Source organism: Streptomyces auratus (assembly GCF_050433025.1).
Taxonomy (GTDB): domain Bacteria; phylum Actinomycetota; class Actinomycetes; order Streptomycetales; family Streptomycetaceae; genus Streptomyces; species Streptomyces sioyaensis.
Genome location: NZ_JBNGCB010000003.1, coordinates 565,778 through 792,150, shown reverse-complemented (window position 1 = coordinate 792,150; position 226,373 = coordinate 565,778). Strand labels below are relative to the sequence as shown.

General features: G+C 71.2%; 198 protein-coding genes, 4 pseudogenes and 2 riboswitches (1 of these 204 cut by a window edge). Of the genes and pseudogenes, 93 read left to right on the top strand and 109 right to left on the bottom strand.

The features are described from left to right. The 3 genes from BKA18_RS23165 to ilvA form a co-directional block, all read right to left on the bottom strand. Nucleotides 1-661, bottom strand: partial view of an ABC transporter permease gene (locus BKA18_RS23165; protein ID WP_366044352.1) — the 5' portion only. 218 nt of this gene lie to the left of the window's left edge; the window shows 661 of its 879 coding nt (coding positions 1-661); the start codon lies at nt 659-661; its stop codon lies beyond the left edge, outside the window. Further along, nucleotides 658-1,746 carry an ATP-binding cassette domain-containing protein gene (locus BKA18_RS23160; RefSeq protein ID WP_366044353.1) on the bottom strand — a complete coding sequence of 363 codons (1,089 nt, stop codon included), beginning with the start codon at nt 1,744-1,746 and terminating at the stop codon, nt 658-660. The genes BKA18_RS23165 and BKA18_RS23160 overlap by 4 nt, the downstream gene beginning before the upstream one ends. A gap of 232 nt (nt 1,747-1,978) precedes the next feature. Beyond that, nucleotides 1,979-3,142: a threonine ammonia-lyase gene (gene ilvA, locus BKA18_RS23155; protein WP_235445395.1), complete on the bottom strand. Its 1,164-nt coding sequence runs from the start codon at nt 3,140-3,142 to the stop codon at nt 1,979-1,981. A 327-nt stretch (nt 3,143-3,469) separates the two neighbouring features. Here ilvA and BKA18_RS23150 point away from each other — a divergent pair, with 327 nt between their 5' ends. From BKA18_RS23150 to BKA18_RS23140, 3 genes are all read left to right on the top strand, one after another. Next, nucleotides 3,470-3,970: a MarR family winged helix-turn-helix transcriptional regulator gene (locus BKA18_RS23150; protein ID WP_006603484.1), complete on the top strand. Its 501-nt coding sequence runs from the start codon at nt 3,470-3,472 to the stop codon at nt 3,968-3,970. 225 nt (nt 3,971-4,195) lie between these two features. Then, nucleotides 4,196-4,681 carry a sigma factor-like helix-turn-helix DNA-binding protein gene (locus BKA18_RS23145; RefSeq protein WP_366044354.1) on the top strand — a complete coding sequence of 162 codons (486 nt, stop codon included), beginning with the start codon at nt 4,196-4,198 and terminating at the stop codon, nt 4,679-4,681. Continuing rightward, nucleotides 4,678-4,980, top strand: a complete 303-nt coding sequence (locus tag BKA18_RS23140) for a hypothetical protein (protein ID WP_366044355.1) — start codon at nt 4,678-4,680, stop codon at nt 4,978-4,980. The genes BKA18_RS23145 and BKA18_RS23140 overlap by 4 nt, the downstream gene beginning before the upstream one ends. A gap of 41 nt (nt 4,981-5,021) precedes the next feature. On the opposite strand, the gene BKA18_RS23135 is transcribed toward BKA18_RS23140, so the two are convergent. Beyond that, nucleotides 5,022-6,173 carry a cystathionine gamma-synthase gene (locus tag BKA18_RS23135; protein WP_366044356.1) on the bottom strand — a complete coding sequence of 384 codons (1,152 nt, stop codon included), beginning with the start codon at nt 6,171-6,173 and terminating at the stop codon, nt 5,022-5,024. Nucleotides 6,174-6,430: 257 nt separating this feature from the next. On the opposite strand from BKA18_RS23135, the gene BKA18_RS23130 reads away from it, so the two are divergent. Beyond that, on the top strand, nt 6,431-7,594 hold the full coding sequence (locus BKA18_RS23130) for a hypothetical protein (RefSeq protein WP_366044357.1): 1,164 nt from the start codon (nt 6,431-6,433) through the stop codon (nt 7,592-7,594). A 148-nt stretch (nt 7,595-7,742) separates the two neighbouring features. Further along, nucleotides 7,743-8,417 carry a peptide-methionine (S)-S-oxide reductase MsrA gene (gene msrA / locus BKA18_RS23125; protein ID WP_366044359.1) on the top strand — a complete coding sequence of 225 codons (675 nt, stop codon included), beginning with the start codon at nt 7,743-7,745 and terminating at the stop codon, nt 8,415-8,417. A 9-nt stretch (nt 8,418-8,426) separates the two neighbouring features. On the opposite strand, the gene BKA18_RS23120 is transcribed toward msrA, so the two are convergent. After that, nucleotides 8,427-8,897, bottom strand: coding sequence for an NUDIX domain-containing protein (locus BKA18_RS23120; RefSeq protein ID WP_366044527.1), 471 nt, complete (start codon nt 8,895-8,897; stop codon nt 8,427-8,429). A 3-nt stretch (nt 8,898-8,900) separates the two neighbouring features. Further along, entirely contained in the window at nt 8,901-9,644 is a 744-nt protein-coding gene (locus tag BKA18_RS23115) for an XRE family transcriptional regulator (protein ID WP_366044360.1), read from the bottom strand. A gap of 107 nt (nt 9,645-9,751) precedes the next feature. Between BKA18_RS23115 and BKA18_RS23110 the strand changes: the two genes are divergently transcribed. The 4 genes from BKA18_RS23110 (at nt 9,752) to BKA18_RS23090 (ending at nt 12,890) form a co-directional block, all read left to right on the top strand. Further along, the gene (locus BKA18_RS23110) at nt 9,752-9,976 is read left to right on the top strand and encodes a DUF2442 domain-containing protein (RefSeq protein WP_366044361.1); all 225 of its coding nucleotides are present in this window, start codon (nt 9,752-9,754) and stop codon (nt 9,974-9,976) included. Beyond that, nucleotides 9,973-10,125, top strand: coding sequence for a DUF7848 domain-containing protein (locus BKA18_RS23105; RefSeq protein ID WP_366044362.1), 153 nt, complete (start codon nt 9,973-9,975; stop codon nt 10,123-10,125). Before BKA18_RS23110 ends, BKA18_RS23105 begins: the two co-directional genes overlap by 4 nt. Before the next feature lie 285 nt (nt 10,126-10,410). Next, the gene (locus tag BKA18_RS23100; RefSeq protein WP_366044363.1) at nt 10,411-10,707 is read left to right on the top strand and encodes a hypothetical protein; all 297 of its coding nucleotides are present in this window, start codon (nt 10,411-10,413) and stop codon (nt 10,705-10,707) included. Nucleotides 10,708-12,404: 1,697 nt separating this feature from the next. Then, nucleotides 12,405-12,890: a hypothetical protein gene (locus BKA18_RS23090; protein WP_366044365.1), complete on the top strand. Its 486-nt coding sequence runs from the start codon at nt 12,405-12,407 to the stop codon at nt 12,888-12,890. A gap of 189 nt (nt 12,891-13,079) precedes the next feature. On the opposite strand, the gene BKA18_RS23085 is transcribed toward BKA18_RS23090, so the two are convergent. From BKA18_RS23085 to BKA18_RS23075, 3 genes are all read right to left on the bottom strand, one after another. Continuing rightward, nucleotides 13,080-16,955, bottom strand: coding sequence for a tetratricopeptide repeat protein (locus tag BKA18_RS23085; protein WP_366044366.1), 3,876 nt, complete (start codon nt 16,953-16,955; stop codon nt 13,080-13,082). A gap of 80 nt (nt 16,956-17,035) precedes the next feature. Beyond that, a complete protein-coding gene (locus BKA18_RS23080) occupies nt 17,036-17,368 on the bottom strand; it encodes a trypco2 family protein (RefSeq protein ID WP_366044367.1) in 333 nt (110 codons plus the stop codon). A gap of 734 nt (nt 17,369-18,102) precedes the next feature. Next, nucleotides 18,103-18,876 (bottom strand): GntR family transcriptional regulator, encoded by a 774-nt coding sequence (locus tag BKA18_RS23075; protein ID WP_366044368.1) that lies wholly within the window; start codon nt 18,874-18,876, stop codon nt 18,103-18,105. Nucleotides 18,877-19,042: 166 nt separating this feature from the next. Here BKA18_RS23075 and BKA18_RS23070 point away from each other — a divergent pair, with 166 nt between their 5' ends. The 4 genes from BKA18_RS23070 to BKA18_RS23055 all read left to right on the top strand — a co-directional run bounded on the left by BKA18_RS23070 (nt 19,043) and on the right by BKA18_RS23055 (nt 22,594). Beyond that, on the top strand, nt 19,043-19,405 hold the full coding sequence (locus tag BKA18_RS23070; RefSeq protein ID WP_366044369.1) for an SCO3933 family regulatory protein: 363 nt from the start codon (nt 19,043-19,045) through the stop codon (nt 19,403-19,405). Continuing rightward, nucleotides 19,405-20,706 carry an FtsK/SpoIIIE domain-containing protein gene (locus BKA18_RS23065; protein ID WP_366044370.1) on the top strand — a complete coding sequence of 434 codons (1,302 nt, stop codon included), beginning with the start codon at nt 19,405-19,407 and terminating at the stop codon, nt 20,704-20,706. Before BKA18_RS23070 ends, BKA18_RS23065 begins: the two co-directional genes overlap by 1 nt. After that, nucleotides 20,703-20,897, top strand: coding sequence for a hypothetical protein (locus BKA18_RS23060; protein WP_358451002.1), 195 nt, complete (start codon nt 20,703-20,705; stop codon nt 20,895-20,897). The genes BKA18_RS23065 and BKA18_RS23060 overlap by 4 nt, the downstream gene beginning before the upstream one ends. Nucleotides 20,898-21,166: 269 nt before the next feature. Beyond that, nucleotides 21,167-22,594 carry a replication initiator gene (locus BKA18_RS23055; RefSeq protein WP_366044371.1) on the top strand — a complete coding sequence of 476 codons (1,428 nt, stop codon included), beginning with the start codon at nt 21,167-21,169 and terminating at the stop codon, nt 22,592-22,594. A 207-nt stretch (nt 22,595-22,801) separates the two neighbouring features. Here the strand turns inward: BKA18_RS23055 and BKA18_RS23050 are convergent, their stop codons facing one another. Continuing rightward, a complete protein-coding gene (locus tag BKA18_RS23050; RefSeq protein WP_366044372.1) occupies nt 22,802-23,482 on the bottom strand; it encodes a recombinase zinc ribbon domain-containing protein in 681 nt (226 codons plus the stop codon). A 108-nt stretch (nt 23,483-23,590) separates the two neighbouring features. Next, nucleotides 23,591-24,289 carry a recombinase family protein gene (locus BKA18_RS23045; protein WP_366044373.1) on the bottom strand — a complete coding sequence of 233 codons (699 nt, stop codon included), beginning with the start codon at nt 24,287-24,289 and terminating at the stop codon, nt 23,591-23,593. Nucleotides 24,290-24,333: 44 nt separating this feature from the next. On the opposite strand from BKA18_RS23045, the pseudogene BKA18_RS23040 reads away from it, so the two are divergent. From BKA18_RS23040 to mgt, 4 genes and pseudogenes are all read left to right on the top strand, one after another. After that, nucleotides 24,334-24,444: pseudogene (locus BKA18_RS23040) on the top strand (peptide-methionine (S)-S-oxide reductase MsrA); the annotation flags it as partial. A gap of 364 nt (nt 24,445-24,808) precedes the next feature. After that, on the top strand, nt 24,809-25,822 hold the full coding sequence (locus BKA18_RS23035) for a medium chain dehydrogenase/reductase family protein (protein ID WP_366044374.1): 1,014 nt from the start codon (nt 24,809-24,811) through the stop codon (nt 25,820-25,822). A 612-nt stretch (nt 25,823-26,434) separates the two neighbouring features. Then, entirely contained in the window at nt 26,435-26,851 is a 417-nt protein-coding gene (locus tag BKA18_RS23030; protein WP_366044375.1) for a hypothetical protein, read from the top strand. Nucleotides 26,852-27,043: 192 nt separating this feature from the next. Further along, nucleotides 27,044-28,292, top strand: a pseudogene (mgt, locus tag BKA18_RS23025) (macrolide-inactivating glycosyltransferase). 160 nt (nt 28,293-28,452) lie between these two features. Here mgt and BKA18_RS23020 read toward each other — a convergent pair. Next, the gene (locus BKA18_RS23020; protein WP_366044376.1) at nt 28,453-29,280 is read right to left on the bottom strand and encodes a helix-turn-helix transcriptional regulator; all 828 of its coding nucleotides are present in this window, start codon (nt 29,278-29,280) and stop codon (nt 28,453-28,455) included. Between the two features lie 227 nt (nt 29,281-29,507). Between BKA18_RS23020 and BKA18_RS23015 the strand changes: the two genes are divergently transcribed. Further along, a complete protein-coding gene (locus tag BKA18_RS23015) occupies nt 29,508-30,245 on the top strand; it encodes an SDR family oxidoreductase (RefSeq protein WP_366044377.1) in 738 nt (245 codons plus the stop codon). Between the two features lie 37 nt (nt 30,246-30,282). Here the strand turns inward: BKA18_RS23015 and BKA18_RS23010 are convergent, their stop codons facing one another. After that, nucleotides 30,283-30,882 (bottom strand): SLATT domain-containing protein, encoded by a 600-nt coding sequence (locus BKA18_RS23010; protein ID WP_006603515.1) that lies wholly within the window; start codon nt 30,880-30,882, stop codon nt 30,283-30,285. A gap of 304 nt (nt 30,883-31,186) precedes the next feature. Then, nucleotides 31,187-31,954 (bottom strand): class I SAM-dependent methyltransferase, encoded by a 768-nt coding sequence (locus BKA18_RS23005; RefSeq protein WP_366044378.1) that lies wholly within the window; start codon nt 31,952-31,954, stop codon nt 31,187-31,189. Nucleotides 31,955-32,072: 118 nt separating this feature from the next. Here BKA18_RS23005 and BKA18_RS23000 point away from each other — a divergent pair, with 118 nt between their 5' ends. Continuing rightward, the gene (locus BKA18_RS23000) at nt 32,073-32,675 is read left to right on the top strand and encodes a TetR/AcrR family transcriptional regulator (RefSeq protein WP_366044379.1); all 603 of its coding nucleotides are present in this window, start codon (nt 32,073-32,075) and stop codon (nt 32,673-32,675) included. A 132-nt stretch (nt 32,676-32,807) separates the two neighbouring features. On the opposite strand, the gene BKA18_RS22995 is transcribed toward BKA18_RS23000, so the two are convergent. Then, entirely contained in the window at nt 32,808-33,959 is a 1,152-nt protein-coding gene (locus BKA18_RS22995; RefSeq protein ID WP_366044380.1) for a baeRF10 domain-containing protein, read from the bottom strand. A 304-nt stretch (nt 33,960-34,263) separates the two neighbouring features. On the opposite strand from BKA18_RS22995, the gene BKA18_RS22990 reads away from it, so the two are divergent. Then, nucleotides 34,264-35,289 (top strand): alpha/beta fold hydrolase, encoded by a 1,026-nt coding sequence (locus BKA18_RS22990; protein WP_366044381.1) that lies wholly within the window; start codon nt 34,264-34,266, stop codon nt 35,287-35,289. Between the two features lie 80 nt (nt 35,290-35,369). Here the strand turns inward: BKA18_RS22990 and BKA18_RS22985 are convergent, their stop codons facing one another. Further along, entirely contained in the window at nt 35,370-37,352 is a 1,983-nt protein-coding gene (locus BKA18_RS22985) for an alkaline phosphatase family protein (RefSeq protein WP_366044382.1), read from the bottom strand. A gap of 323 nt (nt 37,353-37,675) precedes the next feature. Beyond that, nucleotides 37,676-38,227 carry a hypothetical protein gene (locus tag BKA18_RS22980; RefSeq protein ID WP_366044383.1) on the bottom strand — a complete coding sequence of 184 codons (552 nt, stop codon included), beginning with the start codon at nt 38,225-38,227 and terminating at the stop codon, nt 37,676-37,678. Between the two features lie 310 nt (nt 38,228-38,537). On the opposite strand from BKA18_RS22980, the gene BKA18_RS22975 reads away from it, so the two are divergent. After that, a complete protein-coding gene (locus tag BKA18_RS22975) occupies nt 38,538-39,914 on the top strand; it encodes a sensor histidine kinase (RefSeq protein ID WP_366044384.1) in 1,377 nt (458 codons plus the stop codon). Beyond that, complete coding sequence (locus BKA18_RS22970) at nt 39,911-40,558, top strand: response regulator transcription factor (RefSeq protein ID WP_366044385.1); 648 nt, start codon at nt 39,911-39,913, stop codon at nt 40,556-40,558. Before BKA18_RS22975 ends, BKA18_RS22970 begins: the two co-directional genes overlap by 4 nt. Nucleotides 40,559-40,609: 51 nt before the next feature. Here the strand turns inward: BKA18_RS22970 and BKA18_RS22965 are convergent, their stop codons facing one another. From BKA18_RS22965 to BKA18_RS22955, 3 genes are all read right to left on the bottom strand, one after another. Beyond that, nucleotides 40,610-41,845: a DUF2786 domain-containing protein gene (locus BKA18_RS22965; RefSeq protein ID WP_429638768.1), complete on the bottom strand. Its 1,236-nt coding sequence runs from the start codon at nt 41,843-41,845 to the stop codon at nt 40,610-40,612. 268 nt (nt 41,846-42,113) lie between these two features. Beyond that, the gene (locus BKA18_RS22960; protein ID WP_366044387.1) at nt 42,114-43,397 is read right to left on the bottom strand and encodes a L,D-transpeptidase; all 1,284 of its coding nucleotides are present in this window, start codon (nt 43,395-43,397) and stop codon (nt 42,114-42,116) included. Nucleotides 43,398-43,759: 362 nt separating this feature from the next. Then, nucleotides 43,760-44,098 (bottom strand): hypothetical protein, encoded by a 339-nt coding sequence (locus tag BKA18_RS22955; RefSeq protein WP_051006856.1) that lies wholly within the window; start codon nt 44,096-44,098, stop codon nt 43,760-43,762. Between the two features lie 108 nt (nt 44,099-44,206). Between BKA18_RS22955 and BKA18_RS22950 the strand changes: the two genes are divergently transcribed. Continuing rightward, the gene (locus BKA18_RS22950; protein ID WP_366044388.1) at nt 44,207-44,599 is read left to right on the top strand and encodes a hypothetical protein; all 393 of its coding nucleotides are present in this window, start codon (nt 44,207-44,209) and stop codon (nt 44,597-44,599) included. A gap of 22 nt (nt 44,600-44,621) precedes the next feature. Here the strand turns inward: BKA18_RS22950 and hutH are convergent, their stop codons facing one another. The 5 genes from hutH to BKA18_RS22925 all read right to left on the bottom strand — a co-directional run bounded on the left by hutH (nt 44,622) and on the right by BKA18_RS22925 (nt 50,994). Next, nucleotides 44,622-46,166: a histidine ammonia-lyase gene (gene hutH, locus BKA18_RS22945; protein ID WP_366044389.1), complete on the bottom strand. Its 1,545-nt coding sequence runs from the start codon at nt 46,164-46,166 to the stop codon at nt 44,622-44,624. A gap of 109 nt (nt 46,167-46,275) precedes the next feature. Further along, nucleotides 46,276-47,388 carry a GGDEF domain-containing protein gene (locus tag BKA18_RS22940; protein ID WP_366044528.1) on the bottom strand — a complete coding sequence of 371 codons (1,113 nt, stop codon included), beginning with the start codon at nt 47,386-47,388 and terminating at the stop codon, nt 46,276-46,278. A gap of 309 nt (nt 47,389-47,697) precedes the next feature. Beyond that, a complete protein-coding gene (locus tag BKA18_RS22935; protein WP_366044390.1) occupies nt 47,698-48,498 on the bottom strand; it encodes an enoyl-CoA hydratase/isomerase family protein in 801 nt (266 codons plus the stop codon). Nucleotides 48,499-48,617: 119 nt separating this feature from the next. Continuing rightward, nucleotides 48,618-49,853: an adenylate/guanylate cyclase domain-containing protein gene (locus BKA18_RS22930; RefSeq protein ID WP_366044391.1), complete on the bottom strand. Its 1,236-nt coding sequence runs from the start codon at nt 49,851-49,853 to the stop codon at nt 48,618-48,620. A gap of 187 nt (nt 49,854-50,040) precedes the next feature. Beyond that, nucleotides 50,041-50,994 (bottom strand): biotin--[acetyl-CoA-carboxylase] ligase, encoded by a 954-nt coding sequence (locus tag BKA18_RS22925; protein ID WP_366044392.1) that lies wholly within the window; start codon nt 50,992-50,994, stop codon nt 50,041-50,043. A gap of 131 nt (nt 50,995-51,125) precedes the next feature. Here BKA18_RS22925 and BKA18_RS22920 point away from each other — a divergent pair, with 131 nt between their 5' ends. The 7 genes from BKA18_RS22920 to BKA18_RS22890 all read left to right on the top strand — a co-directional run bounded on the left by BKA18_RS22920 (nt 51,126) and on the right by BKA18_RS22890 (nt 57,060). After that, on the top strand, nt 51,126-52,715 hold the full coding sequence (locus BKA18_RS22920) for an acyl-CoA carboxylase subunit beta (protein ID WP_006603534.1): 1,590 nt from the start codon (nt 51,126-51,128) through the stop codon (nt 52,713-52,715). Between the two features lie 49 nt (nt 52,716-52,764). After that, entirely contained in the window at nt 52,765-52,977 is a 213-nt protein-coding gene (locus BKA18_RS22915; RefSeq protein ID WP_366044393.1) for an acyl-CoA carboxylase epsilon subunit, read from the top strand. A 135-nt stretch (nt 52,978-53,112) separates the two neighbouring features. Further along, the gene (mmpB, locus tag BKA18_RS22910; RefSeq protein WP_366044394.1) at nt 53,113-53,238 is read left to right on the top strand and encodes a morphogenic membrane protein MmpB; all 126 of its coding nucleotides are present in this window, start codon (nt 53,113-53,115) and stop codon (nt 53,236-53,238) included. Between the two features lie 162 nt (nt 53,239-53,400). Further along, nucleotides 53,401-54,885, top strand: coding sequence for a peptidoglycan D,D-transpeptidase FtsI family protein (locus BKA18_RS22905; RefSeq protein ID WP_366044395.1), 1,485 nt, complete (start codon nt 53,401-53,403; stop codon nt 54,883-54,885). Between the two features lie 44 nt (nt 54,886-54,929). Further along, nucleotides 54,930-55,541 carry a Maf family protein gene (locus BKA18_RS22900; protein WP_366044396.1) on the top strand — a complete coding sequence of 204 codons (612 nt, stop codon included), beginning with the start codon at nt 54,930-54,932 and terminating at the stop codon, nt 55,539-55,541. A gap of 55 nt (nt 55,542-55,596) precedes the next feature. Continuing rightward, complete coding sequence (locus BKA18_RS22895) at nt 55,597-56,427, top strand: MOSC domain-containing protein (protein WP_366044397.1); 831 nt, start codon at nt 55,597-55,599, stop codon at nt 56,425-56,427. Between the two features lie 51 nt (nt 56,428-56,478). Next, nucleotides 56,479-57,060, top strand: coding sequence for a DJ-1/PfpI family protein (locus BKA18_RS22890; protein ID WP_366044398.1), 582 nt, complete (start codon nt 56,479-56,481; stop codon nt 57,058-57,060). Between the two features lie 40 nt (nt 57,061-57,100). Here the strand turns inward: BKA18_RS22890 and BKA18_RS22885 are convergent, their stop codons facing one another. Continuing rightward, nucleotides 57,101-57,565, bottom strand: a complete 465-nt coding sequence (locus tag BKA18_RS22885) for a hypothetical protein (protein WP_366044529.1) — start codon at nt 57,563-57,565, stop codon at nt 57,101-57,103. 482 nt (nt 57,566-58,047) lie between these two features. Here BKA18_RS22885 and BKA18_RS22880 point away from each other — a divergent pair, with 482 nt between their 5' ends. After that, the gene (locus BKA18_RS22880) at nt 58,048-59,817 is read left to right on the top strand and encodes an acetyl/propionyl/methylcrotonyl-CoA carboxylase subunit alpha (RefSeq protein ID WP_366044399.1); all 1,770 of its coding nucleotides are present in this window, start codon (nt 58,048-58,050) and stop codon (nt 59,815-59,817) included. Nucleotides 59,818-59,907: 90 nt separating this feature from the next. On the opposite strand, the gene BKA18_RS22875 is transcribed toward BKA18_RS22880, so the two are convergent. Beyond that, nucleotides 59,908-61,092: an alpha/beta hydrolase gene (locus BKA18_RS22875; protein WP_366044400.1), complete on the bottom strand. Its 1,185-nt coding sequence runs from the start codon at nt 61,090-61,092 to the stop codon at nt 59,908-59,910. A gap of 377 nt (nt 61,093-61,469) precedes the next feature. On the opposite strand from BKA18_RS22875, the gene BKA18_RS22870 reads away from it, so the two are divergent. Together BKA18_RS22870 and BKA18_RS22865 are read left to right on the top strand one after the other, a co-directional pair. Continuing rightward, complete coding sequence (locus BKA18_RS22870) at nt 61,470-62,738, top strand: hypothetical protein (protein WP_366044401.1); 1,269 nt, start codon at nt 61,470-61,472, stop codon at nt 62,736-62,738. Nucleotides 62,739-62,902: 164 nt separating this feature from the next. Beyond that, nucleotides 62,903-63,457 (top strand): TetR/AcrR family transcriptional regulator, encoded by a 555-nt coding sequence (locus BKA18_RS22865; RefSeq protein ID WP_366044530.1) that lies wholly within the window; start codon nt 62,903-62,905, stop codon nt 63,455-63,457. A gap of 48 nt (nt 63,458-63,505) precedes the next feature. On the opposite strand, the gene BKA18_RS22860 is transcribed toward BKA18_RS22865, so the two are convergent. Continuing rightward, complete coding sequence (locus BKA18_RS22860; protein WP_429638767.1) at nt 63,506-64,459, bottom strand: DeoR/GlpR family DNA-binding transcription regulator; 954 nt, start codon at nt 64,457-64,459, stop codon at nt 63,506-63,508. A 339-nt stretch (nt 64,460-64,798) separates the two neighbouring features. Further along, nucleotides 64,799-66,244: an NAD(P)H-quinone dehydrogenase gene (locus BKA18_RS22855; RefSeq protein WP_006603551.1), complete on the bottom strand. Its 1,446-nt coding sequence runs from the start codon at nt 66,242-66,244 to the stop codon at nt 64,799-64,801. A 138-nt stretch (nt 66,245-66,382) separates the two neighbouring features. On the opposite strand from BKA18_RS22855, the gene BKA18_RS22850 reads away from it, so the two are divergent. The 3 genes from BKA18_RS22850 (at nt 66,383) to BKA18_RS22840 (ending at nt 70,271) form a co-directional block, all read left to right on the top strand. Next, the gene (locus BKA18_RS22850; RefSeq protein WP_366044403.1) at nt 66,383-66,820 is read left to right on the top strand and encodes a gamma-glutamylcyclotransferase family protein; all 438 of its coding nucleotides are present in this window, start codon (nt 66,383-66,385) and stop codon (nt 66,818-66,820) included. A gap of 336 nt (nt 66,821-67,156) precedes the next feature. Continuing rightward, nucleotides 67,157-67,978, top strand: coding sequence for a purine-nucleoside phosphorylase (locus BKA18_RS22845; RefSeq protein ID WP_093484842.1), 822 nt, complete (start codon nt 67,157-67,159; stop codon nt 67,976-67,978). A gap of 607 nt (nt 67,979-68,585) precedes the next feature. Next, the gene (locus BKA18_RS22840) at nt 68,586-70,271 is read left to right on the top strand and encodes a phospho-sugar mutase (protein WP_366044404.1); all 1,686 of its coding nucleotides are present in this window, start codon (nt 68,586-68,588) and stop codon (nt 70,269-70,271) included. 419 nt (nt 70,272-70,690) lie between these two features. Here the strand turns inward: BKA18_RS22840 and BKA18_RS22835 are convergent, their stop codons facing one another. Further along, nucleotides 70,691-71,320 (bottom strand): PH domain-containing protein, encoded by a 630-nt coding sequence (locus tag BKA18_RS22835; protein ID WP_366044405.1) that lies wholly within the window; start codon nt 71,318-71,320, stop codon nt 70,691-70,693. A gap of 213 nt (nt 71,321-71,533) precedes the next feature. Here BKA18_RS22835 and deoC point away from each other — a divergent pair, with 213 nt between their 5' ends. From deoC to BKA18_RS22800, 7 genes are all read left to right on the top strand, one after another. After that, complete coding sequence (gene deoC / locus BKA18_RS22830; protein WP_208859162.1) at nt 71,534-72,529, top strand: deoxyribose-phosphate aldolase; 996 nt, start codon at nt 71,534-71,536, stop codon at nt 72,527-72,529. A 7-nt stretch (nt 72,530-72,536) separates the two neighbouring features. Further along, on the top strand, nt 72,537-73,988 hold the full coding sequence (locus BKA18_RS22825) for an aldehyde dehydrogenase family protein (protein ID WP_366044406.1): 1,452 nt from the start codon (nt 72,537-72,539) through the stop codon (nt 73,986-73,988). Further along, nucleotides 73,988-74,854: an aldehyde dehydrogenase family protein gene (locus BKA18_RS22820; protein ID WP_366044407.1), complete on the top strand. Its 867-nt coding sequence runs from the start codon at nt 73,988-73,990 to the stop codon at nt 74,852-74,854. Before BKA18_RS22825 ends, BKA18_RS22820 begins: the two co-directional genes overlap by 1 nt. A gap of 139 nt (nt 74,855-74,993) precedes the next feature. Beyond that, a complete protein-coding gene (locus BKA18_RS22815; RefSeq protein WP_366044408.1) occupies nt 74,994-75,329 on the top strand; it encodes a DUF2563 family protein in 336 nt (111 codons plus the stop codon). Then, the gene (locus BKA18_RS22810; RefSeq protein ID WP_366044409.1) at nt 75,326-76,468 is read left to right on the top strand and encodes a WXG100 family type VII secretion target; all 1,143 of its coding nucleotides are present in this window, start codon (nt 75,326-75,328) and stop codon (nt 76,466-76,468) included. The genes BKA18_RS22815 and BKA18_RS22810 overlap by 4 nt, the downstream gene beginning before the upstream one ends. Before the next feature lie 32 nt (nt 76,469-76,500). Further along, nucleotides 76,501-77,172 carry a hypothetical protein gene (locus tag BKA18_RS22805; protein ID WP_366044410.1) on the top strand — a complete coding sequence of 224 codons (672 nt, stop codon included), beginning with the start codon at nt 76,501-76,503 and terminating at the stop codon, nt 77,170-77,172. Nucleotides 77,173-77,176: 4 nt separating this feature from the next. Next, nucleotides 77,177-77,872, top strand: a complete 696-nt coding sequence (locus tag BKA18_RS22800) for a hypothetical protein (RefSeq protein WP_366044411.1) — start codon at nt 77,177-77,179, stop codon at nt 77,870-77,872. A gap of 81 nt (nt 77,873-77,953) precedes the next feature. On the opposite strand, the gene BKA18_RS22795 is transcribed toward BKA18_RS22800, so the two are convergent. Further along, a complete protein-coding gene (locus BKA18_RS22795) occupies nt 77,954-78,358 on the bottom strand; it encodes a hypothetical protein (RefSeq protein ID WP_366044412.1) in 405 nt (134 codons plus the stop codon). A 244-nt stretch (nt 78,359-78,602) separates the two neighbouring features. On the opposite strand from BKA18_RS22795, the gene BKA18_RS22790 reads away from it, so the two are divergent. Continuing rightward, a complete protein-coding gene (locus BKA18_RS22790) occupies nt 78,603-79,205 on the top strand; it encodes an ATP-binding protein (protein WP_366044531.1) in 603 nt (200 codons plus the stop codon). A gap of 257 nt (nt 79,206-79,462) precedes the next feature. Here BKA18_RS22790 and BKA18_RS22785 read toward each other — a convergent pair whose 3' ends face one another. After that, nucleotides 79,463-80,260: a SigE family RNA polymerase sigma factor gene (locus tag BKA18_RS22785; protein ID WP_366044413.1), complete on the bottom strand. Its 798-nt coding sequence runs from the start codon at nt 80,258-80,260 to the stop codon at nt 79,463-79,465. 225 nt (nt 80,261-80,485) lie between these two features. Between BKA18_RS22785 and afsQ1 the strand changes: the two genes are divergently transcribed. The 5 genes from afsQ1 (at nt 80,486) to BKA18_RS22760 (ending at nt 84,442) form a co-directional block, all read left to right on the top strand. Further along, nucleotides 80,486-81,163: a two-component system response regulator AfsQ1 gene (afsQ1, locus tag BKA18_RS22780; protein WP_026169550.1), complete on the top strand. Its 678-nt coding sequence runs from the start codon at nt 80,486-80,488 to the stop codon at nt 81,161-81,163. Beyond that, nucleotides 81,061-82,944, top strand: coding sequence for an ATP-binding protein (locus BKA18_RS22775; protein WP_429638540.1), 1,884 nt, complete (start codon nt 81,061-81,063; stop codon nt 82,942-82,944). Before afsQ1 ends, BKA18_RS22775 begins: the two co-directional genes overlap by 103 nt. Then, nucleotides 82,941-83,567: a hypothetical protein gene (locus tag BKA18_RS22770; RefSeq protein WP_366044414.1), complete on the top strand. Its 627-nt coding sequence runs from the start codon at nt 82,941-82,943 to the stop codon at nt 83,565-83,567. Before BKA18_RS22775 ends, BKA18_RS22770 begins: the two co-directional genes overlap by 4 nt. A gap of 65 nt (nt 83,568-83,632) precedes the next feature. Next, entirely contained in the window at nt 83,633-84,187 is a 555-nt protein-coding gene (locus BKA18_RS22765; RefSeq protein ID WP_366044415.1) for a VanZ family protein, read from the top strand. A 45-nt stretch (nt 84,188-84,232) separates the two neighbouring features. Continuing rightward, entirely contained in the window at nt 84,233-84,442 is a 210-nt protein-coding gene (locus BKA18_RS22760; protein WP_147247559.1) for a PspC domain-containing protein, read from the top strand. 151 nt (nt 84,443-84,593) lie between these two features. On the opposite strand, the gene BKA18_RS22755 is transcribed toward BKA18_RS22760, so the two are convergent. After that, nucleotides 84,594-84,878, bottom strand: coding sequence for a hypothetical protein (locus tag BKA18_RS22755; protein WP_006603571.1), 285 nt, complete (start codon nt 84,876-84,878; stop codon nt 84,594-84,596). Between the two features lie 142 nt (nt 84,879-85,020). Then, nucleotides 85,021-86,181: an adenosine deaminase gene (locus BKA18_RS22750; protein ID WP_366044416.1), complete on the bottom strand. Its 1,161-nt coding sequence runs from the start codon at nt 86,179-86,181 to the stop codon at nt 85,021-85,023. Nucleotides 86,182-86,284: 103 nt separating this feature from the next. Here BKA18_RS22750 and BKA18_RS22745 point away from each other — a divergent pair, with 103 nt between their 5' ends. Further along, the gene (locus BKA18_RS22745; protein ID WP_366044418.1) at nt 86,285-87,091 is read left to right on the top strand and encodes an alpha/beta fold hydrolase; all 807 of its coding nucleotides are present in this window, start codon (nt 86,285-86,287) and stop codon (nt 87,089-87,091) included. Between the two features lie 64 nt (nt 87,092-87,155). Here BKA18_RS22745 and BKA18_RS22740 read toward each other — a convergent pair whose 3' ends face one another. Continuing rightward, a complete protein-coding gene (locus tag BKA18_RS22740; RefSeq protein WP_006603574.1) occupies nt 87,156-88,136 on the bottom strand; it encodes a LysR family transcriptional regulator in 981 nt (326 codons plus the stop codon). 236 nt (nt 88,137-88,372) lie between these two features. Between BKA18_RS22740 and BKA18_RS22735 the strand changes: the two genes are divergently transcribed. Next, nucleotides 88,373-89,551 carry an MFS transporter gene (locus tag BKA18_RS22735; RefSeq protein ID WP_429638766.1) on the top strand — a complete coding sequence of 393 codons (1,179 nt, stop codon included), beginning with the start codon at nt 88,373-88,375 and terminating at the stop codon, nt 89,549-89,551. Nucleotides 89,552-89,943: 392 nt separating this feature from the next. Next, a complete protein-coding gene (locus BKA18_RS22730) occupies nt 89,944-90,309 on the top strand; it encodes a hypothetical protein (RefSeq protein ID WP_006603579.1) in 366 nt (121 codons plus the stop codon). Nucleotides 90,310-90,516: 207 nt separating this feature from the next. On the opposite strand, the pseudogene BKA18_RS22725 reads toward BKA18_RS22730, so the two are convergent. From BKA18_RS22725 to BKA18_RS22705, 5 genes and pseudogenes are all read right to left on the bottom strand, one after another. Next, a pseudogene (locus tag BKA18_RS22725) lies at nt 90,517-90,804 on the bottom strand (NUDIX domain-containing protein); the annotation flags it as partial. A gap of 9 nt (nt 90,805-90,813) precedes the next feature. After that, nucleotides 90,814-91,404 (bottom strand): Uma2 family endonuclease, encoded by a 591-nt coding sequence (locus BKA18_RS22720; RefSeq protein ID WP_366044421.1) that lies wholly within the window; start codon nt 91,402-91,404, stop codon nt 90,814-90,816. Nucleotides 91,405-91,527: 123 nt separating this feature from the next. Beyond that, complete coding sequence (locus BKA18_RS22715; RefSeq protein WP_366044422.1) at nt 91,528-92,805, bottom strand: thymidine phosphorylase; 1,278 nt, start codon at nt 92,803-92,805, stop codon at nt 91,528-91,530. Between the two features lie 252 nt (nt 92,806-93,057). Further along, nucleotides 93,058-93,921 (bottom strand): hypothetical protein, encoded by an 864-nt coding sequence (locus BKA18_RS22710; RefSeq protein ID WP_366044423.1) that lies wholly within the window; start codon nt 93,919-93,921, stop codon nt 93,058-93,060. A 403-nt stretch (nt 93,922-94,324) separates the two neighbouring features. Next, nucleotides 94,325-94,714, bottom strand: a complete 390-nt coding sequence (locus BKA18_RS22705) for a hypothetical protein (protein WP_366044424.1) — start codon at nt 94,712-94,714, stop codon at nt 94,325-94,327. A gap of 333 nt (nt 94,715-95,047) precedes the next feature. Between BKA18_RS22705 and BKA18_RS22700 the strand changes: the two genes are divergently transcribed. After that, nucleotides 95,048-95,803, top strand: a complete 756-nt coding sequence (locus BKA18_RS22700; protein WP_366044425.1) for a DUF5919 domain-containing protein — start codon at nt 95,048-95,050, stop codon at nt 95,801-95,803. Beyond that, nucleotides 95,796-96,263, top strand: coding sequence for an NUDIX hydrolase (locus BKA18_RS22695; RefSeq protein ID WP_366044426.1), 468 nt, complete (start codon nt 95,796-95,798; stop codon nt 96,261-96,263). Before BKA18_RS22700 ends, BKA18_RS22695 begins: the two co-directional genes overlap by 8 nt. Nucleotides 96,264-96,487: 224 nt before the next feature. Here the strand turns inward: BKA18_RS22695 and BKA18_RS22690 are convergent, their stop codons facing one another. The 10 genes from BKA18_RS22690 to BKA18_RS22645 all read right to left on the bottom strand — a co-directional run bounded on the left by BKA18_RS22690 (nt 96,488) and on the right by BKA18_RS22645 (nt 108,565). Next, on the bottom strand, nt 96,488-96,901 hold the full coding sequence (locus BKA18_RS22690) for a cytidine deaminase (protein WP_366044427.1): 414 nt from the start codon (nt 96,899-96,901) through the stop codon (nt 96,488-96,490). Further along, nucleotides 96,898-98,190 carry an ABC transporter permease gene (locus tag BKA18_RS22685; RefSeq protein WP_006603590.1) on the bottom strand — a complete coding sequence of 431 codons (1,293 nt, stop codon included), beginning with the start codon at nt 98,188-98,190 and terminating at the stop codon, nt 96,898-96,900. Before BKA18_RS22685 ends, BKA18_RS22690 begins: the two co-directional genes overlap by 4 nt. Continuing rightward, nucleotides 98,187-99,302, bottom strand: a complete 1,116-nt coding sequence (locus tag BKA18_RS22680; protein WP_366044428.1) for an ABC transporter permease — start codon at nt 99,300-99,302, stop codon at nt 98,187-98,189. The genes BKA18_RS22685 and BKA18_RS22680 overlap by 4 nt, the downstream gene beginning before the upstream one ends. Continuing rightward, complete coding sequence (locus tag BKA18_RS22675; protein ID WP_429638765.1) at nt 99,299-100,975, bottom strand: ABC transporter ATP-binding protein; 1,677 nt, start codon at nt 100,973-100,975, stop codon at nt 99,299-99,301. Before BKA18_RS22675 ends, BKA18_RS22680 begins: the two co-directional genes overlap by 4 nt. Before the next feature lie 130 nt (nt 100,976-101,105). Then, the gene (locus BKA18_RS22670) at nt 101,106-102,140 is read right to left on the bottom strand and encodes a BMP family lipoprotein (RefSeq protein WP_006603593.1); all 1,035 of its coding nucleotides are present in this window, start codon (nt 102,138-102,140) and stop codon (nt 101,106-101,108) included. Between the two features lie 141 nt (nt 102,141-102,281). Further along, nucleotides 102,282-103,538, bottom strand: a complete 1,257-nt coding sequence (locus BKA18_RS22665; protein WP_366044534.1) for an amidohydrolase — start codon at nt 103,536-103,538, stop codon at nt 102,282-102,284. Between the two features lie 183 nt (nt 103,539-103,721). Then, entirely contained in the window at nt 103,722-104,927 is a 1,206-nt protein-coding gene (locus BKA18_RS22660) for a hypothetical protein (RefSeq protein WP_429638535.1), read from the bottom strand. Nucleotides 104,928-104,956: 29 nt separating this feature from the next. Then, complete coding sequence (locus BKA18_RS22655) at nt 104,957-105,883, bottom strand: N-acetylneuraminate synthase family protein (RefSeq protein ID WP_006603596.1); 927 nt, start codon at nt 105,881-105,883, stop codon at nt 104,957-104,959. Between the two features lie 82 nt (nt 105,884-105,965). Then, complete coding sequence (locus BKA18_RS22650; RefSeq protein WP_040898523.1) at nt 105,966-107,171, bottom strand: acylneuraminate cytidylyltransferase; 1,206 nt, start codon at nt 107,169-107,171, stop codon at nt 105,966-105,968. A 56-nt stretch (nt 107,172-107,227) separates the two neighbouring features. After that, the gene (locus BKA18_RS22645; RefSeq protein ID WP_366044429.1) at nt 107,228-108,565 is read right to left on the bottom strand and encodes a DUF6716 putative glycosyltransferase; all 1,338 of its coding nucleotides are present in this window, start codon (nt 108,563-108,565) and stop codon (nt 107,228-107,230) included. A 188-nt stretch (nt 108,566-108,753) separates the two neighbouring features. Here BKA18_RS22645 and BKA18_RS22640 point away from each other — a divergent pair, with 188 nt between their 5' ends. Genes BKA18_RS22640 through BKA18_RS22630 form a run of 3 tightly spaced genes read left to right on the top strand, consistent with a single transcriptional unit; the run spans nt 108,754 to nt 112,273 of the window. After that, nucleotides 108,754-109,731, top strand: a complete 978-nt coding sequence (locus BKA18_RS22640) for a glycosyltransferase family 2 protein (protein ID WP_366044430.1) — start codon at nt 108,754-108,756, stop codon at nt 109,729-109,731. Next, on the top strand, nt 109,731-111,086 hold the full coding sequence (locus BKA18_RS22635; protein ID WP_366044431.1) for an alpha-2,8-polysialyltransferase family protein: 1,356 nt from the start codon (nt 109,731-109,733) through the stop codon (nt 111,084-111,086). The genes BKA18_RS22640 and BKA18_RS22635 overlap by 1 nt, the downstream gene beginning before the upstream one ends. After that, complete coding sequence (locus tag BKA18_RS22630; RefSeq protein WP_366044432.1) at nt 111,083-112,273, top strand: acyltransferase family protein; 1,191 nt, start codon at nt 111,083-111,085, stop codon at nt 112,271-112,273. The genes BKA18_RS22635 and BKA18_RS22630 overlap by 4 nt, the downstream gene beginning before the upstream one ends. Nucleotides 112,274-112,458: 185 nt before the next feature. Here BKA18_RS22630 and BKA18_RS22625 read toward each other — a convergent pair whose 3' ends face one another. Then, nucleotides 112,459-113,139, bottom strand: a complete 681-nt coding sequence (locus BKA18_RS22625; RefSeq protein WP_366044433.1) for a TetR/AcrR family transcriptional regulator C-terminal domain-containing protein — start codon at nt 113,137-113,139, stop codon at nt 112,459-112,461. Between the two features lie 38 nt (nt 113,140-113,177). Here BKA18_RS22625 and BKA18_RS22620 point away from each other — a divergent pair, with 38 nt between their 5' ends. After that, nucleotides 113,178-114,746 carry an FAD-dependent monooxygenase gene (locus BKA18_RS22620; RefSeq protein WP_366044434.1) on the top strand — a complete coding sequence of 523 codons (1,569 nt, stop codon included), beginning with the start codon at nt 113,178-113,180 and terminating at the stop codon, nt 114,744-114,746. 161 nt (nt 114,747-114,907) lie between these two features. Here the strand turns inward: BKA18_RS22620 and BKA18_RS22615 are convergent, their stop codons facing one another. Further along, a complete protein-coding gene (locus BKA18_RS22615; protein ID WP_006603604.1) occupies nt 114,908-116,305 on the bottom strand; it encodes a GntT/GntP/DsdX family permease in 1,398 nt (465 codons plus the stop codon). A gap of 59 nt (nt 116,306-116,364) precedes the next feature. Then, a complete protein-coding gene (locus BKA18_RS22610; RefSeq protein ID WP_366044435.1) occupies nt 116,365-116,883 on the bottom strand; it encodes a gluconokinase in 519 nt (172 codons plus the stop codon). 132 nt (nt 116,884-117,015) lie between these two features. Between BKA18_RS22610 and BKA18_RS22605 the strand changes: the two genes are divergently transcribed. Next, on the top strand, nt 117,016-117,717 hold the full coding sequence (locus BKA18_RS22605; protein WP_006603606.1) for a FadR/GntR family transcriptional regulator: 702 nt from the start codon (nt 117,016-117,018) through the stop codon (nt 117,715-117,717). Nucleotides 117,718-117,743: 26 nt separating this feature from the next. Here BKA18_RS22605 and BKA18_RS22600 read toward each other — a convergent pair whose 3' ends face one another. Beyond that, a complete protein-coding gene (locus tag BKA18_RS22600) occupies nt 117,744-117,956 on the bottom strand; it encodes a hypothetical protein (protein ID WP_366044437.1) in 213 nt (70 codons plus the stop codon). A 443-nt stretch (nt 117,957-118,399) separates the two neighbouring features. Between BKA18_RS22600 and BKA18_RS22595 the strand changes: the two genes are divergently transcribed. Further along, the gene (locus BKA18_RS22595) at nt 118,400-118,855 is read left to right on the top strand and encodes a hypothetical protein (protein WP_366044438.1); all 456 of its coding nucleotides are present in this window, start codon (nt 118,400-118,402) and stop codon (nt 118,853-118,855) included. Between the two features lie 127 nt (nt 118,856-118,982). Further along, the gene (locus BKA18_RS22590) at nt 118,983-120,902 is read left to right on the top strand and encodes a YncE family protein (protein WP_366044439.1); all 1,920 of its coding nucleotides are present in this window, start codon (nt 118,983-118,985) and stop codon (nt 120,900-120,902) included. On the opposite strand, the gene BKA18_RS22585 is transcribed toward BKA18_RS22590, so the two are convergent. Further along, complete coding sequence (locus BKA18_RS22585; RefSeq protein WP_366044440.1) at nt 120,878-122,476, bottom strand: acyl-CoA mutase large subunit family protein; 1,599 nt, start codon at nt 122,474-122,476, stop codon at nt 120,878-120,880. The genes BKA18_RS22590 and BKA18_RS22585 overlap by 25 nt on opposite strands. Before the next feature lie 173 nt (nt 122,477-122,649). Here BKA18_RS22585 and BKA18_RS22580 point away from each other — a divergent pair, with 173 nt between their 5' ends. Beyond that, entirely contained in the window at nt 122,650-123,498 is an 849-nt protein-coding gene (locus tag BKA18_RS22580; protein ID WP_366044536.1) for a L,D-transpeptidase family protein, read from the top strand. 283 nt (nt 123,499-123,781) lie between these two features. Here the strand turns inward: BKA18_RS22580 and BKA18_RS22575 are convergent, their stop codons facing one another. The 3 genes from BKA18_RS22575 to BKA18_RS22565 all read right to left on the bottom strand — a co-directional run bounded on the left by BKA18_RS22575 (nt 123,782) and on the right by BKA18_RS22565 (nt 127,838). Next, nucleotides 123,782-124,795, bottom strand: a complete 1,014-nt coding sequence (locus BKA18_RS22575) for a hypothetical protein (RefSeq protein ID WP_366044441.1) — start codon at nt 124,793-124,795, stop codon at nt 123,782-123,784. Continuing rightward, nucleotides 124,795-125,598, bottom strand: coding sequence for an RNA polymerase sigma factor (locus BKA18_RS22570; protein WP_040898534.1), 804 nt, complete (start codon nt 125,596-125,598; stop codon nt 124,795-124,797). The genes BKA18_RS22575 and BKA18_RS22570 overlap by 1 nt, the downstream gene beginning before the upstream one ends. Nucleotides 125,599-126,131: 533 nt before the next feature. After that, on the bottom strand, nt 126,132-127,838 hold the full coding sequence (locus tag BKA18_RS22565; protein WP_366044442.1) for a beta-N-acetylhexosaminidase: 1,707 nt from the start codon (nt 127,836-127,838) through the stop codon (nt 126,132-126,134). Between the two features lie 446 nt (nt 127,839-128,284). Between BKA18_RS22565 and BKA18_RS22560 the strand changes: the two genes are divergently transcribed. The 5 genes from BKA18_RS22560 (at nt 128,285) to BKA18_RS22540 (ending at nt 132,402) form a co-directional block, all read left to right on the top strand. Then, nucleotides 128,285-128,770 (top strand): 2-oxo-4-hydroxy-4-carboxy-5-ureidoimidazoline decarboxylase, encoded by a 486-nt coding sequence (locus BKA18_RS22560; RefSeq protein WP_006603616.1) that lies wholly within the window; start codon nt 128,285-128,287, stop codon nt 128,768-128,770. 208 nt (nt 128,771-128,978) lie between these two features. Then, complete coding sequence (gene sdhC / locus BKA18_RS22555) at nt 128,979-129,359, top strand: succinate dehydrogenase, cytochrome b556 subunit (RefSeq protein ID WP_006603617.1); 381 nt, start codon at nt 128,979-128,981, stop codon at nt 129,357-129,359. A 6-nt stretch (nt 129,360-129,365) separates the two neighbouring features. After that, nucleotides 129,366-129,854, top strand: coding sequence for a succinate dehydrogenase hydrophobic membrane anchor subunit (locus BKA18_RS22550; protein ID WP_006603618.1), 489 nt, complete (start codon nt 129,366-129,368; stop codon nt 129,852-129,854). A gap of 20 nt (nt 129,855-129,874) precedes the next feature. Next, nucleotides 129,875-131,629, top strand: a complete 1,755-nt coding sequence (sdhA, locus tag BKA18_RS22545; protein WP_006603619.1) for a succinate dehydrogenase flavoprotein subunit — start codon at nt 129,875-129,877, stop codon at nt 131,627-131,629. Then, nucleotides 131,629-132,402 (top strand): succinate dehydrogenase iron-sulfur subunit, encoded by a 774-nt coding sequence (locus tag BKA18_RS22540; protein WP_093484797.1) that lies wholly within the window; start codon nt 131,629-131,631, stop codon nt 132,400-132,402. The genes sdhA and BKA18_RS22540 overlap by 1 nt, the downstream gene beginning before the upstream one ends. On the opposite strand, the gene BKA18_RS22535 is transcribed toward BKA18_RS22540, so the two are convergent. Further along, a complete protein-coding gene (locus BKA18_RS22535; RefSeq protein ID WP_366044443.1) occupies nt 132,386-133,207 on the bottom strand; it encodes a DUF5937 family protein in 822 nt (273 codons plus the stop codon). The two genes, BKA18_RS22540 and BKA18_RS22535, sit on opposite strands and share 17 nt — an antisense overlap. Nucleotides 133,208-133,432: 225 nt before the next feature. Here BKA18_RS22535 and BKA18_RS22530 point away from each other — a divergent pair, with 225 nt between their 5' ends. Beyond that, nucleotides 133,433-134,260 carry a TetR/AcrR family transcriptional regulator gene (locus BKA18_RS22530; RefSeq protein ID WP_429638528.1) on the top strand — a complete coding sequence of 276 codons (828 nt, stop codon included), beginning with the start codon at nt 133,433-133,435 and terminating at the stop codon, nt 134,258-134,260. Between the two features lie 90 nt (nt 134,261-134,350). Here the strand turns inward: BKA18_RS22530 and BKA18_RS22525 are convergent, their stop codons facing one another. The 6 genes from BKA18_RS22525 to BKA18_RS22500 form a co-directional block, all read right to left on the bottom strand. Next, nucleotides 134,351-134,857: an FBP domain-containing protein gene (locus BKA18_RS22525; RefSeq protein ID WP_006603623.1), complete on the bottom strand. Its 507-nt coding sequence runs from the start codon at nt 134,855-134,857 to the stop codon at nt 134,351-134,353. 76 nt (nt 134,858-134,933) lie between these two features. Continuing rightward, the gene (locus BKA18_RS22520) at nt 134,934-136,115 is read right to left on the bottom strand and encodes a S8 family serine peptidase (RefSeq protein WP_366044444.1); all 1,182 of its coding nucleotides are present in this window, start codon (nt 136,113-136,115) and stop codon (nt 134,934-134,936) included. Between the two features lie 111 nt (nt 136,116-136,226). Continuing rightward, complete coding sequence (locus tag BKA18_RS22515) at nt 136,227-137,627, bottom strand: hypothetical protein (RefSeq protein ID WP_366044445.1); 1,401 nt, start codon at nt 137,625-137,627, stop codon at nt 136,227-136,229. A 63-nt stretch (nt 137,628-137,690) separates the two neighbouring features. After that, nucleotides 137,691-138,002 (bottom strand): hypothetical protein, encoded by a 312-nt coding sequence (locus BKA18_RS22510; protein ID WP_235449792.1) that lies wholly within the window; start codon nt 138,000-138,002, stop codon nt 137,691-137,693. A gap of 218 nt (nt 138,003-138,220) precedes the next feature. Then, nucleotides 138,221-139,501: a metallophosphoesterase gene (locus tag BKA18_RS22505; protein ID WP_366044446.1), complete on the bottom strand. Its 1,281-nt coding sequence runs from the start codon at nt 139,499-139,501 to the stop codon at nt 138,221-138,223. Nucleotides 139,502-139,523: 22 nt separating this feature from the next. After that, nucleotides 139,524-139,814, bottom strand: a complete 291-nt coding sequence (locus tag BKA18_RS22500; protein ID WP_093489064.1) for an SCO4848 family membrane protein — start codon at nt 139,812-139,814, stop codon at nt 139,524-139,526. A gap of 10 nt (nt 139,815-139,824) precedes the next feature. On the opposite strand from BKA18_RS22500, the gene BKA18_RS22495 reads away from it, so the two are divergent. Then, a complete protein-coding gene (locus tag BKA18_RS22495; protein ID WP_366044447.1) occupies nt 139,825-141,258 on the top strand; it encodes a D-alanyl-D-alanine carboxypeptidase family protein in 1,434 nt (477 codons plus the stop codon). Between the two features lie 89 nt (nt 141,259-141,347). Here the strand turns inward: BKA18_RS22495 and BKA18_RS22490 are convergent, their stop codons facing one another. From BKA18_RS22490 to trpS, 3 genes are all read right to left on the bottom strand, one after another. Further along, on the bottom strand, nt 141,348-142,340 hold the full coding sequence (locus tag BKA18_RS22490; RefSeq protein ID WP_366044448.1) for a YihY/virulence factor BrkB family protein: 993 nt from the start codon (nt 142,338-142,340) through the stop codon (nt 141,348-141,350). Nucleotides 142,341-142,574: 234 nt separating this feature from the next. Next, on the bottom strand, nt 142,575-143,159 hold the full coding sequence (locus BKA18_RS22485; protein ID WP_093484786.1) for a 2'-5' RNA ligase family protein: 585 nt from the start codon (nt 143,157-143,159) through the stop codon (nt 142,575-142,577). Between the two features lie 185 nt (nt 143,160-143,344). Then, nucleotides 143,345-144,358, bottom strand: coding sequence for a tryptophan--tRNA ligase (gene trpS, locus BKA18_RS22480; RefSeq protein WP_366044449.1), 1,014 nt, complete (start codon nt 144,356-144,358; stop codon nt 143,345-143,347). Between the two features lie 219 nt (nt 144,359-144,577). Between trpS and BKA18_RS22475 the strand changes: the two genes are divergently transcribed. Beyond that, on the top strand, nt 144,578-145,855 hold the full coding sequence (locus tag BKA18_RS22475) for a cytochrome P450 family protein (RefSeq protein ID WP_366044450.1): 1,278 nt from the start codon (nt 144,578-144,580) through the stop codon (nt 145,853-145,855). Between the two features lie 40 nt (nt 145,856-145,895). Here BKA18_RS22475 and BKA18_RS22470 read toward each other — a convergent pair whose 3' ends face one another. After that, nucleotides 145,896-147,167: a serine hydroxymethyltransferase gene (locus BKA18_RS22470; protein ID WP_366044451.1), complete on the bottom strand. Its 1,272-nt coding sequence runs from the start codon at nt 147,165-147,167 to the stop codon at nt 145,896-145,898. Nucleotides 147,168-147,223: 56 nt separating this feature from the next. Further along, nucleotides 147,224-147,315, bottom strand: a riboswitch (ZMP/ZTP riboswitch). A 296-nt stretch (nt 147,316-147,611) separates the two neighbouring features. Here BKA18_RS22470 and rocD point away from each other — a divergent pair. Together rocD and BKA18_RS22460 are read left to right on the top strand one after the other, a co-directional pair. Then, nucleotides 147,612-148,817: an ornithine--oxo-acid transaminase gene (gene rocD, locus BKA18_RS22465; RefSeq protein ID WP_366044452.1), complete on the top strand. Its 1,206-nt coding sequence runs from the start codon at nt 147,612-147,614 to the stop codon at nt 148,815-148,817. A gap of 107 nt (nt 148,818-148,924) precedes the next feature. After that, nucleotides 148,925-149,422, top strand: a complete 498-nt coding sequence (locus tag BKA18_RS22460; protein WP_366044453.1) for a DUF1877 family protein — start codon at nt 148,925-148,927, stop codon at nt 149,420-149,422. Nucleotides 149,423-149,586: 164 nt separating this feature from the next. Here the strand turns inward: BKA18_RS22460 and BKA18_RS22455 are convergent, their stop codons facing one another. Next, nucleotides 149,587-157,506 carry an Ig-like domain repeat protein gene (locus tag BKA18_RS22455; protein WP_366044454.1) on the bottom strand — a complete coding sequence of 2,640 codons (7,920 nt, stop codon included), beginning with the start codon at nt 157,504-157,506 and terminating at the stop codon, nt 149,587-149,589. A gap of 466 nt (nt 157,507-157,972) precedes the next feature. Between BKA18_RS22455 and BKA18_RS22450 the strand changes: the two genes are divergently transcribed. Then, nucleotides 157,973-158,515 carry a GNAT family N-acetyltransferase gene (locus BKA18_RS22450; RefSeq protein ID WP_366044455.1) on the top strand — a complete coding sequence of 181 codons (543 nt, stop codon included), beginning with the start codon at nt 157,973-157,975 and terminating at the stop codon, nt 158,513-158,515. Between the two features lie 133 nt (nt 158,516-158,648). On the opposite strand, the gene pdxR is transcribed toward BKA18_RS22450, so the two are convergent. Then, nucleotides 158,649-160,100 (bottom strand): MocR-like pyridoxine biosynthesis transcription factor PdxR, encoded by a 1,452-nt coding sequence (pdxR, locus tag BKA18_RS22445; protein ID WP_366044456.1) that lies wholly within the window; start codon nt 160,098-160,100, stop codon nt 158,649-158,651. Nucleotides 160,101-160,147: 47 nt separating this feature from the next. On the opposite strand from pdxR, the gene BKA18_RS22440 reads away from it, so the two are divergent. Genes BKA18_RS22440 through BKA18_RS22430 form a run of 3 tightly spaced genes read left to right on the top strand, consistent with a single transcriptional unit; the run spans nt 160,148 to nt 161,846 of the window. Then, complete coding sequence (locus tag BKA18_RS22440) at nt 160,148-160,648, top strand: carboxymuconolactone decarboxylase family protein (protein WP_366044457.1); 501 nt, start codon at nt 160,148-160,150, stop codon at nt 160,646-160,648. Nucleotides 160,649-160,653: 5 nt separating this feature from the next. Continuing rightward, the gene (locus BKA18_RS22435; RefSeq protein ID WP_366044458.1) at nt 160,654-161,103 is read left to right on the top strand and encodes a carboxymuconolactone decarboxylase family protein; all 450 of its coding nucleotides are present in this window, start codon (nt 160,654-160,656) and stop codon (nt 161,101-161,103) included. Continuing rightward, a complete protein-coding gene (locus BKA18_RS22430; RefSeq protein ID WP_366044459.1) occupies nt 161,100-161,846 on the top strand; it encodes an isocitrate lyase/PEP mutase family protein in 747 nt (248 codons plus the stop codon). Before BKA18_RS22435 ends, BKA18_RS22430 begins: the two co-directional genes overlap by 4 nt. Nucleotides 161,847-161,875: 29 nt before the next feature. On the opposite strand, the gene BKA18_RS22425 is transcribed toward BKA18_RS22430, so the two are convergent. The 7 genes from BKA18_RS22425 to BKA18_RS22395 all read right to left on the bottom strand — a co-directional run bounded on the left by BKA18_RS22425 (nt 161,876) and on the right by BKA18_RS22395 (nt 169,694). Then, nucleotides 161,876-162,097, bottom strand: coding sequence for a hypothetical protein (locus BKA18_RS22425; RefSeq protein WP_006603704.1), 222 nt, complete (start codon nt 162,095-162,097; stop codon nt 161,876-161,878). 191 nt (nt 162,098-162,288) lie between these two features. Further along, entirely contained in the window at nt 162,289-163,281 is a 993-nt protein-coding gene (locus BKA18_RS22420; RefSeq protein ID WP_366044460.1) for an ABC transporter substrate-binding protein, read from the bottom strand. A gap of 2 nt (nt 163,282-163,283) precedes the next feature. Further along, nucleotides 163,284-165,284 (bottom strand): ABC transporter permease, encoded by a 2,001-nt coding sequence (locus tag BKA18_RS22415; RefSeq protein WP_366044461.1) that lies wholly within the window; start codon nt 165,282-165,284, stop codon nt 163,284-163,286. Further along, the gene (locus BKA18_RS22410) at nt 165,281-165,451 is read right to left on the bottom strand and encodes a hypothetical protein (protein ID WP_167511620.1); all 171 of its coding nucleotides are present in this window, start codon (nt 165,449-165,451) and stop codon (nt 165,281-165,283) included. Before BKA18_RS22410 ends, BKA18_RS22415 begins: the two co-directional genes overlap by 4 nt. Continuing rightward, nucleotides 165,451-166,584 (bottom strand): quaternary amine ABC transporter ATP-binding protein, encoded by a 1,134-nt coding sequence (locus BKA18_RS22405; RefSeq protein ID WP_006603707.1) that lies wholly within the window; start codon nt 166,582-166,584, stop codon nt 165,451-165,453. The genes BKA18_RS22410 and BKA18_RS22405 overlap by 1 nt, the downstream gene beginning before the upstream one ends. Then, nucleotides 166,584-168,134: a GMC family oxidoreductase gene (locus tag BKA18_RS22400; RefSeq protein WP_366044462.1), complete on the bottom strand. Its 1,551-nt coding sequence runs from the start codon at nt 168,132-168,134 to the stop codon at nt 166,584-166,586. Before BKA18_RS22400 ends, BKA18_RS22405 begins: the two co-directional genes overlap by 1 nt. Before the next feature lie 57 nt (nt 168,135-168,191). Further along, nucleotides 168,192-169,694: an aldehyde dehydrogenase family protein gene (locus BKA18_RS22395; protein WP_235448570.1), complete on the bottom strand. Its 1,503-nt coding sequence runs from the start codon at nt 169,692-169,694 to the stop codon at nt 168,192-168,194. Between the two features lie 226 nt (nt 169,695-169,920). Between BKA18_RS22395 and BKA18_RS22390 the strand changes: the two genes are divergently transcribed. Then, entirely contained in the window at nt 169,921-170,745 is an 825-nt protein-coding gene (locus BKA18_RS22390) for a hypothetical protein (protein ID WP_366044463.1), read from the top strand. Nucleotides 170,746-170,913: 168 nt separating this feature from the next. Then, a complete protein-coding gene (locus BKA18_RS22385) occupies nt 170,914-171,123 on the top strand; it encodes a DUF5988 family protein (RefSeq protein WP_366044464.1) in 210 nt (69 codons plus the stop codon). Nucleotides 171,124-171,150: 27 nt separating this feature from the next. On the opposite strand, the gene BKA18_RS22380 is transcribed toward BKA18_RS22385, so the two are convergent. The 5 genes and pseudogenes from BKA18_RS22380 to BKA18_RS22360 all read right to left on the bottom strand — a co-directional run. Next, entirely contained in the window at nt 171,151-172,143 is a 993-nt protein-coding gene (locus BKA18_RS22380) for a hypothetical protein (RefSeq protein ID WP_366044465.1), read from the bottom strand. A gap of 2 nt (nt 172,144-172,145) precedes the next feature. Then, nucleotides 172,146-172,520, bottom strand: a complete 375-nt coding sequence (locus BKA18_RS22375) for a hypothetical protein (protein WP_040898590.1) — start codon at nt 172,518-172,520, stop codon at nt 172,146-172,148. After that, nucleotides 172,507-174,339, bottom strand: coding sequence for a hypothetical protein (locus BKA18_RS22370; RefSeq protein WP_366044466.1), 1,833 nt, complete (start codon nt 174,337-174,339; stop codon nt 172,507-172,509). Before BKA18_RS22370 ends, BKA18_RS22375 begins: the two co-directional genes overlap by 14 nt. Before the next feature lie 145 nt (nt 174,340-174,484). Beyond that, nucleotides 174,485-174,760: a DUF397 domain-containing protein gene (locus BKA18_RS22365; RefSeq protein WP_429638524.1), complete on the bottom strand. Its 276-nt coding sequence runs from the start codon at nt 174,758-174,760 to the stop codon at nt 174,485-174,487. A 37-nt stretch (nt 174,761-174,797) separates the two neighbouring features. Next, nucleotides 174,798-175,541, bottom strand: a pseudogene (locus BKA18_RS22360) (helix-turn-helix domain-containing protein); the annotation flags it as partial. Between the two features lie 204 nt (nt 175,542-175,745). Between BKA18_RS22360 and BKA18_RS22355 the strand changes: the two are divergent. Next, nucleotides 175,746-176,060: a hypothetical protein gene (locus tag BKA18_RS22355; RefSeq protein WP_006603718.1), complete on the top strand. Its 315-nt coding sequence runs from the start codon at nt 175,746-175,748 to the stop codon at nt 176,058-176,060. Between the two features lie 95 nt (nt 176,061-176,155). Here the strand turns inward: BKA18_RS22355 and BKA18_RS22350 are convergent, their stop codons facing one another. The 6 genes from BKA18_RS22350 to BKA18_RS22325 all read right to left on the bottom strand — a co-directional run bounded on the left by BKA18_RS22350 (nt 176,156) and on the right by BKA18_RS22325 (nt 182,707). Beyond that, on the bottom strand, nt 176,156-177,148 hold the full coding sequence (locus tag BKA18_RS22350) for a malate dehydrogenase (protein ID WP_006603719.1): 993 nt from the start codon (nt 177,146-177,148) through the stop codon (nt 176,156-176,158). Between the two features lie 432 nt (nt 177,149-177,580). Continuing rightward, nucleotides 177,581-178,690 carry a helix-turn-helix domain-containing protein gene (locus BKA18_RS22345; RefSeq protein WP_366044468.1) on the bottom strand — a complete coding sequence of 370 codons (1,110 nt, stop codon included), beginning with the start codon at nt 178,688-178,690 and terminating at the stop codon, nt 177,581-177,583. Nucleotides 178,691-178,999: 309 nt separating this feature from the next. Beyond that, nucleotides 179,000-179,920, bottom strand: a complete 921-nt coding sequence (locus tag BKA18_RS22340) for a helix-turn-helix domain-containing protein (RefSeq protein WP_366044469.1) — start codon at nt 179,918-179,920, stop codon at nt 179,000-179,002. After that, nucleotides 179,917-180,753, bottom strand: coding sequence for a peptidoglycan-binding protein (locus BKA18_RS22335; protein ID WP_366044470.1), 837 nt, complete (start codon nt 180,751-180,753; stop codon nt 179,917-179,919). The genes BKA18_RS22340 and BKA18_RS22335 overlap by 4 nt, the downstream gene beginning before the upstream one ends. A gap of 602 nt (nt 180,754-181,355) precedes the next feature. After that, on the bottom strand, nt 181,356-181,781 hold the full coding sequence (locus BKA18_RS22330; protein ID WP_366044471.1) for a DUF3017 domain-containing protein: 426 nt from the start codon (nt 181,779-181,781) through the stop codon (nt 181,356-181,358). A gap of 71 nt (nt 181,782-181,852) precedes the next feature. Further along, a complete protein-coding gene (locus BKA18_RS22325; protein WP_129248481.1) occupies nt 181,853-182,707 on the bottom strand; it encodes a bifunctional methylenetetrahydrofolate dehydrogenase/methenyltetrahydrofolate cyclohydrolase in 855 nt (284 codons plus the stop codon). A gap of 241 nt (nt 182,708-182,948) precedes the next feature. On the opposite strand from BKA18_RS22325, the gene BKA18_RS22320 reads away from it, so the two are divergent. Together BKA18_RS22320 and BKA18_RS22315 are read left to right on the top strand one after the other, a co-directional pair. Further along, a complete protein-coding gene (locus BKA18_RS22320) occupies nt 182,949-183,665 on the top strand; it encodes an RDD family protein (protein WP_366044472.1) in 717 nt (238 codons plus the stop codon). A 107-nt stretch (nt 183,666-183,772) separates the two neighbouring features. Further along, nucleotides 183,773-184,327 (top strand): hypothetical protein, encoded by a 555-nt coding sequence (locus tag BKA18_RS22315; protein WP_366044473.1) that lies wholly within the window; start codon nt 183,773-183,775, stop codon nt 184,325-184,327. A 74-nt stretch (nt 184,328-184,401) separates the two neighbouring features. Here the strand turns inward: BKA18_RS22315 and purH are convergent, their stop codons facing one another. Next, the gene (purH, locus tag BKA18_RS22310; protein ID WP_366044474.1) at nt 184,402-185,973 is read right to left on the bottom strand and encodes a bifunctional phosphoribosylaminoimidazolecarboxamide formyltransferase/IMP cyclohydrolase; all 1,572 of its coding nucleotides are present in this window, start codon (nt 185,971-185,973) and stop codon (nt 184,402-184,404) included. Continuing rightward, complete coding sequence (gene purN / locus BKA18_RS22305) at nt 185,970-186,626, bottom strand: phosphoribosylglycinamide formyltransferase (protein WP_006603728.1); 657 nt, start codon at nt 186,624-186,626, stop codon at nt 185,970-185,972. The genes purH and purN overlap by 4 nt, the downstream gene beginning before the upstream one ends. A gap of 247 nt (nt 186,627-186,873) precedes the next feature. Here purN and BKA18_RS22300 point away from each other — a divergent pair, with 247 nt between their 5' ends. After that, nucleotides 186,874-187,776 carry a hypothetical protein gene (locus BKA18_RS22300; protein WP_366044475.1) on the top strand — a complete coding sequence of 301 codons (903 nt, stop codon included), beginning with the start codon at nt 186,874-186,876 and terminating at the stop codon, nt 187,774-187,776. Nucleotides 187,777-187,829: 53 nt separating this feature from the next. Here the strand turns inward: BKA18_RS22300 and BKA18_RS22295 are convergent, their stop codons facing one another. Continuing rightward, nucleotides 187,830-189,452 carry a cell division protein PerM gene (locus BKA18_RS22295; protein ID WP_366044476.1) on the bottom strand — a complete coding sequence of 541 codons (1,623 nt, stop codon included), beginning with the start codon at nt 189,450-189,452 and terminating at the stop codon, nt 187,830-187,832. Nucleotides 189,453-189,552: 100 nt separating this feature from the next. Between BKA18_RS22295 and BKA18_RS22290 the strand changes: the two genes are divergently transcribed. Continuing rightward, nucleotides 189,553-190,467, top strand: a complete 915-nt coding sequence (locus tag BKA18_RS22290) for a SigE family RNA polymerase sigma factor (RefSeq protein ID WP_366044477.1) — start codon at nt 189,553-189,555, stop codon at nt 190,465-190,467. A gap of 206 nt (nt 190,468-190,673) precedes the next feature. On the opposite strand, the gene sucD is transcribed toward BKA18_RS22290, so the two are convergent. The 7 genes from sucD to BKA18_RS22255 form a co-directional block, all read right to left on the bottom strand. After that, complete coding sequence (sucD, locus tag BKA18_RS22285) at nt 190,674-191,558, bottom strand: succinate--CoA ligase subunit alpha (protein ID WP_006603733.1); 885 nt, start codon at nt 191,556-191,558, stop codon at nt 190,674-190,676. Nucleotides 191,559-191,578: 20 nt separating this feature from the next. Further along, a complete protein-coding gene (sucC, locus tag BKA18_RS22280) occupies nt 191,579-192,754 on the bottom strand; it encodes an ADP-forming succinate--CoA ligase subunit beta (RefSeq protein WP_366044478.1) in 1,176 nt (391 codons plus the stop codon). A gap of 675 nt (nt 192,755-193,429) precedes the next feature. Then, nucleotides 193,430-194,758 carry a hypothetical protein gene (locus BKA18_RS22275; protein ID WP_366044479.1) on the bottom strand — a complete coding sequence of 443 codons (1,329 nt, stop codon included), beginning with the start codon at nt 194,756-194,758 and terminating at the stop codon, nt 193,430-193,432. A gap of 95 nt (nt 194,759-194,853) precedes the next feature. Then, complete coding sequence (locus BKA18_RS22270) at nt 194,854-195,744, bottom strand: hypothetical protein (RefSeq protein ID WP_366044480.1); 891 nt, start codon at nt 195,742-195,744, stop codon at nt 194,854-194,856. 133 nt (nt 195,745-195,877) lie between these two features. Next, nucleotides 195,878-197,185: a VWA domain-containing protein gene (locus BKA18_RS22265; RefSeq protein ID WP_366044481.1), complete on the bottom strand. Its 1,308-nt coding sequence runs from the start codon at nt 197,183-197,185 to the stop codon at nt 195,878-195,880. Continuing rightward, on the bottom strand, nt 197,182-199,959 hold the full coding sequence (locus BKA18_RS22260; RefSeq protein WP_366044482.1) for a DUF5682 family protein: 2,778 nt from the start codon (nt 199,957-199,959) through the stop codon (nt 197,182-197,184). The genes BKA18_RS22265 and BKA18_RS22260 overlap by 4 nt, the downstream gene beginning before the upstream one ends. After that, nucleotides 199,956-201,110, bottom strand: coding sequence for an ATP-binding protein (locus tag BKA18_RS22255; RefSeq protein ID WP_366044483.1), 1,155 nt, complete (start codon nt 201,108-201,110; stop codon nt 199,956-199,958). The genes BKA18_RS22260 and BKA18_RS22255 overlap by 4 nt, the downstream gene beginning before the upstream one ends. Nucleotides 201,111-201,278: 168 nt before the next feature. On the opposite strand from BKA18_RS22255, the gene BKA18_RS22250 reads away from it, so the two are divergent. Then, nucleotides 201,279-202,682: an SWIM zinc finger family protein gene (locus BKA18_RS22250; protein ID WP_366044484.1), complete on the top strand. Its 1,404-nt coding sequence runs from the start codon at nt 201,279-201,281 to the stop codon at nt 202,680-202,682. 74 nt (nt 202,683-202,756) lie between these two features. On the opposite strand, the gene BKA18_RS22245 is transcribed toward BKA18_RS22250, so the two are convergent. Next, on the bottom strand, nt 202,757-202,960 hold the full coding sequence (locus tag BKA18_RS22245) for a hypothetical protein (protein ID WP_366044485.1): 204 nt from the start codon (nt 202,958-202,960) through the stop codon (nt 202,757-202,759). A gap of 88 nt (nt 202,961-203,048) precedes the next feature. Here BKA18_RS22245 and BKA18_RS22240 point away from each other — a divergent pair, with 88 nt between their 5' ends. After that, complete coding sequence (locus tag BKA18_RS22240) at nt 203,049-204,626, top strand: DUF5691 domain-containing protein (RefSeq protein WP_366044539.1); 1,578 nt, start codon at nt 203,049-203,051, stop codon at nt 204,624-204,626. 59 nt (nt 204,627-204,685) lie between these two features. Here BKA18_RS22240 and BKA18_RS22235 read toward each other — a convergent pair whose 3' ends face one another. Then, entirely contained in the window at nt 204,686-205,144 is a 459-nt protein-coding gene (locus tag BKA18_RS22235) for a cobalamin B12-binding domain-containing protein (protein ID WP_051006866.1), read from the bottom strand. A gap of 375 nt (nt 205,145-205,519) precedes the next feature. Here BKA18_RS22235 and BKA18_RS22230 point away from each other — a divergent pair, with 375 nt between their 5' ends. Next, a complete protein-coding gene (locus BKA18_RS22230) occupies nt 205,520-206,467 on the top strand; it encodes an esterase/lipase family protein (RefSeq protein ID WP_366044486.1) in 948 nt (315 codons plus the stop codon). 271 nt (nt 206,468-206,738) lie between these two features. After that, a complete protein-coding gene (locus BKA18_RS22225; protein ID WP_366044487.1) occupies nt 206,739-208,622 on the top strand; it encodes a peptidoglycan DD-metalloendopeptidase family protein in 1,884 nt (627 codons plus the stop codon). A gap of 21 nt (nt 208,623-208,643) precedes the next feature. Here the strand turns inward: BKA18_RS22225 and pcrA are convergent, their stop codons facing one another. Then, entirely contained in the window at nt 208,644-210,845 is a 2,202-nt protein-coding gene (gene pcrA, locus BKA18_RS22220; protein ID WP_429638764.1) for a DNA helicase PcrA, read from the bottom strand. Between the two features lie 539 nt (nt 210,846-211,384). Beyond that, nucleotides 211,385-211,554: riboswitch (cyclic di-AMP (ydaO/yuaA leader) on the top strand. A gap of 7 nt (nt 211,555-211,561) precedes the next feature. Between pcrA and BKA18_RS22215 the strand changes: the two genes are divergently transcribed. Further along, complete coding sequence (locus tag BKA18_RS22215; protein ID WP_366044490.1) at nt 211,562-212,701, top strand: C40 family peptidase; 1,140 nt, start codon at nt 211,562-211,564, stop codon at nt 212,699-212,701. A gap of 222 nt (nt 212,702-212,923) precedes the next feature. On the opposite strand, the gene BKA18_RS22210 is transcribed toward BKA18_RS22215, so the two are convergent. Next, the gene (locus BKA18_RS22210) at nt 212,924-213,277 is read right to left on the bottom strand and encodes a hypothetical protein (RefSeq protein WP_366044491.1); all 354 of its coding nucleotides are present in this window, start codon (nt 213,275-213,277) and stop codon (nt 212,924-212,926) included. A 325-nt stretch (nt 213,278-213,602) separates the two neighbouring features. Here BKA18_RS22210 and BKA18_RS22205 point away from each other — a divergent pair, with 325 nt between their 5' ends. Further along, on the top strand, nt 213,603-214,712 hold the full coding sequence (locus BKA18_RS22205) for a C40 family peptidase (protein ID WP_366044492.1): 1,110 nt from the start codon (nt 213,603-213,605) through the stop codon (nt 214,710-214,712). A gap of 109 nt (nt 214,713-214,821) precedes the next feature. Here BKA18_RS22205 and BKA18_RS22200 read toward each other — a convergent pair whose 3' ends face one another. From BKA18_RS22200 to BKA18_RS22185, 4 genes are all read right to left on the bottom strand, one after another. Further along, nucleotides 214,822-215,946, bottom strand: coding sequence for an alpha/beta hydrolase (locus BKA18_RS22200; RefSeq protein WP_366044493.1), 1,125 nt, complete (start codon nt 215,944-215,946; stop codon nt 214,822-214,824). 192 nt (nt 215,947-216,138) lie between these two features. Continuing rightward, a complete protein-coding gene (locus BKA18_RS22195; RefSeq protein ID WP_006603750.1) occupies nt 216,139-216,852 on the bottom strand; it encodes a LuxR C-terminal-related transcriptional regulator in 714 nt (237 codons plus the stop codon). 89 nt (nt 216,853-216,941) lie between these two features. Beyond that, complete coding sequence (locus BKA18_RS22190; RefSeq protein WP_366044494.1) at nt 216,942-218,240, bottom strand: PspC domain-containing protein; 1,299 nt, start codon at nt 218,238-218,240, stop codon at nt 216,942-216,944. Between the two features lie 163 nt (nt 218,241-218,403). Then, nucleotides 218,404-220,107, bottom strand: coding sequence for a serine/threonine-protein kinase (locus BKA18_RS22185; RefSeq protein WP_366044540.1), 1,704 nt, complete (start codon nt 220,105-220,107; stop codon nt 218,404-218,406). A 331-nt stretch (nt 220,108-220,438) separates the two neighbouring features. On the opposite strand from BKA18_RS22185, the gene BKA18_RS22180 reads away from it, so the two are divergent. Together BKA18_RS22180 and BKA18_RS22175 are read left to right on the top strand one after the other, a co-directional pair. Continuing rightward, the gene (locus tag BKA18_RS22180) at nt 220,439-221,896 is read left to right on the top strand and encodes a PspC domain-containing protein (protein ID WP_366044495.1); all 1,458 of its coding nucleotides are present in this window, start codon (nt 220,439-220,441) and stop codon (nt 221,894-221,896) included. Beyond that, nucleotides 221,893-222,120, top strand: coding sequence for a hypothetical protein (locus BKA18_RS22175; RefSeq protein WP_366044496.1), 228 nt, complete (start codon nt 221,893-221,895; stop codon nt 222,118-222,120). The genes BKA18_RS22180 and BKA18_RS22175 overlap by 4 nt, the downstream gene beginning before the upstream one ends. A gap of 149 nt (nt 222,121-222,269) precedes the next feature. On the opposite strand, the gene BKA18_RS22170 is transcribed toward BKA18_RS22175, so the two are convergent. After that, nucleotides 222,270-222,815: a TQO small subunit DoxD gene (locus BKA18_RS22170; protein ID WP_366044497.1), complete on the bottom strand. Its 546-nt coding sequence runs from the start codon at nt 222,813-222,815 to the stop codon at nt 222,270-222,272. A 404-nt stretch (nt 222,816-223,219) separates the two neighbouring features. After that, the gene (locus BKA18_RS22165; protein WP_366044541.1) at nt 223,220-224,497 is read right to left on the bottom strand and encodes a hypothetical protein; all 1,278 of its coding nucleotides are present in this window, start codon (nt 224,495-224,497) and stop codon (nt 223,220-223,222) included. A 324-nt stretch (nt 224,498-224,821) separates the two neighbouring features. On the opposite strand from BKA18_RS22165, the gene BKA18_RS22160 reads away from it, so the two are divergent. Together BKA18_RS22160 and BKA18_RS22155 are read left to right on the top strand one after the other, a co-directional pair. Further along, nucleotides 224,822-225,550 (top strand): hypothetical protein, encoded by a 729-nt coding sequence (locus BKA18_RS22160; protein WP_366044498.1) that lies wholly within the window; start codon nt 224,822-224,824, stop codon nt 225,548-225,550. Between the two features lie 9 nt (nt 225,551-225,559). Next, entirely contained in the window at nt 225,560-226,318 is a 759-nt protein-coding gene (locus tag BKA18_RS22155) for a bestrophin-like domain (RefSeq protein ID WP_366044499.1), read from the top strand. The last annotated feature ends 55 nt before the right edge of the window (nt 226,319-226,373 follow it).

Below are 226,373 nucleotides of genomic sequence, written 5' to 3'. Positions count from 1 at the left end.
GCATGCCGTTGACCGGGACGAAAGCATTCGAGATGAAGGTCAGCGGGAAGAGCCAGATCAGCCCGCCCGACGTGGCCGCCTCGGGCGTCCGCACCGTCAGGCCGATCAGCGCGCCGATCCACGAGAAGGCGTACCCGAGCAGGAGCAGCAGCGCGAAGCCGGCCAGCACCTCGGCGATGTTCTCGTGGGTGCGCCAGCCGATCAGCAGGGCGACGACCGCCAGCACCACCAGCGTCAGCGCGGTCTGTACGAGGTCGGCGAGGGTACGGCCGGTGAGCACCGCCCCGCGGGACATCGGCAGCGACCGGAACCGGTCGATGAGGCCCTTGTGCATGTCGTCGGCGATGCCCGCACCGGCCCCCGCCGTGGCGAAGGTGACGGTCTGCGCGAAGATCCCGGCCATCAGGAACTCGCGATAGGCCTGGGCGTCGCCCACCGGGGCACCGGGGACGTTGATGGAGCCGCCGAAGACGTACGTGAACAGCACCACGAACATGATCGGCTGGATGAGCCCGAAGATCACGACTTCGGGTATCCGCAGCATCCGGATCAGATTGCGCTGGGCCACGACCAGCGAGTCGCGGACGGACCGGCTGAGGCCACCGCGTGGCGGCACGGTCCGGACCGGGGCACCCCCGGCCGCTTCGGTCACCGTGGTCACTTCACGCCCTCCCTGTCATTCGTCACGCCCGCCTCCGCGCCGGCCGTCCCGGCGCCCTTCCTGCCCCGCTTCTGCCGTCCGACGGCGCCCCCGCCCGGATCGGTCCGGCCCGCGCTCCCGTCACCCGCGCCGTCGCCTTCCGCGTCCTCGGCGTGGTGCCCGGTCAGTGAGAGGAACACATCGTCGAGGGTCGGACGGCGCAGCCCGATGTCGTCGATCTCCACGCCGCGCAGGTCCAGTTCGCGGATGACCTCGGCGAGGAGCTTGGCACCGCCCGTCACCGGGACCGTGAGCTTGCGGATGTGGGCGTCGACCGTGCCCTCGCCCTTGCCGAAGCCGCGCAGGACCTCGTCGGCGACGGTGAGGTGTTCCGGGTCGTGCACCACGACCTCGACGCGCTCGCCGCCGGTGCGCGCCTTGAGCTGGTCGGCGGTGCCGCGGGCGATGACCTTGCCGTGGTCGACGACGCAGATGTCGTGCGCCAGCCGGTCGGCCTCCTCCAGATACTGGGTGGTGAGCAGCAGGGTCGTGCCGCCCGCGACCAGTTCCTGGATGACGTCCCACAACTCCTGGCGGTTGCGTGGGTCCAGGCCGGTGGTCGGCTCGTCCATGAACATCACCGGCGGGCTGACGACCAGCGCGGCCGCCAGGTCGAGCCGCCGGCGCATCCCGCCGGAGTAGGTCTTGGCGGTGCGGTCGGCGGCGTCGCCGAGGTGAAAGCGTTCCAGCAGTTCGGTGGCTCGCCGCTTCGCGTCACGGCCGCTCATCTGGTAGAGCCGGCCGACCATCGTCAAGTTCTCGCGCCCGGTCAAGTACTCGTCCACGGCGGCGAATTGGCCGGAGAGGCCGATGGACCGCCGCACCTTGTCCGGGTGGGCGAGGACATCGATGCCGGCGACCACCGCCTTGCCGCGGTCGGGCTGGAGCAGGGTCGTCAGGACCCGTACGGCGGTGGTCTTCCCGGCGCCGTTCGGGCCGAGCATTCCGAGGACGGTTCCTTCGGGAACGTCGAGGTCGACGCCGTCCAATGCCCTCACGGCGCCGAAGGCCTTCACCAGACCTTCGGCGTATATGGCGCCTGGCATAGGGATACTCCCATGGCTTGGGTAAGTTCCAGGTCGAATATTACGGTTGGCGGCTTATGCCTGCTCTATGGCTTTTGCCCACGACGGACACCACGACGCACGGCACGCCCCGCACTCGCGATAGATAGTACGCGCAAACGCGATACATCGCGATACACATTCCAGCTTTCACGGCCCGAGGGCACCGCACCGAGCCGTGGCCGGGCGCCGGAAGCCATGGGGCGGCCCCGGCTCACTCCGCGACGACGTACCCCGCCTCGCGCAGCGCCGTGCGCACCTCGTCGCAGTGCGCCGGACCCTTGGTCTCCAGATGCAGTTCCACCTCGACCTCGGTCAGCCCGAGCTGGGGATCCGTCCGCACATGGCCGACGTCGAGGACGTTCGCATCGACCACCGACAGCACCCCGAGCAGCGTCGCCAGCGCCCCCGGCCGGTCGGTGAGCCGCAGCCGCAGCGAGAGATACCGTCCGCCGGCGGCCATGCCGTGCCGCAGGATGCGCTGCATCAACAACGGATCCACATTGCCGCCGGACAGCACCGCGACCACCGGCCCCTCGAAGGACTCCGGGTCGGCGAGCAGCGCGGCCACCGGGCTCGCCCCGGCCGGCTCCACCACCAGCTTCGCCCGCTCCAGGCACAACAGCAGCGCGCTGGAGAGCTGGTCCTCGGTGACCGTACGGACCTCGTCCACCAGCTGCTCGACCATCCCGAAGGTCACCTCACCGGGGCGGCCCACCTTGATGCCGTCCGCCATGGTCGACAGCCCCTCGATCGCCACCGGGCGCCCGGCCGCCAGCGAGGGCGGATAGGCGGCCGCTCCCGCCGCCTGCACCCCGACGATCTTCACGTCCGGCCGCAGCGCCTTGACCGCGAGCGCCATCCCCGCGATCAGACCGCCGCCGCCGACCCCGACGACGATCGTCCGTACTTCCGGGCACTGTTCGAGGATCTCCAGGCCGACGGTGCCCTGGCCGGCGATGATGTCGGGGTGGTCGAAGGGGTGGATGAAGACCGCGCCGCTCTCTCGCGCGTACTCCTGCGCGGCGGCCAGCGTCTCGTCCACCACCTGACCGTGCATCCGCACCTCGGCGCCGTATTCGCGGGTCGCGGCGACCTTGGGCAGCGGGGCGCCGACGGGCATGAACACCGTCGAGCGCACGCCCAGCAGGGACGCCGCGAGCGCCACGCCCTGGGCGTGGTTGCCGGCGCTCGCGGCCACCACACCGGCCTCCCGCTGCTGCGCGGTGAGCCCGGCGATCCGTACATAGGCACCACGGATCTTGAAGGAGCCGGTGCGCTGAAGGTTCTCGCACTTGAGGTGTACGGGCGCGCCCACCAGCCCGGTCAGATAGCGGCTGCCCTCCATCGCGGTGGCCCGGGAGACACCGGAGAGCATCTTGTCCGCCTTGCGTACGTCATCGACCGTAATTGCGGGAAGCGAATCCCCGGCGACCGGGCCCCCGGTACCGGGGGCGGAAGAGGACTCGTGTGACGTGCGCGGCGTGTGAGCGGCCATGCCGCCAGTCTTGCAGTTTGCCCACCTGAGGGCCTTTTCTGTCCGGCTGTCAGGACGGCGCGGACGCCTGTGCGGCCCCGGGCACCCCACAGCCGCCCAGGGGTTACAGGGCGTTATCGGAATGGACAGCCCGGGTACGCTCCGCGCCGGGTCCGCGTACGCTGTCCTCCCATCCATACGCACATCCATCGAAGCGAGCTCCCGGCCATGCCCACCTCTTCGGACATGACGACCCATACCGACCCCGCTCTCCTGGACGCCCTCCAGCACCAAGTGGCCGTCTTCGCCCGCCGTGCAGAACAGAGCCGGCTCGGCGGCGTCGGGCAGGCGCGCAACTCCATGGACCGCGCCGCCTATCTGCTGCTCAACCGCCTGGACCAGGAAGGACCCATGGGCGTCAAGGCCCTGGCGGCCGGTATGGGCATCGACTCCTCGACGGTCACCCGGCAGGTCGCCCCGCTGGTCGACTCCGGGCTGGTCAGCCGCGCCACCCACCCCGAGGACGGCCGGGCCGTGGTGCTCCAGCTGTCCGAGCGCGGCCAGGCCCGCCTGGACGAGGTGCGCACCTCGCGCCGTGCGCTGATGGCCCTGGTGACGGAGGAGTGGTCCGAGGCGGAGCGCGAGGCGTTCACCACGCTCCTGACGCGCTTCAACGCCTCCCTCGCCGACCTCACCGCGTCATTGACACCGGCCGGTCCCGCGTCCTGACGGTGTCCCGCCCGACGTCCTGACGGTGTCCCGCCCGACGTCCTGACCGGCGTCCGGCACCCCGCGTTCGCCGTCCGACCCGCCGTCCGACCCGCCGCCCTCCTGGCCACCCGCCCAAACGCCCGGTACCCCTGACCGGCCGCGCACGTCACGCCTCTTGACCGGATGGCCGCACTGCCGTGCTATAGGAGCCCAGGGTCGGGTGTCCGTCATCCGGGAGGCGTGGTGCGAGAGCGGCGACCGGCGCAGGAGCGCCGCCGCACCCGGGAGTTCGAGTCGTTCGTGGCGGGCGCCGGGGGCCGGCTGCTGTACACCGCCACGCTGCTGACCGGCGAGCCCGCCTCCCGTCCCGCCCCTGCCGCCGAGGAGTTGCTGCTCTGCGCGCTGTCGCGGACCTACGCCGCCTGGGACCGGCTGCGCGGCGACGATCCGTACGAGCGCACCCGCCGCGAGCTGGCCGCCCGCTTCGCGCACACCGCGCGCAGGCACCGCCGGCCGCGCGGCGGTCTGCTGGACCGGCTGTCCCCGCAGGAGCGGCTGGTCCTCGTCCTGCGGCTGTACGAGGACGTGGCCGAGGAGCAGACCGCGGCCCAACTCGGCCTGCCCGCCGAGCGGGTGCACGCCCTGTGCCTGCGGGCCGTCGCGGACCTGCGCAGCCGCCGGCGCCCCGAACCGCCGCCCGCCCCGGCACCGGAACCGTCGGCCCGATGAGCCTCCCGGATCTCCCTGACCTCCCCGAGAGCGTCGAACCCCCTGGCCTCCCCGACCTCCCCGATCGCAAGGAGACCGAGGTACGGCGGATGCTGGCCGGGCCGTATCCGCTCGTACCGCCCGATCTGGCGGCCCGCGCCGCCGACCGCGGCCGCCGGCTCCTGGCCCACCGCATCCTGCGGCACCGCCTCGGCTGGCTGCTCGCCCTGCTCGCGCTGGCGGCGCTGTGCTGGCTGGTCATGGACCGGCCCTGGCTGCCCCCGCCGGCCCACACCACCCCTCCGGTGGAGGGGTGGTGAACGGCGCGAGGGACGAGGGACCCCTTTAGCCCAACGCCTGTTTAGCCCAACGCCTGCGTGAGGTCGGCCAGCAGGTCGTCGACGGACTCGATACCGACCGAAAGGCGCACCAGGTCGGCCGGGACCTCCAGCAGCGAACCGGCCGTCGAGGCGTGCGTCATCAGCCCCGGGTGCTCGATCAGCGACTCGACGCCGCCCAGCGACTCCCCGAGCGTGAACAGCTTGGCGCGGTTGCAGACGTCCACCGCGGCCTGCTCGCCGCCCGCGACCCGGAACGACACCATGCCGCCGAAGGACCGCATCTGCTTGGTGGCGATCTCGTGGCCCGGGTGCTCGGCCAGCCCCGGGTAGTAGACCTGGGTCACCTTGTTGTGCGAGGTCAGCAGGTCCGCGATGCGAGCCGCGTTGGCGCTGTGCCGGTCCATGCGGACGGCGAGCGTCTTGATGCCGCGCATCACCAGCCAGGCGTCGAAGGGGCCGGCAACCGCGCCCATCGCGTTCTGGTGGTAGGCGAGTTCCTCACCCAGCGCATCGTCGTTGACGACGAGGGCGCCGCCGACCACGTCCGAATGTCCGCCCATGTACTTGGTCGTGGAGTAGACGACCACGTCCGCGCCGAGGGCCAGCGGCTGCTGGAGGTACGGGCTGGCGAAGGTGTTGTCGACCACGAGCTTGACGCCGGCTTCCCGGGCGACGCCGGCCAGCGCCGAGATGTCGCTGATGCCGAGCAGCGGGTTGCTGGGCGTCTCCACCCAGATCGCCTTCGTACGGGGCCGCAGGGCATCGCGTACGGCCTGCGGGTCGGAGGTGTCGGCGACCGACCACTCCACGCCCCACCGCTCGACGACCTTCGAGATGAGGCGGAACGTTCCACCGTAGGCGTCGTTCGGGATGACGACATGGTCGCCGGGGACCAGCAGGGTCCGCAGCAGGCAGTCCTCCGCGGCGAGGCCGGAGGCGAAGGCGAGGCCGCGGCGGCCGCCGTCCAGCGCCGCGAGATTCTCCTCCAGGGCGGTACGGGTCGGATTGGCGCTGCGGCTGTACTCGTAGCCGCCGCGCAGCCCGCCTACCCCGTCCTGCTTGTAGGTGGACACCTGGTAGATGGGCGGTACCACCGCGCCGGTGGCCTCGTCAGGCTCTTGACCTGCGTGGATGGCAACGGTTTCGAAGTGCTGTGCGTGTTGTTCGCTCATGCCGCCGAGCGTAGTCGGCCGGACGACCGAACTTTTCGGAACTTTCTGGTTGGCTGGATAGTGGATACCTACGAAAGGACCGCACACCAGTTCCCGCCAGCTCCCGTCCGCCGCCCCCCGCCACCCCGCCCCTTCCGTCCCGCTCCCGGCCCCGCCGTCGCACCGGTGACCGCCCACCGCACAGCGAATCGTCGGCGGTCCGGGCCCGTTGACCAGCACGGCAGCCGTAACAAGAATTTCAGGTACAGGACACCCACATGGACGCTCTGCTGCTTCTCCTCGCCGCGCTCGCGCTCGGCGGCTTCGTCTTCCTGCCCTGGATGCGCCGCCGGCGGGCGGTACAGCACACGCGGCAGGGCATGGTGGTGGCTGCCGACCCGATGGCCGGCTACGGCTTCGTACCGCTGGAGGAGCTCGACGTACGGCTGCCGGGCCCCGATCAGGAGCTGGACGACGCGCTGTCCGAAATGCGCCGGACGCACGACTGGCGCCCGGCGGCCGCCTTGCTCAAGTCCACCGGCGACGACTGGGAACGCCGCTGGCAGCGGGTGCAGACACTGGCCGGCGCCGCAGCCTTCGAGCTGGCCGCACAGGAGGCCAGTGAGCAGCAGCTGCGCGGTACGGCGCCCGGATACGGCGACGGCGGCCGCACCGGCGGGATCTGGCTGCGCACCTGGCGCACGGAGGCGCCCAAGGACCCCGGCGGCGCCCAGACCCACGCCCAGTTCCTCGTCCTCCAGGCGCTGCGCGATCCCGGCTCGCAGGACTTCCGCATGATCCTGGAGGAGGCCCGTACGGTCTGCCGGGAGGCGACCCTGCTGGCGCCGGGCAGCCCCCTCCCGTACATCATCGAGCTCGCCGTCGCCCGCGGCCTGGGCGACCGTCCCGCCGATTACGAGGAGCTGTGGTCCAAGGTCGCCCAGCGCGCCCCGCAGCACATGGGCGCCCACCTCGCCGCCCTCCCCTACTGGTCGCAGAAGTGGCACGGCTCCCGCAAGGAGGCCGAGGCCTTCGCCGAGCGCGCCGCGGCGGGCGCCCCCGCCAAGACCCTCCTCCCGGCCCTCCCCCTCTTCGCGGTCTACGAGCACCTCCCCGAGGCCAACATGGTCCGCAGCCTCTACCAGAGCGCGGTCGTCGAGCGCGCCATCGAGGGCGCCCACTTCGCCCTCCGCGAGGCCCCCGCCGACCACCCCATGGCTCCGCACGTCCGCCATCTGCTCGTCTGGTTCCTGGTACGGGCCGAGCGCTACGCCGAGGCCATGGAACAGCTCCGCCTGGTGGACGGCCATGTCGGCGCCGTCCCCTGGTCGTACGGCCGCAGCCCCGCCGCCGAGTACGCCGCCTACCGCGCCCTGGCCATCGCGGGCTGGGAGAGACTCGGCGGAAGCTCGGCGGACTTCCCGCCGGCGGGACCCCAGTAGCCGCGACCGGCGGGCACCACGCTGCCCCGCCCGCGCCGGAATACCTCCCCCTCCCTACGCGTTCCCGGCAGTGCACCCCGAGTGCCGCTGCCCAGCCCGGCCCAGCCCAGCCCAGCCCAGCCCAGCCCAGCCCCAGGAGCCTGATCCCATGCTCTTCTCCCGCTTCAAGACCCAGCTCCCCACCCCGGAGGAGGCGCTCGAAGGCCGCCCCGAGCGGGCCTTCGCCGTCCCGGACCGGCACACCGTCCTCGGCAACCCGCTGCTGGGCCCGTATCCGGACGGCCTGGAGGTCGCCGACTTCGGCCTGGGGTGCTTCTGGGGCGCCGAGCGGAAGTTCTGGCAGGCCGAGGGCGTCTGGACGACCCTCGTCGGCTACCAGGGCGGCCACACCCCGAACCCCACCTACGAAGAGGTCTGCAGCGGCCACACCGGCCACACCGAGGCCGTCCGCGTCGTCTACGACCCGGCAGTCGTCCCCTACACGTCCCTCCTGAAGCTCTTCTGGGAGTCCCACGACCCCACCCAGGGCTTCCGCCAGGGCAACGACGTCGGCACCCAGTACCGCTCCGCCATCTACACCCACTCCCCCGCCCAACAACAGGCCGCCGAGGCCTCCCGCACCGCCTACCGCACCGCCCTCCACTCCACCGGCCACGGCGACATCACCACCGAAATCCTCCCCGCCGACACCACCCGCCCCTTCTACCCGGCGGAGGGGTACCACCAGCAGTATCTTTCAAGCAGCAAAAACCCGAACGGGTACTGCGGGATCGGCGGGACGGGCGTGAGCTGCCCGGTGGGCGTGGCTCCGGCCGGGGAATGACTCGGGTCATCACCCCAGGTAGGGGCGCTCCCGATGCTCCAGGAAGTGCCGGATACGGACCTGCTGCGTGTGGTGCATCGGGAGATCGCCGATCTCATCGGGGTGGATGAACCGCAGCTCTGTGGACTCGTCCGAGATGGCAAGCTGCCCTCCGACGAGGCGCGCGGTGAAGCACACGTTGAACTGCCGCCGTACCTCTCCGTCCGTGTAAGCGATCACATGACGGGGATCGGTGTATGTTCCCACCAGCCCCGTGATCTCCACATCCAGCCCGGTCTCCTCCTTGACTTCCCGGACCGCGGTGCCGGGAAGGGAGTCGGTCATCTCCATGCCACCTCCGGGCAGGGCCCAGAGGTCGTTGTCTCGGCGCCGCTGGAGCAGGATGCGGCCCTCTTCGTCGGTCACCACTGCTGAAGCGGCAACGACGAGGCTGTTGGGCTCGGGAGCGTCGGGATCGTCGTAGTACTCGGTACGCGACAGGGTTCACTCCTCGGGTACGGGCTTCGCCGTCGTCCAGACCGCGTCGAAGCTCTGGGCATAGGTGTCGAAGATTCCACCATCCCCGTTCCGACGAAGGTGCCACACGGGTGCTCCGTAGGCGTTCACTCCCCAGACATGGGCATTGGCCAGGAGCTGATCGTCCGCCCGGTAGATGGAGTTGTACAGCGTGGTCTCGTGGGTCCGGATCTCGATTCCGGGTACCCCGAGCAGCGGCCGGTAGTGCATGAGGGCTAGCCGGCATCGCGATTCGATGCCGTGGCCGAACCGTTCCTCCTCGCCGCGCTGCCGCACGTTCGCGCTCTCCGCATCGCCCAATGCGATACGTACGGAGCACCCTTCGGCAGCGCGCTCGCGAAGCAGGTCATTCAGGCGGGGAAACCCCTCGTGCAGGAAGACCGCCGCGTAGACGAGTACGTCGATGTTCTCGCGGGCCTCCGCCAGCATGTCCGTGAACGTGGACACGGGAACGTCCGCCCGCTGGTCGTACAACGCGACCAGCTCGGAGCTGACAGCGCGGGCAGAGCGTGCTTGCCTGAGCGCCGGCCAAAGTGCATGCACGTCTTCTCCTAACGTCTCAGCCGCCAGCAGGGCCGTCGCCCGTCGCGGGGTCCGACCCAAGTTGACCCATCGCTCAACGGACTTGGGGTCCACCTGAGCCCTGGCTGCGAGAGTGGCATGGGTCCACCCTCTGGCTGCCATGGCGGCTCGAAGCCTCTCGTTCGGCATCCGCAGTCTCTCCCTGGAAGTTGGGACGTTCTACCTCCTCCGCGACGTCCCAAAATGGGTTTCGGGTGAGGTTCCTACGTCCTGGGCGTCGCCGTGATCCTCCTTGCATGAGCGACAAGAAAGCCCTTGCGGTGGGCACTTTGACGCTGGACACCAGGAGCGGCCGGGTCGGCCGGGTCACGGACTTCAAGTGGTCGCAGGTACAACTGCGTCCGCCCCACGGCGGTATCGAATGGGACGCACGACCGGAGGACCTACGCCCGCTCGGTTCCTGTGACGATCTGAGTTCACGGGTGGCAGAGCTCAACGCTCACAGCAGGAGCGGGCTGTGACCAGGTCCGTCTTCCGCTATCTCAGATGGACGATGGGACCGGAGACCGCTCCGGAAGCCCCCAAGATGGTGCACGAGCTGGAGTGCATGTCCTGCGACGCCGCAGCAGACCCCTCGGAAGAATTCGAGACAGCACGCGACGGCGCATGACGCCAACGGACGGTGAGTGCCTGTGAGACAGCGATTATTCAGCGTTCTGATCGTGGCCTTCTGGGCGGCGATAGTCGTGCCGCTTGCCGTCATCAGCAGCTCTGGCAACGGCTGACCCAAGACACGTGAGACCGGACCACCCCTCGCCTGGACAGCATCCGGGGTGGTCCGGTCCGGAGCCCTCGCGGACCCCGGTGCCGATGGTACTGGGGCCGCTGTCATGCCCGTTGACCGACGGGTGGACATCCCCAGGTAATCAACTACTGCTCCTGGGAGTGACGTTCTGTGCAGCACGATCCGATGGACCCGAACTTCGACGACGAGGCTCTGGAACCGGACGGCTGGATGTGGGTACGCGGAGTGGACTACGTGGCCGGCTGGCGGAGCGCGGTGGACGCTGCAACGGAACTGAAGGGCGCGATGGATGAGGCCGGCATCGACACGACCCACGTCATGTCGACGGCATCGACAACAACGGATGGTTCGGGGGTACTCCGGCTGTCGCTGCCCGTGCAGGCTGCGCTAGCTCTGGCCAATGCAGCGCGAGAAGAAGCGCTCAGGTGGCGAAAGGCTGACGCGTAGGATTCGCGAAGCTGCTGATGCGGCTGTGCGCCGCCTTCACGATCGCTGCTTTGTAAGCCTGGGGGTGATCTCCACGGTGGATCTGCAGGTCAGTAGGTGGGCGGCTGGCCCCGGCCTCTCCAGGACTTCGTGCACCGGTAACCGCCCTAACTGACCGTGGCTACCCCTCCGTTCTGGCACGCCATGGCTCGCCGCCCGTCTGGACATCAGCCGACGACAGTCAGCCACGACGGTGGGTGCGCCGACCGATCAGGCACGCGTATGCCTCGCGATGCCGGCTCCTGCCTCAGCCACTCTGCCCATTTATAGGCCCCGAAGCGGGGTGGCTCGAACGGTGGCCGACCACCGCCTTATGAGCGCGGCTACGTAGGCCGCAGGGCGCTCTGGCGGCGGATGTTTCCACCTCCGTGTCGACCTAGCGGTCATAGAGGTGCGTGAAAGCTCGCCCGGCCTCCCTGTCGTCCGCCGGGCGCTCGCCCTCCCACACAGCCAAGTCGTAGCTCACGCCCGGAGGCTCGCATGCCGGCACCAATGAACGATCTCTCAGCCGGGGCCATCAGATTCGGAAGCTGCGGTCATTTGTCGCCGGATTCGCGACTGACCTGGTCGGACGGCGACGTGGCGGCCTCGTGGGGCGGTGCCACTTTCACCGTGATTCCTCGCTGTGCCCCGCCCGATCTGGTGCGGTTGTGGTGCGGCGTGGGGCGGAAGGCTCGGGTGCTTTGGCTCGTTGTGGCACGTGGTCGCCCGGCCTGCCCAGATCACGGCTCGGCAATACATCCACGGATCGATCACATGCGTGCCATGATTTGTTCACTCGTCAACGAGTTAGGGGGACGTCATGGCTAGGCGCAGAAGCGTGAGCACGTCGATCAACCTGGGTGGTGGTGTGCGGGTCCGGCTCGGCACCAAGTCGTCGAGCATCAGCATGGGCGGCAAGAACGGCCGAGTGACCTTGAACAGCAAGGGCCGGAGAACGACGACTCTTCGGGCCGGCGGGGTCTCTGTAACGTCATCGAGCACCCCCGCCAAGCCGAAGCAAAAGCAGGCCGCAGCAGTACTTCGCCCCGCGGCAGTAGCAACTCGTACGGCGAAACTTGGCCCCTTGGTGGCTCCGCGGCGGTCTATCGCGAACGGTTGGGTGGCGTGCGATGGGAGAGCTGTCGTCGTGCACCGAGCAGGGCTGGACGACGTTCGGATCCCCGTCGTTCAGATCACGCAGGCGTGGCTAGAGGGTAAGAACCTTGCCCTCATGGCACGGGGCCATGACCCGCTTTACCTGCGATTGACGACACTCCTCACTTCGTGGGACCTGCGCTTTGTCAACACTGTGGCCGAGGCAGCTGGCTTGAGCCCGAGCTAAAGTCCCGGCTGCCTCTAGTGGCTCGCACACCTCGACCCCCGCATTAGGAGTTCGGTCCGGGTGCTGTAACAGCCTCTACTTCAGGGACCGGTACGGTCGCTCAGTATCGCGCAGCACCGTCGCTATTCGCCGACGTTGATATCAGCCGTAGATGTCGGTGACCGTCACGGACTGGCTCGATAGCGCCGACCCAGACGCGGTTCCCAGGGACTGCCATCCACCCCGAGCCGTGCGGCAAGTACGTCGTCGACAGTAACAAGACTCAAGCCAGTGGCGCTGCGTGCCGATATCTCGTCGGGAAACTTCAAGGACCGAGAGGCGAGAGGGGAGAACCATGATGAACGACGAAGATTCATTCGAAGCGCACATGGTCTGGCTTGAGAATGACCTGAGTCTGATCCTTGAACGTCTCAGGCAGGCCCCTGCAATGGAATCGAGTGAGGAAACAAGCGCAGAGCGCGATGTTCTGAATCGGGTGGAGGCATCAAAGCGCGACATCGTGACATCGATTCGCGAATTGCGGAGGTCGACAGAGGGGCCAGAGAGAGAAAGGCTAGCAGCACAGGCCCTTTCCGCGGTCGGCATGCTGGAGGCTGACGTGGCATCACTCGAAACGCACGATCCCGATCCCAATACTGGGCGACTCGTCGCAGGATTCCACCAGTACATCAAGCCGCTAATCGCAGCTGCGTCTCGACGATTGTGGCATTTGATCTGCAAATACTTGCCCCTCAAGGAATGGAAGGTCGAAGGCGAGGTAAGTGGAGGTATTCCAGCTCTGGCATTGGGGAAGGTCTCGCTGGGGCTGACGTTTGGGTAAGCTTTTGCGGTATTGGCGAAAGCCCAAGTCAGGACCTCCCTCTGATCCGTATCTCTACAGGCATCGGTCATTGGAGGCCATTCGGGCTACCGGGAGCGTCGTGAGGGGCAATGTGGGGCGCCAACAGTCGCTGAGATTGCTGTACTGCGGTGCTGTACAGCAACACAGAGAGCCCACGCTATCTCGTGATCAGGTGTTCTGCCTTAAGAGGTGACGCTGCTGGACGGCTGCCTGCAAGTCGTCCGCGAATAGGTCGGGTCGTTGGTCGGCCAGGGCTTCGCGGATCTCGACGGCGCGGTTGATCGCGGCCAGGGCCTCCTCCCGCCGACCCAGAGCCGCCAAGCAGTTGGACTGGTTGCTCAGCGAGCCGGCGAGGTCGGGGAGGAAGGCGTCGGGTCGTTGGTCGGCCAGGGCTTCGCGGATCTCGACGGCGCGGTTGATCGCGGTCAGGGCCTCCTCCCGTTGCCCTAGATCCGCCAGGCAGTTGGACTGGTTGCTCAGCGAGCCGGCGAGGTCAGGGAGGAAGGCGCCGGGCCGTTGACCGGCCAAGCCCTGGTACGTGCCGACGGCGCGGTTGATCGCGGCCAGGGCCTCCTCCCGCCGACCCAGAGCCGCCAAGCAGTTGGACTGGTTGCTCAGCGAGCCGGCGAGGTTGGGGAGGAAGGCGTCGGGTCGTTGGTCGGCCAGGGCTTCGCGGATCTCGACGGCGCGGTTGATCGCGGCCAGGGCCTCCTCCCGTTGCCCTAGATCCGCCAGGCAGTTGGACTGGTTGCTCAGCGAGCTCGCGAGGTCAGGGAGGAAGGTGCCGGGCCGTTGACCGGCCAGGGCTTCGTCGATCTCGACGGCACGGTTGATCGCGGCCAGGGCCTCCTCCCGCCGACCCAGAGCCGCCAAGCGGACGGACTGGTTGTTCAGCGAGCTCGCGAGGTCGGGGAGGAAGGCGTCGGGTCGTTGGTCGGCCAGGGCTTCGCGGATCTCGACGGCACGGTTGATCGCGGCCAGGGCCTCCTCCCGCCGACCCAGAGCCGCCAAGCGACCGGACTGGTTGTTCAGCGAGCCGGCGAGGTCAGGGAGGAAGGCGTCGGGTCGTTGGTCGGCCAGGGCTTCGCGGATCTCGACGGCGCGGTTGATCGCGGCCAGGGCCTCCTCCCGCCGACCCAGAGCCGCCAAGCGGACGGACTGGTTGCTCAGTGCCGCGGCGAGGTCGGGGAGGAAGGCGTCGGGTCGTTGGTCGGCCAGGGCTTCGCGGATCTCGACGGCGCGGTTGATCGCGGTCAGGGCCTCCTCCTGCCGACCCAGAGCCGCCAAGCGGTTGGACTGGTTGTTCAGTGAGCCGGCGAGGTTGGGGAGGAAGGCGTCGGGCCGTTGGTCGGCCAGGGCTTCGCGGATCTCGACGGCGCGGTTGATCGCGGCCAGGGCCTCCTCCCGCCGACCCAGAGCCGCCAAGCAGTTGGACTGGTTGTTCAGCGAGCCGGCGAGGTTGGGGAGGAAGGCATCGGGCCGTTGGTTGGCCAGGGCTTCGCGGATCTCGACGGCGCGGTTGATCGCGGCCAGGGCCTCCTCCCGCCGACCCAGAGCCGCCAAGCGGTTGGACTGGTTGCTCAGTGCCGTGGCGAGGTTGGGGAGGAAGGCATCGGGCCGTTGGTCGGCCAGGGCTTCGCGGATCTCGACGGCGCGGTTGATCGCGGCCAGGGCCTCCTCCCGCCGACCCAGAGCCGCCAAGCAGTTGGACTGGTTGCTCAGTGCCGTGGCGAGATAGGGGAGGAAGGCATCGGGCCGTTGACCGGCCAAGCCCTGGTACGTGCCGACGGCGCGGTTGATCGCGGCCAGGGCCTCCTCCCGCCGACCCAGAGCCGCCAAGCAGTTGGACTGGTTGTTCAGCGAGCGGGCGAGGCTGGGAGGGTCGGGGGCAGGTGTGTCGTGATGCTCGACCAGGGCTGTGCTCAGGACGGCGGCCCATTCGCTGAGGGCAAGGGTGGAATGCGGTAGCCGGTCGCTGAGCTGGTGCATGAGGTCGATGTCGTGAGTGGTGTCGGTCAGGTGCGTCAGTGCGGTGATCAGCGGGGCGGGGTGGGGTGTGAGGGTTGCTGTGGTCAGGGCTGCCGGTCCCAGCCGGTTCGGGGCTGTGGTGATGGCGTCCTGGAGGATGCTGCTGACGGTTTCGTGGTGGTGGGCGTGCTGGGCGGTGCGTGCCAGGACGGTCAGGGCCTGGGCGGCGTCTTCCTCGGGCAGGGTCGCCAAGATGCGGGTGAAGAGGGCGGGTTCGCGGCGGGCCTCGGTGCCGACGTGGTACTCGGCGATTCGGTCGGGCTGGAGACTTCCCCAGAGCGAACCGGCCGGCGTGGGGTAGAGGTCACTGAGCCAGGTGGCCAGGGCGCCCCGGACCGCAGCGGCACTCTCGTCGGCCAGGCCAGGAAGCTGGGCCAGGAGGGCACGGGCGTGGTCACGGTCGGTGGCGGGGGTGAGGCAAGCCAGGGCGACGGCGAGTGCCCGGGTCTCACTGCCGCTGCGATCCCCGGACAAGCCCCGCTCGGGCCTGGCGGCAGTCTCGTCCCAGTACTTCTGCTCATGCCCCAGAAGCCGGCCTTCCAGCGTGGTGGCTTGCTGAGTGGTGGGCTGGGGGAGGCCGGTGACGTCCAGCAGTGCGAGCAGAGCGGCCATCTGCACCGACAGAGGCGTGTCGAACTCGGCCCGCCCCAAGGCAGGCAGAGCGCCCGGAGTGGTGAGTGCGGGGACAAGGGCCGTCCAGCCGGTGCCGGGTGCCATGCGGCACAGCCGGGTGGCGAAGTCGCCCAGAGCCTGCTGGTAGGCGGTGGTGCGGTCGTGGGGGGTGTGGTGCAGGGCAGGGATGGGTGTGACGGTCGCGGCGGCCAGGGCCTGGCTGTGCGGATGTGCGGTAGCCCGGGTCCACCAGTCGCCCGCGGCGCGGGCCAGGGCCAGGATGCGCACGGGGGCGTGAGCCTGGTCGTGGTCGACGGCATCGAGCAGGACATGGAGCTGGGGGATGCGTGTTTCGGCGTAGTCGGCGACGATCAGCAGCGGCCGACGTACCTGGGTCAGGGCGTCCAGGGGTGTGCTGGTGTCGGTGGTCAGCCGGATTGCGGTCCAGCCACGTCCGGTCATACGGGTGCAGAGTTCGGTGGCGAGCCGGGTCTTGCCCGCACCGCCGCCACCGGTCAGCAGCCGCGCCTGTACCGGGCCCCCGTCCCACAGCCAGGTGCCGGACGTCGTCTCGCTACCAGAACCGGGCTGGGCCTGCTCCGATGCATCCTGGCACCAGTGGGCCAGGTCCTCCAGCAGTTCCTTGCGTCCCATGAAGGAGACAACGGCTTGTTCGGGGCGCAGCAGGTCGGCCGGTGAGCGGGGCGGGCGGGGGTGTGCGGTGCGGTCGGTGACGTGTTGCAGGTCGGCCGGCTCCAGCAGCAGCGCCCGCCCGGTGTGCTCCTCGATCAGAGATTGGAACACCGGATCGGAGGCCAGCACGTAGGCGGGCACCGCCTCCAGTCGGGTGTGGTTCAGACCGGGCGGGTCTCCGGCCACCACCCCGGTCAGCAGCGGCGGCATCCCCGGTGTGCTGCCACACCACAGGGCGGCCCCAGACATCCCGCTCCAGGGCGAGAGGCCATCAGCGCGGGTTTCGGCACCCGCATCCCCTGCAAGGATGTACCGGTCACGGTCCCGGCCGCTCTCGGGCAGCACCCGCCCGTCGCGGTGCACCCGCGTCACCGCGTCCGCGCCGGCCTGGCCCACGACCGGGTAGCCAATCGCCTGGGCCGGGCACGCCTGCATGGTCACCAACCGGCCCCACCGCACCGGCGGCAACGCCCTTTCCGAGAGGGGTTCTCCGGCCAGCAGCAGTGCCGCGTCCCAGCCCTGCGAGCCCTCCTCCAACCGGTCCCACACCACCCGGCACACCACACGCCCCTGTCGGCCGGGCAACAGCACCGACACCTGGTCACGGACCTTGAGCACGTGCGCCGCGGTCAGCACCAGCCGCTCACTCAGTACATAACCCGACCCCTCGGCGCTCCCGGAGCGCACCACCACCACCCGAGACCCGTCCACCCCGGCCCCCTTCGCCCGTACTTAATGGCCATGGGCGCATCCAGCGCGTGCGCCCGCACCGCGCGAGGCACCGTTCTGGGTCACTCGCCGAAGCGAGACCCGAGCATGTCACCCGCCGCGTCCGGCCGTTCAGTATTCACGTGATACGAGCCGTTCGTTGCCGTGTCCTTCGGCGTCAGCACCAACTTCACCCGGTGCACCGACGCCTTCGACACCGACGCCTCCGCATCCGCCGACACCACCCACGCCTTCACCCCCGCCTTGCCCTTGCCCTCCCTGCGCATCTCCACCGAGAACTCCAGCTCCACCGGCCCCACTTCGAACCGCGGACCGGCACCACCACCGGCCGCCGCAGCCATCAGCTCCGCCCGCAGATGTGCAACAGCCTCCGCAATCCCGATCTCCTCAGCCACCCGAATTCCTCTCTAAACTCACGACACCGCGTGCGCGTAGCGGCGCATCACCACAGACGACAGACCCCACCCGGCCAGTTCCTCGCCCACACCAGCAATGGGCAACGGACCGTGGTTGACCGCTCCGCACCTTTCGTTGAGAGGGAGTTGATCATTCGATATTCGATTTGCGGAGTGATGACGTCGGCTGAATCCATAAGCCAGCAGGCCAGTGGTGACGATGTATTCCTGATTACTGCTGTCGGGACCAGCTCCCAGACCGCTTCTTGCTCACCTCAACCACTACTCGCCCCAGCTCCCATCCCGTCCGCCGTCGACCCACACACCGTGGAGCGGGCGTGGTTCAGGGCGTCAAGGTGGAGCGCGCCACTGTACGAACGACCTTGACGCCCTGGGCCGCGGCTGCTCGGCTCTGCCTGGGTCGGCGGTGGGCGGGAAGGGAGCTCCCCACGCACGCCCCCAACGGACTCGCAGTCGGCGACGGCGCCCCCTCCATCCCGGTGCCAGCCGGTCCCCCGCCGGAGGCGCCGTTCTGACCTTGACCAGCCTGCGTGCGGTACTCGACTCATAGTTCCCGGCTCGTCCACCGATGCGCGGTGCGGGCGCCGGCCGGGCTGGAGCGGGGCGGAGACAGGAGCGCAGGCCCGGCCGGGGGCCGGGCCGCGCGCGGCGAGCGCGAGCGAGCCGCCTTGAGTAAGTAAAGACAGTTTTCGACAGTTGGCCGGAGCGGGGGCTCAGACGACGCGGAGTGCGCGGGGACTGTCGGCAGTGATGCGGTAGGCGAGTTGGGTGCGGTCGGCGCCGGCGCGGAGTTCTTCGAGGATCAGCGGGCGTTGGTCGGTGCCGAGGGTGACGCGGGTGGCGTGGACGATCGGGGTCGCGTCGGGGATTTGCAGTGTGGCGCGCTCGTCGGGCAGGGGCATGCGGGCGCTGACGGTCTCGTCCCAGGTGAGCTTGTGGCCTGCTCCGGTGAGGATGGCGTAGATCTGCTCCAGCTCTGTGTCCGGGGCTTCGCCGAGCTGTTCGGCCTCGTTGGTCGCGGTGGCGAACGGGATGAGCACGCGGTGCAGAGCGCGGGTCTCGGCGTGGGGGTCGGACAGCAGCCGGTCGACGGCGAACAGAGCCTCGCCCTCGTCGAGTCCGAGCAGCGGGCCGGTGGTTGCCGTGGTCGTGGTGCGGTAGACGGTCGGCGCCTCGACTTCGTGCCACGCCTGGTGGCCGGTGCGGAAAGTCTTGCCGCTGCGGGTGATGGTCCGCTCGATGGTGACCGCGGGGGCGGGGACGGCTCGTACGTAGCTGCCCTTGCCGTGGATGACCTCGATCAGCCCTTCCGCGCGCAGTGCGGCGATGGCCTTGCGCACGGTCGGGCGGCTGACCTGGTAGCGGTCGATGAGCTGGGATTCGGAGGGGAGCGGGGCTCCGGGCTTGTACTCGCCTGCGGTGATGCCGCTGCGGATCTCGGCGGCAACCTGCTGGTACAGCGCGCCGGGACGCTGGATCTCTCCCATGCCGGGCTCTCCTCATCACCTGTGTGTGCGGTCCTGACGTGAGATGACGTCACTCGTAAGCATAAGTGCTTGCCTTCTTTGGTCAACCCATGTCACTCTCAACTCGTAAGCACGAGTGACGTCATGTGATGTCTTGGCGTCGGAGTGGCCAAGGAGGCCCCCACCCATGCAGTCCATCCCTGTGGACACCTCCCGGCTGGGCGTACTGCGGTGCGCGGTCGGGCCTGAACCGAAGATCGCGGATTTCGAAACCAAGGAGGTCAAGAAGGACCGGGACGGCAACACCATCTACTCCGTCGCTGTGACGGTCCGCCAGGAAGGGCGTCGGGTCTCGGTGATCGAGATCGCTGTCACCGGAGAGCCCAAAGGCATCGTCGAGGGGGCGGAGGTCCGCGTGACCGGCCTGGATGCCTTCGCCTGGGGGATGGGCGACCGGCACGGGATCAGCTTCCGCGCCGCAGCCATCACCCCCGTACCGCCCGCCGGCACGCCGGCCGCAGCGTCCAATGGGAAGGCGGGTGGTGCCTGATGAGGCCGACACTGCTCGCGTTCGCCCTCGCGTTACTGGCGTGGCTCCTGGTCATCGGCAAGGAGCTGCGGCAGCGCCGGCCGGAGTGGCACTGGTACCTCACGGGCTACCCGCGCACTGCTCTGCGCGTGGTGTTCACCTGGTCCAAAGTGGCCTACCTCAACGGCCTCACCGTCTCCCGCAAGCCCACGCGTCGCGTTCTGGGGGATCTGGCGGTCAAGGGCGATCCGCTGCGCCCCCGTGCCCCGCGGATCTCGTTCCCCCGCTCCACCCCGAACGGTCTGGAGCTCCTGGTGCGCTTACGTGCCGGGCAGACCCCAACCCCGTTCCTGGCAGCGGCCGATGCCCTCGCGCACGCCTGGCGCATGCACGCCGTACGCGTCATCTCACCGGAGCGCGGCGCCGTACTGATCACCGCCACCGCCAGCGACCCACTGGAGCACCCCGGCAGCCCTACTGGGCCGGAGCCCGCAGCGCTTCTGTCAGCGGTGGCCGGTGCGCTGGAGACAGGCCGTGCGTGGGTGATGGACTTTCGGCGGGTGCCGCACTGGCTCATCGTCGGGGCCACCCAGTCCGGCAAGTCGACGCTCATCGCACGGCTGATCACCCAACTCGCCCCGCAACCGGTCGCCCTGGTCGGCATCGACTGCAAGGGCGGCATGGAACTCGGCCTGGTCGCCCAACGGCTCTCCGCCCTGGCCACCTGCCGTGTGGAAGCCGTCATCGTCCTGGGCGCGCTGGTCACCGACATGCAGGACCGCATGCGGCTGTGCCGTGCGGCGAGCGCCCGGTCAATCTGGGACCTGGCGGAGAAGGAGCGGCCGGTGCCGGTGGTCGTGATCGTCGATGAGCTGGCCGAGCTCTACCTGACCAACGGCGGCAAAGAACAGCGGGCGGAAGCTGAGCAGTGCTCGACCTACCTCCTGCGGTTGGCTCAGCTCGGTGCGGCCCTCGGCGTCCACCTGGTCGTGGCCGGCCAACGCGTCGGCTCCGACCTCGGGCCCGGAGTCACTGCCCTGCGTGCCCAGCTGAGCGGCCGGATCTGCCATCGCGTCAACGACCCGGGAACGGCGGAGATGACGCTCGGCGACCTCAACAAGGACGCCGTGGCGGTCGCCCAGTCGATCGGAGAGGCAGAACAGGGCGTCGCGGTGACCGTCGGCGACATGGGCGCCTGGATGCGCAGCCGGTCCCGACTCACCACGTCCGCTGAAGTGCAAGCGGCCGCAGCAGAGTTCGCCGACATGACGCCGGACCTCCCGTGTCTGGCGAGTGCAGCGGAAGGCGGTGCGGGCGCATGAGCGAATCGGCAGCTCTTCCGCTGTTGCTGGTCTTCGGACTGGCCACCGTGCTCCTCATCCGCTCCCGCGAGGTGCGGTGGTGGGAAGCCGCACTGATCGCCCTGTTCGGCATGTACCTCGGCCAGACGCCATTCATCTTCGCCGCGAACGGCCTCGTGCACTGGCTCCTGACCGGCGTCAGCCACACCTAGAGACCAGGGAGGACCTCACCGTGCCCATGCGTCGAGTCCGCTGCCCCATCTGCAAGGGCGAGCGCTCCGCCAAGACCCGCACCGGCCACAGGCGACGCTGCCGCTGCTGCCGCGGCACCGGCACCATCCGCTAAACCACACACCAACCCACCGGGAGTGATCGCCATGGACGCATCCGACCCAACCCCATCCATCCATGCCGCTACGGCGGCCCACCCCGGGAGGTCCCCACCATCACCGCCCAGAACCCCTCGGCTGACAGACGCGCCGTGCTCGACCGCTCGGCGCGCCTGCGTCAGCTCTCCGAAGTCGACCAAGACCTGATCCACCTCGTCCAAGACCCCCGGTTCGGACGCTGGCTGGAGCAACTAACAGCTACAGGCGGCTGCGCCCACCCGATCCACCTCACTGGCTCCACCACCACCCGCGATGCTGTAACCGGCGAGGTCCTGCACCGCTACGACACCCGCGACGAACCTGGCGAACGGCTCATGATCCGCTGCCGCAATCGGCGCCAAACTGTCTGCGCTCCCTGCTCCCGCCTCCATGCCGGCGACACCTTCCACCTCGTGCGAGCCGGACTCGTCGGCGGCAAGACCATCACCTCTGATGTGCGCGCCCGGCCCCGGCTGTTCATCACGCTCACGGCGCCCGGCTTTGGCCCCGTCCATCACGCCACCACGGACCGTCGACGATGCCGACCGCGCCGGGACGCCGGCCAGTGTGAGCACGGCCGATCCCTCGGCTGTCCGGCCATCCACGACCTGGCTGACCCGCTCAACGGGCAACCACTGTGCCCCGACTGCTACGACTACCCGGCGCACGTCCTGTGGCACGCGAACGCCGGACGACTGTGGAAGGCATTCACCGACAACCTCTACAACCACCTCGCCGCCTACACCGGCCGCACCCGCACCGGTCTGCGCCGCAGCCTTCGTATCTCCTACGCCAAAGTCGCCGAGTACCAGAAGCGTGCAGCCGTTCACGTCCACGCGGTGGTACGCCTCGACGGCGCACACGGAACGGATGCCCCTCCCCCGGCCTGGGCGACGGCGGACGTGCTCTCGTCCGTGGTCCGCACCGCTGCGGCGGCCGTACGCCTACGCACCCCCTACAGCTCGGCTGTAGGAGAACACGAGCTGCGCTGGGGCACCCAACTCGACGCCCGGCCGCTCCGCGCCTTCGGCGACCGCGAGGGCCTGGCCGACGAAGCAGTTGCTGCCTACGTCGCCAAGTACGTCACCAAAGGAGCCACGGACACAGCCGCCGGCCTCGATTACCGGATCGCTAGTCCAGACGACATCGCAGCAGCCCCCGTGTCGGTACACGTACGCACCCTCATACGGGCCTGCTGGCACCTGGGCGGCCTGCCCGAACTCGAACCGCTACGGCTGCGCGCTTGGGCTCACACGCTCGGCTACCGCGGCCACATCCTCACCAAGTCCCGTGCGTACTCCACCACGTACACCGCTCTGCGGGCAGAGAGAGCCGACCACGAACGTGGCGGAACTCAACTCGACGACACGGACGCGATCACGGAAGCCCATTGGCGATACGTCGGCTCCGGTCACACACCCGGCGCCGCGCTACTCGCCGCAGGAGTCGCCGAAGACCTCTCCCGGAACCGAGAAATAGCAAGGGAAGAAACAGAGCGCGAATTGCACGAGCGACGGGGAGGCCTGACGTGCCCTGTCTAAGCGCTCGCGAGTGGGGAAGAAGGCAAGCGGCCAATGCTCCCGCGTGGAGTGAGGAACGGTGGCATCGCATTTCCAGAATCCTCGGAGTTGATCTCTTGGAGGGTGAACGAAGAGAGCATCGGTCAAGAGGGAACCACGACCCAGAAAAGTCTCCGTGAACACACGAAGAGGGGCGCAACCATCGCGCCCCTCTTCGCCGTATCAACCCTAGCTTTCAGTCCACTTGGGGACGAGAAGGTCAGGGTTGAACGGGCGTCTGCCTCCTCCGCCGACTGGAAGAACGATCACGGCATGCAGGGCCTCTCGGACGAGAGCACGCTTCTGTGCCATGTCCAGCTTTCCCGAGTACCACTGCTCTCGGATGTTCTCCGTGACCGCTGAAGCGCGCTGAACCTGCAAGGCATGCTGAGTGCGCTCCTTGCGGAGCTCCTTGATACGAGATTCCATCTTGTGGTTCTCAGGAAAGAAGAGCTCGTCCGAGACCTGGTCCTCCTGCCAGGCCTGCAACATCTTCCGCTGCTTGACCATCAGGCGATCGAGCTCTTCCTGCCCGGTCCACTCAGAGCTCACTTGGCTCTTGGCTGCGGTGCGTTCCTCCAGCTTCGCGAGGACCGCTTCCGTAACGTACTCGTCGACCTTGGCGCCGTTCCGTGCGCTGCCACCGCAGCCCCCCATGGATCTGCTCTGGCACTGGTAGACATATCCGCCTGACAGGTCCAGCCTGGTGCTCACCCGCAAAGGAGCGTTACAGATCTGTCCGTCATCCTTGGGCTTCCCGCACCGAAGAATTCCGGTCAAGAGGTGCGAAGGAGTGCGGTAGTCCGTGACCGTACCGTCCGCTTTGATGTTGGGACCGATCCGCGCGGAAAAGAGGGCGTCGATAGCCATCCATTCCTTCGGCGTGATGATTGTTTCCCATTTGCCTACGACGGGGACACCGTTAGCGTCTCGCACCAACTCCCCGTTGTGCTTGCGCCAGCCACACAGACGAGGGTTTCACAGCGCGAGCTTGAGCGACCGGCTCTGCCATTCGTTGCCGTGGACAGTCCGTACCCCTTGCTCTCGCCACGCGGCAAGAATGGAGTGGAGGGATTTTCGCGCGATCACGTCTCGCGCGGCCTGTGCGAGGTGCTGTGCCTCTTCAGGCTCAAGGGTCAGCTTGTCGTCCTGCCATCCGAATGGCCGTTTCCCACCGACCGGGATCCCCTCCTCCGCACGCCGCCGGTGCGAGCGACGCGTACGCCGCTTGATCTTGCGGACCTCTGCCTTCGCGATGACCACACCGAAGAGCCCCATGGACTCGACGTCTTCGTTGTAGAGGTCCTTGAGCCCCTTGGCGTCCGCGTACACCCGCCCGTCCTCGTAGGTCAGGGCGTCCACGAAACGCTCATAGTCACCGACACGCCGCACCAGCCGGTCGTCCGCCACGACGATCGCACCGCGCACCGACTGTCCGTCCGGGAGGTGCCCGACCTTGAGTGTCCTCAGCATGGCCTCGAAGTCGGGCCGCACGAGGCCGGCCTTGGCTGCGGAGAGGTCGTTGTCCGTGTAGTAGTGAACGATCTTCAGCCCCAGCGCGGACGCTGTCTCGTCGTTCACCTTGTGCTGGTCGTCGACCCCGTGGCCGTCCTTGGCCAGGTCTGCGGAGATCCGCGCGTAGGCCACTACCGGCACTAACTGAGCGTCGTTGGTCATGCCACCCCCTGTCATCGCATGAAATACTGCATGAAGAGAGTACGTACCACCAGCAGTACTTGGACAAGAACCCGGCGGGGTACTGCGGGATCGGGGGGACGGGGGTGAGCTGTCCGGTGGGGATCGCACCGGCGCCGGAAGGCACAGAGCAGTAGAACGCTCCCGCCAAACCAGTCCAGGCGCGGGAGCCACACTTCCTCTCCCTCACTCGTTCGAGCGGAGGGAGAGCACTTGTGCCGGATACGCTGACGCACGGGATCAGAATCACGCCCATGGGAGTAGCCATGACCACCTCCTCCGAGATTTCGGCAACGGCCCCCGACCGAGATGCCTGCGCCGTATGGACGCCGCCGGCGGCTGGTTCTACTTCCTTGTGGCACCGCGTGCCCCGCAGAAAGACCGGAGCAGCGGTGCAGCGCTTCGAAAGGTGCACACACTCAGTGGGGTGCGGTCCCGTAGTGATCAGGGCTGCGGGACTGATCGGATGCAGGGACGGCGCGGCCTACGTAGGCTGACTTCATGAAGCGCGTCGTCGTCGACCGCTTCGGCGGGCCCGAAGTTTTGAGGGTGGCTGAGGACGACGATCCCCTCCCGGGGCCCGGTGAAGTGTGCGTCAGGGTGCTGGCGGCCGGTGTGTCGTTCACCGATGCCCAGCTGCGCGCCGGCACGTACCTCGGCGGGCCGAAGCCGCCCTTCACGCCCGGTTACGAGCTCGTTGGCGTGGTCGAGGAGCTCGGTCCGGGGTGCTGGAGGCTGCGAGAGGGAGACCGCGTCGGAGCGCTGACGGTATGGGGCGCCGACGCGGAGCGCGTCTGTGTGCCGGAGGCGTACGCGGTCGAGGTGCCCGAGAACCTCGATCCGGCGGAGGTCGTGAGCCTCGTCTTTCCCTACATGACCGCCTACCAGCTGCTGCACCGCACGGCGATGGTGAAGAGAGGGGAGACGGTGCTCGTGCACGGTGCGGCCGGCAGGGTGGGCACGGCGGTCCTCGAACTCGGAGCGCTGGCCGGGCTTCGCCTCTACGGGACCGCTTCAGCTCGTGACCGCGCCGTGGTGGAGCGGCTCGGCGCGGTGGCGATCGACTACCGCAATGAGGATTTCATGGCTCGGGTGCGCGAGCTGACCGGGAATGGCGTGGACGTTGCGCTCGACGGGATCGGTGGCGCGGTGTCGCTTCGCTCCTTCCGCGCGCTGCGGCCCGGCGGAAGACTTGTCGTCTTCGGCCGCTACGCCACGCTCGCGCATGGGCACAAGAATTGGCGAGCGGTGATCGAGTGGTACGCGGCTACTACGAGCGTCGCGATCTGGGGCCTGCTCTCACCCCGCCGACGGGTGCTCTCCTACCGGATCCAGAAGCTGCGCATCCGCCACCAGGACTGGTTCCGCGAGGACTTCCGCGTACTGCTCGAACTTCTTCGCCGTGACGAGATCCACCCGGTCGTGGCCGAGCGCCTGCCGCTGACCGACGCTCGTCGCGCTCACGAACTCCTCGACCGCTCGGCAGCCACCGGAAAACTCGTGCTCGTGCCCTAGGGGGTGTCCGCTAAATCCCGTCGTCCGCCCGGAGGGCGGGGCTCGCGGCGTCTGGTGCACTCCGCTCGTTGCACTCGCTTCGTCTCGGCTCCTCGAAAGGGCCACCGGATGCCGAGCGCGATCGCAAGGCGGAGGGTCGTCCTCGTAGTGGGTCTACGTGGATGATCCCGACAACGCAGCATGGGGGTCCGCCCGCGCCCTTAAGGCGTGGGGGAGTGCGTGCCAGGCGTCGCGAGCCAGGCGGGACTTTGCGGACAACCCCCTAGCGCCCCGGTCAGAATCCATGTCCCCAGCTGGTTCTTCCCGTTTCCCTCCAACGCCGGAAAGTGCCGCCGCTGAAGGGATTTGACGTCCATGCCATGAGGGGCTCAATGGGTCACATGGCAGAACGGGCTCGGCGGGACGGGGGTGAGCTGTCCGGTGGGGGTGGCGCCGGCGCCGGACGGGGACGAGTAACTTCCGGCTCAGTACGTCAGTGGTCCCTGGGAGCTTTGCTCTGCCCTGGGCCGCAGAGGGTTGTCCGACATCGATCATCAGCCGCCTTGAGATCCTTTTCGGCCAGGAAGCCAGGGCGGCTCGCTAGATCGCACACGTCTCGTCACCATGGAGACCATGGCGACTTCGGGGGCGAGAAGCGGTCGGCTCGGCGGCTTGGGGCAATGGTGGGGCATCATCGCGGCGGCATTGCTGGTCGCCGCATGGATCAACAGGGCAGCGGGGCCGGCGATTGTCGCCGCTCTGTCAGCCCTGGTCCTGATCTGGTCTCTCTTCCAGGCGCCGGTGACATGCGGCGCCCCCGTCAGGGGGCGGGAAGACGGCTGCCGTAACAACGCGACCGGAATCCTTCTGGGCTGCCACATCCGCCAGCACCGTTGGCAGAAACTCAAGATGCTGATCCTGCGTCGTCAGGTCCGCGCCTTCTGCTCGGGACTGTTCACGGACGGCAAGGCCACCCTCGTAACGCTGGCTGCGATCGGCAGTTTCCTCTCCGGTCTCGTGGCCTTCATCCCCGGCGTGGCTCTCAATTGACCACACTTGCGGCCATCCACCGCAACTGGCACAGCGCAACGGGATGCTACGTCCGGGATCTCCATCTGCCTCACGGGTGAATGGCCTTCGCCCCTGATCACGGACACGCCGTTGTCGCTGACGAGCGCCGGCCTGGGCTGAGTAGCAGCACGAGCAGAAGCTCTCTCCGCCGGCGCCGGTACCCGAAATACGTTGCACGAGACGTATCGTCTCTCCTACGTTCGTGGCCATGACGAACCCTGTGTCCCCTACACGCGCCCATATCGCCATGTTCTCCATCGCCGCCCACGGGCACGTGAACCCGAGCCTCGAAGTGATCCGCGAGCTCGTCGCCCGTGGGCACCGCGTCACGTACGCGATCCCGCACGTTTTCGCGGAAAAGGTTGCCGAGACCGGCGCCGAGCCGGTGCGGTACCGCACCACGCTGCCCTCACCCGACGACGATCCGTCGGCATGGGGGAGCACGCTCCTCGACAACGTCGAGCCGTTCCTGGACGACGCGATCCAGGCGCTGCCGCAGCTCATCGCGGCGTATCAGGGGGATGAGCCGGACCTCGTGCTGCACGACATCGCCTCGTATCCGGCGCGCGTCCTCGCTCGCCGCTGGGGCGTGCCCGCGGTCTCCCTCTCGCCGAACCTCGTGGCATGGCAGGGGTACGAGGAGGAGGTCGCCGAGCCGATGTGGGCGGAGCCCAGGGCGACCGAGCGCGGCAGGGCGTACTACGAGAAGTTCACCCACTGGCTTGCGGAGAACGCGATCAGTCAGCACCCCGACGCGTTTGTCGGCCGTCCCGACCGCTCGATCGTGCTCATCCCGAAGGTCCTGCAACCGAACGCCGACCGGGTCGACGAGGAGGTGCACTCCTTCGTCGGCGCCTGCCAGGGCGACCGCGCCGCACAGGGCGACTGGGAGCGGCCCGCGGACGCCGAGCGCGTGCTGCTGGTCTCACTCGGCTCGTCCTTCACCAAGCAGCCCGGTTTCTATCGCGAGTGCGTCAAGGCGTTCGGTGACCTGCCGGGCTGGCACCTCGTGCTCCAGGTGGGCAAGCACGTCACCGCCGACGAGCTGGGGGAGGTGCCCGGAAATGTCGAAGTGCGCACCTGGGTACCGCAGTTGGCGATCCTGCGGAAAGCTGATGCCTTCGTCACCCATGCCGGCGCGGGTGGCAGCCAGGAGGGCCTGGCCACCGCCACGCCCATGGTGGCCGTCCCGCAGGCCGTCGACCAGTTCGGCAACGCGGACCTGTTGGAGGGGCTCGGCGTGGCCCGCCACGTTCCGATGGACCGGGCGGACGCCGCCACCCTCCGCGCCGCGGTGCTCGCGCTCGTCGACGACCCGGAAGTGAAGCACCGCCTCGCGTCCATCCAGCGGGACATGGCCGCCGAAGGCGGCACCGGGCGCGCGGCCGACCTCATCGAGGCCGAACTACGCCGCGGGTAAGGGCGTCCCCGCAGTGCACCGACGGAGGGGTGGTCACCCGCAGCTCGCCCCCTCCCCCGCCATCGACTGCGGCACCCCGGCTCGTCACCCCCATGGGGGCGGCGGGCAGCGGCGGTCAGCGGTGGCGTGCGGTCGGTGGAACTACCACCGGCGCTCCCCTTCATCCGCCGGGCACGAACGGGTCAGCGTCGGCCCGTTCGCTGCCCTCGACATAGACCACCAGCGTCTGTTCCGGCTGTTCGGCCAGGTGGAAGGCGGTGTAGGCGTACTCGACCGGTCCGCGTGCCGGGTGCCGTAGCCGTTTGCGTCCACCGCGCCGGGCCTGCACCTCGTGCTGGCGCCACCAGGCCCGCGCTTCCGGGCTCGCCTCGTTCAACTCATCGATCAGCCGCCTGTATCGCGGGTCAGCGGGGTGGCGTCCGGCCTGCGTCCGGAGCCGGGCGAGCAGGCCGCGTGCCTCGGGTTCCCAGTCGACCACGACGTCCCGGGCCACCGGTTCGAGAAACATCCAGCGGACGAAGTTGGCCGGCCGCTCCGCCTGGTTGCCGAGGAGCCGCGGGAACAGCTCGTCGGCCGCCCGGTTGTGACTGAGCACGTCATAGGTGCCGCCGATGATGTACGCCGGGTTCGGCTGGAGCAACAGCGGCACGGCTGCCACCTCGTCCTTGAGCGGCTCGCGTTCCTCGGATGCAGCGGCAGCCGCGTGACCGGCGAGTTGGAGAAGGTGAGCGCGCTCGGGCCCGTCGAGCCGCAGTGTCTCGGCCAGAGCGGTCAGCACCTGTTCGGAGACGCGGATCTCCCGGCCTTGCTCCAGGTACGTGTACCAGGTGGCGCTGATCCCGGCGAGCAGTGCCAATTCCTCCCGGCGAAGCCCCGGAGTCCGGCGGCGAGCGGTTGGAGGCAGGCCGACCTCGTCCGGAGTGAGGCGCTCTCTTCGGCTGCGCAGGAACGCACCCAGCTGACGGCGTCGGTCCGGCTGCAGCGGCATGGGGAGAACTCCCGGTTCCAGAATAAATGCATTCTGGATACCAGGTTAAGCCTCCCGGAGACTCGTACTCGTAGGCGTACTCGTACGCGAGTACAGGCCGTTGCGGTGCCGACGGCCTTAATCCATGGGCAGGTGGGAGTCCGGCCGCCCCGGGCAACGGCTCGACGCTCTTCCACGAGTCGCCGCCCGGGCTTCAGACCCTGCGCTGAAAGGGAAAGGAAGTCCTCATGTCCGGAATCGAGGGCAAAGTGGTGGCGATTACGGGAGCCAGCAGCGGTATCGGCGAGGCGACCGCGCTGCTGCTCGCCGAACGCGGCGCGCAACTCGTTCTCGGCGCGCGCCGGTCCCGGCGTCTGGCGGCGCTGGTGACCCGGATCGAGAAGGCGGGTGGCGCGGCCGTGCAGATCCGCACCGACGTGACCCGGCGGGACGACCTGCACGCCTTGGTCGCGCTGGCCGAAGAGCACTTCGGCCGGCTCGACGTCCTGGTCAACAATGCCGGAGTCGGCACGATTTCGCCTCTGGACGATCTGCGCGTCGAGGAGTGGGACCACATGATCGACGTCAATGTGAAAGGTGTGCTGCACGGCATCGCCGCCGCGCTGCCGGTCTTCCGCGCACAGGGCACCGGGCACTTCGTCACCACCGCCTCGACTGCTGCCTTTCGCATCGTCCCCGCCATGGCGGTCTACGCCGGCAGCAAGTTCGCGGTCCGGGCCATCTGCGAAGGGCTGCGTCAGGAGGCCGGCGACTCCCTGCGGGTGACCACGGTCTCGCCCGGTGCGACGGCCACCGACTTCGCCGAGGCATCGACCAACAGGCGGGTCAGAGCGGAGATCACGAAGATGCGGGACGACATCGCCATACCGCCCGACGCGATCGCCCGTGCCATCGCGTTCGCCATCGAACAACCCGCCGCTGTCGATGTGAGCGAGATCGTCGTCCGTCCCACCGCGCAGAGCTGACCCCTGCGACGCGGCGATCGCCGGGACACCGGACGGGTCAGCCGGCGATGCTGCGCCCGGGTAACTCACCCACCATGGCTCGCACACCTTCCAGGTTCTGATGGAACTCGCTCAGCCATTCGGCGGTCTCGCCTTCCAAGGTCTCGTGCAGGGCGACCACGAGACCCGTAATGATCTCTCTCGCTTCTTCGATCAGAACCGATTCATCCCGCTGACCTCCTCGCCAGTCCGCCAGCAGCATGGACCACCTGATTTGACACCCCTTCAGTGCGGACAGAATTTTGGTGGCGGAGACCATGTACCTCCCCCAGGCGGACGAGAAGCCGAAGCCTTTGTCCAGAAGGAGGAAGCCACCAGCAAGTCCAAGAACCACGTACCCGGACTCGGTGGGAATCGCTCCCCCGGACAAGATCGACACCGCAGGGGTGACAGTTCCGAGGGTCAGACCGGCGATGGACAGAGCGCGCAGGACCTTGGAGGCGGCAGCCTTGCTTCTCTTTTCCTCCATGTACCATTCGTAAGCCTTGAGGGACTCTTCTTCCATCCACCTGAAGAGGAGGTCGTACGCATCGAGTACGGAATCTCGCCCCTCAGGCATGACGGGAGCCTTGGTGGCGGTGATGTTGATTTGCGCCATTACCCGCACTCGCCCTCCCCGCAACTACCGGCCAAGGCATTCCTTTCGAGTACAGCAATCATCCGGAGTCGAATTCCTCTGTCGCCGGTACGTCCCCCCTGCATGCCCTCGCGCTGCCCGCGGGCCAAGAGCCGCCCCCCGTATCACCTCTTCGGGACGAGGGACCCCCGACCATCCTTCGGTCCGCCTGGTTCCGGAGCAGGTGCAGCGTCAGTGCGCATGACGTTGAGGGTACGGAAATTGGCACTCCCTGCGCTGTCGTTCCGGATGCTTTCCCGAGAAGTCTGGCAACCGTGACGCCCGGTCAGGGCCCGCCCGTTCGCGTTGCGGTGACCGTCACCGTCGCGTAGGACATCGTGAAGCTGCCGCCGAGTGCGTCGATGGTGGAGCCGACGTGCTGCAGGACCTCTGCCATTTTGTCCGGTGGGAGTTGAGTGAAGACGCCATGGGTGGGGAGTTGGTCCAGCCATGCGTCACGGGTGTAGGAACACTCCCAGTCGAATCGCCACTGTTCCGGGGGGTTGAACCTTCCCGTCTCGCGGATTCCGTCGGCGGCCTTGGTGAGCAGGGGTCGGTAGCCGTCCAGGGCTTGCTTGGTCGGCGTCCGGAGGTTGAACGGCGAGTCGGGCATGACTCGTTGGCAGGCCGCGGCGGCGGCTTCGGCCACGTCGGACGGGGGCTGGCCCACGTTCCAGAACGCTGCCAGGCGGCCGCCGGAACGCAGTACCTGCGCCGCCTTGGCCGCGGCGGCGGCCGCGTCCAGCCAGTGCCAGGTCTGCCCGGAGATGACGGCGTCGAAGTCCCGGCCGGCCGGGTCCCAGGCTTCGAACGCTGCGACCTCTGCCGCGAGTTGGCTGCGCCGCGCCAGGTCGACCATCCGTGCGTCGACGTCGACCCCGAGCACCTTGCAGCCGGCTGCCTGGAACTGCCGGGCGGCGATGCCGGTGCCGCAGCCGACGTCGAGGACCTCGGGGCCGGGGCTGCCGGCGACGATCGCCGCCACCAGGGCGTCGGGGTAGCGGGGGCGGGCGCGGTCGTAGCGTTCGGCGTCCGAGCCGAACGACTCGGCCATCAGCCGGTGTTGATGAGGCTCATTCCCGGAGCACGGTAAAGTGGGCATGCGCCCACTATGGTGGGCGAGTGCCCACTCGTCAACGGGTGGGACCGGGACGAGGGAAGGCGGTGGCACGGTGCCGACAGGGGTGGCCATGCGGGACGCGCGTGAGCAGTTGTTCGGCGCCGCCGAGCGCGTCCTGCTCCGGGACGGGCCGAACGCGCTGACCAGCCGAGCGGTCACCACGGAGGCAGGGTGCGCCAAGGGCCTCCTGCACCGGCACTTCGCCGATTTCGACGATTTCCTCGCCGAGCTGGTACGCGACCGCATCGCCCGGATCGACGCCCAGGCCGCCGCCCTGCGCGACTCCGCGGGGACCGGCACCGTCGCCGGCCACCTCACCGCTGCGCTGACGGCCCTGTTCGAGTCGGTCGCCGTGCGGATCGTCGGCCTCGTCACCTTCCGGGACGAACTGCGCGCCCGACTGCGCCGGACCACGCCCACCGGCATCCCGGTCCTGGCGGAAGCCACGGCCATGGTCGCCTCCTACCTCACCGCCGAGCGGGAACGGGGCCGCATCGCGGCGGACGCCGACATCGACACGCTCGCTCCCACGTTGATCGGGGCGGGCCATCTGCTCTTCGCCGATGGGGAAGGGGGGCCGCCGGAGGTCGGAGCCGTGCAGAAGGTCGTGACGACGGTGATTGCGGGTGTGGTGGAGGGCGGGCCGGTGCCTTGAGCGAGCCGGTGCCGTGAAGGGGCCGGTGTTGTGGGGCGGCCGGTGTCCTGAAGGGGCCGTTGCCGTGGGAGATTGCCGCGATGGCTGCGATGTGCCACGCGGTCGCGGGCACAGGGTGAGGGGGCCGGCGCACTACTTCGTAGCGGTGGGCTGCGGAGGTAGTGCGAAGCGCAGCAGGGCGCCGGTCTGCGGGGTGCGGAGTTCCGTTTCCACGTCGAGGTGGCGGACCTCGCCGCCGTCGTCGATGACGGCCTCGGTCAGTTCGTCGATGACATCGGGAACCTCCCGCAGCGGCTCCCCGCAGAGCGGGCAGGCCCCCGCCGACCGTGCAAGCAGCCTGTCCTGGTCGCAGACGGCCCCCGGGGCGGCGGACTCGCCGTCCACGGCCAGCGTCCGGATCGCGGCCAGCGACCCCGCCCACAGTGTCTCGTCGAGCCCGACGGCGCCGAGCCGCCCGGCCCCCTTGGTCTGCAGGATCTCGTCGGCGAGCCGCCGCTGCTCCTCATGTGCGTGGGCGGAGACGAGCTCCTGCACCTTCTGCTTGATGTCCGCGGACGTCGCGGTCTCGCGGTCGACGGTGAAGCTGCCGACGAGCCGGTTCCGCAGGTCGAGGGGGAGGAAATCGAGGAAGACCGGCACCTCATGGGGATGGCCGCCCACGACGAGCACGTCGTAGCCGCCGCTCCCGAACAGTTGCTTGAGCTCACCGACCACCCGCCGGTAGTGCTTTTTGCTCAGCTCGTCGGCCTTGTTGCGGACCCCGTACTCGGCCCACCCCGCCGCGAAGTTGGGCTTGCGCAGCGTACGGTCGCGGATCGCCTCCAGCTCGCGGGCCTGGTCCAGGTAGTACTCCCAGACCTGGGCGGTGCCCTTGTCCACGAGGACCGCGCAGGTGCGGTAGTACTCGTCGAGCACGCCGAGCAGCGGACGGACGTAGGGATCGGCGTCCACCACGATGCGTTCGTGGCCGTTTCGCGGCAGCCACACCTCTTCGTAGACATCGTTGCCGCTGCAGGAGAAGACCGCGACGGTGCCCGGTTCGACGGGCTCCGCGCCGAGGGACTTCTCGATCTTCGCGATGTCGTCGCGGAGCGAGATCCGCACATCGTGCTCCCGTTTGCGGTCCTCCGCGAGCGGCCGGATGCGGTCCAGCAGGCTCGCCACGCGGGTGGTGAACTCACGGCGGCCGGGCGGGCCCGGTGCCACCGGAACGTAGAGGGAGACCAGCGGAAGTCCATTGCCGCCCAGCTGGAGGATCCGGTCGACCTGCCCTTGGGTGATCATTGGCGCTCCTCCGCTCGATGAGCCCTCGCTTCCAGGTAACGGGGTGTGCAGGGGCGCGGCAACCGCAGGGGACTCCGCAGGGTCCGCTGGTGACGGGCTTGCGATCCGGCCACTCCGCCGCGTCAGGGCCGATGACGGCTCGTTCGGGGCTGACGACTCTCCGTATGGGGCTGACGCGATATGCGCATCCCTGGGGAGATCATGGACGGTGGTGGACGGCAGTGACGGATGGCTTTGGCGCGTCCGTGTGCATGGCGATGGACCTGGCGGAATTCTCCGGTACGAGCATTCACGAGGGAGTGAGATGAGTCGATCCGGCATTGTCCGCCGGGGCGGTTGCGGTGTGCGCGGAGGAATTCTCGGGCCGGCCGGAATTCTGGTCGCGGCTGCGCTGCTCGGCACGGCGTGCAGTACCTCCGCCACGCACTCCGCCCTCTCGGCGGACGCGAGCTCCGATTCGTCGACGTCCTTTGCGCGGCTGGTCGATGTCGGTCCGGGGCGCACGATGTATCTGGAGTGCCACGGCAGTGGGTCTCCGACGGTCATTCTTGTGCCAGGGCTCGTCGCCGCCGCTGATACCTGGAGATATGTGAGAGGCCCTGCCGGCGCGCTGAAGGCCGGCAGCTCGGCCGTGTATCCCGGAGTGGGGCGATTCACCAGAGTCTGCTCCTACGATCGTCCCGGAACGGCACGGGAGGGCGGGAAGGTCACCACCTCGACGTCGGTCGCTCAGCCCACGACGCCGCGCGGTGACGTCGCGGACCTGCACACGCTGTTGACAACGGCGAAGGTGCCCGGCCCCTATGTGCTGGTGGGGTGGTCGGCAGGCGGGCCGATCGTCAGGATCTATGCCGGCGAGTATCCGCATGAGGTGTCCGGCCTCGTTCTCGTGGACGCCGAGACGGAATTCCTGCAATCGCGGCTCACGCCGGGGCAGTTCGCCACTTTTCTGGCGCTGGAGCGCCGCGACGACAAGAAGCGCATCGCCCAGTGGAAAGAGGTGGAAAGGCAGGATCCGGTGACCGTGTTCCGGCAGGTGCGGGCCGCTCCGCCCGCGCCGAAGGTGCCGGTGGTGGTGCTGACCGGGGATGAATTCGACGCCCGTGCATTCCGTGCTCGTCTGCCGGCCGGCGCCCCGGCGAACTACCCACAGGTCTTCTGGCGGGCGCAACTCGCCTCGCAAGGAGATTTGGCGCGGAAGTTTCCCGGAGCGCGGCACGTCACGAAGACCAGGAGTGACCCCAACATCCAGAACAATCAGCCGCAGCTCGTCATCGATGCGGTGCGTGAGGTGGTCGAGAAGGCCCGTGGGCAGCAAAGCGGCAAGTAGAGCGTTTGAGGGGGCGGGTTCGTATCGGGCCCCCGGCCCCCGCCGCCTGCCGTGCGGCGGGGGCCGGGGGGCGTCGGCGGTTACCGGGCGGCCGGGGACACGGTGGAGTCGGGGTGCGGGCCGTATGCCTTGAGGAAGCGGTCGCGGAAGGTGTCCATCCGCCAGACCGGGGCCTGGTGGCCGGGGTTCAGGCTGGGGGTCCAGTGCCAGTTGGAGATCCGCTTCAGGACGTCGGGGTCGTGGGCGACGAGCGCGACCGGTACGTCCCGGCTGGCGTGGTCGCCGGAGACCTTCGCGACGGGCTGGTGGTCGCCGAGGAAGACGAGCACGGTGTTCTTGTTGCCGTACTTCTCGACGTACGAGATCAGGCTGTTGAGGGAGTACTGGATGGACTTGCCGTACTCGGTGCGCACCCGGTCGGTCTGCTGCCACACGTCCACGGGGTTCTTGCCGGCCTTCTCGATGGAGCGGTAGACGGAGCCGTCGCCGACCTTGTTCCAGGGGAGCGTCTTGGGGAGGGGTGCCCAGGGGTTGTGGCTGGAGGTCAGGATGATCTCGGACATCAGCGGCTTGTCGTGCGGCCGGCCGTGTTCCAGGCGCTGGAAGGCCGAGAGGCTGTACTGGTCGGGCATGGTCGACCAGCTGAACTTGGGCCCCTTGTAGCCGAGTTCCCGTGAGTCGTAGACGTGGTCGAGGCCGTACCACGAGGCTTCCGGCCAGCCCTTGGTGACGCCGGGCATGATTCCGACGGTCCGCCAGGCGCCGGTGCGCCGGAAGGCCTTGGTGAGGGTGAGGTGATCGCCCGCGGTGACGGTGCGGTAGCGCTGCTGGTTGTCGATCCACAGGCCGGACAGGAAGGTGGAGTGCCCCAGCCAGCTGCTGCCGCCGTAGGTCGCCGAGGTCAGCCAACCGCTGCGGGCCGAGTAGCCGGCCGCGCGCAGCCGCTTGGTCCCCTTCGCGAGCACCGCGTCGACCCCCGGCGCCATCAGCGGGTCCTGGACCGCGCTGCGGCCGTAGCTCTCTATGAAGGTGAAGATGACGTCCTTGCCGCGCAGTCCGGTCAGCAGCTTGCTGCCCGGGGTGCTGCCGTACGGGTCGTGGGCGGCCACCCGGGCGAACTCCCGCTCGTCCTTGAGGGTCGCGCTCACGCCGTCCATCCGGGCCTGGACGAGGTCGGAGGTGCTCCGGGAGGCGACCGGCGCACCGGCGATCTGCAGGCCGAGCGCCGCGGAGAGGACCCAGGCGGTCCCGAGGACGAGGGTGGTGCCGGCGGCCGTGGCGCGGTGGCGGGCCATGAGGTTGCTGAGCCGGACGACGGCCAGCGCCGTGAGGACCAGCAGGGCGAGCACGAGGACCACGGCCGCGATCTCGACGCCGAGCGCGCCCGCCCGGCCTATCGAGTCCTGGAGGAAGGAGGCGCCGTCGCCGAGCAGGGGCCAGTCGAACACCACGTTGAACCCGCGGCCCAGCGCCCCGATGAAGCCGATGTCGAGGACGTCCAGGACGGCCAGCAGGGCGAGAACCACCCCGGCGAGGACCGCTGCCACCCGCCGTACCGTCTGCGGCAGGACGAGCAGCAGGGCGGCACCGGCTATCCCCTCCACCGGGATGCGAACGAACTCGGCGGGGGTGAGGCGGGCAGGATCGTTCGGCAGGAGGAGGGTGACGAGCACCAGGGCGGCGGCCAGGGCGGTGGTGGTCCATGCCAGCGTACGGGCGGCGGCCGGGTGCCGGTCGCGCCAGCCGGGGGCGGGGCGTGCGGCGGAGTCGGGCTCGGGGTCGGTGGCCGCTTCGGGGCCCGCGGCCGCTTCGGGGCCCGCGGCCGCTTCGGGGCCCGCGGCCGCTTCGGGGCCCGTGGCCTCACTCGCGACGGTGTCGTGTTCCGGCGTCGCTTCCCCGGCGTCCGGCGTCGCTTCCCCGGCGTCCGCCGTCGCTTCCCCGGCGTCCGCCGTCGCTTCCGCGGCGTTCAGCGCGGACTCCGGGAGGCCGTCCGGTGGCAGGTCCTCGGTCGCGGTGTTCCGCTCCTCCTGAGGCAGTGGGCGAGAGCTCGTGGTGTGCGACACCCGAAGGTCCTTCCGTGCGAGGCCCGGTAGTGGCACGGCGGACCGGACTCGGGAGGTCGGCGCCGTCGATAGCTGTACGGGCGGCCGGCCGGTTGTGTTCATTCCGCAGGTCGTCGGCCTGGGAGGCGGACGGGGAGCGAGGGCGAACCGGGGTGGTATGTCGTGAATGTGTGGTGCGAGCCGGAAGAGCGGTGGATGGCGGGTGGCGCAACGGAGCGGGACGGGACAGTCCGGGCCGTCCCCCGATCGGCCCGGACCGTCCCGCCCGGTGTGTGACGACCGTGCCGCCCGGTGTGTGACGACCGGGCCGCCCGGCGCCCCGCTCAGACCGCGGCAGGCTGCTCCCTTCCCGCCGGGTCGGCGGGGGAATTGCGAATGCGGCGGCGCTTTGTCACCAGGACCGCGGTCCGGGTCAGGACCATGGCAAGGGACATGAAAACAAAGGCATTTGCGTAGACGTCCGGCCCGCTGAGCTCATTGTCGATGCTGAAGCGGATCAGCCCCTCGGTGAACCAGTGCTCGGCACCGTAGGCGAAGAGCACGCGGGCGCTGGAAAGGACGATCCAGACGAGGGCGTAGCCCACCCCTCCGGTGGTGTAGATGAGGCCGTCGGCGCCGCGGTGGGCGGGGAGCAGGGCGCCCGCCACCAGGCCGCAGATCACGCCCACTCCGACGCCGATGAGCTGCAACGAGGGTGCATTTCCCGAGGTCGGGAAGGAGTGCACGAAGATCACGATGATGACGGCGACCGCGAGCACGGAGCGCACCATGCGCATATTGGTGACGCGGCGCCGGCCGAGGTCGGTCGCCAGGATGATGGCGAGGATCGTGCCGCCGGCGATGAGTGCAGTGACGAACTGACTCAGGTGGTTCATGGAAATCGGGGCCCTTCCGCAATTCTGCGATACGTGTCATTTCGGCGGCGTCCGCGATATCCCGCACAGCATTCCCCCTGCGGCTTTCGGCCTCCGCGTTTCGCCGTCAACGACGCTATGGCCGCGGACCGTTGCCGCGGGACGACCGGCCGGTGGATTCGGGTGTCCACCGGCCGGTGGACAGTGCGGTGGAGGACGGCAGGAGAAGGTGACGGGGAGGGTGATAGGACTGTGGCCGGTCGCGCGAGGCGCGGTGACGCCCGCGCCCCGGTGCGGGGCGATCGGATGCAGTCGGATGCAGGGGGATACCGTGAGGCTTGACGCGCGGCGCGCGGCGGAGGCGCGGGTGCGCTGGTTCGGGCTGTGGGACAGCTACTTCGTGATCTGCTACCTGCTCACCACGGGGCTGGTGTTCACGTCCGAAGTCCCCCAGGGCCACCGGGTCGTCGCGATCGGCGCGCTGACGCTGATCGTTCCCTGGTACGCGGGGATCGGGCGGCCCTTGATGCGGCACCGTACGAGCAACCGGCGCAACACCCTCTTCGCCGCCGGGCTCTTCGTGCTCTTCGGGGTGGCGGCAGCGGTCGATCTGATGAGCGCGTTCGCCCTGTTCGCGCTGGTCCCGATGCTGATGATGAGCCTGGCGGCCCGGGCGGCCGTGGTGACCGCCGTGCTCGGCAACCTCGTCCCCGTGACGGTGCTGTTGCTGCAGGGCGGTGGCGCCGCGGGCCCGCTGGTGCTGTTCGTGCTGCTGGTGTCGCTCCTGGGCATCGCGCTGTCCGTACTCCTCGGGCTGTGGATCAAGAGGGTGGTACGGCAGAACGAGGAGCACGCCGCACTGATCGAGGAGCTGCGCCAGAACCGCGAGCAGGTGGCCCGGCTGTCGCACCAGGCCGGGATCTCCGCCGAACGTGAGCGGCTCGCGCGGGAGATCCATGACACCCTCGCGCAGAGCCTGATCAGCATCATCAGCCTGGTGCAGGCGGTCGATGCGGAGGTGGATACCGCCCCCGCCGCGGCCCGTGAACACCTCGCGCTGGTCGGGCGGGTGGCCAAGGAGAGCCTGGTGGAGGCCCGTGCCTTCGTCGCCGACCGGACGCCCGCGTCCTTGCAGGAGAGCTCCTTGGCCCAGGCGCTGCGGCGGCAGGCGGACGGGCTGACCGCACAGTCCGGGCTGCTGGTGCGGTTCGCCGTCGAGGGGACGGAACGGCCGCTGCCGATGGCGGCCGGTGTCGTCCTGCTGCGTGCCGCGCAGGAGGCCGGCGCGAATGTCCGTAAGCACGCCGAGGCCCGCACGGTGGACATGGTGCTCCGGTTCGGCGAGGGGCAGGTCGCGCTGCGGGTCGCCGATGACGGCAAGGGATTCGCCACGGAGCAGGGCGAGTTCGCCGCGGCGGAGGAAAGCGGCGGGAGTGTCCCGAGTGGCGGTGCCGACGAGGGCGAAGGCGGGGGCTTCGGGCTGCGGGGGATGGCGGCGCGGGTGGCGGAGACCGGAGGCGTGATGAGTGTGGTGAGCGAGCGGGGCGCGGGCACCGCCGTGGAGGTGAGGATTCCGTTGGCGGGAACGGTGGACGACGCGGACACGAGCCCGGACGCGGCCCGGACGGACGCGACCAGGACAGACACGGACCGTGCCGGAGCACTCGGGAAGAGCCTCGCCGGAGCGCTCGGAAAGGGCCGCCGATGACCGGCATGGAAGCCACCGCTGCCGCCGCGGTGCGGGTGCTGCTCGCCGATGACCATCCCGTCGTGCGCGAGGGCCTGTGCGCGATGCTCGCCTCCGATCCGGGGATCGAGGTCGTCGGGCAGGCGGGTTCCGGGGAGGAGGCCGTGGCGCTGACACAGCGGCTGGTGCCGGACGTGGTGCTGCTCGATCTGCGGATGGGCGGGATGGACGGGGTCGGCGCGACCGGGCACATCCGGCGGCAGACGCCGCACACCAAGGTCGTCATCGTCACCACGTACGAGGACGACTCCGACATCCTGCGGGCGGTGGAGGCGGGCGCCGCCGGCTATCTGCTCAAGGGCAGTTCACGGGCGGAGCTGACCGGCGCCGTGCACGCGGCGGCGCGCGGGGAGACCGTGCTGACCCCTTCGCTGGCCGGCAAGCTGTTCCGGGCGCGGACGGTGGAGGCACCGCTGCTGTCCGGCCGGGAGTGCGAGGTGCTGCAGTGGGTCGGCCAGGGCCTGACCAATGCGGAGATCGGTCGGAAGCTGTTCATCGGTGAGGCCACGGTCAAGACGCATCTGCTGCGGGCGTTCAAGAAGCTGGACGTCTCGGACCGGACGGCGGCGGTGATCACGGCGCTGGAGCGCGGGTTGCTGTCGTAGGGCCTGATCCACGGAGATCGAAGAGACACCCCCTGGGCCGGGTCCGCCCCGTCACCCCTCCCCCAGCCGGGCCCGGTCCGCTGCCGCTCTGCCCTGGTGCCAGCCGTCCGCGTCGCGTACGCCGCGCAGGCGGACCGGGGCGGTGTCGGGGAAGAGCGCGCCGGTGGTCTCCTCGACGGCCAGGTCGCGGGCGGCGAGGACCGGGCGGAGGTCGGGGGCCGTGGGGGCCGACTCGGCGGAGGCGGTGGCGGTCGCCGTGGCCGTGGCCTCGGCGAGCCGGTCGCGGATGCGGTCGGCGTAGGCGACGAGGAAGGTCTGGCGGAAGTCCCGGGTGCGGCGGGAGCGGCCGCGGGGCGTACCGCCCTGCTCCTTGAGAGCGCGAGGGAGATCGTCGGCCGCGCGGTGCATCGCGGTGGTGGCCTGGAGCAGCAGCGAGGTGTAGAGCATCTCGGCCGCCTCCAGGTCGGGGGCGAAGCCGACGAGGGTGGAGAAGCCGACGTCGGCGGCCCAGACGGCCCGGCAGCGGTTGGCGGCCGCGACCGCGTCGAGCAGCAGCGCCTTGGCCTGTTCGTACGGGCCCTCGATGCCGATCCGGACCGCTGACGGGCCGGCGGTCCGCCCGCCCCGGGGGCCGTCCGTACGGTCGAGGAGCGCCTCGTCGATGCTGTGCCGGGCCATCAGCTCCTGGGCCTTGGCGGACAGCGCCTCCGCCTCCTCGGCGTAGTCGGTCGCCTCGGCCTTGGCGAGCAGTCCGCGGATCCGGCCGAGGGCACGGTCCGCGGCGGCGCCGGGCGGGCCGCTCTTCCCCGCGGTCCGCGGCGGAGCCGGCAGCGGGGTGATCCGGGGCAGCCGGGCGAGCGTGCGCAGCGCCGCCAGCACGTCGTACGCGGTCTCGAAGCGGGAGGTGCGGCGGCGGGCGGCCAGCGCGTCGAGATAGCCGCCGTCGGACGCCCACCAGACCTCGGCACCGAGGTCGCGCAGCTGACCGGCCCAGCGGGGGTCCTGCGGGGGCCGCGCGGCGGGCGGCCGGGCCGCCTCGGCCGCGACGGCATCGACGACCAGGGCCGCCAGGGTGGTGCCGGGGGCCTCGCGCCGTACGATCCGCTCCAGGTCGGCGGGGTACCAGCCGCCCGCCCAGCACTGCCGCACCCCGGCCACGGCGGCGGCGACCACGGCCGCGCTCACCGCCTCCCAGCCGGCCTCGGCCGCGGCCAGCATCGAGGCGCCGGCCTCGATGGCGTCCTCGGCCGGCTCGCCGTCCGGCGCGTAACGGACGCTGCCGAGCACCTGCCCGACCAGTTCACCGGCCGCCGACGACGACGGCCCGCCGCGCCCATCTCTTCCGCGCTCGCTCACCCGCTCAACTGTACGGAGGACGGCGCCGCTCCCACGCTCCGGGACAGCAAGCCCGACGCCCGGCGCGCCCCCTTCAAGGGCGACACCGGGCGTCGGTCCGTGCACGGGTGGGCGGCGGCCCCGGCGCACGTCCCGCGCCCGGTCCGCCGCCTCACCCCTCGCCGTCACCCCTCGGCGTCACCGCCGCGGGGCCGCGAGGTCAGTTGACCGCGCTGCCGGCCACCCACTGCGACCAGGCCATGTTCCAGCCGTTGAGGCCGTTGTCCGGCTTGACGGTCCGCTCGGGGGAACTGAGCACCTTGACGACATCGCCGGTCTGCGAGTGGTCGAAGAACCATGCCCCGTCCGTCTTGCCGTCCTTGGCGCCCTTGACGTCCTGGAGGCCGATGCAGCCGTGGCTGGTGTTGGCGTGGCCGAAGACGCCCTTGCCCCAGTAGTTGCCGTGGATGAAGGTGCCGGACGACGTCAGGCGCTGGGCGTGCGGCACATCGTGGATGTCGTACTCGCCCTTGCCGCTGCCCTTCTTCTTGAAGCCGACGGTCGAGCCGTCCATCCGGGTCTGCTTGAACCGCTCCGAGATGACCATCTGGCCGTTGTAGGTCGGGTGGTCGTCGGCGCCGGCCGAGATCGGCAGGGTCTTGATCGTGCGGCCGTCGCGCACCACCGTCATCTCGTGCTTCTTGGTGTCGACGGTGCTGACCTGCGAGTGACCGACCTGGAAGCCGACGGTCTTGTTCTGGATACCCGTGACGCCCGGCGAGGCCTCGACGCCTGCCAGGCCCAGGGCCATGGTGACCTTGGAGTTCGCCTTCCAGTACTCCTGGGGGCGGAAGTCCAGCCGCTTGTCGCCGAACCAGTGGCCGACGACCGGCTGGTTGCTGTCGTCGGAGACCTTGATCGCGGACTGCACGGCGGTCTTGTTCGTGACCGGCTTGTCGAAGTTGACCGACACCGGCATGCCGACGCCGACGGTCGAGCCGTCCTCGGGCGTGAAGTTCCCGATGAAGGTGTTCGTCGGGGAGACGGTGGTGAAGGTGGAGTTCTCCACCGCCGTGCGGCCCTGGGCGTCCACGGCATGCGCGGTGACCTTGTACTTCGTCGCACGGTTCAGCGGCTGGTTCGGCTTCCAGGAGCTGCCGTCGGCCGAGAGCGTGCCCTCGACGGGCCGCTTGGCGTCCACCGAGGTCATGGCGACATCGGTGAGCTTTCCGTTGCTGACCGTGACCAGGGCGTCGCCGTTGATGCCCGCGTCGGTGGACCCGTCCGCCGGGAGGATCTTGATCCTGGCGTCGGAGGCGTCCTTCGCGGCCGCCTGGTCCACCTGCTGGGTGTTCTCGTGACGGGTGCCGTCGGTGCCACCCGTGCCTCGGTCGGCCGCACTGCTGCCGCCACACGCTGCAAGCGTGAGTACGCCCCCCAGCAGCGCGGCGCTGGCCGTAAGGCGTTTGCGACGCTTGCTGTCCGTTATCACACGCATCTCCATTGCTACCGGTTTCGCACGTATCCCCGAGCGAGCTGCCAACTGAACGCAGGCATATCTGGACGCAGGCATTCCGGCCGACGCCATAGAAACGCCTTGTCCGTTTCGCCGGTTCCATGCCTGAACAAAGTGTGGGGTAGGACACGTATCGGCCCGATGCCGGTCAGAAGGTGATCACGGTGAGAAATCGGGCCCTCTGGGGTCGGACATCGGGCTCTCTGTGGTCAGACGTCGGGCTCACCGCGGTCGGAAAACGGGCTCTGCGACGTAGTCGGCCCCCGTACGGCGGGTGCCGTACGGGGGCCGGGGTCGTCGGTCGGGCGAGCGCGCCGGCGGGAGGGGGCGCGGCGCGGGAGGGGTGCCGGTCAGCCCTCCCCGTCGGCGTCGTCGGCCAGATCCCACTCCGCCGCGTCCCACTCGGCGTCCGGGTCGTAGTCGGTCAGCTCCTCGCTGCTCCAGGAGGCCTGCGCGAGTTCGGTCCCCGGCACCGCGGTGACCAGGTCGAACGGGTCGATCAGATGGGCCAGCGCGTCCGCCGGGTCCCCCTTGACCGCCTCCAGGGACTGTCTGCGCTCCTCGTCGGGGAGCGAGGGGTCCTTGTCGATGTGGTCGACGGCGGCGCCGGTCAGCCGGCGGGTGTCGGTGATCTCCATGATCAGTTCGACATGAAGCCGCACAAAACGTGATGTCTCGCCATTGCTCATAGCACGGAGGTTAGGCATGGACGGGTCCCGACTTCCCCGCGACCCGCGGCTGTCATTAACATCTGAGGTCAACGGCCAATTCGCCGACCCACAAGGGGGATCGCATCCGTGACGGCACGACGACCACTGCTGACCGCCGCGGCCGCGGGATCGGTGCTGTTCGCCCTGTGGTTCGTACCGTCCGCCAATGCCACCGCGGAACATGACGGAGTGACAGATTCCCGTCCGCGGGCGGCCTCCGTGCCGGCCGGGTCCGAGGTGGCCGACCGGGCCGGGGACCAGGCACCGGGCGGCGATTCCCGGTCCGCGACGACCACCGCGCACGACGGCGCCCGGTACGCCGATGCCGACCGCCACCGGTCCGGCATCGCACCGCACTTCCTCGCCGATACCGGCAGCCCGGACACCACGCCGTACGTGATCGGGGGCACCGCCTGCCTCGCGCTCGGCGCCGGCCTGGTCAGCTACTCCGTCCGCCGCACCCGCGACGAGAGCGGCTGAGAGCGGCGCCCCCTCCTGCTGGTTACGCCAGCTCGCCGGTGACCGACTCCACCGCCGCCACCAGCTTCCCGTCCCGCACGAACGCATACGCGCCCGCCAGGTCGGGGGCGAGGAAGCGGTCGTCGCCCGGTCCCTCGATGCCCGCGCCGCGCACCGCGTCCAGCACGGCACGGGTGGCGGGGGCCGGCACCAGGCCCTCGCGCATCTCGATGGCACGGGTCGCCGCGTAGAGCTCGACGGCGATGACCCGGGTCAGGTTGTCGACCGCGGTGCGCAGCTTGCGCGCCGCCGACCAGCCCATCGAGACGTGGTCCTCCTGCATGGCGGAGGACGGGATGGAGTCCACCGAGGCCGGTGCGGCCAGCCGCTTCAGCTCGCTGACCAGGGCGGCCTGGGTGTACTGGGCGATCATCAGGCCGGAGTCGACGCCCGGGTCGCCGGCCAGGAAGGCGGGCAGCCCGTGCGAGCGGTTCTTGTCGAGGAGACGGTCGGTACGGCGCTCCGCGATCGAGCCCAGGTCGGCCGCGGCGATGGCCAGGAAGTCCAGGACGTAGGCGACCGGAGCGCCGTGGAAGTTGCCGTTGGACTCGACCCGGCCGTCCGGAAGGACGACGGGGTTGTCGACGGCGGCGGCCAGCTCGCGGTCGGCGACCAGCCGGGCGTGGTCGAGGGTGTCCCGGCCGGCGCCGGCGACCTGCGGGGCGCAGCGGATGGAGTAGGCGTCCTGGACGCGCGGGGCGTCGTCCTGGAGGTGGCCGGTGAAGCCCGAACCGGCCAGCACCTTGGACATGTTGGCGGCCGCGGCGGCCTGCCCGGGGTGCGGGCGGATGGCGTGCAGCTCGGGCGCGAGGACCTTGTCCGTGCCGAGCAGCGCCTCCAGGGACAGCGCCGCGGTGATGTCCGCGGAGGTGAACAGCCGGGCGAGATCGGCGCAGGCCATCACGAGCATGCCGAGCATGCCGTCGGTGCCGTTGAGCAGCGCCAGGCCCTCCTTCTCGCGCAGCTCGACGGGCTCGATGCCGTGCGCGGCCAGCAGCTCTCCGGCCGGGCGGACCACGCCGTCGGGGCCCTCCGCGTCGCCCTCGCCCATCAGCGTCAGCGCGCAGTGCGAGAGCGGTGCGAGGTCGCCGGAGCAGCCGAGCGAGCCGTATTCGTGGACGACGGGGGTGATGCCGGCGTTGAGTATCGCGGCCATCGTCTCGACGACCAGGGGGCGGACACCGGTGTGCCCGGAGGCGAGGGTCTTGAGCCGGAGGAACATCAGCGCACGGACCACCTCGCGCTCGACCTGCGGGCCCATGCCGGCCGCGTGCGAGCGCACGATGTTGCGCTGGAGCTGGACCCGCAGCTCGGGGCTGATGTGCCGGACGGCCAGGGCCCCGAAGCCGGTGGAGACGCCGTAGACGGGGTCGGGCTTGGCGGCGAGTTCGTCGATGAAGGCGCGGGAGGTGGCGACGGCCGCGAGGGCCTCCTCGGACAGCTCGATCCGGGCCGCACCGCGGGCCACCGCGATGACGTCCTGTGCGCTCGTGCCGGACGTCCCCAGCACCACAGTGTGCATATCCATATTCAGGCACCCTAGAGACTGAATCGCCAGATGTCACCACCGGATTTCGGGATCACCCCCGACCCGGGGGCGCAGCCCGCCGAGCCGGGGCGCGGGGCGCGGCGCACCCTCATCGCCGGAAGCGCCGGCGCTCCGGCCCCGGCCGCCGGTCCGGGGCGTCCGCGAGCCGGACGACCGGATCGTCCTTGCCGCCGTGCCGCCCGGCGACCACCGGCTCGCCGGACCGCGCCGCCTTGGCCTTGTACTGCGCGGCGTCCGCGAGCCGGAAGAGCCGCCGGGGGCTGCGCACCTCACCGATCGGATCGCCGGTCGAGGCGACACCGACCGCTACCCCTTCACCGAGGTCCAACTCCCCTGCCCGGTCGCACAGTTCACCGGCCACCTTGACCACCTCGTCGGCCGGCGGGCCCACCGCCAGCAGACAGAACTCGTCGCCGCCGAGCCGGGCGGCCAGGGTGCCCGGCAGCATGGCACCGCACAGCGACAGCACCGAGCCGAAGCGCTCCAGCAGCCGGTCGCCGACCGCATGCCCGCGGGAGTCGTTCACCCGCTTCAGCCCGTTCAGATCACACACCACCAGGCTGACCACCACCTCGTCGCTGCGGTGCAGCTCCAGCGCCTCGTCCAGCCGCATGTCGACGGCGCGGCGGTTGGCGAGACCGGTCAACGAGTCCGTGAACGCCAGCCGGCGCACCTCCGCGAGCCGCTCGGTCTGGGCGATCCCGGCAGCCGTCACGGCGGCGAGCACACCGGCGAAGTCGGCGTCCGCCCGGCCGAAGACCGGCTCCCCCGTACGCCGCGCGACATACAGCTCGCCCCACGCCCGGCCGTGCAGCACGATCGGCGCGACCACACAGCAGCCGCGACCCCGGCGGCGCAGCGCGGCCACCCGCTGGGTATTGCCCCGGCCGCCCTCCCGGCCCTCCTGCGCCGGGGCGCCGGCCGGCCCCTCGGCGGCCTCCACCCAGGCGCTGGACTCGCCGCCGCCCGCCCACTGCTCGTGCACGAAGCCGGCGATCTCCGGGAACTCGTGGACCGGGTAGCTCTCGTCGTCGGGGAACTCCTCCTCGCCGTCGGCGAGTTCGCCGGTGTTGACCAGCACCCGCAGCTTCCCCAGCTCACGCTCCCATTTCGAGATCGCCGCGAAGGAGCCGCCCAGGGCCTGGCACACGCCCTGGGCCGCGGCGTGCGCCGATTCGCGCGGCGTGTGGGCGGCCGCCATCGCCTGCGCCAGCTCCACCACGGCCCGCAGCCTCGCATCGCCCTCGCCCGTCACCGGATCCTCGCATTCCGTCACCGTGAGCACGCTCTGTATTCCAGCGTAGGAATGTTTAACCCCTTCCGCCCCTTCCGGTACGCGTTCGACACCCGGGCGCCCCGCGCGTCGGCCCTGGTCGGGGCGGGACGGGTGACCCTCCGGTGAGGCCTTGCGGGCAGGTCTTACGGTGCGTCACCGGGGCGGTGCGTACGACGCCACCCCGTCCGCGGTCACCGCCCGCCCGCGGTCACCGTTCGCCGGCCCGACACCGGTTCACTCGCCGGGCCACTGCGGTTCCCGCTTCTCGTTGAAGGCCGCCACGCCCTCCGTCCGGTCCCCGGAGAAGGCCACACTGCGCCAGGCGCCGTCCTCCAGATCCAGGCCGGTCCGCAGGTCCAGTCCGTGCCCCAGCCGCATCGCGCGCTTGGCGGCGCGCAGTCCGAGCGGTGAGTTCCGGGCGATCCGGGCCGCCAGCTCCAGCGCCTCGGCACGGTCGCGCCCCTCCTCGACCAGCTGGTCGACCAGGCCCAGCTCCGCGGCCTCGGCCGCCGGCACCCGCCGCGCGGTGAACACCAGCTCGGCCGCCCGCGCCGCGCCCACCCGGCGCGGCAGCAGCTGGGTGCCCCCGCCGCCCGGGATGACGCCCACCGACACCTCCGGCAGGCCGACCGTCGCCGTACCGTCGGCCACGATCAGATCGCAGGCCAGCGCCAGCTCGTAGCCGCCGCCGAGCGCAAAGCCGTGCACCGCGGCGATGGTGGGCATCGGCAGTTCCAGTACGCCCGTGTAGGCGGCGCGGGTGCGCGGGCGCTGCCGCATCAGCTCCGCGTCGGTGAGGGAGTTGCGCTCCTTGAGGTCCGCGCCGACACAGAACGCCCGCTCGTGGGTGGAGGTGAGGACCACCGCCCGCACGGAACGGTCCGCCGCCAGCTCGTCGCAGGCCTGCGCCAGACTGTCGGCCATGGCCGTCGACACGGCGTTCATGGCCCGGGGACGGTCCATGATCAGTTCCGCCACGTGGTCATGGCGCTCGATGGCGACCCAGCCGTCCGCGCCGAACCGTTGCTGTGCCATGCAGCCCTCCCTGTTAACGGACGTTGACCTGACGGAGGGATCATGTCAGGTACGCGCCTCGGGGCACAGGAGGGGGCAGGGGCCGAGGGGAGGGCCGTACGCGCCCCCGACGGCCCCGGTCAGCCGCGGCGGCTCAGCAGCCAGGGCTCGACCACGCCCAGGCCGCGCACCGGCCGCTGCCACATCGGCTGGAGCGCGAAGCGGTACGACGGGGCCGGGCCGCCGGTGCCCTCCTCGGCGGCCTTCTCCGCGGCCGCGGCCTCGGCCTCGGAGACCGGCGCCTCGCCGATCCGGCCCAGCTCCTCGGCGAACGCCTCGTCCACCAGCACGGTGTCCTTCGGCGCTATCGAGGTCAGGCGGCTGGCGAGGTTCACGGTCGTACCGAAGACATCGCCCATCCGGGTCGTGACCGTGCCGAAGGCGATGCCGACCCGCAGCTCCGGCATCGTCTCGTCGTGGGTCATCGTCTCGATCAGCCGCAGGCCGATCTCGGCGGCGACGCCGGCGTCGTCGGCGGAGAAGAGGACCTCGTCACCGAGGGTCTTGATGAGCCGGCCGCCGTGCGCGGCCACCAGGTCGGAGCAGGTGGTCTCGAACGCCTCCACCAGCTCGCCGAGTTCCTCCTCCTCCAAGCGGCGGGTGAGGCGGGTGAAGCCGACCAGGTCGGCGAAGCCCACCGCGAGCCGGCGGTCGACCATCTCGGCGTCGTCCTGGGCCCGCACGACCCGGCCGGTGGCGGCGGCGAGCTGGCGCCGCCAGACGTAGACGAGAAACTCCTCCAGCTCGGGCAGCAGCAGCTCGACCAGCGGATAGGTGATCTCCGTACGGGTCAGGCCGGAGTCCTGGGGCTCGGTGAGGCCCTCCAGGAAGGAGTCGATCTGCCAGTCGGCCAGACGGGCGGTGGTCTGGCCCGTGGACCGGGCGACCTGGATGGCCATGGCCTCGCTCAGCAGGCCCGCCTCCACGAGACCGGCGAGGCGGCGCAGGGCCAGCACGTCGGCCTCGGTGAGGGCCTTGACCTGGCCGATGTCGGCGAAGCCCATGGCCCGCCAGAAGCGGGCCGCGAGATCCATGGAGACACCGGCGCCGCGGGCCGCCTGAAACGGGGTGTAGCGGCGGTCGGCGCCGAGGATGAGCTGTTCGAGGCGGATGGCGATGTTGTTCTCGTCGTCCTCGCCCCTGGCCGCCGGGGCGGTGCCCGCCGCGTCGGCCCGGTCCTGTGCGGAGGCTTCGGCGGGAACGCCGCCCGCACCGCCGTCCGAGGCCCGTACGGAGCCCTCGGGGGGGACGTCGCGCACGGCGTCGTCCTCGGTGTCCACGTCGCGCGGGGTGGCGCCCGAGTCGTCGGCGGTCACCGGCCGCTCCCTGTCCGATCCCTGCGCACTGCCCTTCCGATCACTGCTCGCCGGTGGTCCGCTCCCTGGCGGACCGCCTCAACGATACGGCAGGTGTGCTCTGGCTCACTCTCACATGTCGGCTCTGACCACGGAAGGGGAGGGGTGCGTCGGTGCGGCGGGCGGGTGGTCCGCCGGCGCCGGACGGTCACCCTTCGTGGCCGGCACCGTCCCCGGGCCCGGCCGGGGGCGCGGGGCGCAGATGGATGATGTCGCCCGCCCCGACCGGCTGCTGCATGCCGTCCGCGGTGGCCAGCACCAGGCGGCCGTCGCCGTCGATGGCCACCGCCTCGCCGGTGAGGTCGCCGCCGCCGGGGAGTTCGGCGCGTACGGAACGGCCCAGGGTGGCGCAGCCGGCGGCGTAGGCCTCCTGGAGGCGGCTGGCGGCGGGGTCGCCGTCGGCGGTCTGCCATTCGCCGTACCAGTGCTCCAGCGCGCGCAGGACGGCGCGCAGCAGCGGGTCGCGGTCGGTGGTGCGGGCGCCGGCCAGGGCCAGCGAGCCGGCCGTGGGCACGGGGAGTTCCTCGGCGGTGAGGGAGACATTGAGGCCGATGCCGACGACGACGCCGGCGCCGGCCCGCTCCGCGAGGATGCCGCCCGCCTTGCGTTCCGCGGCGGCCCCGCCCGTGCCGGACCCGTCCGTTCCCGACCCGCCCGATTCCTCGGCGGAAGTCACCAGGAGGTCGTTGGGCCACTTGAGTGCCGTGTCGACGCCGGCCGCGCGGGAGACGGCGGTGGCGGTGGCGACGCCGGCGAGCAGCGGCAGCCAGCCCCAGCGCTCCACGGGAACCCGGGGGGTGAGGTAGACGGAGAAGAAGAGGCCGGAGCGCGGGGGCGCCGACCAGGCGCGGTCGAGGCGGCCGCGGCCGGCGGACTGCTCCTCGGCCACCAGGACGGCGCCCTCCGCGGCCTCGCCCCGGGCCGCCCGCTCCGCCAGGTCGGTGTTGGTGGAACCGGTGGCGGGGACGACGTCCAGGGAGGTCCACAGCGAGCCGGGGCGCACCAGGGCCCGGCGCAGCCCCGTGGCGTTCAGCGGGGGGCGGCCCAGATCACTCCAGCGACCGGCATCTTTGTCCCGGTTTTCCGGTGGTTGAGGCGTCATGGGACCAGCCTAGGTGTGGTCAACGACGCAGTGCCGCTGAGCAGTCCCGCGGATACGCTACGAGTCGGTAGCCACACCCGTACCACCCTCAGTACGAGCACCAGTCCAGGACGAGCAGGAGCCGCATCCCGATGTCCGAGCCGGAAGCACACATCCACACCACCGCGGGCAAACTGGCGGATCTGCAGCGGCGGGTCGAAGAGGCCACGCATGCCGGTTCCGCCCGTGCCGTGGAAAAGCAGCACGCCAAGGGCAAGTTGACGGCGCGTGAGCGCATCGATCTGCTGCTGGACGAGGGCTCGTTCGTCGAGCTGGACGAGTTCGCGCGGCACCGGTCGACCAACTTCGGGCTGGAGCAGAACCGCCCCTACGGCGACGGAGTGGTGTCCGGCTACGGCACGGTCGACGGCCGCCCGGTGGCGGTCTTCTCCCAGGACTTCACCGTCTTCGGCGGGGCGCTGGGCGAGGTCTTCGGCGAGAAGATCGTCAAGGTGATGGACTTCGCGCTCAAGACCGGCTGCCCGGTCATCGGCATCAACGACTCCGGCGGCGCGCGCATCCAGGAGGGCGTGGTCTCGCTGGGCATGTACGGCGAGATCTTCCGCCGCAACACCCATGCCTCGGGTGTGATCCCGCAGATCAGCCTGATCGTCGGGCCGTGCGCGGGCGGCGCGGTCTACTCCCCCGCCATCACCGACTTCACGGTCATGGTCGACCAGACCTCCCACATGTTCATCACCGGACCGGACGTCATCAAGACCGTCACCGGCGAGGACGTGGGCTTCGAGGAGCTGGGCGGTGCCCGCACCCACAACACCACCTCGGGCGTGGCGCACCACATGGCGGGTGACGAGAAGGACGCCATCGACTACGTCAAGGGTCTGCTGTCCTACCTCCCGTCCAACAACCTCTCCGAGCCGCCGGCCTTCCCGGAGGAGGCGGACCTGGAGACCTCGGACACCGACCGTGAGCTGGACGTCCTGATCCCGGACTCGGCCAACCAGCCGTACGACATGGTCTCCGCGATCGAGCACGTCCTGGACGACGGCGAATTCCTGGAGACCCAGGCGCTGTTCGCGCCGAACATCGTCACCGGCTTCGGGCGGGTGGAGGGCCACGCGGTGGGCGTGGTCGCCAACCAGCCGATGCAGTTCGCCGGCATCCTGGACATCAAGGCGTCGGAGAAGGCCGCGCGGTTCGTGCGGACCTGCGACGCCTTCAACGTCCCGGTGATCACCTTCGTGGACGTGCCCGGCTTCCTGCCCGGCACGGACCAGGAGTACGACGGCATCATCCGGCGCGGCGCCAAACTGATCTTCGCGTACGCGGAGGCCACGGTCCCGCTGATCACGGTCATCACGCGCAAGGCGTTCGGCGGCGCCTATGACGTCATGGGCTCCAAGCACCTGGGCGCGGACCTCAACCTGGCCTGGCCGACCGCGCAGATCGCCGTCATGGGCGCGCAGGGCGCGGTCAACATCCTGCACCGCCGCACGCTGGCCTCGATCGAGGACCCGGCCGCCCAGGACGAGCGCCGCCAGGAGCTGATCCAGGAGTACGAGGACACCCTGCTCAACCCGTACGTCGCGGCCGAGCGCGGCTACGTCGACGCGGTGATCATGCCGTCCGAGACGCGCCGGCACATCGTCCGCGGGCTGCGCACGCTGCGCAACAAGCGCGAGTCGCTGCCGCCGAAGAAGCACGGCAACATCCCCCTCTGACCGGCAGCACCCGCCCAAGGACCGGCAAAGGCAAAGGAGGAGGTCGTCGATGATCAAGGTTGTACGGGGCAATCCCACCCCCGAGGAGCTGGCCGCCGCGCTTGCGGTGGTGCAGGCCCGCGCGGCGGCGGCCGCGACCGCCGCGCCCGGCGGGAAGGACCGCGGCACCGAATGGTCGGACCCCGCGTCCACGGTTCCGGCGCGGGCGCGGATGCCGCACCCGGGCCCGCGGGCCTGGCGGACGAGTTACTGGCCGCACTGAGCGGCCGCGACGTGCGGTGACCGGCCGGGCGGGCCGGTCATGTCGGTGCACAATGCACTGACTAGTCCTTTGCGTGTGTGGCGCCTGAGTACGCGTACTCAGGCGCCACATGCACAACGGGCACAGGATCGATACATGCTGTGGTCAGATCCGCCCGATGAGCCGCCTGAGGAGCTGCGCGAGGTACAGGCCAAGCTCCGCAGGCTGGGCATCGTGCTGGCCGTCACCGCGGTGCTGGTGATGCTGCTGCTCGCGGTATAGCCGCGCCCGTCACACCGCGGCCGCGGCGGGAGTTCCCGTGAAGCGGGAGGTAACGGTCACAGCCCACTCCCGCAACCATCGCCCCTGAAATCCCTTCTTTCCCTCCCGAGGGCGCAAATCGGTCACGGCGCCGAGCCGGCAGCCGAACGGGAGGGAAGAGCGATGAACAGGCCGTTGAGGCATACAGCCGTCTTCTGCGGGGTGCTGATGCTGGCGCTGCTGGTCCGTGCCACCTGGGTCCAGTTCGTCCAGGCCGACAAGCTGGCCAGCGACCCCAACAACCGCCGCGTCAAGATCGAGGCGTTCTCCTACCCGCGCGGCAACATCATCGTCGGCGGCCGGCCGGTCACCGGCTCCGTGGCGACCTCCGGCGACTTCAAGTACAAGCGCACGTACAAGGACGGCCCGATGTACGCGCCGGTCACCGGGTTCGCCTCGCAGGCGCAGGGCACCTCGTTCCTGGAAGGCGTCTACGGCAAGGTGCTCAGCGGCAAGGACGACCGGCTCGCCCTCAAGCAGGCCAAGGACGTGCTGACCGGCGAGAAGCCGCGCGGCGGCGATGTGCTCACCACCATCGACCCCAAGGCGCAGAAGGCCGCGTACAAGGGGCTGACCGACCTCGACGCCAAGGGCGCGGTGGTCGCCCTCGACCCGCGCAACGGCAGGGTCCTCGCGCTGGCCTCCACGCCCTCCTACGACCCCTCGCAGTTCGCCGGGATCTCCACCGCCGAGAGCAAGAAGTTCAAGGCGCTGGACGCCGACAAGAGCAAGCCGCTGAGCAACCGGGCGCTGCGCGAGACCTATGCCCCCGGCTCCACCTTCAAGATCCTCACCGCGGCCGCCGCCCTGGAGCACGGCGTGATCAGCGACATCAACGCCCCCACCGGCGCCCCCACCCCGTACCAGCTGCCGCAGAGCACCAACAAAATCGGCAATGACGTGGCCGGCGCCCCCTGCGACAAGGCCTCCCTCAAGACCGGTATGCAGTATTCCTGCAACAACGTCTTCCTGGACACCGCGCTCAAGGTCGGCAAGGACAAGATGCGCGAGACCGCCGAGAAGTTCGGGTTCAACTCCGATGTCTACGACAAGGACTTCGGCGACATGCTGGCCTCCAAGAGCCTCTACCCGGAGAAGCTCAACAAGCCGGACACCGCACTCACCGGCATGGGCCAGGGCAGCCTCACCAGCACCCCGATGCAGATGGCGATGGTGACCGCCGCCCTCGCCAACGACGGCAAGCTGATGATGCCGCACCTCGTCGACGAGGTGCGCGGCCCGGACCTGTCGACGCTGGAGAAGCCCGAACCGAAGCAGAAGTCCCAGGCCGTCTCCGCCGGCACCGCGAAGAAGGTGCAGGAGATGATGGAGTACACCGTCTCGGACGGCACCGCCTCCAAGGCCAAGATCGACGGCGTGACCGTCGGCGGCAAGACCGGCACCGCCCAGCACGGCATGGACGTCAACGACGAGCGCCCCTATGCCTGGTTCGTCTCCTACGCCAAGCAGAGCGACGGCTCCTCCCCGGTCGCGGTCGCCGTCTTCGTCGACCCCAAGGACATCGACATCCCCCGGTCGGAGATCGCCGGCGGCAAGCTGGGCGGGCCGATCGCGAAGTCGGTGATGGAAGCGGTGCTGAAGAAGTAGTCCGGGCACCCCTCGGCGCCCCGGGGCTCCGTACGATGGCGCACATGACCGAAGAGCCCCGCACCCGCCGTCTCGTCCTCGCCTCCCAGTCCCCCGCCCGGCTGGCCCTGCTGCGGCAGGCCGGGCTGGTGCCCGAGGTCGTCGTCAGCGGTGTCGACGAGGACGCGCTGAGCGCCGCCACACCCGGTGAGCTGGCCCGGATACTCGCCGAGGCGAAGGCCGCCGCCGTCGCCGCCCGCCCGGAGGTCCACGGCGCGCTGGTCGTCGGCTGCGACTCCGTCCTGGAGCTGGACGGGCGGGCGCTGGGCAAGCCCGCGGACGCCGAGGACGCCACCGCCCGCTGGAAGTCCATGCGCGGCCGCTCCGGCATCCTGCAGACCGGCCACTGCGTCATCGACACCGCGACCGGCCGCCAGGCGGCCGCCACCGCCTCGACCACCGTCCGCTTCGGCGAGCCGACCGACGACGAGATCGCCGCCTACGTCGCGAGCGGCGAGCCGCTGCACGTCGCCGGCGCCTTCACCCTCGACGGCCGCTCCGCCCCCTTCATCGACGGCGTCGACGGCGACCCGGGCAATGTCATCGGCCTGTCCCTGCCGCTGCTGCGCCGGCTGCTCGCGGACCTGGACGTGGCGATCACCGACCTGTGGACCTGACGCTCCCGGCGGTGAACCGCGGCGGCCTGCGCCGCCCGGGTCGTACGCTGCCCGCATGGCGACCGTTGTCGAACTGATCAGCTACCCCGTCAAGGGCTGTGCCGGCACCCCGGCGGCCCACGCGGAACTCACCCCCGCCGGCCTCCGGCACGACCGCAGCTTCATGGTCGTCGGGACGGACGGCGTGTTCCGCAGCCAGCGCAAGGACCCGAAGCTGGCGGTGATCCGGCCCGAGGTCAGCGCCGACGGGACCCGGCTCACCCTGTCGGCGCCGGGAGTTGACCCCCTCCGGTTCGTCATCGACCCCGGCACGGGGACGGCGGCCCGGGCGGAGGTCGAGATGTTCGGCACGCCGTACCGCGCGGTCGACCAGGGCGCCGAAGCGGCCGGCTGGCTCTCGGAGGTGCTGGGCGCGCCCAGCCGGCTGGTGCGCGTCCCCCCGGAGCACGGCCGGGTGACCGACGGCCTCACCCCCGGCACGTCCGGCTTCGCCGACAGCAGCGCCGTGCACGTCCTCTCCCGCGCCTCCCTCGACGACCTCAACGCCCGCATCACCGCGGCCGGCCGGGCACCGCTGCCGATGAGCCGCTTCCGGCCCAACCTCGTCGTCGACGGCTGGAGCGAGCCGGGGACCGAGGACCGGGCGCGGCGCCTGACCGTCGGCGACTGCGAGCTGGGCTTCACCAAGCTCGCCGTGCGCTGCGCCGTGACCCTCGTCGACCAGCGCACCGGCGGCAAGGCGGGCCCCGAGCCGCTGCGCACGCTCGCCTCCTACCGGCGGGTGCCGGAGGGCGGGGTGGCGTTCGGCTCGAAGTTCTCCGTGCTGAGGACCGGAAAGGTGGCGGTCGGCGACGCATTCCACGTCACCGACTGGGGAACCGATTGATCCGGAACGACTCGATCGCCCCGATCGACGCCATCGCGAGGAGTGCGCTGCATGCCCAAGATTCTCATCATCGCCGGCGACGCCACCGAGGACCTGGAGTTCTTCTACCCGTACCAGCGGCTGCTGGAGGAGGGCTACGAGCCCCGGATCGCCGCCCCGACGCACAAGAAGCTGCAGTTCGTCGTCCATGACTTCGTCGACAACTTCGACACCTACGTCGAGCGCGAGGGCCACTCCTGGCCGTCCGACCTCGCCCTGTCCGACGTCGATCCGACCGAGTACGCGGCGCTGGTGCTCCCCGGCGGCCGGGCCCCCGAGTACCTGCGCAACGACGCCGACTACCGGCGCCTGGTGAGCCACTTCTTCGACGCCGACAAGCCCGTCGCCCACATCTGTCACGCGGCGATCACCCTGGCCCCGCTCGGCCTCCTCAAGGGCCGCCGGACCGCCGCCTATCCCGCCTGCGCACCGGACGTGGAGATGGGCGGCGGGACCTTCGTCGACGACTCGGCCGTGGTGGACGGCAAGGTCGTCTCCGCCCGCGCCTGGCCCGACCATCCGGACTGGATGCGCGCGTTCATGGAGGTCCTGCGGGAGCACGCCCCGGTGAAGAAGAGCGCCGGGGACCGCTGAGCACCCGCCCGGCGCCCAACTCGGCCCGGGAGCGAGGGCGTCAGGCAGACGTAGGAGCGGCCGGCGGTACGCCGTTCGGGGGGTTTTCCGCGTTTCCGCGCGCGTCCCCCGGACGGCCCTCCCCGTACGCCACCAGCGTCAGCACCAGCAGCCCCAGCACGACCATCAGCGCGAGGAAGGCGACCCAGCCGGCCAGCCCGACGGCGAGCGCGCCCAGGACCCCGTGCACCACGGCACAGCTGATGAGGCAGATGCGGGCGAAGCCGGCGGGGGCACGGTCCCGCAGCGCGCCGCGGACCAGGACGGCCGCGCAGAGCAGCAGATAGAGCCCGAAAACGCCGCCGCCGATCCAGGTTCCGGCGGACATCGCGCGCGTCTGCAGCCCGGCCAGGGACATCTGCTGCCGGTCCACGACGATGCTCAGGATCCAGTTGAGCAGCACGATCCCGAACGCCTCCAGGACCAGGACCACCGCCGCGACCAAGGCCACCGGCCGTCGGGCCATCGTCACCCCGTCCACCCACTTCCGCCGTTTTGCCGTGCCCGGTCGCCCAGGTGGGCGCCGGTTCCCGCGTTTTCCGCCGTTACCGCAAGTACAGAAGACATCGGGCACGCTACTAATGGGTAATGCCTGGGGCAAGGGTTCTGCACGGGTGGATACGGACCATGGCGAGCGGCGCGCGGCGGCACGCCGGAGGGACGGAGCCGACCGCAAAGTTTCCTTCGCCCATTCGTAGGGACTCCACAAAGAATTGACGATCCGCAGGACGCCAGAAGCGCGAGACCTAAGCCACACCAGGACTCCAGCCGGAGCCCAGGAATCCGGGCCTACCCTGGGACACCAGGGGACTTAGGTCTCTCACTGGCGCCCCGAGCACACTCCGTGTGGGCAAGCTCACCCCAGGGAACGGGTCGGCACGCGGTGTCGCCAGTCCCTAAAATCGCCGCATCCATAAGTTACGGCGAAGCGCCAAGGAAGGACCCATCGTGCGCAAGGTGCTCATCGCCAACCGTGGCGAAATCGCTGTTCGCGTTGCCCGTGCATGCCGGGACGCGGGGATCGGGAGCGTAGCCGTCTACGCCGACCCCGACCGGGACGCCCTGCACGTCCGCGCGGCAGACGAGGCGTACGCCTTGGGCGGTGACACACCTGCCACCAGCTACCTGGACATCGCCAAGGTCCTGGCCGCCGCCGCCGATTCCGGCGCCGACGCCATCCACCCCGGCTACGGCTTCCTGTCGGAGAACGCCGAGTTCGCCCAGGCCGTCCTCGACGCCGGACTGACCTGGATCGGCCCGCCGCCCCACGCCATCCGCGACCTCGGCGACAAGGTCGCCGCCCGGCACATCGCCCAGCGCGCCGGTGCCCCCCTGGTCGCCGGCACCCCCGACCCGGTCTCCGGCGCAGAGGAGGTCGTGGCCTTCGCCAAGGAGCACGGCCTGCCCATCGCGATCAAGGCGGCCTTCGGCGGCGGCGGCCGCGGCCTGAAGGTCGCCCGCACCCTCGACGAGGTGCCCGAGCTCTACGACTCCGCGGTACGCGAGGCGGTCGCCGCCTTCGGCCGCGGCGAGTGCTTCGTCGAGCGGTACCTCGACCGCCCCCGGCACGTCGAGACCCAGTGCCTGGCCGACAAGCACGGCAACGTCGTCGTGGTCTCCACCCGCGACTGCTCGCTCCAGCGCCGCCACCAGAAGCTCGTCGAGGAGGCCCCGGCCCCCTTCCTGAGCGACGAGCAGAACGCCGAGCTCTACCGCGCCTCCAAGGCCATCCTCAAGGAAGCCGGCTACGAGGGCGCGGGCACCTGCGAATTCCTCGTCGGCCAGGACGGCACCATCTCCTTCCTGGAGGTCAACACCCGCCTCCAGGTCGAGCACCCGGTCACCGAAGAGGTCACCGGCCTCGACCTGGTCCGCGAGATGTTCCGGATCGCCGACGGCGAAGAGCTCGGCTACGACGACCCCGCGGTGCGCGGCCACTCCTTCGAGTTCCGCATCAACGGCGAGGACCCGGGCCGCAACTTCCTCCCGGCCCCCGGCACGGTCACGAAGTTCGACGCGCCGGCCGGCCCCGGCGTCCGCCTGGACGCGGGCGTGGAGTCCGGCTCGGTCATCGGCCCCGCCTGGGACTCCCTCCTCGCCAAGCTGGTCGTCACCGGCGCCACCCGCGCGCAGGCCCTGCAGCGCGCCTCCCGCGCGCTGGCGGAGTTCACCGTCGAGGGCATGGCCACCGCCATCCCCTTCCACCGCGCGGTCGTCACCGACCCGGCCTTCGCCCCCGAACTCACCGGCTCGGCCGACCCGTTCACGGTCCACACCCGCTGGATCGAGACCGAGTTCGTCAACGAGATCCCGCCGTTCACGGCGCCCGGCACCGACGAGGCCGAGGCGGACACCCGCGAGACGGTCGTCGTCGAGGTCGGCGGCAAACGCCTGGAGGTCTCGCTGCCGTCCTCGCTGGGCATGCCGCTGGCCCGCGCCGCGGTCGCCGGCGGTGCCAAGCCCAAGCGCAAGGCCGCCAAGAAGTCCGGCTCCGCCGCCTCCGGCGACACGCTCGCCTCCCCGATGCAGGGCACCATCGTCAAGGTCGCCGTCGAGGAGGGCCAGCAGGTCACCGAGGGCGAACTGGTCGTCGTCCTGGAAGCCATGAAGATGGAGCAGCCGCTCAACGCGCACCGCTCCGGCACCATCAAGGGCCTGACCGCCGAGGTCGGCGCCGCCCTCACCTCCGGCGCCGTCATCTGCGAGATCAAGGACTGACGCGCCACCATCCGATAGACGCGAGGGGCTCCCGGCGGATGCGCCGGGAGCCCCTCGCGTCTCCGGGAACCCTCTGCCCGGCTGTCACGGCTAGGAATTCCCCACCACATCCTCCGGGAACGTCAGCGAACGGCTCATCCACTGCAGCGCCGCGGGGAGTTCACGCCGCCAGGTGGCGAAGTTGTGGCTGCCATGGTCGAGCACGACGGACTCCGCCTTCATCGGCGGCTTGACGGCCGCCAGAAACGCCCTGGCCGCCGGGTAGTTCTTCTCCCCGCTGCGGCTCGTGCCGACAAGGACGTCCACCTGGGGTGCGGGCAGATGCCGCAGCCGCCACATCAGATCGTGCTCCTGACGGCGGCGGACCCGGTCCCGGCCGTCACCGAAGAGATTGCCGGTGGTGGGATCGTCGGCGACCTTGTAGTCGGGGGAGAGCGCGGCCGCCGAGGTGTACGTACGGTCGTGCCGCATGGCGAGCTGGAGGGCACAGCTGCCGCCCGAGGAGTACCCCATCACCCCCCAGCCGCCGGGGTCGTGGCCGACGCGGTAGTGCGACCGCAGCGCGTCCGGCACATCGCGGGCGAAGAACGTCTCGGCCTGCGGGCCGCCGGGCACGTCGACGCACTGGGTGTCGCGCGGCGGGGCGATGGTGGGCCGCAGCATCACGATGACCGTCGGCTGCATCCGCCCGTCCCGGATCAACTGCGCAGCGGTCTGCGGCAGCCGCAGGTGCTGACCGAGCAGAAAGGTGCCGCCCGGATAGCCGCTGAGCGCGACGATGACGGGGAACCGCTGGCGGGCGTACTGGGGCTGGAAGTACTGCGGCGGCAGATACACGTACGCCGGGTCCACCGCCCGGGTCCGCTTGCCGACGATCCGTACGGACTCCACCCGCCCCGCCGTCGCCGGTGCCCCCTTCGGCAGTCCGTGCACCTTGTCCAGACCGTCCGGCCCCGACGCCTGCACCAGTCCCTTCGACGGGTCGCCGACCGGACCGGCCGCACCCCCGTCACCCCACTTGCCGACGGCGCCCGGCGCATCGTCGTAGAGCCCGAGCAGCTCGTGCCAGGACGCGTAGAACTGGAAGTTGGCGTTCACGGCGAGGCCGAGCGCCGCCACGATGGCCAGCTGCGTCCCGGCGATCACCCCGAGCCGCCCCAGCAGCGGCCGCACCCCGCGCCCCGCGAACCGCGGCCACAGCCAGAGGGTCAGTCCCACGCAGACCACGGCGGCCGCGGCCATGGCGTACAACAACGACCGGCTGGTCAGTCCCATGACGATCCCCAGATGTCCGCGCCGCGGCCCGCTCCCCCGGCGGCCTGCCACGACGTAATCCCGGGCCTCCGGAACATCCCCGAAGACCTCATTCCGCCTGGTTTGATGGCGCGTACGGGGGCGGCGTTGCGGGCCCGGCGAGGTGTTCGGATGCCCGACTCCTGCGGTATGCCGGGACTTCACGCACCGTCCCCCGGGCAGACACGGGACGGTTCGCGAGGCCGGTTCACGGGAACGCCGGCGGGGGCACGTCACGGGGAGGAACACACCGCCCGCCAACAACGGAACAACAACGGGCACGCGCCACCCTCAACAACCGCCCGGCCCTCGGACAGCCGGAACCCACCCGGCCCCCCACCAAGGAGACAACCGGCACCGTGACCACGGAACTCCGCCACCTGACGGGCGCCCGCCAGGCCCTCACCGTCATCCTCCCCGTACGGCTCCCCGCCCCGCCGACCTGGGAGCAGGGCCCGCTGCCGTTCGAGCTCGGCAGCCGCCGTGCCGACACGGCCACCCGGCAGACCTACTTCACCCCCTCCGCGGCCCGGGTCCTCTACGGAACCCCCGAACGCCCGTGCCGCTGGCACCGCTTCGAGAGCCGCACCCACGGCCCGCTGCACCTGCACGGCATCGAACTGCTCCGCACCGCCACCGCCCGCCACCCCGGAGCCGCCCTGGCGGTCCTGCACTTCCTGGTCGAGGGACCCGCGCTCCTGGAAACCCTGCGGGCCATCGGCCACCGCCACTCGGCGGACCCCGACCCCCTGGACGGGCCACTGGCACCGGAGACCCTCCTGGCGGGCGTCGCCGTCCCCGAAACCTCCGAGGCGCCGTTCGCCATCGCCCGCCCCTACACCATCGCCTTCCTCACCCCCCGGGCCGCGCACACCACGGCCCTGCGCCAGGGCGACCGGCTCCCCGCCACCGCCGACCAGTGGCTGTGGTCCCTGGCCTCCCGCTCCACCGCCGCCGACTTCCCGCTGGCACCGGAGCTCATGCCGTCCCAGATGAAGCACGCGGTGCGGATATCCGCCGACTGGAGCGCCCTCGTGCTCCGGCACGGCGCGGCCTTCCTCGGCCACCGTCCGGACGGCGGCGACGGCGACTTCTACGACTTCGGCGCCGTGCACCACCGCACCGTCTACCTCGACGCCCTGCTGCTCGGCACCGTCCAGCGCGACCACATCGACGAACTCACCGAGGCCCTCTCCGGCGTCTTCGACGGCCCCAAACTCGGCGCCCGCGTCGCCGCACTGGAAACCCAGATCGCCGGCTTCCGCAGCACCTACTGGCGCCAGCATCTGACCGCCCACGGCCCGGCCAACGAACTCCTCCTCGCCTACCAGGCCCAGTACCGCCTCCCCGACCGCTTCACGGAAATCCTCGCCGAGGCAGCCGACTACGCCCGGCTCGTCCAGACCCAGGACAACCAGCAGATCGCCGGCGCCCTGGGCGTCCTGACCATCCTCGGCCTCCCCCTGGGCACCGCCCTGAGCATCCTCCAAGTCCTCGACGACCACGCCCCCACCCACCTCCTCCTCGCCCTCACCACCGCAGCCCTGGCCACCGCCCTCGCTTTCACCACCCGCTACGGCCGACTCGTGCTGTCGTCGCTCCGGAACCGGGTGGGGGCGAGGGACTGACGGAACCCCCCGAGCCCCCGCCCCGCAATGGCATCCTGGAGCCACCGGGCCGCGACCGGCCGGGTCGAGGGAGGACGGCGATGGCGACCGAAACGGCAGGGCAGCGGCAGGCGGCGCAGGGGCCGGTGGCGTCCGCACCGGTGCGGACGCAGGACGTACGCCCCATGCGGGCCGATGCGCGCCGCAACTACGAGCGGCTGCTGGCCGAGGCCCGTACGGCGTTCACGGCGCACGGCACGGACACCTCGCTGGAGGACATCGCGCGCCGCGCCGGCGTCGGCATCGGCACGCTCTACCGGCACTTCCCCAACCGGACCGCCCTGATGGGCGCCGTCTTCCAGGGCGAGGTGGACGCGCTGCTGGCCTACGCCAGGGAGCTGGCCGACGCGCCGCAGCCGTGCGCCGCGCTGGTCGCCTGGCTGCGCGCGATCATCACCCACGCCAGCACCTACCGCGGGCTGTCCCGTGCGCTGATGACGGCATCGTCGGACGAGAACTCGGGGATGGCGCGGTGCTGCGTGCCGATGCGGGAGGCCGGCGATGCGCTGCTGACCCGCGCCCAGCAGGCCGGGGCCGTACGCCCGGACGTGAGCATCGGCGACCTGATGCAGCTGACCAACGGCATCGCGCTGGCCGTCGAGGAATCCCCGGACGACCCCCAGCTCGCCGACCGGCTGCTGACGCTCACCCTCAGCGGGCTGAAGGGGGAGAGGCGCTGACGGTGCCGGTGCGGCGCGCCCGGCAGGCGCGCCCCCGGCTCCTGCGTTTCAGCGCCGCCGTGGGGCGAGATCCGCGACCCGGCCGCCCGAGGCCTCGGTCAGTGAGGGGGCCGAGCGGAGCTGTGGCCCCCCGCCCGCGCCGCCCGGAGGATGGCTGCGGCGCTGCCCCGGCAGTGGGACGTCCCGCCGGGGGCCTCTTCGGTCTCCCGCGCCGCCCTCCATACCCGGCTGCCCCGGCCCGTGACCGCTGGCGCCCGAGCCGTTGGCGACGGCGATCTGTACGCCCTGATCGGCCAGCGCCTGGAGCTCCGTGGCGGCACGGTCGTCGTGACCCGGCGGCTCGTCGGTGACCAGCCGCGTGATCACATCCGTCGGCACGGTCTGGAACATCGTGTCGGAGCCGAGCTTGGTGTGGTCGGCGAGCACCACCACCTCCCCCGCCGCCTGCACCAGCGCCCGGTCGACGCTGGCGGAGAGCATGTTGGACGTGGACAGCCCGCGCTCGGCGGTCAGCCCACTGCCCGACAGGAAGGCGCGGGACACCCGCAGGCCCTGGAGGGACTGTTCGGCACCGCTGCCGACCAGCGCGTAGTTGGAGCCGCGCAGGGTGCCGCCGGTCATCACGACCTCGACGCGGTTGGCATGGGCCAACGCCTGGGCAACGAGCAGGGAATTGGTGACGACGGTCAGGCCGGGCACCCGGGCGAGCCGGCGGGCCAGCTCCTGGGTGGTCGTTCCCGCCCCGACCACGATGGCCTCGCCCTCTTCGACGAAGCCCGCGGCGAGATCGGCGATGGCCGTCTTCTCCGCGGTCGCTAGATGGGATTTCTGTGGGAATCCGGATTCGCGAGTAAAGCCTCCCGGCAGGACCGCACCGCCGTGCCGGCGGTCCAGCAGTCCTTCTGCCTCCAGCGCCCGCACATCCCGCCGTACGGTTACTTCGGAGGTCTGGACGACGCGGGCGAGCTCCCGGAGCGATACGGCTCCGTTGGCGCGCACCATTTCAAGGATCAATTGGCGACGTTCTGCAGCGAACACGAAACTGACAGTAACGCCAACGACCGTCTGTTTTCAGCAGGTTGCACCAATTAACGGAAGTTGTTCACACCGCGGAGCGTGACGTGGTATGCGGTGTGCATATGTCGTGCGGAGGTCGAACTGCCGGGCGATAGGACCCGCTTGCGGCCTGGTCAGCCGCCCTCCCGGCCCCCACGACGGGGGGCGGCCCGGAAGTGACGGTTCCCGGCCGGCGCAGGGACGTTTCATCCACAGTGCTCACCGGGGGAACGCACATGCGAATCGATCGCCCTCGTCCGCCGCCTGCCGTCCGGTCACCGGCTGCTACTCACTGCCCGCCTTACGGGTGTGCAGCTGGCGGGCGACCTCGGCGATCGAGCCGGACAGCGACGGGTAGACCGTGAAGGCGCTGGCGATCTGCTCGACGGTCAGATTGTTGTCGACCGCGATCGAGATCGGGTGAATCAGTTCGCTGGCACGCGGCGAGACGACCACACCGCCGACCACGATGCCGGTGCCGGGACGGCAGAACAGCTTGACGAAGCCGTCGCGGATGCCCTGCATCTTGGCGCGCGGGTTGCGCAGCAGCGGGAGCTTGACGGCCCGGGCGTCGATCTTGCCGCTGTCGACATCGGCCTGGGAGTAGCCGACGGTGGCGATCTCCGGGTCGGTGAAGACGTTCGCGGAGACCGTCTTGAGGTTCAGCGGCGTGACCGCGTCGCCGAGGAAGTGGTACATCGCGATCCGGCCCTGCATCGCGGCGACGGACGCCAGCGCGAAGACGCCGGTGCAGTCACCGGCCGCGTACACGCCCGGGGCGGTCGTGCGGGAGACCTTGTCGGTCCAGACGTGGCCGGACTCCCTGAGCTTGACGCCGGCCGCCTCCAGACCGATGTCCGCGGTGTTGGGGATCGAGCCGACCGCCATCAGACAGTGCGTACCGGAGATCGTGCGGCCGTCGGCCAGGGTGACCTCGACACGGTCGCCGACCCGTTTGGCCGACTGGGCCCGCGAGCGCGCCATGACGTTCATGCCGCGGCGGCGGAAGACGTCCTCCAGTACGGCGGCGGCATCCGGGTCCTCGCCCGGCAGCACGCGGTCACGGGAGGAGACGAGGGTGACGCGGGAACCGAGTGCCTGGTAAGCACCGGCGAACTCGGCGCCGGTGACACCGGAACCGACCACGATCAGCTCTTCGGGCAGCTCGTCGAGGTCGTAGACCTGCGTCCAGTTCAGGATCCGCTCGCCGTCGGGCAGCGCGTCGGGGATCTCGCGGGGGTGCGCGCCGGTGGTGATCAGCACCGCGTCCGCGATCAGGCCCTCCGAGGTGCCGTCGGCGGCGGTGACCGTCACCTTGCGGGAACCGTCCGGCGCCTGGCCCGGCTCCAGCCGGCCGCGGCCGCGCATGACCCGGCCGCCGGCACGGGTCACCGAGGCGGTGATGTCATGCGACTGGGCGAGCGCGAGACGCTTGACCCGTCGGTTGACCTTGCCGAGGTCGACGCCCACGACCCGGGCGGGCCGGTCCACGTACGGGGTGTCGTCCTCGACGATGATGCCGAGCTCCTCGTACGACGAATCGAAGGTGGTCATCACCTCGGCCGTGGCGATAAGAGTCTTCGACGGCACGCAGTCGGTGAGCACCGACGCCCCGCCCAGACCGTCGCAGTCGACGACGGTCACCTCCGCGCCGAGAGAGGCGGCCACCAGGGCCGCTTCGTATCCGCCGGGTCCGCCACCGATGATCACGATCCGAGTCACGTACTCCATTGTCCCGCACGCCCGTACGGCGCTCACGCCCGGGGGCGCACTGCCGCGCTGACCGGCAGCGGGACGCGCCGACCGGGCACGTGGTGCGAACCTCCGGCACCACGAGTCCGGCGGGCAACCTCCCGTACCCTCGGAACCATGTCGCTCTACGCCGCCTACGCCGGCAACCTCGACGCGCGGCTGATGTCCCGCCGCGCACCGCACTCGCCGCTGCGCGGCACCGGCTGGCTCAACGGCTGGCGGCTGACCTTCGGTGGCGAGCAGATGGGCTGGGAAGGCGCACTGGCGACGATCGTCGAGGCCCCCGCCTCCCAGGTCTTCGTCGCGCTCTACGACATCGCGCCCATGGACGAGGAGTCCATGGACCGCTGGGAGGGCGTCGGCATGGACGTCTACCGCCGGATGCGGGTGCGGGTGCACACCCTCGACGGCGACGAGCCGGCGTGGCTCTACGTCCTCAACGGCTACGAGGGCGGTCTGCCGTCGGCCCGCTACCTGGGCGAGATCGCCGACGCCGCAGAATCGGCCGGCGCCCCCCACGACTATGTGATGGAGCTGCGGAAGCGGCCTTGTTGAGAGGTGGGCTTCGGCGTCGGGGTGGGGGCGCGGCTTTGGGGGCGCGGCTTTGGGGGCGCGGCTTTGGGGGCGCGGCTTTGGGGAGCGGGTCGTGGCTGAGGGCGGGTGTCGGGGATGGGCTCATTGGCGCGAGCCGGGGGCAGATGCCGGTGGCGGGACCGGTGTCGCTGACGCCAGGTGTCACTGACGGGCCGGGCATAGGGACAGGTCGGCGCCCGTGTGGGGGTACGGCGACGCGCCCGGGCAAGCGTTTGGCGTAAACCACAAGACAACGATCTCAGCACCGTGGGCAGCAACATCTACGCGCGTAGGGGAATAGCGGTTACCCTCGTCCGCGTGAACGCATCTGTTACTCCGGACATCGCGCGCGACCCGCAGGGTGCCGCCGCCGACGCCGCCGCCCGTCTGCGCGAGCTGACCGGCGCCGAGACCCATGACGTCGCCCTGGTGATGGGCTCGGGCTGGGCACCGGCCGCCGAGGCCCTGGGCGCGCCCGAGCACGAATTCCCCGTCACCGAGCTGCCCGGCTTCCCGCCGCCGGCCGTCGCCGGACACGGCGGCAAGATCCGCTCGTACCGGGTGGGCGAGAAGCGGGCGCTGGTCTTCCTGGGCCGTACGCACTACTACGAGGGCCGCGGCGTCGCCGCGGTCGCGCACGGCGTACGCACCGCCGTCGCGGCCGGCTGCAAGACCGTCGTACTCACCAACGGGTGCGGCGGCCTGCGCGAGGGCATGCGCCCCGGCCAGCCGGTCCTCATCAGCGACCACCTGAACCTGACCGCCACCTCCCCGATCATCGGCGCCAACTTCGTCGACCTGACCGATCTGTACTCGCCGCGGCTGCGCGCGCTGTGCAAGGAGATCGACCCGAGCCTGGAAGAGGGCGTCTACGCCCAGTTCCCCGGCCCGCACTACGAGACCCCGGCCGAGATCAAGATGATCCGGACGCTGGGCGCCGACCTGGTCGGGATGTCCACCGTCCTGGAGGCCATCGCGGCACGCGAGGCGGGCGCCGAGGTGCTCGGCCTGTCGCTGGTGACGAACCTCGCCGCCGGCATGACGGGAGAGCCGCTGAACCACGAAGAGGTGCTGCAGGCCGGCCGCGACTCGGCGACCCGGATGGGCACGCTGCTCGGTCAGGTCCTCAGCAAGATCTAGCGAGGCGGTCCGGTCCGGCGGAGGCCGGTTCCCTCCAGCGGACCGGACTGATCGGGCAGAGCGCGGCCCGGCCCGCGGTCTGAATCCGCCCCGCATGGTCCGGGTCCGGCCGAGCGCGGTCCGGCCGAGCGCGGTCCGACCGGCACGGAGCGGATCTTGCCTCGGCCCGAGCCCGGTCCGGTCCGGTCAAGCGCGGCCCGACCGGCCGACCGCCGTCCGGTCCATCCGAGCTCGCTCCGGCCAAGCACGGTCCGACCGAGCCCGGTCTGGCCCGGCCTCCGAGGCTGGCCAGGCCTGACCCGATCGGCCCGACCTCACCCGACCGAGCACGTCCCGACCGAGCGCGCCCCCGAGCCTCTCGCGCCGCCTCCTCCTCTCCCCCGGCAACGATTACGGAGAGTAATTCGTTCCTCACTTGATTACATTCTGTGACGGAGGCAGGGTGGCGTCAAGGCCGGGTGGGGCGTGGGCCGGCCGTGGCCGGATGGCGTCGTTCGCACCCCACGCGGGGTAAGGGGTACGAGCCGGGCGCGCACCGCGCAGGCGCCCGGCCGCCCGCAGGCCCCCGTACGCAACCCCACCACGCACCCACCGTCAGGAGCATCACGTGGCTACCGATCCCGCGGAGCTGATCAACCGGGCCAAGGCATGGCTGGCCGAGGACCCGGACCCGGAGACCCGGGGCGAGCTGGCCAAGCTCATCGAGGCCGAGGACACCGACGAGCTGGCCGCCCGGTTCGCCGGCACCCTCCAGTTCGGCACCGCCGGGCTGCGCGGTGAGCTGGGCGCGGGCCCGATGCGGATGAACCGCTCCGTGGTCATCCGGGCCGCGGCCGGCCTCGCCGCGTACCTCAAGGCGCAGGGCGAGGGCTCCGGGCTGGTCGTCATCGGCTACGACGCGCGCCACAAGAGCGCCGACTTCGCCCGTGACACGGCTGCCGTGATGGTGGGCGCGGGCCTGCGCGCCGCGCTGCTGCCGCGCCCGCTGCCCACCCCCGTCCTGGCCTTCGCGATAAGGCATCTGGGTGCGGTCGCCGGTGTGGAGGTCACCGCCAGCCACAACCCGCCGCGCGACAACGGCTACAAGGTCTATCTGGGCGACGGCTCGCAGATCGTGCCGCCCGCGGACGCCGGGATCGCCGCCGAGATCGCCGCGGTCGGCCCGCTGGACGGCGTGCCGCGCCCGGAGGCCGGCTGGGAGACCCTCGACGAGGCGGTCCTGACCGCCTATCTGGAGCGTACGGACGCGGTGCTGACGCCCGGGTCCCCCCGGGACACCAGGGTCGTCTACACGCCGATGCACGGCGTCGGCCGGGACACCCTCGTCGCCGCCTTCGCCCGGGCCGGGTTCCCGGCCCCGGTGGTCGTCGCGGAACAGGCCGAGCCGGACCCGGACTTCCCGACCGTCGCCTTCCCCAATCCGGAGGAGCCGGGCGCGATGGACCTCGCGTTCGCCGCCGCCCGGGCGGCGGGCGCGGACATCGACATCGTGATCGCCAACGACCCCGACGCGGACCGCTGTGCCGTCGCCGTCCCCGCCCCCGGCACCCCGGAGGGCTGGCGGATGCTGCGCGGCGACGAGGTCGGTGCGCTGCTCGCCGCCCATCTGGTGCGCAAGCAGGCGTCCGGCACCTTCGCGACGACCATCGTCTCCTCGCAGTTGCTGTCCCGGATCGCGGCCGCCTCGGCGCTCCCGTACGAGGAGACGCTGACCGGCTTCAAGTGGCTGGCGCGGGTGGACGGTCTGCGGTACGCGTTCGAAGAGGCGCTGGGCTACTGCGTCGACCCGGAGGGCGTCCGTGACAAGGACGGCATCACCGCGGCGCTGCTGATCACCGAGTTGGCCGCGGAGCTCAAGCAGGCCGGGCGCACGCTGACGGATCTGCTCGACGACCTGGCGCGGGAGTTCGGGCTGCACGCCACCGACCAGCTCTCGGTGCGGGTGGAGGACCTCTCGCTGATCGCCGATGCGATGCGCAGGCTGCGGGAGCAGCCGCCGACCGTACTGGCGGGCCTGGCCGTGTCCCGCGCCGACGATCTGACCCAGGGCACGGAGACACTGCCGCCGACCGACGGGCTGCGCTACTACCTGGCCGGCTCGCCGGAGGCGGGCATCGAGTCCGCCCGTGTCGTGGTCCGTCCCAGTGGCACCGAGCCCAAGCTCAAGTGCTACCTGGAGGTCGTGGTCCCGGTGACCTCGCCCGAGGCGCTGCCCGAGGCCCGGACGACGGCCACGGCGGCACTGGCGGCCGTCAAGCGGGATGTGTCGGCGGCGGCGGGAATCGACGCCTGACGCACGGTGGGGACACGCCCGACGCACGCTTGATGCGCGGTTCCATCCGGGGTTGACGCACGGTCGACTGGCCTCCGCCGGTGGGGTCCCGGACGGTGGGGTCCCCGTGGGTGGGGTCCTCGCCGGTGGGGTCCCCCGTCGTTGGGCCCTCCGCCGGTGGGTTCCCCGTCGTTGGGGTCCCCGCCGGTGGGTTCCCCGTCGGTGGGTTCCCCGTCGGCCGGGCCACCCGGTCCGTATCCCCCGGCCCGTATCGCCCGTCCCGGCGACCGGTCCCGGCGACCGCCCCACCCAGCCACCACAGGCAGTGGCCCCCGTCTCCGCGACGGGGGCCACTGCCGTGTCCCGGCCTACGGCATGCGCGGTGAACGACATACCGGCCTGCCTCAGAGCACGAGCCCCAAAAGGCGCCCCACGCCCCCTCAGACCGCGATCATCACCGCAAGCCCCACCGCCCCCACCGCAATCGGCACGAGGACCGGATACGACCACCGCACCACCGGCTCGCCCTGGGTCTGGCCGCTCTCGCCGTGCGCGACGCGCTCCTGGACCTCGCGCAGTTCGTCCAGGGCCTGGTCGGCCATGGCGCGCGGGGCGGGGCCGGCGTCGGCGTGCGGGCCGAAGCGGGGGTGGGGCGCGGTGCCGCGCGTCGCCTGCCGGCCGGCTTTCTTGCGCTGGCGCAGGGAGACGGGGATGGCCCACATCTGGTAGGTGCCGTCGCCGGTGACCACTTCGGTGGAGTAGCCCGCCCGCAGGCCCTCCACGGCGTCCCAGGGCAGCGTGATCGTACGGAACGGGTTGCGCACCGTCAGCCGGTCCTCGCCCGCCCTGACCAGGGGGCGCAGGGTGAAGGCGGTCACCAGCGGCACGCCGAGGAGGAGGGCGAAGAGCGCCGTGAGCCGGGTGTGGGCGTCGCCGCGGAGCAGTGCGTCGCCGCCGAGCCAGAGGCCGAGCAGGAGGAGCAGTGCGCCGCCGGCGAGGGCCGCGGGCGAGCGGTAGCTGCGCTCCGCGTACTGCTGTTGCGGCGGGGTGGACCGGTCCTGGCTCGTCATGCCGCCGATTCTGCCCGACCGTCCGGATGCCGGACATTGCGGTACGGCATCATTCGGGGGCGTGCGGCGGAGGTGTCCGGGCCCTGGTGGCGGCCGGTTCCGGTGCCCGGCACCAGGCACCTCGGTTCCTTGCGCCCGCGCGCACCGGCCGGATTCGGACTGTCCAGGGGGATGACATGGCGCTACGCGCGTAGATATGCTCCCCTCGTGACCATGCCCATCACTGTTCCCGCATACGGCAAGGAAGCCGCGGGGCGTCTGGCGTCAATGGCGGACGTGACCGCCGACGACGGTGCGCTGCGCCGCTTCCTCCACGGCCTCCCGGGGGTCGACGCGGTCGGCCTCGAGGCCCGCGCCGCCACCCTCGGTACCCGCTCGATCAAGACGACGGCGAAGGCGTACGCCATCGATCTCGCCCTCTCGATGATCGACCTGACGACGCTCGAAGGCGCGGACACCCCGGGGAAGGTCCGGGCGCTGTGCGCCAAGGGCATCCACCCCGACCCCACCGACCGCAGCTGCCCCAAGGTCGCGGCGATCTGCGTCTACCCGGACATGGTCGCGACGGCCAAGGAGGCGCTCGGCGGCTCGGGGATCCACGTCGCGTCCGTCGCCACCGCCTTCCCGGCGGGCCGGGCGGCGCTGCCGGTCAAGCTCGCCGACACCCGGGACGCGGTGGCGGCCGGCGCCGACGAGATCGACATGGTGATCGACCGGGGCGCCTTCCTCTCCGGCCGTTACATGGACGTCTTCGAGGAGATCAAGGCCGTCAAGGAGGCGTGCGCGCGTCCCGATGGCAGCAAGGCCCACCTCAAGGTCATCTTCGAGACCGGTGAGCTCCAGACGTACGACAACGTCCGCCGGGTGTCCTGGCTGGCGATGCTCGCGGGTGCGGACTTCATCAAGACCTCGACGGGGAAGGTGGCGGTCAACGCCACCCCGCCGGTCACCCTCCTGATGCTGGAGGCGGTCCGCGACTTCCACGCCGCGACCGGTGTCCAGGTCGGGGTGAAGCCGGCCGGCGGTATCCGTACGACCAAGGACGCGATCAAGTACCTGGTGATGGTCAACGAGACGCTGGGCGAGCCCTGGCTGACCGCCGACTGGTTCCGCTTCGGTGCCTCCAGCCTCCTCAACGACCTGCTGATGCAGCGCCAGAAGCTCAGCACCGGCCGCTACTCCGGCCCCGACTACGTCACGGTGGACTGAGGCTCCCATGACCTTCGATTACGCACCCGCACCCGAGTCCCGCGCGGTCGTCGACATCGCGCCGTCCTACGGCCTGTTCGTCGACGGCGAGTTCGCCCCGGCCCATGACGGCAAGGTCTTCAAGACCGTCTCCCCGTCGACGGAGGAGGTCCTCTCCGAGGTCGCCCAGGCGAGCGCCGAGGACGTCGACCGTGCCGTGAAGGCCGCCCGCAAGGCCTTCGAGAAGTGGTCGGCGCTGCCCGGCGCCGAGCGGGCCAAGTACCTGTTCCGGATCGCCCGGATCATCCAGGAGCGCTCCCGCGAGCTGGCCGTGCTGGAGTCGCTGGACAACGGCAAGCCGATCCGGGAGTCCCGGGACGCCGATCTGCCGCTGGTCGCCGCGCACTTCTTCTACTACGCGGGCTGGGCCGACAAGCTCGACCACGCGGGCTACGGCGCGAACCCCCGCCCCCTGGGCGTCGCCGGTCAGGTCATCCCGTGGAACTTCCCGCTGCTGATGCTGGCGTGGAAGATCGCTCCGGCGCTGGCGACCGGCAACACGGTCGTCCTCAAGCCCGCCGAGACGACGCCGCTGTCCGCGCTGTTCTTCGCGGACATCTGCCGGCAGGCGGGCCTGCCGAAGGGTGTCGTCAACATCCTGACGGGAGACGGTTCCACGGGTGCCGCGCTGGTCGCGCACCCGGACGTCGACAAGGTCGCCTTCACCGGCTCCACCGAGGTCGGCAAGGCCATCGCCCGTACGGTCGCCGGCAGCGACAAGAAGGTGACCCTGGAGCTGGGCGGCAAGGCGGCGAACATCGTCTTCGACGACGCGCCGCTCGACCAGGCCGTCGAGGGCATCGTCAACGGCATCTTCTTCAACCAGGGCCAGGTGTGCTGTGCGGGCTCGCGGCTGCTGGTCCAGGAGTCGGTGGCCGAGGAGCTGCTGGAGGCCCTGAAGCGCCGGATGCAGACCCTGCGCGTGGGCGACCCGCTCGACAAGAACACCGACGTCGGTGCGATCAACTCCGCGGAGCAGCTGGCCCGGATCACCGCGCTGGCCGACGCGGGCGAGGCCGAGGGCGCCGAGCGCTGGTCGCCGTCGTGTGAGCTGCCCACCACCGGCTACTGGTTCGCCCCGACGCTGTTCACCGGCGTCACCCAGGCGCACCGCATCGCCCGTGAGGAGATCTTCGGCCCGGTGCTGTCGGTGCTGACGTTCCGCACGCCCGCGGAGGCCGTGGAGAAGGCGAACAACACCCCGTACGGCCTGTCCGCGGGCATCTGGACGGAGAAGGGCTCGCGGATGCTGTGGATGGCGAACAAGCTGCGTGCGGGCGTCATCTGGTCCAACACGTTCAACAAGTTCGACCCGGCCTCGCCGTTCGGCGGCTACCAGGAGTCGGGCTTCGGCCGCGAGGGCGGCCGGCACGGTCTGGAGGCGTACCTCGCCCCGTCGAGCCCGGAGGGCGCGCGCTGATGAACACTGTTGACCGCTTGAGTGTGCTCAAGACCTACAAGCTGTACGTCGGGGGGAAGTTCCCCCGGTCCGAGAGCGGGCGGGTGTACGAGGTGACCGACTCCAAGGGCACATGGCTCGCCAATGCGCCGCTGGCCTCCCGCAAGGATGCCCGGGACGCGGTGGTCGCCGCCCGTAAGGCGTTCGGCGGCTGGTCGGGTGCCACGGCCTACAACCGCGGGCAGATCCTCTACCGCGTCGCCGAGATGCTGGAGGGCCGCCGCGACCAGTTCGTGGCGGAGGTGGCGGCGGCCGAGGGGCTGTCGAAGGCGAAGGCCACGGCGCAGGTGGACGCGGCGATCGACCGCTGGGTCTGGTATGCGGGCTGGTCCGACAAGGTCGCCCAGATCGCGGGCGGCGCCAACCCGGTGGCTGGCCCGTACTTCAACCTGTCCGCCCCCGAGCCGACCGGTGTGGTCGCCGTCGTGGCGCCGCAGGACTCGTCGTTCCTGGGCCTGGTGTCGGTGATCGCCCCGGCGATCGTCACGGGTAACACGGTGGTCGTGGTGGCCGCCGAGGGCGCCCCGCTGCCCGCCCTCTCCCTGGCCGAGGTGCTCGCCACGTCCGACCTCCCCGGCGGTGTGGTCAACATCCTCTCGGGCCGTACGGCGGAGATCGCCGCGCCGCTCGCCGCGCATCAGGACGTCAACGCCCTCGATCTCGCGGGCGCCGGCGAGGAGCTGGCGAAGGAGCTGGAGGTGGCCGCGGCCGACAACCTCAAGCGGGTGCTGCGTCCGGCGCCGGTGAACTGGTCCGCGGACCCCGGCACCGGCCGGCTGATGAGCTTCCTGGAGACGAAGACGGTGTGGCATCCGATGGGCGTTTAGGCCTGCTCTGGCGGCCTTATGACGTGCCGTCACAAATGCCCGTGCGGGGCCTTGCCGTTTGGCGGGGCCCCGCATTTCTGTCCGAACCTTTAACTACGATTGACTTGACAGCACGACGACAACATTTCGGGGGAGATCCGTGCCGGAGCAATTCAGTGCTGCTCAGGAAGCGTTGCACAAGTTCGCCAAGAGCTCCGACCAGCGGGCGGAGAAGCTGCGGGCGATCCGCAGCAAGCTCGCCTCGCACGAGCTCAGCAAGGAGGCCTTCGGGAAGCTCCCGGAGTCCGATGAGCTCTACCAGGCCTACGACGAACAGGGCGAGCACTGCCTGGACACGCTCGACGCCGCGGCCACGCTGGAGGAGAAGATCAGCGAGGGCGTCACGGAGACGGCGCGTGCCTACCAGTCCGACGAGGACGCGACGGCCGCGTCGATGCGGCAGATCCACTCGGGCGGGCAGGGGGACATGCGATGAGCGGTCCGGTATCGGGGGCGCTGGGCGCCTACAACAAGGTCAACGACTGGATGAGCGGTTTCGACTCCACCGTCGACAGCATCATGCGTCCGCTCGTCGAACCGCTCGCCGAGCACCTGGAGGCGGTGACCGGTGATGACGAAGGCATCCAGGCAACCGCCAAGCTGTGGCGCGACCAGGCGGCCGAGCTGCGTGATCTGATCGCGGACCAGCGGCGCGACCGCGCGGACCTCGCACACGAGTGGACCGGCGAGGCCGCCGAGGCGTTCCAAGGGCACCTCGCCGAGCTGGAAACCGCCCTGGAGGCGGAAGCCGAGGACATGGACGCGGTGGCCGGCGTCCTGGAACAGGCCGGCGCACAGGCGAAGATGGCCGAGCAGGTCGTCGAGACGCTCATTCGTGAGCTGATCGAATGGGCCATCATCGAACTCGCGGTGGCCCTGGCCACCTCGATCGTCACCGCCGGGGTCTCGGCCGCTGCCGCCGCGGCGGCAGCGGCGGCCGAGGCCAGTTTCGTGTCGGCGCGCATCGCGCGGGTGCTGGCCGAACTGGCAAAGGAACTCAAGGCCTTCGTCAACATCATCAAGCTGCTGAAAAAAGCCAAGAAGATGTCGAAGGTCAAGAAGCTCAAGCCCTGGACCTGGAAGCACCTCAAGGACCCGGTCGAGGCCGAGAAGTTCGCGAAGGCGCTGGCCGCCAAGAAGGCGCTGAAGGTCATCAAGACGCCGATGAAGGGGGCCGTGGGGCTCGGGATGGGCGCCCTCGGCTTCTCCGGCGACCCGACCCAGGCGGTCTCGCCCATCGTTCAGCACGAGGCCGACGAGCTCGACAAAGCACTGAGCGGCAAGGATTCCCACGACAGTGCCGGCAGCGGCAGGCACGGCAGCCCCCACCTGCCCCCGGCCTCCGACTTCGAGGCGCCGCCCGTCGCCCAGGACCCCGTCGGCCGCTACCGCGAACCCGCGGTCGGCGGCCATCAGAATCCGCCACCGCCCACGGGCCTCCCCGCCGACCCCACGCCGGTCGCCCAGGACCCGCTGAGCCGCTACCGCGAACCCGCCGTCGAGCAGGATCCCCGCCTGGTCACCCGCCCGGCCGCCGCCCAACAGCCGCGCGATCCCGACAATCCGTTCGGCTGACGGCGGATGCACCACGAAGGAGGCCGCGCCGAATGAGGCCGGACTACCGCGACTGTTTCCGGCCCTTTCTCCAGCCAGGGGAAAGGCTGATCGCCGCCTCGGACTACTGGGGAAACTCGGCGCTGCCCTCCGTCCCCCCGCAGCTGCGCACGCCCCGCACCCCGCCCCCGCCGTCAGCGCTCGAACAGCGGGTGCGGGGCGCGCTGGGGAGCGTTCTGGGCAAGGTGAGCCGTCCGCTGGAGGCCCTGGGCAGCAGCCGGGTGACCGACAACCCGTTGATCCGGGCCGTCGACCGCGTAAGCGACCGGGTCGAGAATGCCGCGATCGACCTGGAGCACGTCGCCGACCGGGCAACCGAGCGGGCGATCTGGGGCACCGTCATGGACGGCGGCTGGCACAGTATCGCCGGGCGCTTCCTGGCCGATCTGACCAACGCGGGCGGCGAGCCCGAGCGTCAGGCGCTGACCGACCGCCGGCTGATCGTTCTCGTGGACCGCAACACAAGCTGGCGGAACCCCGCCCCGCAGTGGGATTTCGGAGCAGCGGTGCCCCGTACGGACATCGCCGGGATGACGGCGCATCCGAAGACCATCAGCAAGGGGCGGTTCGACGTCGCCTTCGCCGACGGATCGTGGATCGCCCTGGGCAGCCTGTCGCGCGAGCGCATGGAGGGGTTCGTCGCCGCCTGGAACCGAGGAGAATGACCGTATGCCGAAGATCGACCATGTCACCCCCTGCCGCCGGTTCCTCCAGCCCGGCGAGGTGCTCCGGGAGGCCCGGGACTACTCCGAGTACCCCGACCTCCCGCTCGTGCCCGCCCATCTCAGGGCGCCGCGGAAGCGGTCGTCGCGCCCGAAGGGTCTCTTGGGGAAGCTGAGCGATGTACTCGACAGGGCGTCGCAGCCGTCCGTCGGGACGGCGGAGCGCCGGCCCTCCGACAGCCGCCTGCTCGACAACGGGCTGGTCGACAACCGGCTGACGCGCGCCGCCGGAAACGTGGCGGAGACCCTCAACGAGGCCCAGGAGGACATCGAGGACGCGCTCGACGACGCCGCCAACCGCGCGCTGTTCGGCAAGACCATGGAGGGCGACTGGACCAGCATGGCCGGCCGGTTCCTCGTGCAGGTCAGCAACGCGGGTGGCTCGCCCCGGCATCAGGCGCTCACCGACCGCCGGCTGTTCGTGCTGACCGACCAGGCCACGGGGTGGCGGGAGCGCGAGCCCGAGCTGGAACTCGCCGTGCAGATACAGCTCTCGAACATCGCCGAGCTGCGGCCCAGGCCGCGTATGACGTTCCCCCGTGGCCGCTTCGATCTGGTCTTCGTCGACGGCTCGTGGCTGGCGCTGAGTTGTTCGTTCCAGGAGGACATGCAGGCGATGGTCACGGCCTTCCAGGGGCGGTGACCCGGCCGGGGCCCCGGCGTTCGGGCCGGCGGCCGGGCCGGACGCCCCACGGACGCCGGGGACCGTGCCGCCCCCGCCCCCTCACCCCGGCAGCACCCTCGTCAACGTTCCGGCCAGCGGCAGGTTCCTGAGCGTGCTGCCGCTGGCGAGAGGGCCGGTCAGCACGGTGGTGCCCACCGGCTTGAAGTCGGCGACCTGGGCGCCCACGGTGTTGGTGAGCGGGTCGACGGGGGTGTTGGCCAGCGGGTCCACTTTGAAGTTCTTGACCGGGGCGACGCCGCCGGCCGCGGAGTGCAGCACCGCGCCGGTCAGCGCGGAGGCCGCGGCGCCGGTGTCGGTGCTGCGTTCGGTGGCGGAGGCGGGGGCGGCGCTCGCCGTTGCCGCACCGCCCGCCGCGATCGCCGCACCGGCCGCGGAGATCACCAGGCCGGCGCGCAGCAGGGTGCGGGGGATGCGGCTGGGCTTGGGACGTGCGTGGGAGGGCATGTGCCACCTGCCTGTGGGGTCGGAGCGGTCGAAGTGCTGTACGAGCGAGAGCGGCTCGGTAATCGGTTGACTGCGTAGCGTAGTTGAGGGGCGGGGGCCGATCCACCTCGCGCGCCAGGGGTACCCCACACGGGCCAATGCGCGACAATGGGTGCCCGTGAGCCTTCACTCCTCCTCCCGCTCCCGGTCGTCCTCCCCCAAGCTCTCGACCCCCGTCGAGCAGGGAGGCCCTCCCGCCCGGGTCGTGCTGCTGACCGGCCCCTCGGGCTCCGGCAAGTCGTCCCTGGCCGCGTGCAGTGGCCTGCCCGTCCTCACGCTCGACGACTTCTACAAGGAGGGGACGGACCCGACCCTGCCGCAACTGCCCGACGGCGGCGGCGCCGACTGGGACTCGCCGCTGTCCTGGGACGCCGAAGCCGCGCTCGCGGCCATCGAGGCGCTGTGCCGTACGGGGCGCGCCGATGTTCCGGTGTACGACATTGCGACCAGCGCCCGGGTCGGCGCGTCGGCTCTGGCCCTCGGCGGGGCGCCGCTGTTCCTCGCGGAGGGGGTCTTCGCCGCCGATGTCATCGCCCGGTGCCGGGCGGCGGGGCTGCTGGCCGATGCGCTGTGTCTGCGCGGGCGCCCGTCCACCACGTTCCGCCGCCGGCTGGCCCGGGATCTGCGCGAGGGCCGTAAGCCGGCCCCGTATCTGCTGCGCCGTGGACTGCGGCTGATGCGCAGCGAGCGGTCGATCGTCGCCCGGCTCACCGCGCTGGGCGCGCACCCCTGTGCCAAGCCGGAGGCGCTGGCTCGGATATCGGCCGCGCGGGCGGTGGACGCGGTGGGCGCGGCGGCGCGTTCCTGAGGCGCGGCTGCGTTCGGCCGGGTGCCGGGTGCCGGCTGCCGGGTGCGCCGGTCGGCTGCGGCCGTGGCCGCGTACGCATGAAGAAGCGGGTTCGGACGGCCCCCCCGGTCGTCCGAACCCGCTCTTCTTCCCCCGTGTTCCCCCGTATCCCCCGATACGTCCGGCCGTCACCGAGCGCTGAGCGCTTGGTTCGTGCCGGTTCCCCCGTTTCCCCCTCGGGCTTCCCCCCGGTCCCCCTCGGGCTTTCCCCCCGTCCTTCAGGCCACCAGCTCGCCGAAGGACTCCTCCTCGTCACGGCCGAAGCTGAGGACCTCGTCCTCGCGCAGCCGGCGCAGGGCGCGCCAGATGCTCGACTTCACCGTGCCGACACTGATGTTGAGGATGTCTGCGATCTCCGGGTCCGTACGGCCCTCGTAGTAGCGCAGCACGAGCATGGTGCGCTGGGTCTCGGGCAGCCGGACCAGCGCCTGCCACAGCACGGCGCGCAGTTCGGTGCCGCGCATCGCGTCCACGTCGCCCGCCGTCTCCGGCAGCTCCTCGGTCGGGTACTCGTTGAGCTTGCGCCGGCGCCAGGCGCTGATGTGCAGGTTGGTCATGGTGCGGCGCAGGTAGCCGCCGAGCGCCGCCTTGTCGCTGATCCGGTCCCAGGCCCGGTAGGTCGAGAACAGGGCGCTCTGCAGCAGGTCCTCGGCCTCGTAGCGGTCACCGGTCAGGTGGTAGGCGGTGGCGTACAGGGAGGCGCGGCGCTCCTGGACGTAGGCGGTGAAGGCCGCTTCGGCCTCGGCCGCCTCCGACGCGGAGCGCCGTTCCCCCGTGGCCTCCCCGTACTCCGTTCCCCCGTTGTGGGCGGCGTCTCCCGCGCGCTGCCCGTTTCCCCCGTCGAGCGTCACGGTCGTGGCGTCGATGGCCACCCGGTAGGGCGTCCGCTGGCGTCCGGGACCGCGTGTGCACGCTCCCCGCAGGGAGGTGGCCCCTGCGGACTTCTCGCTGTTCCTGACGACGTCGTGGAGTCGCGTGATAACTGCGCTGGTAGTGGTGCCGTGCAGTGTGTTCATCGCGCGCCCCCCGTCGTAGAGCCAGCTCGTTCGGTGTGTCCCGGTTGTTGATCTCTCCCGGTGCCCAAAAGACTGCCAACCCAGTTTCATCGCGTTGTCCGCCGACTGTCACAGGCCTGTCACAGGGGCCGGTGCGGCGCGTCGCCGGGGTGCGGGGGGTGCGGTCCTTGTGTACGAGAGCGCCACTGGTCGATGTCTCGGCGCCCCATGGGACAGAATGGCCGAGTGCCTTTCCTGTTGCTGATCGAGGACGACGACGCCATCCGCACGGCCCTCGAACTCTCGCTGTCCCGCCAGGGTCACCGTGTGGTGACCGCGGCGACGGGCGAGGACGGCCTGAAGCTGCTGCGTGAGCAGCGCCCGGACCTGATCGTGCTGGATGTGATGCTGCCGGGCATCGACGGCTTCGAGGTGTGCCGGCGGATCAGGCGTACGGACCAGCTGCCCATCATCCTGCTCACCGCGCGTAACGATGACATCGACGTCGTGGTGGGGCTGGAGTCGGGCGCCGACGATTATGTGGTCAAGCCGGTGCAGGGGCGGGTGCTGGACGCCCGGATCCGGGCCGTGCTGCGCCGTGGTGAGCGGGAGTCGAGCGATTCGGCGACGTTCGGCTCGCTGGTGATCGACCGCTCGGCGATGACGGTCACCAAGAACGGCGAGGATCTGCAACTGACACCGACCGAGCTGCGGTTGCTGCTGGAGCTGAGCCGCCGTCCGGGGCAGGCGCTGTCCCGCCAGCAGCTGCTGCGGCTGGTGTGGGAGCACGACTATCTCGGTGACTCGCGTCTGGTGGATGCGTGTGTGCAGCGGCTGCGGGCGAAGGTGGAGGACGTGCCGTCCTCGCCGACGCTGATCCGTACGGTCCGCGGGGTCGGCTACCGGCTGGATTCGCCGCAGTGAGGGGACGTTCCGCGAGCGGCGCCACGGAGGAGGACACCGGGGGCGGCGGCGCGCCCGCGGGCGACCGGCGGGCGCTGCGGCTGCTGCGCCGGGCGTCGGGACTGCTGCGCTGGACGAGTCTGCGGCTGCGGCTGGTGGTGGTCTTTGCGCTGGTGGCGCTGACCGCGGCGGTCTCCGCGTCCGGTATCGCGTACTGGCTCAACCGCAACACCGTGCTGGACCGCACCCAGAATGCCGTGCTGAACGACTTCCGCAAGGCGCTGGAGGACAGTACCCGCTCGCTGCCGCTGCGTCCGCGCTGTGCGGAACTCCAGGACGCGGCGCGGCAGATGGCGGCCGGGCCGCAGAATTACGCGGTGCTGCTGATCGGGGTGGACAGCAAGGGCAAGGACTGTGCGGCCACCACCGACAAGGATCTGCTGACGCTCACCACCGTGCCGGCGTCGCTGCGTACGGCGGTCAACGAGGCGCGTCCGGTCGATGAGTCCAACCGCTATGCGCACCATCTGTACTGGCAGCGCAGGGAGGTCCAGGACACCCCCTATCTGGTGGCCGGGGCGAAGGTGACCGGCGGCGGCCCCACCGGCTACATGATCAAGTCGCTGGCCTCCGAGCAGCAGGACCTCAACTCGCTGGCCTGGTCGCTGGGGATCGCGACGGCGCTGGCGCTGGTCGGCTCCGCGCTGCTGGCGCAGGCGGCGGCGACGACGGTGCTGCGGCCCGTCCAGCGGCTGGGGCATGCGGCGCGGCAGCTCGGCGAGGGGCGGCTGGACACCCGGCTGCGGGTGACCGGCACCGATGAACTCGCGGACCTTTCGCGGACGTTCAACCGGACTGCGGAGCGGCTGGAGCAGCGGGTCGAGGAGCTGAGCGGGCGGGAGGCGGCGTCGCGGCGGTTCGTCGCCGACATGTCGCACGAGCTGCGCACGCCGCTGACCGCGATCACCGCGGTCTCCGAGGTGCTGGAGGAGGAGGCCGAGTCCCTCGATCCGATGATCGCGCCCGCGGTGCAGCTGGTGGTCAGCGAGACCCGGCGGCTGAACGACCTGGTCGAGAACCTGATGGAGGTCACCCGCTTCGATGCGGGGACGGCCCGGCTGGTGCTGGACGATGTCGATGTCGCGGACCAGGTGACCGCCTGTATCGATGCCCGGGCGTGGCTGGACGCGGTCGATCTGGATGCGGACCGCGGCATCGTGGCCCGGCTGGACCCGCGGCGGCTGGATGTGATCCTGGCGAATCTGATCGGCAACGCCCTCAAGCACGGCGGCTCGCCGGTACGGGTTTCGGTACGCACCGAGGCCGCAGCGGGTGCCGGGGCGGCCGGCCGGACCGGCAGCACGGCCCTCGGCGCCGGCGATGCGGCGGGCCCTTCGGCCGGGCCGGAGGCGGACGGCGGGCCGCAGGCCGGTGCGGGCGGCGGCGGGCCGGAGCGGCCCGGGCACGGCGCGGAGGCGGGGCGGCCCGGGGGCGGGACGCTGGTGATCCGGGTACGGGATCACGGCCCCGGCATCCCGGAAGAGGTCCTTCCGCATGTCTTCGACCGCTTCTACAAGGCGAGCGCCTCCCGGCCGCGGTCGGAGGGCAGCGGTCTGGGCCTGTCGATCGCGCTGGAGAATGCGCACATCCATGGCGGGGAGATCACCGCGGCCAACCTCCCCGAGGGCGGCGCGGTCTTCACGCTGCGGCTGCCGATGGACGCCTCCCCGCTGGCGGACGGCGACCGGGAGCACGGCCGGGACGACGGCGCGGCGGACGAGGGCACGGAGGGCGACCGATGACGCCGACCAGGCGGACAGGGCGGCGCGCCGGCGCCGTGGCGGCGCTCGCGCTCGCCGTCGCGGGCTGCGGGATCCGCGGTACGTCCGTCCCCGTCGATGCGGGCGGCGCGCCCTCCCGGGTGAGCTGCAAGGCGCCGGCGGCCGGGACGGCGCCGGGCACGCCGGGCACCGCCCGGGCCACCGTCTATCTGGTGTGCGGTTCGGCGCTGGCGCAGGTGGAGCGGACGGTGACGCTGCCCAAGGGGTCGCCGGCCGCCGACCCGCGGCTATCGACCGCCCGTGCGCTGCTGACCGAGTTGCAGCGGCGGCCCTCGCCCGACGAGGAGAAGGCCGGGTTCAGCAGCGCGCTGCCGCCGCATCTGAAGGTCACGGGGCCGCGGTCCGGTGATCCGTCGGATGCGCTGCGCCTGAGCATCCGGCCGGACGATCTGCCGTCCTTCGCGCTGGCGCAGCTGGTGTGCACCTACGGCGCGAACGCGGCGCTGGGCCGTACGCATGCTGCGGTGCTGGGCGGGCCGGGCGACGATACGGCGCACCGCTTCGACTGTTCGGCGGATGTGCTGGCCAATCCGGACATTGCGGAGAACGCCGGGTGGGGGGACCCGCTGTCCGACGTGGGGTGAAGGGGCGGGCCAAGAGGGTGCAAGGGGGCGGAACCGCGGCCCCCGCTCGTGGCGTCCTGGCCTGTGTGCAGCGTCATGGCCCCGGCACCACCGCCGCCCCCCGTATGCGCGTCACCGGACTGCTTCTCCTCGTGGCGCATCTGCTGATCGTCAGCTGGCTGACGCTGCGTCCTCGTACGGTGCCGTGGGTGCCGGCCGCGAATCTGGAACCACTGGCGACGATCCGTGCCGAGCTGGCGCTCGGCCCGTCGTGGCAGGCCGTCGAGCATCTGGGCGGCTCGGTGCTGCTGCTGGCGCCGCTGGGAGTGCTGCTGCCCCTCTCGGCGGGCCGGCTGAACGTTTCGCCCCTGGTGTCGTTCGCCCGGACCACGTTCGCCGGGGCGATGATCGCGCTGGCCATCGAGCTGCTGCAGTCAGGGGTACCCGGACGGGTCCCGGACATCGACTCGGTGCTGCTGGGCGCGCTCGGGGTGGCCCTGGTGCATCTGGCGGTCGTCCCCGGGGCCCGGTACCGGCTCCGCCGCCGAGAGGAGCAGCTCAGGGGGAGGACCCCGAGGTTCCCCAGGGTCGAGGTGGCTCCGCAGGCTGATGTCCTCTCCGGCAGCCGGACCTACCGTTGAGACATCGGGGCACACGTCCCACCACGTCACAAAGGAGTCGCCGTCATGGCTGCCGCACTGGTCCGTCCCCGCAACAACCGAATGATCGCCGGAGTGTGCGCGGGCCTGGCCCAGCGCTTCGGCACGACACCGACGACGATGCGCGTGATCTTCGTGCTGTCGTGCCTGCTGCCCGGCCCGCAGTTCCTGGTCTACCTGGCGCTGTGGATACTCCTGCCCTCCGAGGACCGGGCCACCGCCGCCACCTCCTGGTGACCCGGCCGGCCGACGGCCCCGGGCCCGGCCGCCCGCCGCACCCCCGGCCCGCTCCCCCACACCACGGCAATGCCCCGGCCGTACGCACGAGGGCGTAGGACCGGGGCAGGGTGCCCTGCGCGTCCCTCAGGGGACGGGCCTGGGGGGAGGTTCAGCCGCCGAGGGGAAGGGTCTTGGTGACGGCGCTGGTCGGCAGGCCGCCCAGCAGCTTGTTGCCCTGGGAGTTCATCTTGGTCTTGACGTCGTTGCCGGCCGCCTTGGTCTTGGTGAGACCGGAGACGGTCTTGGCGGCGTCCTTCACCGGCAGGCTGTGCAGCACGCCGGTGGTGTCCCCGGCGGCGACCGCCGGGGCCGCGCTGGCGACGCCCGCGGCGGTGACGGCGAAGGCGGCGCCGAGGGCGGCGACACCGAGAGTCTTGATGGTTCCCTGCTTCATCGAATTACGTCCTCGTTGATGGGGGCTTGACCGGCCAATCAACCTACTGATGTGCCAACCGGCGCCGCAAACAGCCGCGGTGAATGGAAAAACGGCCGGTGGACAATCCACCGGCCGTTGCGCTATATGCTCACGCTTTCCCTTACGCAGGGTCAGAACCACTGCTCACACGGGTTGTTGTGCCCGCCGGGCGGAACAGCCATTCGGCCCGGAGTTCCGCATAACCGGGCTTGATGACGTCATTGATCATGGCCAGTCGTTCATCGAAAGGAATGAACGCTGATTTCATCGCATTGACTGTGAACCACTGCATGTCATCGAGCGTGTATCGAAATGTCTTGACCAGGTGCTCGAATTCGAGGGACATGTTCGTCCCGCTCATCAGCCGGTTGTCGGTGTTGACCGTGAGCCGGAACTGCAGCCGGCGCAGCAGGCCGAGGGGGTGCTCCGCGTAGGACGCGGCGGCGCCGGTCTGGAGATTGGAGGTCGGGCACATCTCCAGCGGGATGCGCTTGTCCCGTACGTACGAGGCGAGCCGGCCGAGCTTGACCGAGCCATCGTCGGCGACCTCGATGTCGTCGATGATCCGGACGCCGTGGCCGAGGCGGTCGGCGCCGCACCACTGCAGGGCCTGCCAGATGGACGGCAGGCCGAAGGCCTCACCGGCGTGGATGGTGAAGTGGTTGTTCTCCCGCTTGAGGTACTCGAAGGCGTCGAGGTGGCGGGTGGGCGGGTAGCCGGCCTCGGCGCCCGCGATGTCGAAGCCGACGACGCCGGTGTCGCGGTAGCGGTTGGCGAGTTCGGCGATCTCCAGGGCGCGGGCGGCGTGCCGCATGGCGGTCAGCAGGGCGCCGACGCGGATGCGGTGACCGTTCTCCCGGGCCCGCCGCTCGCCCTCGCGAAAGCCCTCGTTGACGGCCTCGACGACCTCTTCGAGGCTCAGGCCCTGCTCCAGGTGCTGCTCGGGCGCGTACCGGACCTCGGCGTAGACGACGCCGTCGGCCGCGAGGTCCTCGGCGCACTCGGCGGCCACCCGGGCCAGTGCATCGCGGGTCTGCATGACGGCGCAGGTGTGCGCGAAGGTCTCCAGGTAGCGCTCCAGCGAGCCGGAGTCGGCGGCCTCACGGAACCAGACCCCGAGCTTTTCCGGGTCGGTTTCGGGCAGTCCCTCGTAGCCGTTCTCGCAGGCCAGCTCGACGACGGTGGCGGGGCGCAGGCCGCCGTCGAGGTGGTCGTGGAGCAGCACCTTGGGGGCACGGCGGATCTGTTCACTGGTCGGAAGGGTGGTGGTCTCGCTCGTCATTTCGGCACTCTAGCCCCTACGCGCGTAGATATCGCCGAACGATACGTAACAGTGACCCGTCCGCAGGGTGGCGGGCACCCCACGATCTGCCATGGTTCTGGTCATGGCTCAGCAAGCACTGCCGGTGCGCGAAGCCCGGCTGGGAAAACCGCTGGGAACGAGTGGCAGGGACGGGGCGCGCGAGGTGCTCCGGAGGAGGGGTGGTGGCGGCCGGGAGGTCAGCGGGGTGGCGCTGCTGCTGCCCGGGGGCGGGCCGACGGGGGTGCGGCGGCCGTCCCCGGTGACGGCGCTGGCGATGCGCCCGCTGGCGCGCCGGCTGGCGAAGGCGGGGCGGGCCGAGGGCCTGACCGCCCATGTCGTGCGCTACCGCCACAGCGGCTGGAACGGGACCGCGGCCCATCCGGCGAACGATGCGGCCTGGGCCCTGGAGGAGGTCGTGCGCCGCTACGGCGATGTGCCGGTCTGCCTGGTGGGGACGGGCATGGGCGCCCGCGCCGCCCTGCACGCCGCCGGCCATCCGGCCGTCAACTCCGTGCTGGCGCTGGCCCCTTGGCTGCCCGATCCGCAGCAGGACCGGGCGCACCCCGATCCGGTCAAACAGCTCATCGGCCGGCAGGTCCTGCTGGTGCACGGCACCAACGACGAACGCACCGACCCCGATCTGTCCTACCGCTACGCCGAGCGCGCCAAGAAGGTCAACCGCGACACCTGCCGCTTCGAGGTGCACTCCGACGGCCACTCGCTGCACCAGCACCGCGGCGAAGTCCAGGCCCTGGCGGCCGACTTCATGCTGGGCTCGCTCTTCGCGCGGGACTTCGCCCGGCCGGTGCGGGACGCGCTGGCCGCGCCGCCGCCGCTGGGGCTGCGGATGCCGCTGGCGGCGGGCTTCGGCGCGTCGCTGCGGCACTGAGCGCCGTGCAGGCCCGCCCGCGCGCCCGTCACCCGGGCAGCAGCCACCCCGGTCGGCGCGCCCGTCACCTGGGCAGCAGTTTCCCCCGCCGGCTCAGCAGGAACTTCTTGAACGCGGCCACCGGCGGGGTGTCCGGGTGGCCCTCCAGCCAGGCGACGCCGATCTCGCGGACCGCCCGCGGCGCGGTGACGGTCAGCTCGGCCACCCCGGGCCGCGGCACGGCGGGCGGCGGCAGCAGCGCCACCCCCAGCCCCGCCGCGACCAGTCCGCGCAGCGTCTCGGCCTCCTCCCCCTCGAACGCGACCCGTGGGGTGAAGCCCGCCTCGGCGCACAGCGCATCGGTGATCCGGCGCAGCCCGTAACCCGGTTCGAGGGTCACGAACAGCTCCCCGGCGGCCTCCGCGAGCCGGACCCGCTTGCGGGCGGCCAGCGGGTGGTCGTCCGGGACGACCAGGCGCAGCTTCTGCTCGTCGAGCCGGCGGGCGACCAGGTCCGGGTAGTCGGGGACCGGCGAGGTCAGGCACAGGTCGAGGTCACCGGCGCGCAGCCGCTCGATCATCGCCTCGCCGTAGTTCTGGACGAGCTGGAAGCGCACGCGCGGGTGGTCGGCGCGGAAGCTGCGGATCAGGCCGGGCACGGTCTCCGAGCCCATGGTGTGCAGAAAGCCGAACGCCACCTTCCCGGCCGCCGGGTCGACATCGGCCCGTACGGATTCGGTCGCCCGTTCCAGGTCCGTCAGCGCCCGTTCGGTGGAGGCGAGGAAGGCGCGGCCGGCCGGGGTGAGGGAGAGGGTGCGGCCGTGCCGGGCGAAGAGGGCGACACCGAGGTCGTCCTCCAGGCGGACGAGGGCGCGGCTGAGCGTGGGCTGCGGGATGCCGAGCTCCAGCGCGGCACGGGTGACGTGTTCGTGCCGGGCGACGGCGGTGAACTGGGCGAGCCGCGGGGCGAGGACGGCGGCCCAGGAGCCGGTACCGAGCTCGGCGGCCTCCGCCTCCCCACCGCCACGAGCTGTCGTTGCGACGTCTTTTCTGTTGCGGCCTTGCAACAGAGGCTCTCCTGACCTGCGATCATGCATCACAGCATCGATTATGCCGTTTCCATGCATTGGACGCATGAAACGCAGAGGCCTACTTTCGAACCATGCCTCCCGCTGATACCGGGGCGTCCGTCACCGACCGTGCGGCCGCCTCTCCCCTGTCGTCCACCGGCTCCTCTTCTTCCGCCGCCGCGACCGACCCCGAGTCGGCCAAGCTGCGGCCGGGCGGCCCCGGCTACCGCCGGATGAGCTTCGCCCTCTTCGCCGCCGGAGTGGCCACCTTCGCGCTGCTCTACTCCACGCAGGCGCTGCTGCCCGCGATCTCCACCGACCTCGCGGTGAGCCCCGACCAGGCCAGCTGGACCGTGTCCGCGGCCACCTTCGGCCTGGCGCTCGGCGTGATCCCGCTGAGCGCGGTCTCCGAGCGCTTCGGCCGGCGCACGCTGATGACGGTGTCCCTCACGGTGGCCACGCTGATCGCGATGCTGGTGCCGTTCGCCCCGTCGCTCGGCGTGCTGATCGCGCTGCGCGGCATCCAGGGCGTGGCGCTGGCCGGGCTGCCGGCCTCGGCGATGGCGTTCCTGGCCGAGGAGGTACGGGCCAAGGCCCTGGTGGCGGCCATCGGGCTGTTCGTGGCGGGCAACAGCATCGGTGGGATGTCCGGCCGGATCGTGACCGGCTGGGTGGCCCAGGCCTGGGGCTGGCGGGCCGCGCTCGGCGCGGTGGGTGTGCTGGCCGTGGTCTGCACGGTGACCTTCCGGCTGCTGGTCCCCAAGGCCCGGCATTTCGTGTCCCGTTCGGTGGGCCCGCGGGCCCTGGCCCGCACCCTCGGCGGCCACCTCGCCGACCCGCTGCTGCGCCGGCTCTACGCCATCGGCGGGCTGTTCATGACGGTCTTCGGCGCGGTCTACACGGTCATCGGCTACCGCCTGGTCGCCGATCCGTTCAACCTCCCGCAGGGCATCATCGGGTCGATCTTCGTGGTCTATCTGGTCGGTACGGTCTCCTCGGCCGCGGCCGGCCAGCTGGTCGCCCGCACGGGCCGTCGCGGCGCTCTCTACCTGGCCGTCGGCACCACCTCCACGGGCCTGCTGCTCTCGCTCGCCGACTCCGTGTACGCCGTGCTGGCGGGGCTCATCCTGATCACCGCGGGCTTCTTCGCAGGCCATGCGGTCGCCTCGTCCTCGGTCAGCCGCACGGCCAAGACGGCCCGCGCCCAGGCATCGGCCCTCTACCAGTGCGCCTACTACACCGGCAGCAGCCTGGGCGGCGCGCTCGGCGCCGCCGCCTTCTACGCCGTCGGCTGGGAGGGCACCGTCCTCCTCGGCCTCGTCGCGATGGTCGGCGCCGCCTCGATCACCCTCTACGCCACCCGCAAGGCCGTGGCCGAACGGCGCCTGCTCCACCTGGAGAAGGCCGCGTAACACCCCTCAGTCCGAAGGGCCCGTCCTGCCACCTGTCCTGGTGGGGCGGGCTCTTCGTCGTTCCGGGAGACCCCCACCCACCGACCTGGTGGGGGCGAGCCCTGTGTCGTCAGACGGCGCCGAGAGGGAAGGCGCTGATGTGGACGGTGAGGCCGAAGGGCTCGGGGCGGTTGCCGTTCGCTCAAGCCGTGGTGGGGACCGGCGCCCTGCACGGCTGTACCCAGCCAAGCCCCCGCGGTGGTGCGGCCGGCTCGTGCCTCATCCTCCGGTTACGTCGCCCGTAGACTCCGGGACCTGTGCGACGAGTTCGGCCCCCTGAGCCGCGACCACCGCGTGGCTGAGCTGGGGGTGGAGATCGCCACGCTGACCACGCCGTGACGAGAGGGGATGGCATGTCGCAGACCGAGGGTGCACGACTGTTCCGGGAGACCTGGATTGCGGGAGTGCACCAGCACTTCCCCGGGGAGCCGAAGGCGGGCTACGTCACTCCGTGGGCCGACACCCCGCAGTGGGAGCGCGAGGCCGCCGGGTCGGTCTACGCGCAGGTGCGCCAGTTCATCGAGATCAGCGACGGGCACACGTCCAGGCTGTCCCGGGAGCAGAAGGGCCGCTTCGTCGCGACCTGTTGGACGGCCCAGATGTTCAAGCACTTCGACGACCCGAAGCCGGGATACGTCGCGGACTGGCCCGACCTTCCATCCTGGCAGCAGGAGACCGACGCCGACATCTTCGAGGCCATCGAGAAAGCGCTGAGCTGACCACGGGAAACGTTCCCCGCTGGTCAGCGCGTGCCCTCTCCGCCCCGGCCCGGTCGCCGTCCGCCGGGTGCCGCCCGCCGGGTGCCGCCCGGCCTTCTTCCGCCGTGTGGTGCGGACAGCGGCCTCGTCAGGCCGTACGTCCCTTCCGCCGAGAGTCGGCCGCGGTGGCTTTCGAGGCCCGGCTGCGGGAACTCTTACCCTGCCAGGTCAGCGGATCGCTTCGTCCATGAGGACGTAGAGCAGCCCGACGAGGGAGCCGCTGCTGACGATCTCACGCCGGTCGATCATGCCCCGGACGTCGGCCAGCGGGATCCACTCGATCCGGTCCGACTCGTTCTTCTCGGTCGGCGGACCCTCGTACGTCGCCCCGTCGGCCCGGAAGACGTAGTGCTGGGAGTCGGTGATGCCATTGGCCGGCTCGGCGTAGATCAGCGGTTTGACGGGATCGGGGCGCCAGCCGGTCTCCTCCAGGACCTCACGGGCCGCTGCATGTGCGGCGCGTGGTCATCGCAGCAGAAAGGCATCCGTGCCGATGGTCACGCCGAACGGTTCGGGCAAGTGGATCGGCTCACCGAACTTCGAGGCAGTGCGCGTGCGATACGCATCGCCGTCGGGCTCGCCGTAGAGGATAAGGGCCGGGCCGTCCGGGTCCCACGGGTCGACAAGCAGGTAGAGCGGGACGCCCGCGCAGGCATATCCGGCGCGCTTCGGGGTCCGTGCGTGCCCCCTGTTCGTCTCCCAGGGGACCTCGACGACGAGTTCGGCGGCTGCGGTGGGAGTGACGTGACCGGTCGCGCTGAGTCCCGCTTTGGGCACCACGACAAGGTGCGGAACGTAGATTCCCTGGCGCTCGGGAAGGGCGAGGCCGAGTCTCTGATAGGCACCCCAGTCCTCCGGCATGACGGAATAGAGGGGGCGCTGCAGTTCACTGACGATCACGTTCTGCAGAGTGCCGCGCGGCGGCGCCACGGTGATGACGCCGTCAATGATCTCCACCATGCAGCCCTCAGGGGCCGCGGTGTCCTCCCAGATCCGGACGAGGGCATCCCAGACGCGGCCCTCCTGTGGGAAATGCTCGGCGGTGAGTGCGATCACGGCGGGCTCCTCGGCTTCGACGTACCGCCGACTTCAGCACGCCGAACGGGACCCGCGGCAGCCCGCTGATCCCGTTCACCCGTACGAGCCGCGCCCTCAGCGGCCTCCGGCCGCGGGCCCAGGTCAGGCGATACGTTCCCGCACCACCGGGGTGGCGGTGAAGGCCGCGTCCTCGGGGCCGACGAGGACGCCGCCGTCGAGGGCCTCCAGGGCGTAGGGGAACTTCTCGGGGGTGTCGGTGTGCAGGGTCAGCAGGGGCTGGCCGGCGGTGACGGTGTCGCCGGGCTTGGCGTGCATCTCGACGCCCGCGCCCGCCTGGACCGGGTCCTCCTTGCGGGCGCGGCCGGCGCCCAGGCGCCAGGCGGCGAGGCCGACGGCGTAGGCGTCGAGGGTGGTCAGGGTGCCGGAGGAGGCGGCGGTGACGACGTGGTGTTCGCGGGCGACGGGGAGGGTCGCGTCGGGGTCGCCGCCCTGGGCCGCGATCATGCGGCGCCAGTGGTCCATGGCGGAGCCGTCGGCCAGTGCCTTGGCCGGGTCGGCGTCCTTGAGGCCGGCCGCGTCGAGCATTTCGCGGGCGAGGGCGAGGGTGAGGTCGACGACGTCCTGGGGGCCGCCGCCGGCCAGCACCTCGACGGATTCGCGGACTTCGAGGGCGTTGCCGGCGGTCCGGCCGAGCGGGGTGGCCATGTCGGTGAGCAGGGCGACCGTCTTCACGCCGTGGTCGGTGCCCAACTCGACCATGGTGGAGGCGAGTTCGCGGGCGTCATCGAGGTGCTTCATGAAGGCGCCGGAGCCGACCTTGACGTCCAGGACGAGGGAACCGGTGCCCTCGGCGATCTTCTTGGACATGATCGAGGAGGCGATGAGCGGGATGGACTCGACGGTGCCGGTCACGTCGCGGAGCGCGTAGAGCTTCTTGTCGGCGGGGGCGAGGCCGTCGCCGGCGGCGCAGATGACCGAGCCGACGTCGCGGAGGACGTTCAGCATCTCGTCGTTGGAGAGGGTCGCGCGCCAGCCGGGGATGGCTTCGAGCTTGTCGAGGGTGCCGCCGGTGTGGCCCAGGCCCCGGCCGGAGAGCTGCGGGACGGCGGCACCGCAGGCGGCGACGAGCGGGGCGAGCGGGAGGGTGATCTTGTCGCCGACGCCGCCGGTGGAGTGCTTGTCGGCGGTGGGGCGGGGCAGGGAGGAGAAGTCCATGCGCTCGCCGGAGGCGATCATCGCGGCGGTCCAGCGGGCGATCTCCGTGCGGTTCATGCCGTTGAGGAAGATGGCCATGGCCAGGGACGACATCTGCTCATGGGCGACCTCGCCGCGGGTGTAGGCGTCGATGACCCAGTCGATCTGATCGGGGGTCAGCTCGCCGCGGTCGCGCTTGGTGCGGATGACGGAGATGGCGTCCATGGACGGTTCCTTTCGAACGGGTGGGTCCGTTCTACACGCATAGACGGTGGGGTGGCCAGGGGCGGCGGGCGGCCCGTCCCTGGGGGCGGCCCCTGGCGGCAGCGCTGGGCGCGGTGTGCTGCATCCGGTCGGCGAAGCGGCCTGTCGCGAGCAGTGGCGGGAAGGACACGGGGGATGGGCTCTGAGCCGTGGGGCTCAGAGCCCATCCCCGGGTTCCCGCGTGCGGTTCGTCCCTGCTCCGGCCCCGGGCCCTTACTTCGGCTCCAGCTCCTTGCAGTCGATCGACCGCTTCTTCAGTTCGTCGTGCGTGCTGTTCTTGTCTCCGCTGGTCGCGCCCGCGCACAAGTTGCGGGGGGAGTTGGGCGCGGTCAGGCCGACTTCCACCTGGGCGTTCCACTTGGCGTCCTTGTCGCCGTCCGGGTCGTAACCGTTCCCGTTCGCGTCGGCGTTCGGGTTCACCAGGTGGCCGCGCTGCTCGATCGCGCCGCGGCGTCGCTGCCCGGTGGCGTCGATCGTGACCTCCTGTCGGTAGCGGGTCGCCTGGATGATGTCCTCGGGGTTGATGTGCCGGATCGCGGCCCATTCCTCCTGGCTGCGGAAATGGTCGAGGTCGGAGCCCGGGGTGATCTGGTCCGGAAGGTAGATCATGTTGCCCTGTCCGCGGATGTCATAGACCCAGCCCTCGTAGACATCGGTTCTCGTGCCGTCCTCGTTGGTGCGCACGTTGCCCGTCGGCTGGAGGGCGAACGTCTGAGCCGGGTCGGGGTCGGCGCTGGTGCTGATGTAGCCGGAGTCCTGGTGCTCGGTGCCCCCGTGCAGGTGACGCGGCAGGTCGTAGTTCGTGCCCCTGGAGGTGAATCCGTCACGGAACACCACGTTCGGATCGCGGGTGGATCCCTGGATGATCGGTTCCCCGCGATAGACGACGCCCGGCACCTTCCTGCTGGTGTCCAGGTCCTTCTGGTGTATCTCCACCTTGCCGTCGCTGTTCCGCATCGCCTGTGCGGGGCCCGCGGTCCCCACGAGGGCGCCGCCCGCGACGGAGATCATCGCCACGAAAGTGATCAGTACGCGGTACAGGGAGGTGCGGCCTTCCGTGCGCCCACCTCGTGTCATATCCGTACTCGGTCTCGTCATTGGGTTCTTTCTGTCCGGCGCCGGCCTATGACCGATCGCACTGTCGCGAATTTCCTCGACGCCGATTCCCCGATCGGCGGTGCGGGCAATTCAACGAAGCGACGCAACAGTCCGTCTACGAAATCCCGGTAAGACTGCGGAAATCCGAATTGTCCGTTGCGGGGGCCGTTGTTCAGAACCTCTCCACCACGAGCTTCGAGGACATCGACCACGAGCCCGGAGGCCGTACGACCACAGGCTTGGCGGCCTTTCACGGCTCCTGTCGACAGGCGCGGCCGAGCGGCCGCGACACGCAACTGCAGCGGCTTGTACTCGGCATCCGCCGCGGTATCCCCCGCCTTCGCGCGCGGCCGCGACCGCCTGCCCGCGCACCGCGCCCGGATCATCCGAACGCCTCCGCCGGGAGGTGCAGCCCGCCGTTCTCGCCACTGTCCTCGCCATTGCTGTCGTGGTCAGTGGGACCTTCATCGGCATCGGACCAGTCGTCGTCCGGCACGGGCAGGCGCGCGCCCCGGCTCTCCGCCACCCGGCGCACATCGACGAGGGAGCTGAGCAACTCCACGGCCAGCAGGTGAATTTCTCCGGGAGTCCACGTCCGGGCCGCAAGGATGCGGCATGCCTCCTCGATGAGTTCACCGGCGGAGTCGAGCTGCGCCGCCTCCATCTCGTCGGCGATACGGGACACGTAGCCGGTCCCGTCGCCTACGAGGAAGCACGGGCTCCCGTCCGCGCTCGGCCAGGGCAGTAGCCGCGGGGTATCGGTTGGGGGCATCAGCCTGCCGCCTTCGTAGCGTGAATCCAGCGGGGGCCGGCCTCGGCTCCGTACGTCACGGGCAAGGAGCCGGCGGACCGATGGCGTCCTCGCGAGAGCAGTACCAGCTGCCACAGCGGCGCGACCGCTCTCGCGATGGTGTGGGGCATGTCGTCAACCTCCCAGGGGTTGGTGGCCAGGCCCCCGACGCATGCCACTCCTGCAGCGTCGCGGGGGTTGTGCTCTCGCCGCCACGCTTCCGCGCTTGGCCGGGCGTTCCTACTCCGCTCCGCGGCCGTTGGACACGGAGACGACGTACCGCGTGAAGCGTGCCTAACGTCCTGAGGGGTACTTGTGAACGAAGCACTACGCCGCGCTCTGCTGCAGGCGCATCTGACGGATCGCCAATTAGCCGAGAGGTGTGGCGTCGACATCAAGACCGTCGGCCGATGGATCACCGAGACCGGACGCGTTCCCCACGCCCGGCACCGGTGGGCCGTCTGCGAGGCGCTCGGAGAGGACGAGGCGGTGTTGTGGCCAACAGCCGCAAGGAAGGCGATAAAGGTTGGTCCGGACCGCGAGGTCGTTTCCGTCTATCCGTACCGGTCCGGCTGCCCCGCCTCGCTGTGGCGATCTCTGATCACCAAGGCGGAGCGTGAGCTGACCTTCGCGGGTTACACCAACTACTTTCTGTGGCTCGAACAAGCACGGTTCGGCACAGCACTACAGCGGAAAGCCACCCATGGGTGCCGAGTTCGGTTTCTTCTCGGTAGTCCCGACAGCGACCTCACGCGCTCACGCGAGCGCGATGAAGATGTCGCACTCACCTTGTCGACGCGTATTCGCGTGACACTCGCCGAGCTGGAGAAGATCAGAAGGCAGCCAGGAATTGATGCGAGATTCAGCGATGGGCACGCGCACCTTTCCGTGTTCCGCTTCGATGACGACATGATCGTTACGCCGCTGCTGACACACAGTGTCGGGCACGATGCCCCCACACTGCATCTACGGCGCCACCAGGACGACGGCATGTTCGACCGCTTCGCCTCGCACGTGGAAGAACTATGGGGCAGGGGAAATCCGGTGTGGGAAAGCGGCGGCAATGGGTAGGCGCGACTACGAGAACGACCCTCATGCTCCCGCCGCGAACAGCTTGGTTCCGGCGGCGTCGGCGATCGTGGTCGACGACTGCGGGCGCGTCCTGCTTCAGCGTCGGCGCGACAATGGCATGTGGGCACTTCCCGGTGGCGCCATGAATATTGGCGAGTCACTGCCGGAGTGCGCCATTCGGGAGACTCGCGAAGAGACCGGGTTCCAGGTCGAGATCGCGGGAATCGTCGGCACCTACACGAACCCCCATCACGTCTTCGCCTACGACGATGGCGAAGTGCGGCAAGAGTTCTCCGTCTGCTTCCTGGCGAGACCCCTGAGTGGCCAACTCGCGGTGTCCGAAGAATCAACGGACGTCCGATGGTTCGAGCCCGGAGAAATCGACGCGCTCCCGATGGTCCCCAGCATCCGAAAACGCCTGAACGACTGGCGGGATGGCGAGATGCCAGCCGCTCGGTAGACGACACACGGGAGGCGCCTCTTCCCCATCCTCTTCGGCCGTCGCGTCTGGAAATTGCGGAGCCGTCACTGAACAGCGGGTGAGGCTGTTGCGACGGTGGCGGTGGGGGAACTGGCGCAGGCCTGAGGTCAGTACGGTGCCGCGGTCGTCTCCAGCCAGTGCAGATACGCATCCGCCCCGGCAACGATCGGAACTGCCGAGCATTGGCCGGCCCGCCGCCCCCGTCACCCCCTCAAATGCCCCGCCCCGAACGCATCCGGCAGCAGCTCCGACAGCGGGCGGATGCCGGCCGCGGTGTCGATCAGCAGGTCGGGGCCGCCGTGTTCCCACAGCAGCTGACGGCAGCGGCCGCACGGGACGAGGAGGTCTCCCGCGCGGTCGACGCAGGTGAAGGCGGTCAGCCGGGGGGCAGGTCCGTCGCTGGTGCGCCGGCCCGCGAACAGGGCGGAGATCAGGCCGCATTCGGCGCAGAGGGAGAGGCCGTACGAGGCGTTCTCGACGTTGCAGGCGGTGAGGGTGCGGCCGTCGTCCACGAGGGCGGCGGCGCCGACGGGGTAGCGGGAGTACGGGGCGTAGGCCCGGGACATCGCGTCCCGGGCCTGCCCTCGCAGCGACTCCCAGTCGGGAGCGGTGGTCACTTGCCCTGGCCCCTTCGGTAGATCTTGCCGATGGCCTTCGGGGGCCGCAGTCGCTGGGCGGCCAGCGCGAGCACCAGCAGCGTGGTGATGTACGGGGCGACGCTGACGATCTCCAGAGCGACGGTCGTCGTGGTGAGGTACCAGACGGCGAGCAGCACCGCGCAGACCAGGCTGATGACGGCCTGGGTGCGGTAGCCGGTGCGCAGCTTCCACACCGCGAGGCCGACGAGCAGGACGGCGAGCAGGAGCAGCAGCGCATGGACGGTGGGGCCGCCGCCGCGCAGCTGGAGCGCGTCCATGAAGCCGAACAGGCCGGCGCCCATGGCGACGCCGCCCGGCCGCCAGTTGCCGAAGATCATGGTGGCGAGGCCGATGTAGCCGCGGCCGCCGGTCTGGCCGTCCTGGTAGATGTGCACATAGATCGCGAGGAAGGCACCGCCGAGTCCGGCCAGCGCACCGGAGACGACCACCGCCGCGTACTTGTAGCGGTAGACGTTGACGCCGAGCGATTCGGCCGCGATCGGGCCCTCGCCGCAGGAGCGCAGCCGCAGCCCGAAGGAGGAGCGCCACAGGACGAAGAAGGTGAGCACGAAGAGGACGGCGGTCAGCACCGTCAGCCAGGAGACATTGCTGACCAGGGAGCCGCAGATGCCGGCCACGTCGGAGACGAGGAACCAGTGGTGCTGCTCGATGGAGTAGAGCCAGTCGGACAGGCCGGGGACGGTGAAGGTCGGCATGTCGGGCATCGGTGGCGACTGCTTGTCGTTGCCGCCGGCCGCGGCGGCCGCGCTGCCCTCCGCGCCGAACCACAGCTTGGCGAGGAACTGGGTCATGCCGAGCGCCATGATGTTGATGGCGACGCCGGAGATGATGTGGTCGACACCGAAGGTGACGGTGGCGAGGGCGTGCAGCAGTCCGCCGAGCGCGCCGCCGAGAACGCCGGCCAGCGCCGCTGCCCAGGGGCCGTGCTCCCAGCCGACCGCACCGGCGGAGAAGGCGCCGAGCATCATCATGCCTTCGAGGCCGATGTTGATGACGCCGGAGCGCTCGGCCCACAGGCCGCCGAGACCGGCCAGGCCGATCGGCACGGCGGCGTTGAGTGCCGCGGTGTACTGGCCGGATTCGGTCAGGTTGTTGGCGCCGGTGATGACCCGCAGCAGGGACAGCAGGATGAGGGCGCCCGCGATGATCAGCAGCACCTTGGGATAGGTGAGCTTCATCCTGGGGGGCTTGGTCTTGTGCTTGTGGCCGGTGCTCTCCGCGACCGGTGCAGTGAGGTTCGTACTCACGAGGACACCTCCGCCTTCTCGGTCTTACGGGCCTGGGCGGCGAGCTGCTCGCCGACCTGCCGCTGCTGGAGTCTGAGGCCGTAACGGCGCACGAGCTCGTAGGCGATGACGACGCAGAGCACGATGACGCCCTGCATCACGCCGACGATCTCCTGCTGGTAGTCCTCGAATTCGAGCTGGGTGCCGGTCCGTTCGAGGAAGCCCCACAGCAGCGCGCCGACGGCCATGCCGACCGGGTGGTTACGGCCGAGCAGCGCGATGGCGATACCGGTGAAGCCGATGCCGACGGGGAAGTCGGTGCCGTAGTTGTACGACTCGCCGAGCAGCGTCGGCATGCCGATCAGGCCGGCCGCGGCGCCGGACAGCAGCATGGACGTGACGATCATGCGCTTGACGTGGACGCCGCCGGCCTCGGCGGCGGGCTCGGACTGGCCGACGGTCCGCAGGTCGAAGCCGAAGCGGGTGCGGTTGAGGACGAACCAGTACACGAAGCCGGCGACGACGGCGACGACGAGGAAGCCGTCGAGGGGCTTGGGGGTGGTGGGGATGGTGAAGAAGTGGCTGGAGGCCGGCAGGTTGGGCGTGTGGAAGAGGTTGCCGTCCTTCTTGGCGAGGCGGCCTTCCTGGAGGAAGTAGCCGATGACCGCGGCCGCGATGGCGTTCAGCATGATCGTGGTGATCACTTCGCTGACGCCGCGGGTGGTCTTCAGCAGACCCGCGATGCCCGCCCAGACCGAGCCGACCAGCATCGCGACGAGGATGATCAGCGGAATCTGGAGGAAGCCGGGGAGCGTCAGGGCACCGCCGACCACCGCGGCGAAGAACGCCGCGATGCGGTACTGGCCGTCGACGCCGATGTTGAAGAGGTTCATCCGGAAGCCGATGGCGACGGCCAGCGCGGACAGGTAGTACGGGACCGCCTTGTTGATGATCCAGACCTGGCTGTCGCTCTTCGAGCCGAAGTCGGCCATCACGGCGTAGGCGTGGAGCGGGTCCTTGCCGGTGGCCAGGATGATCACCGAGGTGATCAGCAGGGCCGCCACGATGGCGAGGACGGGGGCGGCGATCCCGAGGATCACCTTGTTCTTGTCGAACCTGGCGAACTTCTTCACTCGGAATCACCTTCCTCCGTCGACGGGCCCGCGGCGGAGCCGTTGTCAGATGCTTCGAGGTGGCCGGTTGCGGCGCCGGTCATGGCCGAGCCCAACTCCTCCGGGGTGATGGTGGCGGGGTCCGCGTCGGCGACCAGCCGCCCGCGGTACATGACCCGCAGGGTGTCGGACAGCCCGATCAGCTCGTCGAGGTCGGCCGAGATCAGCAGCACGGCCAGCCCTTCCCGGCGCGCCTCGCGGATCTGGTCCCAGATCTGCGCCTGGGCGCCGACGTCCACGCCCCGGGTGGGGTGTGCGGCGATCAAGAGCTTGGGGTGGTGGCTCATCTCGCGGCCGACGATCAGCTTCTGCTGGTTGCCGCCGGAGAGCGAGGCCGCGGTGACCTCGATGCCGGGGGTACGGACGTCGTACGCGGCGACGATCCGCTCCGTGTCGGCGCGGGCGGCCTTGAGGTCCAGCAGCCGGCCCTTGGCGTTGGGCTTCTCGGTGACGTGGCCCAGGATGCGGTTCTCCCACAGCGGGGCCTCCAGCAGCAGGCCGTGCCGGTGGCGGTCCTCGGGGATGTAGCCGATGCCGTCCTCGCGCCGGGTGCGGGTCGGCGCGTGGCTGATGTCGGTGCCGTCCAGCCCGATGGTGCCGCTGTCGGGGTCGCGCATGCCCATCAGCGCCTCGACCAGTTCGGCCTGGCCGTTGCCCTCGACACCCGCGATGCCCAGCACTTCGCCCTTGCGGATGGTCAGCGACACATCGTCCAGGACGGTACGGGCCACTCCCTCGGCGTCGGTGGTGGTCAGCCGCAGTCCTTCGACCTTCAGCATCTCCACGTCCGTGACCGTCGACTCGCGGGTCTGCGGCGACGGCAGCTCGCTGCCGACCATCAGCTCGGCGAGCTGCTTGGGCGTGGTCTCGCCGGGGACGACGGAGCCGACAGTGGTGCCGCGCCGGATGACGGTGATGTCGTCGGCGACCGAGAGCACCTCGCCCAGCTTGTGCGAGATGAAGATGACGGTCAGGCCCTCGGCCTTGAGCTCCCGGAGGTTGTCGAAGAGCGCGTCGACCTCCTGGGGGACCAGGACCGCGGTCGGCTCGTCGAGGATGAGGGTGCGGGCGCCGCGGTAGAGGACCTTGAGGATCTCCACGCGCTGGCGGTCGGCGACGCCGAGGTCCTCGACGAGGACGTCGGGGCGGACGCCGAGGCCGTAGCGGTCGGAGATCTTGAGGATCTCGGCGCGGGCCTTGCCGCTGATGCCGTGGAGCTTCTCGCCGCCGAGGACGACGTTCTCCAGGACGGTGAGGTTGTCGGCGAGCATGAAGTGCTGGTGCACCATGCCGATGCCGCGGGCGATGGCGTCGGCCGGGCTGTGGAAGCTGACCTGTTCGCCGTCGATGCGGATGGTGCCCTCGTCCGGCTTCTGCATGCCGTAGAGGATCTTCATCAGCGTGGACTTGCCCGCGCCGTTCTCACCGACGAGCGCGTGGACGGTGCCGCGGTGGATGGTGATGTCGATGTCGTGGTTGGCGACGACGCCCGGGAACCGCTTGGTGATCCCGCGGAGTTCCACCGCGGGTGCTGCGGCGGGGGCGCTGCCTGCCTGGGGGCTGCTGGACGCTTTGATGGCGCACTCTCCTCGGGGGACAGGGAGTGGTACGGAGGAGCGGGGAGGCGACGGTATCGCGCCAACTCCCGCGCTACGCGCGTAGTGTCGGCGCCTGAAAAAGCCGAAAGGGCTGCCGGGTCGCTCCGGCGAACGGGCCTGGCGCGGCGGCTCGGTGGCCGCCGCGCCGGGGCCCGTCGGTGCCCTGCTACTTGGCGGGGGTCTCCTTGACCTTCACCTGGCCCGACGCGATCTTCTTCTTCGCCGCGTCGATCTTGCCCTGGATGTCGTCGATGAAGCCGCCCGAGGTGGACAGGCGCACGCCGTCGTCCTTGAGCGTGTAGCTCTTGGTGCCGGTCAGCGGCTTCTTGTCCTTGACGCTCTTGACGAGGTCGTAGACCGCCACGTCGACGTTCTTCATCACCGAGGTGAGGATCGAGCTCTTGTACTTCGCCAGACCGGGCTGGAGGTACTGGTCGGAGTCGACGCCGATCGCCCAGGTGCCCTTCTTGCCGGCGACCGTCTCGATCGAGCCGTTGCCGGACTGGCCGGCCGCGGTGTAGATCACGTCGATGCCGGAGTCGAGCATGCCCTTGGCCTTGCCCTTGGCGGCGGCCGGGTCGTTGAAGCCCTTGTCGTCGTTGGCGTAGAGGTACTCGGAGGTGACCTTCGCCTTGGAGTCGGTGTCGTGGACGCCCTGCTCGAAGCCCGCCTGGAACTTCTGGATCAGCGCGTTGTTCACGCCACCGATGAAGCCGACCTTGTGGGTCTTGCTCTTCAGCGCGGCGGCGACACCGGCGAGGTAGGAGGCCTCGTTCTCGGCGAAGACCATGCCGTAGACGTTCTTGGCCTCGGCGGGCGAGTCGACTACGCCGAACGTGGTCTTCGGGAAGTCCTTGGCGACCTTGTTGACGGACTTGCCGTAGTTGAAGCCGACGCCGATGACGGGGTTGAAGCCGGCCTCGGCGAGGGAGGACAGCCGCTGCTCGCGGTCCGCCTCGGTCTCGCCGTTCTTGGCGGTCATCATCTTGGACTTGACGCCGAAGTCCTTCTCCGCCTTGTCCACACCGCGGGCAGCGGCTTCGTTGAACGAGTGGTCGTCCCGGCCGCCGACGTCGAAAGCGAGGCCGACGCCCTTGTTCTGGCCTCCGGACTCGGTGGACGACTCGCCACAGGCGGTCAACGAACAGGTGAGGGCCGCGGTGGCGATGCCCGCGGCAACGATCTTGGATACCCGGCGCACGAGGGGCCCCTTCGACTCGTAGCGCCTCCGTTGGCGCTGATTCCGCGGCATCGTAACGCGCGTAGATGTCAGATAAAGGGGGTGCTGGAAGCCGTTATCGGATCGTCGCGAACGGGAGCTGACGAGCAGGGTTCGGCGAGGTTACGCCTGGTCACCGTCGAGCAACGCGGCGGCGGTGAAGAGCTCCACACCCACCGTGATCGCCCGTTCGTCGACGTCGAAATCGCCGCGGTGCAGGTCGCGGCGGGTCGTCTCGGCGGGTGGGTGGACGCCGAGGCGGGCCATGGCGCCGGGGACGTGTTCGAGGTACCAGGAGAAGTCCTCGCCGCCGAGGGACTGCTCGGTGTCCTCGATGGCGCCCTCGCCGCGGCGGGCGGCCATCGCGGAGTGCAGCAGCTGGACGGTGGCCGGCTCGTTGACCACCGGCGGCACCCCGCGGACGTAGGTGATCTGCGACTTCGCGCCGTGCAGCGTGGCGACCTCGTCGATCGCCGCATGGACCAGGTCCGGGGCCTGCCGCCAGGCGTCGAGGTCGAGGCAGCGGACGGTGCCGGAGAGCTCGGCGTGCTGCGGGATCACGTTGCAGGCGTGACCGGAGGCCAGGCGGCCCCAGGTGACCGCGAGGCCGGCGCGGGCGTCGACCCGGCGGGAGAGCAGCGCCGGGACGTCGAGGGCGACCCGGGAGGCGGCGGTGACCATGTCGGTGGTCAGATGCGGGCGGGCGGTGTGGCCGCCGGGGCCGTCGAGTCCGACCTCCAGACGGTCGCAGGCGGAGGTGATCGCTCCCACCCGCAGTCCGATCCGGCCGGCGTCGACGCGCGGGTCGCAGTGGACGGCGAGGATCCGGCCGACGCCTTCCAGGACGCCGGACTCGATCGCGTCGGAGGCTCCGCCGGGCAGCACCTCCTCGGCGGGCTGGAAGATCAGCCGGACCGGGCGCGGCAGGGCGCCGGTGCGGGCGAGTTCGGCGAGAACCAGGCCGGCGCCGAGGACGACGGTGGTGTGGACGTCGTGGCCGCAGGCGTGCGCCCGGCCGGAGATCGTCGAGGCGTAGTCGACGTCCTTGGTGTCGGGGATGGGCAGCGCGTCGATGTCCGCGCGCAGGGCCAGCAGGGGGCGGGCGGGGTCCGCGGCGACGGCCTGCCCGTCGGCCGTGGCGTCCGGGGTGCCGATGTCACACATCAGGCCCGTGCCGGTGGCCAGCACCCGGGGGCGCAACCCGGCCCGCTCCAGCCGCTCCTTGATCGCCGCGGTGGTCCGGAGCTCCTGGTTGCCGAGCTCGGGGTGCCTGTGCAAGTCGCGCCGGAACAGGCTGAGTTCGGCGCGCAGCGCGTCGGGGAGCGTGCCGGGGAGCTGGTCCCCGGCGGGGGTACGGGCGGAGCCGGCATCGCGGGACATCACATGGTTCACCTGGGCAGGTTACGGGCCCGGGCGGGGCAACTGTCCCTCGATCAACAAAAGTTCAGCCCGTTAGGGGAAGAAAATCTAGGCCGCTCGGCGCATGGACGGTTTATGCGAAGGGTATGCAGTAGGGCTTCCTGCGCGGTGCCGGCGTCCGCCCAGCCGGACGTCGGCCGGTCCTCAGCCGGCGGCCATCTGCTGGGTGAAGGGCAGCCGCTGGACGTCCCGGGCGGTGCCGGTGACCCCGTCGAGGAAACCCTGGGCGCGCGGTGAGGCGTGGGCGGTCAGCCACTCGGGATCGATATCGCAGACCGCGACCTTGACCTCGGTGCCGAGCAGGGCGAGCGGCAGGGTGTGCACGACGGTGGAGGGGAAGCTGACGATCAGCCCTCCGATGGGGCCGCGCCGGGCGATCAGCTCCAGCGGCAGGTCCGGGCGGACGACCTCCAGGCCGGTTTCGGCGGACAGCCGGCGCAGCTTTTCGGTGCTCTCCTTGCGGTGCGCGAAGTAGCGGGTGGCGCCGTGCGTACGGGCCAGGGCGCCGACCGCGGCCAGATAGCGGTCGGCGTCCACGACGCCGGTCTCCACCAGCGAGGTGCCGACGATGTCGGCGGCGCGGGTGAGCCGGGGCGGGCCGAAGCGGCCGCGGGTCCAGGCGAAGTCGTTGGCGGTGACCTCGACGCCGGGCGGTACCTCGACGGGCATGGAGCTGAACAGGCCGACGGTGCGCCGGCCGCCCTCGGGCGCGGGGGTGAGCCGGCGCCGGGCGGTGGCCGAGAACGGCGCGAAGGCCAGGTCCCGGGCGCCGCGCCCGCTGCCGTTGCGGTGCCAGCGCACCAGCCGTTCGCCGCGGGCGAGTTGGGAGATGAACTCCATGGTGGCGGTGCCGTCGTCGACGACGACCAGATCGCGCGCCCTGGTGAGGGTGAGCAGCAGTTGGACGTAGCGGGAGAACGGGTCGCCGATGACGATGCGCCCGGCGCGGCGCAGCATCGGGGTGAGCCCGCCGATGGTGCGCACCGGGGCGGTGGGGCCGCCCCGGGCCTCTTCCCAGCGCACCGCATGGCCTTCGTCGCGGGCGAGTTCGGCCATCCGGCGCAGCTGGCCGCGGGTCATCGGGTCGTGCGGGGAGAGCACGACGACGGTGAGCGCGGTGGCCTGTGCCGTGTGCGCCCATTCCAGGACGTTCAGCAGCTGCACCGGGCTCTCGACGAAGGCGAGGGTGCCCCTGCCCCGGGCGGCCGGGCCCTTGCCGTCGCCGGCGGTCCGGTGGCGCTGGCGCGGGACCCCCCGGAGACGACGGGCGGGAGTATCCGCCGTCTCCGGGGGCGGGACCTCGGCGCCGGGCGTGACGGGCACGGCGCGGGCCCCTTCAGGTGAGCTCACCTTGGCTCCCGTCGGTTCGTCGGTGGGGCTCAGACGGCGGCCGGCTCGGCGGCCTCGGCCTCGGCGACCACACCGGTGACGCGGCGCAGCTTCTTCATCGGGCCGAGCTCGCTCTCGTAGACCTTCTTGACGCCGTCACCGAGGGACTCCTCGATGGTGCGGATGTCGCGGACCAGGCGGGACAGGCCGCCGGGCTCGACGGAGGCGGCCTGGTCGGAGCCCCACATGGCGCGGTCGAGGGTGATGTGGCGCTCGATGAAGGTGGCGCCGAGGGCGACCGCGGCGAGGGTGGTCTGCAGGCCGGTCTCGTGGCCGCTGTAGCCGATCGGGACGTTGGGGTACTCGTCCTGCAGGGTGTTGATCATGCGCAGGTTGAGCTCCTCGGCCTTGGCCGGGTAGGTGCTGGTGGCGTGGCAGAGCAGGATGTTGTCGCTGCCCAGGACCTCGACGGCGTGCCGGATCTGCTTGGGGGTGGACATGCCCGTCGAGAGGATGACGGTGCGGCCGGTGGCGCGCATGGCGCGCAGCAGCTCGTCGTCGGTGAGCGAGGCGGAGGCGACCTTGTAGCAGGGCACGTCGAACTTCTCCAGGAAGGCGACGGACTCGACGTCCCACGGGGAGGCGAACCACGCGATGCCGCGCTTCTTGCAGTACTCGTCGATGGCGCGGTAGCCGTCCTCGTCGAACTCCACGCGGTGGCGGTAGTCGATGTAGGTCATCCGGCCCCAGGGGGTGTCGCGCTCGATGTCCCACTGGTCGCGCGGGGTGCAGATCTCCGGGGTGCGCTTCTGGAACTTCACCGCGTCGCAGCCGGCGTCGGCGGCGGCGTCGATCAGCGCGAAGGCGTTCTCCAGGTCGCCGTTGTGGTTGATGCCGATCTCACCGGTGACGTAGACGGGGCGGCCGGGGCCGGCCTCGCGGTTGCCGAGGGTGCGGAGGCGGGAGTTGTCGCTCATGGGGAGATTCCTTCGTGTTGATCAGGTGTGCGGGGGTGGGGTCTGGGGTGGGCGGGGCTGGGCGGGGCTGGGCGGGTGGGAGCTACAGGGACGGGCCCAGGAGCCAGGCGGCGATCTCGCGGATGGCGCCGCTGCCGCCGGGCGTCGCGGTGACGGCGCGGGCCGCGCCGCGCACCACGTCGTGTGCGCCGGCGACCGCCACGGGCCAGCCGACGAGGTCGAAGCACGGCAGGTCGTTGACGTCGTTGCCGACGTAGAGCACGCGCTCGGGCGCGATGCCGGCCTCTTCGCACCACTGCTTGAGGGCGAGGTCCTTGCGGTCGATGCCGTGCAGGACGGGCACCTTCAGCTTGCGGGCCCGTGCGGCGACGACCGGGTTGGTCTCGGTGGACAGGATCAGCAGCTTCAGCTCCGCCTTGCGCAGCGCGGCGATGCCGAGGCCGTCGCCGCGGTGGACCGCGACGATCTCCCGTCCGTCGGAGTCGATCAGCACCCGGTCGTCGGTCTGGGTGCCGTCGAAGTCGAGGACGACGGCGTCGATGTCGTCACGGGTGGGCAGGGCGCCGGGGCGCGGGGCGTCCAGCAGCGGGGCCAGCGCGCGGGCGCGGGCCAGGTCGTGCGGATCGTCGATCTCCAGCACCCGGGCGGGGTCGGTGCGGACGAGTTCGGTGCGGCCGAAGAAGCGGTGGCCGCTGGTGCGGAAGCCGGCCGCGTCCATGGCGTAGGCGGCGCCGGTCTCCAGCAGGTCCTGGGGGCGGTCCTGGCGGCGCGGCCGGAAGGACTTGTCGTGGTTGACGCCGTGGCCGCCGTCCGTGGTGGCGGCGTCGCCGGCCACCGCATTTTCGGCGTCGCGCCAGACGAAGCCGTGGAAGGGGGCGACGGTCAGCGCGCTGTCCGCGCCGTCCTCGACGACCGCGGCGGCCACCGAGTCGATGTCCTCGCGGACTATGAACGGGCTGGTGCACTGGACCAGCAGCACCGCGTCGACGGTGGTGCCCTGCTCGGCCTCGTAGGCGTCCATGGCGTGCAGGACGGCGGCCTCGCTGGTGGCGGTGTCGCCCGCGATGTCGCCGGGGCGGCGTACGACGACGGCTCCGGCGCCACGGGCGGCGGCCGCGATCCCGGCGTCGTCGGTGGACACGACGACGTCGGTGACCAGGCGGGCGGCGCGGCACTCACGGACCGCACGGGCCACCAGGGGCACGCCCCCGACGGCGGCGAGGTTCTTGGCGGGCACGCCCTTGGATCCGCCGCGGGCGGGGATGACGGCCACAACAGTGGGTGACATTGCGGGCTCCTCGGTAGGGCTCGGGCCATCGGAGGTGGCGGGCGACGGGCGGGCGCTCACAGCTGCCCCCAGCGGCGGATGGCGGGGGCGACGCGCTGGACGCCGTGGCGGTAGGCGCCGCGGGCGGCCTCGCGGACCGTCTCGCGGGCGACCCGGCGCAGTCCGCCGGTCTCCTGGGGGGCCTCGTCGTATCCGGCGAGCGGCTCGCCCTGCGGGTCGAGGCCGTGCCGGGCGAGGATGCCGGGGAGGTAGCCGGGGGCGGTGCGGGGCGTGTAGTAGGGGGCGAGCGGCGGCAGCAGGCCGGCCTCGCGCAGCACGGTGACCCGGGAGCGGGCGGCGTCGAAGGCCTTCTCGTAGCTCCCGTCGGCCGCGACTCCCTGCCGGGCCAGCCACTCCCGGTCGGGCTCCGGGCGGTGGCCGGCGTCCAGCTCGTCCCAGGAGGCCAGGCAGCCGGAGCCCAGGAAGTGGTGGTTGCCGAGGGCCTCGCGGACGCCGAGGTCGGTGAGGACGGCGGTGGGGATGCCGCGGTGCAGGGATTCCAGGGCGGCGGTCGAGCTGACCGTGACCATCAGGTCGGTGCGGTCCAGGACCTCGCCCATGTTGCCGTACACCAGGCGGCAGTTGGCGGGCAGCTGGCCGGGCGCCTTGGCGGCGAGCTTCTGGTAGGGCAGTTCCTCGATGTGCGTGGTGTGCTCGCCCGGCTTGCTGCGGAGCTTGATCAGCACCTCGCGGTCGGGGTGCATGCGGGCGTGCTCCACCGCCCGGCGCAGCAGGTAGCTACGGTCCGCGCGGCTCTCCGGGACGGAGGGCTGGGCGGCGAACACCACGGTGTAAGGGGTGTGTTCGCCGGTGTAGCGGTCGCCGCCGAGGAAGGGGAGGGCGCATTCGACGACGCTGTGGTCGTCGGCGCCGACGCCGCGGTAGACCTCGCGGAACCGGTCCGCGTCGTGCCGGGAGTTGGCGAGGACGACGTCGGCACCGTGCCGCAGCAGCAGCCCGTCGGCGAGCTTCTCGTAGACCACTCCGACGTAGCCGGTGACGACGACCGGGCGGTGCTGCCCGGCGGCGTCCGGCGTGCCGGCGCTCCAGGCGCGGGCCAGGCCGTGCAGCATGGCTTGCACCGCTCCGCCTACACAGGCCAGCACGATGACGTCATAGCGCGTACGGTCGACGGAACGCACGAAGTCGACGCCCCTGATTTCGCGCAGCGAGTCCGCACGGGCGCCGACCTCGTCGAGCTGGCGGACCGTGGGGGTTGCGCGGCCGCGGAGGAGGTATCCGTCGAGTCGGATGTCCGATTGGAGCCGGTACGCTGTCAAAGCGCCCCATTTCCACCGGGTATCCGAGTCGGCGAGTACGGCGACTCGCGGCGTGGAAGCGGTACGTGATGGCACGTCGAAGACGCTAGGAAGGCATTCCGTTTGGCGGGCCAACTGGGCCGCAACAAAGGGTTAACAGCGGGTCGACGAACGACGAACCGGCCCGATTGTCGGCCTGGTTAACCATCCCGCCATTCTTCGTTCACCCTGGGGTCCGCACCCCGTAAAGACGAAAGCCCGCCGCCGCGCCTAACGTCACCCGGGTGGTTAAGCTCTCCGTCATCGTGCCGTTCTACAACGTGCAGACATACGCGCCCGACACCCTGAAAAGCCTGGCGGCCAATGCCCGCGAGGATTTTGAATTCCTGCTCGTCGACGACTGCTCGCGCGACGAGACCCCTCAGATCCTCGCGCGCGCCGAGCGCGAGCTGCCGGGCGCCAGACTGCTGCGGCACGAACAGAACGGGGGGCTGGCCACCGCCCGGAACACCGGTCTGGACGCGGCCCGCGGCGAGTACGTCACCTTCCTGGACGGCGACGACTGGCTCGCACCCGGCTACTACCCCGAACTCCTCTCGGCCATCGAAGAGTTGGGGTGCGACTTCGTCCGCACCGACCATGTCCAGTGCACCGCCCGGGCGCGCACCGTCCACCGGGTCCCGCACGGCCGGCGCGGGGTGGTGCTGGACCCGCGCGCGGTGATCCTGCCCGCCGACCGCTCCACCTCCGTCGACTACGCCTTCGCCTGGGCCGGGATGTACCACCGCCGGCTGCTGGACGACGGGGTGCTGCATTTCCGGGACGGGCTGCGCACCGCGGAGGACCGCCCGTGGATCTGGCGGCTGCACCGCGAGGCGCGGTCCATGGCGGTCATCGGAGCGCTCGGCGTTTTCTACCGGCGCGGAGTGGCGTCCTCCCTGACCCAGATCGGCGATGTGCGGCAATTGGACTTCATTCGCGCCTTCGATCAGGTGATCGAGGAGACCGCGCAAGATCGCGATGCGGAATTCCTGCTGCCCAAGGCGGTGCGCACCTATTGCGCGATCATTTCCCACCACCTCGGTTCGATCGAACGCTTCGAGCCGCAGGTCGCCCGTAAATTGCGCGCGATGAGCGCGGCGGCCATGAAACGCATGCCGCAGGACGTACTGAAGGAAGCCCTGGATTCGATGGATGTGCAGCGCGCGTCCCGGCTGCGGCGACTGCGCCGTCGCCCCGTCCCGGCGGAGGTCGCCGCCTGATGTCCACCCGACCGCGTACCCAGATCTTCATGGCGTCCACGCTCTACGGCGCGGCGACGCTCGCCGCCGCGCTGGACGCCGACTGCTTCGCCCCGGCCGACCGCCGGCTGCTGCTGCTCAGCAACAACGCGGCGACCCCGGAGACCAGCGCCTCGCTGGACACCATGCCCGGCTTCGAGCGGCTGCGCGGCCGCTTCGACCGGGTGCTGTCCTGGAACGAGACGATCAGCCCGTTCCACCCCGGCGGCTGGTCCCCGCGCGCGGACGACGCCCCGCTGTGGGAGCGGCATCTGCGGCTGCTGTGGGGCCTGGGCGACGACCGCGTCGAGCTGGTCGTGGAGTCCATCCAGGTCAACCCGGCGCTGGCGGTCGCCCAGCTGTTCCCCGACGCGCCGATCGACGTCTACGCCGACGGCCTGATGAGCTACGGCCCGACCCGCAACAAGCTCGACCCGCTGATCGGCACCCGGATCAACCGGCTGCTCCACCTGGACCTGGTGCCGGGCCTGACGCCGCTCCTGCTGACCGAGTTCGAGGTCGAGCCGCGGTGTGTGCCGGCCGACACCTTCCTCAAGGTGTTGTCCGAACTCTCCGACGCCAGTGGCGAGTTGGGCCTGCCGGAGGGGGCCGCGCTTCTGCTCGGCCAGTACCTCTCCGCGCTGGGCATCCTCACTCCCGAGGAGGAAGAGGAGCTGCATGTGCGGATGCTGCGCGGCGCCGCCGAGCGCGGCCACCGCACGGTCGTCTTCAAACCGCACCCGTCCGCGCCGGCCCGCTGGTCGCGGCTGCTGGAGCGGGAGGCCGAGAAGCTGGACCTCGCCCTGACCGTGCTGGAGCGCCCGGTGCTGGCCGAGGTGCTCTACCAGCGGATGCGGCCCGCGCTGGTCGTCGGCTGCTTCTCCACCGCGCTGCTGACGGCGGCCACCTTCTACGGCCTGCCGACGGCACGCACCGGCACCGGCCTGCTGCTGGAGCGGCTCACCCCGTACCAGAACAGCAACCGGATCCCGGTCACGCTCGTGGACGCGCTGGTGCCCGACCTGGGCGACCGCAGCGAGCAGCCGCGCACCGCCGCCACCGCGGAGAGCGTCGAGGGCCTGGTCGCCGCGGTCGGCTATGCGATGCAGCACCAGATGTACCCGGAGCTGCGGCCGCACGCCGAGCGCTATCTCGCGGCCCATCTCGACCAGTTCACCTGGCGCTACTTCAAGCGCCGCCGGCTGACCGCGCTGGCGCTGCCCGGCGCGATCCCGTCCCAGCTGGCGTTCATCCCGCGCAACGCCGCCGTCCGCCGGGTCGCCCGCCAGGCACGCGCGGTGCAGCGGCGGCTGAAGAAGCGGGCCGCGTTCGGATGACCGCCACCGAGCTGACCACCGGCGCGCCACCGGTCACGCCGGTGGCCGTCACCGCCCCGGGACCGGCGGCGATACGGGGGCGCGGCGAGGGGGTCCCCCCGGCCCTTAAAGCTGGGGGAGGTTCGTCGCGGCTGCGCGCCCTGGACGGGCTGCGGCTGCTCGCCGCGCTGATGGTCGCCGCGTACCACTACGGGGGGCGCAGCGGCGAGATATCCCAGGCCTGGGGCGGCTCGCCGGCCCACCAATTCCCCACCCTGGCACCGCTGTTCGCCTATGGCTGTCTGGGCGTCCAGATCTTCTTCGTGATCAGCGGCTTCGTCATCTGCCTCAGCGGCTGGGGCCGGACGCTGCGCGCCTTCATCGCCTCCCGCGTCTCCCGCCTCTATCCCGCGTACTGGGCCGCGATCCTCCTGATCACCGCGGTCTTCGCGCTCCCCTGGGTCGCCTATAAGGCGCTGCCGCCCAGTGAGGTGCTCACCAACCTGACCATGCTGCAACAGCCGTTGGGCGTGGACCGGGTGCTGGGCGTGTGCTGGACCCTCTGGGCGGAGATGCGGTTCTACGCCCTCTTCGCGCTCTGCGTCGTCCTGCCGGGCGCCACCCGCAGCCGGGTGGTGCTCTTCTGCGCCGGCTGGACCCTGGCCGCCGCGCTCGCCCAGGCCGCGCACGAGCCCTTCCTCGACACCGTCCTGATGCCCGAGTACGCCCCGTTCTTCATCGGCGGCATCGGTCTGTACCTGCTGCACCGCTACGGCGCCCGCGATCCGATCGCCTGGGCGATAGTGCTGGTCAGCTGGCTGGTCGGGCAGCATTACGCGGTCGCCGGGCTCTGGCACGCGGCGTCGGCCACCGCGTTCTCCTACCGTTCGACGGCCGGCATCATCGCCGTCGTCACGCTCGGCTTCGCCCTCGTCGCGGCGGTCGCCCTGGGCCTGCTGCGCTGGGCGAACTGGCGCTGGCTGACCGTCGCGGGCGCGCTGACGTACCCGTTCTACCTCGTCCATGAACACCTGGGGTGGGTGGTCGTCCGCGCCCTGCACCACACCCTCGGCCTGCCCTCGTACGCCACGCTGCTCCTGACCGTGGGGCTGATGCTGCTGCTGGCGTGGCTGCTGCACCGCTTCCTGGAGCGCCCGCTGACCCCGCTGCTGAAGCACGCGATCGATCCGCGGCGGCCCTCGCTCTGACGGCCGGGCCGGGGGGCGTACGGCGACCGGCCGGTGGGGCGCACGGCGGCCGATCGCCGTACGCCTCCCGGCGTTTCCGTCCGCCTCCCGGCCATTCCGTCCGCCTCCCGGCCATTCCGTCCGCCTCCCGGCCTTTCGCGCGCCTCCCGGCCTTCCGTCCGTCCGCCGCTACCTCCCAGCCGCCGCTACCTCCCGGCCGTCGCCTCGACGCCCGCGATGATGAGCTGTAGCCCGGCCTCGAAGTTCCGGTCCATGTCGCCGAACATCTCCACACCCGCCCGCGCCGCGAGGGGATAGTCCACGCCGATCTTCTCCACGCGGCTCTCCAGGTCGTAGGCCGGATCGCGGTCCTCCGGGCGGCGGGCCTCCGGCTCGCCCGGCTCGGGATAGACGGACTGCTCCTCGATCACCACGCCGATGGTGTAGCTGTACGCGGTCCACCACGCCCGCGCCGCCAGGGTCGGCGAGAATCCCGCCGTGGTGAGCAGGGTGAGGAGGTTGTCGAGCGGCCGGGCGTAGCTCTCGTCGGTCATCCGGGTGCCGCTGAAGACCTTGCCGCCGTCGCGGTAGCCGAGGAGTTGGCGGCGCATGCCCCGGCAGGCGCCGCGGAGGGCGTCCTGCCAGCCGCGGCCGGGACCGGCCCCCTCGCTCCCCTCCCCCAGCATCGGCGCGACCATCCGCCGGAACATCTCGGTGGCCATCTCGTCCAGCAGCTCCTGTTTGTTCTTGAAGTGCCAATACAGCGCGGGAGCCTGGACGTTCAGCTCCTTGGCGATGCGGCGCAGCGTGAGCCCGTCGAGGCCCACCTCGTTCAGCAGCCGCAGCGCGGTGTCCACCACCTGTTTCCGGTCGATGCGAGAAACCATGTTGACAACTTAACACCGTTAAAGACATGCTCGGAAGCATGGAACTTAACAACGTTAAGGACAGCCGCGGTGTGGCGGACGACCTCCCCACGACCGTCGACGTACTGATCGCCGGCGCGGGCCCGACCGGCATCGCGCTCGGCATCGACCTCGCCCGGCGCGGCGTGCGCGCCCTGGTCGTCGAGCGGCAGGACCGCCTCTCGCCCGGCGCCCGCGGCACCGGTCTGCAGCCGCGCACCCAGGAGGTCTACGAGGACCTCGGGGTGCTGGAGGCGATCCAGGCGGTCGGCGGGCTCTATCCGCCGACCGCCCTCTGGGAGGACGGCCGGATCACCCAGGTCCAGGAGATGATCGAGCGGGTCGACCCGACGCCCGCCGTGCCCCATTCGAGCGCCCTGATGGTGCCGCAGTTCCGCAATCTGGAGGTGCTGCACGCCCGGCTGACCGAGCTCGGCGGCAGCGTGCTCCTCGGCACCGAACTCACCGACTTCACCCAGGACACCGACGGGGTGACGGTCCGTCTGCAGCGCGTCGGCGGGGCGCCGCACACGGTGCGTGCCGGCTATCTGGTCGCCGCCGACGGCGGGCGCAGCACCGTACGCCGGGCGCTGGGCGTCGGGATGAGCGGGCCGTCGCTGGAGCCGGGCGCCGCGCTGCTCGCGGACGTCCGGATCGACGGTCTCGACCGGGACCACTGGCACCGCTGGGTCCTGCCGAACGGCGCCTTCACCGCCCTGCTGCCGCTCGCCGGCACCGACCTCTTCCAGACCCTGATCGCGGCCCCCGAGGGGACGACGGACACCTCGCCGGAGGCGATCCGCACCCTGCTCGCGGCGCGCACCCACCTGGTGGCCGACCAGATCCGCGAGGTGGTGTGGTCCTCCCTCTTCCGCCCCCGCGCGGGCATGGCCGACTCCTACCGCACCGGCCGGGTCTTCCTGGCCGGCGACGCCGCGCACATCCACTCCCCGGCGGGCGGCCAGGGCCTCAACACCAGCGTGCAGGACGCCTACAACCTCGGCTGGAAACTCGGCCAGGTGCTGCGGTACGGCGCCCCCGACTCCCTGCTCGACAGCTACGGCACGGAGCGCCGCCCGATCGCCGCACGCATCCTGGACACCAGCACCCGGCTGCACCGCTCCGGCAGCCTGCGCCGCGGCCGGGATCTGCACCAGCTCGACATCGGCTACCCCGACAGCCGGCTGGCGCGGGAGCTGCGGACGGACCTCGCCGAGGGCACGCCCGTCGCCGGCGACCGCGCCCCCGACGCCCCGTGCCGCACGGCCGACGGCTCGCCCACCCGGCTCTTCGACGCCTTCCAGGGCCCGCACTTCTCCCTGCTCGCCCTGGGCGACGTCGAACTGGACGAGTCCCGACTGCCCGCCGACCCCGCCCTGCTGCGGATCGTCCGCGTCGGCGGCCCGACCCCCGATCTGCTCGATGCCGACGGCCATGTCCAGGACGCCTACGGCAGCGGCCCGGCCGTCCTCCTCGTCCGCCCCGACGGCTATCTCGCCCTCGGCGCACCGGCCGAGGGCGCCACGGCCCGGGTGTCCGCCGCCCTGGCGGACTTCGTCGGCACCACCGCTCTCCAGCCGGCCGGATGACCTCATGCGCACGAGGCCGCACCGGCGGACATGCGCCGGTGCGGCCTCGTGCCGGGGAACAGGCGCCTGAGGGGGGTGGGCGCCCGGGGCGTGAACCGCCCTGAAGGACCGGGGTTTCGGAAGGGCCGGGGCTCTAGAGAATCAGCGACCGGCCCGGGGCCCTAGAGAATCAACGACAACAACAGGACGCACACGATCCCCACGACCGAGATCAGCGTCTCCATCACCGACCAGGTCTTCAGCGTCTGCCCGACGCTCAGGCCGAAGTACTCCTTGACCAGCCAGAATCCGGCGTCGTTGACATGGCTGAAGAAGAGCGACCCGGCGCCGATGGCGAGTACCAGCAGCGCGGCGTGGGTGGTGCTCATCTCCGCGGCGAGCGGGGCGACCAGCCCGGCGGCGGAGATGGTGGCCACCGTCGCGGAGCCGGTCGCGAGCCGGATGGCGACCGCGATCAGCCAGGCCAGCAGCAGCGCGGAGACGTGCCAGCCCTTGGAGAGGTCCAGGATCATCTGGCCGACGCCGGCGTCCACCAGCGTCTGCTTGAAGCCGCCGCCCGCCCCCACGATCAGCACCACACCGGCGATCGGGCCGAGCGACTTCTCGACGGTCGTGGCGATCCGGCCGCGGGTGAAACCGGCCGCCCGCCCCAGCGTGAACATCGCGACGATGACGGCGGTCAGCAGCGCGATCAGCGGCGAGCCGATGACATCGAAGGCCCTCTGCACGCCGGCCGCGGGATCGTCGACGACGATGTCCACCAGCGCCTTGGCCAGCATCATCACCACCGGCAGCAGCACGGTGGCGACCGTGATCCCGAAGCCGGGCCGCTTCTCCAGGTCGTCGGAGCTGCGCGCGGGCACCAGCTGCTCCGGCGGGCGGACGTCCACCCAGCGGGCCGCGTAACGGGAGAAGACCGGACCGGCGATGATCGCGGTCGGGACGGCGACGACCACACCGAGCGCGAGGGTGACACCGAGGTTCGCGCCGACCGCGTCGATCGCCGCCAGCGGCCCGGGGTGCGGCGGGATCAGCCCGTGCATGACGGACAGTCCGGCCAGCGCCGGGATGCCGATCCGCATCAGCGAGAAGTTGCCGCGCCGGGCGACCAGCAGCACCACCGGTATCAGCAGCACGATGCCGACCTCGAAGAAGATCGGCAGCCCGACGATCCCGGCTATCAGCACCATCGCCCAGGGCATCGCACCCCGGCCCGCCTTCGCCAGGATCGTGTCGACGATCTGGTCCGCGCCGCCGGAATCGGCGAGCAGCCGCCCGAGGACGGCACCCAGCGCGATCAGTACGCCGGTGCCCGCGACCGTCGTACCGAGCCCGGTCGTGAAGCTGGTGATGGCCTTGTCGAGCGGCGCACCGGCCACCGCACCGAGCACCAGCGAGCCAATGATCAACGACAGGAAGGCATGCAGCTTGAACTTGGTGATGAGCAGGACGATGACGGCTATGCCGGCCAGAACGGCGATGCCCAGCTGAGCGTGACCGGCCGAGGTGATCGGCTCGGTCGCATCCGCTGCGAGCATCTCGACGCTGAGATGTGTCACGGCGATTCCCTTGGTCGAACGGAGGGGGAAGGGGTGCTGCAGTGGGGGGTGTTGGGGGGTTATCCGGCCGGTGCGGTCATCGCGCGCAGTGCGGTGACGGCCCGTCCGGCGATCTGCTGCGGGGTGCCGGCGACGTCCACGGCGACGCCCGCCTCGTCGCGCCCGAGCGGTTCGAGCGTGGCGAACTGGGAGTCCAGCAGCGCGGCCGGCATGAAGTGGCCGGTGCGCTCGGCCATCCGCGCCTCGATCAGCGCGCGGTCCCCGGTGAGGTGCAGAAAGACGACTCCGGGGGCGGCGGTGCGCAGCCGGTCGCGGTAGCCGCGCTTGAGCGCGGAGCTGCTGACCACCCCGCCCTGGCCGGCCCGCCCGTGCGCCCAGGCGCCGATGGCGTCCAGCCAGGGACCGCGGTCGTGATCGTCCAGCGGGATACCGGCCGACATCTTGGCGATGTTCGCCGGCGGGTGGAAGTCGTCCCCCTCGGCGTACGGGACGCCCAGTGCGGCGGCCACCAGCGGACCGATCGTGGTCTTGCCGGTGCCGGCCACGCCCATCACGACGATCACGTCGGGGGTGCTCATCCCGTGGTACCTCGCTGTCTTCCTTGACCTCGTGCGGGCCCCACTGAAACCCATTAGGTACGACGTATTCAAGAGCTCGTGATGAAAACGTCATACTTAATTGCCCGGGGTGCGGGAACGTAGGCTTGGCCCATGGAAAACGAGGGGAAGGGACTGCACGCCCGTGTACTGGAGTCCCTCGGACCCGCGATCACCGCGGGCGACTACCCTCCGGGCACGGTCCTGCGCACGGATGAACTGGAGGAGCGCTTCGACGTCTCCCGCACGGTCATCCGCGAGGCGGTCCGGGTACTGGAATCCATGCAGCTGGTCGCCTCCCGGCGCCGGGTCGGGGTGACCGTCCGGCCCACCGAGGAGTGGAACGTCTACGACCCGCGGGTGATCGGCTGGCGGCTGGCCGGCCGGGACCGGCCCCGGCAGCTGCGCTCCCTGACCGTGCTGCGCTCGGCCGTCGAACCGGTCGCCGCGGGCCTGGCCGCCCAGCACGCCACCCCCGCGCAGTGCGCCGAACTCACCGAGCACGCCATGGGCATGGTCGCCACCTCACGCGGCCAGCAGCTCGACGCCTATCTGGTCCACGACGTGGCCTTCCACCGGATCGTGCTGACCGCCTCCGGCAACGAGATGTTCGCCCGCCTCGGCGATGTCGTCGCCGCCGTCCTGACCGGCCGCACCCAGCACCATGTGATGTTCACCGACCCCGACCCGGCCGCGGTCACCCTCCACGTACAGGTCGCGGAGGCGGTACGCACCGGCGACGCGGCCCGCGCGGAGTCCCTCACCCGCGAGATCACCGCCGGCGCCATGGCCGAACTGGACGTCCTGGCCCCGTAATCACCGCCCGCCGTCGGCAGCCTGCCTCAGAACAACGGCTGCTGACCCGGCATCGGCGGCTCCTCGGGATCGAAGAGCTTCTCCGCCGGAGCCATCATCGGCGCGATCCGCCGCGAGCCCGGACAGGAGATCAGCTCCAGCACCGTCCGCCGCCCGGGCGGGTCATGGCGAGCGAAGCGCCCGCCGACAACGGCGATCTCTCGACTGCAGATGGGGCACGCACGGCGGGGTGACGACATGCCCACAGTCTGACGCAGCCCGGCCCATGGCTCACAAGCTGCCTCCCGCACCGCGGGCGCCGGCCGACGCATGCCCCCACTGTCGACACTCGCACCCGACCAATAAGCAGGAGACCCACCAGTTTCGGGCTCCATATTGGGGCCACCATGTTGGCCAGGACTCAACGCAAACTGCACTTCGATAACGTCCTGAATCGGCCCCTCAAAGCTGGTCGTCGCAGGTCATGGGCGGGGCCATTTCAGAGCATCTCCCAATCGGAAACCAACCGGGGATCAATTCCAGCCGTCATGGCGTTCCAAAAAAACGTCACTGCCGACCCGCAGCCAGGTGACGGGCGAAAACCGCAGGATCGAGCCGGATAGACCGATCACCACAGGGGTAGGCAAGCGCACACCAAGATCTTGGTGCACACAGCCCACCGAGGGAATCCGGAGGAAAGTTTATGACTTTCAAGAACATCTTCGACAGCAGCGAAAGCGAAGCCAAGTCCGCGGAAGAGTCCGCGCAAAAGGTCAATGAAAAAATTCCTGGCGCTTGGCCCGAACGGGAAGGGGTCGACCCGGAGCTCTACGACGGCATTCCCGAAGCCGCGCGCGACCCCAAGATTATCCGCGAGACGTCGCCCGAGGCGCTCGCCATCATGAACAGCTTCATCACTCCCCTCTTCCAGAACACCCAGACAGCAGCCACCACGCAGCGGGCAGCCAGCGAAAACCCCGAATCGACATCCGGTATGGCATCTTCGGCCAAGGATGAGGCATTCAAAAAGGTGGCGGTGGAGATCAGGGACGAAGACCGGCCAAAGGCCGGCGACGAAAGGCTGGAAGAACTGAAGAAGGAAAACTACAAATCGGCCAAAAACGTCAAAAGGCGTAGCGATGGTTCGGTCGAGTGGTGAGGGCCGGGTAGCAACGACCCCGCTCGGCGGCCGGACGGCTTCTCATTCGGTCGCGCCAGGCCGGAAACCGCTCACACCTCATCACTGAAAAATCGCTGAGCTCCGCTGCGAAAGGATGCTGAAAGACATGGGCGACCCCACCAAAAACAACGTGAGTACAGCTCATCTCGGCGAACGATTCATCCGCCAACCACTGACCGGGCGGAACCTGAAGGAGCTCGGAATCGCCGACAAGGCCGCTGCCATCCTGGAGCGGGACAAGGGCAAACTGGAGAGGAAAGCCGAGAAGAAAACAGCAGATGGGAAGGACCGCAAGGTCGCTCCTACCGGGTTTTCTTTGAACAAGGGGCGATTCGGCGACTTTCCCGATGGTGAGGATGCGGCACACCCACGCGGGTGGCGCGCCTATATGACGGTGGGTGTGCCGCTCATCGAAGAGCGAAACGACATTGCACAGCCCCCTCCTGACGTGATCTCCAAGCAAACGTACGTCAATCGAACCGACCCCGTCCCCATGGACTGGTCGCACACTGTCGAATTCTCGATTTCGAACACCATCAGCTGGTCGCTCCAGGGGCAGGTGCAGCTCACGTTCGGGGCGAAAACCACCGCATCACTGCAGCAGCAGCTGCAGAAGAGCATGGCGATGAACCAATCCGAGAAGATTACCCTGAAGAACAGCAAGGACAATCAGGGCGTGGACGCGGAGTCTCAGACGCAAATGACGAGTACGACAACAGCCACGAGTACCGCCACGGGCACCGGGGAGTTGTCGGCGCAGCTGATGCTTGGAATCACTGCTTCCGTCAGCGGTTCATTGACCACTGCGTTCAAAACATCGTCCACGCTGAGCGGAAAAATTAACAGCCGGGTAGATGTCCTGGCCACGCAGCGACGTCAGGTGCGGAGGTTCGACTACGAATTCCCCATCTCGTTCGGCGGGTGGGTCGCTTTGTATTACCCCGAGCCAGTAGAGGTCAAGGAGACCAGTCCGGAGGGCCCACAAGCCAAGGAACCGAAATACTCCAGGGTGATTGCGTGGAAACTCGGCGAGACCGGTACGGCTACGGAGACCTTCGACTTGACCGATAAAGGCAAGCCGTATATGCAAAAAGGGGAAGCCGAGGTCGTTTCCACCCTCGCCGGGGTGCACGAGGTCTTCGAGCTTGAAAAGCTTGAGTTCGACAAGAAGCAGCACCCTCTTCACCAGGCCGGCGGCGAAGAGCAGGAGAGCTCGAAAAAGGCGCCCGTCGAGCTCGCCGCCGGGTTGGGGACGGCCGATGGCCTCGCGCTGGACCTGGTGAACCACAAGGCATACGTCACCGAGCGGCACAACGGCGGCAAGCTGCACAAGGTGGATCTCGCCAGCGGCAACACGGACTGGGTCCTGGAGAAGCTGGGCGAAGTCAACGATGTGGCGCTGGACCTGCCGGGCAACAAGGCCTACGTCGCCGACTACAGCGGCAAGCGCCTGTTCACGGTGAATCTGTCCGACCACACCGCCGCCCCGGTCACGGTCGCCGAGGGCATGCAGGCGTACGGCGTCGCGCTGGACCTGCCGGGCAACAAGGCCTACGTGGCCGACTACGGCGGGAAGCTGATCGAGTTCGACCTGACCAGCCAACCGGCGAAGAAGCAGCGCACCTGGGACGTGCCGAGGGCCGCGGGAGTAGCGCTGAACGGGGGCAAGGCGTACATCGGCCAGTACGACCTCGGCGGGCTGTACGAGGTCGACCTGACGGCAGACGGCAACACACCGCAGACCGTGGCCACCAATCTCGGGACGAGCGTCCGCGTAGCGCTGGATGGCGCGGTCCACGCATACGTCTCCGACTCCAGCGGCGGCAGGCTGCACGAGGTCGTCGTGGCCGACGGCGAGGCCAAGGGCCGTCAGCGCGTGGTGGCCGACGGTCTCGGCGCGGTCTGCGGCCTCGGGCTGGACCGCGACAACGGCTGGATCTACGTCAGCAACCGGCAGGGCAAGCTGCTGCGGGTCTCCGGCGTGCTGCCCGATGCCGCCGCTCAGAACGCATCCGTCGGCACATAAGTCCCCCACACCCCCCGCAGCGCCTCGCACACCTCGCCCACCGTCGTCCTCGCCCGCAGGGCCTCGCGCATCGGGGGGAGGACGTTGTCCGTGCCCTCGGCGGCCTTTCGGAGGTCGTCGAGGGCCGCGGTCACGGCGCGGGAGCTGCGGCGGTCGCGGAGCTGGGCCAGCCGTTCGACCTGCCGGGCCTCGATCGCCGGGTCGACGCGCAGCGGCTCGTAGGGTTCCTCCTCGTCGAGCTGGAAGCGGTTGACGCCGACGACGATCCGCTCGCCGGCGTCGGTCTCCTGGGCGAGGCGATAGGCGTTGCGCTCGATCTCGTCCTTCTGGAAGCCCCGTTCGATGGCGGCCACCGCCCCGCCCATGTCCTCCACCCTCCGCATCAGCGCGACGGCCTCCTCTTCCACGTCGTCGGTCATCGACTCGACGGCGTAGGAGCCGGCGAACGGGTCGACGGTGGCGGTCACATCGGTCTCGTACGCCAGCACCTGCTGGGTGCGCAGCGCGAGCCGGGCCGCCTTGTCCGTGGGCAGGGCGATGGCCTCGTCGAAGGAATTGGTGTGCAGCGACTGGGTGCCACCGAGGACGGCGGCGAGCCCCTGGACGGTGACCCGGGCGAGGTTCACCTCCGGCTGCTGGGCGGTGAGTTGCACCCCCGCGGTCTGGGTGTGGAACCGCAGCATCATCGACTTGGGGTTGCGCGCGCCGAATTCCTCCCGCATCACCCGGGCCCAGATCCTGCGCGCGGCACGGAACTTGGCGACCTCTTCGAGCAGCGTCGTCCGGGAGACGAAGAAGAAGGACAGCCGGGGCGCGAAGTCGTCGACGTCCATACCGGCGGCCACGGCGGTGCGCACATAGGCGATGCCGTTGGCGAGCGTGAAGGCGATCTCCTGCGCGGGCGAGGCGCCGGCCTCGGCCATGTGGTAGCCGGAGATGGAGATGGTGTTCCAGCGGGGGATCTCGGCCCGGCAGTACTGGAAGATGTCCGCGGTCAGGCGCAGAGACGGCTGCGGCGGGAAGATGTACGTGCCCCGGGCGATGTACTCCTTGAGCACGTCGTTCTGGATGGTCCCGTTCAGCTGGTCGGCCCGCACCCCTTCCTCCTCCCCCACCAGTTGGTAGAGGAGCAGCAGCAGCGCGGCGGGCGCATTGATCGTCATCGAGGTCGACACCTTGTCCAGCGGGATCCCGCCGAACAGCACCCGCATGTCCTCGACGGAGTCGATGGCCACCCCGACCTTGCCGACCTCGCCCGAGGCGATCGGGGTGTCCGAGTCGTGGCCCATCTGCGTCGGCAGGTCGAAGGCGACCGACAGGCCCGTGGTGCCGTGGGCGATCAGCTGCCGGTAGCGGGCGTTGGACTCGCGCGCGGTGCCGAAGCCGGCGTACTGCCGCATCGTCCAGGGCCGTCCGGTGTACATCGACGGATAGACACCGCGGGTGAAGGGGTAGCCGCCGGGCGCACCGAGCCGGCGCTCCGGGTCCCAGTCGTCCAGAGCCTGAGGCCCGTACACCGGCTCGATGGGCCGGCCGCTCTCGCTGTACCGGACAGTGCCCGACTCGTGCGCCATGGGTGTATGCCTCCCACTGGGTGACCGATATCCGGTGTGTGGTTCTTTGTCCACAGCATGCCCGCAGGTTCGCCACGCCGCAGCACTGGGCAGAGTCACCGGTGGCCGGTCGGCCCACCGAGATCCGGGGGTGGCGCATGCAGCGCAGCAGTGGACGACGTACGGCACCGGTGATGGCCGCGGTGCTGGTGGTGGCGACTCTCGCGGTGGGCTGCCGCCCGGTGACGGTCAGCGGCGCCGGTGCGCCGGACGGCAAGGGCACCCGCTACGCCCCCACCACACCGCCTCCCCCGCCACTCGGCCGGCACGGTCCCACCGCTCCCCGGCACTCCGTCCCGTCGCGCCCGCACCACACGGCGCCGCGCACCCCGCACCGTGCGCAGCGGGCCGCCGGGCCGCTGATGGCGGCGGGCTCGCAGGGTGCGCGGGTCCGCGAACTCCAGGCGCGACTGGCCCAGCTGGGTCTCTTCGACCGCTCCCCGACGGGCTCGTACGCCGCCGTCACCACGTCCGCGGTACGTGCCTTCCAGCAGCGGCAGGGCCTGCCCCGGACGGGCACCGTGCAGCCCGCGGCCTGGCTCGCCCTGCGGTCACAGACCCGCCGGCCCTCGCATGCGGAGCTGTATCCGCCCACGACCCGGCCGGTCGGCGCCCTGGATCCGCGCTGCATGCGGGGCCGGGTGATCTGCATCAGCAAGCGGAGCAACACCCTCGCGTGGGTGGTCGACGGCCGGGTCGTCTCGGCGATGGATGTCCGCTTCGGTTCGCAGTACACCCCCACCCGCGAGGGCACCTTCGCCCTCACCTTCAAAAGCCGCCACCACGTCTCGACGCTCTACCACACGGCCATGCCGTACGCGATGTTCTTCAGCGGCGGCCAGGCCGTCCACTACTCCGCCGACTTCGCCGCCCGCGGCTACCACGGCGCCTCCCACGGCTGCGTCAACGTCCGAGACAAGGAGAAGGTCGCCGCCCTCTTCGACGCAGCGAGGAAGGGCACCAAGGTCGTGATTTCCCACTGACCCGCACTTCCACCAAGCCCGCACACCTGAACTCGGTAACCGAAGCGAAAATTGAGCAACCCCCACAACGGGGACCACATCCGCGAGAGCGGCGCCGGCTTAGGCGCAAAAAGAGAGCGCCGGCTTAGGCGCAAAAGAAGGGCGCGGGCAGGGCCGGGGGAACGTGCCCCGCCCGCGCCAGATGCGCTGAGCCGTGGGTACGGGGGGAACCCCGGCTCCTCGCGCAGCCGATGACCAGTCGGCTTCATTCAGTACTGCGTCACCCGCTCGAAAAACGTCACACCTACGTGCCGGGCGTGGTGCTGGGCGTCGCGTTTCCGGGATCCGTGGCGGTCGCCGACGGGGCGGGGGCCGGGGTGGACGTGCCGGCGGGCGGGGTGGCGCCGGGCGACTGGGAGGGGTGGCCCTCGTCGTCTTCGTCGCCGCCGGTGACGCCGCTGGTGGATCCGGTGCCGCCGGTGGCGCCGCCGAGGCCGCTGCCGCCGCCGGAGTTGCCGAGGTGCTGGTACCGCGCCAGGTAGGCGCGGCAGAAGGCGAGGACCTTGTCCGCTCCGCCGGCCTTCTGTTCGAGGCGGTGGAGGGCGTCGCGGTCCATGCCGTCGCGCTTGCCGGAGTCGTAGCTCTGGCAGAGCGCGAGCAGGAGGTTCTTCTTGTCGCCGTGCCCGGAGTTCCCGCCGGTGCCGCCGTTGCCCTGATGTCCGGTGCCGGGGGTGACGGGCGTAGTGGCGCCGGGGCTGCTGCCGGGTCCGGGGGTGCCGGGGCCGGCCGCCTGCCCGCTGGAGGTGGGGTCGGGGGTGCTCTCCGTGGTGCCGTCGGTCTGGGCGCCGGGCTCACGGGTGTCGAGCGGGCCGGGGGATTCGGGGGCCGAGACGCTGGAGGCGGGGTCGGGATCGCCGCCCCGGAAGGGGCTGGGCAGCACGCCGGTGCCGGCCGCGACGGCGACGCCGCCGATGGCGCAGGCGGCGAGGGCGACCGCGAAGCCGCGCCGCACGGGGCGGCCGAGCCGGGTGCGTTCGGCGACGGCGGTGCTGCGCCCTCCCCCGAACACCTCGTCGGCGCCGCGGCTGCGGGTGTGGGCCGCGGCGCCGCGGTCGGCGGTCCGGCGGAACGCGGCCATGGCGGCTTCCTCGCCGGGCAGCTCGACCGTTTCCGGCACCTTGGCGCCGACCGCGGCGGCGGCCTGGAGGAGCTGTTCGAGTTCGCGTGCGCCGTCGCGGTGCCGGGCACCGACCGGTTCACCGCGCAGCAACCGCTCCGCGGTGTCCTTGTCGAGCCAGTTGTACCGGTCGTCGGCCATCACATGTCCTTCTGCGTTCGTGCGGCCGTTTCCGTCACACCTGGTACGTACGATTCCGCCACGCCATCGCGGCGTCTTCGACCCTGTACGGGCACCCCACTCACCGTTCCGCCCCCTCCCCGCGGCCGTCGCGCGACCCGGCTCGTGGGGGCACTTTCGCCTTGCTCGGCGCCTTCGTCGCCGCCGTCGTGGCTCTCGTCCCTGCTGCTGTCCTGCTGTGTGTCCCGGCTGCCGTCCGGTGCGTCGCCGATCAGCTCGGCGAGCCGCCGCAACCCGCGGTGTGCGGCGGTGCGCACCGCGCCGGGCCGTTTGCCGAGCACCTGCGCGGCGCTCTTGGCGTCGAGTCCGACCACCACCCGGAGCACCACGGCCTCGGCCTGGTCCTGCGGCAGCCGGGCTATCAGCCGCATGGTGCGGCCGGTGCCGAGGGATTCCATCGCTTCGCCTGCGGTGTCGGAGGCGGCGGGGGTGTCGGCCAGTTCGCTCTCGTCGCCGCCGATCGCCGGGCGGCGGCCGCGCATCCGGATGTGGTCCAGGGCGCGGTTGCGGGCGATACGGGCGGCCCAGCCGCGGAAGCGGTCGGCGTCGCCGCTGAAGCGCGCGAGGTCGCGGGTGATCTGGAGCCAGGCTTCCGACGTGACGTCCTCAACGTCCGGTTCGCTCACCAAAGTCCGTACATATCCCAACAGTCTGGGGTGTACGGCGCGGTAGACGGTACGGAACGCCGCCTCGTCGCCGGCCTGTGCCGCCTGCACGGCCACCGTCAGCCGACGGTCGTCCGGCTGAATGTCGTCCCCTCGCACGGGTCCATCCTGTCGCACGCGGAATGTCCGCCGCCCGGTCCTTGCTGCATTGCTCCGCCCGGCCACAACCACCGGGCACCGTGGCTGCACTGCCGACTGCTGCTGCCGCCGGCCGGGAACCCCCGGTAACCGGGATGCTCCCGCAGACCGTAACGTGTGCGCCCGCCCGCCGCCGAACCCGGGAGGGGAGGCGCCCCCGGCCCGACGGCGCCGGAAACCGGGGAGCACGCACTGGCCGGAGCCTCGGCCGAAAGCGCACCTGCACCCGTCGGGAACCCCGGGACGAAGGCCTTCTCCTCCGCCGCCGGAAAACGCCGCGAACACCGCGCTCACCTGCACAGATCCGCACGTTACGGCCCTCCCCCGGCCCACGTCCAGAGCACTGGCGGTTCTTCTGTCCGTACGCCGTGTGACGCTTTCGGGCCGTTCGGCGCTGTACCGGATAGGGGGCCGTCATGGCCCTTCGCGAACGACGGCCGGGGCCTCTCCTGTGGGGGGTGGCGGCCCCGGCCGTCCTCGTTCTCTCACCTGATTCACACCCGGTTGGCCAGCGCCTGGAAGGCGGCCCAGGACAGGGCGGGCGTCCCCGGGTCCCAGGTCTTCTGTGCCAGCGCCGCCAGCGGCAGCCGGATTCCGGCGGCCACCTGCTGCTGGGTCTGCGCCTGCGCCCGGTCGCTCCAGATCGCGAAGCGCGCCCCGGGGATCCGGTCCGGGCCCGTCATGCTCGCGGGCACCGCCACCGGCTGGGTGCCGCGGAGCACCATCGGGGTCCAGCTCTGGTAGATCCGCTGGCCGGTCGGATAGGTGAACTGGTTGGGCTCGCCGAGGACGTAGTAGAGGTACTCGTCGTTGAAGTTCATGACGTTGCGGCCCTCGCGCAGGAACGACGCGGGGTCACGCTTGCCGGTCTCCTTGCCGGTCCAGTAGTCGACCATCCGGTTCTTGTCGGCGGACACCCGGGGGCTCGCGAAGAAGCCGTCGTTCCAGGCCTCGATGCGGTTCTTGCCCTTGGCCTCCACCGTCTTCTGCCGGTCGTTGAGCCAGCCGGTCGTCAGGTCCTCGACGGTGCCGCCCGACCCGTACTTCTGCCGTGCGGCCCGGGCCAGCTGCGGATACGTGGTGGACGGGGAGGACGACATCAGCGCCTGGTACTCGTCCCCGCCCAGGTGCCAGTAGGCCGGGGCGCCCTTGGGATTGGTGAACAGCTCGCTCATTTCCGTCAGCAGCGAGTCGATCAGCGGGGCGGCCTTGGGGTTGGAGATGTCGATCGCGCCCGGGACCACCGAGCCGGACGCCTTGTGCAGCAGCAGGTCCTGGTGGTGAGCGAGCACGGCGCCGAGGTGGCCGGGCGAGTCCAGCTCCGGGACGACGGAGATGTGCAGGCTGCGCGCCAGCGCGATGATCTGGCGGACCTGGGCCTTGGTCAGATGGTCGGCGGAGACGACCTCGGGGTGGGTGTCGCTCTGGATGCGGAAGCCCTGGTCGTCGGAGAAGTGCAGCTGGAACTGGTTGAGCTTGAGGTCGGCGATCTCCCGCAGCCGGGCCTCGATCCAGTCCTGGGTGTACGGCTTGCGGGCGTTGTCCAGGGACATGCCGCGCTGCGGGCGGTCCGGCCGGTCCTCGATGGTGCCCTCGGGGAGACCGCCCGCGGCGCGGACGGCCTGCTTGACGGTGCGGGTGCCGTAGAAAATTCCGGCGTCGGTGGGGGCCGTGAGGGTGAGCCGGGTACCGCTGGCGGTGAGCGTGTACGCCTCGTCGGCGGTGCTCTGCACGGGCATGTTGTCGGCCCCGTTCTTTCCGCTCAGCTTCACCTCGATGTCACCCGGCCGCACCGTCTGGTCGCCGTAGACGACGGTCATCCCGCCGAGTTCCTTGGCCAGCCGCTGGGCCTCGTCGGCGACGTTGCTCTTCGCGCCGGCCGGTACCACCACGCGGGCCCCCGAGGACGGGCGCCAGCCGCGTCCATCGGCTCGGCGGAAGCTGCGGACGGCGGGGATGACCTGCGGTGATCCGGTCACCGGCGCCCAGGTGGGGGTGGTCGCCGGGGAGGGGTTCATCTTGGCGCTGGTGCTGCCGGGCGGCTCGGTGTCCGCGGTGCCGGAGCAGCCGGCGAGCAGCAGCGCGCCGGTGAGCGCGACGGCCGGCAGGGCGGACCGGGCGGTGCCGCTCCGGATCGTCGTCCGGGGGCGGAGGGAGGCCGAGGGCCGCGGGGTGCGCGGCGGCCGCATCGGATTCGACATCGTGCAATCCTCACTTTTCGGGGCGAAGGCATTGCCAGGTGCGCGGAGCCGGTCGTCCACCGCACGCGCGAGAGCTCTCTCATCCGGGTGAAATTCGCGCATCCGTCGGACAGTGGTCGACAAGCGTCGTTAGCGTGGCGTCTCCAGCGGTCACCCCCTTCACAGGGCTCTCCAGGAACCGCCGGATACCGCCGGGGTGTCGTGTCACACGCACCACCGTCACACCCTCCGCCGCTTCGTCCGCGTCCCGGCTTCGGTCCGCTTCTCCCCAGCTTCCTTCAGCAGCCCGCCCCGCACCCGTCGAAACCATCCATTCGCATCCGTCCGAGGAGCCCACGCTGTCCGGTGACACCCCGGCCGCCCGGCCGCCGACGCTGCCCCCGCCGCACACGCCCTGGGGCGGCATATCGTCGTGGGTCCGCGGCACCGCGCTGCCGCGCCCCCGCATGGAGGGCCTCGGACTCGCCCGCTTCAACGCCCTGACCCGGGACGACAACCTCGCCGTGCTCCTGCGCTGCTGCGGCAGCCGCCGCTGGGCCGAGCGGGTTGCCGCGCACCGCCCGTATCCGGATCTGGAGTCCCTGCTCGCCGCCTCCGACGAGGCCTGTTACGACCTGAACCCGGCCGAGCTGGACGAGGCGCTCGCCGAGGAGTCGCTCTCCCCGCAGCCCCTCGTCGGCGCCCGCGGGCCCGGCACCCTGGCCGCCCACACCGCGCTGCGCGCCGCGCACGCCGAATACGAACGGCGCTTTCGCCATGTCTTCGTCATCTGCCTGGACGGCTACCGCGACGACGAGCTGCTCGACCAGGTGCTGTCCGCCCTCCGCACCCGGCTGAACAACGAAGCGGACGAGGAGCGGGCGGTCACCGCGGACGAGCTGCGCCGGCTGGCCCGCGGCCGGCTGAGGCGGCTGATGGCCGCCGTAGGGTAGCGAATCGTCGCCCGTGTCCGGGAACGCCCCGGTTCTCACTGGTGTGATAGCCCGTTGGGTGCCTGTTTGATCACACCTGAGGACCCCCACGCGAGGAACCGACAGCTCGTCGATACGATGACCAGCGGCCGGAGGACCGTACCCGGCCGGGCCCGACCGACAGAGAAGCCGGCTGGCGCCCCAATCCCCGCTCCCGGAGGGTATTTCCGTGCCGGCTGGAACGCTGTACCGCGGCCGGGAAGGCATGTGGTCCTGGGTGGCTCACCGAGTCACCGGCGTCCTCATCTTCTTCTTCCTGTTCGTACACGTCCTCGACACCGCTCTCGTACGCGTCTCCCCCGAGGCGTATGACAACGTCGTTGCGACATATAAGACGCCTCTCGTCAACGTGATGGAGTACGGCCTGGTGGCCGCCATCCTCTTCCACGCGCTCAACGGCCTGCGGGTCATCGCGGTGGACTTCTGGGCGAAGGGCCCGAAGTACCAGAAGCAGATGCTGTGGACCGTTGTCGGTGTCTGGGTCGTGCTGATGGCCGGTGCCTTCTACCCCGTGCTGCAGCACACCCTGCGCACGCTGTTCGGGAGCTGACGCGTGATGTCTGCTGAAACCACCTCCGCAGAGGCCACGGCGGCGGGCGCGACCGACGGCGTCTCGCTCTACGACGTGGACAACCCCGCTCCGGTCATCGAGCCGCCGCGCAAGCGCACCAAGAAGACCGGGAGCGCTTCCCGCGGCAACTTCGAGATGCAGGCCTGGCTGTTCATGCGGCTGTCCGGCATCGTGCTGGTCGTCCTGGTCCTGGGTCACCTGCTGATCCAGCTGGTCCTCGACGGCGGTGTCTCCAAGATCGGCTTCGCGTTCGTGGCCGGCCGCTGGGCCTCCCCGTTCTGGCAGGTCTGGGACCTGCTGATGCTGTGGCTGGCCATGCTGCACGGCGCCAACGGCCTGCGTACGGTCATCAACGACTACGCGCAGCGGGACAACACCCGCTTCTGGCTGAAGATGCTGCTGTACACCGCGACGGTGTTCACCGTCCTTCTGGGCACGCTGGTGATCTTCACCTTCGACCCGAACATCTCGTGAAGCCGGGGCTGACTGGAACCATGAAGATCCACAAGTACGACACCGTCATCGTCGGCGCCGGCGGCGCGGGCATGCGCGCGGCCATCGAGTCGACCAAGCGCAGCCGCACCGCGGTCCTGACGAAGCTCTACCCGACCCGCTCCCACACCGGCGCCGCCCAGGGCGGTATGGCCGCCGCCCTCGCGAACGTCGAGGAGGACAACTGGGAGTGGCACACCTTCGACACGATCAAGGGTGGCGACTACCTGGTCGACCAGGACGCCGCCGAGATCCTGGCGAAGGAGGCCATCGACTCGGTCCTCGACCTGGAGAAGATGGGCCTGCCGTTCAACCGCACGCCGGACGGCACGATCGACCAGCGCCGCTTCGGCGGTCACTCCCGTAACCACGGTGAGGCCCCGGTCCGCCGGTCCTGCTACGCCTCGGACCGCACCGGCCACATGATCCTCCAGACGCTGTACCAGAACTGCGTCAAGGAGGGCGTGGAGTTCTTCAACGAGTTCTACGTGCTCGACCTGCTGCTCCAGGACGTCGACGGCGTCAAGAAGTCCGCGGGCGTCGTCGCGTACGAGCTGGCCACCGGCGAGGTGCACGTCTTCCAGGCGAAGTCGATCATCTTCGCGTCCGGCGGCACCGGCAAGTTCTTCAAGGTGACCTCCAACGCGCACACCCTGACCGGTGACGGCCAGGCCGCCGCCTACCGCCGCGGGCTGCCGCTGGAGGACATGGAGTTCTTCCAGTTCCACCCGACGGGCATCTGGCGCATGGGCATCCTGCTGACGGAGGGCGCCCGTGGTGAGGGCGGCATCCTCCGCAACAAGGACGGCGAGCGCTTCATGGAGAAGTACGCGCCCGTCATGAAGGACCTCGCCTCGCGTGACGTCGTCTCGCGCTCCATCTACACGGAGATCCGCGAGGGCCGCGGCTGCGGTCCGGACGGCGACCACGTCTACCTGGACCTGACCCACCTGCCGCCGGAGCAGCTGGACGCCAAGCTCCCGGACATCACCGAGTTCGCGCGGACCTACCTCGGTATCGAGCCCTACACGGACCCGATCCCGATCCAGCCGACCGCGCACTACGCCATGGGCGGCATCCCGACGAACGTCGAGGGTGAGGTCCTGCGGGACAACACCACCGTCGTGCCGGGCCTGTACGCGGCCGGCGAGGTGGCCTGTGTCTCCGTGCACGGCGCCAACCGCCTGGGCACCAACTCGCTGCTGGACATCAACGTCTTCGGCCGCCGGGCCGGCATCGCGGCGGCGGAGTACTCGGCCACCGCCGAGTTCGTCGAGCTCCCCGAGGACCCGGCGAAGCAGGTCCTCGACCAGGTCGAGCGGCTGCGCAACTCCACCGGCACCGAGCGGGTCACCGAGATCCGCAAGGAGCTCCAGGAGTGCATGGACGCCAACGTGATGGTGTTCCGCACCGAGCAGACGATCAAGACCGCGGTCGAGAAGATCGGCGAGCTGCGCGAGCGCTACCTGAACGTGTCCATCCAGGACAAGGGCAAGCGGTTCAACACCGACCTGCTGGAGGCCGTCGAGCTGGGCAACCTGCTCGACCTGGCCGAGGTCATGGCGGTGTCCGCGCTGGCCCGCAAGGAGTCCCGCGGCGGTCACTACCGCGAGGACTTCCCCAACCGCGACGACGTCAACTTCATGCGGCACACCATGGCGTACCGCGAGGTGGGCGCAGACGGCACCGAGTCGATCCGCCTCGACTACAAGCCGGTCGTGCAGACCCGCTACCAGCCGATGGAGCGTAAGTACTGATGAGCACCCCGACTCTCGACAAGCACTCCGCCGCGCTGGATGCGGCCGAGGACGGTGCCTCGCATCTGATCACGGTCACCTTCCGGATCCGCCGGTTCAACCCGGAGATCTCGGAGGACGCCAGCTGGGAGGACTTCCAGCTGGAGATCGACCCGAAGGAGCGCGTCCTGGACGCCCTCCACAAGATCAAGTGGGAGCTGGACGGGTCGCTGACCTTCCGCCGTTCCTGCGCGCACGGCATCTGCGGCTCGGACGCCATGCGCATCAACGGCCGCAACCGGCTCGCCTGCAAGACGCTGATCAAGGACATCAACCCGGAGAAGCCGATCACCGTCGAGGCCATCAAGGGCCTCACGGTGATGAAGGACCTCGTCGTCGACATGGAGCCCTTCTTCCAGGCCTACCGCGATGTGATGCCCTTCCTCATCACGACCGGCAACGAGCCGACCCGTGAGCGCCGGCAGTCCGCCGAGGACCGCGAGCGCTTCGACGACACCACCAAGTGCATCCTGTGCGCCGCCTGCACGTCCTCGTGCCCGGTGTTCTGGAACGACGGCCAGTACTTCGGCCCGGCGGCGATCGTCAACGCGCACCGCTTCATCTTCGACTCGCGCGACGAGGGCGGCGAGCAGCGCCTGGAGATCCTCAACGACAAGGACGGCGTCTGGCGCTGCCGGACGACCTTCAACTGCACGGACGCCTGCCCGCGCGGTATCGAGGTCACCAAGGCCATCCAGGAAGTGAAGCGCGCGCTGATCACCCGCCGCTTCTGAGTCCGGCGGCGATCCGGGTTCCGACCCGGCCGCCGAGCAGCGCCGGTACGTCCCGAAGGGCCTCGCCTCCGTATCCCCGGAGGCGGGGCCCTTCGGCCTGCCCGTCCGTCTGCGCCGGGTACACGAGCACCGGCGGCAGCGCCTCGTCCACCAGCGCCAGCGGGTGGCCACAGGAGAAGTACGAGGGGACGAGGACCAGGCCCCGTCCCTGCAGGTGCAGCTCCCGCTCCACCGGATAGTCGACCTCCAGCACCGGCCGTCGCCAGCGCATCGACGCTCCGAACGTCCGCAGCATCGCCTCCACTCCGGCCTGCTGCACCGCGTGCCTGCGCAACTCCCGGTCCGCGCCGACCCGTTGCGCGATCCGTGGCCAGGCCGGCGCCACCGCCAGATGGTGGTACGTCCGCAGGCCGCGCGCGAGCCGCCGCAGTGCGGCCGGCTCCCCCTCCGCGATACCGCGCGCCCACCCCGGCAGCGCCCGGTGCCCGGACAGCCGCGTCAGCTCGGCCCGCAGCCGCTGCCGCGGGGTGCTCATCACGGCCTCCAGACCGGACTCGACCCCGTACTGGGACGCGAACGGGGTGAGGAAGTCGGGGAAGTAGCCGGTCAGCGGGACCAGCGCGAACAGCGTCGGCAGCGGCCCCGGACCGTGCCGCACGGCATGCCGCCGCCAGGCCGCCAGCGCCGGCTCGGTCCGGCTGACCCGCAGGCTGTGCAGGCTCAGCGCCGTCTCCCAGAGCGGGTCGGCCCCGTCGGACACCCGCGTACGCGCCAGATCCTGCGCCGTGAAATGCACTCTGAGCACCTGTCCCCCTGCTTCTGCGGCACTGTCCGAGCGGTGTGGTCACGAGGATCTGTGCGGGGACGGACGGCCGCAACCGGAACCGGCGGGTAGCCTCCGGGCCGCCGCGCACCTCCGGGCACCCCGCCGTGGCCGAACGCCCATAGGGGTCGACGGACTTGAGCGGAGCTCGGTGTCGTCCTGCTGGGCCTCGGCGGGTGCACGGCCGGCTCCGGCTAGGGTCGGGGGGTGGACGAAGCAACAACGGACGCGACGGGCGCCGAGGGCGCGGCCGAGGGGACCGGCCCGCAGCGCCGCTCCGCGTCGGGCACCAAGAGCGAGCGGACCCGGACGGTGATCCTGGAGACGGCCCTGCGCCTCTTCCAGGACCGCGGCTACGACAAGACCACCATGCGGGCCATCGCCCAGGAGGCCGGGGTCTCCGTCGGCAACGCCTACTACTACTTCGCGTCCAAGGAACACCTCGTCCAGGGCTTCTACGACCGTATCGGCGAGCAGCACACCGAGGCCGTCCAGGACGTGCTGGACCGGGAGAAGGACCTGGCCCGGCGGATCCGCGGCGTCCTGCTCGCCTGGCTGGACGTCGCCGAGCCGTATCACGAGTTCGCGACCCAGTTCTTCAAGAACGCCGCGGATCCCGAGAGTCCGCTCAGCCCGTTCTCCGCACAGTCCCAGGGGCCGCGGGAGGCCGCCATCGAGCTCCACCGGCGGACGCTGGCCGGGTCGGACATCACGTACGCGCCCGAACTCGCCGAGCAGCTGCCGCAGTTGCTGTGGATGCAGCAGATGGGAATGGTCCTGTACTGGGTGTACGACCGCTCACCGGGGTGCACCCGCACCCGCGCCCTGGTGGAGCGCAGCGCCCCCCTCGTCGCCCGCGCCGTGGCCGCCTCCCGCTTCCGTGTCGTACGGCCCCTGGTGCGCGAAATATCGGCGGTACTGGGCGAGTTCCTGCTGTCGGGGCGGTCCGGGCGGTCGGCGAAGCAAAGCGGGGGGAAGGACGCCGGGCCCAAGGACGTCGGTTCCAAGGACGTCGGGCCGGGCACTCGCGCCTGAGGAATCCGCGGACCGGGAGCGCCGGGGCCGGCGTCCCGGACCTGAGGCCTTGCCGCAGCGGGGGAGCAACTGCCCGCTCCCCCGCTGCCGTCAGCGCTCGCCCTCCAGCACCTTGTCCAAGAAGGCATCCAGATTCCGCACCGTACGGGCGATCCGCTCCTCCAGCGGCAGCGTCTCCTCGTGCCGCCCGGCGAGCTGGGACCGCTTGCGTCCCCGGACGTAGAGGGAGCAGGCGAGGTCGGCGCACAGATAGGTGCCGACGGTGTTTCCCTGCCGTCCCAACGGGCCGGCCCGGCGCGCGGCGAGCAGGCTGACACCGGAGCCCGGATGCCCGGTCACGCAGACCGAACACACCGTCGTCTTGGTGAAGCTCCGCCGGACGCCCTGCGGCACCCGGAGCGTCACCCCGACCAGCGCGTCGCCCCGCGGCGCGACCAGATAGCTCCGGTCCGGCGCCCCCTGATCACGCCACCCGAGAAAGTCCAGGTCGTCCCAGGGGAGACCGGCCAGCCCCGGCGGCAGCGGGAGCCTGCTCGCCTCCCCCTTCGAGCAGTTGACGAAGGAGGCACGTATTGCTTTGTCACCTACGGGGTCCATGACCAGCGAAGCTAGCCGGACGGCCGGGGCCGCGTCGCCTGATTTTTTCCGCCGGACGGGACGGATACGGCCGCCGTCAGCCCCAGGCCTGGGGGCGGGGGTTGTTGCGGCGGCGGACGGAGACCACGATGGCGATGATGATGCCGGCGACGACGAGGACGCCGAGGCCGATGCCGCCGTAGAGCATGATCGCCTTTTTGCCGCTCATGGGCGGGTCCGGGTCGAAGCCCTTTCCGGCGGCGTTCTGGGACGCCTTGTCGTCCGGCATCGGCAACGGGCCCTGTGCCGGGCCCGCCTCGATGTGGCGGCGCAGGGCCGGACCGGGCTGGATGAAGCCGTAGCCGTAGTGCGCGTCGGGCAGCTTGAGGTGCTTGTCCTTCTCGGCCTGCGCGAGTCCGGCGGTCTTCACCAGACGGTTGGCGATCTGGCCGGGAGTGAGGTCCGGGAACTTCTGCTTGAGGAGTGCCGCGGCGGCGGAGGCGTACGCGGTGGCGGCCGAACTGCCGTCCGCGGACGTGCGGTAGGCGGAGTCGCTCTTGCCCATCGCCACCGGAATCTTCACTCCGGGCGCGAGCAGATCCATGTCCGAGTTGTAGTTGTTGTCGTCGGAGGCCTCGCCGTACTGGTCGACCGAGCCGACGCCGATCGCCCCCTTGCAGCCCACTGGATAGCTCTTCTGGGACCAGCCGTCGTTGCCCACGGCCGCCACGACCACGACGCCCTTCTTCAGGGCGTACTGAATGGATTCGCAGGTGTCACCCGCCAGGTCCCCGCCATAGGACATGTTGATGACGTCCGCGCCGTGGTCCACGGCCCATCGGGTGGCCTGTCCGCTGTTCTTGTACTCCGGGACGGGGAGGATCTTCGCGTCCGGTGCCAGCCCCTTGACACCCTGGGAGCCGTGCGGACCGTGTCCGTGCCCCGCGATGATTCCGGCCATCGCGGTGCCGTGGTCCCGGATGTCCTGACCGGCGGAAAGGTGCTTGGCGCCCTCGGCTTCCGTGGCCTTTCCGAAGTCCGGCCCGGGAAGGAACTGCCCCGTCAGGTCCTGATGGGTCTCCCGGAAGCCGCTGTCGAGCACGGCCACCGTCACGCCCTTGCCGGTGGCTTCCTGCCAGAGCTGCTGGGACCCGAACGCCTCCAGCGGCCACAGATCCTTGCGTACTTGATCCGCGGAGGCGGTACCGCTCGCAGCCAGCAGCAGCGCTCCGGTCAGCGCAGCACCCGCCGTCGCGCGCAGTGTTCGGGTGACCCTCATCCTCGCTCCTTCTTGCTGTGCTCCGGGCGGCATTGTCCCGCCTGAGGAAAGGCCCCGCACACTCGGGTGCGGGGCCATGCCTCATTGGCCGCATGCGACGTTATCGTCGGGCTACTCGATGACGCGAGGGGCCACCTGACGTTCGGGGGTCCAGGTCTCCTCGTCCTCGACGAGGTAGTCGGGGCGCTGTCCGCGCTCCTTGTTGTCCCCCTTGCCCTTGCCCTTGGCTCCGGCGGCGCCCGCCATGCCCGCCTGCTTGCCGCCGCGGCTGCGGTGCAGCCCCGAGCCGCCCTGCTTGGCGCCGCCCGCCGGGCCGCCCGGCTTGCCGACCAGACCGCCGCGGGTGCGCGCCTGCGAGCCACCGCGCCCGGCCGCACCGGCCGCGCCCGCCTTGCCCGCGCCGAGGCCGGCGCCCGGCATGCCGCCGCGCATCCCGCCGGCACCGAAGGCACCCGCCGCACCGATGGCCCCGGAGGCGAACGCACCACCGGGGAAGCCACCGCCCGCACCGCCGGGCATGCCGTGAGCGCCGCCCGCCGTGCCGCCGCTGATACCGCCGCCGACCGACGGCGGAGCAAGAGTGCCGCCCTGCACGCTGTCCAGCCCGGTCGTGACCGGCACCTCGGGCCGCGCCACGTGGTGCGGGCTGTCGAAGCCCTTCGGGACGGCGTGGCCGCCCGCACCGTTGGGCGTGCCCGAGCCCGACGACGAGTCCTTCGGGTGGGTGCCACCTATCACGGGCATCCGCACCGGAGGCGGCGACGGGTGGGAGGACGGGGGCTTCGGCCAGTCGTCGCCGGGACCGCCCGGCTCGATCCCGTCGTTGAGCCGCTTGCCCTGCCCGTCGTAATGCGCCGCCAGCTCATCCATCACGATGACCGCCTCGACCTGGCGCTCCTTGCTCAGGGACAGGTTGTCCCGGTTGAGCTCCAGCGCCATGCGGGTGTCCATCTTCGGGTTCTGCATGTCCCGCTTGAACTGGCTGTCGTCGCCGCTGTCGTCCTTGGCCCGGTCCACGAGGCCCGGGTCATGGATCTTGGACATCGTCGCCTTGGCCTCGCGCAGGTTGTGCGCGACGCCGACCTCCGGCCCCGAGGAGCGCGAACCGATGAGCGTGGACTCGACGTTGCGGGAGTGCTGGTAGGTCCGGTCGATCTTCTCCAGGACCTTGCCGGCTTCCCTGCGGAACGCCTGGGCCGCCGTGCCCTCCCAGTGCGCCGTGGCGTGCTCGACGGCGTCCATGAAGGACTTGCGGATACCGCCCTGGCCGTCCTGGCCGCCGAGTTGGTCGGCAGAGGCCCGCCAGTGGTGGCCGGAGGTCTCGATCGCCTCAGGGTTGGCGTTGGCGATCATCGCGCGGAGTGCGTCGATGCCGTGGTGATGGAAATCGGACGGCGAACGGGGGGTCAGCTGCTGACCCTTGAACGACTTGAGCCGCTCCTCCCGCTCGTGGTTCTTGCGCTGTTGCTCCATCGCCTTGGCGTTGTCGTACTCCTGCTTGGCGTCAACCATGCAGGCCCCCCTTCATTTCCAGCTCCGTCTCTCGTCCGTGCATCCCGCGGGCCGCTCAGCCGTTCAGCCGTTCATGGATGTTTTGGTCTCGTGCTCCTGGTCCTCGTACGCGCCCCGGCTGGCTTCCGTCTTCTCGCCGAACCGGTGGATGAGGTCCTGGAGCGCATCGATGACCTGCGACATGTACTCCTGCATGCCGTCATGGGCCTTGGCGAGTTTCCCGGCCTCGAGGAAATCGACGCCGAATGCCGACATCGGGATCGTCGTGCTGTATTTCACCTTCTGGCTGGGTTCATCCATATCGGCTCGAAGGCGCCGGAGCTGGCGTACCACGCCGTCCAGTTCGTCGAGGTCGACCTTGAACCGCTCGCTCATTACCGCTCTCCCCGTTCCCCGCTCGTCCCGCTCGCACCGCCCCGCAAAGCCGTCACGCCGAGGACAATATGAAGTCAATAAATACTAGGGAGTTGGCCCCTGCTACTGCAAGATCGAATGTCGGGATCTGTCCGGATTGACGCAGGATGAGGCCGCAGTTTGTAGAGGGGTTGTTACCTTCTCGGCGCAACCGAGCCATTCGGTGATCACCTTAGCGATCAGGCCCGCAGCGAGGCGAGTTCGACCACCGTGATGTCCGGCGGCGCCCCCAGCCGCACCGGCGGTCCCCAGGTGCCCGCGCCGCGGGTGACGTAGAGCTGGGTGTCGCCGTAGCGCCGCAGCCCGGCGACGGTGGGGTTGGTGGCGGCGGCGACATACGTGAAGGGCCACATCTGGCCGCCGTGGGTGTGGCCGGAGAGCTGGAGGTCCACCCCGAACCGGACGGTGTCGTGGATGGTCACCGGCTGGTGGGCCATCAGAACGACGGCGCGGGCCGGGTCCCGGCCGCTGAGCGCCCGGTCGTAGTCCGGGCCGGCCCCTTCGGTCTGGCCGGTGATGTCGTTGACGCCGGCGAGGTCGAAGCCGGGGAGGGCGGTCCGCGCGTTCTCCAGCGGATGGATGCCCAATTCGCGTACGTGGTCGACCCATTGGCCGGCGCCCGAGTAGTACTCGTGGTTGCCGGTGACGAAGTACGCGCCGTGCCGGGAGCGCAGCTCGCGCAGCGGCTCGGCGGCCGGGCCGAGGTCGGCGACGCTGCCGTCGACCAGGTCGCCGACGACGGCCACCAGATCGGGGGAGGTGCTGTTGACGGCCTCGACGACGCGCCGGGTGTGGGCGCGGCCGAGCATCGGGCCGAGGTGGATGTCGCTGACGACGGCGATCCGGAAGCCGTGGGCGGCGCGCGGCAGTTTGGCCAGCGGGATCGTCACGCGCTTCACCACCGGGCCGCGCAGGGTCGTCGCGGTGCCGTATCCGACGGCGGCCGTGGCGGCCAGGGAGGCGCCGGCGGCGACCGCCCGGGCGAGGAAGAGCCGGCGGGGCGGGGTCGCGGGTGGCGGCAGGGCGGGGGTGCCGGGCGGGAGGAGGGTGGGGGTCCGAGAAGGGACCGGGGAGGGGGACGCGGGGCCGGGAGGGCCGGCGGGCGGGGCGGGGGCGGTGGCCGGCGGGTCGGGTTCCGCGGCCTCGCGGCGGCGCAGGGCCCACAGCCCCGCCGCCCGGACGGCCTCGCCCGCCAGCAGCGCCAGTGTGAGATACAGCACCATGGCCAGCCACAGGTAGCCGGGCCAGGCCAGGGTCTGCTGGACGGGGAAGGGAAGGCCGGCCGGGCCGGACAGCACGGCGCCGAGGGCGATCAGCGGGAGGGCGAAGGCGGCGGCGGTGCCCGCGCGGCGGGGCCGGCTGCCGGGTTTCGTGGTGTCACGGACCAGCCGGCACCACAGATAGCGGTGCACGCCGAAGAACAGTCCGAGGACCGGGACCACGATCAGCGCGAAGATCACGGCGGCTCCCCGTTCCCGTCGGTCAGGAGGCGGACGAGGAAGGAGAGACGGGCTGGTCAGCGGTGCGGTCGGCGGCCTCGCGGCGCAGTGCGCGGACTCCGCGGAACCCGATCACACCAATCACCGTCCCCAAGAGAAAGGACGCCACCGCGAGCAGCAGATGGACCCAGAAGTAGGCGGTCGGGTCACCCGCGTCGTCGAAGGCGAGACCGCTCCCGTCCTTCCAGAGGTTTTTGACGAAAGTGATCCAGATGAACCAGCTCCACACCCCGAAGGCGAGCAGGAACCAGGACACGGGGCGAGAGAGCTTCATAGATCCCAGTATGGGCAGCGGCTCCATCCGGCGGGCGGCAGGGGCACTCTTCCGTGGGGTGCTGTCGGCGGCACGGGAAAAGCCGGGTACGTTCACCGACGTGCCGACGACCTCCTGTGCCTCCACGGCTTCCCCCGACCCCACCGACCTGACCGCTGCGGCCGCGCCGACTGCCCCGGCCGTTTTGTCCGCCACCGCCGGGCACGCGGCGCGTTCGGGCTTCCGCCTGCGTACCGCCGCCGCGCTGGCCGTCTCCGGGCTGGTGGCCTCACCGCTGCTGGCCGGCACCGCGTACGCCGATCCCAAGGCTCCCGCGCCGCCGGCGAAGATGTCGCAGATCGGCGGGGACCGGCTGGGCGCACCCGGCGTCCAGGTGGCGCCGAAGCCCGGCGCCCCGAAGCTGCCGGGGCCGGACGCGCTGACGGCCCGTTCCTGGATCGTCTCCGACGCGGAGACCGGCAAGGTGCTGGCCGCCAAGAACCCGCACTGGCGCCTCGCCCCGGCCAGCACGCTGAAGATGCTCTTCGCCGACACCGTGCTCCCGAAGTTCCCGAAGAACCAGAAGCACACGGTCAAGCCCGCCGACCTCGCGGGCATGGGCATCGGCAGCAGCCTGGTGGGGATAAAGGAGAACCTGAGCTACACGGTCCATGACCTGTGGCTGGGGGTCTTCCTGCGGTCCGGCAACGACGCGGTGCACACGCTGTCGTCGATGAACGGCGGGACGAAGGCCACCGTCGCCCAGATGCAGCAGCGGGCGAAGGAGCTGAACGCCACCGATACGCATGTGGTGACGCCGGACGGCTATGACGCGCCGGGCCAGGTCTCCAGCGCGTACGACCTGAGCCTGTTCGCCCGGGCGGGACTGCAGAACGCCGACTTCCGCGAGTACTGCTCGACGGCCAGTGCTCAGTTCCCCGGGGACAAGGGCAAGGGCGGCAAGCGCGCCTCGTTCGGCATCCAGAACACCAACCGGCTGCTCAGCGGCGACTTCGACATGAAGCCGTACCCGGGGATCGCCGGGGTGAAGAACGGTTCGACCACCAACGCCGGCTCCACCTTCACCGGTGTCGCCCAGCGCGGTGACCGCAAGCTGCTGGTCACGGTCATGCACCCGGAGAAGCGGGAGCACAACGAGGGCTACCGGGAGGCCGCCAAGCTGCTCGACTGGGGCTTTGCGGCGGCCGACAAGGTGGAACCGGTCGGCCGTCTCGTCGGCCCCCGCAGCGAGGACGACGGCACCGGCGCCGTGGGCCCCAAGGACAAGAAGGGCGCGCACGACAACAACCAGGCCTCGCTGGACAGCTCCGGCGGATCGGGCGGCGCCTGGACCGCGGTGGGCGTCGCCGGCGGGACCCTGGCGCTGCTGGGCGCGGTGGCGTTCGCCGTGCACCGTCGCCGCCCGCTCCCGGAGCGGGTACGGGGGCGCCGCTCCGGGAAGTGAGCGGCGCCGGGTAGTACGGAGCGGGCCGGGTGGCGGAGACGGGCCGGGGCCGGGCCGGCGGCGCCCGGGGCCGGAGCGCGCGGGTGGCGTCAGGCCGCCCGGGGGCGCTGCGGCCCCTCCCAGCCCTCCGGTCCCTCCTTGCCCTCCGGCCGTTCCGTCCCGTCCGGCCGTTCCCGTCCCGGGGTGTCGTCCGGCCCCTCCCCCGGCACCTTCAGCTCCTCGCCCACCGTGTGCCTCTTCCCCTCGGTGGCCGTCCAGGAAGCGCAGTACACCAGCAGCTTCGCGGTGAAGTTGATCCACAGCAGGAGCGCGACCGGGGTGCCGAAGGCGCCGTACATGCTCCGGGCGGCGACGCCCTGGAGATAGCCGCTGAGCAGCAGTTTCAGCGCTTCGAAGCCGATCGCGCCGAGGAGCCCGGCGACCACGACGGAGCGCCGGGGCGGATGGACGCCGGCGAGCCGGGTCAGTATGTAGGCGAGCAGCAGGAAGTCCGCGAGGACGGCGATCACGAACCCCGCGGCCGAGAGCAGGATGCTGCCGACGCCGCCCTCCGGCAGGCCGATCACCTCCGCCACCTTGCCCACCGCGGCGGACGCGAAGGTCGAGCAGGCCAGGGAGAGCACGGCGACACCGCCGACCCCGAGCAGCAGCGCGCCGTCCCGGAGCTTGCCGAGGAAGAAGTTGGTGTCCTCGTCGGGCTTCTCCCATACGGCGCGCAGGCAGTCGCGCAGCGAGTCGACCCAGCCGATGCCGGTGAACAGCAGCGCGGCACCGGCGACCAGGCCGACGGTGGTGGCGTGGGCGACGAGGCCGGCGATGTCGAGCTGGTCGGAGAGGCCGGGGAGCTGTTCGGCGAGCTTGTGCTCCAGCGTGTGCAGCTGTGCGTCGCTGAGCAGTGCGGCGCCGATCGCGGCGGCGACGGTGAGCAGCGGGAAGAGGGCGACGAAGCTGGTGAAGGTGATCGCGGCGGCGAGCCGGGTCCAGTGCACCCGGAGCATCCGCTCGTAGGCGCGCCAGAGGTGAGTGGTCATCAGCCGGCCGATGAGCGGTCCGATCACCGGCAGTGTGCGCAACCAGTCCATGGCATTCCCCTCGTGCCCACGCGCCCGCCGGCCCGGGCTGGATGTTCCGGCCGGTGCCCCGGCTGACCGGAACACTAACGTCCGGGTACCCCGGACGTGCCGTTTCCCATACGTCCCGGTCGGCCATCGGGTACGGCACCGCCCGTCCGGCCCGTGCATGCGGCCGCCGTGCGGACTTCCGCTACGGGGCGGGCCTGGGCCGGCGGCCGGCGCGCCGAGCGCCGGCGGCGGGTGTCAGCAGGACGGCGCGGGCGGCCGGGAGAGATCGGCGGCCTGACGCGGGACGCCGGCCGTCTGCGGCGGGAAGGGGAACTCCCGCTCCAGGCGCCACACCTCGTCCGCGCCCTGCTCGTAGAGCGCGAAGCCGCCGATGGTCCAGGTCGCGCAGAAGTCCCGGAGGCCGGCCTGGGCGCGGTCCATGTCCGCGTCGGCGATGTTGTGGGCGACGGTGACGTGCGGGTGGTACGGGAACTGCAGCTCGCGGGCGCACGGGCCGGAGGCGGCGCGGATGCGGGCCTGGAGCGCGGTGCAGCCCGCCTCGCCCTCGGTGACCTTCACGTAGACCACCGGGGAGAGCGGGCGGAAGGTGCCGGTGCCCTCCAGGCGGAGCGGGAAGGGGCGGAAGCCGGCCGCGACCTCGGCGAGGTGGCGTTCGATGCCGGGCAGCGCCCCGGCGGAGACCTCCGTCGGCGGGAGGAGGGTGATGTGCGTGGGGATACCCGGTGCGGCAGGGTCCCCGAAGCCCTCGCGCTGCCTCTGGAGGAAGCTGCCGTATGGCTCCGGGACCGCGATCGAAACGCCCAGCGTTACGGTCCCCACTGTGTTCTCCCTCCTGACGTGTGTGCGGCGCGCTCGCGCACCCTCTTAGTGTGCCGGGTGGGCGCCGCTTGCGGGGAGCGTCCCCTGCTCCTGTGACAAGCGGGCTCCCGGGCTTCGCGGGGTGGATTTCCCGGGCTCCGGTCGCCCCGCGCGGCCGGAGCCGGCCCGTCTCGCAAACGGTCCCGTCAGTGCTTCGCCGGCAGCAATCCGAGCCGGTCATAGGTGGTGGCGAGGGTCTCGGCGGCGACCGCGCGAGCCTTCTCCGCACCCTTGGCCAGGATCGCGTCCAAGGTCTCGGGATCGTCGAGGTATTCCTGCGTGCGGTCGCGGAACGGTGTGACGAAGTCGACCATCACCTCGGCGAGATCCGTCTTGAGCGCGCCGTACATCTTGCCCTCGTAGGACCGCTCCAGGTCCGGGACGGAGGTGCCGGTGAGCGTGGAGAGGATCGTCAGGAGGTTGCTGACGCCCGGCTTGGCCTCGCGGTCGAAGCGGATGACCGTGTCGGTGTCCGTGACCGCGCTCTTGACCTTCTTCGCGGTGACCTTGGGGTCGTCGAGCAGGTCGACGATGCCCTTGGGCGAGGAGGCGGACTTGCTCATCTTGATCGACGGGTCCTGAAGATCGAAGATCTTCGCCGTCTCCTTGACGATGTACGGGTTCGGGATCGTGAAGGTGTCGCCGAAGCGGGTGTTGAAGCGGTCCGCGAGATCGCGGGTCAGCTCCAGATGCTGGCGCTGGTCCTCGCCGACCGGGACCTGGTCGGCCTGGTAGAGGAGGATGTCGGCGACCATCAGCACGGGGTAGGTGAACAGGCCCACCGTCGTACGGTCCGCGCCCTGCTTGGCCGACTTGTCCTTGAACTGGGTCATCCGCGAGGCCTCACCGAAGCCGGTGACGCAGTTCATGACCCAGGCGAGCTGGGCGTGCTCGGGCACATGGCTCTGGACGAAGAGCGTGCAGCGCTCCGGGTCGAGGCCGGCGGCCAGCAGCTGGGCGGCCGCGACCCGGGTGTTGCGGCGCAGCTCCGCCGGGTCCTGCGGGACCGTGATCGCATGCAGGTCGACCACCATGTAGAAGGCGTCGTGGGACTCCTGCAGGGCCACCCACTGGCGCACCGCACCGAGGTAATTGCCGAGGTGGAAGGAGCCGGCCGTGGGCTGGATACCGGAGAGTACGCGCGGGCGATCGTGAGCCATGGCACCGATTGTCTCAGGTCCGCAAGGGGGCCGAGGCGCATGGTGGCGCAAGCGGCGGCGCGGCCGCGGTTCCGGCCGCGCGGACGGGAGGGCAGCGGCACTGCGGCGGCCTGTTCGGGGCGGGCGGGAGCTGGAATCGTGGTCCGTGCAGTCGTGGTCCGCGTCCGTGCGGGCCTGTGCACCGCCCCGGATCTCCGCCCCGATCTGTGAGGACCGCCGATGACCGACGCCATCCGCCCCGTGCCCCCGACCGCCGCCGCCTGCCCCGCACACTCCGGCCGGGAGCCGCACCGGCTCGCCCCCGGAGGCGCCGCCCGGGCCGCGGCCGACGCACGGCTGCGGGAGGACGGGGCGGTGGTGCCGGTGCTGCTGCCCGGGGAGGTGCCCGCGGTCGCCGTCACCCGCCACGAGGTGCTGCGCGAGATGCTGGCGCACCCCGAAGTCGCCAAGAGCGCCTGCCACTTCACCGCCCTGCACGACGGCACGGTGCCGCCCGGCTGGCCGCTGACCCTCTTCGCCGCCATCGAGGGGATGACGACCGCCGACGGGGCGGACCACCGGCGGCTGCGCGGCCTGGTGACGCAGGTGTTCACCGGGCGGCGGGTGGCGGCGCTGCGACCGCGGATCGCGGAGCTGACGGCCGGGCTGCTCGACGCGCTGCCGCGGGCCGCGGACGCCGGGGGCACGGTGGAGCTGCGCCGGCACTTCGCCTATCCGCTGCCGATGAGCGTGATCTGCGAACTGCTGGGTGTGGCGGCCGCGTTACGCGACCGGCTGCACGGGCTGTCGAACCTGATCGTGGGCACGACCGGCACGGCGGCCGAGGTGCAGGCGGCCAACGGTGAGATCACCGCCCTCCTCACGGAGGTCGCCGAGGCCCGGCGGGCGGACCCCGGTGACGATCTGACCAGCGCGCTGCTCGCCGCCCGGGAGGAGGACGGCGACCGGCTCAGCGCACCGGAGCTGGTCGGCACCCTGCTGTCGTTGATCATCGCCGGGCACGAGACCACGCTGAACCTGATCACCAACGCAGTCCGGGCGCTGTGCACCGACCGCGGCCAGCTGGAGCTGGTCCTGGCCGGGCGGGCGAGCTGGGACGACGTGGTCGAGGAGACGCTGCGCTACGACAGCCCGGTCGCCCACTTCCCGTTCCGCTACCCGGTCCGGGACCTGGAGATCGGCGGCACCCTCGTCCCGCGCGGCACCCCGATGCTGGCCTCCTATTCGGCGGCCGGCCGCGATCCGGACGCCTACGGGGCGAACGCGGACCGGTTCGACGTCACCCGGCGGCCCGCCGCCCGGCACCTCTCCTTCGGCCACGGCCCGCACTACTGCCTGGGCGCGCCGCTGGCCCGGCTGGAGGCGACCGTGGCCCTCCAGGCGCTGTTCACCCGGTATCCGGCGCTGGACCTCGCCGTCCCGGACGTCGAGCTCCCGGCGCACCCGAGCTTCGTCAGCAACAGCACCCACGTCCTGCCGGTCCGGCTCACCGGCTGAGCACGGGCCGGTGAGCCGGGGGTGCCGTGGAACCGCGGCGTCAGTCCGTCGGAAGACCCGGCGCCGGGTAGCCGGCCAGCAACTCCGCGACCTCGCCGCGGATCACCGCCAGCGCGTCCTCGTCGCCCTTGGCCGCGGCCTGAACGCTCCGGTCGATCCACTCGGCGACCAGCGGCATCCGGTCCGTGCCCAGTCCGCGGGAGGTGAGGGACGGGGTGCCGATGCGGATGCCGGAGGGGTCGAAGGGCTTGCGGGGGTCGAAGGGGACGGTGTTGTAGTTGACGACGATGCCGGCCCGGTCCAGGGCCTTGGCGGCGACCTTGCCCGGGACGTCCTTGGAGGTGAGGTCGATCAGCACCAGGTGGTTGTCGGTGCCGCCGGAGACCAGGTCGTAGCCGCGGGCCAGCAGCGCCTCGGCGAGCGCCTTGGCGTTGGCGACGACGGCATGGGCGTAGTCCCGGAACGACGGGGCGGCCGCCTCGCGCAGGGCGACCGCGATGGCGGCGGTGGTGTGGTTGTGCGGGCCCCCCTGCAGACCGGGGAAGACGGCCTTGTCGACGGCCTTGGCGTGGCTCGCCCGGGACATCAGCATCGCGCCGCGCGGCCCGCGCAGCGTCTTGTGCGTCGTGGTGGAGATGACATCGGCGTGCGGCACCGGCGACGGGTGGGCGCCGCCCGCGACCAGACCGGCGATGTGGGCGATGTCGGCGACGAGTACGGCACCGACCTCGCGGGCGATCTCGCCGAAGGCGGCGAAGTCGATGGTGCGCGGCACGGCCGTACCGCCACAGAAGATGATCTTCGGGCGTTCCTTGCGGGCGAGGTCGCGCACCTCGTCGAAGTCGATCAGCGCGCTGCCGGGCCGGACGCCGTACTGCACCCCGCGGAACCACCGGCCGGTCGCCGAGACGCCCCAGCCGTGGGTGAGGTGGCCGCCCATCGGCAGCGCCATGCCCAGCACGGTGTCGCCGGGCTCGGCGAAGGCCAGGTAGGCGGCGAGGTTGGCGGGCGAGCCGGAGTACGGCTGGACGTTGGCGTGCTCGACGCCGAAGACGGCCTTGGCGCGCTCGACGGCCAGCGTCTCCACCTGGTCGATGTTCTGCTGGCCTTCGTAGTAGCGACGGCCCGCGTACCCCTCGCTGTACTTGTTCTGAAGGACGGTGCCGGTGGCTTCCAGGACGGCGGCGGAGACGTAGTTCTCGCTGGGGATCAGCCGCAGGGTGTCGGCCTGGAGCTGCTCCTCGGCGCCGACCAGCGCGGCCAGTTCGGGGTCGGCGACGCTCAGCGCGGGGTGCGAAAGGGGCTGCGACATGGGGTGCATCGACATGGTGTCCTCCGGGGCGGTCGATCGGTGGTCCGGTCGTGGTCCCGGGGTGCCCAGGCGGGGCGGCACCTCGTGAGGTTTCCCGCACACCGCTTCCTCGAGGTTGTTTCCCCGTACGCCAGTCGCGATGTGCACCGCAGAGTCTAGGGCCTGTCCGATGGGTCAGGGTCGGGAAGGCCGCGGCGTCTGGTGCGGTGCATCGCAAGGCGCCGGAGCGGCCTGATAGCGGAGCTATCGGGACGCTTCGGCAACGCCGCGAGGTGCCGTGCCAGGCGCCGCGGGCCCGGCCATGACCCATCGGACAGGCCCTAGGACACCCCCGGCCCCCTGGTCGGCGAAACGTCGCAGGTCCGGTCGGTCCCGCCGGGCGCAACAATGGAGGGGGACGCGGCAGCGCCCGCGCCCCGCACGGTCTACCGAACGGAGTCACCGGTGACGTCCACGGAACGCTTCCTCGCCGCTGCCGAGGCCCACAGCGCGCACAACTACCACCCGCTGCCCGTCGTCGTGGCCTCCGCCGAGGGTGCCTGGATGACGGACGTGGAAGGCCGGCGCTATCTGGACATGCTCGCCGGCTACTCCGCGCTGAACTTCGGGCACGGCAACCGCCGCCTGCTCGACGCGGCCAAGGCGCAGCTGGACCGGGTCACGCTCACCTCCCGCGCCTTCCACCACGACCGGTTCGCGGAGTTCTGCACCCAGCTGGCCGAGCTGTGCGGCATGGAACTCGTCCTGCCGATGAACACCGGCGCCGAGGCGGTCGAGACCGCGATCAAGACGGCCCGCAAGTGGGGCTATCAGGTCAAGGGCGTCCCGGACGGCCGGGCGAAGATCATCGTCGCCGACCACAACTTCCACGGCCGCACCACGACCCTCGTCTCCTTCTCCACCGACCCCGAGGCGCGCGCGGACTTCGGCCCGTACACCCCCGGCTTCGAGATCGTCCCCTACGGCGACCCGGCCGCGCTGGAGGCCGCCGTCGACGCCGACACCGTCGCCGTCCTCCTGGAGCCGATCCAGGGCGAGGCGGGCGTACTCGTACCGCCGCCGGGCTACCTGGCGGGCGTACGGGAGCTGACCCGCAGCCGGAACGTGCTGTTCATCGCCGACGAGATCCAGTCCGGCCTCGGCCGCACGGGCCGGACCTTCGCCTGTGAGCACGAGGACGTGGTCCCGGACATGTACGTCCTGGGCAAGGCGCTGGGCGGCGGGGTGGTGCCGGTCTCGGCGGTGATCTCCTCCCGCGAGGTGCTGGGCGTCTTCGCACCCGGCGAGCACGGCTCGACGTTCGGCGGCAACCCGCTCGCCTGCGCGGTGGCCCTGGAGGTCATCGCGATGCTGCGCACCGGCGAATTCCAGCAGCGGGCCACGGAGTTGGGCGAGCATCTGCACAGCGAGCTGGGGCTGCTGGTGGGCGACGGCGCGGTCGACGCGGTGCGCGGCCGCGGCCTGTGGGCGGGCGTGGACATCAACCCGTCCCGCGGCACCGGCCGGTCCGTCTCCGAGCAACTGATGACGCGCGGCGTCCTGGTCAAGGACACCCACGGCGCAACGATCCGCCTCGCCCCGCCGCTGATGATCAGCAAGGAGGACCTGGACTGGGGGCTCGACCAGCTGCGGGGCGTGTTGGAGGGGTGAGACGGGGGCGAGCGCCAGGAGACGGGACGTCTCGCTGTCAGTGCCTCGAAGTACGTTCTGTCCTCTCGGCCTGACAGACGGGCCGCCGAACGGGAGGACTCGTCGCCGTGAGCATCCACCTACACCTGCGCGCCGTCGCGGCATCCGAGATCCGGGACGACCACACCTGGCTTGCGGCGTTCATGTGGACGGCTTGGGAGAACCACCCCGACGAGTACGCAGCGGGCATCGCCGACTCGATCGACAAGGTCTGGAGCTCCGTCAATGACCTCTACGCCGCAGCCGAAGCCCTCGATGCAGATGCCGACGAGCCCTGGACGCTGCCGATATACGGCGGCCGCCCCGTGGCACACAGCGCAGACGCCGACCCCTCCAACCCACCCATGATGATCCTGGACCCGCCTGGGGTGTCACAGGCCGCAGACTTCCTCGCGAGGGCCTCTTTCGACGAGCTGTGGCACGTCGCCAGTGCCAAGCTCGCCGGCTGGGGCCAGGACGAGGCGCAGGCCAGGCAGGAGTTCCTCGACCATCACAGGGACCTCCAAAGGCTCTACGGGCGGGCGGCTGCAGCAGGCCACAGCGTGGTCAAAGCCGTGTGGGCCTGAGACGTCGTCACGCGCCGGCTCCAGGCGCGATGCCCGGGCCGGGGCCGGACGCGGGCTGCCGGGGGGGGCAAGCTCAGGGGCACACGGCAGGCGCCGGACCGCCCCTACGGACGGCCCGGCGCTGTGCGGTGAGTGAGTGCGTGGATATGGATCGGAGCGGACGGTTAGATGACGGTCTGGGTGTCGGTTCCGGTGGAGGTGCCGAAGTTGGTGTCTCCCGTGTAGTTCGCCGTGACCACGTAGTTGCCCGTCGCGAGCGCGGAGCTGACCGTCGCGACACCGCTGCCGTTCAGGGTGCCGGTGAGGTTCACGGTGGTCACCCCGTCGGTGATGGTGAAGTTGACGGTGCCCGTCGGGGTGCCGCTGCCGGGGGCCAGCGCCGATACGAAGGCGATGAACCCGACCGTCTGCCCGTTCGTGGACGGGTCGGGGAACGACGTGGCCGTGGTGAGTGTCGAGGCCTGGTTCACCGTCTGGGTGTCCGTCCCGACAGAGCTGGCGAAGTTGGCGTCACCGTTGTAGGTCGCGGTGACGTTGTGCGTACCTGCCCCCAGCGTGTTGGTGGTGACGGTCGCGACCCCCGCGACGACGGTGCCGGTCAGCGTGCCGCCCCCGACACCGTCGATGACGAAGGTGACGGTGCCGGTCGGGCTGCCCGCTCCGGGCGAGTTGACGGCGACGTTCGCGGTGAAGGTCACCAGCTGCCCGAACGTCGAGGGGTCGGGCGAGGAGGTGGCGGTGGTGGTCGTGGACGCCTGGTTGACGGTCTGGGTGTCGGTGCCGCTGGAGGCAGTGAAGTTGGCGTCACCGCTGTAGGTCGCGGTGACCGTACTGGTGCCAACCGGGATGGCGGTGGTGCTGACACTGGCCGTACCGCCCGAAAGCGTCGCCGTCAGCGTCGGACCACCCGTCACCACGAACGTGACCGTACCGGTCGGCGTACCCGCGCCCGGAGACACCGGCGCCACGGTGGCCGTGAGGGTCACCGACTCACCGAACACCGACGGGTCCGGAGACGTCGTGACCGCAGTGGTCGTCGCCGCCTGCGTCACCGTCTGCGTGTCCGAACCGACCGAACCGGTGAAGTTGCCGTCGCCGCTGTACGTCGCCGTGACGGCATAAGTCCCTGCCGTCACCAGCCCGTTGGTGCTGACGCTCACCGTCCCGCCGCTCAGCGTGCCGGTCAGGCTCACCGTCGTCACACCGTCGGTGGCGACGAACGTCACCGTCCCGGTCGGCGTACCCGTCCCCGGCGACACCGGAGCGACTGTAGCCGTGAAGGTCACCGTCTCACCGACCACGGACGGGTCCGGAGCCGAGGAGACCGACGTGGTCGTCAACGCCGGCGCCACCGTCTGGGTGTCCGAACCACTGGAGCCGGTGAAGTTCGCGTCACCGCCGTAGGTCGCGGTGACGGTGTGCGTACCGACCGGAATGGCGCTCGTGCTGACACTGGCCGTACCGCCCGAAAGCGTCGCCGTCAGCGTCGGACCACCCGTCACCACGAAAGTCACCGTGCCGGTCGGCGTACCCGCACCGGGAGACACCGGCGCCACCGTGGCCGTGAGGGTCACCGACTCACCGAACACCGACGGGTCGGGAGACGTCGTGACCGCAGTCGTCGTCGCCGCCTGCGTCACCGTCTGCGTGTCCGAACCACTGGAACCGGAGAAGTTCCCGTCGCCGCTGTAGGTGGCCGTGACGTTGTACGTCCCGGCGGTCACCAGCCCGTTGGTGCTGACGCTCACCGTCCCGCCACTGAGGGTGCCGGTCAGGCTCACGGTGGTGTCACCGTCGGTGGCGACGAACGTCACCGTGCCGGTCGGCGTGCCCGCACCCGGCGACACCGGCGCCACGGTCGCGCTGAACGTCACCGTCTCACCGACCACGGACGGGTCCGGAGACGAGGAGACGGACGTGGTCGTCGCCGCCTGGGTCACCGTCTGGGTGTCCGAACCACTGGAGCCGGTGAAGTTCCCGTCACCGCTGTACGTCGCCGTGACGGTACTGGTACCGACCGGAATGGCTGTCGTGCTCACGCTCACCGTGCCCCCGGAAAGGGTGCCGGTCAGCGTCGGACCGCCGGTGACCACGAACGTGACCGTACCGGTCGGCGTACCCGCGCCCGGAGACACCGGCGCCACGGTGGCCGTGAGGGTCACCGACTCACCGAACACCGACGGGTCGGGAGACGTCGTGACCGCAGTGGTCGTCGCCGCCTGCGTCACCGTCTGCGTGTCCGAACCGACCGAACCGGAGAAGTTCCCGTCACCGCTGTACGTCGCCGTAACGGTACTGGTGCCAACCGGAATGGCAGTCGTGCTGACACTGGCCGTACCGCCCGAAAGCGTCGCCGTCAGCGTCGGACCGCCGGTGACCACGAACGTGACCGTACCGGTCGGCGTACCCGCACCGGGAGACACCGGCGCGACCGTGGCCGTGAGGGTCACCGACTCACCGAACACCGACGGGTCCGGGGACGAGGAGACCGCAGTGGTCGTCGCCGCCTGGGTCACCGTCTGGGTGTCCGAACCACTGGAGCCGGTGAAGTTCCCGTCACCGCTGTACGTCGCCGTAACGGTACTGGTACCGACCGGAATGGCAGTCGTGCTCACGCTCACCGTGCCCCCGGAAAGGGTGCCGGTCAGCGTCGGACCGCCGGTGACCACGAACGTGACCGTACCGGTCGGCGTACCCGCGCCCGGAGACACCGGCGCCACGGTGGCCGTGAGGGTCACCGACTGACCAAAGACGGACGGGTCGGGAGACGTCGTGACCGCAGTGGTCGTCGCCGCCTGCGTCACCGTCTGCGTGTCCGAACCGACCGAACCGGTGAAGTTGCCGTCGCCGCTGTAGGTGGCCGTGACGTTGTACGTCCCGGCGGTCACCAGCCCGTTGGTGCTGACGCTCACCGTCCCGCCGCTCAGCGTCCCGGTCAGGCTCACCGTCGTCACACCGTCGGTGGCGACGAACGTGACCGTGCCGGTGGGCGTCCCCGCACCCGGCGACACCGGCGCCACGGTCGCGCTGAACGTCACCGTCTCACCGACCACGGACGGGTCCGGGGACGAGGAGACGGACGTGGTCGTCGCGGCCTGGGTCACCGTCTGCGTGTCCGAACCACTGGAGCCGGTGAAGTTCCCGTCACCGCTGTACGTCGCCGTGACGGTACTCGTGCCAACCGGGATGGCAGTGGTGCTGACACTGGCCGTACCGCCCGAAAGCGTCGCCGTCAGCGTCGGACCACCCGTCACCACGAAAGTCACCGTGCCGGTGGGAGTGCCCGCGCCCGGAGACACCGGGGCGACCGTGGCCGACAACGTCACCGACTGCCCAAAGACGGACGGGTCGGGAGACGTCGTGACCGCAGTGGTCGTCGCCGCCTGCGTCACCGTCTGCGTGTCCGAACCGACCGAACCGGTGAAGTTGCCGTCGCCGCTGTAGGTGGCCGTGACGTTGTACGTCCCGGCGGTCACCAGCCCGTTGGTGCTGACGCTCACCGTCCCGCCGCTCAGCGTCCCGGTCAGGCTCACCGTCGTCACACCGTCGGTGGCGACGAACGTCACCGTGCCGGTGGGCGTCCCCGCACCCGGCGACACCGGCGCCACGGTCGCGCTGAACGTCACCGTCTCACCGACCACGGACGGGTCCGGGGACGAGGACACCGCAGTGGTCGTCGCCGCCTGGGTCACCGTCTGGGTGTCCGTACCACTGGAGCCGGTGAAGTTGCCGTCACCGCTGTACGTCGCCGTGACGGTACTCGTGCCAACCGGGATGGCAGTGGTGCTGACGCTGGCCGTACCGCCCGAAAGCGTCGCCGTCAGCGTCGGACCACCCGTCACCACGAACGTCACCGTGCCGGTCGGCGTACCCGCGCCCGGAGACACCGGGGCGACCGTGGCCGTGAGGGTCACCGACTCACCGAACACCGACGGGTCGGGAGAAGTGGAGACCGTCGTGGTCGTCGCCGACAAGCCCACGGTCTGGGTGTCCGCACCGACGGAGCCGGTGAAGTTGGCGTCACCGCTGTACGTCGCCGTGACGGTATAAACCCCGGCCGTCACCAGGCCGTTGGTGCTGACACTGACCGTGCCGCCGCTCAGCGTCCCGGTCAGGCTCACCGTCGTCACACCGTTGGTCACGAGGAAGGTGACCGTACCGGTCGGCGTACCCGCACCCGGAGACACCGGCGCCACGGTCGCAGTGAACGTCACCGTCTCACCGACCACGGACGGGTCCGGAGCCGAGGAGACCGACGTGGTCGTCAACGCCGGCGCCACCGTCTGCGTGTCCGAACCACTGGAGCCGGTGAAGTTCGCGTCACCGCCGTAAGTCGCGGTGACGGTGTAAACCCCGGCGGTCACCAGGCCGTTGGTGCTGACGCTGACCGTGCCGCCGCTCAGCGTGCCGGTCAGGTTCACCGTCGTCACACCGTTGGTCACGAGGAAGGTGACCGTACCGGTCGGCGTGCCCGCACCGGGGAGTACCGGGGCGACGGTCGCGGTGAACGTCACCGTCTCGCCGACCACGGACGGGTCCGGAGCCGAACTGACCACCGTGGTCGTCGAGGCCGGGGCCACGGTCTGGGTGTCCGAGCCGACCGAACCGGTGAAATTGCCGTCACCGCCGTACGTCGCGGTGACGGAGTAGACCCCGGCGGTCACCAGGCCGTTGGTGCTGACACTGACCGTGCCGCCGCTCAGCGTGCCGGTCAGGCTCACCGTCGTCACACCGTTGGTCACGAGGAAGGTGACCGTACCGGTCGGCGTACCCGCACCCGGAGACACCGGCGCCACGGTCGCAGTGAACGTCACCGTCTCACCGACCACGGACGGGTCCGGAGCCGAGGAGACCGACGTGGTCGTCAACGCCGGCGCCACCGTCTGCGTGTCCGAACCACTGGAGCCGGTGAAGTTCGCGTCACCGCCGTAGGTCGCGGTGACGGTGTGCGTACCGACCGGAATGGCGCTCGTGCTGACGCTCGCCGTACCGCCCGAAAGCGTCGCCGTCAGCGTCGGACCACCCGTCACCACGAACGTCACCGTGCCGGTGGGCGTACCCGCACCGGGAGAGACCGGCGCGACCGTGGCCGACAATGTCACCGACTGCCCGAAGACCGACGGGTCCGGAGACGTGCTCACCGTGGTGGTCGTCGACGCCTGACCCACGGTCTGGGTGTCCGTGCCGACCGAACCGGTGAAATTGCCGTCACCGCTGTACGTCGCGGTGACGGAGTAACTTCCGGCCGTCACCAGGCCGTTGGTGCTGACACTGACCGTGCCGCCGCTCAGCGTCCCGGTCAGGCTCACCGTCGTCACACCGTTGGTCACGAGGAAGGTGACCGTACCGGTCGGCGTCCCCGCACCCGGAGACACCGGGGCGACCGTGGCCGTGAAGGTCACCGTCTGCCCGACCACGGACGGGTCCGGGGACGAGGAGACCGACGTGGTCGTCGCGGCCTGCGTCACCGTCTGGGTGTCCGAGCCGCTGGAGCCGGTGAAGTTCGCGTCACCGCTGTACGTCGCCGTGACGGTACTGGTACCGACCGGGATGGCGCTCGTGCTGACGCTCGCCGTACCGCCCGAAAGCGTCGCCGTCAGCGTCGGACCACCCGTCACCACGAACGTCACCGTGCCGGTCGGCGTACCCGCACCGGGAGACACCGGCGCGACCGTGGCCGACAACGTCACCGACTGCCCGAAGACCGACGGGTCCGGAGACGTGCTCACCGTGGTGGTCGTCGACGCCTGACCCACGGTCTGGGTGTCCGTGCCGACCGAACCGGTGAAATTGCCGTCACCGCCGTAGGTCGCGGTGACGGTGTGCACTCCGGCGGTGAGGGCGCTCGTGCTGACGGTCGCCGTACCGCCGGACAGGGTGCCGGTCAGCGTCGGACCGCCACTGATGACGAAGGTGACCGTGCCGGTCGGGGTGCCCGCGCCCGGAGACACCGGGGCGACCGTGGCCGTGAAGGTCACCGACTGTCCGACCACGGACGGGTCCGGGGACGAGGAGACCGACGTGGTCGTCGCTGCCGGGGCGACCGTCTGGGTGTCGGTGTCGCTGGAGCCGGTGAAGTTGGCGTCACCGGCGTAGGTCGCGGTGACGGTGTAAACGCCCGCGGTCACCAGCCCGTTGGTGCTGACGGCCGCGACGCCGGCGCCGTCCAGGGTCCCGGTGAGGTTCACCGTGGTGACCCCATTGGTGATGTTGAACGCGACGGTGCCGGTCGGGACGCCGGCGCCGGGGGCCACCGGCCCGACAAAGGCGGTGAAGGTGACCGACTGCCCGGTCACGGAGGGGTCGGGGAAGGAGGTGACCGTCGTGGTCGTCGCCGACTGGCCCACCGTCTGGGTGTCGGTGCCGCTGGAACCGGCGAAGCCGGCGTCGCCGCTGTAGGTCGCGGTGACGGTATGGGTGCCGACGGCCAGTGAGCTGGTCGTGACGGACGCCGTGCCACCGGAGAGGGTCCCCGTCAGGGTGCCGCCCCCGCCGCCGCTGATGACGAAGGTGACCGTGCCGGTGGGCGTGCCCGCCCCCGGGGGCACCGGCGCGACGGTGGCGGTGAACGTCACCGTCTGGCCGAAGGTCGAGGGGTCCGGGGACGAGGTGACCGTCGTGGTCGTCGCCGACTGGCCCACCGTCTGGGTGTCGGTTCCGCTGGAGCCGTTGAAGCCGGCGTCGCCGCTGTAGGTCGCGGTGACGGTATGGGTGCCGGGGCCGAGTGAGCTGGTCGTGACGGTTGCCGTACCACCCGAGAGCGTTCCGGTCAGGGTGCCGCCCCCGGTCCCGCCGATGACGAAGGTGACCGTGCCGGTCGGGGTGCCCGCACCGGGGGACACCGGCGCGACGGTGGCGGTGAACGTCACCGGCTGGCCGAAGGTCGAGGGGTCCGGGGACGAGGTGACCGTCGTGGTCGTCGAGGCCTTGTTGACGAGCTGGGAATCGGTGCCGCTGGAGCCGTTGAAGTTGCCGTCTCCGCTGTAGAAGGCCGTGATCGCGTGTGAGCCGACGCTGAGGCCGCTGACGTTCGCGCTCGCCGTACCGCCCACGAGCGGCACCGTCAGCGTCGGACCACCGGTGATGACGAAGGTGACCGTGCCCGTCGGGGTACCCGCACCGGGTGGGACCGGCACGACCGTGGCCGTGAGCGTCACTGTCTGCCCGAACACGGAGGGGTCCGGGGACGAGGTGACCGTCGTGGTCGTCGAGGCCTTGTTGACGAGCTGGGTGTCGGTGCCGCTGGAGCTGGCGAAGTTGACGTCGCCGCTGTAGGTGGCGGTGACCGCGTGTGAGCCGACACTCAGGGCGCTGGTGGTCACGCTCGCCGTACCGCCCACGAGCGGCGCCGTCAGCGTCGGACCACCGGCGATGACGAAGGTGACCGTGCCCGTCGGGGTGCCCACAGCGGGTGGGACCGGCGCGACCGTGGCGGTGAAGGTGACCGGCTGGCCGAACACCGATGGGTCGGGCGAGGACGTGACCGTGGTGGTCGTCGACGCCTGGCCCTGCACGGTCTGGGTGTCGGTCCCGGAGGACGCCGCGTAGTTGGCACTGCCGTTGTACGTGGCGGTGACGGGGTGGGTGCCGACGCCGAGGGTGCTGGTGGTGACGCTGGCGTTGCCGCCGACGAGCGGTGCCGTCAGGGTGCCACCCCCGCTGCCCCCGATGACGAAGGTGACCGTGCCGGTGGGGGTACCGCTGCCCGGCGCGACCGGCGCGACATGGGCGGTGAAGGTGACCGGCTGGCCGAAGGTCGAGGGGTCGGGGGACGAGGTGACCGTGGTGGTCGTGGACGCCTGCAGCACGGTCAGCGAGGCCAGGCCGCTGGAGGGGGAGAAGAAGAAACTGCCGTTGTACTGCGCCGTGATGGTGTGGAAACCGACGTTGACGTTGTTGACGACCGCCGTCGCGGTGCCGCCGACGAGCGGCGCCGTCACGGTGGGCCCGCCGGAGACGGAGAAGGTGACGGTGCCGGTGGGTGTGCCCAGTCCGAGGGGGATAACAACTGCGGTTAAGGTCACGGGCTGTCCGAACACCGCTGGATTCGGTGCTGCGGACGCCAACGTGAGGGTCAATGTCATGGTGCGGTGCCCTTCGATGGGTGTGTGGAGGGCAGCGGGCCGTGCGCCCCCACCGAGCCCGAAGGGCTGCGGAGAGACGACAACTTCCTGTATGAGGGTGGGGCGGTGAGGGCAGCCGGCGGTGCCGGGCCTGCGGCGTACCGATGTCCCCCTGACAGGTGAGCAACCCGCCGACCGTTGGCATCAGTAGGCGCGCCCTTCACCCGTACGCGCCATAGCTGCCCCGGGGTTCCCTCCGGATGGCGCAGCGCTCGGCGACCCCAGGGGCACGCGAGGCGCACACCGCAGGCGTACGGATTGCGCAGACCGGCGCTGGGGTCACATACGGGCGGTCGGTACATTGCGTTTCCGGGGCGCCCCCGGGCCGTTGCCGGGGACGTCCCCAGGGCCGTTGCCGGACCGTCGCCGGCCCGGCGGCCCCTGGAGCCGGCCACGAGGGCCGGCCCACGGTGGGAAGGGTGACGCCATGACCGACAGCACTCCGGTGCCCGCGCCCGGCGCGATACGGGGCGATCTGACGCTGCGCCATCCCCGGCCGTCGGACCACCCGCGCCTCCAGGAGGCGCTGGCCGACTGGTGGGGCGGGCTGGGTGGTGAAGCGGGCGCGCTGCAGCGGCAGTTGCTGGTGCCGCGACTGTTTCTGCAGCACTTCGCCGGCACCAGCTTTCTCGTCGAACGCCCGGACCGGGCCCTGCACGCGTTCCTGATCGGCTTTCTGTCCCAGACGGATCCGCGGACCGCATACATCCACTTCGTGGGCGTGTGCCCGGACGGCAAACGGGACGGCGTCGGCAGGGCGCTCTACGAGCGGTTCTTCACGCTGGCCAGGGAGGCCGGCCGCAGCCAGGTCCGCTGCATCACCAGCCCCAACAACCGCGACTCCCTCGCGTACCACTCCCGTATGGGCTTCCGTCTGGAACCGGGCGACCGGGAGGAGGACGGGGTGCCGGTGCAGACGGATTACGACGGGCCGGGGCTGGACCGGGTGGCGTTCGTCCGGGAGTTGTAGCGGGGGGGCGCTTCCCGGCGGCGGGGCGTCGGCGCAGGGTCGTACGGCAACGGGGCGCCGGAGCATGGCGGTCCGGCAACGGGGCGCCCGCGCGCGGTCATCCAGCCGCGGGGCGCCGGCGCACGGCCGTCCGTCACTCCCCCGGCGGCAGCGCCCTGATCAGCGCGTCCAGGACGCCTGCGAAGGAGTGGTCGGGCGGGGTGCCGTAGGCGACGACCAGGGCGTCGCGGGGCGGCGTGGGGGCGGCGGGGTCGCGGAAGTCGCTGAGGCCTTCCAGGGCGAGGCCCTGCCAGCGGGCGGCCTGGACGAGGGACTGTTCGGTGCCGGGCGGGAGTTCCAGTACGGCGTGGAGTCCGGCGGCGATGCCGGAGACATGGACGTGCGGCGCGCGGTCGGCCAGAGCGGCCACCAGCTGGTCGCGGCGGCGCCGGTAGCGCAGCCGCATCCCGCGCAGATGCCGGTCGTAGGCGCCCGAGGAGATGAACTCGGCGAGGGTGAGCTGCTCCAGCTGCCCGGACTGCCATTCGCCGGTGCCCTTGACGGCGAGCAGCGGATCGACGAGGCGGTCCGGCAGCACCATCCAGGCCAGCCGAAGTGCGGGGGCCAGGCTCTTGCTCGCGGTGCCCAGGTACACGACGTGGTCGGGGTCCAGCCCCTGGAGCGCGCCGACCGGCTGGCGGTCGTAGCGGAACTCCCCGTCGTAGTCGTCCTCCAGGATGTAACCACCGGTGGCGCGCGCCCAGTTGACGGCGGCGGCCCGGCGGTCGGGGTGCAGCGGAACGCCGGTGGGGAACTGGTGGGCGGGGGTGAGGAGGGCGGCCCGCAGGTCGTCGAGGGCGGCCAGCTCCTCGGTACGGGCGCCGTGTTCATCGACGCCGAGGGGCACGGTGCGCAGACCGGCGCGCTCGATGACGTCCCGGTGGAAGCCGAGGCCGTACGACTCGGTGGCCAGCCGGCCGGCGCCCAGCGTGCGGCCGAGCAGGGCCAGCCCCTGCATGAAGCCGGTGCAGAGCACGATGCGGTCGGGGTCGGTGTGGACGCCGCGGGCGCGGGCCAGGTAGTCGGCGAGGACGGCGCGCAGTTCGGGGCGTCCTGCCGGGGTGCCGTAGCCGAAGGCCTCGCTGGGCGCGGCGGTCAGTGCGCGGCGGGCGGCGGCGAGCCAGGCGGTGCGGGGGAAGGCGGCGACGTCGGGGGTGCCCGCGGTGAGGTCGAAGCGCGGCCGGCCGGCGCGGTGCGGCGGGCCGGGGGCGCGGCGGGCGGTAGGCGCCGTGCGCGGCGGCACCCTCCCCCGGACCCCGTCCGGGAGGTGCCCCCAGGCGACCCGGGTGCCGGAGCCCTGGCGGGCGCTGAGCCAGCCCTCCGCGACCAGTTCGGCGTAGGCGTCGGCGACGGTGTTCCGGGCGATGCCGAGGTCGGCGGCGAGGGAGCGGGAGGACGGCAGCCGGGTGCCGGGGGCCAGCCGCCCGGACCGTACGGCTTCGCGCAGCGCGCGCAACAGGGCCACTCGCAGGCCGCCGGGGCCGCTGAGGTCCAGATGCAGATCACGACCGAAAGTGGCCCAGGAATTGGCCCAGGAATCCTCCATGGAAGTGGACCATACCGCTGCGCCATTGCCGCCGTAGCGTCGTAGCCATGACGACCGACGACACACCGGCGCCCGGCGCCTCCGGCACGGCACCGGCGCACGACCACGGACCCCGGCTGCACTGGGCACAGCGTGCCCCCGAGGTCTACCGAGCGATGATCGCGCTGGACGCGGCGGCCAGGAAGGACGTCGACCCGGCCCTGGCCGAGCTGGTCAAGATCCGCGCCTCGCAGCTCAACAAGTGCGCGTTCTGCCTCGATATGCACCTCACCGACGCCCGCAAGGCCGGCGAGAGCGAGGAGCGGCTGCACCTCCTGCTCGCCTGGGCGGAGGCGCCGGACCTCTACACCCCGAAGGAGCGGGCGGCGCTCGCGCTCACCGAGGCGATCACCCACCTCACCGACGGCTTCGTCCTCGACGAGGCCTACGCGCAGGCGACCGCCCACTTCGACGAGACCGAACTCGCCCACCTGATCGCCCTGATCACCACCATCAACGCCTGGAACCGGTTCGGCGTGAGCACCCGCATGACCCCGGGGAAGGCGTGACCGCGATGACCCAGCGCATGAAGTTCTGGGGTCGGATGTCCGCGTTCGGCCGGGCCCAGCTCCGGCTGACCACGGCCGCCAAGGAGGGGCTGGGGGATCCGGTACTGGCCGAATTGGTCGTCCTGCGCGCCTCACAGCTCAACCGGTGTGCGTTCTGCATGGACATGCACGTGAAGAACCTGCGGGAGGCGGGGGTCGACCGGCGGCGGATCGATCTGCTGCCCGCATGGGAGGAGTCCGGCGACCTCTACACCGCGCGCGAGCGGGCCGCCCTCGCCCTCACCGAGGCGGTCACCGTCCTCACCGACGGCTTCGTCCCCGACGAGGTCTACGCGCAGGCGGCCGCCCACTTCGACGAGACGGAACTCGCCCACCTGATCGCGGTGATCGTCGCCATCAACAACTGGAACCGGGTCAACGTCACCATCCGCCAACCTCCGGGAGAAGAGCTATGAGCGCCACCGTACTGCGGGATCTGCACCACGGCCGGAAGCCGGGCGATCCGCTGGTACTGCCCGGCCCGTGGGACGCCGCCAGCGCCCGGGTCTTCGCCGATGCGGGCTTCCCGGCGCTGGCCACCCCCAGCGCCGGCGTCGCCGCCAGCCTCGGCTACGAGGACGGGCAGACCCCGGCCGGCGAGATGTTCGCGGCCATCACCCGGATCGTACGGGCGGTGGACATCCCGGTCACGGCGGACGTGGAGGCCGGATACGGGCTCGCCGCACAGGAGTTGGTGGCCCGGCTCATGGACGCCGGCGCGGTCGGCTGCAACCTGGAGGACACCGACCACGCCACCGGCGCCCTCCGCGACCCGCAGGAACAGGCGGACTGGCTGGCGCAGGTACGGGCCGAGGCGGGCGACGCCCTGGTCATCAACGCCCGCATCGACACCTATCTGCGGGGCGTCCCGGACGAGGACGAGACGATCCGCCGCGGCCGCCTGTACGCCGAGGCGGGCGCCGACTGCGTCTACCCCATCACCGCCCCACCCGCCCAACTGGCCCACCTGGCCACCGCCATCGGCCTCCCCGTCAACGCCGTGGTCCTGCCGGACGGCCCCGCCCCCCGCGAACTCGGCGCCCTCGGTGCCGCCCGGGTCACCTTCGGGCCGGGGCTCCAGTGGAGGGCGATGGCGGCGGTGCGGGAGATGGCGGAGGGGTTGCGGGCGGAAACGACGGGCCGCACGGACCGCACGTAAGGCGTGGCCGGGCGTGGGTCGGGCTCCCGCTACCGGCCCGCCCCGGCCCTGGGGTCCCGGTACGCGGAGTGGGGCGCCCCCGCCGACGCCCCGTGGCGGAACTCCGCGAGCTGTTCCGCCGTCGGGTACCACTTCTTGTCGCAGCGGCAGCACCACCAGCGCCAGTTGTCCCAGTCGGTGTCGGTGGTGGCGGTGTCCTTCCACAGCCAGTCGTGGCAGTCGGTGGTGGGGCACTTCGGCGGCAGCGGCATGGGGGGCCTTCCCTCGGCAACGGCTTCCCAGCGTGCTGCGCCCGCGGGTGCGCGGCGGGGCAACACGAGGCCGTCACCCGAACGAGCGAGAGAAGCGGGGGGGCGTGCCCCGTGCCGCCGCCCCACAACACAGCCGCGGGCGGCCGCACCCATGGTGCGACCGCCCGCGGCCCCGTGCTCTCCCCTTACGGCTACTTCTTGGGGAGCCACTTCTTCCAGACCTCCGGGTGCTTGTTCACCCATTGCTTGGCCGCCTCGTCGGCGGTCAGCCCCTTCGAGGCGATGTCCTCGGACACCTCGTTCTGGTCGTCCTTGGTCCACTTGAAGTTCTTCAGGAAGGCCGCGGCGCTGCCGCCCTTCTTGGCGAACTCGGTGTTGAAGAACTTCTGGAGCGGAGTGGTCGGGTAGGCGCAGTCGATGGACGTGGGGTCCTTCGTGCCCTTCTCCGCGCAGGCGTCGGTGTACTTGGGGAGCTTGACCTCCACCATCGGCACCTGGTTGAAGAGCCACTGCGGCTCGTACCAGTACGTGAGGAAGGGCTTCTTCTCCTTGGCGAACTGCTGGATCTGGGTGATCTGCGCCGCCTCGGAGCCCGCGAAGACGACCTCATAGTTGAGCTTGAGGTTCTTCACCAGCGCCTTGTCGTTGGTGACATAGGACGGCGAACCGTCCATCAGCTGGCCCTTGTTGCCGCTCTCCGAGGTGCGGAGCTGGTTTGCGACCTTGTTGAGGTTCTTCCAGTCGGTGACCTCGGGGTGCTTGTCGGCCCAGTACTTGGGGACATACCAGCCGATGTGGCCGGTGACGCCGTTGCCGCCGGCAGCGGTGATCGTCTTCTTGTCCTTGACGTACCGCTTTTCCTGGTCCGGGTGGCCCCAGTCCTCCAGGATCGCGTCGACCCGGCCCTGGCTCAGGGCGTCCCAGGCGGGGATCTCGTCCACCTGGACGGTGTCGACGTGGTAGCCCAGCTCGTGTTCGAGCAGGTACTTCGCCACCGCGACGTTGGACTGCGCGCCGACCCAGGTCTGTACGGACAGGGTGACCGACTTGGAGCCCTTGGCCGCGGCGAACGGCGAGGTCTGCTTGGTCATGTCGGCCTTGCCGCAGGCCGACAGGGAGAAGGAGAGGACCGCCGTGCCGGCCAGCGCGGCCGTCCCGATGATCATGGTGCGCTTACGGGACATGGTCAGACTCCCTTCCCCGTCGTGCGGCGTTCCGTGGGTTGGGTCACCCGGTCGAGCATCAGGCCCAGGCACACGATGGCCACACCCGCGACCAGGCCGAGGCCCAGGTCGCCGGTGGCGAGGCCGGTGACGACGTCGTAGCCGAGGGCACCGCCGCCGACCAGACCGCCGATGATGACGACGGCGAGGACGAGGACCACGCCCTGGTTGACGGCCAGCAGCAGGGCGGGCCGGGCCAGCGGGAGCTGGACCTGGCGCAGCATCTGCCAGCGGGTGGCGCCCAGGGAACGGGCGGACTCCATGGCGGCCGGGTCGACCTGGCGCAGGCCCTGGGTGGTGATGCGGATGACGGCCGGCAGGGCGTAGACCACGGCCGCGGCGGCGGCCGGGGCGCGGCCCACGGCGAACAGCGCGACCACCGGGATGAGGTAGACGAACTGCGGCATGGTCTGCATGACGTCCAGGACCGGACGCAGGATGGCCTCCAGCCGCTTGCTGCCGGCCGCGAGGATGCCGATGCCGAAGCCCAGCACCAGGGTCACCACCAGGGCGGCGAGCACCTGGGAGAGGGTGTTCATGGACGGCTTCCACACGCCCAGCACACCGATGGCGGCCATCGCGAGGACGGCGGTCAGCGCGGTGCGCCAGGTGCCGATGAGCCAGGCCAGCGCGGCGACGATGAGCAGCGTGCCGTACCAGGGCAGCGCGGTCAGGCCGTCCCGCAGCGGGTTGAGCACCCAGTCGGTGAAGTGCGCGGCCCAGTCGGCGGTGCCGCCGATGACGGGGACGCCGGAGTAGAGGTGGTTGACCATCCACTCCTTGAAGTGGTTGACCGGGTGGGCGATGTCCACGGCCCAGGCGTCCGGCCAGACCAGGGAGCCGCTCAGCCGGCCGAGTCCGGCGAAGACGGCGGTGACCACGGCGGCGCCTGCCCAGGGCAGCCAGCCGCGCAGCCACGCCGGGCCGGTGACGGGGGCGTCCGCGCCGAGCCGTTCGCCGGCCGCCGCGGTGGTGCGGTCCATGACGATGGCCAGCAGCACGATCGGGATGGCGGCGGCGAGCGCGGCGCCGACGTCGACCGAGGCGAGGGCCTGGTAGACGCGGTCACCGAGACCGGCCGCGCCGATCATCGAGGCGATGACGACCATGGACAGCGCCATCATGATCGTCTGGTTGACGCCGAGCAGCAGCTCCTTGCGGGCCAGCGGGAGCCGGGCGGTCACCAGCCGCTGCCGACTGGTGGCGCCGAGCGAGGCGACGGCTTCCAGGACGTTGGGGTCGGCGCCGCGCAGACCGAGAGCGGTCAGCCGGGCCATCGGCGGGGCCGCGTAGATGACGGTGGCCAGCAGCGCGGCGGGGACGCCGATGCCGAAGACCAGCACCACGGGCAGGAGGTAGGCGAAGGCGGGCAGCACCTGCATGGTGTCCAGCACCGGGCGCAGGATCCGGAACAGCCGCTCGGACAGTCCGGCGGCCAGGCCCAGCAGCGTGCCGACGGCGACCGAGACAGCCACCGCCACGACCATCAGGGCGAGCGTCTGCATGGTCGGGACCCACATCCCGAGCAGGCCGCTGACCAGGAAGGAGATCAGCGCCGTTGCCGCGATGCGCAGACCGGCCACGCGCCAGGCGAGCAGCGTCATGCCGATCGTCACGCCGGTCCAGCCGAGCGCGAGCAGCAGCAGGTAGACGGCGCGGACGGAGATCACCACGGCGTTGCTGAGGTGACCGAGGAAGTATACGAACAGCCAGTGGCTGTCACGGTTGTTGATGATCCAGTCGCTGGTCTTGCCGAGCGGGCCGGAGACATCGACGGTGAGGGCGGACGGCCAGGCGGCGCCGTACTTGGTGGCCAGCAGCGGGACGAGCACGGCCGCGGCGACGACGAGCAGCAGGAGCTTGGCGAGGCCACGGCGGTGCAGCAGGGCCTGGGCCGGGCCGGGCTTGGGGGCGTCGGCGCCGAGGCCGCGCTGCGAGGCCGGGGGTGCGGAGACAGTGCTCATGCTCGCCCCCGCTTCACGGTGCCGGCAGGGACGTTCAGGGCGGCGCAGCGCTGGGCCTCGCGCCAGTGGCGCAGCAGGGTGGCGCGCAGCCGGGCCCGCGGGGTGGCCGCGGGAGCTCTGGAGCCGACGGCGCGCAGGGCGCCGCCGCGGGTGGTGGCGGCGTACATCAGGCTGCCACCTCACCGTGCTGCGGACCGTCGACCCGGGCGACCACGTTCAGCAGACAGGCGTGGTCGACGATGCCCACGCAGCGGCCGTCGTCGACGATGCGGACCGCGCCGCCGGAGCGGGCGACCGCCTCGATGGCTTCGGAGATCAGGGTGTCGGGGCCCAGCGCCGGGCCCTGGTCGGCCTCGCCGTCCTCGACGGGGCGCATCGCGCGGCGCACGGTGAGGACCTGCTCGCGCGGGACGTCACGGACGAAGTCGCGGACGTAGTCGTCGGCCGGGGAGCCGACGATCTCCTCGGGGGTGCCGAGCTGGACGATCTGCCCGTCGCGCATCAGGGCGATCCGGTCACCGACCCGCAGCGCCTCGGCGAGGTCGTGGGTGATGAAGACCATCGTCCGGCCCTCCTCGCGGTGCAGGCGGACGACCTCTTCCTGCATGTCGCGGCGGATGAGCGGGTCGAGCGCGCTGAACGGCTCGTCGAAGAGCAGCACCTCGGGGTCGACGGCGAGCGCGCGGGCGAGCCCGACGCGCTGCTGCTGACCGCCGGAGAGCTGGCCGGGGCGACGCTTCTCCAGTCCGTTCAGACCGACCTTGTCGACGATCTCGCCGGCCTTCTTGCGGCGCTCCGCCTTGCCGACGCCCTGGATCTCCAGGCCGTAGCCGACGTTGTCGACGACGCTGCGGTGCGGCAGCAGACCGAAGTGCTGGAAGACCATGGCGGCGCGGCGGCGGCGCAGTTCGCGCAGCGTGGTGCGGTCCATGGCGCGGACGTCCTCGCCGTCCATCTCCAGCTCGCCGCTGGTCGGCTCGATCAGCCGGGTCAGGCACCGGACGAGGGTGGACTTGCCGGAGCCGGACAGCCCCATCACGACGAAGACCTCGCCCTTGTGGACGTCGAAGGAGACGTCCCGGACGGCGGCCACACAGCCGGTCTTCTCGCGCAGCTCCTGGGCGCTCAGGTCGGTGACCGAGGCGTCGCCGGGGATGCGGTCGGCCTTGGGGCCGAAGACCTTCCAGAGGTGACGGACGGAGAAGACGATCTCACGGCCGTCGGACTCCGGAGCGGTGGAAGCGTCCTTGGACGTGCGGGCGTTGGGTATCTCGGATGCGCCGGCGGAGGTGGTAGCCATCACGCATCACCTCCTTGGGTTGGAGCCTTATGGAGCAGGTCGGCGCACTTCTCCCCCACCATGAGCACGCCCAGCATCGGGTTGACGGCCGGCATCGTCGGGAAGACGGAGGCGTCGGCGATACGGATGCCGGACAGCCCTCGGATCTTCAACTCAGGGTCGACAACGGCGAGTTGGTCATCGGCGGCGCCCATCTTGCAGGTGCCGGCCGGGTGGTAGACGGTGTGGGCCGCCTTGCGCACCAGCTCGCTGATCTCCGCGTCGTCGGTGACGTCGGGACCGGGGAAGACCTCCCGCTTGAGCCACTTGGCGAACGGCTCGGCCTGCGCGATCCTGCGGGCCAGCTTGATGCCGTCGACGAGGGTGTCGCCGTCGTAGTCGACCCCGTTCTCGTCCCGCTCGAAGTACCGGAAGTCGAGCGCGGGCTTGACCTCGGGGTCGGCGGAGGTGAGGTAGAGACGGCCGCGGGAGCGGGACTTGGGGATGTTGGGGGTCATCGAGACCCCGTGCTCGGGGCGCTCGTAGCCCAGCCGCTCGGGGTTGTCGGTGAACGGGATCTGGTAGAAGTGGAACATCAGGTCGGGGCCCTTGTGCTCCGGGTCCCGCTTGACGAACAGGCCCGCGTCGGAGTCCATCGCGGAGTTGTCCGGGATCGGCCCGTCGGTCTCCCAGACGATCACCGACTCCGGGTGGTCGAGCAGGTTCTCACCGACGCCCGGCAGGTCGAGCACGCAGGGGATGCCCAGCGCCTCCAGGTCCCGCTTCGGACCGATGCCGGAGTGCATCAGCAGCCGCGGGGTGTCGACGGCGCCGGCGCAGACCAGCACCTCGCGCGCGGCCTCGACGTAGACCTCTTCGCCGTCCTTGGTGCGGACGTGGACGCCCTTGGCGGCGGTGCCGTCCAGCTCCAGCTTGTGCGCCCAGGTCTCCAGCATCAGCGTGAGGTTCGGGCGGTCGCCGGCCTCCATGTGCGGGTGGAGGTAGGCGACGGACGCGGAGGAGCGCTTGTTGTTCTCCGGGTGGTAGGAGAGGTCGAAGAAGCCGACGCCCTCCTCGAAGGGCTGGTCGTTGAAGCCGACGACCTCGGGGACACCGAGTGCGGACTTCGTCGCCTCGATCCAGTCCGTGGCGATCTGGTTCTGGTCCTTCTTCGCCACCCGCACGATGTTGTTGCGGAGCTTGCCGAAGTACGGGTCCATCTCCTTGGCGCCCCAGCCGGCCGCGCCCGCCGCCGCCCACTCGTCCCAGTCGGACGGCAGCGGCTTGAAGGAGATCAGGGTGTTGTGGGAGGAGCAGCCGCCGAGGACCTTGGCGCGGCTGTGCAGGATGTGCGAGTTGCCGCGGGGCTGCTCGGTGGTCGTGTACTCGTAGTCCAGCTCGCCGCCGAGCAGGCCGAGCCAGCGGCGCAGCGTCAGCACCTCGTCGCGGTCGAGGTCGGAGGGACCGCCCTCGATGACGGCGACGGTGACGTCGGGATCCTCGGTGAGGCGGGAGGCGATGACGGAACCGGCGGTACCACCGCCGACCACGACATAGTCATACACAGGCATCGGGTGCTCCTTCTTGCAAAGTGCGTGGTGCGGGTGTTGCCAGGTGATTCCCGGGGTTCAGCCCGCGAACCAGCGCACCGGCTCCGGCCGGAGGTTTTCGTAAATGTGCTTGCTCTCGCGGTACTCGTCCAGACCCGTGGGACCAAGTTCCCGTCCGATGCCGGACTTGCCGAAGCCGCCCCACTCCGCCTGCGGGAGGTAGGGGTGGTAGTCGTTGATCCAGACCGTGCCGTGCCGCAGCCGGGCGGCGACCCGGCGGGCACGGGCGGTGTCGCCCGAGAAGACCGCACCGGCCAGGCCGTACTCGGTGTCGTTGGCGAGCGCGACGGCCTCGTCCTCGGTGGTGAAGGTCTCCACCGTCAGGATCGGGCCGAAGGTCTCCTCGCGGACGACCTTCATCTCGCGGTGGCAGCCGTCGAGCACGGTGGGCGCGTAGAAGTAGCCGGTGGCCGGGCGGACGGCGGACGGCTCGGGCCGGGCGCCGCCGCAGCGCAGCTGGGCACCCTCGGCCAGCGCGGAGGCGACGTACGCCTCGACCTTGTCGAGCTGCTGCTGGGAGACCAGCGGGCCGCACTCGACGCCGTCCTCGGTGCCCCGGCCGAGCTTGATCTTTTCGGCGCGGCGGGCGAGTTCGGCGACGAAGCGGTCGCGCACCGACTCCTCGATGATCAGCCGGGCACCGGCCGAGCAGACCTGCCCGCTGTGGATGAAGGCCGCGTTCAGCGCCTGGTCGACGGCGGTGTCGAAGCCTTCTTCGGTGGCGCAGGAGTCCGCGAACACCACATTCGGGTTCTTGCCGCCGAGCTCCAGCGCGATCTTCTTGGCACCGGAGACCGCGGCCGCGCCCGCCTTCGTCCCGCTGACCAGACCGCCGGTGAAGGAGAACAGGTCGACGTCGGGGTGCTCGGCCAGCCGCTGGCCGACCGGCAGGCCCGCGCCGGTGACGATGTTGGCGACCCCGGCCGGCAGCCCGGCCTCGACCAGCAGCTTGATCAGGTGCACGGTCGACAGCGGGGTGACCTCGCTGGGCTTGATCACAAAAGTGTTGCCGGCCGCGAGGGCCGGCGCGATCTTCCAGCTGGCCTGGAGCAGCGGGTAGTTCCAGGGCGTGATGAGGGAACAGACACCGACCGGCTCGTGCACGACCACGCTGTGCACATCGGGCGATCCGGCGTCGACGACCCGGCCGCCGCTCTCGTTCATCACCACATCGGCGAAGTACCGGAAGGCGTTGGTGACGTCGTCGACGTCGACCCGGCCCTCCTCCAGCGTCTTGCCGGTGTCGCGGCTCTCGATGAGGGCGATCACCTCACGGTCGCGCTGGAGCAGATCGGCGACGCGGCGCAGCAGCGCGGAGCGCTCGGCGACGGCGGTACGGGGCCAGTCGCCCTCGTCGAAGGCCCGGCGGGCGGCGGCCACGGCCGCGTCGGCGTCCTTGGCACCGCCCTCGGACACCAGCTGGAGCGTCGTCGCGTCGGCGGGGTCGAGGACCTCCCGCGTTTCGCCGGATGCGGCGGGGAGCCACACCCCGTCTACGTGAATGGTCTCGATTGACGACACGTCGTTACTGCCTTCCGGTTACCGATTGTTCCCACTGGTGCAACCACTGGCGTCACCAGCAACGATGACCCCTCCCCGGAAGCGACGGACCTATGCCCAAACATTCATGGAAAGTGAGCCGACTCACTCAACGTGCAGCGTAATGTCCGGGAACCTAACCTGAATAGCCGTATGTCCATGGCGATGTCCATGACTCTTCGTCCCCCTGGGGACCGGAGGTGGCCAGATGACCAGCAGACGGCGCGCAGCCACCGCCCCCGCGGCCCTGACCTGCGGTGCAGCCCTCCTCATGGGGATCGCCTGTACGGGGTCCACAGCGGCGGCCGGCGCATCCGACGGCGGCGAGGGAGACCTCGCGCACAAGTCGGCCCAGCAGATCTCCGACGAGGCACTCCACCAGCTGGTCGGCGCGCAGTCCCTGCGGCTGCGCACCAGCACCAGCGCCGACCCCACGAAGCTCGACCTCACCCTCGACCGCGCCGGCAACTGCACCGGCGCCGTCAGCAAGGGCCACCTCGGCCGCGTCGAGCTCGTCAAACGCGGGAACCAGGTCTGGATGAAGCCGGACGCGGCCTTCTGGAAGAGCCAGCTGCCCGGCAGCAAGGGCGACAAGGCCGCCGCGAAGTACAAGGACACCTTCCTGCACGGCACCACCCGGGACCCCTTCCTGCGGGGCCTGTCCGAGGCCTGCGACCTCAAGGCGTTCCAGAAGTCGGCCGCGGGCCCCGACGAGGAGCAGCCCCCGCCCGGCGCCCCGTCACCCTCCGTGACCCCCACCCTCACCAAGGGCCGGCCGACCACCCATGAAGGCGCCCGCGTGCTGCCCGTCATCAAGAGGGCCGACGGCGCGGTCCAGACCCTCTACGTGGCCATCGACGGCAAGCACTACCCCGTCAAGCTCACCGCCGAGGCCGACCACCAGAGCGCCACGATCCTGCTGAGCAACTACGGCACCCCGGTCTCCGACCGGACACCCGCTCCCGGCCACACGGCGGACATCTCGGCGCTGGAAGACTTGATGCAGGGGTCCCAGGAGTCCGAGAGCGCGTGACGCGCACGGACGTGGGAATCACCCTCGCCACCGAAGGGTTCCCCCCGGGACTGACCCCGGGAGTGCCCATGGCCCGACGCAGCGCCTGCCTGTCGATGCGCCCGGAGCCGTCACCCGCGCTGCCGAACCAAAGGGGCCGCGGCCGGCCGGCCGAAAGACAATGCAGGCATGGCTGACACAGCGGCGAAAGCAGTGCTCGAAGGCGGCCCCGAGGAGCTTCCCGAGCGGATCGTGCCGATCGATCCTCCCGGGACCGAGCTGAAGATCCCGTTCCGTAACGGCTATGAGCACTTCCGGGCCACCGGCCGGCAGCAGGACACCGCCGAGGGGGCGCTGCCCGTCTACGAGTGGTGGGAGCGCACGGAGCTGCCCGGGTAGCCGGATTCCGCGCGCCGTGCGCACCGCTCAGACATGCGGCACGAACGTCCGCAGCGCGATCTGCTGGGTCCCCTCCTGCTGTGGCCAGTCGTCCTCGGGGCCCAGGACGAGTACGGCGAACTGGCGGCCGTCGGTGGCGGTGAAGGCACAGTCGACGACCTTGACCCGCACACCGAGCCGCTTGCTGTCATAGGCATAGACCAGTTGGTTGGCATCTATGCCCGGTCCCGGGAAGCCCAGCGGCTCCAGGCTGATCTCCTCGTACCCGGGATTGCCGGACAGCCCCTGTGACGCCTGCTGGAGCGCCTCGCGCGGGGTGATCTCGGGATCGGTGATCTCGAAGATCTGCACCAGCCCGCGGTCGTCCGGGGCGGTGTAGAACACCCCGGTCTTGCGCTCGCTGCGCGTCCAGGTGCCGGGCACCGCGAGGGTGAAGCCCTTCTTGTCGTGGACGAGGCGGAAGCCGTCGGGCAGGTCGCTGAGGGTGGGGGCGGGCGCGACGCCGTCCGAGGCGTCGGTGTGCGACGCGGTGGCCGTGCCGCCCGTGGCGGACGCCTTGGCGCGGACCGACGGGTGGGCGTCGGCCCGATCCCCGCCGTGGCCCCAGAGCAGATAGCCGCCGCCGAGGGCCACCGCGATCAGGGCCACCGCCGCCCCGGCGACCAGTCCCGTCCGGCGCCGGGCACCGGGTGCGTAATCGGCACCGGACGCGGAGGTGAGGTACGGGTCGGGGGCGTACGGGTCAGGGGCGTACGGGTGGGCGTGGGCGGCGGGGTCCGGTAAGGCGCTGGGGTGCGGATAGGGGTACGTGGTGCGGGGGGCGGGGTCTGCGGGAGGCGCGGCGTCTGCCGCCCCCTCGGCCCTGCCGCCGGCCGCGGCTTCTCCCGCCCCGTCCCCGCCGACCGACGGGGTGAAGGACGGCCGGGGCGGCGGCGGGCCGGTGTACGGCGCGGGCGGCGGGGTGCCGTCCTCCCAGCGCTGGGTCTCGTTGTTCCAGCGGGCCTGCCCGCCGCGCTTCATCGTCAGCCTCCGACCAGGGCCGCGACGGCCTGGCCGACCGCGGCACCGGAGGCCAGCAGGCCCACCACGGCGCCGGCGTCGGCCAGCGCCGTACGGAGCCGGGCCACCCGGCCGGGGCCGGCCGCACCGGTGTCCGCGATCTCCGTTTCGGTCTCGGCGAGTTCCCCGCTCAGCGCCGTGACCTGCGGGCTCTGCACCACCCGGGACAGATCGTCGCGCAGCGCCCGGACGGCGCGCAGCAATTCCTCCTGCGCCGGGTCCGCCGCGGGTGCGGACCCGCCCTCGTGGTGGGTCACGGTGTTGTGGTCGCCGATGGCGAAGGCACCCCGGACGCTGCCGATGTGGATGCCGTTGCCGCGCTCGTCAGCCGTTGCCACGCTGGGCACTTCCCTTCTCCGCGGAGCCCTGTCCGGTGGTGGTGTGGGTGATCGTGTTGTGGTCGCCGATGCCGACGGCGCCCTGTGCGGACTCGACGTAGACGCCGCCCTCGGCGACATGCACGATCCGCCGCTCGAACTCGTCGGTCTGGTAGCCGGCCTCGCGCAGTGCCGTGGTCACCCCGGCCGCCACCCGCTGCTGAACGGTCTCCAGGTAGCGGGCCACGTCCATGTCCTGGAAGAGCGAGGAGTCCCCGAAGGAGCCCAGCTCGCGTACGGCGGCAGCGGGGCCCTCGGGCAGCGCCGCGCCGTGCCCCGCGGTGGCCAGCCGCCAGGCCGACAACAGGCCCCGCACCAGCGTCAGTACGGCGTCCCCGGCGGACCGGGGCGTGCGGGTCAGCGCCCACACCGCCTTGCCGAAATGGTGGTGGTGCCGGTACTGGTGGGCCAGCCGGTCGGCGTCCTGGAAGAGCTGCCGCAGCGGCCACAGCACATGCGGCGCGACCTCCAGCATCAGCATCCCGCCCTGGGTGTGCACCCGGACGAACACCGTGGTGACGATGCCCTCGTTCCAGCCGCCGACCCGGATGCGCAGGAAGTGCCGCCGGGTCTCGCCGCCCTCCTCCACCGCGTCCGCCCGGTGTGCCTCGAACGCCTCGGGTGCGTACGGCGCGGCCGCCCGGGTCGGCAGCCCCTCGGCCGGCAGGAAGACGCACTCGTCGATCTCCAGCGCGCGCAGCCGGTCGCGCACCGCGGCCGCCACCTCCGGCGAACCGTGCGGCGACGGCACCCGCAGCGCCTCCACCAGCGGGACGATCCGGGCCAGGATGGCGCTGTTGTCCAGCGGCTCGGGAGTGCAGTCGGACCGGGGGTTCAGCTCCACCGACAGCGACCAGGTCCGGTAGGAGTCGCCGGCGCCGCAGAACGGGTCGGCGGCGCGGTACATCACCAGCGGTCCGTGCTGCTCGGTACGCACCCGCTCCCGCAGCCGGTGGAAACGGAAGCCCTGGGCCCGCTCGGCGGGGTCGGACATGACGTCGGGGAAGCGCTCCCTGGACAGTTCGCGCGCCAGCGCCCGGGCGAACTGCCCGCGCTGCAGGGCGACCAGCAGGGCCAGCATCAGCGGCAGCAGCAGCGCGATCCACACGCCCAACACGGCGACGACGCCCACGTACGCGCTGCCCGTCCCGCCGCTGTAGGAACTGCCCAACGAGCTGTAGGCGTCGGGCGCGTCGCTCGTCAGGGAGTTCAGCCCGTCCGGGAGCAGCGAGGAGAACGGCCAGCCCGCGCTCATGATGCCGAGCGTGCCGCCGAACGCCGTCACCAGCAGCGACAGCCACAGCAGGGCCAGCGCCAGCCGGCCGTACCAGCGCAGGCCGGCGGCGAGGGAACGGGCCAGCCACTGCGGGACGGGCGCCCTGCGGACGGCGCGGCCCAGCGCCATGAGAACGACGGGGAGGAGATAGAGCGCCGCGAGGCCGAAGGACAGCGGGACCGCCACGATCCACACCCCCAGGATCGCCGCCGCCCAGCCCAGTTCGAGCCGCCGGGCACGCAGCGCGTGGGCCAGGACCCGGGCGGCGTCGATGCCCAGGGAGGGCGCGGCGAACCGCTCCTCGTGGACGTACAGCTCGTCGATGACCGCGTCACGGAAGGTGTCGTCCAGGTAGGTGCCCGCGCACAGCAGCCGGGTGGCCTCGCTGGCGCCCGGCGGGACGGGGACGAGCGGCGGCGGGGGCGGGGAGCCCCCGGTCGTCTTCCGTAACGAGGGCGGACCGTCCGGGCCTCCGGCCTGCGCGGGCACATTCGTCCCAGTCATCGGTCTCCCCCAAAACACCAACGAGCCTTCGCGGCGGCCTAGTCGGGCGGGTGAACTGCCGGTTCGGCCGCGGCGGTATGCGGAAGCCGCAGCATAAGCGAGCCGAGCACTCCGTGTCAGCGCGATAACCCAAGGTCGCTGACGGTCAGACAGCCGCGGGGAACTCCCCGCGCTTGAGGGCCGCGACGAAGGACGACCAGCCGCCCGTCGGGAAGACCAGTACGGGGCCGTCGGGGTCCTTGCTGTCACGGACGGGGACGGCGTCGGGGATACCGGGGGCTACTTCGATGCAGTTGCCGCCGTTGTTGTCGCTGTAGCTGCTCTTCATCCAGGTGAGCGCCACTTCGATGCAGTTGCCGCCGTTGTCGCCGCTGTAGCTGCTCTTGGTCCAGGTCACCGCGCCGAGTTCGTGCCTGTCCATGCTGCCCGTACCCCTCCATCACGTCGCTGATCAGAGCGGCGGACTCGTGGGCTGACGGAGCGTCCGCCCTGAGCACATCATAGGTCTGGCTGTGTCGGGCGTAGACGGCCGGATCGTTGTTGAAATGGCCACGGTCCAGCGATTCCGAGTACACCCAGCGCTCGTCGGCCAGCTCGATCAGCGACACAGAACAAAGGGGTCGGACGAGCCCGAAGAAGCCTGCCGGGGCCACCTGGATACGGATATTGGAGCGCTGCCCGACGCTCAGCAGGTGCGCACACTGGTCACGCATGATGTCCGGACTTCCCACCGCGTTACGCAGACAACTCTCGTCCAGGACAGCGACGTACAGCGGGCCGCCCTCGGCCAGAAAACGCGGCTGTCGGCTCAGTCGGGCCCGGACGCGTGACTCGACCTCGTCGGAATCCGTGCTGCGGCGACTGAACAACACGCGCGCGTAATCCGGTGTCTGCAACAGCCCTGGCATGAGCTGCTCTTGATACTCCCGCAGCGCCACCGCCTCCGCATCCATCTCCGCCCGCCGCTCGAACCAGTCCGGATGCTGCACCTCCGGATACCAGTCGATCCGCCCCCATAACCGCAGCAGCACTCCGCCCGTCGCCAGGAGCTCGTCGCACTGCTTGGCGAACGTCTCCTGCGGTACGCGCGTGCCCGCCTCGACGCGGGCCACCTGCGAGCGGTCGCACGGGATCTTGTTCGCCAGCTCCTCCTGTGTGTAGCCCGCCGCCTCCCGGAAGTGCCTCAAGACCTCCCCGAACACGGCGGCATTGGTGGCTGCCGGCCCACTCGTGGCGTTGCGTCGTCGTCGGCTCACCGCATCCCCCTTGGTGCCAGAAGGCGAGTGTCACGCGTCTGACGTTGCGACCCGCGCTACGGGACGCAACGCTGAACACACCCAACGTAATGGGTGGGTCTGACAACTGCGCCGGGTTCTCGCGCAACCAACCTCTGGGAGTCAATGAGCATGAGTTACGACCGGGATGCCGTCCCCGCCCCCGTGCCGGGGCTGCGCCTGCTGCCGTGGGAGGGCGAGGGCGGGAAGCCGTGCTACTTGTCCGCGGACGACGCCGGGGGTGTGCTGTCCCGGCTGGCCGATGAGATCGAGGCGGAGCAGCTGTGTGACGGTGCCGATGTCCTCAAGGGCGCGGTGGCCGTACTCAACGACCGCAAGGCCGGGGAGCATGCGGTGCGGCTGGCGCTGCGGGCGACCACGCAGTCCTTCTCAGATGTGCTGCGCATCGCCGACAGCCGGGGCACTCGCCTGCCCGTGCCCGTATGAGCAGGTCCAAATGACCGAGCCCGCACGGCCGTTGTGGACCGTGCGGGCTCGTCGGTGCTGCGGTGCCGCCCCGGACGGGCGGCCGCGGCGGTGGCTCAGCCGAGGAGGCCGAGACCGCGGACGGCCTCGCGCTCCTCCGTCAGCTCCTTCACCGACGCGTCGATGCGCTCGCGGGAGAAGTCGTTGATCTCCAGGCCCTGGACGATCTCGTACGTGCCGTCCTTGGTGGTGACGGGGAAGGAGGAGATCAGGCCCTCCGGGACGCCGTAGGAGCCGTCCGAGGGGATACCCATCGAGGTCCAGTCGCCGTCGGCGGTGCCGTTGACCCAGGTGTGGACGTGGTCGATGGCGGCGTTGGCGGCGGAGGCGGCCGAGGACGCGCCACGGGCCTCGATGATCGCCGCACCGCGCTTGGCGACGGTCGGGATGAAGTCCTCGGCCAGCCACTTCTGGTCGTTGACGGTCTCGGCGGCGTTCTTGCCGGCGACCGTGGCGTGGAAGATGTCGGGGTACTGGGTGGCGGAGTGGTTGCCCCAGATCGTCAGCTTGCGGATCTCGGAGACCGGGGTGCCGGTCTTCTTCGAGAGCTGCGAGAGCGCGCGGTTGTGGTCCAGACGCGTCATCGCGGTGAAGCGCTCGCGGGGTACGTCCGGCGCGGCGGCCTGGGCGATCAGGGCGTTGGTGTTGGCCGGGTTGCCGACGACCAGGACCTTGATGTCGTCCGCGGCGTGGTCGTTGATGGCCTTGCCCTGCGGCTTGAAGATGCCGCCGTTGGCCTCCAGGAGGTCGCCGCGCTCCATGCCCTTGGTACGGGGGCGGGCGCCGACGAGGAGGGCGACGTTGGCACCGTCGAAGGCGACGTTCGGGTCGTCCGAGATGTCGATGCCCTGCAGCAGCGGGAAGGCGCAGTCGTCGAGCTCCATGGCGGTGCCCTCGGCGGCCTTCAGACCCTGCGGGATCTCCAGCAGGCGCAGCTTGACCGGCACGTCCGCGCCGAGCAGATGACCGGAAGCGATGCGGAAGAGGAGTGCGTAACCGATCTGGCCGGCGGCGCCGGTCACGGTCACATTGACGGGAGTGCGGGTCATGGCGATCTCCTGCGCGGTGTTTTCCGGGGGCAAGCCCCTGGACCACCATGGGTGGCGGTGGGTGTCCCTGCCCAGCTATCGGGGTCTCTTGGTATCGAGAGACCCGGCCGTCAGGCTATCGGACCCCCGCCCGCCCAAGGCGCCGGGCCGGTGTGGGACACCTCACCGGGTGCCCCGCGGCGTCCGTACGGCGGTCCGCGGACGGCTGTGCGGGGGGGCGCTGCCTGGGCATTCCCGAAGGGGCGGCGGCCGCCCGCGCCATGGAGGGGGGAGTGCGGGCGGCCGCCCAGTGGTGCCACACCCGTGGGGGGGTAACCGTCGTCTGCCCGAGATACCGGAGGGCATGCCCCCGTATTTCGGACAACCTCCGGGGGCGTGACACCGGGCCGGAGCGGGCCCGGCGGTCGCCCGCCGGGCCGGTCACCGTACGCGCTACCGGGCCGTGCCGGAGGGGGCGCCGGAGGGGGCCGTGGCACCGGCCGCCGTCGCCGGAAGGGGCCGTGAGCAGCCCCGCACGCCCGCCACCGTCGTCCCGCAGGCCGCGACCTTCGCCGGGTCCCCGGACACCGCGACCATCATCGTGTAGGCGTCACCGGCCCGCTCGGCCCGCGCCGTGGCGCGGTGACCGCCGGCGCTGATGGTGGCCTGATCACCCTGTGCCGCACGGCTGAGCCGGGCCCAGGCCGTGTGGCAGACGGTGCTGTAGCGGACCTCGATCAGCATGCGGCCCGCCATTCCGCGGGACGGGGTGACGGCATGCCGCCCGCCGCACCCCATCTTCTCCGGGTCCTTGCCGGCACAGTCGTCGCCGGTGCAGCGCACCCCGTCCGGCAGCGCCGGCTGCACGTTCGGCTGCGGGGCGGCCGGCGGCTTGCGCACCGCCACCTTCTTCGTCGCCTCGGCGCCCGGGTTCAGCAGCAGGACGGCCGCGGCGGCCACCAGCGCGGCGCCGGCCGCACCGGCGACGATCATCGGCGTCCGGTAACGGCCGCCGCGCCGGCCGGTCTTCCCTTCGGCGGGCGCCGCGTCCAAGGACGGGGCCGCCGCCCCCCACTGGGGAAAGTCCGCGCTCGACGGCAGCTGCGACAGCGGCGCCGGACCGGGCTCCCCGGCGCTCCCGCCCTTTTCGGCTTTCCCGGACTTCCCGGACTTCCCGGACCTGGCACCGGTCGCGGGCGGCGCGGCCGCGGCCGGCTCGGGGTCCAACTCCCCCAGCGCGGCGCGCGCCTGCGCCACGCGGATCGCCTCCATGGTCACGTCCTGGCGCATCTCCGCCCGGCTCCAGGCGCGTTCGGCCAGCTCCCAGAGGGTGGTGAGGTGCGAGGGGTGCGCGCCGGTCTGCTCGGCGAGCGCGAGCACGGCGCGCAGCGGCGGCAGCAGCCGGCCGTTGAGATAGCGCTCCCAGGACGTCTTGCTGAAGCCCGTACTGTCCGCGACAGCGGCCACGCTCAGCCCGTTGCGGTCGATGAGCCTGCGCAGCTGCCCGGTGAACTCCCGCACCTGCGGATCGAGCTCCTCCGGCAGCGCCTTCCAGCGAGGCATTGCCTCCCCCTATCCCCCCGCGTACGTGCCCATGCGCGGCTCCCCCGGCCCGCCCTCCTTGCTGCCCCCCCGGGGCTGCCTCCTGGTCAGGACGGCCGCCTCCGTTTTAGGGCACACGGAAGTATCCGGACATGTACCTCTCGCCCGAACACACTTCGTGCCGGTGCAGTGTGGCATTTCCGGACGAGACCCTACGAGTTCCGTGCGAATTTCGACAAGAATCGGCCAGGAGAGAATAAAAAAGGGCAGGGGCTCGGCCACAGGCGCTATCGCGGCAGCGCACCCCGATTCCACTGCCCGGCCCGGGAGTTACCCCGTAAAGCACTCGCCGGCGCCGCCGCCGGCCGGATAGAGGCACAGTCGGACTCCGTCGGGCCGGTGGACCGCCGCCATCGGCGTGACGAGATAGCCCTCGGCGTCGAAGCGGTCCCGGACCCGCACCGACCGCGGCCGCACCCCCGGAGCCGACACCTCGATCCGGTCCCCGACCCGGCCGTTGCGGAGCCGGCCCCAGACCGCGCCGCACACCGTGCCGTAGCGGATCTGAAGGTGCTCTCCCCCGGCGGCCGTGCGCTCCGCCGGCGTCACCAGCTGCTCCGGGCGGTCGCAGTACATCGACTCCGGGTCCTTGCCGTCGCACGCCGCGCCCCGGCAGCCGGTCGTCTCGGACGCCCCGGGCGCGGCGCCCTCGGACGGGCTCCGCTCCCCCTCCCGGAAGGCCAGCACCATCACGACCGCCAGTACGCCGACGCAGACCCCGGCCAGCGCGGCGACTCCGCTCCGCGGCGGCCGCTTCCTCCCCGGCACGACCTGTGGTCCACCGCCCTCCGCCCGAGGTACGGCCGCCGCCCGGGGCACGGTCTCCGCAACCACCGCCGCCCCCGGGGCACTTACCGTCCCCCCGGCCGACCCCCTCCGCCCCGCATCGGCCGCGCCCCGGCCCCGGTCCGTGCCCGACCGGCCGCGTCCGCTCCAGTCCGCATCCGCCAGCTCCCACAGGGCCAGCAGCCGTCCGGCCGGCTCCTCCGCCAGTCGGCACAGCGCCTCGACCGCGTCCCGCGGCGGCAGCTTCTTCCCGTTGAGATAGCGCTCCCAGGAGGACTTGCTGTACGGCGTGCGCGCGGCGAGCCCGGCCAGGCTCAGCCCCGTACGCCCCCTCAGCTCCCGCAGCCCCGCGGCCAGCGGGGAACTCCCGACGCCTTCGCGCAGTTCGCTGCCGGGCCCGCTCACCGGCGCAGCACCTTCCAGGTGTCGGGACCGATGATCCCGTCCGTGGGCAGCCCCGCCCGGGCCTGGAGCCGTTTGACTGCACGTGTGGTCTTCCCGCCGACGATGCCGTCCACCGCGCCCGGGTCGCACCCCTGGTGGCGCAGCAGACACTGCGCCTCGACGACGTCCCAGCCGGTGGCGCCGCTGCCCAGCAGCGCGGTGTCCGTACGGCTGCGCCCGGCGGACAGCACACCCGCCCGCCGCCGGACCCGGCACTCGAAGGTCTCCCCCAGCCGGTGGGTGAACGCCGGTGCGGCAGCGGGGGTCCCGCCGGCCGGCAGGGAGTCCCCGCCGCGCCCGGCCACCGCGCCGTCCTGCCAGGTCCGGGTGGTCAGCAGCGTCACACCGGCCACGACGAGCACCGCCAACGCGCCCAGGACCAGCGGCCCCAGGGGTATCCGGCGGCCTGCCGCGGGAGCGGCCACCGCGGGAGCAGCCGCCGCGGCGGGCACGACCCCCGCTACCGTCTCCGGGACCGCCGTCGGCTCCGGCTGCGGCACCGCCGGGACGACCGGCTCCGCCCGCTCCGCCTGCCACACCTGCAGGGCGACCTCGTGCAGCGCCAGCAGGCGGGTGGCATCGCCGCCGCAGACCCGCGCCAGCTCCTGCACCGCCTCCCGCGGCGGCAGCTTCTTGCCGTTGAGGTAGCGCTCCCAGGAAGACTTGCTGTAGGAGGTGCCGGCAGCGAGCGAGGCCAGGCTCAGCCCGCTGTGGTCCTTCAGCCTGCGTAACTGCACGACGAGCCGCACCACCCGATGGTCCAGCGAGTCGGGCAGCCCTTTCCAACGCGACATGTTCCACCCCATACGCGTCCGTTCTCCCCCGAGGCCGCGGCCCCCTGTGCCGCCGATGATGGACCGGACACCACCTCCGTTTCCCTCTTTTCCGCTTTTCCGCCATTGCGCTTTGCGGTGCGCCCCACGTTTTTGTCTTTCCCGCCGTGGTGGCGTTTCGCCGTTGCGCTTGGCGGCGCGGCCGCACGTTGTCGGCTGGCCCGCCGTGGTGGTTTTTCGCCGTTGCGCCTGGCGGCGGGCGTGGGTTGTCGGGTGCGGTGCCGCTCCTCCGGACTTCGTCCTGCGGCTCGGCCCCTCCCGTAGTGGGTGGGAAGAGGCCGGTGGGGGCGGGCCCCCGCCGTCGTCTGCGTGCAGTCGAGGGATGAGGCCCGCCCCCACCGGTCTTCTTCCACCCCCAACGGGAGGGGGCGGACCGCAGGACGAAGTCCGGAGGGCCGGTCCCGCAGCCGAACAGCCAGCGCAGCGGCAACCAGCCCGCCGCAGGCGCAACGGCGAGACGAAACACGGCGGGAACGCCGACAACGTGCGGCGGCGCCGCAAAGCGCAACGGCGAGACGCCACCACGGCGGGCCAGCCGACAACGTGGGAGGAGAGCCAAGCGCTCAGCGCACGGTGAAGTGGACGATGTCATCCAGGAACGGAACGTGGATCCACGGCTTCGGCTGCACCATCAGCGACAGCATCACGATCACGAAGCCGAGCACCCCGTACGTCAGCATGTCGGTGAAGCGGGAGCGCACGGCCAGCATCCCCACCGACGGCAGTGCCCACCGCAGCACCGCGCCGGCCAGCAGGGAGAGCCCGATCACCAGCGCCCCGATACGGAACGCGTCGAGCGCCACGAGCAGCAGCCCGGCCGCGACCCCGCCCATCACGCTGAGCAGCGGCCACTGCCGGGCGGGCGCGGGGTAGCCGCCCGAGGCGGCTCGCCCGCCGCCTTCCGGCCGGGCGGTGTCGCGGGTCAGCGTCGGAAAGCGGCGTGAGCGCTGCGGCTCGGAGGCCCCCTCCGAATGCGCTTCGGCAGCCATGGCGGGCAGTCCCTTCCGGTGTCCGGATCAGTCTGTCAAGGACAGGGTCTCAGGTCCTCGGCCCGACGTCGTCAGCCGGCCGCGCGCTCGGCGGCCTCGACGACGTTGACCAGCAGCTGGGCGCGGGTCATCGGCCCGACACCGCCCGGGTTGGGGGCGACCCAGCCGGCCACCTCGGCCACGCCCGGGTGCACATCGCCGACGATCTTGCCCGCCTCGTCGCGGCTGACGCCGACGTCCAGGACGGCCGCACCGGGCTTGACGTCCTCGGGCTTGATGATGTGCGGCACACCGGCCGCGGCGACGATGATGTCGGCCTGCTTGAGGTGCGACGACAGATCACGGGTGCCGGTGTGACACTGGGTGACCGTGGCGTTCTCCGACTTGCGGGTCAGCACCAGCGGCATCGGGCGGCCGATGGTGATCCCGCGGCCGACGACCACGACATGCGCGCCCTTGATCTCGACCTCGTGCCGCCGCAGCAGCTGGACGATGCCGTACGGGGTGCAGGGCAGCGGGCCCTCGATGCCCAGGACCAGGCGGCCCAGGCTCATCGGGTGCAGCCCGTCGGCGTCCTTGGCCGGATCCATCAGCTCCAGGACGCGGTTCGCGTCGATGCCCTTGGGGAGCGGGAGTTGGACGATGTAGCCGGTGCAGGCCGGGTCCTCGTTCAGCTCCCGTACGACCGCCTCGATCTCCTCCTGGGTGGCGGTCGCCGGCAGCTCGCGCTGGATCGAGGCGATGCCGACCTGGGCGCAGTCGCGGTGCTTGCCGTTGACGTACCAGCGGCTGCCCGGGTCGTCGCCGACCAGGAGGGTGCCCAGACCGGGCTGCACGCCCTTGGCCTTCAGGGCCTCGACGCGGGTGGTGAGCTCGGACTTGATAGCGGCTGCGGTGGCCTTGCCATCCAGAATCTGGGCAGTCATGCCCCCATCCTCCCGGATGAGGGCGGCTGCCTTCCAATCAGGGCACCCTGGGACGTCCGTGGCCGGAATTGATCATTGCACTTGCACAACGGCCACCGACCCCAACTGGACAGAGTGAATGCGCAACTAGAAGGATTGACGCGCAGTGCCGCAGGCATCGTCGGGGGGTCGCCAGTGAAACCTGTTTTTCCTCCGCGTCGCGCCGCGCCGTCCAGATGGACCCAACGGAGGAAAACCGCAGATGAGTTTCGGTGACCCGAACAACCCGTACGGCCAGCAGCCGCCGCAGGCCCCGTACGGCCAGCAGCCGCCCGTCCCGCCCCAGGGACAGCCCGGCTACGGTTACCCCCAGCAGGCCCCGCAGCAGCCGTACGGCTACCCCCAGCAGCAGCCCGTCCCGCCGCAGCAGGGGTACGGCTACCCGCAGCAGGCGGCCCCCTACGGCCAGCCGGGCATGCCGGGCATGGGGATGCCCAAGGGGTACGCGAGCTGGGGTGCGCGGCTGTGCGCCCTGCTCATCGACGGTCTGATCGTGGGTCTGGTGCCCGGCATCCTGTACGGCATCGCGGCCATCATGGCGGCGTCCTCCGTGAGCGAGGTCAACAGCTGCGCCTACGACGACTACCAGTGCCGGGCGGACGCGGCCTCGGCCGGCCCGCCGGCCTTCGCCTTCGTGCTGATCGGCCTGGCCGCCCTGGCGGCCATGGCGGGCGGCATCTTCATGCTCATCAAGGAAGGCAACACCGGCCAGACCGTGGGCAAGAAGGCCATGAGCATCCGGCTGGTCCGCGAGGACACCGGTCAGCCGCTCGGCTTCGGTATGGCCTTCGTCCGCCGCCTGGCGCACTTCCTCGACAGCATCGCCTGCTACATCGGCTGGCTGTGGCCGCTGTGGGACGACAAGGGCCAGACCTTCGCCGACAAGGCCGTCGGCTCGGTGGTCGTCAAGACCCAGTAGCGGTTCGGGCCACCCGGCCCGAGGTGCACCCCTCCGTGAAGGCCCCCTCGCCAGTGCGCGATCGGGGCCTTCGCGGCTCCGTTCACGTCGCCTGAAGGACACCGCTCGTGAGTTATCCCCCGCAGAACCCCTACGGTCCGCCGCCGGGTCAGCAGCCCGGTTACGGCTATCCCCAGCAGCAGCCGTCGCCGTACGGCCCCTACCCGGGCGGCCAGATGCCCGGTATGCAGCCGCAGTACCCGATGGTGATGCCCGGCGGGGTCAAGGCCGCGCGGGCGATCATGTTCGTGCTCGCCGGACTGAACGTCATCGGCCTGATCATCGCCGTGATGGGCCTGGGCAGCGTCAGCAAGGCCGCGCACCACACCTCGCCGTACGACAGCGCGGACACCACCTCCGCGCTGAACGTCGGCAAGGGCGTCCTGATCTTCGTCATCGTGCTGATCGTGATCTTCTCGGCGGTCGCGATCACGCTGGCCCTGCAGTTCGGCAACGGCGGCAAGGGCGTCCGGGTCGGCGGCATCGTCTTCGGTGTCGCCAACACCCTCGTGAGCCTGATGACCTTTCCGTTCGGGCTGGTGCACACCGTCCTCGGCATTCTGGTCATCGCGTTCATGTCCAAGGACGAGAGCAACCGCTGGTTCGTCCGGCCGCGTTACTGACCGCGTCGCACGCACGGCGAAGGGCCGCACCCCGGTCGGGGTGCGGCCCTTCGCGCGTTCGGTGGCCCGCCGGCTCAGTGGAAGAAGTGCCGGGTGCCGGTGAAGTACATCGTCACGCCGGCCTTCTCGGCGGCCTCGACGACGAGTTCGTCACGCACCGAACCGCCCGGCTGGACCACGGCCTTGATGCCGGCCGCCGTGAGGATCTCCAGGCCGTCCGGGAACGGGAAGAACGCGTCCGAGGCGGCGTACGAGCCCCGCGCGCGCTCCTCGCCGGCCCGCTCGACCGCGAGCTTCGCGGAGTCGACGCGGTTGACCTGGCCCATGCCGACGCCGACCGAGGCGCCGTCCTTGGCGAGCAGGATCGCGTTGGACTTGACGGCGCGGCAGGCCCGCCAGGCGAAGGCCAGCTCCGCGAGCTCGGCGGCGGGCAGCGCCTCGCCGGTGGCCAGCGTCCAGTTGGCCGGGTCGTCGCCCGCCGCCTGGAACACATCGGTGTGCTGGATGACCGCGCCACCGGAGAGGAACTTCACGTCGCCCGGCCGGGTCGGCAGGCCCTCGACCTTCAGGACGCGGATGTTCTTCTTCTTGGCGAGCACCTCGACCGCGCCGGGCTCGTACGCCGGAGCCGCGACGACCTCGGTGAAGATCTCCGCGACCTGCTCGGCCAGCTCGATGGTCACCGGACGGTTGACGGCGATCACGCCGCCGTACGCCGAGAGCGGGTCGCAGGCGTGCGCCTTGCGGTGGGCCTCGGCGATGTTCGTGCCGATCGCGATGCCGCAGGGGTTCGCGTGCTTGATGATCGCGACACAGGGCGCGTCGTGGTCGAAGGCGGCCCGGCGCGCGGCCTCGGTGTCGATGTAGTTGTTGAAGGACATCTCCTTGCCGTGCAGCTGCTCGGCGTTGGCGATGCCGCCCGGCTCACCGTCCGTGTAGAGGGCGGCGGCCTGGTGCGGGTTCTCGCCGTAGCGCAGGCTGCCCTTGCGCTCCAGGGTCGTGCCGACGAACTCCGGGAGCCCGTTGTAGTCGTCCTCGGGGGCGTAGAGGTCGGTGAACCAGGAGGCGACGGCGGTGTCGTACGCCGCCGTGTGCTGGAAGGCCTCCGCCGCCAGCCGCCGGCGCTCGGCGAGCCCGAAGCCGCCGACCTCGACCGCCGTGAGGACCTCCCCGTAACGCGCGGGGTTGACGACGACGGCGACCGACGGGTGGTTCTTGGCGGCGGCACGGACCATCGAGGGGCCACCGATGTCGATCTGCTCCACGCACTCGTCGGGCGTGGCACCGGAGGCGACGGTCTCCCGGAACGGGTAGAGGTTGACGATCACCAGGTCGAACGGCTCGACGCCGAGCTCGGTCAGCTGCCGGCGGTGGTCCTCCAGGCGCAGGTCGGCCAGGATGCCGGCGTGCACCTTCGGGTGGAGGGTCTTGACGCGGCCGTCGAGGCACTCGGGGAAGCCCGTCAGCTCCTCGACCTTGGTGACCGGCACACCGGCCGCGGCGATCTTCGCGGCCGTCGATCCGGTCGAGACGAGCTGGACGCCCGCCGCGTGCAGCCCCCGGGCCAGGTCCTCCAGCCCGGACTTGTCATAGACGCTGACCAGCGCGCGGCGGATGGGCCGCTGCGTACCTTCGGTGGCGGTCACGAGATACGTACCTTTCGTCCCTCAATGCGGTAGCCGTGCCGGGCCAGTTGCCCCACGACCTCGACGAGCAGCGATCGCTCGACTTCCTTGATGCGCTCATGCAGCGCGGATTCCTCGTCCTCGTCCCGGACCTCGACCACGCCCTGGGCGATGATCGGGCCGGTGTCGACCCCGTCGTCGACGAAGTGGACGGTGCATCCGGTGACCTTCGCGCCGTACGCGAGCGCATCGCGTACGCCATGGGCACCGGGAAAACTCGGCAGCAGCGCCGGGTGGGTGTTGACGATCCGGCCGCCGAAGCGGGCGAGGAACTCCTTGCCCAGGATCTTCATGAAGCCGGCCGAGACCACCAGGTCGGGCTCGTACGCGGCGGTCGCCTCGGTCAGGGCCGCGTCCCAGTCCGTGCGGCTGTCGTAGTCCTTGACCCGGCAGACGAACGTCGGCAGCTGCGCGGCCTGCGCGCGCTCCAGGCCCTTGACCGCACCACGGTCGGCGCCGACGGCCACGATCTCGGCCCCGTAGACCTCGGGCCCCTGCTCGGCGATGGCGTCCAGCAGCGCCTGCAGGTTCGTGCCGGAACCCGAGACGAGCACGACGAGGCGGGCCGGACGGCCGGGTCGGGCGGACGGGGCGGGGGCTGGGGAGGAAGCCACGGCGGGGCTCTCTTTTCCGTTCTCGCGTGCTTTGTGTGGTCGTACAAGACTGCGGGTACCGCAGATCCGGGGAACCCTACGAAGGCGCCGACCGTCAGCAACGATACCGGCACACCGCGCGGCCCCCACGGGACGGGGGCGGGCACGGGAGGTAGCGTCAGGCGTAAGACTGCATGCAGTTCGTGGTAACCGGGCGCCGGTCGCGAAGGCCCGCGTACGGACGAGACAAGGGGAAGACGCACACCAGATGACGGACCGACGCCGCCGCGCGGCCCTCCTGCTCCCTCCCCCAGCGACCGCTGCGGGGTGCCCCCCGCCCGTCACCGCCCCCGGGATGGTGCTGCTGCCGCGGGAGCGCAAGCCGTCGTCGGCTTCCCCGGACCCTGACACACCGGATTCCGCGGGCTCCGACCGCGACAACCCCTTCGCGCCGCCGCCGGCCGACGCCCCCGACCAGGAGTGGCGCCCGCGCCGGCCCGCGGGCCCGGACGGTGCGGACGGTGCGGACGGGCAGGACGAGAACGGGGCACCGTCGAAGGACGATGCGGCGCCGAGCTGGGGCAACCAGTGGAGCCCGCGGCAGCCGGGCCGGCAGAACGGCGGCTTCGGCACCCGGCCGGGCGGCCGCGGCGGCCCGCAGAGCGGCGGCCCCGGCGGCTCCGGCGGCGGGCTGCGCTGGGACCCCACCGACCCGGCCCAGCGCCGGGCGCGCTATGCGCTGCTCGCCGGTATGTGGGCGTTCTTCTGCGTGCTGTTCAGCCTGCCGGAGGTCGCGCTGCTGCTGGCTGCGCTCGCGCTCTACTGGGGCGGCAGCGCCCTGCGCGCCAAGCCGGACTCCTCGAAGGCCACCGCCGCGGCGACCACCGCCGCCATGGAGGGCCGACCCGCCCCCACCGCCGAGCCGGTCCCGGGTGGGCAGCCGGGCGCGACGTCCTCCCAGGGCAGCACCCGCCCGCAGGTCACGGCGGCGATCGCGGGCCTGGTGACCGCGTCGCTGGCGCTGATGATGGTGGCCGCGACCTTCACCGTGCAGATCGTCTACCGCGACTACTTCACCTGCGTGAACGACGCCCTGACCCAGTCCTCCGGCAAGTCCTGCGAGAAGCTGCTGCCGAAGGAGCTGCGGCCGTTGCTGAGCAATCGGGAGTAGGGGGCGGGGCCTCGCCGGGCCGGTGGTCGGACAGTGGGGGGCGGGCGGCGGGGTCAGGTTACGGATTCGGGGGCGGTGGCGGGGGCGGTTCCCGCCGCGGCGTCCCGCTTCCCCTCGTCCTCCGCCTCGCCCGCGTCGCCTCTCCCGCTCCCGGTCCGCGCGCCCTTGGCGCCTTGCAGCGCCCTCGCGACCTTTGCGGGCGTCGCGGCCTTGGCGGCCTTGGCGGCCGTCAAGCGCTTCGCACCCGTCCGGCCGCCTTCCGCGTTCTCCGCGCTCTCCTGGCTCTCCCGGCTCTCCTGACTCTCCGCAGCCGACGGCTCGCCCCGGCCCTCCCGGTCCACCCGCCGCCCCACACGCCGCCGCCAGGCCCGTAGCACGACCGCGCCGGGGATGCCGGTGAGGGCGGTCCAGCCCGCCGCCGCCAGGCCCGTACGCCACCAGCTCGGGCCGAAGGCGGAGAGTGCTCCGGTGCCCAGTGCGCCACCGGAGAGGCCGGCGAGCAGGGCCATGGCGGCGCCGCAGAAGCCGGCACCCAGGGCCGCCACACAGGCCGTCACCCACCATGACCAGGGCCCGCCCGGGGCGACGGGCGGGCCCTGGTCCCCGGGCCGGGCCACCGAACGGGCGAGCAGCGCCCCCGCGACCAGCGGCAGGACGGCCACCGCCCAGGTCAGCGGGGTCCCCGGACCCGCATCCGGCACCCCGCCGAGCAGCGGCAGCTGTGGCAGCACGGGATGGGCCGAGGTGCCCAGCGGGCCGACCGTGCTGCCCGCGCCGACCGTGAAGCCGGGCCCCAGGCCGTACGCGGTGCCCCACACGGCCGCATTGGGGAGCAGCACCAGGCACAGCAGCAGCACCGTGGCGCGGCTCGCCCAGTCGGGCGCCAGCTGGAGGAGGTCGTGGCCCACCCGGCCGGCGTGCAGGCCGAGCCCGAGGAGGGTGAGCAGGGCGCCGGAGCCGAGCAGGGCGGCGAGGGCGGAGCCGGCGGCCCGGCCGGCGGCGGCACATCGCGCGCCGCTGAAGAAGGTGCGCAGGCCGTCCGGCACCCGGGCGCAGGCGCGCAGCGCCCGGTCGGGCAGCAGATCGGTGCCGGGGTGGCGCAGGAGGCGCCAGGCCGTGGCGGCGAGCGTGGCGACCGCGGTGGCCGGGACGTACACCAGCACGCTGAGGGGCTCGGCGCTCAGCCCGCCGGCGCAGGCGTAGAGCAGCGCGCCGGCCGCGATGAACAGATAGCCGGTGAGCAGCGCCCCGAGCAGGGTGCGCGGCGCGACCACGGAGGTGGCGCCGGGACCGTCGCCGGGGGCCGGACGGCCGTCGACCGCGGTCGCCAGGGCGTGGCGGGCGGCCCGGTGCAGCAGCCAGACCGGAAGGACCACGAGCAGCAGCGGGGTCATCGCGACCGGGGCCGGGACGCCGGAGTGGGTCCCGGTGCGCACCAGGTCACCGCCGTGCGCCAGCAGCCACAGATCGGCGGCGAGATGCAGGGCCCGGGACGGGCCGCTGTCGGGGGAAGGGGAGGCGACCCAGAGCAGCAGCACGGCGACCGTCAGCGCGCCGAGCCCGAGGCCGGCGGCCGTCACCCCGCCGAGGAAGGCCGCGCCGATCGCCGACGAGCGCTGGGCGGCGGTGCGGCCGTGCGAGGACAACGCGGGGCCACGATCGGTGAACTGGCTCACGCCGCCATGCTGCCAACAAGAGGCGTTTCCGCCATGGACTGACGAAATGCCCGACGTGTCGCGGTACATATGCTTCTGCGGGTTTTCCACACTGCTGTGTATGACCCAGCCGTGTATGACCCAGCGCGAGCAGGCCGCCACCGCCTTCGACGAACTCCACTCCCGGCACGCAGCCGCGCTGACCCAGCAGGCGTTTCTGCTCACCGGCCGGCCACGGCTGGCGCAGCGGGCGGTGGAGCGTGGGTTCCGGCTGGCCTGGCAGCACTGGCCGCGGGTCGCGGTGGATCCGGACCCGGCGGGATGGGTGCGGGCGGCCACCTATGAGTACGCGCTGGCGCCCTGGCACCGGCTGTGCCCCGGGCTGCGCACCGCCCGTATGCCGGACCGGCTCGCCGCGCCGGCCGAGCCGTCGGACCAGGCGCTGCTGGTGACGCTGCTGAGCCTGCCGGCACCGTACCGGCGGACGCTGGTGCTGCACGACGGGGTGGGGCTCGGGCTGGGCGAGACCGCGGCGGAGATCGAGGCGAGCACCCCGGCCGCGGCCGGGCGGCTGGCCCATGCGCGCGAGCAGATCGCCGAGCGGCTGCCGGAGTTGGGGCTCGGCGGGCGCCCTCCGGTACGGCAGGGCGAGATCCTGCGCGCCCGGCTCGCCAGGCTGGCGGCCGCGGAGCAGATGCCGCCGCCCGCCGCGGAGTTCGTACGGTCCGGCAGCGAGCGCAGCGCCGAGCGGACCACCCGGGCCGTCTTCGCACTGATCGGGCTGTTCGCGCTGGTCACGCTGTTGACGGTGATCGTCACGCCGGATCACCACACACCGCCGGAGCAGTCGATGTCGCGCGTGGCGCACGCCCCGGTGTCACCGGAACGGCACCGGCACCGTGACGAGAGTGCACCCAAGGCCGGGGGGTCTCACAGGGCAGGGAGTGCACACAAGGCAAGGAGTGCGCACCGGCACGGGAGCGAGGCCGTACGGAAGAGGCTCCGGCAGGCCCGGCTGCGGCCCGAGAGCCGTTAGCGGCAGCGGCCCGAGCGGGGGGCGCCGGCCGCGGGCGGCCGTGCTGATCCGTCCGTTTCCGGCCCGAACGCACCGCCGGACCCTCCCCCGGTGACCGGCCCCGGCGCGGCGGAAGAAGCTTCCGCCGCGACGGTGCGGGGTCACCGGAGCGAGGGCCCGGCGGTGTCGAGGACGGACGCCGCAAGGACGTCCCTCCCGTGGCGCAATCAGCCGCCGAGGATCTCGCGGGCGAGCCGCGCGGTCTCCGACGGGGTCTTGCCGACCTTGACGCCGGCGGCCTCCAGGGCCTCCTTCTTCGCCTGGGCGGTGCCGGAGGAGCCGGAGACGATGGCGCCGGCGTGGCCCATGGTCTTGCCCTCGGGCGCGGTGAAGCCCGCGACGTAGCCGACGACCGGCTTGGAGACATTGGCCTTGATGAAGTCGGCCGCACGCTCCTCGGCGTCGCCGCCGATCTCGCCGATCATCACGATCAGGTCGGTGTCGGGGTCCGCCTCGAACGCCGCGAGGGCGTCGATGTGCGTGGTGCCGATGACCGGGTCGCCACCGATGCCGACGGCCGAGGAGAAGCCGATGTCACGGAGCTCGTACATCATCTGGTAGGTCAGCGTGCCCGACTTGGACACCAGACCGATGCGGCCGGGCTTGGTGATGTCGCCCGGGATGATGCCGGCGTTGGACTGGCCGGGGGTGATCAGGCCGGGGCAGTTCGGGCCGATGATCCGGGTCTTGTTGCCCTTGGACTTCGCGTACGCCCAGAAGGCGGCGGAGTCGTGCACCGCGATGCCCTCGGTGATCACGACGGCCAGCGGGATCTCGGCGTCGATCGCCTCGACGACGGCGGCCTTGGCGAACGCCGGCGGGACGAAGAGCACGGACACGTCGGCGCCGGTCTTCTCCATCGCCTCGGCGACCGAGCCGAAGACGGGCACGTCGGTGCCGTCGAAGTCGACGCTGGTGCCGGCCTTGCGGGGGTTCACACCGCCGACGATGTTGGTGCCGTCACCGAGCATCAGCTTGGTGTGCTTCATGCCAGTGGCACCGGTCATGCCCTGGACGATGACCTTGCTTTCCTTGGTCAGAAAGATAGCCATGGTTGTTGTGTCCTCGTCCTTTACTTAGCAGCCAGCTCGGCGGCCTTGTCGGCCGCGCCGTCCATGGTGTCCACGCGCTGCACCAGCGGGTGGTTGGCCTCCGACAGGATCTGGCGACCCAGCTCGGCGTTGTTGCCGTCGAGGCGCACGACCAGGGGCTTGTTGACGTCCTCGCCCTTGGACTTGAGCAGCTCCAGCGCCTGCACGATGCCGTTGGCGACCTCGTCACAGGCGGTGATGCCGCCGAAGACGTTGACGAAGACGGACTTGACGTCCGGGTCGCCGAGGATGATCTCCAGGCCGTTCGCCATGACCTCGGCGGAGGCGCCGCCACCGATGTCGAGGAAGTTGGCGGGCTTGACGTTGTTGTGCTTCTCGCCGGCGTAGGCGACGACGTCCAGGGTGCTCATGACGAGACCCGCGCCGTTGCCGATGATGCCGACCTGGCCGTCGAGCTTGACGTAGTTCAGGCCCTTGGCCTTGGCCGCAGCCTCGAGCGGGTTGGCTGCGTCCTTGTCCTCCAGCGCCTCGTGCTCCGGCTGACGGAACTCGGCGTTCTCGTCGAGGGACACCTTGCCGTCGAGCGCGAGGACATCGCCGTTGGCGACCTTCGCAAGCGGGTTGACCTCGACGAGGAGCGCGTCCTCGGCGATGAAGGTCTTCCACAGGGTGACCAGAACGTCGGCGACCTGGTCGGCGACCTCGGCCGGGAACTTCGCGGCAGCGACGATCTCGGCGGCCTTCTCCTTGGAGACGCCCTCATTGGCGTCCACCGGGATCTTGGCGAGCTTCTCGGGGGTCTTCTCCGCGACCTCTTCGATGTCCATGCCGCCGGCGACGGAGGCCATGGCCAGGAAGGTGCGGTTGGTGCGGTCGAGGAGGTACGAGACGTAGTACTCCTCGGCGATCTCCGGAGCGGTCTCGGCGATCATCACCTTGTGGACCGTGTGGCCCTTGATGTCCATGCCGAGGATGTCCGTCGCGCGGGCGACGGCCTCGTCCGGGGTCGCGGCCAGCTTGACGCCGCCGGCCTTGCCACGGCCGCCGACCTTCACCTGGGCCTTGACGACGGACTTGCCGCCCAGCCGCTCGGTCGCCTCGCGGGCTGCCTCAGGCGTGTCGATGACTTCACCGGCCAGCACCGGTACACCGTGCTTGGCGAAGAGGTCCCTCGCCTGGTACTCGAACAGGTCCACGCGCGTCCGTCCCTTGTCTTCTCAGAATCGCCGAGTGATCGCGGATCGTTGTCTGCGATGGGCGTGCCGCGAAGGGCAACGTGACGGCGCTGTCACAGGGGAGGCGTACACGGTGACCGGTTACGCGGCATGTCCGTCCCGCAGGTTATCGCCGCGGGCCGTGAGCCCCTAAATCACAGATCACACTCCAGCGGTGATTACCATCACAGATCTTTTGGCCAAGTTACGCCTCCTCGGAATTTCCGCATGTCGGCGGCGAAGGGGGGCTGATCGACTGGGCTCTTACGTGCCGTCCTGTCACGCGCCGGGTGTTCCGGCTCCGTGGGGGATGCGCGCTGGTGATCGGCCATGTGGGAGGCGGGGTGGGCTGGGCGAGGGGGGCAGCCGGGGGTGGCCGCGCGGCGGGGGGAGGGGGACCGTGCGGGACTGGGGGGCGGGAGCGGGGGCCGGGGCCGGGGCGGGGAGTAGGAGCGGGGCCGAGGGCGGGGGCCGGGGGGCCGGGGCCGGGGGCCGAGGGATGAGGCTGAACTCCGTTGCGCCGGTGGGCTGTTGCCCGGGACGAGGAAACGCCAAAGCCGGGCGGTCCTCCCCCACAGAGGGCCGCCCGGCTGTTCATGGGTGTTCCGGCATCGGCTGCCGCCGCAGCCGATGAACCGGTGCTACTGGCTCCGAGCCTCAGATGCCCTGAACCGGGAGGGCGGGCAGCGCCGGGATGTTGGCGGCGTTGGTGAGGTCGGACAGCTCGGCCGGGACGGCCGGGACGGCGACGGCGTGGGCCAGGCCGGCCGGAACGGCGTCGGTCACGTTGCCGGGCACGGCGGGCACGGCGGGCACGGACGGGACGGCGACCGCGTCGGTCACGTTGCCCGGAACGGCGGGCACGGCGGGCACGGACGGCACGGACTTCACCGAGGGCACGGACGGAACGGCCGGCACGGACGGAACCGACGGGACCGACGGCACGGACGGGACCGACGGCACGGACTTCACCGGCGTCAGGCCCTTCGCGCCGGCGACGGCCTGGCCGGCGGTGCCCTGTGCGTCGGTGGCGACAACGGCGGCCAGGCCCTGCGCGAACGGAGTGGCGTCACCGGCCACACCCTGCGCGAACGGGGTGGCGTGGGCCGCGACACCCTTGGCGGCCGGCACCACGTCGCCGGCGGCACCCTGCACGAACAGCTGCGCGTGGCCGGCGACCGTGATCACGAACGGGGTTGCCTGGCCGGCCGCGTCACCGGCGAGCCGACCGGCGTTGCCGACCGTGCCCTGGGCTACCGGGACGACCTTGACCACGGCTCGGCGGGCGACGGGGGGCAGCACGTCGGAGGCCGCGTTGTCGACGACCGGACGGGCGGTGGCCAGACCGCTCTTGGCCTGGTTCGTCAGCTGCTCGGGGCGGACACCCGCACCGGCGAGACCGGCCAGCAGGTTGTCGACCGAACCGGGCGCCTTGGGCAGCGCGGGGGCCTTGGGCAGGGCCGGGGTGGCGGGCAGGCGCTTGGGCAGGCCGCCGGGGAGCTGGGCGGACGGGATGCCCGTGGCGGGCAGCGCCGGGACGGCGGGCAGCGTGCCGTTGGTGAGGCGGCCGGCCTTGCCCAGGTCGGCGGCCTTCGCGGTCTTCTTGACGGCCTTGACGGCCTTCTTGGCCTTCTTCACGTCGGCGGTCTTGCGGACCGCACCGCTGTCCGGCAGGCCGAGGCCGTGGGTCAGCTTCTGCACGCCGTCCGTCGAGGGCAGGTTCTGGGTCGGCACGCCGCCGCCGAGGGCACCGGTGGCCTTGCCCGCCGTCTGCTCGACGGTGTCGGTGACCTTCTGGGCGGTCTTCGTCGCGGTGCCGGTCACGTCGCCGGTGGGCAGCTGCTTGGCGGTGTCGGTCACCGTGCCGGCGGACGGCAGGTCCCCGGCGGTGGGCAGCTCGGCGGCGTTGGCAGCGACGGAGCCCAGGGCCCACAGTCCGGTTGCGGCAGCGGCAACGACGATGGAACGGCGGATGTTGGAGCGCATGGAGGTGAAAGTCCTTCGAATTCAAAAGGGGTGAAAGGGCAGACCTGTCCCGCCCCCGCGCGGCAGGTCCAGTGACAGACGCGGAGCGGTCTGCCCTAGCCCGGGAATTCGAGGATTTCTTCGGCACGCCGACGCGTCGGAGCGCCATCGGCCGTGCGGACGCCACCGGGAATCAGCCGGAAGCGCAGGGAGTTCGCCGGATCGGCGGCGTGCTGGTCCCCGCCACGGGGGCCGTGGCCGTCACCCGCGTTGTGCGAGGCCGGCGCCACCGGGCCCTGCGGGAAGTGCCCCGGAAGGCCGTGGCCCGGGTCCCGCTGCTCCTGGACGGTGGCCCAGGGGTGCTCGGCGGCCGGCGTGCGCAGGCCGTCGATGAGCTGAGCCGACCGGGCCGCGCCCGCGTCGGCCGTCGCGCCGGCCGTGCACGAATCCGCCGGCCGCTCACCGCCCGGCGTACGGCCGTGCTGCTGCGCACCGCCGTCCCCGGGACGACCGGTGTGCTCGCCGGACGGGAGGTGTACGGGCAGCGCGGCACCGGCCGAGTCCCCGATCTCCCGCACAGCGCGGCTCACCGGCTGGGTGACCCGGCCGGTGGCCGATGCGGCCTGGTCGGCAGCGGGCCGTACGGCATCGGTCATCGCGTCGGAGGCGTTGTGGACACGCTGGCCCAGCTTGGCTTCGGAGCCCTTGCCCTGCGGCGCCAACGCGGCTCCGGAGCCGGAGAGTTGATCTGCCCGGCCCGCGTGGTCCGCCGCCCCGTCCCGGGTGGCGGCCCGGTCCGGAGTGGACGCCTCGGCCGGGGCCTTGGCCGGGGCCGTGGCCCCGGGCAGGTCCGCTGTCCGCGTCCGGTCGACGGCATGGGCGCCGGGACCGAAGGCGAAGCCGAGGACGGCGAAGCCCACCAGGAAGAGCCCGGCCAGCAGCGCACGCCGTACGGCCACGGTGCGCGGCAGGCGCACGGCGGCAGGCAGGGCGAGCACAGCGGACAAGGAGGGGACCTTCCCATACGGACGGGGACTACCGGGCACAGGCCTCGGCGTCACGCGCGTCGCGGGCGATCGAGCGATGCCCTGATCCTTGCATGAGCAGCCAGGTGCCACGCAAATCCCCCCTGGCTACCTGTCACCGTTGCTCCGTCATGTCCGGTATGGGCAGCGGCCGTTTCTCCAGGGCGGCCGCCATCACGTCGGGGAACAGATCCGGCGTACAGGCGAACGCCGGTGCATCCAGGGCCGCGAGAGCCGCGGCGTGCTCACGGTCGTAGGCCGGTGCTCCCTCGTCGGACAGTGCGAGCAACGTCACGAACTGCACCCCGGACGCCTTCATCGCGGCGACCCGCTTGAGCATCTCGCCGCGGATACCGCCCTCGTAGAGGTCGCTGATGAGGACGACGACGGTTTCGGCGGGGCGGGTGATCCGGGACTGGCAGTAGGCGAGCGCGCGGTTGATGTCCGTGCCGCCGCCGAGCTGGGTGCCGAAGAGCACGTCCACAGGGTCGTCGAGTTGGTCCGTCAGATCGACCACGGCGGTGTCGAAGACGACCAGCCGGGTGTCGATGGCCCGCATGGAGGCCAGCACCGCGCCGAACACCGAGGCATGGACGACCGAGGCGGCCATCGAACCGGACTGGTCGATGCAGAGCACCACTTCCTTCTTCATCGACTGCGCGGCGCGGCCGTAGCCGATCAGGCGCTCGGGGACGACCGTGCGGTACTCGGGGAGGTAGTTCTTGAGGTTGGCCCGGATCGTGCGGTTCCAGTCGATGTCGCGGTGGCGCGGCCGGCTGATCCGCGCGGAGCGGTCCAGCGCCCCGGTGAGAGCGGCGCGGGTGCGGTTCGCCAGCTTCTTCTCCAGCTCTTCGACGACCTTGCGGACGACGGCGCGTGCGGATTCCCTGGCCGTCTCCGGCATCAGCCGGTTGAGCGAGAGCAGGGTCCCCACCAGATGGACGTCCGCCTCGACGGCCTCCAGCATCTCCGGCTCCAGCAGCAGCGCGGACAGCCCCAGACGGTCGATGGCGTCACGCTGCATCACCTGCACCACGGAGGACGGGAAGTACCTACGGATGTCGCCGAGCCAGCGCGCCACTCCGGGCGCCGAGGCCCCGAGCCCCGCAGAACGCCTGCCGCCGCCGGCTCTCTTGCCGCCGTCGCCGCTCTCCCCGCCGTAGAGCGAGGTCAGCGCCCCGTCCATCGCCGCATCCCGCCCCCGCAGCTCACACCCCGTACCGTCCGCGCCACCCCCACCGAGCACCAGCCGCCAGCGGCGCAGCCGTTCTTCCTCGGAGGCGGGAGGCGGGGTTTGGGGGGAGGGGGAGGGGGAGGTCGGGGACGTGGTGGCGGAGGAGGAAGAGGGGGACGTCGGGGGTGTGGTGGCGGTGGTGGGGGCTGGGGCAGGTGTCGTCGTCGGGTCCGGTGTCGTGCGGGTCATGTCCGTGCCCCCATGAGGTCGTCGGCCGGCGGGGTCGGGTGCGCCGGTGGTTCGTTCGACGGCCGGGACGGGGCCGCCTGTTGTTCGTCGTGCAGCCGGGACGGGGCCGCCGGCTGGTCGTAGTGCGGCCGGGACGGGGCCGCCGGCTGGTCGTAGTGCGGCCGGGACGGGGCCGCCGGCTGGTCGTTGTGCGGCCGGGCGGTGGGCCGGTGTCGGTCGCGGGGCGCGGCGGTGGGTGCGGTCGACTCGGTTGGTTCGGTCGGCCCGGCCGGACCAGCCGGCCCTGCCGCTCCGCTCGGCTCGCTGTCGAAGCCCTGCTGTCCGATGCCCAAGAGCAGGCGCAGCGTGGGGAGTACGGCGGCGGCGCGGTCGCGGTCCAGGCCGGGGCCGAAGCCGGGTGCGGCGGGGTCCGGGGCGTCGCCGGGCGGGCGGCGGGGCGTTGCCGTGGGGCCGCGGCGGATCAGCTCGCCGAGGGTGCGCCGCACTCCGGCCTCGTACGCGGCGAAGGTTCTGCGCAGCAGCGGCAGCACGTCCGTGAACGCCGCGTCCGGCACGCCGGTCAGCCAGCCGTCGACCAGCGCGAGCAGCCGTTCGTCGTGGACCAGCAGCATGCCGCCGTCCCCGCCGCCGACGAAGCCCTCGACCCAGCCGGCGGCATCGACGGGCGGGGTGCCCGGCGAGAGGGCGAGCCCCATCAGCCGCTCGGCTCCTTCCTCGCCCAACTCGCCGTCGTCCAACAGAAGTCTGACGGCTCGGCCGCGGATCAGCCCCGGTACGGCGTCCCGTTCGCTCACCGTGTGCAGTACTCCGGCCCACCGCGCCCGCAGGCTCTTGGGGGCGGGCCGCTCTCCGGGCTCCGGCCGGCCGAGGAGGCCGACGGCCTGATGGGTGGCGTCGAGATGACCGCGCATGGCGGCGGCGCCTTCGGCATCCAGGCCCGCGCAGGCCGGCGGCAGTCCGACGAAGACCCGCTCGGCCAGGCCCATGGCCACCTCGCGGAGCGCCGCGGAGTGCGTGCCGCGGACATCGCCGTAGCGCACGGACCGGACGAGGGCCGGCAGCGCCTGCGCGAGATGGCCCACGTCCGCATCGAGCGCCGCGCGGTCGGACAGTGCCTGCATCACCACCGGGAGCGCGTCGGGGAGTCCGGCGAGCAGACAGCGCTCGGCGAGCGCCGTCACCCCGGCGAGCGTGGCCGCCCCGGAGGCCTCGGACGCCTCGGCAACCGCCTTGGCGGTGGCGGCCGAGAGCACCGTCGTGCCCCAGATGCCGGCCTCCGCGACCCGCACCGAGAGTTCGGGCTCCCAGCGCAGCCGCCAGGTCTCCCGGAAGGTGCCGGTGCTGCTTCGGGAGTGGGCGGGCTCTCCCCAGGGGATGCCGAGCAGTCGCAGCCGGTGCAGCAGGCGGCTGCGCGCGGCGTCGGTCTCCTTGCGCAGATCCAGCTCCAGTTCCCGTTCCAGGGCCTGTGGTGTGAGCCGCAGCGTGCGCCGGGTGCGGGCGAGGTCCCGTTGCAGCGGCACCGCGGGGGCGTCCTCCGGGACCTCGCCCAGCACCTCGCCGACCACCAGCCGGTCGTGGATCAGCGAGGACGGGGCGTCGGAACCGTCGCCCATGACGGCCCGGATCGCGTCGTCCAGCTCCGTCAGACCGGCCAACGGGCGGCCGCGCACCGTGGCCAGCCCCTCGGCGAGCCGCACCGCCTCGATGACATGCGCCGACGAGACGGCGTAGTCCTCCTCCCGGAGCAGCCCGGCGACCTTGGTCAGCCAGCGTTCCACGGGGCGGTCGGGGGCGCTGAAGAGATGGCCGTACCAGCCGGGCGAGGCGATGCCGGCGCCATAACCGCTGTGCCGGGACAGCCGCCGGTGCGTCCAGGGCACCCAGGTGACCGTCGCCTTCACCTTCGGCAGGCCCTTGAGCAGCTGCCGGTCCGCAGCCATGGTGGTGCGCTGTGCCAGGGCCGGGACGTGCCAGGCTCCGCACACCACGGCGATGTCGTCCCCGAACTCCTTGCGCGCGGCCCGCAGTCGCAGCCGCATCTGGGCCTCGCGCACCGGATCACGGTCATGGCCGCCGTCGCCGTACGCCTCCCGCAGCGCGCCCATCGCCTCGGCCAGCGCCGCGAACGGGGCGGCGGCGTCCGCCTCGGCCCCTCCCCCGCTCTCGGCCCCGCCGCGCCGGGAGGTCCCCCCGCCCCCACGGTGCTCGACCACGTCCTCCCACCAGCGCTCCGGATCGTCATACCCGGCCGCCTCGGCCAGCACCCGGACCGGATCGACCCGCACATCGGCCTGGGTGCCCTGCTCCCGCTCGGGTCCCTCACCGCCGGACGTCTCCCCGTCCGCCTGTTCCCCCGCGGGCTCCTCTCCGCCGGCCTGCACCCCGTCCGGCCGCTCCCCCTCGGGCTCCTCGCCGCCGGACGTCCGCCCTTCCGGCTGCTCCCCGCCCTCCCCCATCGCCAGGGAGTTGGCCGCGGGCAGATCGATGAAGCGGACGGGGACACCGTGCTCCAGGGCCCAGCGCATCGCGACCCACTCCGGGGAGAACTCGGCCAGCGGCCAGAACGCCGCGCGGCCGGGGTCGTCCTGCGCATGGGCGAGCAGCGCGACCGGCGGCCTCATCTCCTCCCGTGCGGCGAGCGGGACCAGCTCGTCCGCCTCCGGCGGCCCCTCGATCAGGACCGCGGCGGGGGTGTACTGCTCCAGGGCGGCGCGCACCGCCCGTGCCGATCCGGGGCCGTGATGCCGCACCCCGAGCAGCAGCGGCCCGTTCATGCGCTCACCTCACGGCAGGCGCGGTAGAAGTCCTTCCAACCGTCGCGCTCACGCACCACCGTTTCGAGGTACTCCTGCCATACGACCCGGTCCGCGGCCGGGTCGCGGACCACGGCTCCCAGAATGCCCGCGGCGACGTCCCCGGAGCGCAGCACACCGTCCCCGAAGTGGGTGGCCAGCGCCAGGCCGTTGGTCACCACCGAGATGGCCTCGGCCGTGGAGAGGGTGCCGGAGGGTGACTTGAGCTTGGTCCGGCCGTCGGCGGTGGTGCCGGAGCGCAGCTCGCGGAAGACCGTGACGACCCGGCGGATCTCGTCCAGCCCCTCCGGCCCGGCCGGGAGGTCCAGCGAGCGTCCGATCTGCTCGACCCGGCGCGAGACGATGTCCACCTCTTCGTCGGGGGTCGCGGGCAGCGGCAGCACGACGGTGTTGAAGCGGCGGCGCAGTGCACTGGAGAGTTCATTGACCCCGCGGTCGCGGTCGTTGGCCGTGGCGATCAGGTTGAAGCCGCGGACGGCCTGCACCTCCTGCCCCAACTCCGGGATCGGCAGGGTCTTTTCCGACAGGACCGTGATGAGCGTGTCCTGTACGTCGGCGGGCATCCGGGTCAGCTCCTCCACCCGCGCGGTCATGCCCTGCGCCATCGCGCGCATCACCGGGCTGGGCACCAGCGCCTCGCGGCTGGGGCCGTTCGCGAGCAGCTGGGCGTAGTTCCAGCCGTAGCGGATCGCCTCCTCAGGAGTGCCGGCCGTGCCCTGCACCAGCAGGGTGGAATCCCCGCTGACGGCCGCCGCCAGATGCTCGGACACCCAGGTCTTCGCGGTGCCGGGCACACCGAGCAGGAGCAGTGCGCGGTCCGTGGCGAGGGTGGTCACCGCGACCTCGACGATCCGGCGCGGACCGACGTATTTCGGTGTGATGACCGTGCCGTCCGCGAGCGTGCCGCCGAGCAGATAGGTGGCCACCGCCCACGGCGAGAGCCGCCAGCGCTCCGGCCGCGGCCGGTCGTCGGCCGCCGCGAGGGCCGCGAGCTCCGCCGCGAAGCTGTCCTCGGCATGCGGCCGCAGCACCGCGCCGCCCGCGGCTTCCGGGGTCGTCCCGGCCGCCGAATTCTTCGTGTCCTCCGCCGCCCTGAAGCTGTTCCCGGACATGTTTCCCCCTCGTCCTCACGTCTGCGGCCAGCACCGCGAAACCCGCTGCGGCCGCTTGCGGAATCAAGCCTGCACCAGACCACTGACAAAGCCCCGAAAACCGGCGCTGGCCTGCGAGTTCGGCACGGCCTGGCGGGATTGTCAGTGGCGCGTCGTAGCGTCGGAGACATGAATCCGCAGGGGGAACGCTGGACGACGGATCAGGTGCTCGCGCTGGCGCCCGACGAGGCATCACGCAAGGCGGGCGGCAAGCTCGCGGCGCCCGGGCCGTGGTCGGAAACGGGCGCGGACGGGGCCGCGGTCTGGGGGCAGTGCGAGGGCAGCGGCAAGAAGCCGTACCGGACGGTGGTCGACCTCAACGGCCCGGCCTTCACGTGCAGTTGTCCGAGCCGTAAATTTCCGTGCAAGCACGCGCTGGGGCTGCTGCTGCTCTGGGCGGGCGGCGACGGCGATCGGGCGGTGGCGTACGGGGAGCCTGCCGCATGGGCGGTCGAGTGGCTGGCCGGGCGCCGCGAGCGCGCCGGGCGGCCCGCGGGAGCGGCGCCGGGCGGGGGTGCCGCGTCGCGTGCGCCCGCCGACCCGGAGGCCGCCGAGCGGCGGGCCGCCCGCCGGATGCAGCGGATCGGCGCCGGCGCCATGGAACTGGAGCAGCGCCTGGAGGATCTCCTCCAGTCCGGCCTGGCCTCGGCCGGACGCGCCGGTGGGGGTGATGGCCACGGCGGCGGATCCGGGAGCGCGGGCGGCTCCTGGGACGAGACGGCCGCCCGTATGGTCGACGCCCAGGCTCCCGGGCTCGCCGCGCGGGTACGGGAGTTGGGATCGGTGGTGGCGTCCGGCGCCGACTGGCCGGCCCGGCTGCTGGAGGAGTGCGCGCTGCTGCACCTCCTCGATGAGGGATTCCTCGGCCTCGACCGGCTGCCGGCCCCGCTCGCGGCGACCGTCCGCTCCCGCGTCGGACTCACCACCGAGGCGGCGGAACTACTGACCGGCCCCGATGCGGCCACGGTCCGGGACCGCTGGCTGGTGCTCGCCCAACAGGACAGTGACGACGGGAGGTTGCTCACCCGCAGAATCTTTCTGCGGGGCGAGCGGACCGGCCGGATGGCGCTGCATCTCTCGTTCGGAGGCTCCCACCGCCCGCTGGACCTGGCCCTGCCGCCCGGTCTGATCCTCGACGCGGACCTCGCCTACTACCCCGGCGCCCGCCCGCTGCGTGCGGCCCTGGGCGAGCGGCACGCCCCGGCGGCCCCCGGACCGGTACCACCCGGCTGCGGCATCGATGCCGCACTGACCGCGTACGGCGATGCACTGCGCGACGACCCCTGGCTGGATTCCTGGCCGGTGGTGCTCACCGACGTCACGCCCATACCGGGCCGCGACGGGGCGCCCTGGCAACTGGCCGATGCGGACGGGGAGTCGGCGCTGCCGCTGGACCCGCGCTGTTCCGGCCGGGCGAGCCGGTGGCAGCTGGCCGCCATATCGGGCGGGGCGCCGGTCACGGTCTTCGGCGAATGCGGTCACCGCGGCTTTCTGCCGCTGACCGTCTGGGACCCCACCCCGGTGTCCCTGTGACCCGGCCCCCCGGCTTCGCCCACCCCGGCTCCCCGCCCGCCGCGCAAGCCGTCCACCACCGATGCCTGGAAGACCTAGAAGACCTGAAAGACCCGAAGGACCTGAAAGACCTGAAAGAGGGGGATGACGAGCATGACGAGCACCACGACCATCACGAGCAACACCAGCAGCACGAGCGATACAAGCGGCACCTCACCCGCCTCACCCACCCCGCTCCCTTCGACCACTCCGCCTGCTTCGTCCGCCCCACCCCCCGCGTCCGCCTCCTCCGCAGCCACCTCCCCCGGCCCGGACACCCCAGCCAACTGGTCCGCCCTCGTAAGTGCCGCGCTTCTCGGGACCGAGCGCCGGACCCCGCCGGTGGCGATGCGGTCCGGGCAGGCCGGCGCGGCCGCACTCCTGGATGCGGCCGCGGTGAGCACGGTGCGCCGGCGCGCCGCGCTGCGCCCCGCGCCGGCCGGCGAGCGGCCCGCCCCGGCCCCGGCCGATCCGCGGCCCCCGCTGCCGCCCGCGGCCCGTCGCCGGCTCTCCCTGCTGCTCGCCGACCGCGGCGGCGCCGGAGGCAGCAGCCGCCGCGGGACGGCCCCCGACCTCACCGAACTGCTCCCCCAGTGGCTGGCCGCCGCCGACGGATACGGCTACCGCGCCCCGGAGGCACTGCTTCCGGAGCTGCTCGACGCCGCCCGGGCCCGTACGGATCTGCGGCCCGCCGCGCTGGCGTTGGCGGGACCGCGCGCCCTGTGGCTGGCGCGGCTCAACGACGAATGGAAGTTCGCGCTCCGCGGGATCGGAGGCCCGGCCGGGTTCCCCGTCGGCGACGATCCCGAGGGCGTACGGCAGCAGTGGGAGGAGGGCCTGTTCGCGGAGCGGGTCGCCCTGTTGACCGCGCTGCGCCGGCACGACCCGCCGGCCGGCCTGGCCCTGCTGGCCACGACCTGGTCCACGGAGCGGGCCGAAGACCGCCTGATGTTCCTCGACTCGCTGCGCGAGGACCTCTCGGCGGCGGATGAGCCCTTCCTCGAACGGGCACTGTCCGACCGCAGCCGCAATGTCCGCGCCACTGCCGCCGAGTTCCTCTCCACTCTGCCGGGCTCCGCGTTCGCGGCCCGTATGGCCGAGCGTGCGCACACCTGCATCGGCCTGGACCGTACGTCGGGCACCACGAGGATCGTTGTGGAGGCGCCGCACGAGTGCGACGCGGCGATGCAACGGGACGGCGTGGCCCCCAAGCCGCCCTCCGGGCGGGGCGAACGGTCCTGGTGGCTGGGCCAGTTGGTGGAGGCGACGCCGCTGGACAGCTGGCGCGAGCGCTTCACGGGCCGGGAGCCGGCGGCGATCGTCGCGCTGCCGGTGGCGGACGACTGGCGGACGGAGCTGCACGATGCCTGGTGCCGGGCCGCGGTGCGCCAGCAGAGCGCCGACTGGGCGCGGGCGCTGCTGGGTGCGCCGGGCGCACCGTCCCAGGCCGCCGAGGTCTCACCCGCAGGCTCGTCGCGGGATCTGACGAAGCTGCTGGCCGTGCTGCCGGGGGACGAACGGGCCCGGTGGGTGGCGGAGTTCATCGCGGCCCACGGCTTGTCGGACGCCTTCCGGATGCTCGGGGTGTGCGCGGTCCCCTGGGCGGAGCCGCTGGGCCGCGCCGTCGTCGATGCGCTGGACATCGCCCGGGACGCGGGCAGCTATCCCTGGAGCTTCAGCGGGGTGATGGGCCTGGCCGAGCGCTGCCTGGACCCGGCAGCCGCGGACCGTCTCGACATGCTCACCGCCGTCACGGACGAGCCGGAGGGCGCCTCACCTGGCTCCGGCGGCTACTGGTCCGAGGCCTTCCAGCGCCTGGTCGGCACCCTGCGCCTGCGCGCCACGATGCATGCCGAACTCACGCCGCCGCCCGCCGCCCCCGCGCCGGCCGGGGAGACCGGGGAGACCGGCCGGAGGACGCCATGACCCGCCGCGCCCCGGCCGCCCCAGAGGGTGTCCGCGCGGTGCACGTGCCCAGCTCCGCCTCAGACCGCCAGCGAGCGCACGTTCGCCTGGACCCACTCCACGATGGAGGCGGTCGTCGCGCCCGGCGTGAAGATCTCCGCGACGCCCTGTGCCTTGAGCGGCGGGATGTCGGCCTCGGGGATGATGCCCCCGCCGAAGACCTTGATGTCCGCCGCGTCGCGTTCCTCCAGGAGGGCGATGACCTTCGCGAAGAGGGTGTTGTGGGCACCGGAGAGGATGGACAGCCCGATCGCGTCGGCGTCCTCCTGGATCGCGGTGTCGACGATCTGCTCCGGGGTCTGGTGCAGCCCGGTGTAGATCACCTCCATACCGGCGTCGCGCAGCGCCCGCGCGATGACCTTGGCGCCCCGGTCGTGCCCGTCCAGGCCCGGCTTGGCCACCACCACACGGATCGGCCCCGACCTGCCCGCCGCGCCCTGGCTCCCCGCTTGCGCCCCGTCCTGCCGAGCCACACCCATCACTGCCTCCAAGCCATGCACGGCACTGTGGTGCCGCCGAGCCGACAATCGATCGCGCGGCCGCGATCCGGCGGCCACGAGCGTGAACGAACGTTATCGCCAGCATCCCGTACCCAGCCGTTTCGTGACATCCGGGGAGGGGGAAATCACACCTGGGACACGTTCGCTATGCGCCGCGTTCCACGTGTCGTTACGCCACGGCCTCGTGGCGCAGCGCACGCGGGCCGGGCGCACGGGGAGCCGCAGCCGAACCACCGCGCCGCCGGGCGCGCATCAGGGCGGGCCACGCCGCAGGCCCGCCATCGCTGCGCATGGCTTCCCACGAGGGCATACGGGGGTCACAGTCGCCTCCCGCGTGCCGTTCGGGAGGTCGGCATGCAGGCCCTGCCCTTTCTCTCCGCACCCCTTGCGCTCGCGCGCCTTCTTGCCGCACCGCTCCAGTGCGCGCGCCGGCTCCCCACCCGCACCTCTCCCCTTCTCCTCCGCAGCACGGTCGTCGACCTGGCGGTGCTCGCCGCCCATCTGCTGCTCTATCCGACCGGTATGTCCCAGGAACGCCCCGCGCCACATCCCGCACCACCCCCGGCCCCCGAGCCTCCCGACGGGCTCCGGACAGACGGGTGCCTGAAGATCCCGCAGCCTGCCGTCGCCGCGCCCACGCTGCTGCCGACCGAGGGCCGCGCGCATCCGCCGGTCCTCCTGCTCCATGGCTTCATCGACAACCGCTCCGTCTTCGTCCTGCTGCGCCGCTCACTGCACCGGCACGGCTGGTGCCATGTCGAGGCGCTCAACTACTCCCCGCTGACCTGCGATCTCCGTAAGGCCGCCGAGTTGCTCGGCCGTCATGTGACGGAGGTGTGCGCGCGGACCGGTCATCGCCGGGTGGACATCGTGGGCCACAGCCTCGGCGGCCTCATCGCCCGCTATTACGTCCAGCGACTCGGCGGCGACGCCCATGTCCGTACCGTCGTCACGCTCGGCACCCCGCACTCCGGCACCCGTATCGCGCCCCTGATGTCGGCGCACCCGATCGTCCGGCAGATGCGGCCCGATTCCGAGGTGATCGCGGAGTTGTCGCTTCCGGCACCGAATTGCCGCACCCGATTCGTGGCCTTCTGGAGTGAGGCGGACCAAGTGATGATTCCGGCCACGACGGCCAGAATCGATCACCCGGATGTGATCGCCGACAATGTGCATGTCGCCGGCGTCGGACATCTCGCCCTGCCGGTCAACGCCACCGTCGCCGCCGGAATACGCGCGGCACTGACATCGGCGGAGGAGGCGCAAGGAGAAGGAGCGGCGGACGCCATTTCGGTGGCCTGACCCGAGCCCGCATCGGTGGTCCGACCCGAGCCCGTACCGAGGGTCCACTGCCGCCTCGTGCGACGCATCAGCGGCGTCCCGCGGGCGACACGATCTTGTCGTGTTGTCGAACAAACCTCGAACGAGGCGCCAAGAGCCCGCATGGGACCGCCGAAAGGCGGCCAAATGCCCGGTCTGGCCGAACGTAAAACCAGTTGAAGATTGTCGCCATCGCAAACCGCCGGGTACAGTCGCCGCTAATTCTCCTGCTGCCGAGGCGAAAGAGAAGTTGGTGAACGACCGTCACCCATCGGAGGCTCAGCCTTCGACCGGCTCTGCTTCCGACGCCTCGTATGCGCACTATCCGGCCTACGACTCCTACGGGCAGCAGTCCCCGGCCGGCACCGCCCAATACGGCGACGGCGACCCGCTCTTCGGCTCGCTCCCCGGCTCGTACGAAACCGGCATGTACGACACCGGCACCTATGACACCGGGATGTACGACACCGGTACCTACGACACGGGTGCGTACGGGATGAGTGCGTACGGCACGGGCACCTTCCACACCGGTGTGTATGGCGGCGGGTCCTGTTCCACGGACGGCGGCCAGGCCGTCGACTCCTACGGCACCGGCGCGTACCCCACGATGCAGTGGGACACCGGCGCCTATGACACCGGCGCCTATGCCGTCGCGGACCCGCAGGCGGCCGCCGGGGGCTACGACCCGTACGCGCACACCGCCTACGGGCAGCCGGCGCAGGACACCACCGGGTACTCCTCCTCGTCCGCGTACGACACGGGCGGGTACGAAACCGCCGGATACGAGACGACCGCGTACGAAGCCACCTCTTACGGGTACGGCGGGTTCGACACCGGAAGCTTTTCCACCGGCGGCTGCGACACCGGCGGTTACCCGACCGGCAGTTACGACAGCGGTGGTTACGACACCGGCAGTTACGCCACCGGCGCTTACGACACGGCCGAGACCTTCGAGAGCACCGGCGGCTTCGACGCCCTCGGCCGGCAGGCCACCGCGCTCCAGGAGACCGGGAGCCACGAGGCCACGGCGATCTGGTCGACCACCGACCAGGGCCTGATCGCCGGCATCCCGGCGCAGGCCGGCCCGCCCGCGGCCGAGACCGCCCACTGGGACAACACCCCGTGGGACGACACCGCGCCCTTCGAGGCCGCACCCGCCGGGAGCGACCGGCACGGCAGCGGCCCGTACGAATCCGACGGCTACGACGGCTACGACACCGGACGGCACGGCACGGACGGCAACTCCCCGGCCGGCGCCGGTGAGGCCGAGGGGCACGGCGAGCTGGGCGACGCCGCCGCCGTGGCGGACGCCATGACGCAGGCCATGCCGATCCCCGTCGCGGCCGACGCTCCCGCCGGCCGCCGGGCCGCCGGGCCGGAAGCCGGGAAGGCCGCCCGCGGCCGGGGCCGGCGGCGCCCGGTGAAGCGGTCGGCGCTGCTGACCGTCGCCGTCCCCTCGGTCGCCGCCATGGGCGTCTGCGCCGTGGCCGCCGCGTCCGTCGCCCACTTCGGCGGGGACGACAAGGCCGAGGCGACCGCGCAGGCCGCGCCCGACCCGGGGGCCGTCAAACCGGCCGCGGCCAACAGCAAGCTCGACACCCAGCTCGCCGGACTCAGCGCCAGCGCGGACGACTTCCGCGACCGGGCCAGCCGTACCCAGGAGCGGATCGACCTCAAGGAGCGCCAGGCGCTGGACCGCAAGCGCAAGGCGGAGGCGGCGGCCCGCAAGGAGGCCATGCGCCCCAAGTTCGTGCTGCCGGTGACCCAGCACGGGCTGAGCGCGCTCTTCGGCCAGGCCGGCGTCAACTGGATGTCCGTGCACACCGGAATCGACTTCCCGGTCAGCTACGGCACCCCGGTCATGTCCGCCACCGACGGCACCATCCGCACCCAGTGGAACTCCGCCTACGGCAACATGGCGATCGTGACGGCGCCCGACGGCACCGAGACGTGGTACTGCCATCTGAGCAGCACCAAGATCCGCTCCGGACAGGTCAAGGCCGGTGACCGGATTGCCTATTCGGGCAACTCCGGCAACACCACCGGACCGCACCTGCACTTCGAGGTGCGCCCGGGCGGCGGCGCGGCGATCGACCCGCTGCCGTGGCTGCGCGACCACGGCCTCAACCCGAACTGACCGCCCCCCGTACGGCGTCCGTTACAGCTTTTCCACCGGCGCATACCGCAGCAGCAGCCGCTTGGGCTTCTCGCCGCCGAAGTCGATGGTCGCCTCGGCGTTGTCGCCGCTGCCCTTGACGCCCACGACCGTGCCGAGCCCGAAGCTGTCGTGGGTGACGCGGTCGCCGATGGCCAGCGCGACCACCGGGCGGTCCTTGGTGCGGCGGGTGGCGAAGCCGCTCGGCCCCTTGCCGCGCGACGACAGGGCGGAGCCGAGGCCGCCACCGCCCGACAGTGCGCCCATCGACGCGGACGGCGTCGCCTGGCCGGTCCGCTTCCACTCGACGTACTCGCCCGGGATCTCCTCCAGGAACCGGGAGGGCGGGTTGTACGAGGGCTGGCCCCAGGCGCTGCGCATCGTCGAGCGGGTGACGTAGAGGCGCTCGCGGGCGCGGGTGATGCCGACGTAGGCGAGCCGGCGCTCCTCCTCCAGCTCCTTGGTCTGGCCCAGCGCGCGCATGTGCGGGAAGACGCCGTCCTCCATGCCGGTCAGGAAGACCACCGGGAATTCCAGGCCCTTGGCGGTGTGCAGCGTCATGAGGGTGATGACGCCGCTGCCCTCCTCGTCCTCGTCCGGGATCTGGTCGGAGTCGGCGACCAGCGCGACCTGCTCCAGGAAGTCGGCGAGGGTGCCGGGGTTCGCCTCGCCGCGGTCCTGCTCGAACTCCAGGGCCACCGCGGCGAGTTCCTGGAGGTTCTCGATCCGGGTCTCGTCCTGCGGGTCGGTGGAGGCCTGGAGCTCGGCGAGGTAGCCCGTACGCTCCAGGACCGCTTCCAGGACGGTGGCGGGGCCGGCGCCGGACTCGACGATGGTGCGCAGCTCCTCCATGAGGACGTTGAAGCGCTTGACGGCGTTGGCGGAGCGGGCCGCCATGCCGTACGCCTCGTCGACCCGGCGCAGCGCCTGCGGGAAGGTGATCTTCTCGCGGAGCGACAGGGCGTCGATCATCGCCTCGGCGCGGTCGCCGATGCCGCGCTTGGGGACGTTCAGGATGCGGCGCAGCGGGACGGTGTCCTCGGGGTTGGCGAGCACCCGCAGATAGGCGAGGACGTCGCGGACCTCCTTGCGCTCGTAGAAGCGCACGCCGCCGACGACCTTGTAGGGCAGCCCGACCCGGATGAAGATCTCCTCGAAGACCCGGGACTGGGCGTTGGTGCGGTAGAAGACGGCGACATCGCCGGCCTTGGCGTCCCCGGCGTCCGTCAGGCGGTCGATCTCGTCGGCGACGAACTGCGCCTCGTCGTGCTCGGTGTCGGCGACGTAGCCGGTGATCCCGGGGCCGCTGCCGGCGTCCGTCCAGAGGTTCTTGGGGCGGCGGTTCTCGTTGCGCTCGATGACGGCGTTGGCGGCGGACAGGATCGTCTGCGAGGAGCGGTAGTTCTGCTCCAGCAGGATCGTGGTCGCGTCGGGGTAGTCCTCCTCGAACTGGAGGATGTTGCGGATGGTGGCGCCGCGGAAGGCGTAGATCGACTGGTCGGCGTCACCGACGACGCACAGCTCGGCCGCGGATTCCGCGGGGCCGACCAGCTCGCGGACGAGGGTGTACTGGGCGTGGTTGGTGTCCTGGTACTCGTCGACGAGGACGTGGCGGAAGCGGCGGCGGTAGTGCTCGGCGACATCGGGGAAGGCCTGGAGCAGATGGACCGTCGTCATGATGATGTCGTCGAAGTCCAGGGCGTTGGCCTCGCGCAGCCGCGACTGGTACATCGCGTACGCCTCGGCCAGGGTCTTCTCGAAACCATCGGATGCCGTCCCGGCGAAGGTCTCCTCGTCGATGAGCTCGTTCTTGAGGTTGGAGATCTTCGCGCTGAAGGACTTGGGCGGGTAGCGCTTGGGGTCCAGATCCAGATCGCGGCAGACCAGGGCCATCAGGCGCTTGGAGTCGGCGGCGTCGTAGATCGAGAAGGACGAGGTGAAGCCCAGCTTCTTGGACTCGCGGCGCAGGATGCGGACGCAGGCGCTGTGGAAGGTGGAGACCCACATGGCGTTCGCCCGGGGGCCGACGAGCTCTTCGACGCGCTCCTTCATCTCGCCCGCGGCCTTGTTGGTGAAGGTGATCGCGAGGATCTGGCCGGGGTGGACATGGCGCTCGGCCAGCAGATGAGCGATGCGGTGGGTGAGCACCCGGGTCTTGCCGGAGCCGGCGCCGGCGACGATCAGCAGCGGGCCGCCGGTGTGCACCACGGCGGCCTTCTGCTCGTCGTTGAGCCCTTCGAGCAGCGCGGCGGGGTCGACGGCGGGGCGGGCGGCGCCGTCGCGGTAGTAGGTCTCCCGGGGGCCGGGCGCGTCGTATTTCCCGCCGAAGAGGTCGTCGGGGATCTCCTCGGGGGCCGGCTCGTGCTCGTCCTCGGGAGGCGGCGGGGGCTCCTCGCCCTTGTGGCCGAGGTCCGCCAGGAAGCTGTCGTCAAAGAGGCTGCTCATCGCCCACCGAGTCTAGGCCGCCGCACTGACAGCCCGCCGCGGAGTGCCGATTGTCGGCGGAATTCGGGGCTCCGGGGCGGTCCGCAGGCCGGGGGGCCGGGTCCGGGGCAGCCCGGGCGCGGGTCGTCTACCCGAATCCGACATCTGCCACAACAACCCCCGGATCGCGTTCAGGTCACAAAAAGGTTTCGGGCATATCGAACATCAGCCTTCACAGGAGCCACACGAGTTGGCTAACGTCCTCGCTCAGGCAGCCCGCCTCCCCGCGTACGACAGCGTCCGCACGGGCCGCCGCGCCGAGTCCGGCCCTGCCTCACGGCACCCGGAGCCGGGGACCCACCAGCACCACCGGGGTGAATCGATCCGTACGGCCGTCTCAGGCGGACGTAAGGACCGTAGGGCAAGCCTTCCGTCATCGACACCGCCCGAACCCGACAGCTAACCCGGTAGGCGGTCCACGGAAGGAGTTGCCGGCCTTGGCGTCCCATCGCAAGCCGCGCACCAGCGTCCTCACCTCGCCCGGAGGCCGCCGTACGGCTGCCGGGCTCACCACCGCAGCCCTCGCGTCGGTCACTCTGCTCTCGCAGTCCGCCGACGCGGCCCCCCGAGCGCCCAAGCCCTCCATCGAAGAGGTCAAGAAGAAGGTCGACGACCTCTACCACCAGGCCGAGCTGGCCACCGAGAAGTACAACGGGGCCAAGGAGCGCGCCGACGAACAGCGCCACACCGTCGACGGCCTGCTCAATGCCGCCGCCAAGCGTGCCGAGCAGATGAACCGGTCCCGGCACCAGCTGGGCATGTTCGCCTCGGCGCAGTACCGCACCGGCGGGATGAACCCGACGGCGCAGCTGATGCTCGCCAAGGACCCGCAGCAGTTCTTCGACCGCAGCCACCTCATGGAGCGGCTGACCGGCCGGCAGAAGCAGGCCGTCACCGACTACCAGGAGCAGGCGGCCGCCGCGGCGCACCAGCGGGTCAAGGCGACCGACAGCCTGGAGCAGCTGCAGAAGTCCCAGGCCTCCCTCAAGGAGTCCAAGCGCTCCGTCCAGGACAAGCTGTCCGAGGCCCGTCAGCTGCTGTCCCGGCTGACCGCCCAGGAGAAGGCGCGGCTGGCCGCGCTGGAGCGTCAGAAGGAGGCGGCCGCCAAGCGCAAGGCCGAGGAGGAGGCGCGCAGGCAGCAGGAGCGCGAGCGCCAGCGGCAGCAGGACGGCGGCGGTTCGACGGGCGGCCAGACCGGCGGCGGCAGCTCGACCGGCGACTCGTCCTCCACCAAGGCCGAGCAGGCGCTCGCCTTCGCCCGCGCCCAGATCGGCAAGCCGTACGTCTGGGGCGCCACCGGCCCCAGTTCCTACGACTGCTCGGGGCTGACGCAGGCGGCGTACAAGGCCGCCGGCGTCACGCTGCCGCGGACCACCTGGGACCAGGTCAAGGTCGGCCAGCGGGTGGCCACCAAGGACCTGCAACCCGGTGACCTGGTCTTCTTCTTCGACGACATCAGCCACGTCGGGATGTACATAGGCGGCGGCAAGATGATCCACGCGCCGCACCCGGGCGCCAGCGTCCGGGAGGAGTCGATCTACTACATGCCGATCTACGGGAGCGTCCGCCCGGGCTGAGGCCCGGCGCCCTGTGCTCCCCCACGGAACCACCCCCCACGGTCACCCCCCACACGCCACCGCGCGGCCGTCGCCTCCGAATACGGAGTGCGAGGACCGCGCGGTGTGCTGTTGTGGGGCGGTGGTCCGCTACCCGGAATGCCGGGGCGCCGCTCAGATTCGGACCGGGGCGCCGGGCAGGTCCGGACCGGGGCGCCGCTCAGGTCCGGACCGGGGCGCCGCTCAGGTCCAGAGCACCGCGATGAAGATGTTGGCCACCGTCAGCGCACCGACCGCGCCGAACAGCGGCTTGGCGATCGTCTCCTCGTCCCGCTTGACGTAGACCAGCGCCAGGATCACCACCAGCACGGCCATCTTGATGCCGATCTTGATGGTGTTGACGTGGTGGCCCTGGGCCTCGTTGAGGCCGACCAGCGCGACGCCGGTGACCAGCATCGTCAGCGCGCCGTGCAGCATGGCCGGCACGAAGCGGGCGGTGCCCGCGCCCATCGCCTTCATCTGGGTCAGGAAGCCGCCGAGCAGGGCGGCGATGCCGATGATGTGCAGGCCGACGAAGAGATTGATTACTACGTCCATAGTGCGGGATCGTAGCCGCCGCATAGCACGGCCCTGCGGGCAGGGCGCCCACAATCGTCGCTTCGGTCAGGCCGGACCGGTACCGGCCGTGCAGCCGCCGACGGCACGGTCATCCGCACATCGGCACCGGTCGAAAGCGAACAATGCCGGGCAATCGGACTCCCCGGCGCGACACCCAGGCTTAGCGTCCTCCTCCAGGCGGTCGACTCCCCGCCTTCGCCGGCCCCCCACCGGCGTCCTGTCGGCCGCCTCGCCGCGAGGTGCGGCGGCGGCTCGTTGCCCCCCGTGACGGACCGCCGCCGGCCCCCGGCTCAAAGGGAAGGAAGTGACGGCCACCGTGGCCTCGCACCGCAAGCCCAGGCAGCATCCGCTCGCCTCGCTGACCGGCGGCACCCGCACCGCCCGTACCGCCGCCACGCTGGCACTCGCGGGTGCCGCCACCGCCACCGTCTTCGACGGCACCGGCCAGGCCGCGTCCCCGCCCACCCCCGCCCAGGTCAAGGGCCGGATCAACGCGCTGTATCAGGAGGCAGAGGTGGCCACGCAGAACTACAACGGTGCGAAGGAAGCCGCCGGCACCGCACGCCAGGAGCTGAGCAGGCTGCAGGACGAGGTCGCCCGGCGGACCCAGAAGCTCAACGCCGCCCGCACCGAGCTGGGGGCGCTGGCCACGAGCCAGTACCGCTCCGGCGGGGTGGACCCGACCGTACGGCTGCTGCTGTCCGCGGACCCGCAGCGCTATCTGGACGGCGCAGCGGTGCTGGAGCGTGCGGGCAGTCATCAGGCGACCGCGGTGGCCGGTTACGCACGCCGGCTCGGCAGCGTACGGCAGGTCCGGCAGCGGGCCGAGGAGACCGCGGAGCGGCTGGCGGCCACCGAGGCCACGCTGAAGAAGCACCGGGTCACGGTCGTCCACAAGCTGGACGCCGCCGAGCAGTTGCTGAACCGGCTGACCGCCGAGCAGCGGCAGCGGATGGCGGGACGGGACGGTGCCGGTACGGTCCATGCGGACCGGGGGGCGCGCGGGGACGGCCCCCTCGACGGGATCCTCCACGGCTCAGGGGCCGCCGCGGCCGCCGCCCCCAACCCCCGTGCCGCGCGGGCCGTTTCCTTCGCCTACGCCGCGCTGGGCAAGCCGTACGTCTGGGGCGCGACGGGCCCCTCCGCCTACGACTGCTCGGGGCTGACCCAGGCCGCCTGGAAGTCCGGCGGCGTCGCGCTGCCGCGGACCACCTACACCCAGATCAGCTCCGGGCCGCGCATCGACCGGTCCCAACTCGCCCCCGGTGACCTGGTGTTCTTCTACTCCGGCATCAGCCATGTGGGGCTCTACATCGGGGGCGGCAAGATGATCCACGCACCGCATCCGGGGGCGCCGGTACGGATCGCGCCGATCGACCAGATGCCGTTCGCGGCGGCGACCCGGCCGGCTTAGGGCCTGTCCCACCCTGACCCCTAGGACCGGCCGGGGGTCTCCCGGGCGCAGGGGTGCCGGCGGCGGCCGGCCCGGCGCAGGGGCTTGAGCGCGGGCCCGGGCGGAGCGCCTACGCCCGGAGGTACATCCCCAGCCAGCGGAAGACCTCCGGTACCTGCTGGCGCCATACCACCATGGTGTGACCGCCCGCGTTCGCCGGGATCAGCTGGACGGTCACCGTGGTCGGATGCTTCGCGAGCCCGCGCAGACCGATGCCGGCCTGGTAGCCGTCGCCCGCCGCGCCCGACACGTACAGCGCGGTCCGCGGCGGCTTCCCTGCCGCGTTGGCGGACTTCAGGATGTGCATCGGGTTGGACTCGATGCGCAGCTTGGGGTCCTTGCCGGCGAGCGAATCGCGCTCCAGCGCCGGGTCGTTGTAGCCGGACATGGCGACCCCGGCGCGGTAGCGGTCCGGGTGGGACAGCGCCAGCTTGGCGGCGCAGTGCGCGCCGGCCGAGTAGCCGGCCAGGGCCCAGGAGTCCGGCTTGTCGCCGGCCCGGAAGTTGTCGATGACCATCTTGCGTACGTCGACGGTCAGCCAGCTGTCGGCGTTGACCTGCCCGGGGACGTTGACGCATCCGGTGTCCGCGCCGGCGAGGAGATCGGTACGCGGGGCCACCAGGATGGCCGGCTTGACCAGGCCGCGCTGCATCAGCGGCTGGAGCTGTTCGGCCGCGTGGAGCGAGCCGAACCAGGTCTTCGCCGAGCCGGGGTAGCCGGGCAGCAGCTCGACCACCGGGAACTTCTTGTTCCGGTAGGCCGGGTCGTTGTACTGCGGCGGCAGCCAGACGTACACCTCGCCGATGACCCCGGATATCCGGCCCTTGAGGTCGGTCCTCTGCACACCGGGGCCCACCCTGGGGTCGTCGGCCGGGCGGAACCGCTGTATCTGCTTGGGCTCGTTCTTGATCTGCTGGCCGCCCATACCGTCGGGGCCGAGGTCCTTGGCCGCCGCGACATGGCTGTCGGTGCCGAGCAGATCGCCCCAGGTGTCATAGAGATTGTTGGCGTTGTTGACCAGGACGAAGACCACGGTGATGGCCGTGACCTGGGCGAACAGCAGCATCAGCAGCCGCGCGAGGCCGCGCACCAGGGGCGGCCCGGCTATCCGGCCCCACAGGGCGAGCGGCAGCACGACGGCGACAATCAACAGCGTGATCGAGGTGAGAAAGAAGGGCGTGCCCGTCAGGCTCATCGGGTCTCGCTTCCAGGACAGCTACGCGAAGGATGGGGTGGTTCCGGCCCCGCCTTCGGCAGTGAGCCTCTCCGCGCCGTTAGATGGTGATCCGCGCAGTCCTGGTTGCCCGTCTTTGGTGCTTCTTTACACCCTCGTCATACCCTCATCAAATACCCGCCGCTCCCCGGCTCCCGCGCCGGGGACCGCAGGTCAGACCAGTCGCCGGGCCGCCGCCCAGCGCGTCAGCTCATGGCGGTTGGAGAGCTGGAGCTTGCGCAGCACCGCGGAGACATGGGACTCGACCGTCTTCACGGAGATGAACAGCTGCTTGGCGATCTCCTTGTACGCATAACCGCGGGCGATCAGCCGGAGGACCTCCCGCTCGCGCTGGGTGAGGCGGTCGAGGTCCTCGTCGATCGGCGGGGCGTCCGTCGAGGCGAAGGCGTCCAGGACGAAGCCGGCCAGCCGTGGTGAGAAGACCGCATCGCCGTCGGCGACCCGGAAGACCGCGTCGACCAGGTCCGTACCCGTGATCGTCTTGGTGACATAGCCGCGGGCGCCGCCGCGGATGACGCCGATGACGTCCTCGGCCGCATCGGAGACGGAGAGCGCGAGGAAGCGGACCGGGCGCTCGGCGTCGGCCATCATCGCGGCGCTGCGGCGCAGCACCTCGACGCCGCCGCCCCCGGGGAGGTGGACGTCCAGGAGGACGACCTCGGGGCGTGTGGTGGTGATGACCGTGACCGCCTGGTCGACATCGGCGGCCTCGCCGACCACCTCGACGCCGGTGCGCCCCGTCTCACCGATCTCGGCCTGGACGCCCGTACGGAACATCCGGTGGTCGTCGACCAGCACGACCCGTACGGTCCGGTCCCCGGCCGCCTCGCTGCCGGTCCCGTCCTGCTGTGCGCCCTCGCTGGTCATCTCTTCCGCCCGTCCCTCGGTGTCTGCCCCGTCATCATCCCGTGCGCCGGCCCGCGGTGTCGCCACCGACCGCCCCTGGCCCGGCGCCGTCATGCGTCGTGCTCCTGCGCCGCGCGCTCCATTTCCAGCTCGACGACCGTGCCGCCCTCGGGAGCGGAGCGCAGCCGGGCCGTCCCGCCATTGCGCTCCATCCGTCCGATGATGGACTCCCGTACGCCCATCCGGTCCTCGGGGACCGCGTCCAGGTCGAATCCGGGGCCGCGGTCGCGCACCGAGACGAAGACCGTGCGGCCCTCCACCTCGGCGAACACCTGCACCGCGCCGCCCTCGCCACCGTACTTGGCGGCATTGACCATCGCCTCGCGTGCGGCCTGCATCTGGGCGCCGAGCGCCTCGTCCAGCGGGCAGTCACCGACGACCACGACCTCGATGGGGACGCCATGGTGGTCCTCGACCTCGGCGGCGGCCTTGCGGACCGCCTCCGCCACGGTGGCCGGCTCCTCGTCCTCCTCCTTGCCGCGGCCCTCGGGCTTGTAGAGCCAGGCGCGCAGTTCGCGCTCCTGGGCACGGGCCAGCCGCGCCACTTCCCGGGGGTCGTCGGCGTTGCGCTGGATCAGGGTGAGGGTGTGCAGGACCGAGTCATGGACATGGGCAGCCACTTCGGCGCGCTCCTGGGCACGGATGCGCATCAGCCGCTCCTCGGAGAGGTCCTGGGTCATCCGGACGAGATAGGGGCCCGCCAGCAGCGCGATGCCGACGACGACGGCGAGGGAGGCCTGCAGCACCGAGCCGAGATGGCGCACCGATCCCTGCAGCACGACGATGATGGTCACCCCGACACAGACCAGCAGCACACCGGCCGCGCCGCGCAGCACGGGCAGCACGCCCTTGCGGCGGCCCAGCTCCAGCCACTGGGCGCGGCGGGAGTTGTCCGCCTGACGCCACACCAGGGCGACACCGGCGCCGATCAGCAGCACCGGCCAGACATAGCCGTCGGCCCGGCCCAGCTGGAACCGGGAGGCGACGATCGAGGCGCCGATGAGCAGCGCGATCAGCGCGAAGACCTGGCCCCGGTCGGGCTTGTGCCGCGGCAGGCGGCGCTTCCCGTCGGCCGCGGCGGGGTGCCGATGCTCCACGCCGCCGACGCCCAGCGGGACGAAGAACCAGAACGCGGCATAGAGCAGGGCGCCCATGCCGTCGGCCATGAACAGGGCCACGAACACGATCCGCACCCAGGAGACCGGCAGCCCGAGATGCCCCGCCAGACCGCGCGCGACACCGCCGAGAAGCCGCCCGTCGGCGCTGCGGTACAGCTTGCGCACGGGCGGCTCATCCGGGTCCGGCGCCGGGGCGTAGCCCGGCTCGGCGCGCGGTGGGGCGGTGGTCATGTCCCCGATCGTCACACGACGCCGCGGCACGGGGCATCAGGGACGACCCTGAAGCCGTCCCTGAACTTTCACCGGGCGGGCCCGGAGCCGGATCAGGAGCCCCGGGGCCGGACAGGGCGTCCGGAGCCGGACCGGGCGGCTGCGCCGGGTCCGGTGCCGACCGTCAGCTGGTCGGATCGGACCTGCGGAAGCCGTCCTTGATGTGCGTGAAGAGCTCCGCGAACTTAGACCAGTTGTCCTTTGGGGCGGTCACGCAGATCGCGTACTCCTTGGCGCCCTCGCGGCCGAACCCGAGGTCGACGCCCCGGAAGGCGCGGGCCCGGCCCTGGAAGGTGAACTCCCAGATCGCGGCGGGGTCGCCCTGGTAGACCGTGCGCTGCATCCGCAGCCGCGAGTAGACGGGGTACAACTTCTTGAAGGACCCCTCGACGTCCGTGAGGTGCTGCACCTGGTCGGGCGAGGAGAAGTCCAGGACGCTGAGAGTCATCTGGGCGCGTTCGGCGTCGGAGGAGTAAATGATCTCCCGTCCGCTGTCCCTGACCTGCCGCTTCCAGCCGTCGGGCAGCGGGAAGGTCACACCGAGCGCGGACTCCGTGATCTTGCGGTAGCCGGCGGGGAGAGCCGGCGGCGGGCCGAGCTTGTTGTCCGGGACACGGGGGCGCGCCGGGACGTCCTTGTCCGAGGCCTCGTTGGTCACGCCGGTGTCGTCGCGCTGCGTCAGGTACCAGGCCGTGCCCACCCCGCCGCCGGCGACCAGCACCCCGACGACGGTCCAGACCGCGATCCGGGCACCCCTTCGCTTACGGGGCTTCTTGCCGCCGGAGGGAACGTCCACCGGGCCGGTCTTGGCCTCGCCGCCGGCGTCCGCGCCCATACCGGTAGCGGTGCCGTTCCCCGTCCCGGTACCCGTGCCGTTCCGTGTGCCGGTTCCGTTCCGTGTGCCGGTTCCGTTCGTGGCGTACTCCGGGGCGGCGCCGTCCCCGCCCGTGGGCGCCACCGCACGGGTCGGCGCCTCCGTCTGCCCGTTCGTCGTGGCCGAGTCCGGGGCACCCCGCCCGACCGTGCCCAGCGCGAGCGTCGGCCAGCCGAGCATCGCCGTGTCCACCTCGGCCTCGGCGGCCCGCAGCGCCTGCTCGACGACCTCGGCCGACGGCCGGTCCTGCGGCTCCTTGGCCAGCAGCGCCTCGATCAGCGGGGCCAGCGAACCGGCGTTGCACGGCGGCTCGTGCGGGTCCATGGCAATCGCGTAAGCCGTCTCGACCGCGGTGTTCTTCCGGAACGGCGGACGCCCCTCGACCGCCTGATAGAGCGTCGCGCCCAGCGCCCACAGATCGGAGGCGGGCCCCGGCGTTCCGCCCTTGACCCGCTCCGGCGCCAAGTAGTCGATGGAGCCCACCAGCTCACCGGTCTTGGTGAGCGTGGAGGCACCGCTGGCGACCGCGATACCGAAGTCGGTGAGCACGACCCGGCCGTCCTCACCGAGCAGCACGTTGCCCGGCTTGACGTCCCGGTGCAGCACACCGGCGGAGTGTGCGGCACGCAGCGCCGCGATCATTCCGCGTCCGATACGGGCGGCCTCGCGCGGGGTGAGCGAACTGTCGGCCCGTGCGGCTTCCTTGATGGCATCGCCGAGTGTCGTGGAGGGGACGTATTCCATGACGATGCAGGGCAGCCCGGCGTCGTCCACGACGTCGTGCACCCCCACCACATTGGGATGGTTGATGCGCGCCGCGGCCTGCGCCTCGCGGGTGGTGCGCTCATGACGCGTTGCCAGTTCGTCCTCTTCGAGCTGCGGCGAGACATGCAGTCGTTTGACCGCCACCTGGCGCCCGAGGAGTTCGTCCCGGGCCCGCCAGACGGTCCCCATACCGCCCTGGCCTATCCGTTCAACCAGGCGATATCGCCCGGCGACCAGTCGCCCCTCGTTCACCGACCCCGCCTCCGTCACCGCGCGCCCCTCCGGAGCCCCGTACGTATACAGGGCGCAACGATAGTCGCCACTGCGGGCGGACAGACCTTTGGCCACCACACGTACACGCCCTTCTTTCATGCCGCGACAACAGCCCGGGGTCATATGCGAACCCACGAGGGGTTTCACCGCCCCCTGGGGCGTCTCGGGGCCACCGGCCGCAGATCTCAGGGATCCGCCAGGGTTTTCACCGATGCCGGGGCTCGGCGTTCCTTGTCACCATGGGCTCATGAGCGATACAGCCCCCGTCGAGGAACCGGCGCCCGGCGACCCCGCCGGCCCCGCCCCGGCGCCTGCCGCCCCGCTGCGCCGCAGCCGACGGCAGAAGGTGATCGGCGGGGTGTGCGCCGGCCTGGGCCGGCAGTCGGATCTCGACCCGGTGATCTTCCGGATCGTGCTCGCCGTGCTCTCCGTCGGCGGCCTCGGCCTCATCGTCTACGGCTTCGCCTGGCTGCTCATCCCCCTCGACGGCGAGGAGGAGAACGAGGGCCGCCGGCTGCTTTCCGGCCGGGTCGAGGGATCGGCGCTGACGGCCCTGCTGTTCGCTCTGGTCGGCTGCGGACTGTTCCTGACCACGCTCGGCAAGGGCAGCATGATGTCGTTCGCCATCATGCTGATGCTGGCGGTGGCCGGCTCCGCCTATTGGTCGCGCCGGCGCCGGCAGGTGGGGGCGCAGGGCCCGGAGTCGCTCGACTCCGCCACCGCACATGCCGTCGCCGATGCCCCGCCCGAGACCAAGGCACCCCCGGTGCCGGCCTACCCCTCCTGGTGGCGCGACCCGCGCTCCAGGGAGGCGACCGGTCCGGCCTATCTGTGGGGACCGGACAACACCCCGCTCCCGCTCGACATCAACTACCGGTACGAGCACGGCACCGGCGCGCCCACCGCCCCGTACGGCTCCTGGACCGGCGGGAGCCGGCCGCCCGGCAGCCCCTCCGCGCCGCCGCACGGCGCCCCTCCCGCCCCGCGCCGAACTCGCCACAGCGGCCGGTCGATCGGCGGCTGGACCTTTCTGCTCGCGCTGCTCGTCGGCGGCGGCACCGCGCTCGCCGTCTCCCGGCATGACGGCCTCGTCCCGTCCCTCCAGTCCGCGCTGGCCTGTGCGCTGGCCGTCTTCGGCCTCGGGCTCGTCCTCAGCGCCTGGTACGGACGGACCGGCGGCGGCACGGTCTTCCTGGTGGTAGTGACCGCCCTGCTGCTGACGGGGGCGGCGGCAATGCCCCGCAACCTCACCACCGACTGGCAGAAGCGCACCTGGACGCCCACCAGCGTCGGTGCCGTCCGGCCGCACTACGAGGTCGGGGCGGGGGAAGGCACGCTGGACCTCGGCGACCTCCCCCTCAAGGACGGCCGTACGGTCCACACCAGCGTGGACGTGGCCTTCGGCCGCCTGGAGGTGCGACTGCCGCAGGGAGTCAGCGCCCGCCTCCATGTCTCGCTCGGGCTCGGCGATGTCCAGCTCCCCGGTGAATCACCCCACGACGTGGACCTGTCGGCGGGCAACCGGCAGCGGACCATCACCCTGCCCGCCAACGGCCTGAAGAAGGGCGAGAAGCCGCGCGGTTCGGTGGATCTGGACCTCCATATCGGCGCCGGGCAGGTCGCCATCGAACGCCTCGCGCCGGACTCCGCCCCGCCGGCCCCCGTCGCGCCGACCGCCCCGATCCCCCAGGGAGCCTCCCGGTGAAACGCCACCCCTTCGAACCGGCCCGCCTCATCTCGGGCCTCGCCGCCCTCACCGTCGGCGCGGGCTACGGCCTCGACGCCCTCGACCTCTGGCAGGCCCCCGGCCTCTGGCTGCTCCTGGCCCTCCCCGCCGGCCTCGCCCTCTCCGGCATCGCCGCCGCCTGGACCTCGGCCCGCCGCCACCGCACACCGCCCGCAGCCCCACCACCCGCCACGCCCTCTTGACCAGGCGCACATCCTCCTGTCCCGGCACCGCCCCCGCACCCCGACGGACGCCGCACCCGGTCACCCGGCCGCCCCGCCACCCAGCAACCGCCCGGCCAGCAGCCCCCGCCCGCCCAGGGCCTGTCCGACCCTGACCCATCGGACAGGCCCTAGCCGTACAGCTGCGCCCCGTGTCGCTTGCGGCGGTTCGAGAGGGCGGAGTCCAGGGAGAACCTCGGTGTCCCGGCCAGTACGAGCGGGACCCAGGCCATCAGGTAGGCCAGGTCGTTGCCGTAGTAGTACGGCGTGGTCGCCCAGCTCACGGTGAGCCACAGCATCAGCGAGATCAGCGCACCGCCGAACGCCGCCAGCCGCCCCAGCAGACCCACCAAGGTTCCCAGGCCGACCGCCAGTTCACCGGCCGCGATGGCATAGCCGAAGATCACCGGATTCTGCTGCGCAAGGTCGATGAGCTGTGGAAACGCCGCTGCGTCATGGGCTTGGCGCAGTGTTTCGCCCAGTGAGCCCGCACCGTTGGCGGACAGAAACGCCGGGTCCGTCAGCTTGTCGATGCCTGCGTAAAGGAAAGTGGCGCCCAGGAAGAGCCGCAACGGGAGCAGCGCATGGCGCGCCCACTGTCCCCGCATTCCGGTGGCGGGGCCGTCCAGGCTCGCACCTCCGAATTCGGCACCCATCGTGCGATTCGCATGAACCATGACGTCCGCCTCTCCGTTACCACCGGGCGCACACGATTGTGCCCGCGCCCGCGCCTCGTGGGGAGATACGTACGCACATGCGCAAGAGGTTCAACGGATGGATGCACTTCCGGCGGCTGGGGCACACTGAAAGGTCACGCCCCGACCGTCACACCACCGCGGACGGCACTGCCGACGGTGACCGGCCGATGGTGACCGGCCGACGGTGACCGGCCGACGGTGACCGGCCGACGGTGACCGGCCGAGGAAACAGCCCGACAGAGGAGACGACCCGGCCCCGGACGCCCCGCCGCCAACGCCCCGCACCCGCCCCCACCTGCCCCAAGACACACCGCCGGGGCCCAGCTCCCCCAGGCGCCCCGAAGATCCGCAGGCTCCTAGGCCCCGGCGGACACCCCCACCCCTCAGTCCAGAATGTCCAGCGGATACCCAGCCGTCTCGACACCAGCGGCCGTGATCACCCGGACCTTCACCCGGCCCGGCTCGACATCGACCGGCACCGGGACCGTCAGCACCCCGTCCGTGGGATTGGCGAAGCCGCCGGCCACCGGGACCAGGGGGACGGGGACATGGACATCGCCGATCCGCACCACGGTCCGGGCGAGCCGGTCGGGCGTGCCGGCGCCCGGCGGGACGAAGCCGGCGCCGCGGATCTCGATGTCGTCACCGGTGCGGACCGGTGCGGCGAGGTCGCCCAGCTCACGGGAGCGCACAACGGAGAGGATCACCGGGCGGCCGCCCGTCACGAGCTTCCCCATCAGGGAGGTCACCCCGGAGAGCCCCGCCAGAAGCACCAGCCCCCAGGGCAGCTGCGGCAGTTCGTTCGCCTGCCGCGCCAGCCGTACCAGGGCACAGCCCAGGACGGCGGCGTTCACCAGGACGTACTGCACGTCCAGGAAGCTGCCGCGCCCCGCGTCGTCCGTCAGCAGATCGGCGGCGCGCGGCCGCTCCGCCGGAACCTTCTGCAGCCACCCGGACCGCACCCGCGCGCCGACCAGCCCGTAGGCCAGCACGGCCACCCCGCAGGCGACGGCGAGCATCGCCAGCAGGGAGCCGGACCGTGCGAGCGCCAGGCCCTGGAGCAGGGTGCGCCGCGCCTCCGGGGTGCCGGCCAGCGCCAGTTGCACCGCGAGCGTCAGGACGGCGTACAGCACCGCACCCGCCCAGCCGGCCGCCACCGTGCGCGAGGTGGACAGCCGCCCGTCCTCCCCGATCAGCGGTGCCAGCGCCCCGCCGTGCGCCCGGTGCCACCAGGCCGCCGCCGTCACCCCCAGCGCGAGGACGACGGCCGCGAGCAGCCCCGCCGTCCGGGTCGCCGTCCAGCCATGGGCGAGGGCGGTCAGCGCCTGCCCGAGTAGCACGGCCACCACCGCGCCCCAGACGCCGAGCAGGGTGCGCCGCCGTACCGTCGTCAGCCAGGTGACCCGCTCGGCCGCACGCCGCTTGGTCAATTCCTGTGCGGAGAGGGTGAGTTCGTCGGAGACCCACTGCCGGGAGGCGCCGGCGGAGCGGGCGAGCCCGGCCGGCACCCCGCGCCCGGCGGCGAAGTCCTCCCGCAGCGCGACGAACGCCGCGACCGCCTGCCGGTGCCCCACGCGGGCGCCGTGCGGACACTGCCCGCACCGGCACTCACCGCCGTCGGCGCCCTCCGCGCCCTCCCCCGGCTCACCCGCACCGCTCATCCCGCCCGCCGCATCCACCGCCACGTCCGTTACCGCCCCGCCACCGTCATCAACTTGTCCCGTACAAGGGGGAATTGTGCCGTAGAAAGCCGGGTGCGATATCAAACATCCAGCTGGCGGCGGGTGGTGGGGCGCATTGGCGCGTTGACGTACGGCATCGGGAGCGCCGGGAAGCCGTGTGCGCCCCGGCATTTCCGTACCGGCGTACGTATCCGTCCGCACATCCGACCGGCCGCGCGCCGGGAAATACAGCCAGGTCCCCTATTTGGGCGAACCGGGCTACGGCGACGGCTGAGCCGTCCGTGTGCTGCGCAAGCTCTCGCCGTGTGCCACGTACCCGGACCGCACAGGTCACTCAGAGCGCCCCGGCCGGCGGGACCGCCGCCGCGCCGGCCCGGCGACCGGCGGGGCGCCCGCCCCCCGCAACTCCTGCGCGCCCTGGGACGCCTGGCGCCCAGGCTGCTGGCGGCCGCCGCCGTGTGTCTGCTGCTGACCGGGGCCGCCGCGCTGCTCGCCACCGCCCCGGCGGCAGCCGCCGCTGCCCCCTACGGCCGCCCGGTCGCCGGCGACAACTGCGCGTACGCCGGGACCGCGCCGCCGGTGGACGTGCCGACCGGCTTTCCCATGCCGCACGGCTGGCACTTCCCCTGCACCCGGACGACACCGCCGGCCCCGCCGCCGCCCCGCCCGCCGGCCCCTCGTCCGCCCGCCCCCAGGCCGACGCCGCCGCCCCCGCCCCCTCCCCGGGCCCGGACGACACCGCCTCCGCCGCCGTCCCCGCCGCCACGACCCACTCACCACGCCCGCCCCGCCGTGCCCCCGCCCCCCGCTCCCCGGCCGTCCCACGCGCCGAGCCACACCCCGACCCGCCGTCCCCCCTCCCCGCCGCCCGTCCTGCCCCGCAGCCATGCGCAGGTGTCCCACAAGCCGCACGGCAGGCGCTCGATGGTGACCACGGTCCTGCTGCTCACCGCTCCGGCCGTGCTGGCCGGGGCCGCCCTCCGTCCCCGTTCGAGCTCCTCGTCCGGTTCCGCCGGACGCCGTTCCTCGTAGGAGGTCTCCATGTCGCAATGGCTGGTGCTGACCATCGCCATGGCCGCGGTCTGCGGCGTCGTCCTGACCATCACCGTCCTCAAGGAGCGGCGGATCACTGAGGACGACGACCCGACCGAAACGCCGGATGTGATCGAGTATCTGACGATGATGGTGGGGGTGGTCTACGCGATCGTGCTGGGCCTGGCCATCGCCGGCGTATGGGAGGCGAGGAGTGCGGCCGAGGACACCGTACGGACCGAGGCCCAGGCGCTGCACGAGGTCGGTGCGCGGGCCCGGGCCTATCCCGCGCCGGTGCGGGACAAGATCCGTGCGGATGTCGGGGCCTATGTGACGTATGTGGTGCACAAGGAGTGGCCGGTCATGGCCGAGCAGGGCGAACTGACCCGGCGTGGCAGCGATCTGCTGACGAAGGTCCGGGCGGACGTCACCGACTACCGCCCGCGCAACGACTTCGAAGGGCAGTCCTACCAGCCCCTGATCGATCAGGTCGCGGCGGCCGACGGGGCCCGCGCCGCCCGTGCGGACGCCGCCGGTTCGACGCTGCCGGGCGTGGTGTGGTTCGGGCTGATCGCCGGGGGCGCCATCTCCATCGGCGTGATGTTCACCCTGCAGATCCGGCGTTCGGGGCGGGAGTTGCTGATGGCCGGGCTCTTCAGCGCGCTGATCGCCTTTCTGCTGTTCCTCGTCTGGGACTTCAACGCACCGTTCAGCCACGGCATCTCGGCGACCGTGGCGCCGCTGCGCGAGCTGTTGCCGCCCTCGTGAGCCCGAGGGGCCTGCGGGACGGACGGACGCCCCGCAGGCCCGACCCCGCAAGCCC

What these genes read in the sequence shown, in the direction of transcription:
- BKA18_RS22835 (WP_366044405.1), bottom strand. Translation starts at nt 71,320, where the DNA reads ATGACGAGCCAGGACCGGTCCACCCCGCCGCAACAGCAGTACGCGGAG.
- BKA18_RS22820 (WP_366044407.1), top strand. Translation starts at nt 73,988, where the DNA reads ATGAACACTGTTGACCGCTTGAGTGTGCTCAAGACCTACAAGCTGTAC.
- BKA18_RS23150 (WP_006603484.1), top strand. Translation starts at nt 3,470, where the DNA reads ATGCCCACCTCTTCGGACATGACGACCCATACCGACCCCGCTCTCCTG.
- BKA18_RS22980 (WP_366044383.1), bottom strand. Translation starts at nt 38,227, where the DNA reads ATGAACCACCTGAGTCAGTTCGTCACTGCACTCATCGCCGGCGGCACG.
- BKA18_RS22490 (WP_366044448.1), bottom strand. Translation starts at nt 142,340, where the DNA reads ATGGACTGGTTGCGCACACTGCCGGTGATCGGACCGCTCATCGGCCGG.
- BKA18_RS22405 (WP_006603707.1), bottom strand. Translation starts at nt 166,584, where the DNA reads ATGGCTACCACCTCCGCCGGCGCATCCGAGATACCCAACGCCCGCACG.
- BKA18_RS22355 (WP_006603718.1), top strand. Translation starts at nt 175,746, where the DNA reads ATGAGTTACGACCGGGATGCCGTCCCCGCCCCCGTGCCGGGGCTGCGC.
- BKA18_RS22575 (WP_366044441.1), bottom strand. Translation starts at nt 124,795, where the DNA reads ATGGCCGACGACCGGTACAACTGGCTCGACAAGGACACCGCGGAGCGG.
- BKA18_RS22440 (WP_366044457.1), top strand. Translation starts at nt 160,148, where the DNA reads ATGACGACCGACGACACACCGGCGCCCGGCGCCTCCGGCACGGCACCG.
- BKA18_RS23045 (WP_366044373.1), bottom strand. Translation starts at nt 24,289, where the DNA reads ATGACCAACGACGCTCAGTTAGTGCCGGTAGTGGCCTACGCGCGGATC.
- BKA18_RS22895 (WP_366044397.1), top strand. Translation starts at nt 55,597, where the DNA reads ATGGCGACCGTTGTCGAACTGATCAGCTACCCCGTCAAGGGCTGTGCC.
- BKA18_RS23115 (WP_366044360.1), bottom strand. Translation starts at nt 9,644, where the DNA reads ATGCCGAACGAGAGGCTTCGAGCCGCCATGGCAGCCAGAGGGTGGACC.
- BKA18_RS22300 (WP_366044475.1), top strand. Translation starts at nt 186,874, where the DNA reads ATGACGGACCGACGCCGCCGCGCGGCCCTCCTGCTCCCTCCCCCAGCG.
- BKA18_RS23060 (WP_358451002.1), top strand. Translation starts at nt 20,703, where the DNA reads ATGAGCGAATCGGCAGCTCTTCCGCTGTTGCTGGTCTTCGGACTGGCC.
- BKA18_RS22580 (WP_366044536.1), top strand. Translation starts at nt 122,650, where the DNA reads ATGGCCGCGGTGCTGGTGGTGGCGACTCTCGCGGTGGGCTGCCGCCCG.
- BKA18_RS22560 (WP_006603616.1), top strand. Translation starts at nt 128,285, where the DNA reads ATGGAGGGCCTCGGACTCGCCCGCTTCAACGCCCTGACCCGGGACGAC.
- BKA18_RS22390 (WP_366044463.1), top strand. Translation starts at nt 169,921, where the DNA reads ATGACCAGCAGACGGCGCGCAGCCACCGCCCCCGCGGCCCTGACCTGC.
- BKA18_RS22925 (WP_366044392.1), bottom strand. Translation starts at nt 50,994, where the DNA reads ATGACGCCTCAACCACCGGAAAACCGGGACAAAGATGCCGGTCGCTGG.
- BKA18_RS23010 (WP_006603515.1), bottom strand. Translation starts at nt 30,882, where the DNA reads ATGGCGCAAATCAACATCACCGCCACCAAGGCTCCCGTCATGCCTGAG.
- BKA18_RS22960 (WP_366044387.1), bottom strand. Translation starts at nt 43,397, where the DNA reads ATGGAGATGCGTGTGATAACGGACAGCAAGCGTCGCAAACGCCTTACG.
- ilvA (WP_235445395.1), bottom strand. Translation starts at nt 3,142, where the DNA reads ATGCTCTCCGGTGTCTCCCGGGCCACCGCGATGGAGGGCAGCCGCTAT.
- BKA18_RS23075 (WP_366044368.1), bottom strand. Translation starts at nt 18,876, where the DNA reads ATGGGAGAGATCCAGCGTCCCGGCGCGCTGTACCAGCAGGTTGCCGCC.
- BKA18_RS22435 (WP_366044458.1), top strand. Translation starts at nt 160,654, where the DNA reads ATGACCCAGCGCATGAAGTTCTGGGGTCGGATGTCCGCGTTCGGCCGG.
- BKA18_RS22710 (WP_366044423.1), bottom strand. Translation starts at nt 93,921, where the DNA reads ATGACACGAGGTGGGCGCACGGAAGGCCGCACCTCCCTGTACCGCGTA.
- BKA18_RS22735 (WP_429638766.1), top strand. Translation starts at nt 88,373, where the DNA reads ATGAGCTTCGCCCTCTTCGCCGCCGGAGTGGCCACCTTCGCGCTGCTC.
- BKA18_RS22385 (WP_366044464.1), top strand. Translation starts at nt 170,914, where the DNA reads ATGGCTGACACAGCGGCGAAAGCAGTGCTCGAAGGCGGCCCCGAGGAG.
- BKA18_RS22900 (WP_366044396.1), top strand. Translation starts at nt 54,930, where the DNA reads ATGACCGAAGAGCCCCGCACCCGCCGTCTCGTCCTCGCCTCCCAGTCC.
- BKA18_RS22520 (WP_366044444.1), bottom strand. Translation starts at nt 136,115, where the DNA reads ATGAGGGTCACCCGAACACTGCGCGCGACGGCGGGTGCTGCGCTGACC.
- BKA18_RS22885 (WP_366044529.1), bottom strand. Translation starts at nt 57,565, where the DNA reads ATGGCCCGACGGCCGGTGGCCTTGGTCGCGGCGGTGGTCCTGGTCCTG.
- BKA18_RS22170 (WP_366044497.1), bottom strand. Translation starts at nt 222,815, where the DNA reads ATGGTTCATGCGAATCGCACGATGGGTGCCGAATTCGGAGGTGCGAGC.
- BKA18_RS22240 (WP_366044539.1), top strand. Translation starts at nt 203,049, where the DNA reads ATGCGGTCCGGGCAGGCCGGCGCGGCCGCACTCCTGGATGCGGCCGCG.
- BKA18_RS23035 (WP_366044374.1), top strand. Translation starts at nt 24,809, where the DNA reads ATGAAGCGCGTCGTCGTCGACCGCTTCGGCGGGCCCGAAGTTTTGAGG.
- msrA (WP_366044359.1), top strand. Translation starts at nt 7,743, where the DNA reads ATGCTCTTCTCCCGCTTCAAGACCCAGCTCCCCACCCCGGAGGAGGCG.
- BKA18_RS22865 (WP_366044530.1), top strand. Translation starts at nt 62,903, where the DNA reads ATGCGGGCCGATGCGCGCCGCAACTACGAGCGGCTGCTGGCCGAGGCC.
- BKA18_RS22590 (WP_366044439.1), top strand. Translation starts at nt 118,983, where the DNA reads ATGGGCGACCCCACCAAAAACAACGTGAGTACAGCTCATCTCGGCGAA.
- BKA18_RS23135 (WP_366044356.1), bottom strand. Translation starts at nt 6,173, where the DNA reads ATGAGCGAACAACACGCACAGCACTTCGAAACCGTTGCCATCCACGCA.
- BKA18_RS22350 (WP_006603719.1), bottom strand. Translation starts at nt 177,148, where the DNA reads ATGACCCGCACTCCCGTCAATGTGACCGTGACCGGCGCCGCCGGCCAG.
- BKA18_RS22850 (WP_366044403.1), top strand. Translation starts at nt 66,383, where the DNA reads ATGTCGCTCTACGCCGCCTACGCCGGCAACCTCGACGCGCGGCTGATG.
- BKA18_RS22410 (WP_167511620.1), bottom strand. Translation starts at nt 165,451, where the DNA reads ATGTACGCCGCCACCACCCGCGGCGGCGCCCTGCGCGCCGTCGGCTCC.
- BKA18_RS22195 (WP_006603750.1), bottom strand. Translation starts at nt 216,852, where the DNA reads ATGACCAGCGAGGGCGCACAGCAGGACGGGACCGGCAGCGAGGCGGCC.
- sucD (WP_006603733.1), bottom strand. Translation starts at nt 191,558, where the DNA reads ATGGCTATCTTTCTGACCAAGGAAAGCAAGGTCATCGTCCAGGGCATG.
- BKA18_RS22190 (WP_366044494.1), bottom strand. Translation starts at nt 218,240, where the DNA reads ATGACCACCGCCCCACCGCGCGCCGAGCCGGGCTACGCCCCGGCGCCG.
- BKA18_RS22235 (WP_051006866.1), bottom strand. Translation starts at nt 205,144, where the DNA reads ATGGGTGTGGCTCGGCAGGACGGGGCGCAAGCGGGGAGCCAGGGCGCG.
- BKA18_RS23065 (WP_366044370.1), top strand. Translation starts at nt 19,405, where the DNA reads ATGAGGCCGACACTGCTCGCGTTCGCCCTCGCGTTACTGGCGTGGCTC.
- BKA18_RS22525 (WP_006603623.1), bottom strand. Translation starts at nt 134,857, where the DNA reads ATGGACCCCGTAGGTGACAAAGCAATACGTGCCTCCTTCGTCAACTGC.
- BKA18_RS22650 (WP_040898523.1), bottom strand. Translation starts at nt 107,171, where the DNA reads ATGTCACCCACTGTTGTGGCCGTCATCCCCGCCCGCGGCGGATCCAAG.
- BKA18_RS22595 (WP_366044438.1), top strand. Translation starts at nt 118,400, where the DNA reads ATGACTTTCAAGAACATCTTCGACAGCAGCGAAAGCGAAGCCAAGTCC.
- BKA18_RS22770 (WP_366044414.1), top strand. Translation starts at nt 82,941, where the DNA reads ATGACGCCGACCAGGCGGACAGGGCGGCGCGCCGGCGCCGTGGCGGCG.
- BKA18_RS22200 (WP_366044493.1), bottom strand. Translation starts at nt 215,946, where the DNA reads ATGAGCCTGACGGGCACGCCCTTCTTTCTCACCTCGATCACGCTGTTG.
- BKA18_RS22730 (WP_006603579.1), top strand. Translation starts at nt 89,944, where the DNA reads ATGTCGCAGACCGAGGGTGCACGACTGTTCCGGGAGACCTGGATTGCG.
- BKA18_RS22920 (WP_006603534.1), top strand. Translation starts at nt 51,126, where the DNA reads ATGTCCGAGCCGGAAGCACACATCCACACCACCGCGGGCAAACTGGCG.
- BKA18_RS22745 (WP_366044418.1), top strand. Translation starts at nt 86,285, where the DNA reads ATGGCTCAGCAAGCACTGCCGGTGCGCGAAGCCCGGCTGGGAAAACCG.
- BKA18_RS22940 (WP_366044528.1), bottom strand. Translation starts at nt 47,388, where the DNA reads ATGGCGGCCGCCCACACGCCGCGCGAATCGGCGCACGCCGCGGCCCAG.
- BKA18_RS22620 (WP_366044434.1), top strand. Translation starts at nt 113,178, where the DNA reads ATGGAACTTAACAACGTTAAGGACAGCCGCGGTGTGGCGGACGACCTC.
- mmpB (WP_366044394.1), top strand. Translation starts at nt 53,113, where the DNA reads ATGCTGTGGTCAGATCCGCCCGATGAGCCGCCTGAGGAGCTGCGCGAG.
- BKA18_RS22915 (WP_366044393.1), top strand. Translation starts at nt 52,765, where the DNA reads ATGATCAAGGTTGTACGGGGCAATCCCACCCCCGAGGAGCTGGCCGCC.
- BKA18_RS22325 (WP_129248481.1), bottom strand. Translation starts at nt 182,707, where the DNA reads ATGACTGCCCAGATTCTGGATGGCAAGGCCACCGCAGCCGCTATCAAG.
- BKA18_RS22380 (WP_366044465.1), bottom strand. Translation starts at nt 172,143, where the DNA reads ATGAAGCGCGGCGGGCAGGCCCGCTGGAACAACGAGACCCAGCGCTGG.
- BKA18_RS22275 (WP_366044479.1), bottom strand. Translation starts at nt 194,758, where the DNA reads ATGCGCTCCAACATCCGCCGTTCCATCGTCGTTGCCGCTGCCGCAACC.
- BKA18_RS22420 (WP_366044460.1), bottom strand. Translation starts at nt 163,281, where the DNA reads ATGTCCCGTAAGCGCACCATGATCATCGGGACGGCCGCGCTGGCCGGC.
- pdxR (WP_366044456.1), bottom strand. Translation starts at nt 160,100, where the DNA reads ATGGAGGATTCCTGGGCCAATTCCTGGGCCACTTTCGGTCGTGATCTG.
- BKA18_RS23015 (WP_366044377.1), top strand. Translation starts at nt 29,508, where the DNA reads ATGTCCGGAATCGAGGGCAAAGTGGTGGCGATTACGGGAGCCAGCAGC.
- BKA18_RS22455 (WP_366044454.1), bottom strand. Translation starts at nt 157,506, where the DNA reads ATGACATTGACCCTCACGTTGGCGTCCGCAGCACCGAATCCAGCGGTG.
- BKA18_RS22755 (WP_006603571.1), bottom strand. Translation starts at nt 84,878, where the DNA reads ATGAAGCAGGGAACCATCAAGACTCTCGGTGTCGCCGCCCTCGGCGCC.
- BKA18_RS23110 (WP_366044361.1), top strand. Translation starts at nt 9,752, where the DNA reads ATGAGCGACAAGAAAGCCCTTGCGGTGGGCACTTTGACGCTGGACACC.
- BKA18_RS23160 (WP_366044353.1), bottom strand. Translation starts at nt 1,746, where the DNA reads ATGCCAGGCGCCATATACGCCGAAGGTCTGGTGAAGGCCTTCGGCGCC.
- BKA18_RS22155 (WP_366044499.1), top strand. Translation starts at nt 225,560, where the DNA reads ATGTCGCAATGGCTGGTGCTGACCATCGCCATGGCCGCGGTCTGCGGC.
- BKA18_RS22665 (WP_366044534.1), bottom strand. Translation starts at nt 103,538, where the DNA reads ATGTCCCGCGATGCCGGCTCCGCCCGTACCCCCGCCGGGGACCAGCTC.
- BKA18_RS22800 (WP_366044411.1), top strand. Translation starts at nt 77,177, where the DNA reads ATGCCGAAGATCGACCATGTCACCCCCTGCCGCCGGTTCCTCCAGCCC.
- BKA18_RS22500 (WP_093489064.1), bottom strand. Translation starts at nt 139,814, where the DNA reads ATGAAGCTCTCTCGCCCCGTGTCCTGGTTCCTGCTCGCCTTCGGGGTG.
- BKA18_RS22510 (WP_235449792.1), bottom strand. Translation starts at nt 138,002, where the DNA reads ATGAGCGAGCGGTTCAAGGTCGACCTCGACGAACTGGACGGCGTGGTA.
- BKA18_RS22265 (WP_366044481.1), bottom strand. Translation starts at nt 197,185, where the DNA reads ATGACCCGCACGACACCGGACCCGACGACGACACCTGCCCCAGCCCCC.
- BKA18_RS22320 (WP_366044472.1), top strand. Translation starts at nt 182,949, where the DNA reads ATGAGTTTCGGTGACCCGAACAACCCGTACGGCCAGCAGCCGCCGCAG.
- BKA18_RS22290 (WP_366044477.1), top strand. Translation starts at nt 189,553, where the DNA reads ATGACCCAGCCGTGTATGACCCAGCGCGAGCAGGCCGCCACCGCCTTC.
- BKA18_RS22970 (WP_366044385.1), top strand. Translation starts at nt 39,911, where the DNA reads ATGACCGGCATGGAAGCCACCGCTGCCGCCGCGGTGCGGGTGCTGCTC.
- BKA18_RS22600 (WP_366044437.1), bottom strand. Translation starts at nt 117,956, where the DNA reads ATGTCGTCACCCCGCCGTGCGTGCCCCATCTGCAGTCGAGAGATCGCC.
- hutH (WP_366044389.1), bottom strand. Translation starts at nt 46,166, where the DNA reads ATGGATATGCACACTGTGGTGCTGGGGACGTCCGGCACGAGCGCACAG.
- BKA18_RS22230 (WP_366044486.1), top strand. Translation starts at nt 205,520, where the DNA reads ATGCAGGCCCTGCCCTTTCTCTCCGCACCCCTTGCGCTCGCGCGCCTT.
- BKA18_RS22165 (WP_366044541.1), bottom strand. Translation starts at nt 224,497, where the DNA reads ATGAGCGGTGCGGGTGAGCCGGGGGAGGGCGCGGAGGGCGCCGACGGC.
- BKA18_RS22475 (WP_366044450.1), top strand. Translation starts at nt 144,578, where the DNA reads ATGACCGACGCCATCCGCCCCGTGCCCCCGACCGCCGCCGCCTGCCCC.
- BKA18_RS22795 (WP_366044412.1), bottom strand. Translation starts at nt 78,358, where the DNA reads ATGCCCTCCCACGCACGTCCCAAGCCCAGCCGCATCCCCCGCACCCTG.
- BKA18_RS22515 (WP_366044445.1), bottom strand. Translation starts at nt 137,627, where the DNA reads ATGGTTGACGCCAAGCAGGAGTACGACAACGCCAAGGCGATGGAGCAA.
- BKA18_RS22550 (WP_006603618.1), top strand. Translation starts at nt 129,366, where the DNA reads ATGTCTGCTGAAACCACCTCCGCAGAGGCCACGGCGGCGGGCGCGACC.
- BKA18_RS22625 (WP_366044433.1), bottom strand. Translation starts at nt 113,139, where the DNA reads ATGGTTTCTCGCATCGACCGGAAACAGGTGGTGGACACCGCGCTGCGG.
- BKA18_RS22695 (WP_366044426.1), top strand. Translation starts at nt 95,796, where the DNA reads ATGGGTAGGCGCGACTACGAGAACGACCCTCATGCTCCCGCCGCGAAC.
- BKA18_RS23020 (WP_366044376.1), bottom strand. Translation starts at nt 29,280, where the DNA reads ATGCCGCTGCAGCCGGACCGACGCCGTCAGCTGGGTGCGTTCCTGCGC.
- BKA18_RS22905 (WP_366044395.1), top strand. Translation starts at nt 53,401, where the DNA reads ATGAACAGGCCGTTGAGGCATACAGCCGTCTTCTGCGGGGTGCTGATG.
- BKA18_RS22990 (WP_366044381.1), top strand. Translation starts at nt 34,264, where the DNA reads ATGAGTCGATCCGGCATTGTCCGCCGGGGCGGTTGCGGTGTGCGCGGA.
- BKA18_RS22860 (WP_429638767.1), bottom strand. Translation starts at nt 64,459, where the DNA reads ATGGTGCGCGCCAACGGAGCCGTATCGCTCCGGGAGCTCGCCCGCGTC.
- BKA18_RS22785 (WP_366044413.1), bottom strand. Translation starts at nt 80,260, where the DNA reads ATGAACACACTGCACGGCACCACTACCAGCGCAGTTATCACGCGACTC.
- BKA18_RS23140 (WP_366044355.1), top strand. Translation starts at nt 4,678, where the DNA reads ATGAGCCTCCCGGATCTCCCTGACCTCCCCGAGAGCGTCGAACCCCCT.
- BKA18_RS22470 (WP_366044451.1), bottom strand. Translation starts at nt 147,167, where the DNA reads ATGTCGCAGCCCCTTTCGCACCCCGCGCTGAGCGTCGCCGACCCCGAA.
- BKA18_RS22185 (WP_366044540.1), bottom strand. Translation starts at nt 220,107, where the DNA reads ATGGGGACCGTCTGGCGGGCCCGGGACGAACTCCTCGGGCGCCAGGTG.
- BKA18_RS22855 (WP_006603551.1), bottom strand. Translation starts at nt 66,244, where the DNA reads ATGGAGTACGTGACTCGGATCGTGATCATCGGTGGCGGACCCGGCGGA.
- deoC (WP_208859162.1), top strand. Translation starts at nt 71,534, where the DNA reads ATGCCCATCACTGTTCCCGCATACGGCAAGGAAGCCGCGGGGCGTCTG.
- BKA18_RS22330 (WP_366044471.1), bottom strand. Translation starts at nt 181,781, where the DNA reads ATGGCTGCCGAAGCGCATTCGGAGGGGGCCTCCGAGCCGCAGCGCTCA.
- BKA18_RS22565 (WP_366044442.1), bottom strand. Translation starts at nt 127,838, where the DNA reads ATGTCGAATCCGATGCGGCCGCCGCGCACCCCGCGGCCCTCGGCCTCC.
- sdhA (WP_006603619.1), top strand. Translation starts at nt 129,875, where the DNA reads ATGAAGATCCACAAGTACGACACCGTCATCGTCGGCGCCGGCGGCGCG.
- BKA18_RS22810 (WP_366044409.1), top strand. Translation starts at nt 75,326, where the DNA reads ATGAGCGGTCCGGTATCGGGGGCGCTGGGCGCCTACAACAAGGTCAAC.
- BKA18_RS22825 (WP_366044406.1), top strand. Translation starts at nt 72,537, where the DNA reads ATGACCTTCGATTACGCACCCGCACCCGAGTCCCGCGCGGTCGTCGAC.
- BKA18_RS22995 (WP_366044380.1), bottom strand. Translation starts at nt 33,959, where the DNA reads ATGATCACCCAAGGGCAGGTCGACCGGATCCTCCAGCTGGGCGGCAAT.
- BKA18_RS22715 (WP_366044422.1), bottom strand. Translation starts at nt 92,805, where the DNA reads ATGGACGCCATCTCCGTCATCCGCACCAAGCGCGACCGCGGCGAGCTG.
- BKA18_RS22750 (WP_366044416.1), bottom strand. Translation starts at nt 86,181, where the DNA reads ATGACGAGCGAGACCACCACCCTTCCGACCAGTGAACAGATCCGCCGT.
- BKA18_RS22370 (WP_366044466.1), bottom strand. Translation starts at nt 174,339, where the DNA reads ATGACTGGGACGAATGTGCCCGCGCAGGCCGGAGGCCCGGACGGTCCG.
- BKA18_RS23070 (WP_366044369.1), top strand. Translation starts at nt 19,043, where the DNA reads ATGCAGTCCATCCCTGTGGACACCTCCCGGCTGGGCGTACTGCGGTGC.
- BKA18_RS22955 (WP_051006856.1), bottom strand. Translation starts at nt 44,098, where the DNA reads ATGAGCAATGGCGAGACATCACGTTTTGTGCGGCTTCATGTCGAACTG.
- BKA18_RS22540 (WP_093484797.1), top strand. Translation starts at nt 131,629, where the DNA reads ATGAGCACCCCGACTCTCGACAAGCACTCCGCCGCGCTGGATGCGGCC.
- BKA18_RS22935 (WP_366044390.1), bottom strand. Translation starts at nt 48,498, where the DNA reads ATGGCACAGCAACGGTTCGGCGCGGACGGCTGGGTCGCCATCGAGCGC.
- BKA18_RS22805 (WP_366044410.1), top strand. Translation starts at nt 76,501, where the DNA reads ATGAGGCCGGACTACCGCGACTGTTTCCGGCCCTTTCTCCAGCCAGGG.
- BKA18_RS22610 (WP_366044435.1), bottom strand. Translation starts at nt 116,883, where the DNA reads ATGAGCACCCCCGACGTGATCGTCGTGATGGGCGTGGCCGGCACCGGC.
- BKA18_RS22705 (WP_366044424.1), bottom strand. Translation starts at nt 94,714, where the DNA reads ATGCCCCCAACCGATACCCCGCGGCTACTGCCCTGGCCGAGCGCGGAC.
- BKA18_RS22890 (WP_366044398.1), top strand. Translation starts at nt 56,479, where the DNA reads ATGCCCAAGATTCTCATCATCGCCGGCGACGCCACCGAGGACCTGGAG.
- BKA18_RS22415 (WP_366044461.1), bottom strand. Translation starts at nt 165,284, where the DNA reads ATGAGCACTGTCTCCGCACCCCCGGCCTCGCAGCGCGGCCTCGGCGCC.
- BKA18_RS23050 (WP_366044372.1), bottom strand. Translation starts at nt 23,482, where the DNA reads ATGGCTATCGACGCCCTCTTTTCCGCGCGGATCGGTCCCAACATCAAA.
- trpS (WP_366044449.1), bottom strand. Translation starts at nt 144,358, where the DNA reads ATGGCTCACGATCGCCCGCGCGTACTCTCCGGTATCCAGCCCACGGCC.
- BKA18_RS22875 (WP_366044400.1), bottom strand. Translation starts at nt 61,092, where the DNA reads ATGGGACTGACCAGCCGGTCGTTGTTGTACGCCATGGCCGCGGCCGCC.
- BKA18_RS22425 (WP_006603704.1), bottom strand. Translation starts at nt 162,097, where the DNA reads ATGCCGCTGCCGCCGAAGTGCCCCACCACCGACTGCCACGACTGGCTG.
- BKA18_RS22635 (WP_366044431.1), top strand. Translation starts at nt 109,731, where the DNA reads ATGTCCACCCGACCGCGTACCCAGATCTTCATGGCGTCCACGCTCTAC.
- BKA18_RS22585 (WP_366044440.1), bottom strand. Translation starts at nt 122,476, where the DNA reads ATGGCGCACGAGTCGGGCACTGTCCGGTACAGCGAGAGCGGCCGGCCC.
- BKA18_RS22630 (WP_366044432.1), top strand. Translation starts at nt 111,083, where the DNA reads ATGACCGCCACCGAGCTGACCACCGGCGCGCCACCGGTCACGCCGGTG.
- BKA18_RS22605 (WP_006603606.1), top strand. Translation starts at nt 117,016, where the DNA reads ATGGAAAACGAGGGGAAGGGACTGCACGCCCGTGTACTGGAGTCCCTC.
- BKA18_RS22260 (WP_366044482.1), bottom strand. Translation starts at nt 199,959, where the DNA reads ATGAACGGGCCGCTGCTGCTCGGGGTGCGGCATCACGGCCCCGGATCG.
- BKA18_RS22655 (WP_006603596.1), bottom strand. Translation starts at nt 105,883, where the DNA reads ATGAGCGACAACTCCCGCCTCCGCACCCTCGGCAACCGCGAGGCCGGC.
- BKA18_RS22400 (WP_366044462.1), bottom strand. Translation starts at nt 168,134, where the DNA reads ATGCCTGTGTATGACTATGTCGTGGTCGGCGGTGGTACCGCCGGTTCC.
- BKA18_RS23005 (WP_366044378.1), bottom strand. Translation starts at nt 31,954, where the DNA reads ATGGCCGAGTCGTTCGGCTCGGACGCCGAACGCTACGACCGCGCCCGC.
- BKA18_RS22430 (WP_366044459.1), top strand. Translation starts at nt 161,100, where the DNA reads ATGAGCGCCACCGTACTGCGGGATCTGCACCACGGCCGGAAGCCGGGC.
- BKA18_RS22180 (WP_366044495.1), top strand. Translation starts at nt 220,439, where the DNA reads ATGAGCGATACAGCCCCCGTCGAGGAACCGGCGCCCGGCGACCCCGCC.
- BKA18_RS23090 (WP_366044365.1), top strand. Translation starts at nt 12,405, where the DNA reads ATGATGAACGACGAAGATTCATTCGAAGCGCACATGGTCTGGCTTGAG.
- BKA18_RS22450 (WP_366044455.1), top strand. Translation starts at nt 157,973, where the DNA reads ATGACCGACAGCACTCCGGTGCCCGCGCCCGGCGCGATACGGGGCGAT.
- BKA18_RS22495 (WP_366044447.1), top strand. Translation starts at nt 139,825, where the DNA reads ATGGGCAGCGGCTCCATCCGGCGGGCGGCAGGGGCACTCTTCCGTGGG.
- BKA18_RS22335 (WP_366044470.1), bottom strand. Translation starts at nt 180,753, where the DNA reads ATGTCGCGTTGGAAAGGGCTGCCCGACTCGCTGGACCATCGGGTGGTG.
- BKA18_RS22365 (WP_429638524.1), bottom strand. Translation starts at nt 174,760, where the DNA reads ATGGACAGGCACGAACTCGGCGCGGTGACCTGGACCAAGAGCAGCTAC.
- BKA18_RS22760 (WP_147247559.1), top strand. Translation starts at nt 84,233, where the DNA reads ATGGCTGCCGCACTGGTCCGTCCCCGCAACAACCGAATGATCGCCGGA.
- BKA18_RS23030 (WP_366044375.1), top strand. Translation starts at nt 26,435, where the DNA reads ATGGCGACTTCGGGGGCGAGAAGCGGTCGGCTCGGCGGCTTGGGGCAA.
- BKA18_RS23130 (WP_366044357.1), top strand. Translation starts at nt 6,431, where the DNA reads ATGGACGCTCTGCTGCTTCTCCTCGCCGCGCTCGCGCTCGGCGGCTTC.
- BKA18_RS22210 (WP_366044491.1), bottom strand. Translation starts at nt 213,277, where the DNA reads ATGGACGTAGTAATCAATCTCTTCGTCGGCCTGCACATCATCGGCATC.
- BKA18_RS22250 (WP_366044484.1), top strand. Translation starts at nt 201,279, where the DNA reads ATGAATCCGCAGGGGGAACGCTGGACGACGGATCAGGTGCTCGCGCTG.
- BKA18_RS22255 (WP_366044483.1), bottom strand. Translation starts at nt 201,110, where the DNA reads ATGTCCGGGAACAGCTTCAGGGCGGCGGAGGACACGAAGAATTCGGCG.
- BKA18_RS22345 (WP_366044468.1), bottom strand. Translation starts at nt 178,690, where the DNA reads ATGCCTCGCTGGAAGGCGCTGCCGGAGGAGCTCGATCCGCAGGTGCGG.